Source organism: Micromonospora sp. NPDC049203, assembly GCF_043197215.1.
Classification (GTDB): Bacteria; Actinomycetota; Actinomycetes; order Mycobacteriales; family Micromonosporaceae; genus Micromonospora.
The window spans coordinates 227,026-450,996 of the sequence record NZ_JBICSV010000005.1 but is presented as its reverse complement, the minus strand read 5'-3'; the positions used below and the strand labels follow the sequence as shown (position 1 = coordinate 450,996).

At 73.9% G+C, this 223,971-nt stretch carries 218 protein-coding genes and 2 pseudogenes (2 of these 220 cut by a window edge); 96 read left to right on the top strand and 124 right to left on the bottom strand.

All coding sequences use genetic code 11. From position 1 onward, the window contains the following. Positions 1–811, bottom strand: the 5' portion of a protein-coding gene (locus ACGFIA_RS17460) for a helix-turn-helix transcriptional regulator (RefSeq protein WP_393260859.1). The gene continues 188 nt to the left of window position 1, outside the view; 811 of the gene's 999 nt are visible here — the first part of the coding sequence; its start codon is at positions 809–811; its stop codon lies beyond the left edge, outside the window. A 104-nt stretch (positions 812–915) separates the two neighbouring features. On the opposite strand from ACGFIA_RS17460, the pseudogene ACGFIA_RS17455 reads away from it, so the two are divergent. From ACGFIA_RS17455 to ACGFIA_RS17440, 4 genes and pseudogenes are all read left to right on the top strand, one after another. After that, positions 916–1,053, top strand: a pseudogene (locus tag ACGFIA_RS17455) (cation transporter); the annotation flags it as partial. 163 nt (positions 1,054–1,216) lie between these two features. Next, on the top strand, positions 1,217–1,594 hold the full coding sequence (locus ACGFIA_RS17450; RefSeq protein WP_393260923.1) for a hypothetical protein: 378 nt from the start codon (positions 1,217–1,219) through the stop codon (positions 1,592–1,594). 44 nt (positions 1,595–1,638) lie between these two features. Continuing rightward, a complete protein-coding gene (locus ACGFIA_RS17445; RefSeq protein ID WP_393260917.1) occupies positions 1,639–2,724 on the top strand; it encodes a DUF3866 family protein in 1,086 nt (361 codons plus the stop codon). A 254-nt stretch (positions 2,725–2,978) separates the two neighbouring features. Next, complete coding sequence (locus ACGFIA_RS17440) at positions 2,979–3,923, top strand: hypothetical protein (protein WP_393260856.1); 945 nt, start codon at positions 2,979–2,981, stop codon at positions 3,921–3,923. Between the two features lie 13 nt (positions 3,924–3,936). Here ACGFIA_RS17440 and ACGFIA_RS17435 read toward each other — a convergent pair whose 3' ends face one another. From ACGFIA_RS17435 to arc, 8 genes are all read right to left on the bottom strand, one after another. Beyond that, the gene (locus tag ACGFIA_RS17435; RefSeq protein ID WP_357384353.1) at positions 3,937–4,155 is read right to left on the bottom strand and encodes a hypothetical protein; all 219 of its coding nucleotides are present in this window, start codon (positions 4,153–4,155) and stop codon (positions 3,937–3,939) included. 60 nt (positions 4,156–4,215) lie between these two features. Beyond that, a complete protein-coding gene (gene pafA / locus ACGFIA_RS17430; RefSeq protein WP_013286109.1) occupies positions 4,216–5,574 on the bottom strand; it encodes a Pup--protein ligase in 1,359 nt (452 codons plus the stop codon). Positions 5,575–5,721: 147 nt separating this feature from the next. Further along, positions 5,722–6,555, bottom strand: a complete 834-nt coding sequence (gene prcA, locus ACGFIA_RS17425) for a proteasome subunit alpha (RefSeq protein ID WP_357384351.1) — start codon at positions 6,553–6,555, stop codon at positions 5,722–5,724. Between the two features lie 55 nt (positions 6,556–6,610). Beyond that, positions 6,611–7,450, bottom strand: a complete 840-nt coding sequence (prcB, locus tag ACGFIA_RS17420; RefSeq protein WP_357384349.1) for a proteasome subunit beta — start codon at positions 7,448–7,450, stop codon at positions 6,611–6,613. After that, positions 7,369–8,037 carry an endonuclease VII domain-containing protein gene (locus tag ACGFIA_RS17415; protein ID WP_393260852.1) on the bottom strand — a complete coding sequence of 223 codons (669 nt, stop codon included), beginning with the start codon at positions 8,035–8,037 and terminating at the stop codon, positions 7,369–7,371. The genes prcB and ACGFIA_RS17415 overlap by 82 nt, the downstream gene beginning before the upstream one ends. 6 nt (positions 8,038–8,043) lie before the next feature. Beyond that, positions 8,044–8,250, bottom strand: coding sequence for a ubiquitin-like protein Pup (locus ACGFIA_RS17410; RefSeq protein WP_013286106.1), 207 nt, complete (start codon positions 8,248–8,250; stop codon positions 8,044–8,046). Between the two features lie 107 nt (positions 8,251–8,357). Beyond that, a complete protein-coding gene (gene dop, locus ACGFIA_RS17405; RefSeq protein ID WP_393260849.1) occupies positions 8,358–9,875 on the bottom strand; it encodes a depupylase/deamidase Dop in 1,518 nt (505 codons plus the stop codon). Between the two features lie 165 nt (positions 9,876–10,040). Further along, positions 10,041–11,822, bottom strand: a complete 1,782-nt coding sequence (gene arc, locus ACGFIA_RS17400) for a proteasome ATPase (protein WP_357473407.1) — start codon at positions 11,820–11,822, stop codon at positions 10,041–10,043. A 177-nt stretch (positions 11,823–11,999) separates the two neighbouring features. Here arc and ACGFIA_RS17395 point away from each other — a divergent pair, with 177 nt between their 5' ends. Continuing rightward, complete coding sequence (locus ACGFIA_RS17395; RefSeq protein WP_013286103.1) at positions 12,000–12,293, top strand: ferredoxin; 294 nt, start codon at positions 12,000–12,002, stop codon at positions 12,291–12,293. 67 nt (positions 12,294–12,360) lie between these two features. Here the strand turns inward: ACGFIA_RS17395 and ACGFIA_RS17390 are convergent, their stop codons facing one another. The 3 genes from ACGFIA_RS17390 to ACGFIA_RS17380 form a co-directional block, all read right to left on the bottom strand. Then, positions 12,361–12,933, bottom strand: a complete 573-nt coding sequence (locus ACGFIA_RS17390; RefSeq protein WP_357384339.1) for a hypothetical protein — start codon at positions 12,931–12,933, stop codon at positions 12,361–12,363. 175 nt (positions 12,934–13,108) lie between these two features. Continuing rightward, on the bottom strand, positions 13,109–14,053 hold the full coding sequence (locus tag ACGFIA_RS17385; protein ID WP_357473404.1) for a tRNA (adenine-N1)-methyltransferase: 945 nt from the start codon (positions 14,051–14,053) through the stop codon (positions 13,109–13,111). Continuing rightward, positions 14,050–15,192, bottom strand: coding sequence for a site-2 protease family protein (locus ACGFIA_RS17380; RefSeq protein WP_393260846.1), 1,143 nt, complete (start codon positions 15,190–15,192; stop codon positions 14,050–14,052). The genes ACGFIA_RS17385 and ACGFIA_RS17380 overlap by 4 nt, the downstream gene beginning before the upstream one ends. Positions 15,193–15,315: 123 nt before the next feature. Between ACGFIA_RS17380 and ACGFIA_RS17375 the strand changes: the two genes are divergently transcribed. The 4 genes from ACGFIA_RS17375 (at position 15,316) to ACGFIA_RS17360 (ending at position 20,521) form a co-directional block, all read left to right on the top strand. After that, on the top strand, positions 15,316–16,233 hold the full coding sequence (locus tag ACGFIA_RS17375) for a RecB family exonuclease (protein WP_393260844.1): 918 nt from the start codon (positions 15,316–15,318) through the stop codon (positions 16,231–16,233). A gap of 31 nt (positions 16,234–16,264) precedes the next feature. Continuing rightward, a complete protein-coding gene (locus ACGFIA_RS17370; protein WP_393260841.1) occupies positions 16,265–16,948 on the top strand; it encodes a response regulator in 684 nt (227 codons plus the stop codon). A gap of 259 nt (positions 16,949–17,207) precedes the next feature. Further along, a complete protein-coding gene (locus tag ACGFIA_RS17365; RefSeq protein ID WP_393260838.1) occupies positions 17,208–17,972 on the top strand; it encodes an ABC transporter ATP-binding protein in 765 nt (254 codons plus the stop codon). Next, a complete protein-coding gene (locus tag ACGFIA_RS17360) occupies positions 17,972–20,521 on the top strand; it encodes an ABC transporter permease (protein WP_393260835.1) in 2,550 nt (849 codons plus the stop codon). Before ACGFIA_RS17365 ends, ACGFIA_RS17360 begins: the two co-directional genes overlap by 1 nt. Positions 20,522–20,573: 52 nt before the next feature. Here the strand turns inward: ACGFIA_RS17360 and ACGFIA_RS17355 are convergent, their stop codons facing one another. Both ACGFIA_RS17355 and ACGFIA_RS17350 read right to left on the bottom strand, forming a co-directional pair. Continuing rightward, positions 20,574–21,212: an HAD family phosphatase gene (locus ACGFIA_RS17355; RefSeq protein WP_357384329.1), complete on the bottom strand. Its 639-nt coding sequence runs from the start codon at positions 21,210–21,212 to the stop codon at positions 20,574–20,576. A gap of 114 nt (positions 21,213–21,326) precedes the next feature. Beyond that, positions 21,327–22,070 (bottom strand): neutral zinc metallopeptidase, encoded by a 744-nt coding sequence (locus ACGFIA_RS17350; RefSeq protein WP_393260832.1) that lies wholly within the window; start codon positions 22,068–22,070, stop codon positions 21,327–21,329. 126 nt (positions 22,071–22,196) lie between these two features. On the opposite strand from ACGFIA_RS17350, the gene ACGFIA_RS17345 reads away from it, so the two are divergent. After that, positions 22,197–22,556: a hypothetical protein gene (locus ACGFIA_RS17345; RefSeq protein ID WP_393260830.1), complete on the top strand. Its 360-nt coding sequence runs from the start codon at positions 22,197–22,199 to the stop codon at positions 22,554–22,556. An 11-nt stretch (positions 22,557–22,567) separates the two neighbouring features. Here the strand turns inward: ACGFIA_RS17345 and ACGFIA_RS17340 are convergent, their stop codons facing one another. Continuing rightward, positions 22,568–22,747, bottom strand: a complete 180-nt coding sequence (locus ACGFIA_RS17340) for a hypothetical protein (RefSeq protein WP_357384325.1) — start codon at positions 22,745–22,747, stop codon at positions 22,568–22,570. Between the two features lie 231 nt (positions 22,748–22,978). Between ACGFIA_RS17340 and ACGFIA_RS17335 the strand changes: the two genes are divergently transcribed. The 3 genes from ACGFIA_RS17335 to ACGFIA_RS17325 are packed head-to-tail and all read left to right on the top strand — an operon-like array spanning position 22,979 to position 24,069. Next, positions 22,979–23,308 carry a hypothetical protein gene (locus ACGFIA_RS17335; RefSeq protein WP_357384323.1) on the top strand — a complete coding sequence of 110 codons (330 nt, stop codon included), beginning with the start codon at positions 22,979–22,981 and terminating at the stop codon, positions 23,306–23,308. Further along, a complete protein-coding gene (locus ACGFIA_RS17330; protein ID WP_357384321.1) occupies positions 23,308–23,730 on the top strand; it encodes a MerR family transcriptional regulator in 423 nt (140 codons plus the stop codon). Before ACGFIA_RS17335 ends, ACGFIA_RS17330 begins: the two co-directional genes overlap by 1 nt. A 3-nt stretch (positions 23,731–23,733) precedes the next feature. Next, complete coding sequence (locus ACGFIA_RS17325) at positions 23,734–24,069, top strand: YnfA family protein (protein ID WP_357384319.1); 336 nt, start codon at positions 23,734–23,736, stop codon at positions 24,067–24,069. A 95-nt stretch (positions 24,070–24,164) separates the two neighbouring features. Here the strand turns inward: ACGFIA_RS17325 and ACGFIA_RS17320 are convergent, their stop codons facing one another. Then, entirely contained in the window at positions 24,165–24,569 is a 405-nt protein-coding gene (locus ACGFIA_RS17320; protein ID WP_357473382.1) for a hypothetical protein, read from the bottom strand. Between the two features lie 212 nt (positions 24,570–24,781). Between ACGFIA_RS17320 and ACGFIA_RS17315 the strand changes: the two genes are divergently transcribed. Together ACGFIA_RS17315 and ACGFIA_RS17310 are read left to right on the top strand one after the other, a co-directional pair. Continuing rightward, positions 24,782–25,183: a hypothetical protein gene (locus ACGFIA_RS17315; protein WP_357384315.1), complete on the top strand. Its 402-nt coding sequence runs from the start codon at positions 24,782–24,784 to the stop codon at positions 25,181–25,183. A gap of 71 nt (positions 25,184–25,254) precedes the next feature. Then, the gene (locus ACGFIA_RS17310) at positions 25,255–25,656 is read left to right on the top strand and encodes a hypothetical protein (protein ID WP_393260825.1); all 402 of its coding nucleotides are present in this window, start codon (positions 25,255–25,257) and stop codon (positions 25,654–25,656) included. Positions 25,657–25,805: 149 nt separating this feature from the next. Here the strand turns inward: ACGFIA_RS17310 and ACGFIA_RS17305 are convergent, their stop codons facing one another. Together ACGFIA_RS17305 and ACGFIA_RS17300 are read right to left on the bottom strand one after the other, a co-directional pair. Then, on the bottom strand, positions 25,806–26,489 hold the full coding sequence (locus tag ACGFIA_RS17305) for a hypothetical protein (RefSeq protein ID WP_357473376.1): 684 nt from the start codon (positions 26,487–26,489) through the stop codon (positions 25,806–25,808). Between the two features lie 76 nt (positions 26,490–26,565). After that, on the bottom strand, positions 26,566–27,114 hold the full coding sequence (locus tag ACGFIA_RS17300) for a hypothetical protein (protein WP_357473373.1): 549 nt from the start codon (positions 27,112–27,114) through the stop codon (positions 26,566–26,568). A 102-nt stretch (positions 27,115–27,216) separates the two neighbouring features. On the opposite strand from ACGFIA_RS17300, the gene ACGFIA_RS17295 reads away from it, so the two are divergent. After that, a complete protein-coding gene (locus ACGFIA_RS17295) occupies positions 27,217–27,747 on the top strand; it encodes a pyridoxamine 5'-phosphate oxidase family protein (RefSeq protein WP_357473370.1) in 531 nt (176 codons plus the stop codon). Between the two features lie 64 nt (positions 27,748–27,811). On the opposite strand, the gene metH is transcribed toward ACGFIA_RS17295, so the two are convergent. After that, positions 27,812–31,327 carry a methionine synthase gene (metH, locus tag ACGFIA_RS17290; protein WP_393260821.1) on the bottom strand — a complete coding sequence of 1,172 codons (3,516 nt, stop codon included), beginning with the start codon at positions 31,325–31,327 and terminating at the stop codon, positions 27,812–27,814. Between the two features lie 241 nt (positions 31,328–31,568). Between metH and ACGFIA_RS17285 the strand changes: the two genes are divergently transcribed. Continuing rightward, the gene (locus tag ACGFIA_RS17285) at positions 31,569–32,438 is read left to right on the top strand and encodes a PAC2 family protein (RefSeq protein ID WP_030504102.1); all 870 of its coding nucleotides are present in this window, start codon (positions 31,569–31,571) and stop codon (positions 32,436–32,438) included. Positions 32,439–32,553: 115 nt separating this feature from the next. Then, a complete protein-coding gene (locus tag ACGFIA_RS17280; RefSeq protein WP_194801606.1) occupies positions 32,554–33,345 on the top strand; it encodes a GntR family transcriptional regulator in 792 nt (263 codons plus the stop codon). A gap of 199 nt (positions 33,346–33,544) precedes the next feature. On the opposite strand, the gene mshC is transcribed toward ACGFIA_RS17280, so the two are convergent. The 4 genes from mshC to ACGFIA_RS17260 form a co-directional block, all read right to left on the bottom strand. Further along, on the bottom strand, positions 33,545–34,783 hold the full coding sequence (gene mshC / locus ACGFIA_RS17275) for a cysteine--1-D-myo-inosityl 2-amino-2-deoxy-alpha-D-glucopyranoside ligase (RefSeq protein WP_357473364.1): 1,239 nt from the start codon (positions 34,781–34,783) through the stop codon (positions 33,545–33,547). 67 nt (positions 34,784–34,850) lie between these two features. Then, positions 34,851–35,669 (bottom strand): SCO1664 family protein, encoded by an 819-nt coding sequence (locus tag ACGFIA_RS17270; RefSeq protein ID WP_357384246.1) that lies wholly within the window; start codon positions 35,667–35,669, stop codon positions 34,851–34,853. Next, positions 35,666–36,247 carry a DUF3090 domain-containing protein gene (locus ACGFIA_RS17265; protein ID WP_357384244.1) on the bottom strand — a complete coding sequence of 194 codons (582 nt, stop codon included), beginning with the start codon at positions 36,245–36,247 and terminating at the stop codon, positions 35,666–35,668. The genes ACGFIA_RS17270 and ACGFIA_RS17265 overlap by 4 nt, the downstream gene beginning before the upstream one ends. A gap of 87 nt (positions 36,248–36,334) precedes the next feature. After that, on the bottom strand, positions 36,335–37,048 hold the full coding sequence (locus tag ACGFIA_RS17260; protein ID WP_357384242.1) for a histidine phosphatase family protein: 714 nt from the start codon (positions 37,046–37,048) through the stop codon (positions 36,335–36,337). A 995-nt stretch (positions 37,049–38,043) separates the two neighbouring features. Between ACGFIA_RS17260 and ACGFIA_RS17255 the strand changes: the two genes are divergently transcribed. Further along, positions 38,044–38,631 (top strand): hypothetical protein, encoded by a 588-nt coding sequence (locus tag ACGFIA_RS17255; protein WP_393260814.1) that lies wholly within the window; start codon positions 38,044–38,046, stop codon positions 38,629–38,631. Positions 38,632–38,704: 73 nt separating this feature from the next. Here ACGFIA_RS17255 and ACGFIA_RS17250 read toward each other — a convergent pair whose 3' ends face one another. Both ACGFIA_RS17250 and ACGFIA_RS17245 read right to left on the bottom strand, forming a co-directional pair. Continuing rightward, entirely contained in the window at positions 38,705–39,541 is an 837-nt protein-coding gene (locus tag ACGFIA_RS17250; protein ID WP_252453980.1) for an undecaprenyl-diphosphate phosphatase, read from the bottom strand. After that, positions 39,538–40,590 (bottom strand): LLM class F420-dependent oxidoreductase, encoded by a 1,053-nt coding sequence (locus tag ACGFIA_RS17245; protein ID WP_357384237.1) that lies wholly within the window; start codon positions 40,588–40,590, stop codon positions 39,538–39,540. Before ACGFIA_RS17245 ends, ACGFIA_RS17250 begins: the two co-directional genes overlap by 4 nt. 164 nt (positions 40,591–40,754) lie before the next feature. Between ACGFIA_RS17245 and ACGFIA_RS17240 the strand changes: the two genes are divergently transcribed. Both ACGFIA_RS17240 and ACGFIA_RS17235 read left to right on the top strand, forming a co-directional pair. Next, positions 40,755–41,723: an aldo/keto reductase gene (locus tag ACGFIA_RS17240; RefSeq protein ID WP_357384235.1), complete on the top strand. Its 969-nt coding sequence runs from the start codon at positions 40,755–40,757 to the stop codon at positions 41,721–41,723. 68 nt (positions 41,724–41,791) lie between these two features. Next, positions 41,792–41,983, top strand: coding sequence for a DUF5703 family protein (locus ACGFIA_RS17235; RefSeq protein ID WP_030274256.1), 192 nt, complete (start codon positions 41,792–41,794; stop codon positions 41,981–41,983). A 51-nt stretch (positions 41,984–42,034) separates the two neighbouring features. On the opposite strand, the gene ACGFIA_RS17230 is transcribed toward ACGFIA_RS17235, so the two are convergent. Both ACGFIA_RS17230 and ACGFIA_RS17225 read right to left on the bottom strand, forming a co-directional pair. Beyond that, the gene (locus tag ACGFIA_RS17230) at positions 42,035–42,688 is read right to left on the bottom strand and encodes a hypothetical protein (protein WP_357384233.1); all 654 of its coding nucleotides are present in this window, start codon (positions 42,686–42,688) and stop codon (positions 42,035–42,037) included. 61 nt (positions 42,689–42,749) lie between these two features. Next, positions 42,750–44,078: a M20/M25/M40 family metallo-hydrolase gene (locus ACGFIA_RS17225; RefSeq protein WP_357384231.1), complete on the bottom strand. Its 1,329-nt coding sequence runs from the start codon at positions 44,076–44,078 to the stop codon at positions 42,750–42,752. 128 nt (positions 44,079–44,206) lie between these two features. Between ACGFIA_RS17225 and ACGFIA_RS17220 the strand changes: the two genes are divergently transcribed. The 3 genes from ACGFIA_RS17220 to ACGFIA_RS17210 are packed head-to-tail and all read left to right on the top strand — an operon-like array spanning position 44,207 to position 46,115. Next, complete coding sequence (locus ACGFIA_RS17220; RefSeq protein ID WP_357384229.1) at positions 44,207–44,824, top strand: hemerythrin domain-containing protein; 618 nt, start codon at positions 44,207–44,209, stop codon at positions 44,822–44,824. Positions 44,825–44,871: 47 nt separating this feature from the next. Then, the gene (locus ACGFIA_RS17215; RefSeq protein WP_357384227.1) at positions 44,872–45,858 is read left to right on the top strand and encodes a LysR family transcriptional regulator; all 987 of its coding nucleotides are present in this window, start codon (positions 44,872–44,874) and stop codon (positions 45,856–45,858) included. A 20-nt stretch (positions 45,859–45,878) separates the two neighbouring features. After that, positions 45,879–46,115 carry a hypothetical protein gene (locus ACGFIA_RS17210; RefSeq protein WP_357473852.1) on the top strand — a complete coding sequence of 79 codons (237 nt, stop codon included), beginning with the start codon at positions 45,879–45,881 and terminating at the stop codon, positions 46,113–46,115. A 47-nt stretch (positions 46,116–46,162) separates the two neighbouring features. Here the strand turns inward: ACGFIA_RS17210 and ACGFIA_RS17205 are convergent, their stop codons facing one another. The 3 genes from ACGFIA_RS17205 to ACGFIA_RS17195 form a co-directional block, all read right to left on the bottom strand. Continuing rightward, complete coding sequence (locus tag ACGFIA_RS17205; protein ID WP_357384223.1) at positions 46,163–46,513, bottom strand: DUF3140 domain-containing protein; 351 nt, start codon at positions 46,511–46,513, stop codon at positions 46,163–46,165. Next, positions 46,513–46,683, bottom strand: a complete 171-nt coding sequence (locus ACGFIA_RS17200; RefSeq protein ID WP_357384221.1) for a hypothetical protein — start codon at positions 46,681–46,683, stop codon at positions 46,513–46,515. The genes ACGFIA_RS17205 and ACGFIA_RS17200 overlap by 1 nt, the downstream gene beginning before the upstream one ends. 62 nt (positions 46,684–46,745) lie before the next feature. Further along, positions 46,746–49,295 (bottom strand): ATP-dependent Clp protease ATP-binding subunit, encoded by a 2,550-nt coding sequence (locus ACGFIA_RS17195; RefSeq protein WP_357384291.1) that lies wholly within the window; start codon positions 49,293–49,295, stop codon positions 46,746–46,748. 113 nt (positions 49,296–49,408) lie between these two features. Here ACGFIA_RS17195 and ACGFIA_RS17190 point away from each other — a divergent pair, with 113 nt between their 5' ends. From ACGFIA_RS17190 to ACGFIA_RS17170, 5 genes are all read left to right on the top strand, one after another. After that, positions 49,409–49,786: a hypothetical protein gene (locus ACGFIA_RS17190; RefSeq protein WP_357384219.1), complete on the top strand. Its 378-nt coding sequence runs from the start codon at positions 49,409–49,411 to the stop codon at positions 49,784–49,786. A 168-nt stretch (positions 49,787–49,954) separates the two neighbouring features. Next, positions 49,955–50,215: a hypothetical protein gene (locus tag ACGFIA_RS17185; protein ID WP_013286060.1), complete on the top strand. Its 261-nt coding sequence runs from the start codon at positions 49,955–49,957 to the stop codon at positions 50,213–50,215. A 9-nt stretch (positions 50,216–50,224) separates the two neighbouring features. Further along, positions 50,225–51,103, top strand: coding sequence for a hypothetical protein (locus ACGFIA_RS17180; protein WP_357384217.1), 879 nt, complete (start codon positions 50,225–50,227; stop codon positions 51,101–51,103). Continuing rightward, a complete protein-coding gene (locus tag ACGFIA_RS17175) occupies positions 51,096–53,768 on the top strand; it encodes an FtsK/SpoIIIE domain-containing protein (protein WP_393260807.1) in 2,673 nt (890 codons plus the stop codon). The genes ACGFIA_RS17180 and ACGFIA_RS17175 overlap by 8 nt, the downstream gene beginning before the upstream one ends. Then, a complete protein-coding gene (locus ACGFIA_RS17170) occupies positions 53,765–54,436 on the top strand; it encodes a hypothetical protein (protein WP_357478496.1) in 672 nt (223 codons plus the stop codon). Before ACGFIA_RS17175 ends, ACGFIA_RS17170 begins: the two co-directional genes overlap by 4 nt. An 85-nt stretch (positions 54,437–54,521) precedes the next feature. Here ACGFIA_RS17170 and ACGFIA_RS17165 read toward each other — a convergent pair whose 3' ends face one another. Further along, positions 54,522–55,799 (bottom strand): JmjC domain-containing protein, encoded by a 1,278-nt coding sequence (locus tag ACGFIA_RS17165; protein ID WP_357478493.1) that lies wholly within the window; start codon positions 55,797–55,799, stop codon positions 54,522–54,524. A 3-nt stretch (positions 55,800–55,802) separates the two neighbouring features. After that, complete coding sequence (locus ACGFIA_RS17160; RefSeq protein WP_026268594.1) at positions 55,803–56,105, bottom strand: hypothetical protein; 303 nt, start codon at positions 56,103–56,105, stop codon at positions 55,803–55,805. 187 nt (positions 56,106–56,292) lie between these two features. Between ACGFIA_RS17160 and ACGFIA_RS17155 the strand changes: the two genes are divergently transcribed. Then, positions 56,293–57,036 (top strand): PIG-L deacetylase family protein, encoded by a 744-nt coding sequence (locus ACGFIA_RS17155; protein ID WP_357478490.1) that lies wholly within the window; start codon positions 56,293–56,295, stop codon positions 57,034–57,036. A 104-nt stretch (positions 57,037–57,140) separates the two neighbouring features. Here ACGFIA_RS17155 and ACGFIA_RS17150 read toward each other — a convergent pair whose 3' ends face one another. The 10 genes from ACGFIA_RS17150 to ACGFIA_RS17105 all read right to left on the bottom strand — a co-directional run bounded on the left by ACGFIA_RS17150 (position 57,141) and on the right by ACGFIA_RS17105 (position 63,054). Continuing rightward, entirely contained in the window at positions 57,141–57,569 is a 429-nt protein-coding gene (locus ACGFIA_RS17150; RefSeq protein WP_357384206.1) for a DUF2267 domain-containing protein, read from the bottom strand. A 5-nt stretch (positions 57,570–57,574) separates the two neighbouring features. Beyond that, positions 57,575–57,757, bottom strand: a complete 183-nt coding sequence (locus ACGFIA_RS17145; protein WP_357384204.1) for a hypothetical protein — start codon at positions 57,755–57,757, stop codon at positions 57,575–57,577. A 94-nt stretch (positions 57,758–57,851) separates the two neighbouring features. Next, on the bottom strand, positions 57,852–58,721 hold the full coding sequence (locus ACGFIA_RS17140; RefSeq protein ID WP_357384202.1) for a DUF72 domain-containing protein: 870 nt from the start codon (positions 58,719–58,721) through the stop codon (positions 57,852–57,854). Positions 58,722–58,769: 48 nt separating this feature from the next. Further along, positions 58,770–59,168: a TraR/DksA C4-type zinc finger protein gene (locus ACGFIA_RS17135; protein ID WP_269706492.1), complete on the bottom strand. Its 399-nt coding sequence runs from the start codon at positions 59,166–59,168 to the stop codon at positions 58,770–58,772. A gap of 182 nt (positions 59,169–59,350) precedes the next feature. Continuing rightward, a complete protein-coding gene (locus ACGFIA_RS17130) occupies positions 59,351–59,980 on the bottom strand; it encodes a uridine kinase (RefSeq protein WP_357473864.1) in 630 nt (209 codons plus the stop codon). A gap of 98 nt (positions 59,981–60,078) precedes the next feature. Beyond that, a complete protein-coding gene (locus tag ACGFIA_RS17125; RefSeq protein ID WP_357384197.1) occupies positions 60,079–60,687 on the bottom strand; it encodes a winged helix-turn-helix domain-containing protein in 609 nt (202 codons plus the stop codon). Between the two features lie 292 nt (positions 60,688–60,979). Further along, positions 60,980–61,540, bottom strand: coding sequence for a winged helix-turn-helix domain-containing protein (locus ACGFIA_RS17120; RefSeq protein ID WP_393260800.1), 561 nt, complete (start codon positions 61,538–61,540; stop codon positions 60,980–60,982). A 52-nt stretch (positions 61,541–61,592) separates the two neighbouring features. After that, positions 61,593–62,084, bottom strand: coding sequence for a rhodanese-like domain-containing protein (locus ACGFIA_RS17115; protein ID WP_357473870.1), 492 nt, complete (start codon positions 62,082–62,084; stop codon positions 61,593–61,595). A gap of 35 nt (positions 62,085–62,119) precedes the next feature. After that, the gene (locus ACGFIA_RS17110; protein ID WP_357473873.1) at positions 62,120–62,572 is read right to left on the bottom strand and encodes a cysteine dioxygenase family protein; all 453 of its coding nucleotides are present in this window, start codon (positions 62,570–62,572) and stop codon (positions 62,120–62,122) included. Between the two features lie 104 nt (positions 62,573–62,676). Continuing rightward, positions 62,677–63,054 carry a signal peptidase I gene (locus ACGFIA_RS17105; protein WP_357473876.1) on the bottom strand — a complete coding sequence of 126 codons (378 nt, stop codon included), beginning with the start codon at positions 63,052–63,054 and terminating at the stop codon, positions 62,677–62,679. 70 nt (positions 63,055–63,124) lie between these two features. On the opposite strand from ACGFIA_RS17105, the gene ACGFIA_RS17100 reads away from it, so the two are divergent. Both ACGFIA_RS17100 and ACGFIA_RS17095 read left to right on the top strand, forming a co-directional pair. Beyond that, the gene (locus ACGFIA_RS17100; protein WP_357384188.1) at positions 63,125–63,517 is read left to right on the top strand and encodes an ankyrin repeat domain-containing protein; all 393 of its coding nucleotides are present in this window, start codon (positions 63,125–63,127) and stop codon (positions 63,515–63,517) included. 23 nt (positions 63,518–63,540) lie between these two features. Next, entirely contained in the window at positions 63,541–64,506 is a 966-nt protein-coding gene (locus ACGFIA_RS17095; RefSeq protein WP_393260795.1) for a DUF3500 domain-containing protein, read from the top strand. 73 nt (positions 64,507–64,579) lie between these two features. On the opposite strand, the gene ACGFIA_RS17090 is transcribed toward ACGFIA_RS17095, so the two are convergent. From ACGFIA_RS17090 to ACGFIA_RS17070, 5 genes are all read right to left on the bottom strand, one after another. Continuing rightward, positions 64,580–65,083 carry a DUF2231 domain-containing protein gene (locus ACGFIA_RS17090; protein WP_393260792.1) on the bottom strand — a complete coding sequence of 168 codons (504 nt, stop codon included), beginning with the start codon at positions 65,081–65,083 and terminating at the stop codon, positions 64,580–64,582. 76 nt (positions 65,084–65,159) lie between these two features. Then, positions 65,160–65,900 carry a GAF and ANTAR domain-containing protein gene (locus ACGFIA_RS17085; RefSeq protein ID WP_393260789.1) on the bottom strand — a complete coding sequence of 247 codons (741 nt, stop codon included), beginning with the start codon at positions 65,898–65,900 and terminating at the stop codon, positions 65,160–65,162. A gap of 167 nt (positions 65,901–66,067) precedes the next feature. Then, on the bottom strand, positions 66,068–68,362 hold the full coding sequence (gene secA2 / locus ACGFIA_RS17080; RefSeq protein WP_393260786.1) for an accessory Sec system translocase SecA2: 2,295 nt from the start codon (positions 68,360–68,362) through the stop codon (positions 66,068–66,070). Between the two features lie 161 nt (positions 68,363–68,523). Next, positions 68,524–69,612, bottom strand: a complete 1,089-nt coding sequence (locus ACGFIA_RS17075; protein ID WP_357384177.1) for a zinc-binding dehydrogenase — start codon at positions 69,610–69,612, stop codon at positions 68,524–68,526. After that, entirely contained in the window at positions 69,605–70,627 is a 1,023-nt protein-coding gene (locus tag ACGFIA_RS17070) for a Gfo/Idh/MocA family protein (protein WP_393260783.1), read from the bottom strand. Before ACGFIA_RS17070 ends, ACGFIA_RS17075 begins: the two co-directional genes overlap by 8 nt. Before the next feature lie 202 nt (positions 70,628–70,829). On the opposite strand from ACGFIA_RS17070, the gene ACGFIA_RS17065 reads away from it, so the two are divergent. From ACGFIA_RS17065 to ctaD, 5 genes are all read left to right on the top strand, one after another. After that, positions 70,830–71,855 (top strand): glucosyl-3-phosphoglycerate synthase, encoded by a 1,026-nt coding sequence (locus ACGFIA_RS17065; protein WP_393260780.1) that lies wholly within the window; start codon positions 70,830–70,832, stop codon positions 71,853–71,855. Between the two features lie 28 nt (positions 71,856–71,883). Further along, entirely contained in the window at positions 71,884–73,038 is a 1,155-nt protein-coding gene (locus ACGFIA_RS17060; protein WP_357384171.1) for a glycosyltransferase, read from the top strand. Between the two features lie 115 nt (positions 73,039–73,153). Continuing rightward, positions 73,154–73,606, top strand: a complete 453-nt coding sequence (locus ACGFIA_RS17055) for a DUF4383 domain-containing protein (protein ID WP_357384289.1) — start codon at positions 73,154–73,156, stop codon at positions 73,604–73,606. 155 nt (positions 73,607–73,761) lie between these two features. Beyond that, positions 73,762–74,493, top strand: coding sequence for an ATP-binding protein (locus ACGFIA_RS17050; protein ID WP_357384169.1), 732 nt, complete (start codon positions 73,762–73,764; stop codon positions 74,491–74,493). 88 nt (positions 74,494–74,581) lie between these two features. Further along, positions 74,582–76,585 (top strand): cytochrome c oxidase subunit I, encoded by a 2,004-nt coding sequence (ctaD, locus tag ACGFIA_RS17045; protein ID WP_357384167.1) that lies wholly within the window; start codon positions 74,582–74,584, stop codon positions 76,583–76,585. A 104-nt stretch (positions 76,586–76,689) separates the two neighbouring features. Here ctaD and ACGFIA_RS17040 read toward each other — a convergent pair whose 3' ends face one another. Then, positions 76,690–77,823: a SigB/SigF/SigG family RNA polymerase sigma factor gene (locus ACGFIA_RS17040; protein ID WP_357384165.1), complete on the bottom strand. Its 1,134-nt coding sequence runs from the start codon at positions 77,821–77,823 to the stop codon at positions 76,690–76,692. A 244-nt stretch (positions 77,824–78,067) separates the two neighbouring features. Then, complete coding sequence (locus ACGFIA_RS17035) at positions 78,068–79,477, bottom strand: hypothetical protein (RefSeq protein WP_357473891.1); 1,410 nt, start codon at positions 79,475–79,477, stop codon at positions 78,068–78,070. 188 nt (positions 79,478–79,665) lie between these two features. Here ACGFIA_RS17035 and ACGFIA_RS17030 point away from each other — a divergent pair, with 188 nt between their 5' ends. Then, complete coding sequence (locus ACGFIA_RS17030; protein WP_357473894.1) at positions 79,666–79,890, top strand: CDGSH iron-sulfur domain-containing protein; 225 nt, start codon at positions 79,666–79,668, stop codon at positions 79,888–79,890. An 84-nt stretch (positions 79,891–79,974) separates the two neighbouring features. Here ACGFIA_RS17030 and ACGFIA_RS17025 read toward each other — a convergent pair whose 3' ends face one another. Genes ACGFIA_RS17025 through ACGFIA_RS17015 form a run of 3 tightly spaced genes read right to left on the bottom strand, consistent with a single transcriptional unit; the run spans position 79,975 to position 83,938 of the window. After that, entirely contained in the window at positions 79,975–81,021 is a 1,047-nt protein-coding gene (locus ACGFIA_RS17025) for an iron-containing redox enzyme family protein (protein ID WP_393260774.1), read from the bottom strand. Between the two features lie 51 nt (positions 81,022–81,072). Beyond that, the gene (locus ACGFIA_RS17020; protein ID WP_357384157.1) at positions 81,073–82,821 is read right to left on the bottom strand and encodes a thiamine pyrophosphate-binding protein; all 1,749 of its coding nucleotides are present in this window, start codon (positions 82,819–82,821) and stop codon (positions 81,073–81,075) included. Then, positions 82,814–83,938 (bottom strand): Vms1/Ankzf1 family peptidyl-tRNA hydrolase, encoded by a 1,125-nt coding sequence (locus ACGFIA_RS17015; protein ID WP_393260770.1) that lies wholly within the window; start codon positions 83,936–83,938, stop codon positions 82,814–82,816. The genes ACGFIA_RS17020 and ACGFIA_RS17015 overlap by 8 nt, the downstream gene beginning before the upstream one ends. 151 nt (positions 83,939–84,089) lie before the next feature. Here ACGFIA_RS17015 and ACGFIA_RS17010 point away from each other — a divergent pair, with 151 nt between their 5' ends. Beyond that, positions 84,090–84,629, top strand: a complete 540-nt coding sequence (locus ACGFIA_RS17010) for a hypothetical protein (RefSeq protein WP_393260768.1) — start codon at positions 84,090–84,092, stop codon at positions 84,627–84,629. Between the two features lie 97 nt (positions 84,630–84,726). On the opposite strand, the gene ACGFIA_RS17005 is transcribed toward ACGFIA_RS17010, so the two are convergent. Next, positions 84,727–85,068: a DUF3817 domain-containing protein gene (locus tag ACGFIA_RS17005; RefSeq protein WP_357384153.1), complete on the bottom strand. Its 342-nt coding sequence runs from the start codon at positions 85,066–85,068 to the stop codon at positions 84,727–84,729. Positions 85,069–85,253: 185 nt separating this feature from the next. Between ACGFIA_RS17005 and ACGFIA_RS17000 the strand changes: the two genes are divergently transcribed. Continuing rightward, the gene (locus tag ACGFIA_RS17000) at positions 85,254–86,732 is read left to right on the top strand and encodes a glutamate--cysteine ligase (protein WP_357384151.1); all 1,479 of its coding nucleotides are present in this window, start codon (positions 85,254–85,256) and stop codon (positions 86,730–86,732) included. A 12-nt stretch (positions 86,733–86,744) separates the two neighbouring features. Here the strand turns inward: ACGFIA_RS17000 and bla are convergent, their stop codons facing one another. The 4 genes from bla to ACGFIA_RS16980 form a co-directional block, all read right to left on the bottom strand. Next, positions 86,745–87,665, bottom strand: a complete 921-nt coding sequence (gene bla, locus ACGFIA_RS16995) for a class A beta-lactamase (RefSeq protein ID WP_357473909.1) — start codon at positions 87,663–87,665, stop codon at positions 86,745–86,747. Positions 87,666–87,741: 76 nt separating this feature from the next. Continuing rightward, complete coding sequence (locus ACGFIA_RS16990; protein ID WP_357384147.1) at positions 87,742–88,299, bottom strand: dihydrofolate reductase family protein; 558 nt, start codon at positions 88,297–88,299, stop codon at positions 87,742–87,744. Between the two features lie 15 nt (positions 88,300–88,314). Continuing rightward, positions 88,315–88,920, bottom strand: coding sequence for a DUF6518 family protein (locus ACGFIA_RS16985; RefSeq protein WP_357384145.1), 606 nt, complete (start codon positions 88,918–88,920; stop codon positions 88,315–88,317). 47 nt (positions 88,921–88,967) lie between these two features. Beyond that, positions 88,968–89,258, bottom strand: coding sequence for a helix-turn-helix transcriptional regulator (locus ACGFIA_RS16980; RefSeq protein ID WP_357384143.1), 291 nt, complete (start codon positions 89,256–89,258; stop codon positions 88,968–88,970). 66 nt (positions 89,259–89,324) lie between these two features. Here ACGFIA_RS16980 and map point away from each other — a divergent pair, with 66 nt between their 5' ends. Continuing rightward, on the top strand, positions 89,325–90,098 hold the full coding sequence (map, locus tag ACGFIA_RS16975; protein WP_357473912.1) for a type I methionyl aminopeptidase: 774 nt from the start codon (positions 89,325–89,327) through the stop codon (positions 90,096–90,098). A 138-nt stretch (positions 90,099–90,236) separates the two neighbouring features. On the opposite strand, the gene ACGFIA_RS16970 is transcribed toward map, so the two are convergent. Then, complete coding sequence (locus tag ACGFIA_RS16970) at positions 90,237–90,884, bottom strand: maleylpyruvate isomerase family mycothiol-dependent enzyme (protein WP_357384139.1); 648 nt, start codon at positions 90,882–90,884, stop codon at positions 90,237–90,239. A 147-nt stretch (positions 90,885–91,031) separates the two neighbouring features. On the opposite strand from ACGFIA_RS16970, the gene ACGFIA_RS16965 reads away from it, so the two are divergent. Next, entirely contained in the window at positions 91,032–91,652 is a 621-nt protein-coding gene (locus tag ACGFIA_RS16965) for a hemolysin (RefSeq protein ID WP_357384137.1), read from the top strand. A 123-nt stretch (positions 91,653–91,775) separates the two neighbouring features. Continuing rightward, positions 91,776–94,601 carry a BTAD domain-containing putative transcriptional regulator gene (locus tag ACGFIA_RS16960; RefSeq protein WP_393260761.1) on the top strand — a complete coding sequence of 942 codons (2,826 nt, stop codon included), beginning with the start codon at positions 91,776–91,778 and terminating at the stop codon, positions 94,599–94,601. Positions 94,602–94,605: 4 nt separating this feature from the next. Here ACGFIA_RS16960 and treZ read toward each other — a convergent pair whose 3' ends face one another. From treZ to glgX, 3 genes are read right to left on the bottom strand one after another with little or no spacing between them, the layout of a single operon-like run. Then, the gene (gene treZ / locus ACGFIA_RS16955; RefSeq protein WP_357384133.1) at positions 94,606–96,339 is read right to left on the bottom strand and encodes a malto-oligosyltrehalose trehalohydrolase; all 1,734 of its coding nucleotides are present in this window, start codon (positions 96,337–96,339) and stop codon (positions 94,606–94,608) included. Further along, positions 96,336–98,636: a malto-oligosyltrehalose synthase gene (gene treY, locus ACGFIA_RS16950; RefSeq protein ID WP_393260758.1), complete on the bottom strand. Its 2,301-nt coding sequence runs from the start codon at positions 98,634–98,636 to the stop codon at positions 96,336–96,338. Before treY ends, treZ begins: the two co-directional genes overlap by 4 nt. Positions 98,637–98,639: 3 nt before the next feature. Then, the gene (glgX, locus tag ACGFIA_RS16945) at positions 98,640–100,760 is read right to left on the bottom strand and encodes a glycogen debranching protein GlgX (RefSeq protein ID WP_357384129.1); all 2,121 of its coding nucleotides are present in this window, start codon (positions 100,758–100,760) and stop codon (positions 98,640–98,642) included. Between the two features lie 315 nt (positions 100,761–101,075). On the opposite strand from glgX, the gene ACGFIA_RS16940 reads away from it, so the two are divergent. Next, on the top strand, positions 101,076–102,473 hold the full coding sequence (locus tag ACGFIA_RS16940) for a glycosyltransferase family 4 protein (RefSeq protein WP_393260755.1): 1,398 nt from the start codon (positions 101,076–101,078) through the stop codon (positions 102,471–102,473). A 177-nt stretch (positions 102,474–102,650) separates the two neighbouring features. Here ACGFIA_RS16940 and ACGFIA_RS16935 read toward each other — a convergent pair whose 3' ends face one another. From ACGFIA_RS16935 to ACGFIA_RS16920, 4 genes are all read right to left on the bottom strand, one after another. Next, positions 102,651–103,934 carry a citrate synthase gene (locus ACGFIA_RS16935; RefSeq protein WP_357384125.1) on the bottom strand — a complete coding sequence of 428 codons (1,284 nt, stop codon included), beginning with the start codon at positions 103,932–103,934 and terminating at the stop codon, positions 102,651–102,653. A gap of 176 nt (positions 103,935–104,110) precedes the next feature. Beyond that, positions 104,111–106,174, bottom strand: coding sequence for a sulfatase-like hydrolase/transferase (locus tag ACGFIA_RS16930; protein ID WP_393260752.1), 2,064 nt, complete (start codon positions 106,172–106,174; stop codon positions 104,111–104,113). After that, the gene (locus ACGFIA_RS16925) at positions 106,167–107,582 is read right to left on the bottom strand and encodes a methyltransferase domain-containing protein (protein WP_357478460.1); all 1,416 of its coding nucleotides are present in this window, start codon (positions 107,580–107,582) and stop codon (positions 106,167–106,169) included. Before ACGFIA_RS16925 ends, ACGFIA_RS16930 begins: the two co-directional genes overlap by 8 nt. Further along, the gene (locus ACGFIA_RS16920) at positions 107,579–107,737 is read right to left on the bottom strand and encodes a hypothetical protein (protein ID WP_354871788.1); all 159 of its coding nucleotides are present in this window, start codon (positions 107,735–107,737) and stop codon (positions 107,579–107,581) included. Before ACGFIA_RS16920 ends, ACGFIA_RS16925 begins: the two co-directional genes overlap by 4 nt. 182 nt (positions 107,738–107,919) lie before the next feature. Between ACGFIA_RS16920 and ACGFIA_RS16915 the strand changes: the two genes are divergently transcribed. Next, positions 107,920–108,321: a VOC family protein gene (locus ACGFIA_RS16915; RefSeq protein ID WP_357473926.1), complete on the top strand. Its 402-nt coding sequence runs from the start codon at positions 107,920–107,922 to the stop codon at positions 108,319–108,321. A 7-nt stretch (positions 108,322–108,328) separates the two neighbouring features. On the opposite strand, the gene ACGFIA_RS16910 is transcribed toward ACGFIA_RS16915, so the two are convergent. The 5 genes from ACGFIA_RS16910 to ACGFIA_RS16890 all read right to left on the bottom strand — a co-directional run bounded on the left by ACGFIA_RS16910 (position 108,329) and on the right by ACGFIA_RS16890 (position 115,099). After that, positions 108,329–109,033 (bottom strand): helix-turn-helix transcriptional regulator, encoded by a 705-nt coding sequence (locus ACGFIA_RS16910; protein WP_357478524.1) that lies wholly within the window; start codon positions 109,031–109,033, stop codon positions 108,329–108,331. Between the two features lie 98 nt (positions 109,034–109,131). Continuing rightward, positions 109,132–110,358, bottom strand: coding sequence for a dolichyl-phosphate beta-glucosyltransferase (locus ACGFIA_RS16905; RefSeq protein ID WP_393260749.1), 1,227 nt, complete (start codon positions 110,356–110,358; stop codon positions 109,132–109,134). 3 nt (positions 110,359–110,361) lie between these two features. Beyond that, positions 110,362–112,794, bottom strand: a complete 2,433-nt coding sequence (locus ACGFIA_RS16900; RefSeq protein ID WP_393260746.1) for an ArnT family glycosyltransferase — start codon at positions 112,792–112,794, stop codon at positions 110,362–110,364. A gap of 45 nt (positions 112,795–112,839) precedes the next feature. Beyond that, on the bottom strand, positions 112,840–114,375 hold the full coding sequence (locus ACGFIA_RS16895) for an ATP-binding protein (protein WP_393260743.1): 1,536 nt from the start codon (positions 114,373–114,375) through the stop codon (positions 112,840–112,842). After that, on the bottom strand, positions 114,353–115,099 hold the full coding sequence (locus tag ACGFIA_RS16890; protein ID WP_393260740.1) for a response regulator transcription factor: 747 nt from the start codon (positions 115,097–115,099) through the stop codon (positions 114,353–114,355). The genes ACGFIA_RS16895 and ACGFIA_RS16890 overlap by 23 nt, the downstream gene beginning before the upstream one ends. A gap of 136 nt (positions 115,100–115,235) precedes the next feature. On the opposite strand from ACGFIA_RS16890, the gene ACGFIA_RS16885 reads away from it, so the two are divergent. Continuing rightward, a complete protein-coding gene (locus ACGFIA_RS16885) occupies positions 115,236–116,129 on the top strand; it encodes an SDR family oxidoreductase (protein WP_357384109.1) in 894 nt (297 codons plus the stop codon). Next, positions 116,126–116,923: an alpha/beta fold hydrolase gene (locus ACGFIA_RS16880; protein WP_357473938.1), complete on the top strand. Its 798-nt coding sequence runs from the start codon at positions 116,126–116,128 to the stop codon at positions 116,921–116,923. Before ACGFIA_RS16885 ends, ACGFIA_RS16880 begins: the two co-directional genes overlap by 4 nt. Before the next feature lie 27 nt (positions 116,924–116,950). Here the strand turns inward: ACGFIA_RS16880 and ACGFIA_RS16875 are convergent, their stop codons facing one another. Continuing rightward, complete coding sequence (locus ACGFIA_RS16875; RefSeq protein WP_357384105.1) at positions 116,951–117,175, bottom strand: hypothetical protein; 225 nt, start codon at positions 117,173–117,175, stop codon at positions 116,951–116,953. Positions 117,176–117,306: 131 nt separating this feature from the next. Here ACGFIA_RS16875 and ACGFIA_RS16870 point away from each other — a divergent pair, with 131 nt between their 5' ends. Both ACGFIA_RS16870 and ACGFIA_RS16865 read left to right on the top strand, forming a co-directional pair. Then, a complete protein-coding gene (locus ACGFIA_RS16870; RefSeq protein ID WP_357478452.1) occupies positions 117,307–118,254 on the top strand; it encodes a serine/threonine-protein kinase in 948 nt (315 codons plus the stop codon). An 80-nt stretch (positions 118,255–118,334) separates the two neighbouring features. Continuing rightward, entirely contained in the window at positions 118,335–118,763 is a 429-nt protein-coding gene (locus ACGFIA_RS16865; protein ID WP_174531207.1) for an OsmC family protein, read from the top strand. A gap of 4 nt (positions 118,764–118,767) precedes the next feature. Here the strand turns inward: ACGFIA_RS16865 and ACGFIA_RS16860 are convergent, their stop codons facing one another. Further along, positions 118,768–119,706 carry an endonuclease/exonuclease/phosphatase family protein gene (locus ACGFIA_RS16860; protein ID WP_393260735.1) on the bottom strand — a complete coding sequence of 313 codons (939 nt, stop codon included), beginning with the start codon at positions 119,704–119,706 and terminating at the stop codon, positions 118,768–118,770. Between the two features lie 363 nt (positions 119,707–120,069). Between ACGFIA_RS16860 and ACGFIA_RS16855 the strand changes: the two genes are divergently transcribed. Beyond that, the gene (locus tag ACGFIA_RS16855; protein WP_393260732.1) at positions 120,070–120,903 is read left to right on the top strand and encodes a hypothetical protein; all 834 of its coding nucleotides are present in this window, start codon (positions 120,070–120,072) and stop codon (positions 120,901–120,903) included. Positions 120,904–120,909: 6 nt separating this feature from the next. Here ACGFIA_RS16855 and ACGFIA_RS16850 read toward each other — a convergent pair whose 3' ends face one another. From ACGFIA_RS16850 to ACGFIA_RS16830, 5 genes are all read right to left on the bottom strand, one after another. After that, on the bottom strand, positions 120,910–121,395 hold the full coding sequence (locus tag ACGFIA_RS16850) for an ATPase (protein WP_357473944.1): 486 nt from the start codon (positions 121,393–121,395) through the stop codon (positions 120,910–120,912). 117 nt (positions 121,396–121,512) lie between these two features. Next, positions 121,513–121,959 (bottom strand): response regulator, encoded by a 447-nt coding sequence (locus ACGFIA_RS16845; RefSeq protein WP_357384094.1) that lies wholly within the window; start codon positions 121,957–121,959, stop codon positions 121,513–121,515. Between the two features lie 70 nt (positions 121,960–122,029). Then, complete coding sequence (locus ACGFIA_RS16840) at positions 122,030–122,377, bottom strand: STAS domain-containing protein (RefSeq protein ID WP_357384092.1); 348 nt, start codon at positions 122,375–122,377, stop codon at positions 122,030–122,032. Positions 122,378–122,453: 76 nt separating this feature from the next. Beyond that, the gene (locus ACGFIA_RS16835) at positions 122,454–123,500 is read right to left on the bottom strand and encodes a cobalamin-dependent protein (RefSeq protein WP_357384090.1); all 1,047 of its coding nucleotides are present in this window, start codon (positions 123,498–123,500) and stop codon (positions 122,454–122,456) included. Continuing rightward, positions 123,497–125,257 carry a PP2C family protein-serine/threonine phosphatase gene (locus ACGFIA_RS16830; RefSeq protein WP_357384088.1) on the bottom strand — a complete coding sequence of 587 codons (1,761 nt, stop codon included), beginning with the start codon at positions 125,255–125,257 and terminating at the stop codon, positions 123,497–123,499. Before ACGFIA_RS16830 ends, ACGFIA_RS16835 begins: the two co-directional genes overlap by 4 nt. 253 nt (positions 125,258–125,510) lie before the next feature. Between ACGFIA_RS16830 and ACGFIA_RS16825 the strand changes: the two genes are divergently transcribed. Then, entirely contained in the window at positions 125,511–125,855 is a 345-nt protein-coding gene (locus ACGFIA_RS16825; RefSeq protein WP_357384086.1) for an STAS domain-containing protein, read from the top strand. Between the two features lie 43 nt (positions 125,856–125,898). Then, entirely contained in the window at positions 125,899–126,246 is a 348-nt protein-coding gene (locus tag ACGFIA_RS16820; protein WP_357384084.1) for an STAS domain-containing protein, read from the top strand. An 82-nt stretch (positions 126,247–126,328) separates the two neighbouring features. Here the strand turns inward: ACGFIA_RS16820 and ACGFIA_RS16815 are convergent, their stop codons facing one another. After that, entirely contained in the window at positions 126,329–126,622 is a 294-nt protein-coding gene (locus ACGFIA_RS16815) for a hypothetical protein (RefSeq protein ID WP_357384082.1), read from the bottom strand. Positions 126,623–126,805: 183 nt separating this feature from the next. Between ACGFIA_RS16815 and ACGFIA_RS16810 the strand changes: the two genes are divergently transcribed. The 3 genes from ACGFIA_RS16810 to ACGFIA_RS16800 all read left to right on the top strand — a co-directional run bounded on the left by ACGFIA_RS16810 (position 126,806) and on the right by ACGFIA_RS16800 (position 129,800). Then, on the top strand, positions 126,806–127,777 hold the full coding sequence (locus ACGFIA_RS16810) for a DUF2267 domain-containing protein (protein ID WP_357384080.1): 972 nt from the start codon (positions 126,806–126,808) through the stop codon (positions 127,775–127,777). Positions 127,778–127,848: 71 nt separating this feature from the next. Next, entirely contained in the window at positions 127,849–128,637 is a 789-nt protein-coding gene (locus ACGFIA_RS16805; protein ID WP_357384078.1) for a fused MFS/spermidine synthase, read from the top strand. 38 nt (positions 128,638–128,675) lie between these two features. Continuing rightward, entirely contained in the window at positions 128,676–129,800 is a 1,125-nt protein-coding gene (locus ACGFIA_RS16800; RefSeq protein ID WP_357384076.1) for an AI-2E family transporter, read from the top strand. 25 nt (positions 129,801–129,825) lie between these two features. Here ACGFIA_RS16800 and ACGFIA_RS16795 read toward each other — a convergent pair whose 3' ends face one another. Beyond that, positions 129,826–131,124: an NAD(P)/FAD-dependent oxidoreductase gene (locus ACGFIA_RS16795; RefSeq protein WP_357384074.1), complete on the bottom strand. Its 1,299-nt coding sequence runs from the start codon at positions 131,122–131,124 to the stop codon at positions 129,826–129,828. 100 nt (positions 131,125–131,224) lie between these two features. On the opposite strand from ACGFIA_RS16795, the gene ACGFIA_RS16790 reads away from it, so the two are divergent. Further along, positions 131,225–131,818 (top strand): hypothetical protein, encoded by a 594-nt coding sequence (locus tag ACGFIA_RS16790; RefSeq protein WP_357473949.1) that lies wholly within the window; start codon positions 131,225–131,227, stop codon positions 131,816–131,818. Between the two features lie 108 nt (positions 131,819–131,926). On the opposite strand, the gene ACGFIA_RS16785 is transcribed toward ACGFIA_RS16790, so the two are convergent. Next, positions 131,927–132,472, bottom strand: coding sequence for a GNAT family protein (locus ACGFIA_RS16785; RefSeq protein WP_357384070.1), 546 nt, complete (start codon positions 132,470–132,472; stop codon positions 131,927–131,929). A 724-nt stretch (positions 132,473–133,196) separates the two neighbouring features. On the opposite strand from ACGFIA_RS16785, the gene ACGFIA_RS16780 reads away from it, so the two are divergent. Together ACGFIA_RS16780 and ACGFIA_RS16775 are read left to right on the top strand one after the other, a co-directional pair. Further along, positions 133,197–133,850, top strand: a complete 654-nt coding sequence (locus ACGFIA_RS16780; RefSeq protein ID WP_357470926.1) for a C39 family peptidase — start codon at positions 133,197–133,199, stop codon at positions 133,848–133,850. Between the two features lie 179 nt (positions 133,851–134,029). Further along, positions 134,030–135,829 (top strand): glycosyltransferase, encoded by a 1,800-nt coding sequence (locus tag ACGFIA_RS16775; protein WP_357384066.1) that lies wholly within the window; start codon positions 134,030–134,032, stop codon positions 135,827–135,829. Here ACGFIA_RS16775 and ACGFIA_RS16770 read toward each other — a convergent pair. The 4 genes and pseudogenes from ACGFIA_RS16770 to ACGFIA_RS16755 all read right to left on the bottom strand — a co-directional run. Continuing rightward, a pseudogene (locus ACGFIA_RS16770) lies at positions 135,755–135,925 on the bottom strand (DUF6510 family protein); the annotation flags it as partial. The gene ACGFIA_RS16775 and the pseudogene ACGFIA_RS16770 overlap by 75 nt on opposite strands. A 47-nt stretch (positions 135,926–135,972) precedes the next feature. Beyond that, complete coding sequence (locus tag ACGFIA_RS16765) at positions 135,973–136,692, bottom strand: ferredoxin reductase (RefSeq protein WP_357471227.1); 720 nt, start codon at positions 136,690–136,692, stop codon at positions 135,973–135,975. 40 nt (positions 136,693–136,732) lie between these two features. Further along, positions 136,733–137,332: a sulfite oxidase-like oxidoreductase gene (locus ACGFIA_RS16760; protein ID WP_357470928.1), complete on the bottom strand. Its 600-nt coding sequence runs from the start codon at positions 137,330–137,332 to the stop codon at positions 136,733–136,735. Between the two features lie 44 nt (positions 137,333–137,376). Then, positions 137,377–138,411, bottom strand: coding sequence for a TerC/Alx family metal homeostasis membrane protein (locus tag ACGFIA_RS16755; protein ID WP_357384064.1), 1,035 nt, complete (start codon positions 138,409–138,411; stop codon positions 137,377–137,379). A 241-nt stretch (positions 138,412–138,652) separates the two neighbouring features. On the opposite strand from ACGFIA_RS16755, the gene ACGFIA_RS16750 reads away from it, so the two are divergent. Further along, positions 138,653–139,816 (top strand): CaiB/BaiF CoA-transferase family protein, encoded by a 1,164-nt coding sequence (locus ACGFIA_RS16750; RefSeq protein ID WP_357384062.1) that lies wholly within the window; start codon positions 138,653–138,655, stop codon positions 139,814–139,816. Positions 139,817–139,831: 15 nt separating this feature from the next. Here ACGFIA_RS16750 and ACGFIA_RS16745 read toward each other — a convergent pair whose 3' ends face one another. Then, positions 139,832–140,239, bottom strand: coding sequence for a DUF2267 domain-containing protein (locus tag ACGFIA_RS16745; protein WP_357384060.1), 408 nt, complete (start codon positions 140,237–140,239; stop codon positions 139,832–139,834). 154 nt (positions 140,240–140,393) lie between these two features. Here ACGFIA_RS16745 and ACGFIA_RS16740 point away from each other — a divergent pair, with 154 nt between their 5' ends. After that, positions 140,394–140,663 (top strand): DUF2795 domain-containing protein, encoded by a 270-nt coding sequence (locus ACGFIA_RS16740; protein ID WP_030502657.1) that lies wholly within the window; start codon positions 140,394–140,396, stop codon positions 140,661–140,663. A gap of 317 nt (positions 140,664–140,980) precedes the next feature. Here ACGFIA_RS16740 and ACGFIA_RS16735 read toward each other — a convergent pair whose 3' ends face one another. From ACGFIA_RS16735 to ACGFIA_RS16720, 4 genes are read right to left on the bottom strand one after another with little or no spacing between them, the layout of a single operon-like run. Next, positions 140,981–141,649, bottom strand: coding sequence for a hypothetical protein (locus ACGFIA_RS16735; protein WP_357384058.1), 669 nt, complete (start codon positions 141,647–141,649; stop codon positions 140,981–140,983). Positions 141,650–141,680: 31 nt separating this feature from the next. Then, positions 141,681–142,652 carry a pirin family protein gene (locus tag ACGFIA_RS16730; protein ID WP_357384056.1) on the bottom strand — a complete coding sequence of 324 codons (972 nt, stop codon included), beginning with the start codon at positions 142,650–142,652 and terminating at the stop codon, positions 141,681–141,683. Between the two features lie 16 nt (positions 142,653–142,668). Further along, positions 142,669–143,502, bottom strand: a complete 834-nt coding sequence (locus ACGFIA_RS16725; RefSeq protein WP_357384054.1) for a hypothetical protein — start codon at positions 143,500–143,502, stop codon at positions 142,669–142,671. A gap of 30 nt (positions 143,503–143,532) precedes the next feature. Further along, positions 143,533–143,874, bottom strand: coding sequence for a MazG-like family protein (locus ACGFIA_RS16720; RefSeq protein WP_357384052.1), 342 nt, complete (start codon positions 143,872–143,874; stop codon positions 143,533–143,535). Between the two features lie 92 nt (positions 143,875–143,966). Between ACGFIA_RS16720 and gdhA the strand changes: the two genes are divergently transcribed. Both gdhA and ACGFIA_RS16710 read left to right on the top strand, forming a co-directional pair. Continuing rightward, a complete protein-coding gene (gdhA, locus tag ACGFIA_RS16715; RefSeq protein WP_357384050.1) occupies positions 143,967–145,298 on the top strand; it encodes an NADP-specific glutamate dehydrogenase in 1,332 nt (443 codons plus the stop codon). Positions 145,299–145,452: 154 nt separating this feature from the next. Next, positions 145,453–146,856 carry a hypothetical protein gene (locus tag ACGFIA_RS16710; protein ID WP_357478439.1) on the top strand — a complete coding sequence of 468 codons (1,404 nt, stop codon included), beginning with the start codon at positions 145,453–145,455 and terminating at the stop codon, positions 146,854–146,856. Here ACGFIA_RS16710 and ACGFIA_RS16705 read toward each other — a convergent pair. Then, positions 146,820–147,590, bottom strand: a complete 771-nt coding sequence (locus ACGFIA_RS16705; protein WP_357384046.1) for a DedA family protein — start codon at positions 147,588–147,590, stop codon at positions 146,820–146,822. The genes ACGFIA_RS16710 and ACGFIA_RS16705 overlap by 37 nt on opposite strands. 66 nt (positions 147,591–147,656) lie before the next feature. On the opposite strand from ACGFIA_RS16705, the gene ACGFIA_RS16700 reads away from it, so the two are divergent. Then, positions 147,657–148,349 carry a carbon-nitrogen hydrolase family protein gene (locus ACGFIA_RS16700; RefSeq protein ID WP_357470942.1) on the top strand — a complete coding sequence of 231 codons (693 nt, stop codon included), beginning with the start codon at positions 147,657–147,659 and terminating at the stop codon, positions 148,347–148,349. A 25-nt stretch (positions 148,350–148,374) separates the two neighbouring features. Beyond that, a complete protein-coding gene (locus tag ACGFIA_RS16695) occupies positions 148,375–149,007 on the top strand; it encodes a phosphotransferase (protein ID WP_357470947.1) in 633 nt (210 codons plus the stop codon). Here ACGFIA_RS16695 and ACGFIA_RS16690 read toward each other — a convergent pair. From ACGFIA_RS16690 to ACGFIA_RS16675, 4 genes are all read right to left on the bottom strand, one after another. Continuing rightward, on the bottom strand, positions 148,974–150,407 hold the full coding sequence (locus ACGFIA_RS16690; protein ID WP_357470950.1) for a protein kinase: 1,434 nt from the start codon (positions 150,405–150,407) through the stop codon (positions 148,974–148,976). The genes ACGFIA_RS16695 and ACGFIA_RS16690 overlap by 34 nt on opposite strands. Positions 150,408–150,469: 62 nt before the next feature. After that, a complete protein-coding gene (locus ACGFIA_RS16685; RefSeq protein WP_357470953.1) occupies positions 150,470–151,306 on the bottom strand; it encodes an SAM-dependent methyltransferase in 837 nt (278 codons plus the stop codon). Between the two features lie 76 nt (positions 151,307–151,382). After that, the gene (locus tag ACGFIA_RS16680; RefSeq protein ID WP_357384281.1) at positions 151,383–152,270 is read right to left on the bottom strand and encodes a helix-turn-helix transcriptional regulator; all 888 of its coding nucleotides are present in this window, start codon (positions 152,268–152,270) and stop codon (positions 151,383–151,385) included. Positions 152,271–152,374: 104 nt separating this feature from the next. After that, complete coding sequence (locus tag ACGFIA_RS16675; protein ID WP_013285958.1) at positions 152,375–152,632, bottom strand: DUF397 domain-containing protein; 258 nt, start codon at positions 152,630–152,632, stop codon at positions 152,375–152,377. Positions 152,633–152,858: 226 nt separating this feature from the next. On the opposite strand from ACGFIA_RS16675, the gene ACGFIA_RS16670 reads away from it, so the two are divergent. Then, complete coding sequence (locus tag ACGFIA_RS16670; RefSeq protein ID WP_357384036.1) at positions 152,859–153,494, top strand: GGDEF domain-containing protein; 636 nt, start codon at positions 152,859–152,861, stop codon at positions 153,492–153,494. Between the two features lie 18 nt (positions 153,495–153,512). On the opposite strand, the gene ACGFIA_RS16665 is transcribed toward ACGFIA_RS16670, so the two are convergent. Next, complete coding sequence (locus tag ACGFIA_RS16665; RefSeq protein WP_357384034.1) at positions 153,513–154,007, bottom strand: type II toxin-antitoxin system PemK/MazF family toxin; 495 nt, start codon at positions 154,005–154,007, stop codon at positions 153,513–153,515. A gap of 182 nt (positions 154,008–154,189) precedes the next feature. Between ACGFIA_RS16665 and ACGFIA_RS16660 the strand changes: the two genes are divergently transcribed. Beyond that, positions 154,190–154,702: an NUDIX domain-containing protein gene (locus ACGFIA_RS16660; protein WP_357384031.1), complete on the top strand. Its 513-nt coding sequence runs from the start codon at positions 154,190–154,192 to the stop codon at positions 154,700–154,702. 31 nt (positions 154,703–154,733) lie between these two features. After that, positions 154,734–155,948 carry a hypothetical protein gene (locus ACGFIA_RS16655; protein WP_357470956.1) on the top strand — a complete coding sequence of 405 codons (1,215 nt, stop codon included), beginning with the start codon at positions 154,734–154,736 and terminating at the stop codon, positions 155,946–155,948. Here ACGFIA_RS16655 and ACGFIA_RS16650 read toward each other — a convergent pair. The 11 genes from ACGFIA_RS16650 to ACGFIA_RS16600 form a co-directional block, all read right to left on the bottom strand. After that, positions 155,894–157,540, bottom strand: coding sequence for a DUF885 domain-containing protein (locus ACGFIA_RS16650; protein WP_357384027.1), 1,647 nt, complete (start codon positions 157,538–157,540; stop codon positions 155,894–155,896). The two genes, ACGFIA_RS16655 and ACGFIA_RS16650, sit on opposite strands and share 55 nt — an antisense overlap. A 95-nt stretch (positions 157,541–157,635) precedes the next feature. After that, the gene (locus ACGFIA_RS16645) at positions 157,636–163,122 is read right to left on the bottom strand and encodes an amino acid adenylation domain-containing protein (protein ID WP_357384025.1); all 5,487 of its coding nucleotides are present in this window, start codon (positions 163,120–163,122) and stop codon (positions 157,636–157,638) included. Continuing rightward, the gene (locus tag ACGFIA_RS16640) at positions 163,122–166,247 is read right to left on the bottom strand and encodes an amino acid adenylation domain-containing protein (protein WP_393260713.1); all 3,126 of its coding nucleotides are present in this window, start codon (positions 166,245–166,247) and stop codon (positions 163,122–163,124) included. The genes ACGFIA_RS16645 and ACGFIA_RS16640 overlap by 1 nt, the downstream gene beginning before the upstream one ends. After that, positions 166,244–166,432 (bottom strand): MbtH family NRPS accessory protein, encoded by a 189-nt coding sequence (locus ACGFIA_RS16635; RefSeq protein WP_013285950.1) that lies wholly within the window; start codon positions 166,430–166,432, stop codon positions 166,244–166,246. Before ACGFIA_RS16635 ends, ACGFIA_RS16640 begins: the two co-directional genes overlap by 4 nt. A 1-nt stretch (position 166,433) precedes the next feature. Further along, positions 166,434–167,387, bottom strand: a complete 954-nt coding sequence (locus ACGFIA_RS16630; RefSeq protein ID WP_357384021.1) for a TauD/TfdA family dioxygenase — start codon at positions 167,385–167,387, stop codon at positions 166,434–166,436. 27 nt (positions 167,388–167,414) lie between these two features. Then, positions 167,415–172,865: an SDR family NAD(P)-dependent oxidoreductase gene (locus tag ACGFIA_RS16625; RefSeq protein ID WP_393260709.1), complete on the bottom strand. Its 5,451-nt coding sequence runs from the start codon at positions 172,863–172,865 to the stop codon at positions 167,415–167,417. 29 nt (positions 172,866–172,894) lie between these two features. Further along, positions 172,895–176,398, bottom strand: a complete 3,504-nt coding sequence (locus tag ACGFIA_RS16620) for an amino acid adenylation domain-containing protein (protein ID WP_393260706.1) — start codon at positions 176,396–176,398, stop codon at positions 172,895–172,897. After that, the gene (locus tag ACGFIA_RS16615) at positions 176,395–178,701 is read right to left on the bottom strand and encodes a lantibiotic dehydratase (RefSeq protein WP_393260703.1); all 2,307 of its coding nucleotides are present in this window, start codon (positions 178,699–178,701) and stop codon (positions 176,395–176,397) included. Before ACGFIA_RS16615 ends, ACGFIA_RS16620 begins: the two co-directional genes overlap by 4 nt. Beyond that, complete coding sequence (locus tag ACGFIA_RS16610; protein WP_393260700.1) at positions 178,698–181,808, bottom strand: thioesterase domain-containing protein; 3,111 nt, start codon at positions 181,806–181,808, stop codon at positions 178,698–178,700. Before ACGFIA_RS16610 ends, ACGFIA_RS16615 begins: the two co-directional genes overlap by 4 nt. After that, positions 181,805–185,266, bottom strand: coding sequence for an AMP-binding protein (locus ACGFIA_RS16605; protein ID WP_393260697.1), 3,462 nt, complete (start codon positions 185,264–185,266; stop codon positions 181,805–181,807). Before ACGFIA_RS16605 ends, ACGFIA_RS16610 begins: the two co-directional genes overlap by 4 nt. Positions 185,267–185,597: 331 nt before the next feature. Then, positions 185,598–185,990: a DUF2267 domain-containing protein gene (locus ACGFIA_RS16600; protein WP_357384010.1), complete on the bottom strand. Its 393-nt coding sequence runs from the start codon at positions 185,988–185,990 to the stop codon at positions 185,598–185,600. Between the two features lie 146 nt (positions 185,991–186,136). On the opposite strand from ACGFIA_RS16600, the gene ACGFIA_RS16595 reads away from it, so the two are divergent. Together ACGFIA_RS16595 and ACGFIA_RS16590 are read left to right on the top strand one after the other, a co-directional pair. Next, positions 186,137–188,251: a molybdopterin-dependent oxidoreductase gene (locus ACGFIA_RS16595; protein ID WP_393260694.1), complete on the top strand. Its 2,115-nt coding sequence runs from the start codon at positions 186,137–186,139 to the stop codon at positions 188,249–188,251. A gap of 94 nt (positions 188,252–188,345) precedes the next feature. Then, positions 188,346–189,050: a CBS domain-containing protein gene (locus ACGFIA_RS16590; RefSeq protein WP_357384006.1), complete on the top strand. Its 705-nt coding sequence runs from the start codon at positions 188,346–188,348 to the stop codon at positions 189,048–189,050. A gap of 48 nt (positions 189,051–189,098) precedes the next feature. On the opposite strand, the gene ACGFIA_RS16585 is transcribed toward ACGFIA_RS16590, so the two are convergent. Genes ACGFIA_RS16585 through ACGFIA_RS16575 form a run of 3 tightly spaced genes read right to left on the bottom strand, consistent with a single transcriptional unit; the run spans position 189,099 to position 192,288 of the window. Beyond that, positions 189,099–190,436 (bottom strand): hypothetical protein, encoded by a 1,338-nt coding sequence (locus ACGFIA_RS16585; RefSeq protein WP_393260692.1) that lies wholly within the window; start codon positions 190,434–190,436, stop codon positions 189,099–189,101. After that, entirely contained in the window at positions 190,433–191,251 is an 819-nt protein-coding gene (locus tag ACGFIA_RS16580; RefSeq protein WP_357478404.1) for a sugar phosphate isomerase/epimerase family protein, read from the bottom strand. The genes ACGFIA_RS16585 and ACGFIA_RS16580 overlap by 4 nt, the downstream gene beginning before the upstream one ends. After that, a complete protein-coding gene (locus ACGFIA_RS16575; protein WP_357478401.1) occupies positions 191,251–192,288 on the bottom strand; it encodes a zinc-binding dehydrogenase in 1,038 nt (345 codons plus the stop codon). Before ACGFIA_RS16575 ends, ACGFIA_RS16580 begins: the two co-directional genes overlap by 1 nt. Positions 192,289–192,409: 121 nt before the next feature. Here ACGFIA_RS16575 and ACGFIA_RS16570 point away from each other — a divergent pair, with 121 nt between their 5' ends. From ACGFIA_RS16570 to ACGFIA_RS16550, 5 genes are read left to right on the top strand one after another with little or no spacing between them, the layout of a single operon-like run. Continuing rightward, complete coding sequence (locus ACGFIA_RS16570) at positions 192,410–193,801, top strand: extracellular solute-binding protein (RefSeq protein WP_357478398.1); 1,392 nt, start codon at positions 192,410–192,412, stop codon at positions 193,799–193,801. After that, positions 193,798–194,757 (top strand): sugar ABC transporter permease, encoded by a 960-nt coding sequence (locus tag ACGFIA_RS16565; protein ID WP_357478395.1) that lies wholly within the window; start codon positions 193,798–193,800, stop codon positions 194,755–194,757. Before ACGFIA_RS16570 ends, ACGFIA_RS16565 begins: the two co-directional genes overlap by 4 nt. Then, positions 194,757–195,623: a carbohydrate ABC transporter permease gene (locus ACGFIA_RS16560; protein ID WP_357478391.1), complete on the top strand. Its 867-nt coding sequence runs from the start codon at positions 194,757–194,759 to the stop codon at positions 195,621–195,623. Before ACGFIA_RS16565 ends, ACGFIA_RS16560 begins: the two co-directional genes overlap by 1 nt. 22 nt (positions 195,624–195,645) lie before the next feature. Next, on the top strand, positions 195,646–196,248 hold the full coding sequence (locus ACGFIA_RS16555; protein WP_357383991.1) for a phosphatase PAP2 family protein: 603 nt from the start codon (positions 195,646–195,648) through the stop codon (positions 196,246–196,248). Positions 196,249–196,280: 32 nt separating this feature from the next. After that, positions 196,281–196,886 carry a class I SAM-dependent methyltransferase gene (locus ACGFIA_RS16550; protein ID WP_357478388.1) on the top strand — a complete coding sequence of 202 codons (606 nt, stop codon included), beginning with the start codon at positions 196,281–196,283 and terminating at the stop codon, positions 196,884–196,886. A gap of 86 nt (positions 196,887–196,972) precedes the next feature. Here the strand turns inward: ACGFIA_RS16550 and eccB are convergent, their stop codons facing one another. Then, positions 196,973–198,385: a type VII secretion protein EccB gene (eccB, locus tag ACGFIA_RS16545; RefSeq protein ID WP_357478385.1), complete on the bottom strand. Its 1,413-nt coding sequence runs from the start codon at positions 198,383–198,385 to the stop codon at positions 196,973–196,975. A 156-nt stretch (positions 198,386–198,541) separates the two neighbouring features. Between eccB and trxA the strand changes: the two genes are divergently transcribed. From trxA to ACGFIA_RS16495, 10 genes are all read left to right on the top strand, one after another. Beyond that, positions 198,542–198,895 (top strand): thioredoxin, encoded by a 354-nt coding sequence (gene trxA, locus ACGFIA_RS16540; RefSeq protein WP_357383985.1) that lies wholly within the window; start codon positions 198,542–198,544, stop codon positions 198,893–198,895. 56 nt (positions 198,896–198,951) lie between these two features. Next, entirely contained in the window at positions 198,952–199,221 is a 270-nt protein-coding gene (locus ACGFIA_RS16535) for a metal-sensitive transcriptional regulator (RefSeq protein WP_357383983.1), read from the top strand. Between the two features lie 173 nt (positions 199,222–199,394). Continuing rightward, on the top strand, positions 199,395–200,792 hold the full coding sequence (locus ACGFIA_RS16530) for an MBL fold metallo-hydrolase (RefSeq protein WP_357478382.1): 1,398 nt from the start codon (positions 199,395–199,397) through the stop codon (positions 200,790–200,792). Between the two features lie 85 nt (positions 200,793–200,877). Next, positions 200,878–201,462, top strand: a complete 585-nt coding sequence (locus tag ACGFIA_RS16525) for a rhodanese-like domain-containing protein (RefSeq protein ID WP_393260683.1) — start codon at positions 200,878–200,880, stop codon at positions 201,460–201,462. Further along, the gene (locus tag ACGFIA_RS16520) at positions 201,459–202,355 is read left to right on the top strand and encodes a sulfite exporter TauE/SafE family protein (RefSeq protein ID WP_393260680.1); all 897 of its coding nucleotides are present in this window, start codon (positions 201,459–201,461) and stop codon (positions 202,353–202,355) included. Before ACGFIA_RS16525 ends, ACGFIA_RS16520 begins: the two co-directional genes overlap by 4 nt. Next, positions 202,294–202,902, top strand: a complete 609-nt coding sequence (locus ACGFIA_RS16515) for a class I SAM-dependent methyltransferase (RefSeq protein ID WP_357383975.1) — start codon at positions 202,294–202,296, stop codon at positions 202,900–202,902. Before ACGFIA_RS16520 ends, ACGFIA_RS16515 begins: the two co-directional genes overlap by 62 nt. 81 nt (positions 202,903–202,983) lie before the next feature. Continuing rightward, complete coding sequence (locus ACGFIA_RS16510; protein WP_357383973.1) at positions 202,984–203,694, top strand: spermidine synthase; 711 nt, start codon at positions 202,984–202,986, stop codon at positions 203,692–203,694. A 73-nt stretch (positions 203,695–203,767) separates the two neighbouring features. Beyond that, the gene (locus ACGFIA_RS16505; RefSeq protein ID WP_357383971.1) at positions 203,768–203,947 is read left to right on the top strand and encodes a hypothetical protein; all 180 of its coding nucleotides are present in this window, start codon (positions 203,768–203,770) and stop codon (positions 203,945–203,947) included. 101 nt (positions 203,948–204,048) lie between these two features. Next, positions 204,049–205,728 (top strand): long-chain-fatty-acid--CoA ligase, encoded by a 1,680-nt coding sequence (locus ACGFIA_RS16500; RefSeq protein ID WP_393260677.1) that lies wholly within the window; start codon positions 204,049–204,051, stop codon positions 205,726–205,728. Positions 205,729–205,775: 47 nt separating this feature from the next. Further along, a complete protein-coding gene (locus ACGFIA_RS16495) occupies positions 205,776–205,994 on the top strand; it encodes a hypothetical protein (protein ID WP_393260675.1) in 219 nt (72 codons plus the stop codon). A gap of 143 nt (positions 205,995–206,137) precedes the next feature. On the opposite strand, the gene ACGFIA_RS16490 is transcribed toward ACGFIA_RS16495, so the two are convergent. Then, entirely contained in the window at positions 206,138–206,653 is a 516-nt protein-coding gene (locus ACGFIA_RS16490) for a hypothetical protein (RefSeq protein WP_393260673.1), read from the bottom strand. Between the two features lie 92 nt (positions 206,654–206,745). Then, positions 206,746–207,210 (bottom strand): hypothetical protein, encoded by a 465-nt coding sequence (locus tag ACGFIA_RS16485; RefSeq protein WP_393260670.1) that lies wholly within the window; start codon positions 207,208–207,210, stop codon positions 206,746–206,748. Between the two features lie 125 nt (positions 207,211–207,335). Between ACGFIA_RS16485 and ACGFIA_RS16480 the strand changes: the two genes are divergently transcribed. Beyond that, the gene (locus ACGFIA_RS16480) at positions 207,336–208,103 is read left to right on the top strand and encodes a class I SAM-dependent methyltransferase (RefSeq protein WP_393260667.1); all 768 of its coding nucleotides are present in this window, start codon (positions 207,336–207,338) and stop codon (positions 208,101–208,103) included. Positions 208,104–208,202: 99 nt separating this feature from the next. Here the strand turns inward: ACGFIA_RS16480 and ACGFIA_RS16475 are convergent, their stop codons facing one another. The 3 genes from ACGFIA_RS16475 to ACGFIA_RS16465 form a co-directional block, all read right to left on the bottom strand. Beyond that, on the bottom strand, positions 208,203–208,847 hold the full coding sequence (locus ACGFIA_RS16475; RefSeq protein WP_357383959.1) for an alpha/beta hydrolase: 645 nt from the start codon (positions 208,845–208,847) through the stop codon (positions 208,203–208,205). Positions 208,848–208,886: 39 nt separating this feature from the next. Further along, positions 208,887–209,867 carry a DUF1152 domain-containing protein gene (locus ACGFIA_RS16470; protein WP_393260663.1) on the bottom strand — a complete coding sequence of 327 codons (981 nt, stop codon included), beginning with the start codon at positions 209,865–209,867 and terminating at the stop codon, positions 208,887–208,889. A 73-nt stretch (positions 209,868–209,940) separates the two neighbouring features. Next, positions 209,941–210,522: a carboxymuconolactone decarboxylase family protein gene (locus ACGFIA_RS16465; RefSeq protein ID WP_357383955.1), complete on the bottom strand. Its 582-nt coding sequence runs from the start codon at positions 210,520–210,522 to the stop codon at positions 209,941–209,943. Positions 210,523–210,584: 62 nt separating this feature from the next. Between ACGFIA_RS16465 and ACGFIA_RS16460 the strand changes: the two genes are divergently transcribed. Beyond that, the gene (locus ACGFIA_RS16460; RefSeq protein WP_357383953.1) at positions 210,585–211,241 is read left to right on the top strand and encodes an HAD family hydrolase; all 657 of its coding nucleotides are present in this window, start codon (positions 210,585–210,587) and stop codon (positions 211,239–211,241) included. Here the strand turns inward: ACGFIA_RS16460 and ACGFIA_RS16455 are convergent. Further along, a complete protein-coding gene (locus ACGFIA_RS16455; RefSeq protein ID WP_393260658.1) occupies positions 211,238–211,903 on the bottom strand; it encodes an NAD(P)-dependent oxidoreductase in 666 nt (221 codons plus the stop codon). The two genes, ACGFIA_RS16460 and ACGFIA_RS16455, sit on opposite strands and share 4 nt — an antisense overlap. 60 nt (positions 211,904–211,963) lie before the next feature. Between ACGFIA_RS16455 and ACGFIA_RS16450 the strand changes: the two genes are divergently transcribed. From ACGFIA_RS16450 to ACGFIA_RS16440, 3 genes are all read left to right on the top strand, one after another. Further along, entirely contained in the window at positions 211,964–212,332 is a 369-nt protein-coding gene (locus ACGFIA_RS16450; protein WP_357383949.1) for a helix-turn-helix domain-containing protein, read from the top strand. A gap of 139 nt (positions 212,333–212,471) precedes the next feature. Next, positions 212,472–212,882, top strand: coding sequence for a diguanylate cyclase (locus ACGFIA_RS16445; protein ID WP_357383947.1), 411 nt, complete (start codon positions 212,472–212,474; stop codon positions 212,880–212,882). 29 nt (positions 212,883–212,911) lie between these two features. Beyond that, positions 212,912–213,517, top strand: coding sequence for a YdeI family protein (locus ACGFIA_RS16440; protein ID WP_393260654.1), 606 nt, complete (start codon positions 212,912–212,914; stop codon positions 213,515–213,517). Positions 213,518–213,646: 129 nt separating this feature from the next. On the opposite strand, the gene ACGFIA_RS16435 is transcribed toward ACGFIA_RS16440, so the two are convergent. Next, on the bottom strand, positions 213,647–214,171 hold the full coding sequence (locus tag ACGFIA_RS16435; protein WP_357383943.1) for a hypothetical protein: 525 nt from the start codon (positions 214,169–214,171) through the stop codon (positions 213,647–213,649). Between the two features lie 279 nt (positions 214,172–214,450). Here ACGFIA_RS16435 and ACGFIA_RS16430 point away from each other — a divergent pair, with 279 nt between their 5' ends. From ACGFIA_RS16430 to ACGFIA_RS16410, 5 genes are read left to right on the top strand one after another with little or no spacing between them, the layout of a single operon-like run. Beyond that, positions 214,451–215,227, top strand: a complete 777-nt coding sequence (locus tag ACGFIA_RS16430; protein WP_393260651.1) for a hypothetical protein — start codon at positions 214,451–214,453, stop codon at positions 215,225–215,227. A gap of 19 nt (positions 215,228–215,246) precedes the next feature. Beyond that, entirely contained in the window at positions 215,247–216,011 is a 765-nt protein-coding gene (locus ACGFIA_RS16425) for an SAM-dependent methyltransferase (RefSeq protein ID WP_393260649.1), read from the top strand. Positions 216,012–216,068: 57 nt separating this feature from the next. Beyond that, complete coding sequence (locus tag ACGFIA_RS16420) at positions 216,069–216,566, top strand: YcxB family protein (RefSeq protein ID WP_393260646.1); 498 nt, start codon at positions 216,069–216,071, stop codon at positions 216,564–216,566. A gap of 41 nt (positions 216,567–216,607) precedes the next feature. Continuing rightward, positions 216,608–216,928, top strand: coding sequence for a PadR family transcriptional regulator (locus ACGFIA_RS16415; protein WP_357384279.1), 321 nt, complete (start codon positions 216,608–216,610; stop codon positions 216,926–216,928). A gap of 35 nt (positions 216,929–216,963) precedes the next feature. Continuing rightward, positions 216,964–218,025: a hypothetical protein gene (locus ACGFIA_RS16410; RefSeq protein ID WP_393260643.1), complete on the top strand. Its 1,062-nt coding sequence runs from the start codon at positions 216,964–216,966 to the stop codon at positions 218,023–218,025. Positions 218,026–218,034: 9 nt separating this feature from the next. On the opposite strand, the gene ACGFIA_RS16405 is transcribed toward ACGFIA_RS16410, so the two are convergent. Beyond that, the gene (locus ACGFIA_RS16405; protein ID WP_393260641.1) at positions 218,035–219,438 is read right to left on the bottom strand and encodes an alpha/beta hydrolase; all 1,404 of its coding nucleotides are present in this window, start codon (positions 219,436–219,438) and stop codon (positions 218,035–218,037) included. 162 nt (positions 219,439–219,600) lie between these two features. Between ACGFIA_RS16405 and ACGFIA_RS16400 the strand changes: the two genes are divergently transcribed. Continuing rightward, positions 219,601–219,795, top strand: coding sequence for a helix-hairpin-helix domain-containing protein (locus tag ACGFIA_RS16400; protein WP_357390582.1), 195 nt, complete (start codon positions 219,601–219,603; stop codon positions 219,793–219,795). A 90-nt stretch (positions 219,796–219,885) separates the two neighbouring features. Here ACGFIA_RS16400 and ACGFIA_RS16395 read toward each other — a convergent pair whose 3' ends face one another. The 3 genes from ACGFIA_RS16395 to ACGFIA_RS16385 all read right to left on the bottom strand — a co-directional run bounded on the left by ACGFIA_RS16395 (position 219,886) and on the right by ACGFIA_RS16385 (position 221,824). Then, positions 219,886–220,284, bottom strand: a complete 399-nt coding sequence (locus ACGFIA_RS16395) for a VOC family protein (RefSeq protein WP_357390584.1) — start codon at positions 220,282–220,284, stop codon at positions 219,886–219,888. Between the two features lie 9 nt (positions 220,285–220,293). Continuing rightward, positions 220,294–221,082, bottom strand: a complete 789-nt coding sequence (locus ACGFIA_RS16390) for an alpha/beta hydrolase (RefSeq protein ID WP_357390586.1) — start codon at positions 221,080–221,082, stop codon at positions 220,294–220,296. 205 nt (positions 221,083–221,287) lie between these two features. Continuing rightward, entirely contained in the window at positions 221,288–221,824 is a 537-nt protein-coding gene (locus ACGFIA_RS16385) for a helix-turn-helix domain-containing protein (RefSeq protein ID WP_357390588.1), read from the bottom strand. Between the two features lie 67 nt (positions 221,825–221,891). Between ACGFIA_RS16385 and ACGFIA_RS16380 the strand changes: the two genes are divergently transcribed. Next, positions 221,892–222,296, top strand: coding sequence for a nuclear transport factor 2 family protein (locus ACGFIA_RS16380; RefSeq protein ID WP_357390590.1), 405 nt, complete (start codon positions 221,892–221,894; stop codon positions 222,294–222,296). Positions 222,297–222,333: 37 nt separating this feature from the next. Here the strand turns inward: ACGFIA_RS16380 and ACGFIA_RS16375 are convergent, their stop codons facing one another. The 3 genes from ACGFIA_RS16375 to ACGFIA_RS16365 all read right to left on the bottom strand — a co-directional run. Further along, on the bottom strand, positions 222,334–222,795 hold the full coding sequence (locus ACGFIA_RS16375) for a hypothetical protein (RefSeq protein WP_357390592.1): 462 nt from the start codon (positions 222,793–222,795) through the stop codon (positions 222,334–222,336). A gap of 82 nt (positions 222,796–222,877) precedes the next feature. Beyond that, the gene (locus tag ACGFIA_RS16370) at positions 222,878–223,246 is read right to left on the bottom strand and encodes a YciI family protein (protein WP_357390594.1); all 369 of its coding nucleotides are present in this window, start codon (positions 223,244–223,246) and stop codon (positions 222,878–222,880) included. A 139-nt stretch (positions 223,247–223,385) separates the two neighbouring features. Continuing rightward, on the bottom strand, positions 223,386–223,971 hold the 3' portion of the coding sequence (locus ACGFIA_RS16365; RefSeq protein ID WP_357390596.1) for a PhzF family phenazine biosynthesis isomerase. Its footprint extends 266 nt past the window's final position; the window shows 586 of its 852 coding nt (coding positions 267–852); the start codon falls outside the window, past its right edge — the gene reads right to left on this strand; the stop codon is at positions 223,386–223,388.

Below are 223,971 nucleotides of genomic sequence, written 5' to 3'. Positions count from 1 at the left end.
CGTGGCACTCCACCGCCCAGCGGCGCAGCCCGGCGGCACGCCCCGGCGTGGCCAGCACGGTGGCCCGGCCGGTGCGCTCCACCGGCCCGGACCAGCGGGCCACGTGGCTGATCAGGTCGACCCCGGCGGGCGGCTCGTAGGCGCCCGGCTCGCCGGTCGCCCGGACGGTGCCGACCACCCGGGACAGCCGGAAGCAGCGGGTCGCCGCGCGGTCCAGGTCGTGGCCCACGACATACCACCGGCCGCGCCAGCAGACCACGCCCCACGGCTGGACCCGGCGGCGGCTGGACGCGTCCCGGTCCGGCACGCGGTAGTCGAAGCTGACCTCGCGCCGGTCCCGCGCGGCGGCGGTGAGCGGCGCGAACGCCGGGTCGACCGTGACCATCGGCTCCAGGCCCAGGGTGGCCTGCGGGTCCACGTCGATGCCGGCGGCACGCAGCTTCGCCAGCCCGGACGACGCGGCGGCGGCCAGCCCGGCGTGCTGCCACAGCCGGGCCGCGATGCCCACCGCCGCGGCCTCGTCCGGTTCGAGCGGAATGTCGGGCAACGCGTACGCGCGCGGCGCGATCCGGTAGCCCGGCTCGGCGTCGAAGACGCTCGCCGTGCCGGTCTCCAGCGGCACCCCCAGCTCACGCAGCTCGGCCTTGTCCCGCTCGAACTTGCGCTGGAACGCCTCGTGGTCCTTGGCGTCGTCCGGGTCGTGCTCGTAGCCGGGCACGGTCGCGGCGATCTGCGCGGCGGTCAGGAAGCGTCGCGTCGACAGCAGGCAGATCACCAGGTTGACCAGGCGTTCGGTACGGGTCCGGGACACGTGCAAACGCTAGCAGCCCGCGCGTCCGGCGCGGGCACCCGCGCGGCGCGGCGCGGGGGTCTTCCCACCCGGCGTCGGACATCGACCGGTCATAGGGTGAGCGCATGGCGGAGCCGGAGGTCAAGACCGAGAGCGTCGGCACGGTCGTGGTGGCCGGCGCGGCGAACCTCGCCATCGCGGTCGCGAAGCTGGTAGCGGGCCTGATCTCCGGCTCCGCGGCGATGCTCTCCGAGGCCGCCCACTCGCTCGCCGACACCACCACCGAGGTGCTGCTCTACCTGGCGCTGCGGTCTTCCTGGAGGACGCGCCGCGCTGATCGGCCTGCTGATCGCCGCCGGCGGGCTCACCCTGTCGCACCTGACCGGCGACGAGCTGTACGACGGGATCGCCTCGATCCTCATCGGCGTGCTGCTGCTGGTCGTCGCCGCCGTGCTGGCGCGCAGCAACATCTCGCTGCTGGTCGGCCGCTCCGTCTCCGACCGGCTGCACCGGCGCATCGAGCGGGAACTGGCGGAGGTGCCGACGGTGGACCGGATCGACACGCTGATGACCATGTTCCTCGGCCCCGACGACATCCTCGTCGCCGCCAAGGTCGACTTCCGCGACGACGCCACCGGCGCCGACATCGAGGCCGCCGCCGACGAGGCCGAACGCCGGCTCACCGGGCGCTTCCCGGAGATCGCGTACGTCTTCCTCGACCCCACCCGGTCCCGCTCCCCCGGCCGGCCCGCCCGCACCACGCAGGACGAGGCGGGCCGCCCGGTCGACGACCGGAACCCCTGACCCGCCCGGGGGCCGTACCGGCGGCGGCCGATAGCGTGCACCGCATGGTGCGATGGCGGTCCGGCACGGTCACGGCGGTACGGCGACGGTGGGCCGGCGCTGCCGAACTGGACGTCGACCTGCCCGACGGCACGCGGATGCGCGCCCTGGCCTACCCGGCCCTGGTCGGCGAGCCGGAGCCCGGCGACCGGGTGCTGCTCAACGCCGGCGCGCTGCTGATGGGCCTCGGCACCGGCGGGTACGCGCTGGTCGTGGCGCTGCCCGACCGGCTGCCGCCGGACCCGCCGCAGGCCGGCGACAGCCGCGACGCCGGGCACCTGGTCAAGGCCCGGTACACGCCGCTGCAACCGATCCTGCTCGGCGTGGACGAGGAGGCGTCGCCGCACCACGACCGGCTGGCCGCCGCCGACACCGTGGACGGCATGCCGGTGGTCACCGCCGACCTGCACTCCGCGCTGCCCGCGATCCTGGCCGGCGTACGCGCCGACGCGCCCGACGCCCGGGTGGCGTACGTGCTGACCGACGGCGGGGCGCTGCCGGCCTGGTTCTCCCGCACGCTGGCCGGGCTGTCCGGGCACCTCGTGGGCACGGTGAGCGTGGGCCAGGCGTTCGGCGGCGACCTGGAGGCGAGCACGCTGCACAGCGGTCTGCTCGCCGCGCGGCACGTGCTCGACGCGGACCTGACGATCGTCGCCCAGGGCCCCGGCAACCTCGGCACCGGCACCCGCTGGGGCTTCTCCGGCGTCGCCGTCGGCGAGGCGGTGAACGCCGTCGCCACGCTGGGCGGGCGCCCGGTCGGCTCGCTGCGCGTCTCCGACGCCGACGCCCGGTCCCGGCACCGTGGCGTCTCCCACCACAGCCTGACCGCGTACGGCCGGGTCGCGCTGGCCCGCGCGGAGCTGGTGGTGCCGGACGGCCTCGACCCCGCCCTGGCGGCGGAGGTCGCCGCGGCGCTGGCGCCGCTGGCCGGCCGGCACACGATCGTCACCGTGCCCGCCGACGGCCTCGACGCGGCGCTGCGGGCCAGCCCGGTCGGCCTGTCCACGATGGGCCGGGGCCTGGACGCCGACCACGCCTACTTCCTGGCCGCGGCCGCCGCCGGCCGCCACGCGGCCCGCCTGCTCGGCTGAAACCCGCCGTCCTCAGCTCGCCCGGTAGCCGTTCGCGACGAGATGGCCGGCGGCCCGCGCGTGCGGCGGCTTCGCCGCGTGCTGTCAACCCCGGGGCCGGGCAGGCCGCCGAAAACAGTCAGCACGTTGGAAGAAGCAGGGCCCGAACGGCCTCCACATACTGTCCGGGAACTCGACTCCGGCCACCCGTCAACGCCGCCCGTGCCAGGCAGCCGGGCGGGAAACGCGGCTGGCCGCCGTTAGGAGGCGACCCCATGGCCCTGCGACAGCTCCCGGACGCGACCCCCGACGCCGGGATCTCCACCCACCGCCCGCCGCATCCCCTCCGACTCGCCCTGATCAGCGCGGCAGCCGGCCTGCTGCTGGCCGTCCTGTGGTCCTTCGAGCTGGTCGACAAGGTCATCGGCGACAACGTCGCGAACACCGTGCTCGGCCACGACGCCAAGGAGACCGCCCTCACCGGCACCGCCGCCGGGCTGCTCTTCGCGTTCGTCTCCGGCTTCGCCGGCACCTTCACCGCCTGCAACATCGCGGTGGCGGCCTCGATCGGGCCGATGAGCCAGGTCTCGGGTGCCGACCCCGCCGGCGGCACCCGGACCGCGCTGCGCGCCCTGCTGCGCCCGGTCGGCTGGCTCGCCCTCGGCATGGTCGTCGTCTCGGCCGGCTACGGAATCATCGGCGTGCTGCTCGGCGACCGGCTGCCCCAGCTGTCCACCGAGACGGTCGACGGCGTTCCGGTACGCCTCATCCAGTCGTCGGTCGTCTTCGGCGTCATCGGACTCGCCCTCACCTACCTCGGGGTCGCCGCGCTCAAGCTCGTGCCGGACGTCTTCGCGCACCGGCCCATCGCCCGGGTGATCACCATCGGCGCGCTCGTCGGCGGGTTCCTCGTCGGCCGGCCCTACCCGCTGTTCAACAAGCTGTTCCACTGGGCCGTCGACTCCGGCAACCCGCTCTACGGGGCGCTGGCGTTCACGTTGCAGTCCCTCGGGAACATCCTGCTCGTCACGGCCATCTTCGTCATCGTCGTGGCGATCAGCCGGGGACGCTTCCTCTCCTGGATGGCCAACCCCCGCCGCGCCGCCGCCGTCACCGGAGCGCTGCTCGTCGCGCTCGGCGTCTTCACCGTCATCTACTGGGACATCCGGGTCCCGGCGATGTTCGGCTTCGGCTGGTTCCCCCGGATGCCGTACAACTGAGCCGCCCCCGAACTCAGCCGAGCAGCAGGATCAACGCCAGCCAGCCACCGACGATCAGCACCAGCGCCGCCGCCAGCACCCACGTCGGGACCGTGTAGTCGCCACGACGGTTGCGTTCGATCTCGGCGCGGATCTTCTCCCGGCGGCGGTCGATCCAGTTGAGCTTCTCGGCGCCGTCACGGTCCGAGGACGTCTCGCGGCCGGACCCGCCGGCGGATTCGGAAGTGTTCATCGCGACGCCAGCGTACCTGTGGACGGGCGGCCGGTGCCGGGCACCGGCCGCCCGTGACGATCACATGCTCGCGATCAGGCGCTCCACCCGCTCGTCGTACGCCCGGAACGGGTCCTTGCACAGCACCGTGCGCTGCGCCTGGTCGTTCAGCTTCAGGTGCACCCAGTCCACGGTGAAGTCCCGCCGCTTCTCCTGGGCGTGCCGGATGAACTCGCCGCGCAGCCGCGCCCGGGTGGTCTGCGGCGGCGTCTCCTTCGCCTCGAAGATCTCCGGATCGGTCGCCACCCGGTCCACCTCGCGACGGCGCTCCAGCAGCCCGTACAGGCCGCGGCCGCGTCGCAGGTCGTGGTAGGCCAGATCCATCTGTGCCACCCGCGGGTGCGACAGCGGCAGGTCGTGCTTGCGCTGGTAACGCTCGATCAGCTTCAGCTTGGTGACCCAGTCGATCTCCCGCGCCACCGGGTCCAGGTCGCCGGTCTCGACCGCGCGCAGCACCCGGCCCCACAGGTCGACCACCCGCTTCGCGGTCTGGTCGCCGCCCCGGCGCTCCACGAACTCCGTCGCCTTGGCCAGGTATTCCTGCTGGATCTCCAGCGCCGAGACCTCCTTGCCGGAGGCCAGCCGGACCTTGCGACGGCCGGTGATGTCGTGCGACACCTCGCGGATCGCCCGGATCGGGTTCTCCAGCGTGAGGTCGCGCATCACCACGCCGGCCTCGATCATCCGCAGCACGATGTCGGCCGTGCCGACCTTCAGCAGCGTGGTGACCTCGTTCATGTTCGAGTCGCCGACGATGACGTGCAGCCGCCGGTAGCGCTCGGCGTCCGCGTGCGGCTCGTCCCGGGTGTTGATGATCGGCCGGCTGCGGGTGGTTGCCGACGAGACACCCTCCCAGATGTGCTCGGCCCGCTGCGACAGGCAGTAGACCGCACCGCGCGGCGTCTGCAGCACCTTGCCCGCGCCGCAGATCAACTGCCGGGTGACCAGGAACGGGATGAGCACGTCGGCCAGCCGGCCGAACTCGCCGTGCCGGGACACCAGGTAGTTCTCGTGGCAGCCGTACGAGTTGCCGGCCGAGTCGGTGTTGTTCTTGAACAGGTAGATCTCGCCCGCGATGCCCTCGTCGTGCAGCCGCTTCTCCGCGTCGACGAGCAGCCCTTCCAGGATCCGTTCACCGGCCCGGTCGTGCGCCACCAGGTCGGTCACCGAGTCGCACTCCGGGGTCGCGTACTCCGGGTGCGAGCCGACGTCGAGATAGAGGCGGGCGCCGTTGCGGAGGAACACGTTGCTCGACCGGCCCCACGACACCACCCGCCGGAACAGGTACCGCGCGACCTCGTCGGGGGACAGTCGGCGTTGCCCGCGATAGGTGCAGGTGACGCCGTACTCGGTTTCGAGGCCGAAGATTCGCCGCTCCATGATGAGACATTAGCCGCCCGGAGCCCTCGATGGGCACCGCCGACGTTCGCCGCTTGCGATCTGCCCCGCACGGATCGGCGCGGTGGCGCCCCTCGTACGCGAAAGACCCCGCCACCTCGGCGAGGTGGCGGGGTCCGCAAGCGGACGTCACTCGGCGGGCTTGTCCTCCGCGTTGCCCTCCAGATCGGCCGAACCCGCCGACGTGGTCGGCTTCTTCGCCTCCTCCGTCGGCGCGGCCGGCGTCTTCGCCCGGCCCGGCGCCGGCGCGGTGTCGGCCTCGGCGTCGCCCTCCAGCAGCGCGGTGAGCGCCGCACCGGTGATCCGCCGGAACGTACGGCCCACCCGGCGCCGGTCCAGGACCGCCACCTCCAGCTGGTTCGCGGCGATCGTGCGGGCCGCCCCGCCCTCGCCGCCGACGCTGCTCAGCGCCTTCATCGCGGCGCGGACCGCCTCCGACAGCGACATCTCCGGCCGGTGCTCGTTCTTCAGCACCCCGCTGATCGCCTCGGCCTGGCCGCCCATCGCCATCCGGCCCGGCTCGTCGTTCACCGAACCGTCGTAGGTCACCCGGTAGAGGGAGTCGTCCTCCGGCGTGGCGCCCACCTCGGCCACGCAGATCTCCACCTCGAACGGCTTGGACTGCTCGGTGAAGATCGCGCCCAGCGTCTGCGCGTACGCGTTCGCCAGCGCCAGGCCGGTCACGTCCCGGCGGTCGTAGCTGAGCCCGTTGAGGTCGGCCATCCGCACGCCCGCGCGGCGCAGGTTCTCGAACTCGTTGTACCGGCCGACCGCGGCGAAGCCGATCCGGTCGTAGATCTCGCTGACCTTGTGCAGCGTGCTGGACAGGTTCTCGGCGACGAAGAGCACCCCGCCCGCGTAGCTCAGGACCACCGCGCTGCGGCCCCGGGCGATGCCCTTACGGGCCAGCTCGGAGCGGTCGCGCATGATCTGCTCGGGCGAGGCGTAGAACTGCATGGCCACGGCGGCGGTTCTCCTTCTGCGGGACTGCTGACTCGGTGGACGGTGCGGAGCGGACTCAGCCGCCGGGGTTCTCCATCCGGCCGGACACCACGGCCTCCGCGATCGCCGCCGTCTCGGCGTCGGTGAGCCGGTGGGTGCCCTCGGCGGTAGCGGTCATCACCACCGGGTAGATCCGCCGGGTCAGGTCGGGGCCGCCGGTGGCGGTGTCGTCGTCCGCCGCGTCGTAGAGCGCCTCGACCGCCAGCCGCGTCGCGTCCTCGACCGACAGGCCGGTCCGGAACCGCTTCTTCAGCGCGGACTTGGCGAACAGCGAGCCGGAGCCGATGGCGTCGTAGCCGGTCTCCTCGTACGGGCCGCCGGTCACGTCGAAGCTGAAGATCCGCCCGGCCCGGGCCGGGTCGCTCGCGGCCAGGTCGAACCCGGCGAACAGCGGGATCACGGCGAGGCCCTGCATGGCCGCGCCCAGGTTGCCGCGGATCATCGAGGCGAGCCGGTTGGCCTTGCCGTCGAGCGAGAGCATCGCGCCCTCGATCTTCTCGTAGTGCTCCAGCTCCACCTGGAACAGTCGCATCAGCTCGATGCCGATGCCGGCGGTGCCCGCGATGCCCACAAGCGAGTACGCGTCGGCCGGGTGCACCTTCTCGATGTCGCGCTGGGCGATCAGGTTGCCCATCGTGGCCCGCCGGTCGCCGGCCATGACCACACCACCGGCGGCCGCGATGGCCACGATGGTGGTCGCGTGCGGCGCCATGTCGGCGGCCATGCCGGGCGGCAGCGGCCGACGGCCGGGCAGCATCTCGGGGGCCACCTTGCTCAGGAACGCTGTGAAGGAGGACGTCCCCGCGTTGGTGAACACATCTGGAAGACGCCCGGATGGATCAAAACCCGCTGCCACGTGGTTCCTCTCAGGTACGTGATCGCCCTGGCCAGGACGTCGGGGTTGTCCTTGAACTGACCAAGACCACCGTTGCAGTTGAAGCAGAGTATCCCGCGCACCCATCCGGTGCGATGATCGTGGTCCAGATGTTCCGGATCGGGGCGCCGGCAGACCGCGCAGACACCGCCCTGCTCGGCCAGGAGCTCCTGGTACTCCTTCTCCCCGGCCCCGTAACGGCGACGCAGGTGGTACCCGCGATTGCCGCCGTAGAGCCGCTGCTTGCTCCCGTTGCCGCGGGCCATGTGGCACGGCTTGCAGTAGCTGTGCCGGCCGCTGGCGTTGGTCGTCCGCGGGAAGTCGTCGACGGGCTTGATCTGTTCGCAGTCGGGGCACCACTTGAGGCCGTCCGCCACCGGCACGGCAGCCCTTCGCTGCGGGGCGATCCCCCGCTTGCGGCGACTCGCCTCCGAGCGGGCAGCGGCACACGTCGTGCAGTAGAACGCCAGCCCGTCCGGGCGACGGCGATTACGGTGAAACGCCGACGTCGGCAGCGTTCGGCGGCACCGGGGGCAAAGCTTGTCCGACGCCTCCGGCAAATCGGACATAAAGCCTCATTGACCCCCTTTCTGCACATATCCCCTCACGAACTCCTCTGCGTTCTCCTCCAGGACGGAGTCGATCTCGTCGAGCAGGTCGTCGACGTCCTCGGTGATCTCGGCGTGCCGCTCGGCCACCTCGGGGTTGGCCTCCGCGGTGACCTCCTCGACCTCCTCGCGGGACTTGCCGGACTGGGTCTGCCCACCCTCTTGCGTCGCCATGGTGGTGCCTCCTCCACGATCGCCTGCGATCAACTTACCTCGCGGGAGCGACGAAAGACCCGCCGCGTGCCCGTTTCCGGCACCCGGCGGGCCTTCCGGCATCATGGTCACCCGCCGGTGAGCGTCTCCAGCAGATCCTTGGCGCTCTCGCAGCGGTCGAACAGCTCCCCGACGTGCGCGCGCGTGCCCCGCTCCGGCTCCATCATCGGCACCCGGACCAGCGACTCCCGGCCCACGTCGAAGATGACCGAGTCCCAGCTCGCGGCGACCACCTCGGAGGCGTACCGGTCCAGGCAGCGGCCCCGGAAGTAGGCCCGGGTGTCCTCCGGCGGCTCGGTCATCGCGGTGCGCGTCTGCTCGTCGGTGAGCAGCGTCTTCATCGAGCCGCGCTGCACCAGGCGGTGGTAGAGGCCCTTCTCCGGCCGCACGTCGGAGTACTGGAGGTCGACCAGTTGCAGCTTGTGCGAGCCCCAGGCGAGCTTCTCCCGCTCCCGGTAGCCCTCCAGCAGCCGCAGCTTGGCCACCCAGTCCAGTTCGTCGGCGCACTCGAAGGCGTCCCGGCCGAGCCGGTCCAGCACGCTCTCCCAGCGGCGCAGCACGTCGGCGGTCTGCGCGTCGACGTCCTTGCCGTAGCGATCGTCCACGAAGGAGGTCACCCGCTCCAGGTACGCCCACTGCACGTCAAGCGCGGTGAGCCTGCGGCCGTCGCGCATCCGCATCAGGTGCTTGAGCGACGGGTCGTGGCTGACCGCCCGCAGCTCGGCCACCGGGTCGGCGATGCCCAGGTCCGCGCCGAGCGCCTTCTCCTCGATCATGGCGAGGATCAGCGAGGTGGTGCCGACCTTGAGGAACGTGGAGATCTCGGAGAGGTTGGCGTCGCCGATGATGACGTGCAGCCGGCGGTACTTGTCGGCGTCGGCGTGCGGCTCGTCCCGGGTGTTGATGATGGGCCGCTTGAGCGTCGTCTCCAGGCCCACCTCGACCTCGAAGAAGTCGGCCCGCTGGGAGATCTGGAAACCGCTCTGGCCGCCGTCCTGGCCGATGCCGACCCGCCCGGCGCCGCAGACGATCTGCCGGGTGACGAAGAACGGCGTCAGGTACGCCACGATGTCGGCGAACGGCGTCTGCCGGCGCATCAGGTAGTTCTCGTGGGCGCCGTAGCTGGCGCCCTTGTTGTCGGTGTTGTTCTTGTAGAGGTGGATCGGCTGGGTGCCCGGTATGGTCGCGGCCCGCCGGGCCGCCTCGGCCATCACCCGCTCCCCCGCCTTGTCCCACCGCACCACGTCCAGTGGGTTCGTCACCTCGGGTGTGGAGTACTCCGGGTGGGCGTGGTCGACGTAGAGCCGGGCGCCGTTCGTGAGTATGACGTTGGCGAGCCCGAGGTCCTCGTCGGCGAGCGCCTCGGCCGGGTCGTACGCGGCGCCGGAGTAGGTGAATCCGCGGGCGTCGCGCAGTGGCGACTCCTCCTCGTAGTCCCAACGGGCCCGGCCGCCCCGATTGAGTTCCGGCCGTGCCCCGTAGGCGTTCACCACCTGCGAGGAGGTGACCATCGGGTTGGCTCCGGCCTGACCGGGCACGGAGATGCCGTACTCGACCTCGGTGCCCATGATCCTTCTGACGCTCATCGACCTACCCGCTCCGCTCGCCGTCGGGGTCCCCGTCATGTCGAGCGTAGTCGGCGTGACGCGCCGAGGGGGCGTCGCGGCAGCGCCGGTCCGTTGTGGCGGCTCACCCGGACACGCGCGGAGGCCCGCGGCGCGTACGCCGCGGGCCTCCGTCGAAGGGCCGGACTACAGGTATTGGCCGGTGTTGCTGGCGGTCTCGATGGACCGTCCGGCCTCGGTGCCCTTGCCGCCGGAGACGAGCGTGCGGATGTAGACGATCCGCTCGCCCTTCTTGCCGGAGATGCGGGCCCAGTCGTCGGGGTTCGTGGTGTTGGGCAGGTCCTCGTTCTCGCGGAACTCGTCGACGCAGGCGTCGAGCAGGTGCTGCAGGCGCAGTCCCTTGCGTCCGGAGGTGAGGAACTCCTTGATGGCCATCTTCTTGCCCCGGTCGACGATGTTCTGGATCATCGCGCCGGAGTTGAAGTCCTTGAAGTAGAGGACTTCCTTGTCCCCGTTGGCGTAGGTGACCTCGAGGAAGCGGTTCTCCTCGGTCTCGGAGTACATCCGCAGGACCACCGCGTCGATCATCGCCGCGACGGTGGCCTGGGCGTCGCCGCCGTGTTCGGCCAGGTCGTCGGCGTGCAGCGGCAGGCCGGCGAGGATGTACTTGGAGAAGATGTCCTTCGCCGCCTCGGCGTCCGGCCGCTCGATCTTGATCTTCACGTCGAGCCGGCCGGGGCGCAGGATCGCCGGGTCGATCATGTCTTCCCGGTTGGAGGCGCCGATGACGATGACGTTCTCCAGGCCCTCGACGCCGTCGATCTCGCTGAGCAGCTGCGGGACGATGGTGTTCTCCACGTCGGAGGAGACGCCGGAGCCGCGGGTGCGGAACACGGAGTCCATCTCGTCGAAGAACACGATCACCGGAGTGCCCTCGCCGGCCTTCTCCCGCGCCCGCTGGAAGATCAGCCGGATGTGCCGCTCGGTCTCACCGACGTACTTGTTGAGCAGCTCGGGACCCTTGATGTTGAGGAAGAAGCTGGTGTGCCGGTCCTTGCCCTCCCGCTCGGCGATCTTCTTGGCCAGCGAGTTGGCCACCGCCTTGGCGATCAGCGTCTTGCCGCAGCCTGGCGGGCCGTAGAGCAGGATGCCCTTCGGCGGCCGGAGCTGGTGCTCGCGGAACAGGTCCGAGTGCAGGAAGGGCAGCTCCACCGCGTCGCGGATCTGCTCGATCTGCGCCTGGAGGCCACCGATGTCCTCGTAGTTGACGTCGGGCACCTCCTCCAGGACCAGTTCCTCGACCTCGCTCTTCGGGATCCGCTCGTACGCGTACGCCGAGCGGGGCTCGATCATGAGCGAGTCGCCGGCCCGGATCGCGCTGCCGATCAGCGTCTCGGCGAGGTGCACGATCCGCTCCTCGTCGGAGTGCGAGACCACGAGCGCCCGGTCACCCGGCGCGCCCTCGGGACCCGCCAGGATCTCCTTGAGCATCACCACCTCGCCGACCCGCTCGTAGCCGAACGCGTCGACGATGTTGAGCGCGTCGTTGAGCAGGACCTCCTGGCCGCGGCTCAGCTCGTCGACCTCCAGCGAGGGCGAGACGGCCACCCGGAGCTTGCGCCCGCCGGTGAACACGTCCACCGTGCCGTCGTCGTGCTTGGCCAGGAAGACGCCGTAGCCACTCGGCGGCTGGGCCAGACGGTCGATCTCCTCCTTGAGCGTCACGATCTGCGCGCGAGCCTCCTTGAGGGTGCTCACGAGCCGTTCGTTGTTCTCGGTCAGCCGCGCCAACTGTGCCTGGGTGGCCGCCAGCCGCTCTTCGAGCTGCCGGACGTGTCGGGGGCTTTCGGTCAACTTGCGCCGCACCAGAGCGAGTTCCTCTTGCAGGAACGCGACCTGCGTGGAGAGATCGTGGGCTTCCTTTTCCCACCGTGCGGCGCGCGAGTCCGCGTCGTCGCTGCGTGCCACGTCCCACCTCCCCGGGGGGCTTGAACGTTCTGAGCTAACACTAGCCGCTATGAGCCCGATTCGGTCCACAGCAACGCGCTCGTCACCGAAGCTTGATCGCGAAGGGCTGGTCGCGGGGCGGGTACGGGCGTTCGGGTACCGTCGGAGTGTGGGACGGGAGAACATGGGGGGTGCTTCGTGACCGACGTCGCGACCGACCAGTTACAGGTCTGGGTTGATCAGGACCTCTGCACCGGCGACGGGCTCTGCGTGCAGTACGCGCCGGAGGTCTTCGAGTTCGACGTCGACGGCCTGGCGTACGTCAAGGGGCCCGACGGCGAGCTGCGGCAGGCCCCGGGCGCCCGAGTGGACGTGCCGGAGCACCTGCGCCTCGAGGTGATCGACTCGGCGAAGGAGTGCCCGGGCGAGTGCATCCACGTCGTGCGTGGCAGCGACGGCGTCGAGGTGGCCGGCCCGGAGGCCGAGGACTGAGACGGATGCGACGGGCCGGGGACGTGGTCCCCGGCCCGTCGTGTGTCCGCCTGTCGTGTGTCCGCCTTCAGAGCAACGGCCGGCCGACGACCGAGGCGACCAGCCGGGCGAACTCCTCCAGCCGGGCGATCTGCCCCGCGCCGCCGTCGTCGAGGGTCTTGCCGAAACGCAGCGCGTCGTGCCGGGGCGCGCCCACCACCTCGTCGCTGGGCGGCGCCTCGTCCAGCGAGCTGAGCAGCAGGTACACGTCGATGCTGTCGACCCGTACGGTGCCGTTGTCGGCGCGCATGAGCCGCCGCCGGCAGCCGACCTCGGTGACGGTGGACAGCGGTACCACCCGCAGCGACGAGGTCATCGCGCCGGGCGGCCCCTCCCCCGGCGGGACGTCCTCGCCGTGCCAGAGCACCAGCCGGCTGCCGTCGCAGACGACGACCTCCTGCCACACCCCGTTGACCTCGTTGACGAAGCGCTCCAGCGTGAAGCCGAGCACGGACGCGCCGCGCAGCACGCCGTCGAGCGCCTCCAGCGCGATGTCCGGGTCGCGCAGGTACGCCCGCGCGGCCGATTCCAGGTCCTTGTAGGGGGACCAGTCCGGGAAGACGGCGGGCAGGTCACCGTTGCCGTAGCCGGGATCGCTCACGCCGCCTCCCGCCCGGCCGCGCCGTCGTACTGCCACCGGTCCCGGTCACCGGCACGGGCGCGCCGCCCGACGCGCGCCCCGATCCGCTCGCTCATGCCACCGTCTCCACCCGCTTCGGTGTCGTCCCCACCGGCACACATGATCCGCCCGTGCGCGCGCGCCCGCGCGGCGGGGGTCAGGACTGCTCCGGCTCCTGCGCCGCGCGGGCCGCCGCCGCGGCGCGCAGGGCGTCGCGGCGCTGCGCGTACGCCTCGGCGCCCTTGCTGGGCTTGCGCCGGCGCGGCGGCGCGGTGACGCCGGGGGCGAGCTTGCGCGCGGAGACCAGGAACGCGGTGTGGGCGATCATCCGGTGGTCCGGGCGGACCGCCAGGCCCTCGGCGTGCCAGTCCCGCACGAGTGACTCCCAGGCGCGCGGCTCGGTCCAGCCGCCGCGCTCGCGCAGCGCCTCGACCAGCTCGGACAGCTGCGGCGTGGTGGCCACGTAGCCGATCAGCACGCCGCCGGGCACGAGCGCCCGCTCGACCATGTCGAGCATCTCCCACGGGGTGAGCATGTCCAGGATGATCCGGTCGAATCCGGTCTCGGCGCAGTCGGCGACGTCGCCGACGTGCAGGTTCCAGGCCGGGTGCGGGCCGTTGAAGAACGCCTCGACGTTGCGCCGGGCGATCTGGGCGAAGTCGTCGCGCACCTCGAACGAGTGCAGCTCGCCCTCGGTGCCGACGGCCCGCAGCAGCGAGCAGGACAGCGCGCCGGACCCGGCGCCGGCCTCCAGCACCTTGGCGCCGGGGAAGATGTCGCCCATGGCGACGATCTGCGCCGAGTCCTTCGGGTAGATCACCTGGGCGCCGCGCGGCATGGACAGCACGTAGTCCGACAGCAGCGGCCGCAGGGCCAGGAACGCGGTGCCGCCGCCGGCGGTGGTGACCACGCTGCCGTCGGGCAGGCCGATCAGGGTGTCGTGCTTGAGGATCCCGCGGTGGGTGTGGAACTCCTTGCCGGGCTCCAGCGTCACGGTGTGCATCCGGCCCTTCGGGTCGGTCAGCTGGACCCGGTCGCCCGGCCGGAACGGCCCTCGGTGGACCGGGGGCAGCGCCGGGACGGTGGAGATCTCTGCGGTCACGTGTTCGTCTTCCGTTCGGGTTCCAGGAGCTGGGCGAGATCCGCGATGTGCAGCACGCCGACCACATCTTCGCCTGCCGTCACGACGTACTGCGCGCCCGGGTGGGTGCGCACGGTCTCCAGCACCCGCTCGCCGTCGGTCCCGAGCGGCAGGACCGGCACGGCGGACAGGTCGCGGGCCACCTCGTCCACCGCGACCCACGGCCTGCGTTCCGGGGGTACGCGGGCGACGCGCGCCGGGTCGACCAGGGCGACGGTGCGGCCGGCCGAGTCGACCACGCCGAGCGCCGCGTCGGGGCTGCCCGCCTCGTCACGGCGGCGCTGCGCCTCGGCCAGCGGCGTGCCGGCGGGCACCGGCAGCACCGGGCGGGCGAGCCGGGCCAGGTCGACCAGGTGCAGCCGGCGGCCGATGCGGGCCAGCCGGATCGACTGGCCGGCGCCGCGCCACAGCGTCAGCGCTACGAGCAGCAACAGCGGCAGGGCCAGCGGGGCGAGCGCCCGGCGCATGGTGAGCACCACGACCAGCGCGAGTGTGCCCAGCGCGACGGCCCGGCCCACCCAGCCGGCCACCTCGGTGCCGCGGTGCCGGTCGCGGGTGAGCGCCCACACCGCGGCGCGCAGCGCCCGGCCGCCGTCCAGCGGCAGCCCGGGCAGGCTGTTGAAGATCGCCACCACCACGTTGCTGACCGCGAGCTGGAAGGCGAGCTGGTGGCCGAGCGTGCCGGCGGGCAGGGCGAGGGTGGCGGCGACCGCGCCCGCGCCGAGCACCGCGGAGACGGCCGGCCCGGCCAGGGAGATCAGCAGCTCGACCCGGGGGCTGGGGGCGTCGCGGTCCATCTCGGTGTAGCCGCCGAGCAGTTCCAGCGTGATCCCCCGCACACCGATGCCGTACCGGCGTGCGGTCAGCGCGTGGCCCAGCTCGTGCAGCAGCACGGAGCCGAGCAGCGAGATCACGAAGCCGAGACCGACCAGGTAGCCGCCGAGCGGGCCGAGGTCGAGCTGTCGGCGGGCCAGCGCGGCGTACAGCACCGTGACCACGACGGTGAGCAGCAGCATCGAGGCGTCGACGCGCAACGGCACCCCGAGCACCCGGCCGAGGCTGAGCCCCGGCCGGCGGGGTCCTCGGCTCCGCTGCTGCACCGGCCCGATGCTACGTGAGCGCGCGGAGCGGGCCGTCGCGGTGCGCACCGCCGCACCGGAACCCGATCATGTTCCGGTGCGGCGGCCACTCCCCTGTCACACGCGTGGCCTAACCTTCCGGGCATGACGGCGGAACCGATGATCGACAGTCACGGCGACCAGACGGCGGCACCGGCGCCGGTCACCGTGCGGGCCTCGTTGTCGCCGTCGCGGGCGGCCGACTTCAAGACCTGCCCGCTGCTCTACCGGTTCCGCAGCATCGACAGGCTGCCCGAGCGGCCGACCGTCGAGCAGGCCCGGGGCACACTCGTGCACGCCGTGCTGGAGCGCCTGTTCGACCTGCCGGCCGCCGCGCGCACCCCGGAGTCGGCCGGTGACCTGGTCGCCCCGCAGTGGGACCGCCTGGTCACCGAGGAGCCGGAGCTGGCGACGCTGTTCGCCGACGGCGACCCCGTCGGGCCGCAGGAGTTCCTCCGGTCGGCGACGGCCCTGCTGGACGGCTACTTCGCGGTGGAGGACCCGCGCCGGCTGGAGCCGGCCGAGCGCGAGGCGCTGATCTCCGCGGTGGTCGACGACGAGCTGCTCATCCGGGGCTACCTCGACCGGCTCGACGTCGCGCCGGACGGCGCGCTGCGGGTGGTCGACTACAAGACCGGCGGGGCGCCACGGGAGGCGTTCGAGGCGCGGGCGTTGTTCCAGCTCAAGTTCTACGCCCTGGTGCTGTGGCGCACCCGGGGCGTGGTGCCGCGGGTGCTGCGCCTGCTCTACCTCAAGGACGCCGAGGTCTGCGACTACGCGCCGGACGCCGACGAGCTGGTGCGCTTCGAGCGCACTGTGGTGGCGCTGTGGCGGGCGATCGAGCAGGCCACCGCCCGGCAGGACTTCCGTCCCCGGCCGAGCCGCCTGTGCGACTGGTGCAACCACCAGGCGCTGTGCCCGAGCTACGGCGGCACGCCGCCGCCGTTCCCGGTGGCCGTCGCCGTGCCCGACCCGCTCGTGGACGCCCGCTCCCGCCCGGTGGCGCCCGGCGCCGACGAGTGAGCGCCGCCGCGCCGGACGAGGAGGGGGACGCATGACCGAGGGCGCCCTGTCCCGGCCGGTGCGGGTGCTGCTCGCCGACGACCAGCCGCTGCTGCGTACCGGCTTCCGGATGGTGCTCGGCGCGGAGGACGACCTCGACGTGGTGGGTGAGGCCGGCGACGGCGCGGAGGCGGTGGAGCTGTCCCGGCGGCTTCTGCCCGACGTGGTGCTGATGGACGTCCGGATGCCCCGCCTGGACGGGGTGGCCGCCACCCGGGCGATCGTGTCGGCCCGCCTGCCGGTGCGGGTGCTCGTGCTCACCACGTTCGAGCAGGACGACCACGTCGTCGGGGCGCTGCGGGCCGGGGCGACCGGCTTCCTGACCAAGGACGTGCCGGCCGGGGACCTGGTCGCCGCGATCCGCACGGTGGCCGCCGGTGGCGCGGTGATCTCCCCGCGCGTCCTGCGCCGGCTGCTGGACCGCTTCGCCCGGGTGCTGCCGGACCCGGCCGCCGCGCCGGTGCGGGCGCTGGCGCCGCTGACCGACCGGGAGCGCGAGGTGCTCACCCACATGGCGCGCGGGCTGTCGAACGCGGAGATCGCCCGGGTGCTGTCGGTCAGTGAGACCACTGTGAAAACCCATGTCGGGCACGTGCTGACGAAGCTACGGTTGCGCGACCGGGTCCAGGCGGTCGTGCTCGCGTACGAGACGGGCCTGGTCCGTCCCGGCGGGTGAGGTGGCGCGGGTCACCTACCGTGACCAGCGGCGGGGCCGATGTGTTGACCATCACGCCAGGTCAGGTCCTAACGTCGGCGACACCGCCGGTCAGGGGTCACCCTGAGCCCGGATGGGGGGCGACCCTCACCCGAAGTTCGGCGCGGATTCCACCCCAGGTCGGAGGGTTTTCGGCCGTGCGGCCCCGAGGATGGATTCCGCCGCACCGACCAGCGGGGGCGGTGCGGCATGAGAACGACATACGGAAGAGGTAGATGACGTGACCGCGACGGTAGGCCGAGAGCAGGCCGCGGCCCGGGCGAACGACGTGTGGAAGGTGTACGGCAGCGGTGAGGCGCAGGTCGCCGCGCTGCGGGGGGTGACCGCCGAGTTCGAACGCGGCCGGTTCACCGCGATCATGGGGCCGTCCGGCTCCGGCAAGTCCACACTGATGCACTGCCTCGCCGGTCTGGACACGGTGACCAAGGGCACCGTGTCCATCGGCGACACCACGGTGACCGGCCTCAACGACGCGGGCCTGACGAAGCTGCGCCGGGACAAGGTGGGCTTCATCTTCCAGCAGTTCAACCTGCTGCCCACGCTCACCGCGCAGGAGAACATCCTGCTGCCGCTGTCGATCGCCGGGCGCAAGCCGGACCCGGCCTGGTACGACACGGTGATCGACACAGTCGGCCTGCGGGAGCGGCTCGGGCACCGCCCGGCGCAGCTCTCCGGCGGCCAGCAGCAGCGCGTCGCCTGCGCCCGGGCGCTCGTCGCCCGCCCCGAGGTGATCTTCGCGGACGAGCCGACCGGCAACCTGGACTCCCGCTCCGGCGCCGACGTGCTGCAGTTCCTGCGCAACTCGGTCCGCGAGCACGGCCAGACCATCGTCATGGTCACGCACGACCCGACCGCCGCCGCGTACGCCGACCGGGTGGTCTTCCTCGCCGACGGGCAGATCGTCTCGGAGCTGATCGAGCCGACCGCCGAGACGGTGCTGGACACGATGAAGAAGCTGGACGCCCCGGTCGAGGTGGGCAACTGATGCTGCGGGCGACACTCAAGAGCCTGCTGGCGCGCAAGCTGCGCCTGCTGCTGTCCGGGCTGGCGGTGGTGCTCGGCGTCATGTTCGTCTCCGGCGCGTTCGTGCTCACCGACACGCTCGGGCGGTCCTTCGACGCGGTCTTCGCCGACGCGTACGCCGAGGTCGACGTCAGCGTCGAGGCGAAACCGAAGATCGACGTCTCCACCGCGGAGGGCATGCCGCTGAGCACCCCGATGCCGGCGTCGGTGCTCGACCGGATCAAGGCGGTGCCCGGCGTCGCCGACGCCGAGGGCGTGGTCGCCGCCGACGGCGCCCGCATGATCGGCAGCAACGGCAAGGTGGTCACCTCGTTCGGCCCGCCGCAGCTGGGCCAGAACTGGCTCGGCGAGAGCGACCTGGTGGAGATCCGCGAGGGCCGCGCGCCGCAGGCCGACGACGAGATCGTGATCAACACCGCGCTGGCCGAGGCGGGCAAGGTCAAGGTCGGCGATCGGGTCGGCGTGCTGACGCTGGCCCCGAAGAAGGAGTTCACGCTCGTCGGCGTGTTCGGCTACAGCGGCGGCCGGGACTCGATCGGTGGCGCCAACGAGGTCTACTTCACCACCCCGGTGGCGCAGCAGCTGATGCTGGGCAAGCCGGACGTGTTCAGCAACGTCAGCGTCCAGGCCGCCGACGGCACCACGCCGGCCGCGCTGCGCGACGAGCTGGCCCGCACGCTGGGCGCCGACTACCAGGTCAAGACCGGCGAGCAACTTGCCGCCGACGCCTCGGCCGGCCTCAAGGAGGGGCTGTCGTTCTTCAACAAGATCCTCCTCGGGTTCGCCGCGGTGGCGCTGCTGGTCGGCACGTTCCTGATCCTCAACACGTTCTCGATCATCGTGGCCCAGCGCACCCGTGAGCTGGCCCTGATGCGGGCCATCGGGGCCAGCGGCAAGCAGGTCATCGGCTCGGTGGTGCTGGAGGCCCTCGCGGTCGGCCTGATCGCCTCGGTGCTGGGGCTCGCCGCCGGCATCGGCGTGGGCGCGCTGCTGGCGTACCTGTTCGGTCAGCTCGCCGGAGGTCTGACCCTGGCCGGCCTGGGTGTGCCGGCCTCGGCGGTGATCGGCGCGTTCGCGGTCGGCATGCTGATCACGGTGATCGCCGCGCTGCTGCCGGCGGTACGCGCCTCGCGCATCCCGCCGATCGCCGCGATGCAGGACGTCGCCACGCCGGACCGGCCGCTCACCAAGGTCACCGTCGGCGGCGCGGTGGTCACCGGCATCGGCGCGGTGCTGCTGTTCCTCGGCCTCGGCGGGCACGCCGGCGACAGCACCCTGGCGACCATCCTCGGCGGCGTGCTGTTCGCGTTCATCGGGGTGGCACTGCTGACGCCGATCATCAGCCGGCCGGTGGTCGCGCTGCTCGGCGCGATGTTCTCCTGGTCGGTGCCGGGCAAGCTGGGCCGGCTCAACTCGGGCCGCAACCCGCGCCGTACCGCGATCACCGCCGCCGCGCTGATGGTGGGCATCGCCCTGGTCACCGGCGTGACGGTGATCCTGGACTCGGCAAAGGGCAGCATCGGCGCCCTCGCGGAGGACACCATCAAGGCGGAGCTGGTGATCTCCGGCGCGTCGTCCGGGCCGCGTCCGGCGAGCTTCGACCCGGCGGTGCTGGAGAAGGCCGCCGCGATCCCGGGTGTGCGGATGGTCGACGGCGAGTACGGCGACATGGCGGTGGTCGGCGGCGAGCGGACCTGGGTGGCCGTGTCGAGCAACGTGGCCGCCCTGCAGCAGATCTTCGGGGCGAAGGCCACCGCGGGTGACATCAGCACGCTGGCGCCGGACCAGATGCTGGTCAGCTCCGACACCGCGAAGGCACGCAACCTCACCGTCGGCTCGACGGTGCCGGTGCAGCTGTCCCGCGGCGACGCCCGCACCTACACGGTCAGCGGCATCTACGAGAGTTCGCAGCTGACCAACCCGGTGACGCTGCCGCCGCAGGCCGCCGCGGACTTCTCCATCCCGCAGCCGATCCAGGGCTTCCTGCAACTCGCCCCCGGCACGTCGGTGGACGCGGTGCAGCCGCAGATCGAGCGGCTGCTGGCGGACAGCCCCGAGGTGTCGGTGGCCGACCGGGCCGGGTTCATCGAGCAGCAGACCGGTCAGCTGGACTCCCTGCTCCAGATGATCCAGATCCTGCTGGCGCTGGCCATCGTGATCGCGGTGCTGGGCATCATCAACACGCTCGCGCTGTCGGTGCTGGAGCGGACCCGGGAGCTGGGCCTGCTGCGGGCCATCGGCCTGCGCCGCGCCCAGACCATGCGGATGATCACGGTCGAGGCGGTGGTGATCTCCATCTTCGGCGCGCTGCTCGGCGTGGTGGTCGGCACCGGTCTCGGCGCGGCGGTGGTCGAGGCGCTCAAGGACGAGGGCATCACCGACCTGGTCCTGCCCTGGGGTCAGATGGTGACGTTCCTGATCCTGGCCGCGATCATCGGCGTGGTCGCGGCGGTGCTGCCGGCGATCCGCGCCGCGCGGATCAACGTCCTGGGCGCCATCGCCCACGACTGACGTGAAAGGAAGGGCCCCTTCTTAACGCCTCGTGCATAAGAAGGGGCCCTTCCTAACGGCTCAGCAGGGCCGCGAGCAGCTCCAGGTCCGCCCCGAGCAGGCTCTCCACCTGGTGTACGCCGTCGGCGGGCGCCAGCGGCACCTCGGCCGGTACGGCCAGCACCGCCGCGCCGGCGGCGAGCGCGCTCGCCACACCGGTCGGTGAGTCCTCGATCGCCACGCACCGCTCGACCGGCACGCCCAGCAGACGCGCGGCGGTCAGGTACGGCTCCGGGTGCGGCTTGGCCGCGCCGACCTCGTCGCCGCAGACCACCGCGTCGAAGCTGTCCCGGCCCAGCGTGTCCAGGGCCACCTCGACCAGGGACCGGCCGCTGGAGGTGACCAGCGCGGTGGGGATGCCGGCGTCGCGTACCGCCCGCAGCAGCGCCAGCGCGCCCGGCCGCCAGCGCAGCCCGGTGCGGAACAGCTCCAGGATCCGGGCGCTGATCCAGTCGGCGCTTTCCCGCACGTCCCGCTCCGGCTGGCCCAGGTCGTCGTGCACGATCCGCATCGCGTCGGCCATCCCGGTGCCGACGATCGCGCGGCGGGCGTCGTCGGACAGGACACCGCCGTAAACGGCGGCCAGCTCCTGCAACGCGACGTCCCACAGTTTCTCGCTGTCGACCAGGGTGCCGTCCATGTCGAAGAGCACGGCGGCGGGGTGCTTGCTGCTCAGCGGGGGCCTCCTTCGGTACGCGTACCCGCCGATCCTGCCAGCCGCGTCCGGCGCGCCCGTCACCGTCCCCGATCTCCGGTGATCCGGGCGTCACCCGAGGCCGCAGGCGCCCAGCGACTTCTCGTACCCCCGGAAGAACGACTCGCTGCGCTGTTCGGCGGTGCCGTGCGAGCCCTCGGCGAACCAGGGCTGGTCGGGGTCGTCGCCGACCGCCAGCAGCCCTTCCTTGAACTCCTCCAGGTCACCGTCCTCCAGCTCCAGCGCCCCGGAACGCACGCTGTCCCCGAGGTACGCCCCGGCCATGCAGTCGGCCTGCAGCTCCTGCTGGATGGTGAAGTTGTAGCGGATGCCCAGCCGCACCTGCATGCCGTGGGCGTACTCGTGGCCGAGCAGGTAGAACAGGAACGCGTCGCCGATCTGCCGGAAGGCCGCCACCGACCAGTTCACGTCGTAGGCGATGAAGTCGCCCGCCGAGCAGTAGACCGCGTTGTTGCGCGGCAGCCCCTGCCCGGCACAGGCCACCTCGCCCTCCCGGGTGTAGGGCACCACCCGCCGGATCGGGGTGAACCGCTCGCCGGAGGCGCGGAACTGTTCCGCCCAGTAGCGCTCGGCCAGCCGGACGGCGTCCTGGATGTCCTGCTTGAACTCGGCCACGCTCGTGGTGCCGTCCGCCCGGGTGGTCTGCGACTCGGGCTGCGCGCCGCGCGGGGGCGCGGGCTGCCGCGGCTCGCCCTCGTCGAAGCCGCCGGCCATGCAGCCGGCCGCCACCAGCGCGGCCACCACCAGTCCGGCGATCGGCCCGCGCCTCTGACGTCGCGCCCTGTCCCCCACCATGACCTCCCGGCTGTCGCACCCGTGTTCCCCAGCAGTACCCCCGGCAGCCGCCGGTGATGCTCACCGGCTCTCACGCACCGCCGCCGGGAAACGTTCACCAGGGCCGGTGACGGTACGGTTGGCGCCGTGGGCCGACCGTACGCGGGAATCGTCTACTGGCGACGCAGCCTCTGGAACGGCACGCGTTGCGTACCGGTGCTGCTGACGCTCGACGAGGGCCGGCTGCGCGCCCGGGACCGGCGCGACGCGGAGGTGTTCGCCGCCCCCGCCGAGCGGGCCGAGGCCCGGGGAACGATCTTCGGCACGATGCTGCTCACCGTCGGTGGCAGCCGGTACGCCCTGGTCGCCGTGGGCGCCACCGTCTCACCCGCACCGAGCGCCGGACAGCTGCGGCAGCTGGACGAGTACGCGGTCCGCGCCGAGCCGGTCCCCGACCTCGCGTCCTGGTGGGAGGTGCTGGCGCGGGCCGGTGTGGCGGTGCGCTGACCGGACGGCGGTCAGTCCAGGCCGCGCATGATGTGCGGCTCGCCGTCGTCGTCGCCGAAGCAGCGGTGCAGCACCTGGGCACGGGCCCACAGGTCCAGGCTGCTCGGCGGCCCGGCCGGCGCGGCACCGGCGGGCGTGCTCAGCACGGGCGCCGGTTCCGGCGGGACCTGCGACGTCACCTCGTCGGTCATGTCCGCCCCTTTCGTCGTACCCATGCTCGCCCTCGGGCGTTTCCGCCACGTCAACGGGACGGCTCGGGCGTGGACGCGGCGCCTGGCCCGGCGTCGGCCCGTACTTTCGTGACGGTAGCCCTCCGGGCCGGCGAGCACAGCCGTATTCCAGACGTCGCCGCAGGCCGAGGCCGGGAAAGGGGTGGACCGGCACTTGCATCCGGTACCCCGGTACGGGCTTACCGTCGAGGCATGACCGATGACTCCTGGGTGCCCGACGCCTGCACCCTGCCCACCGACGACCGGCCGCTGCGGCTGGCCGAGTTCGACGGGCTGTTCCACGACGCGCTGCGCGGCGTCGACCGGCTCTCCGCCGGGCATCTGCGACTGCGCCTCGACGGCCGCGCCGAACCGGTCGCCCGCGATCTGATCGCCCGCGAGTCGGACTGCTGCTCCTTCTTCACATTCGACCTCGCCCGCCCGGACACAGACGCGCTGACGCTCGACATCCGGGTCCCGGCGGGCCGTGTCGCCGTACTCGATGCCCTGGCCCGGCGGGCCACGGCCGCGCGGGGCCGGTGATGGGCGAGCCGGAGCTGCGCAGCGGCCGGCTCGCCGACGCGGCCGGGGTGAACGTGCAGACTCTGCGCTACTACGAACGGCGCGGGCTGCTCCCCGCGCCCCGGCGGTCGCCGGGCGGGCATCGCCTCTACCCGGCCGAGACGGTCACCCTGCTGCGGGTGGTGAAGGCCGCGCAACGTCTCGGCTTCACGCTCGCCGAGGTCACCGACCTGCTCGCGGCCGGACGGCGCGACACCGGCCTGCGGGCCCGGGCCCGGGACAAGCTCGACGAGGTGGAGCGGCGGCTGGCGGACCTCGCCGTCGTCCGCGACACGCTCCGGGCCGCCGTCTCGGCCGGCTGCGACGACCTGGTCACCTGCGCCGGAAGCCCGCACTGCCCCCTGCCCTTCACCGGTCGCGACCACGGCCCCGCTACGGTCTGACGCATGACGGTCGCTCGTTCCATCCTGCTGTTCCTGCTGGCCGCGCTCGCCGAGATCGGCGGCGCCTGGCTGGTGTGGCAGGGCTGGCGGGAGAACCGCGGGCTGCTCTGGATCGCCGCCGGGGTGGTCGCGCTCGGCGCCTACGGATTCGTGGCCACGTTCCAGCCCGACCCGAACTTCGGCCGCATCCTCGCCGCCTACGGCGGCGTGTTCGTCGCCGGGTCGCTCGCCTGGGGCATGCTGGTCGACAAGTTCCGGCCCGACCGCTACGACCTCGTCGGCGCGGCCATCTGCCTGGTCGGCGTCGCCGTCATCATGTACGCCCCGCGCACGGGCTGACGTACCAACGCCCTCAGGCGTATCTCGATCGAGAACCGCATGGGCGAATCGTAGTACCGCCTGTCACCTCCGCCGGAGCGCCCGCCGGCCGACCGCTATTCGGCAGTGGCTCCGGAACGCCGGCCGGCCACCTTGGCGCCGCCGAACGCGACGAGCCAGGGCATCACCAGGAAGGCGCCGCAACCGATCACGATCAGCCACAGAGTCTCACCCGGTTCGCCCTGGTGCTCCGGTCCGGGCCACGTGAAGGCACTGCCGAGCAGCGACAACGCGTAGAACAGGACGATCACGATCGCGGCAGCCGCGCTGATCCGGCGGCTGCGTCGGCTGCCTCTGGCGCAGAACGCTCCGAGGACGAACATGACGATCGGGGCTAGGTACATACCGGACATGACGAGGATCGTGAAGTACGTCGCCCGGGGGCCGAGATCCGAGTCCGCCAACGGCGGCAGGCCGCCTCCGATCGTGCGGACGACACAGGAAAGGCCGGAGTTCGCCACTTTGGACTCCTCGCGCCGGGACGCTCACACGCCCTCGTTCCGTCAGTCTGACTGCCCCGGCCGAGCCGGCGACTGAACGGGCACCACAGCCGGACACAGATTATTGCGATCTGCGGGGTTCGATCGAAAACGTTCGGGAACTTCGATACGGACCATACGCCGGTCGCCGCCAGTCGGCGCCCGGCGCCACGTACGACCGAGAGGTGACACCCATGACGTTCCCCGCCCGGCTCGTCGGAGCCGCACTCGTCGGGACGCTCGCCGCCGGCGCGTCGGCGCTGGCCGCGGCCTCCACGGCAAGCGCGCAGGCCGAACCCTGCGTGCAGCGCATCGCCGTGGTGAACAACGCAGCCTTCGTGATGTCCTTCAGTGTCGCGGCGAGCAACGGTCTGGAGACGGCGAACACCGACAACTACCCGATCAACCAGTCGCGGACGATCGATCTCACCACCACCGCGCTGCCGGTCGGCGCCGACGTCCGGCCGGTGGTCGACGCGGTGGCCGGAGCGCAACGCACCCCGAGCAGCTTCGTGTCGTACTGCGAGAACGGGCAGACCGCGACGTACTCGGTGACCGGGACGACGTACGACTACTCGGTCACGCTGATCGGCTGATCGACGCGTCGATCCTTCGGGGCGTCCGCCATCCCGGCGGGCGCCCCGCGCTCGTACGCTACGTTGACCGAGTGCCCGTACCCCGGCTGATTCCCATCGCGCACGAGCCCGGCCACCGGACGGACACCATCGGCCGCTACGACGACGGGCTGTTCCTCGCCTCGGCGTGGGACCACCACGCGTACGTGCACCTGTTCGACCACGACGGGACGTACCGGCGGTCGAGGATCACCCGGGTCCAGGATCGAGGCGCGCCGGCCGCGGCGCTCGGCGAACTGCTCGCGAGCCTGCCCGGCACGTCGTACGGCGACATCGCCGTACGACCGTTCCAGACCCGTCACGACGGCGTCGTCTTCGGTCTGATCGACGAGTCCGGCGACCGGGCGGGCGACGGCAGCCACGTCGACTGGGTCGAGCTGTATCCGGATCGCCTCGGATTCCACGAGCCGTGGGACGGGCTCTACGACACGTGACGGCCGGCGTTGTGGTCCGCACAGGCCGGAGCTCCGCCGACCGCTCGTCGACGGAGCCCGATCCGTTCGTACTGGTCAGGACGCGAGGGAGAAGTCCGCCACGACACCCTTGTGGTCGGAGTTGGTGTCCCCGACGATGCGGTAGTCGGTCATCCACATGACCTGGGAGCTCTCGATCCGCTTCCAGAAGTAGATGTAGTCGATGTGCCGGTTCCCGTGCGTGCCGGTCCCCTTCTCGCCGTAGAGGTTGTAGCCTGCCCCTCGGCCTTCTTCTCGCGGGCCAGCTCCTTGACCTCCGCGAACTGCTGCTCCGCGCACCGGGTACGCGGAAGGTCTTCCGGCCAGCCGTTGTTGTCGATACCGGCGACGGCGTGGAAGTTGATGTGGAACACGAACCGCCCGGTCGCCTTGTGCCGGTACTTGACCCAGTTGTTGTAGCGCGGCGGCGGTGGCTCGTCGGGGTTGGTGTCGCACACGAACTTCGACCCCTTGTCGACCACTTCGAACATGCTCTTCTTCGCCAGCAGGGCTTCACCGGCCGCGTGCACCGAAGTAGTAGGGGCGTAGAACGTCCAGCCGTTGTTGGCGGCCCAGTCCACCAGGAGGGCCCTGCGGGGACCCACCTCGTTGAGCGCGACCATGTCGGCCTTCGAGGTGATCAGGTTCAGGTCGTGGAGGAACTTCTCGTGGGTGAGGCCGTTGTAGATGTTCAGGTGGCCGGCCTGGAAGGTGGACGCCGCCGCGGCCGGTGAGACCGGCAGGAGGAGCGTCGCCACCGTGAGCGTGCTGATCAGGGCGACGGCACGGCGGACGTTTCGGTAGGTTCTCTTCATCAATGGTCCTTCCTGTTGGAGGGCACACTGGACCGGCGCCGCCACTGTGGTGGCGATCGCAGTCCGGTGACAATCGTCAGAGCTCCACCTTGAAGTCGGCATTGGAGCCGGAGCCGGTGATGACGAGACGCCCGGTCCGGCTCTTACGCCCCGAGCCGCCGTCGGCGAGGTAGTTCCACGTCACCCACGGCTTGCCGTCGCGGGCCCGGTAGACGTCCATCGCGCCCGGCCCGCGCTTGTTCCCCGGCAACGAGTACTTGCGCATGGTGTCGGGCAGGTGCGCGGCCGGACCCGAGTAGGAGAACCAGGCCCGATTCGGTCCGGGCATCGGCGCGCACAGGCCGTCGTCGATCCGGTCGCCGCAGAAGGCGATGCCGGTCGAGTAGTAGTTCTCCCGCCAGGCGTTGCCGGAGTAGAACAGGTACCAGGAACCGTTGTGGTTGAACGCACTCGGGTTCTCGATCACGGCGACGCCGCTCGTGTCGCGGTACGTGACCCAGCTCAGATTGTCGCTGCGGAAGATGACGACCGGATCGCTGTCGCGGTCGACGGTGCCGTTCGTGTTGAACTTCAACCTCATGACGGAGAGCGCCGACTCCTGCCCTTCGGCACGCTGAAGAAACATGACGCAAGGTGTCAGGTTTTGGGTGAAGCATGGGTGCATCGGTCGGCGCCGGTGAGAGGCGCCGACCACAGCGCAGACAGATGCGGAGAGACAAGGACCACCATGCGCGAAACCCCACAAGATCTCGAAGAGCTCCAAGCCCTCCTTGACGCCTCCCTCGCCGGCTCCACCTCCCACCTCCGCTCGATCATCAACACCGCGAGCACGCTGGACGCGGAGCAGCTCACCCAGGTCCTCACCGGCATGTGCACCCTCGCTCTGTCCAGCGTGACGGCGAAGGGTGAGCCGCGGATCAGCGGTGTCGACGGGCACTTCCTGCGAGGCAAGTGGTACTTCGGCACGGCGCCCGACGCCGCCAAGGCGCGCCACCTCGCGGCGCGGCCCGCCGTCAGCGCCGCGCACATGCGCGGTGAGGACCTCGGCGTCTTCACGCACGGCAAGGTGGAGATCCTCAACCCCCGCAACGGCGACCAGGCCACGGACTGGCCGGACGTGCTCGCGTACTTGAAGGACTTCTACGGCGACGACCTCTTCGACTGGGACAACGAGGTGGTCTACTACCGGCTGCATCCGCACTGGATGACCGTCTATGCCCCGGACGTCGCAAAGCTCACCGTGGCGTCCCAGCCCTGATCCACGGCACGGGCCTACCGATGCGGCGGCCTGTTCGCTTCGGACAGGTCGACAGCATCCGGCGTCACTTGGCGTTGAAGTAGTTCGCCTCCGGGTGGTGCACCACGATCGCGTCGGTGGCCTGCTCCGGCACGAGCTGGAACTCCTCCGACAACTGCACGCCGATCCGCTCGGCGCCCAGCAGCTCCACGATCTTCGCCCGGTCCTCAAGGTCCGGGCAGGCCGGGTAGCCGAACGCGTACCGGCAGCCCCGGTAGTCGGTGCGCAGCAGACCGGCCAGGTCGGCCGGGTCGTCGTCGGCCACGGTGCCGCCACCGGGCAGCACCAGCTCGGCCCGGATCCGCCGGTGCCAGTACTCGGCCAGGGCCTCGGTGAGCTGCACGGACAGGCCGTGCACCTCCAGGTAGTCGCGGTACTCGTTGCCGGCGAACATCTTCGCGGTGTATTCGCTGATCGGCTGCCCGACGGTGACCAGCTGCAACGCCACCACGTCGAGCTGGTCGCCCTTGGGCCGGAAGAAGTCGGCCAGGCACAGCCGCCGCTCCTGCCGCTGCCGGGGGAAGGCGAACCGGGCCCGCTCGCTGTGGCCGTTCTCGTCCAGCACCACCAGGTCGTTGCCCTCGGAGTACGCGGGGAAGTAGCCGTACACCACTGCCGCCTCCAGCACCTGGTCGGAGATCAGGCGGTCCAGCCAGTACCGCAGCCGGGGCCGGCCCTCGGTCTCCACCAGTTCCTCGTACGACGGTCCCTTGCCGCCGCGGGCGCCGCGCAACCCCCACTGGCCCAGGAACGTGGCGCGCTCGTCGAGCAGCGCCGCGTAGTCGGCCAGCGGCACGCCCTTGACGACACGGGTGCCGAAGAACGGCGGCTTCGGCACGGCCACGTCCGTCGCCACGTCCGAGCGGACCGAGGAGTCGTCCAGTTCGGGCAGCGCCTCGCGGACCTGCGCCCGCTGCCGCTCGCGGCGCTCCCGGCGGGCCGCCAGTGCCGCCTCGCGCTCCGGGTCGATCACCGGCGCGCCGCCGCGCTTGGCCGCCATCACGCGGTCCATCAGGGACAGCCCCTCGAACGCGTCGCGGGCGTAGTGCACCTGGCCCGGGTAGATCGACCGGAGGTCGTCCTCGACGTACGCGCGGGTCAGCGCCGCGCCGCCGAGCAGCACCGGCCACCGCTCGGCCACGCCGCGGGAGGCCATCTCGGCCAGGTTCTCCTTCATGATCACGGTGCTCTTCACGAGCAGGCCGGACATGCCGATCGCGTCGGCCCGGTGCTCCTCGGCGGCGTCGATGATCGCGTTGATCGGCTGCTTGATGCCGATGTTCACCACGTCGTAGCCGTTGTTGGACAGGATGATGTCGACCAGGTTCTTGCCGATGTCGTGCACGTCGCCCTTGACGGTGGCGAGCACGATGCGGCCCTTGCCGTCGTCATCGGTCTTCTCCATGTGCGGCTCCAGATAGGCCACCGCGGTCTTCATCACCTCGGCGGACTGGAGCACGAACGGCAACTGCATCTGGCCCGAGCCGAACAGCTCGCCGACCACCTTCATGCCGTCCAGCAGCAGGTCGTTGATGATGGACAGCGGCGTACGCCCCTGCGCCATCGCGGTGTCCAGGTCGGCCTCCAGGCCGTTGCGCTCCCCGTCGATGATCCGCCGCTTGAGCCGCTCGTCGAGTGGCAGAGCGGCCAGCTCCTCGGCCCGGGTGGCGCGCGCCGACGCCGCGTCCACGCCCTCGAACGCCTCGATGAACCGCTGCACCGGGTCGTAGCCTTCGCGACGGCGGTCGTACACCAGGTCGAGCGCCACCTCACGCTGCTCGTCCGGGATCCGCGCCATCGGCAGGATCTTGCTGGCGTGCACGATGGCCGAGGTCAGCCCGGCCTGGGCGCACTCGTGCAGGAACACCGAGTTGAGCACCTGCCGGGCCGCCGGGTTGAGGCCGAACGAGACGTTCGAGATGCCGGCGGTGAAGTTGACGCCCGGGTAGCGCGCGGCGATCTCCCGGATCGCCTCGATCGTCTCGATGCCGTCGCGGCGGGTCTCCTCCTGCCCGGTGGCGATCGGGAACGTCAGCGCGTCGATGAGGATGTCCTCCCGGCGCATCCCCCACCGGCCGGTCAGGTCGTCGATCAGCCGGCTGGCCACCCGTACCTTCCACTCGCGGGTGCGGGCCTGGCCCTCCTCGTCGATGAGCAGCGCCACGACGGCGGCGCCGTGCTCCCTGACCACCGGCATGACTCGCGCGTACCGGGAGTCGGGGCCGTCGCCGTCCTCGAAGTTCACTGAGTTGACCACGCACCGGCCGCCGAGCATCTCCAGCCCCGCCTCGATCACCGCCGGCTCGGTGGAGTCCAGCACGATCGGCAGCGTCGAGGCCGTGGCGAACCGGCCGGCCAGCTCCCGCATGTCCTGCGTGCCGTCGCGGCCCACGTAGTCGACGCAGAGGTCGAGCAGGTGCGAGCCGTCCCGGGCCTGGCTGCGGGCGACCTCCACGCAGGCCTGCCAGTCCCCGGCGAGCATCGACTCGCGGAACGCCTTCGAGCCGTTGGCGTTCGTCCGCTCCCCCACCATCAGGACGCTGGCGTCCTGGGCGAACGGCACGTGGTGGTAGATCGAGGAGACCCCGGCCTCCGGCTCCGGCTCGCGCGCCACCGGCGCCCGCCCGCCCAGCCGCTCCACCAGCACCCGGATGTGCTCCGGGGTCGTGCCGCAGCAGCCGCCGATCAGGCCCACGCCGTAGTCGGTGACGAACTGCTCCAGCGCGTCGGCCATCTCGCCGGGGCTGAGCGGGAAGTACGCCCCGTCGGCGGTCAGCACCGGCAGGCCGGCGTTCGGCATCACCGAGATCGGGATACGCGAGTGCTGCGCCAGGTAACGCAGGTGCTCGCCCATCTCCGCCGGGCCGGTGGAGCAGTTCAGCCCGATCAGGTCGACGCCGAGCGGCTCGATCGCGGTCAGCGCGGCGCCGATCTCACTGCCCAGCAGCATGGTGCCGGTGGTCTCCACCGCGACCTGGCAGATGATCGGCACGTCCCGGCCGGCCTCGGCGCGGGCCCGCTTCGACCCCACCACCGCCGCCTTGACCTGGAGCAGGTCCTGGCAGGTCTCGATGATCAGCGCGTCCGCCCCGCCGGCGATCAGGCCGGCCGCGTTCTCCTGGTACGCGTCGCGCAGCGAGGCGTAGGTCGCGTGGCCCAGCGTGGGCAGCTTGGTGCCCGGGCCCATCGAGCCGAGCACGAACCGGGGGTGCTCCTCCGTCGCGTACGCGTCGGCCGCCTCCCGCGCGATCCGCGCGCCCGCCTCGGACAGCTCCCGGATCCGGCCGGAGATGCCGTACTCGGCGAGGTTGGGCAGGTTGGCGCCGAACGTGTTGGTCTCCACGCAGTCCGCGCCCGCCGCCAGGTAGGCGTCGTGCACGCCGCGGACCACGTCCGGCCGGGTCACGTTGAGGATCTCGTTGCAGCCTTCGAGGCCGTCGAAGTCGTCGAGGGTCAGATCGGCGGCCTGGAGCATTGTCCCCATCGCGCCGTCCGCGATCAGGATCCGATCGGCCAGCAGGTCACGCAACGAGATAGACACATGCTCCAGGGTAGTGCTCCCGACTGCGGCACAGTTATCCGAACCGGCCCTTCCCACATACTGCCCATCGGGCCCGCGTACCCCTTTCCGCCGGTTCGCCCGGGTGGTCCGGCCCGGCGACCGGCGCGGCCGACGGGCCGGCCCCGGCGGCGGCACGTAGGCTGACGGACGTGAAGGACAACAGGGGTGCGACAGTGCGACGGGGCGACGCCGCGCCCGACGAGCAGGGTGAGGTGACGGCGTGACCGAGTTCGACGGGCTGCCGGTACTGCGCTCGCCGGTCGCCATCGCGGCCTTCGAGGGCTGGAACGACGCCGCCGACGCCTCCACCGCCGCCGTGGAACACCTGGAGCAGGTCTGGCAGGCCCGGCAGGTGACCGAGCTGGACCCGGAGGACTTCTACGACTTCCAGGTGAGCCGCCCGACGATCACCATGGCCGACGGCGAGACCCGGCGCGTCGAGTGGCCGACCACGCGCTTCATGGTGGCCAGCCCGGAGGGCACCGAGCGGGACGTGGTGCTGATCCGGGGCATCGAGCCGAGCATGCGCTGGCGGACGTTCTGCGAGCAGGTGCTGGAGATCTGCCACAGCCTGGAGGTCGAGCGGGTGGTGCTGCTCGGCGCGTTGCTGGCCGACGTGCCGTACACCCGGCCGCTGCCGATCAGCGGCAGCGCGTCGGACGCCGACGCGGCCAAGCGCTACCAGCTCACCCCCACCCGGTACGACGGGCCGACCGGCATCGTCGGCGTGCTGCACGACGCCTGCACCCGGGCCGAGGTCGACGCGGTGTCGTTCTGGGTGCACGTGCCGCACTACGCCAACAACCCGCCCTGCCCGAAGGCCACCCTCGCGCTGCTCCACCGGGTCGAGGAGGTGCTCGACCTGCCGGTGCCGATGGCCGACCTGGCCGAGGAGGCCGCCGAGTGGGAACAGCGGGTGCGCAGCGCCGCCGAGCAGGACGCCGAACTCGGTGAGTACGTGCGTGAGCTGGAGGAACGGGTCGGCGACGCCGGCATCACCCCGCTGACCGGGGACGAGATCGCCCAGGAGTTCGAGAAGTACCTGCGTCGCCGCGGCGGTTCCGCCGGGCCGACAGCGGGTTCCTGGTAGCTCTTTCCGTCGAAGCCGGGCTTCCCTTGTCGGGGCCCGGCTTCTTCGTGTCCGGGGTGGCGCCGTCACACCCTCTAGGGCATCCTAGGAACCTAGCTGTTCTGAGGAGGCCTGCATGCAGATCAACCCGGGCGCGGCCGAGTTCCCGCACCGGCAGATCGCCGCGCAGCTCAAGGCCCAGGTGCGCCGCGGCGACTGGGGGCCGGGCGAGCGGCTGCCCTCCATCCCGGCCATCGCCGAGATGTTCGGCGTGGCGAAGCAGACCGTGCAGCGCGCCGTCGACCAGCTGCGGGTCGAGGGCATCCTGATCACCAAACCCGGCTCCGGTACGTACGTCCGGGGCACCCGGCGTCGCCTCAACCGCCTGTCCCGGGGCCGGTACGGCGGCTTCCGCGGCTACCACACCGACCTGGCCGCCCGGTACCGCCAGCAGCTCGTCTCCGTCGGCCGCTCCCCCGCCCCGGCCGAGGTGGCCGACGCGTTCGGCGTCACCGACGGCACCGAACTGCTCTGCCGGCGGCACCTGGTACGCACCGACGACTCCCCGGTCGAGGTCGGCGCGTCGTGGTTCCTCCCCGCAGACACCGCCGGCACGTCACTGGAGCGGGCCGAGGCGTTCGGCCGACCGCTCTACCAGGAGGCGGAGGAGGTCACCGGCCGGCGGTACGTCACCGCCACCGACACGATCAGCGCGCGCCAGCCCAGCCGGGAGGAGGCGGAGATCCTCCAGATCCGCCCGGACACCCCGGTGCTGCACCTGCTGCACGTCGCCTACGACGAGCGGCACAAGCCGATCGAGGTCGCCCAGGCCACCTGGCCGGGCCCGATGACCACGCTCACCGAGGAGTACAAGATCCCCGCCCCCGCTCCCGACCAGGACCCCGACCCCGGCCTGGTCCTGGGCTGACGCTCCCGGCTCCCGGCTCCCGGCGCCAAACCGCCCTCGACACACCCACCACGTTCCACCCGCCCTTCGAAGAGCGCGATCTTGCAGTTGCGGACCCCGCGAACCGGCACAAGAGGGCGGGAACGGGGGCCGCAAGTGCAAGATCGGCGCGGCGGGAGGGAGGCGGGAGGGCGAAGAGGGCGCGGGCGCGGTGGGTGGGCTAGAGGGCGATGCCGAGGAGGGCGTCCACCGTGTCGCGGAACAGTGCCGGGGCGGCCGCGTCCTCCGTGACGCCGTTCAACGCGCCGTCGGCCCAACGGTCGGCCGCCGCCAGGGCACCCGGCGTGTCCAGGTCGTCGGCCAGGCGCTCGCGTACCTCGGCCAGCAACGCCGCCCCCGACGGGCCCGCGGGCGCGGCAGCGGCCCGCCGCCAGCGGCCCAGCCGCTCCCGCGCCTCGGTGAGCAGTTCGTCGGTCCAGGAGCGGTCGCTGCGGTAGTGGCCGTTCATCAGCGCCAGCCGGACCGCCATCGGGTCGACCTTGTCGGCCCGCAGCCGGGACACGAAGACCAGGTTGCCCTGGGACTTCGACATCTTCTCGCCGTCCAGGCCGATCATGCCGGCATGCACGTAGTGGTCGGCGAACGGCGCCTCGCCGGTGAGCCGCTCGGCGTGCGCGGCGGAGCACTCGTGGTGCGGGAAGATCAGGTCGTTGCCGCCGCCCTGCACGTCGATCCGGTCGCCGAGCAGGTTCAACGCGATGACCGTGCACTCGATGTGCCAGCCGGGACGGCCCGCGCCCAGGTCGCCGCCGGGCCACGACGGCTCGCCCTCGCGGGCGCCGCGCCACAGCAGCGGGTCGAGCGGGTCACGCTTGCCGGCGCGCTCCGGGTCGCCGCCGCGCTCGGCGAACAGCTCGATCATCTGCTCGCGGGACAGGTTGGACTCGTAGCCGAACCGGGGCGCGGCGGAGACGTCGAAGTAGACGTCGCCGGTGCCGTCGTCGAGGCGGTACGCCGCGCCGTCCTTGAGCAGCACCAGCACCTTCTCGGCGATGTCCGGGATCGACTCGACGGCGCCGACGTAGTGCGCCGGCGGGATCATCCGCAGCGATTCCATGTCCTCACGGAACAGCGCGGTCTCCCGCATGGCCAGGACCTTCCAGTCCTCACCGTCGCGCTCGGCGCGCTCCAGCAGCGGGTCGTCGATGTCCGTGACGTTCTGCACGTACCGCACGTCGAGGCCGGCGTCACGCCACATCCGCTGCACCAGATCGAAGGCGATCATGGTGGCGGCGTGCCCGAGGTGCGTCGCGTCGTACGGGGTGATGCCGCAGACGTACATCGAAGCGCTGCCCTCGGGCCGGCTGGGATGGGCGCCCTGCCGCGCCGAGTCGTACAACCTCAGCGGCACGCCCTCGCCGGGCAGCCGTGGCACCTCGTGTCCCGCCCAAGACTCCATGACCGCCAGCCTAACGATCCGTCAGACGCTCGGGTGCCGCCCTACGGGTGATCAACACGACAACGGCTCACATCGGCGGCCATGGCATCGCCGGCCACTCCTGCGGCGGCAGCGGGAACCGGCCGGACTCGCGCAGCCGCTCGACCCGTGCCGCCAGCGCGGCCAGCTCACCGATGGTCAGGTGCTCGGCCAAGTCGTCGCCCAGTGGCCCGCGCAGCTGCGCGGTCAGGCCGTCGAGCATCTCCACCGCGTCCGGCGGCAGCTCACGGCCGGCCCAGCCCCACAGCACCGTACGCAGCTTCTCCTCGACGTGGAAGCTCACGCCGTGGTCGACGCCGTAGATCCGGTCGTCCTGGCCGACGAGGACGTGCCCGCCCTTGCGGTCGGCGTTGTTGATGACCGCGTCGAGCACGGCTAGCCGGGCCAGGCGGGGGTCGTCGGCGTGCGCCAGCGCGTACGCCGCCCCGTCGTCGTCGCGGGCCGCGGCCACCGGGAACCAGCGCGGCGGGATCTCCCGGGCCGGCACGAAACCGACGAGCGGTTCGGCGTCGTCCGGCTCGTCGATCCAGAGCTGGCACGAGCCGGGCCCGAACGGGCCGTCCCGCAGCACCGTCGGCGGCACCAGATCCCAGCCGGTGGCCCGGGACACCAGGTAGGCGGACACCTCCCGGCCGGCGAGCGTGCCGTCCGGGAAGTCCCAGAGCGGGCGCTCACCTCGTACCGGCTTGTAGACACAGTGCGCGGTCACCTCGCCGAGGGCGATGACGCCGCGCAGCGTGGCGTTTGAAGCGTCGACGAGCCGCCCCTCCAGGGTCAGCTCACCGTCGGCGAGCAGCCGCAGCGCCTCGGCGCCGTCCTGTCGGGGCTGCAGTTCCGACGAGGTCACCGGTGATAGCCGTTGTGCCGGGGGCAGAGGTGACCGGCCGGGTCGAGCGGCTGGCCGCAGAGCGGGCAGGGGGGCCGGCCGGCGTTCACGACGCGCTTGGCCCGCTCGATGAACTCGCGGGTCGCCTCCGGGGTCAGCCGCACCCGTAGGCGGTCGAGGTCGTCGTCCGGCTCGTCCGGGTCCTCGTCGGCGTCGTCGTCCGCGTCGCCCAGCTCGACCTCGACCTCCGCCTCACCGACGGCGATCGCCTCGATCACCACGGTCGCGGTGTCCACGTCGAAGGCCAGGCCCAGCGTGCCGACCCGGAACTCCTCGTCGACAGGCGTGTCGAGCGGCTCGTTGTCACCGGTCACCGTGGTGACCGGCTCCGGCAGCTTCACGCCGAAGCGGCGCTGCGCCTCGGCGAGCAGCTCCTCGAGCTTCTCGGCGAGCAACGACATCTGGACCTTCTCCAGCGACACGCTGACCAGCCGGCCGCCGCCGCGCGCCTGGAGGAAGAACGTGCGCTCCCCCGGCGGGCCGACCGTACCGGCGACGAACCGCTCCGGCGGCTCGAAGGCGTGCACCTGGTGCGTCATACCCACGACCCTATCCGGCGTGTGGAAGCACCGTGCAGCCCACCGATGCCGAATCCGCCCAGAGCGAACGCGCCGTGTCCGCCGGTCTCACCCGGCCGCGCCCGCGCCCCCGCCGACCGCCGCGTCGGACTCCGCCGCCCGCGCCGCGCGCCGGCGCCGCTTGCGCGGCGGCGGGACCAGCGCCGACAGGTCGCCGCCGGTGTCGTTGAGCCGGACCAGGAACGGCCGCAACGGGGTGTAGCGGATCGCCGTCACCGACGCCGGGTCGGCCACGATCCGCTGAAAAAGATCAAGGTGTACGCCGAGCGCGTCCGCCACGATCGCCTTGATCACATCGCCGTGGCTGCACGCCAGCCAGACCGCCTCCGGCCCGTGCTCGGCGGTGACGCGCGCGTCCCACGCCCGTACCGTCGCGACTGCGCGCGCGGACATGGCCGCCATCGACTCCCCCTGCGGAAACGCGGCGGCGCTCGGGTGCTGCTGCACCACCGGCCAGAGCGGCTCCTTAGCCAGCTTCTTCAGCGACTGGCCCTCCCAGTCGCCGTACCCGCACTCGATCAACCCCTCGTCGGCCACCGGCTCGGCGCCCGGCAGGGCCAGCTCCAGGGTCTGCCGGCAGCGGATGAGTGGGCTGGTCACCACCGCCGCCAGCGGCAGTCCGGCGAGGCGCGCGCCGACCGCCGTCGCCTGCGCCCGGCCGGTGTCGTCCAGCTCGACCGGTTGCCGTCCGGCGAGGCCGCCGTCGGCGTTCGCGGTGGTACGGCCGTGTCGCAGAAGCAGAAGGGTCGCCACGCTGACCACCCTAGGCGGTACGTCCCGCGATGATCGTCCCGCCACGGCAGCCCGCCCCGTCCGCCGCCGCCCGCCGGTCACGAAGTCGGCCGGGACGTAACAGCCGCTTGGCGCCGCACTCGCGATCTTGGTACGAAACCGCCCTCATGGCGGCCGTCCCGTACCAAGATCGCGCGCCAGGCGGGGCCGCGCCGGAACGGATGGCCGGCGGGATCCGCGCCTCGCATCGGTCGCCGCCACCCGGCGTGGGTCGATCATGAAGTTGCCGGCCACAAACCGGACAATGGATGCCGCTAGGTTCATGATCGGCGTGAGCCCTGCCGAGGGCAGTCGGGTTTGGCGGGAGCCGGCGGGCGGGTCGGGAGAGTCGAGGCCTGCGCGGTGGCTGAGCCCGCCGTCGGCTCCTCTTGAGCGCTGCGGCGGTCCAATGCGGGAGATCTTGGAAGATTTCGGCCCCCATAAGGGCCGTTTCCTTCCAAGATCTCCCGCCGGGCCGGATCGGGGCGGGATGCGCCGCGCTCTTCGTGCGGGCAGGCTCGACGGACTGGTTGCGCCATACCGGTCCCGCCCGTGTTGTTGACCATGAGGTTGGTGGTGACAAACCGGACACCGGACGCCGCCAACTTCATGATCGACGCGTGGAGGACGGGCGGCGGGTGGGCGAGGTGAGTGGGGTGGGCGGGGGTGTCGGGTTTGGGGGTGGTCGGGGACACCCCGGTGGCGGAATCGGGGACCGGGCCGGGGCGTTATACCTGGTGCACGACCGCAGCAGCGCGCCTCCCGCACCCCAGCCGGGGTGGGCGGCACGGCCCCGGGAATGACGGGTGGGCCGGTGGTCGTTGCACATACCTCCGGCCACGACCTCAGCCCCGCGCCGTCCGGCGTGAGCGGGCGCGGCGTGAACCGGACCGACCCCCCTTTTTTGAAGAGCGCCTGACGGTGCTCGCACCCGCACCGCATCCCCCCTTCACGGCGCGGGCGTCGACCCCCGAATGGAGCCCCCCATGAACAGCATCCTGCGTAAGAGCGTCCTCGGTATCGCCGGTCTGACCGTCGCCGGTGGCCTCGCCGCCGGCCCCCTCAACCACACCGACAGCACCCCCACCACCCGGGACGCCGCCGTCACCACGACGCAGGCGGCCACGCTCGACACCGCCACGCTCATCCCGCACGGCGTCCAGGGCACCCAGTCCCACATCGACCTGACCGACGAGCAGACCGCCAACGTCAAGGCGATCATCGCGGCGACGAAGAAGGCCGGTATGGACGAACGCGCCGCCGTCGTGTCGATCGCCACCGCCCTGCAGGAGTCGAAGCTGGAGAACCTCGGCCACCTCGGTGACCGTAACGACCACGACTCGCAGGGCCTGTTCCAGCAGCGTCCCTCCAGCGGGTGGGGCACGGTGGAGCAGATCACCGACCCCGAGTACTCCACGACCGCGTTCCTGAAGGGTCTCAAGCAGGTCGACGGCTGGCGCGACATGCCGCTGACCAAGGCCGCCCAGACCGTGCAGGTGTCGGCCTACCCGGACCACTACGCCCAGTGGGAACAGCAGGCCGCCGACCTCGTCGCCCAGCACTGGAACAGCTAAGACGAACAAACAGCGAAAGGCCGGCGCCCCGAACCAACGGGGTGCCGGCCTCTTCGCGTACCGGGAAACAGCGTCAGGTGGCGCTGATCGTGCCGGTGGCCAGCAGGCAGATCACCAGGCTGCCCAGCGCCACCCGGTAGAGCACGAAGACGTACAGCGTGTGGTGGGCGACGTAGCGCAGCAGCCAGGCGATGGCCGCGTACCCGACGGCGAACGCGATGAGCGTCGCGATCACCATCTGCGCCACGCTCGGCGCGGCGGTGCCCGGCGCGGACGGCTCGAAGACGTCCGGCAGGCTGAACACGCCGGAGATCACGACTGCGGGGATGGCCAGCAGGAACGAGTAGCGGGCCGCGGTCTCCCGGGTGAGGTTGAGCAGCAGGCCCGCGGTCAGGGTGCCGCCCGAGCGGGAGACGCCGGGCACGAGCGCCGCCGCCTGGGCGAAGCCCATCACGACGCCGTCGCGCATCCGGAAGTTCTCCAGCGTACGGGTCTGCCGGCCCCAGTACTCCGCGAAGGCCAGCAGCATCGCGCCGATGATCAGGGTGCAGGAGATCAGCCAGAGGTTCCGGCCGGCGGTGCGGATCTGGTCCTTGAAGATCAGCCCGAAGATGCCGATCGGGATGGTGCCGACGATGACGTACCAGCCCATCCGGTAGTCGAGGCTGGACCGCACCGAGCGGTCGACAAGGCCGACGAACCAGGTCCGGACGATCCGCCAGATGTCCTTGGCGAAGTAGATCAGGACGGCGGCCTCGGTGCCGAGCTGGGTCACCGCGGTGAACGACGCGCCCGCGTCCCGGCCGAAGAACAGCGCCGAGGTGATCCGCAGGTGCCCCGAGGAGGACACCGGAAGGAACTCGGTCAGTCCCTGGACCAGGCCCAGGACGACGGCCTCGATCCAGGTCACTCGCCGACTCCGGACAGCTCCAGCGCCTCGGCGACGGTACGCAGGGTCTGCACCCCGCTCTCCCGGTCGGCCACGAACAGCGACACCGACAGCGTGGTCACGCCCGCGGCGGCGTACTCCCGCATCCGCTCGGCGATACGCTCCTTCGGGCCGAGCAGGGAGGTGCGGTCGATGAACTCCATCGGTACGGCGGCGGCCGCGTCGCGCTGCCGCTTGGCCAGGTAGAGGTCCTGCACCTCGCGGGCCGCGTCGCCGTAGCCCATCCGGGTGGCGAGCTGGTTGTAGAAGTTCTGCTTGCGGCTGCCCATGCCGCCGACGTACAGCGCGGCGTACCAGCGCACCAGCTCGGCGCAGGTGGCGATGTCGTCGCCGACCACGACCGGCACGGACGGCACCACGTCGAAGCCGGCCAGCTCCTTGCCCGCCGCCGCACGGCCGGTCCGCACCGAGGCGAGGTGCTCATCGGCGAACTCCGGGGAGTAGAACACGGCCAGCCAGCCGTCGGCGATCTCGCCGGCCAGCTCCAGGTTCTTCGGACCGACGGCGGCCAGGTAGATCGGGATGTGCTCGCGCGGCGGGTGGAAGCCCAGCCGCAGCGCCTTGCCGGGGCCGTCGGGCAGCGGCAGCGTGTAGTGCTCGCCGTCGTACGCGACCTCCTTGCGGGCCATCGCGAGCTTGACGATGTCGACGTACTCCCGGGTGCGGGCCAGCGGCTTGGCGAACCGCACGCCGTGCCAGCCCTCGGAGACCTGCGGGCCGGACACGCCCAGGCCGAGCCGGAACCGGCCGCCGGAGAGCGTGTCGATGGTCGCGGCGGTCATCGCGGTCATGGCCGGGGTACGGGCCGGGATCTGCATCACCGCGGAGCCCACGTCGATGCGCTCCGTCTGCCCGGCGATCCAGGCCAGCATGCTCGGCGAGTCCGAGCCGTACGCCTCCGCGGCCCAGACCACCGAGTAGCCGAGCCGGTCCGCCTCCTGGGCCAGCGCCAGGTGATCAAACGGTGTGCTCCACGCCGTCTGGTATCCGAGGTTGAGCCCGAGTCGCACTGATCCTCCCACCGTCCGCACCACAGGTCGCATCAGGTTACGCAATGAGCGTGGCGCCCTCGACGTCCGGCTCGCCCCGAACATGTCACACCGGGTGGAGGTCGCGCGGGAAGTTGACTGCGGCGAGGATATCCGTGACGCCGGGTTCGAAATAAGGTTCACCCATGCAACAGCGACCGCTCGGCCGAAGCGGGCTGGCGGTATCGCGGCTCGCGCTCGGCACCATGACCTGGGGACGGGACACCGATGCCGACGACGCGGCCGCCCAGCTGAAGAGTTTCCTCGACGCGGGCGGCAACCTCGTCGACACCGCCGACGTGTACGCCGACGGCGACGCCGAGTCGGTGATCGGCTCACTGCTGGGCAGCCTGGTGGACCGCGACGAGCTGCTGATCGCCACCAAGGCGGGCCTGCGGCCGGGCGCCCGCCGGCGGGACGGCTCGCGGGGGCACCTGCTGCGTACGCTCGACGCCTCGCTGCGCCGGCTCGGCACCGACCACGTCGACCTGTGGCAGGTGCACGGCTACGACCCGGACACCCCGCTGGAGGAGACGCTCTCGGCTCTGGACCACGCCGTGTCCAGCGGCAAGGCCCGCTACGTGGGCGTGTCGAACTTCTCCGGCTGGCAGACGGCCCGGGCCGCCGCCTGGCAGGCCGCCTGGCCGGGGCGTGCCCCGGTGGTCGCCGCGCAGGTGGAGTACTCGCTGCTGGAGCGCGGTGTGGAACGGGAGGTGCTGCCCGCCTGCGCCGGGATGGGGCTGGGCGTGCTGCCCTGGTCGCCGCTGGGCCGGGGCGTGCTCACCGGCAAGTACCGCAACGGCCGCCCGGCCGACTCACGGGCGGTGTCGCCGCACTTCGAGCGGTTCGTCGCGACGTACCTGGAACCGCGCTGCTCCAGCATCGTGGAGGCGGTCGCCATCGCGGCCGGTGGGCTCGGCGTGTCGCCGCTGGAGGTGGCGCTGGCCTGGGTGCGGGACCGGCCGGGCGTGACCGCGCCGATCCTTGGCGCCCGGACCGTCGGGCAGCTGCTCGGCGCGTTGCAGGTGGAGCGGATGACGCTGCCGGAGGAGATCGTCACGGCGCTGGACGACGTGTCGGCGGTGCCGGTGGGCTACCCGGAGCGCGACGGCTGAGCCGCGGGGGCGACCGGGGTCACCCGCAAGGGGTGGCGGAGGGTCCGCGAGCTGGGCAGCATAGGGGCATGGACTACGAATACGCGCCGCTGCGGTTGCCCTCGAACGTCGATCGGCTGACCGCCGCGGCGCAGCTGGCGATCCAGGCCGAGTTCTCCGGCTGGGAGCTGGCCCGGGTGCGGCTCTACCGGGACGGCACGCGGCAGGTGGTGCTGCGGCGCCGCCTGGTCAACCAGTCGCAGCCGGGCCTGTCGTACTGAGCAGGCCCGTCCCCGGGGCACGCGTGGCGCGGCCCCGGGGACGCGCACGGCCTAGTGGGCGTGGTCGTGCTCCTCGTCGAGCTCCATGAACGGGTGCTCGTCGAGCCGGCCGACCAGCCGGTCGTCGGCAGCAGGCTGGAACGGGCCGACCGGGTCGTCGTCGTCGAACGACTCCAGGTCGACGGGGGTGCCGACCTCGCTGACCATCACCACCCCGTCCAGCGGTTCCAGCTCCGGCACGTCGAGCGCGGACAGCGAACCGTCGCCGCTCTGCAGCAGCTCCAGCACCGCCTCGCCGACCCCCTCGACCGGCGCCGGCTCGTCGTCCTCCGGGGTGCCCTCGCGGCGGGCCGCCTCGGCCGCGCGCAGCAGCGCGGCGACGCTCGGCACCCGGTAGTCGCGCCGCTGCCGCACCGAGATCACCCGCGGGTGCGGGTCGGTGGGCTCGCCGCCCTCCACGGAGCCGAAGCGCTCGTCGGCCTCGTCCGGGTCGATCGACTCCACGTCCCAGGGCGTCACCTCGCCGAACGCGTCGAGCAGCTGCTCGTCGTAGGCGAACGAGGCGTTGTTCAACGCGACGTACGCCTGCCAGACGGCGTCGTCGTCGATCCGGCCCTGGGCGGCCCGGACGGCGGCCAGGTGGGCGCGGGCCGCGTCGATCACCCGCTCGAGGGCGGCGTCCAGCTCACCGTGCTGGTCGGTCATGTGTGGCAGTCCCTTCGCGATGGGGGGAGGTTCCGCGCCGGCGGCGCCGCGGCGGGCGCGGTCAGCAGGTACGGAGGAAGCGGTCCAGAACCCGCACGCCGAACTGTAGTCCGTCCAGCGGAACCCGCTCGTCGATGCCGTGGAACAGGCCGGAGAAATTGAGGTCGGCGGGCAGCCGCAGCGGCGCGAAACCGAAGCAGCGGATGCCGAGCTGGGAGAACGCCTTGGCGTCGGTGCCGCCGGAGAGCATGTACGGCACCGGGTGCGCGCCCGGGTCCTCGGCGCGCAGCGCCTCCGACATCCGTGCCACCAGGTCACCGTCGAACGTGGTCTCCAGGGCCGGCTGGCGCTGGACGTACTCGATGGCGATGTCCGGCCCGACCAGCTCGCGCAGCTGCCGTTCCAGTTCCTCGCTCTGCCCGGGCAGGCTGCGGCAGTCGATGGTGGCGGTGGCCCGGCCGGGGATGACGTTGTCCTTGTAGCCGGCGGCCAGCCGGGTCGGGTTGGCGGTGTTGCGGATGGTCGCGCCGATGATGTTGGCGATCGGGCCCAGCTTGGCGATCGCGGTCTCCGGGTCGTCCGGGTCGATCTCGATGCCGAGCACGTCGGAGACCTCGGCCAGGAACGCCCGTACGGTGTCGGTCATCACCACCGGGAAGCGGTGCCGGCCGATCCGGGCGACCGCCTCGGCCAGGGCGGTGACGGCGTTGTCGTCGTGCACCATCGAGCCGTGGCCGGGCCGCCCCTTGGCGTGCAGGCGCAGCCAGTCGATGCCCTTCTCGGCGGTCTCGATCAGGTAGAGGCGGCGCTGCTCGTCGACCGAGTAGGAGAAGCCGCCGACCTCGCCGATCGCCTCGGTGCAGCCGTCGAACAGGTCGCGGTGGCGCTGGGTGAGGAAGTGCGCGCCGTAGTCGCTGCCGGCCTCCTCGTCGGCGGTGAACGCGAGCACGACGTCGCGCCGCGGGCGTACGCCGGTGCGCTGCCAGTCGCGGACCACCGCCAGCACCATCGCGTCGAAGTCCTTCATGTCGATCGCGCCGCGGCCCCACAGGTAGCCGTCGCGGATCTCGCCGGAGAACGGGTGCACCGACCACTCGTCCGGGTCGGCGGGCACCACGTCGAGGTGGCCGTGCACCAGCAGCGCGTCGCGGCCGGGCTCGGTGCCGGGGATCCGGGCGACCAGGTTGGCCCGGCCGGGCGCGGACTCGTGGATCTCGGCGTCGACGCCGACCTCGGCGAGCTTCTCCGCGACGTACTCGGCGGCACGCCGCTCTCCCGCGCTGGTGTCGTTGTCGCCGGTGTTCGTGGTGTCGATGCGCAGCAGGTCACGGCAGAGGTCCACGACCTCGTCGGTGGCGTCGGGCCGGGCGGGGAGGGCGTCGCTCGTCATCGCTTCCTTATACCAGCAGGTGGGGTGGGCGCGGGCCGCCGGTGCTCCGGCGACGGTTTCGCGGACCGCCCGGCCGGGTACCGCCGGACCGCCCGGACATCGACTCCGGCCGTCACGAGGAGGGCACCATGACCGTCCCCCTGCCGCCGCTGCCGCCCGCCGCCGACGACGCGTACCGGCCGGGTGGGCGCAGCGTCGCCGACCTCGTGGACACCGAGCACCGGGCGCTGCTGGGGCTGGCCGACCGGGTGACCGACCCGGCACTGGACGCCGCCGCCCGGCGCGAGGTGCTCGACGTGCTGACCGCCGCGGTGTCCCGGCACCTGTCCGCCGAGGAGCAGTACCTGTTCCCGGCGGCCCGGGCCGCCATGCCGGACGCCACCGAGCTGGTCGAGCGGGAGATCGAGGCCGACGCGGGACTGCTGACCGCCCTCAAGCAGCTGTCCGGCGCCGACGACCCGGCGGTCGACGACGTGGCCGAGCGGGTACGCCGGCACGTCAGCCGCGTCGCCGCGCTGGTCACGCCGCTGCGCGAGGTGGCGAGCGACGCCGAGCTGATCCGGCTGGGCAACCGGTGGGAGATCGCCGAGGAGGCGGCACCGACCCGCCCGCACCCCGGCACGCCCGCCACCCCACCCTGGAACAAGATCGTCGAACCGGCCGTCGGGGTGCTCGACAAGGTGCGCGACGCGGTCACCGGACGGCGTACCCGGCTGAGTGACCTGGAGCACCGCCGCCAGGCGTGAGCCGATCGCCCCTTCCGCGCATCGGTTCGTGGTCCTACCGTCACGGTATGGATCTGGAGCTGCGACACCTGCGTGTGGTCTGCGCGATCGCGGAGACGGGAAGCGTCACCAAGGCCGCCTCGGCGCTCGGCCTGGCCCAGCCGGCGCTGACCGCCCAGCTTCAGCGGATCGAACGGGCGCTGGGCGGGCCGCTGTTCGAGCGGGACCGCCGCGGTGCCCGTCCCACCGCCCTGGGTGAGCTGGTGCTGGACCGGGCACGGGTGCTGCTGCCGGCGATGAAGGGCCTGCGGGACGAGGCGGCCCGGATGGCCGGTGCCGGTGATCCGCTGCGCCGCTACCGCTTCGGCGGGGTGAACAGCCCGATCCTCGGGCGGCTGGTGCACCGGCTCGCCGCCGACCGGCCGGACGCGCAGATCACCACGTACGGCTCCTGGTCGGTGGACGAGCTGGCGCAGATGGTGGCCGGTGGGCGGCTCGACTTCGCCCTGACCGGCGTGTGCGGCGACTCGACGCCGTCGGCGGGGTTCGGGCTGAGCTGGCGGGAGGTGGCGGTCGAGCCGGTCTGCGTGCTGCTGCCGCAGACCCACCCGCTGGCCGGCCGCGACGAGGTCGACCTGGTCGACCTGCGGCGGGAGCGGTGGGTGGCCGCGCCGGGCGACGGCTGCTTCGGCGACTGCTTCGCCGCCGCCTGCGCCCGTTCCGGCTTCACCCCGAAGAAGGTGTACGAGGCGGACGTGCGGGCCGCGCTGGACCTGGTGGACGCCGGTGAGGCGGTGGCGTTGTGCCAGGCCACGTTCCGTCCGGTGGCCGGGCTGGTCACCCGCCGGCTCGCCGGCACGCCGCTGCGCTGGCGGCTGCTGCTGGGCTGGCACCCGGACGTGCCGGCCGCCGCGGTGGCCGAGCCGGTGCTGGTGGCGGCGGTCGCGGCGTACACCGACGCGCTGGCGAACCATCCGGAGTACCTGGGCTGGTTGCTGGCGCACCCGGAGTTCGGCGTGCAGCCCAACGGCTCGGGCGGGGTGCGAATCGCCTGAACCCGGGTATCACCGGCGACATGACTGATCTGTATCCGGCCGCCGACCAGCGGGAGTTGCTGCGCCAGGCGGCCACCGCGCACACCACCGCCTCCGCCGAGGTGGAGGCGTTCCTGCGCCGGTTGCCGGAGGTGCCGGGCCCGGCCGACGTGACCGAGTACGCCAACCTGCTCAGCCGCGAGGAACGCGCCCACGCCGACCGGCAGGCCGCGGCGGACGCGGCCGGGCTGCGGCTGCCCAGCCTGGAGTCGGAGTAGCCGGTGACGCCCGGGCGGGTGGTCCGCCCGGGCGCCGCCGTACCGGCTCAGCGTTCGGCGAGCACGTCGTGTCCGAGGTCGAGCAGGGCGTGACGCCACTCGTCGTCGGCGTTGCCCCGGCGGGGCCGCTGCGCGGTCAGCTCCCGGATCCGGGTGATCGCCTCCCGCATCACCTCGATGTCCTCCGGCGTGAGGTCCACCTTGCGCTTGCGCAGCACGGCGAGGATCTGCCGGCCGGGCTCGGGCAGGTCGAGGTCAGGGTTCGGGCCGAACGCCTCCTCCCCCGAGCCCCGGGTGAGCAGCCACTGCCGCAGCGTCTCGGAGGACACGTTCACCTCGGCGTGGAAGTCGTCCCAGATCACCTCGGCCTCGGGGTCGAGTCGCGCCTCGCGTACCATCACGCCTCCTCTGCCGGCGGCGGCCCGGGTGCCGTCTCGCCCTCGTCCGGTGTGTGCTGCCTCAGGCCCTCCGGCGGCACCCGCACCCGGGACGGGTTCGCCGTCGGGGTCGCCTCGATCGGTTCGCCGGCCCCGGTGTCGTCGTCGGTGACTTCCTCGGGTTCGGTCATGTCCGCCCTCCGGTCCTTCGGTGACGGCCCGTCCCGGCCCGGCCGGGACGGGCCCCGCCCGGTCATCGGGGATGGGACGTGGTGGCCGGCCTGTAGCCCCGCTCACCTGCGGTGACGTCGAAGACCAGCTGGTCGTCGCGGGTGTCCACGGTGACCTTCTGCCCCGGGGAGACCTCGTTCTCCAGCAGCATCCGGGACAGCCGGTTGTCGACCTCGCGCTGGATCACCCGGCGCAGCGGGCGGGCGCCGAACTCGGGCTGGTAGCCGTGCTCGGCGAGCCAGTCGACGCCGGCGGTGCTGAAGTCGACCTGGATGTCCTGGGCGTGCATGCGGCGGCGGGTCTCCTCCAGCAGCAGCCCGGTGATCTGGCGCAGCTGCTCGGCCTCCAGCCGCTGGAAGACGATCACCTCGTCGATGCGGTTGAGGAACTCCGGGCGGAAGTTCTCCTGGAGCCGGCGCATCAGCCGCTCCCGCAGCTCGTCGCCCTCCCGCTCCCCGGGCGCGCCGGTGGCGAAGCCGACAGTGCGCTGGGTGCCGGTGATCAGCTCCGAGCCGAGGTTGCTGGTCATGATCAGCACGGTGTTCTTGAAGTTCACCGTACGACCCTGGCTGTCGGTGAGCCGGCCGTCGTCGAGCACCTGGAGCAGGATGTTGAACACGTCCGGGTGCGCCTTCTCGATCTCGTCCAGCAGCACCACCGCGTACGGGCGGCGCCGTACCGCCTCGGTGAGCTGGCCGGCCTCCTCGTAGCCGACGTAGCCGGGCGGGGCGCCGACCAGCCGGCTGACCGTGTGCCGCTCCTGGAACTCGCTCATGTCGACCCGGACCATCCGGTCCGCCTCGCCGAACAGCGCCTCGGCCAGCGCGCGGGCCAGCTCGGTCTTCCCGACGCCGGTCGGGCCGAGGAACAGGAAGCTGCCCATCGGCCGGTCCGGGTCGGCCAGCCCGGTACGGGACCGGCGTACCGCCTCGGCGACGGCGCTGACCGCGTCGTCCTGGCCGATCACCTTCTCGTGCAGGTGGCCCTCCAGGCGCAGCAGCCGATCGCGTTCCTCCTCGGTGAGCTGGGTGACCGGGATGCCGGTGGCGCGGGAGACCACCTCGGCTATCTCCGTCGGACCGACCTCGGGCACGTGGTTGGGTCCCTCGTCGCCGCGGGCCCGGCGGACCTGGTCCTCCAACTCGGCGAGCCGGTCGCGCAGCGCGGAGGCGCGCTCGTACTGCTCGTCGGAGACCGCCTGCTCCTTGTCCCGGCGGGTCTCGTCGAGCTGCTGCTCCAGCTCACGCACGTCCTCGGCGGGCGTACGCGTGCGCAGCCGCACCCGTGCGCCGGCCTGGTCGATCAGGTCGATCGCCTTGTCCGGCAGGAACCGGTCGGTGATGTACCGGTCGGACAGCTCACCGGCGGCGACCAGCGCCTCGTCGGTGAACCGGACCTGGTGGTACGCCTCGTACCTGTCGCGCAGGCCGCGCAGGATCGCGACGGTGTCCTCCACGCCCGGCTCGGGCACCAGCACCGGCTGGAACCGGCGGGCCAGCGCGGCGTCCTTCTCGATGCTGCGCCGGTACTCGTCGAGCGTGGTCGCGCCGATCACCCGCAGCTCGCCGCGCGCCAGGGCCGGCTTGAGCATGTTCGAGGCGTCCATGCCGCCCTCGCTGCCGGCGCCGCCCGCGCCGACCAGCGTGTGGATCTCGTCCAGGAAGATGATCAGCTCCTCACGGTGGGCGCGGATCTCGTCGATCACCTTCTTCAGCCGCTCCTCGAAGTCACCCCGGTAGCGGGTGCCGGCGACCAGGCCGGCCAGGTCGAGCTGGATCACCCGCTTGCCGATCAGCGTCTGCGGCACGTCGCCGTCGCAGATCCGCTCCGCCAGGCCCTCCACGATCGCGGTCTTGCCGACGCCGGCCTCACCGATCAGCACCGGGTTGTTCTTGGTCCGCCGGGACAGGATCTCCACGGCCTGCTCGATCTCGTCGGCCCGGCCGATCACCGGGTCGATCTGGTCCATCCGGGCCAGCTCGGTGAGGTCCTGGCCGTACTGGTCGAGGGTGGGGGTGCCGTGATCGGGGCGCGGGGCGGTCGCCGCGCCGCGCTCGGCGCTGGCCGCCTGCAACGACTCGGGCTGGATCCGGCCCGCGGCGAGCATCCGGCCGGCCGGCGACTCGGGGTTCAGCGGCAGCGCCATCAGGATGTGCTCGGGTCCGATGTAGTTGGCGCCCATCGCGCGGGACAGCTGGTGGGCGTCGAGCAGTGCCCGCTTCGCCGCCGGGGTCAGCGACAGGTTCGGCGGCACCTCGCCGCGCGGCGCGCCCTCGCCGCGGCCGCCCAGCGCGCCGAGCAGCGCGTCCGGGTCGGCGCCGGCCCGGCGGACCAGGTCGCGCAGCGGCTCCCGCTGCAACGCCGCCCAGAGCAGGTGGTCGGTGTCCAGGTCGTTGCTGTGCTTCTGGGCGGCGCGGCGGGCCGCGTCGGCGAGCATCTCCCGGGCGTCGGCGGTCATCAGGCGGGTGATGTCGACCCGGTGCGCCGGCCGGCGTCCCCCCTCGCCCCGGCCGAAGTATCGGGCCAGGAACTCGTCCCAGGGGTCGTTGCCGAAGTCGCCCGGTCCCATCATCATCGTCCTCCGCAGTCAGTCGGCACGACCGGCGCCCGGCACGCGCGGCACGGTCGGCGGTGGCTACCCGGCGGTCGGCGCGACAAACGCGACCGGATGGCAGGCTGGGGGGCATGGAGAGCAGAGCGCTGCTGGTGGTGGACGGCGCGAACGTGGTGGGTTCGCGCCCGGACGGCTGGTGGCGGGACCGGGCCGGCGCGGCGGCCCGGCTGCGCGACGCGCTGGCGCCGGTCGGCGAGGCGGGCGTGCCGCCGGAGCTGCCGCCGCCGGTGCAGGTGGTGCTGGTGGTGGAGGGCGCGGCCCGGCGCACACCGCCCGCGCCCGGCGTGGAGGTGGTGTCCGCGCCCGGCTCCGGCGACGACACGGTGGTCGAGCTGGTCGCCGCCGCGCCGGACCGGCGGCGGGTGGTGGTCACGGCCGACCGCGAACTGCGCGAGCGGGTCACCGCGCTCGGCGCGGAGGTGCGCGGCCCGCGCTGGCTGGGCCGTTAGTCCCGCCGATGGGACCGGCGACGGGACCGCGGGATGCCGCCCGGCGGGATCTTCACGCACGTCAGGGCGGCAACCGGACACGCGGGTCATCACGCCGCGAGGGTGGATGTTCGTCCACCCGTTCCGATGGGTTGTAATGGAGATCTCTTTCGCCCCCAGGAGGTCCCCGTGGCGAGCGTTGCCGAGCTGAAGGCAGCCATCGATGTCGCTCTCCAGCAGATCGGTGACGGCCAGACAGCGGTGCAGGCAGCCGGCGAGAAGCTGGCCGAGGCGCAGCAGACGCTGGCCGGCGCGCTGGAGGGCAGCGGGCACGAGACGGTCGAGGCGGCGCAGGCCTCGCTGACACAGGCCGGTCAGGAGCTGGAGGAGTGCCTGGCCGCGACACTCGTCGCGGTGGAGCAGGCACAGCTCTACGTCGCGACGCTCTGAGGCCCGGCCGTGTCCATCGTCGAGGACATCGGCGCGCAGGTCCGTGCCGCCGCCGAGGAACTGCCGCTGGCGCAGCTCGCCGTCGCGCTGGAGAAGCTCGGTCAGGCGCAGGAGCGGCTGCGCTGGGTGCGCCAGGAGTCGTCCGACCCGATGGGGGTGCCGGAGCTGTCCTCGGCCACCGAGCACGCCGAGACCGCCGGTTACGCGCTGCGCGTGGCACAGGAGCAGCTCACCGCGTACCTGGCCGCGATCGGGCTGGCCCCCGACGGCGCGCGCCCGGCGCCGCCGGGCGAGGCGCGGCCGAAGCACGACACGCCGCGCGGCCAGGAACCGCCCGCGCCCGGCCCGGCCGCCGAGCCGGGTGAGCAACCGGCGGTACGGCGCTGGTGGGCGGTGCGGGTGGCGGAGCTGACCGGCGGCCGGGATCCGGCGGCGGACGAGCCGGACGAGCGCGTCGGGGACGCCCACGAGTTGCTGCGCCGGGTGGCCGCCGGGGTCCGCTCCGGCGACCGGGACCGGCTGCACCGCGAGCTGCGCCGGGCACACGCCGACGTGGGGCTGGGGCTGGCCGCGATCACCCCGCCGCTGCTGCGCGAGCTGGCCGGTGAGCTGCTCGGCCATCCGCCTCGCGCGGACGACCTGCCCCGGCTGCGCGGCGCGCTGGACTCGCGGGTCCGTGACCTGCTGCCCGGGCTGCCGCCGCCGGTGCTGGACACGCTGCTGACCCGGGTCTGCCGGATGCCCCCGCCGCGCCGCGCCGACGACGCGGAGCAGCCGCACGCGGCCGACCCGGCGGTCACCGCCGGCGTGCTCACCGGCGTGCTGCTCGACCGGCTCGGCCGGGACCTGCCCAAGGACACCGACGAACCGGAGCCGCCCCGTGCCTGACGTCCGCGCTCAACTGGTGACGCGGGTCCGGGGGATGCTCTCCGAGGCCCTGGGCGCCACCCGTACCCGCCTCACCGCCGCCGAGGCCGAGCTGGCCGCCGGGCGGGAGCGGCTGGCCCGTACCCGCCGGGCCGCGGCGGCGGTGCCCGACCGGGTGGGCGCCGCGCGCGACCGGCGCCTGGCCGAGATCGACGCCCGGCACACCGCCCGCCTGGCCGAGCTGGCCCGGCGGGCCGCCGCCGCGGCGCAGCGGGAGGCGCCCGGCGCGGCCTCCGCGCCCTGGGACCGCTGGCAGGCCACGCCCGCCGGACGGTCCGAGCCGCCGGGCGCGTCGCGCATCGGCACGGTACGCCTCGACGGCGCCGAACCGGTGCCGGCGCTGGTTCCGCTGCTGGACGCCGGGCACGCGCACCTGGCCGGCGGCGATCGGGACGGCCTCGCGGCGGTGGTGCCGGCGCTGCTGCTGCGCTCGGTCGGGCGGGCCGACCCGGGCGCGGTACGGCTGTACGGATACGACCCGGAACACCTGGGCGGCGGCCTGGCCGGGTTCGCGCCGCTGGGCACTGCCGGGCTGCTCACGTTCGTCGGGCCGGGCGGGCTGGGCCGGCTGCTTGACGACCTGGTGGAGCAGATCCGCCGGATCAACGCCACGGTGCTCGCCGGTGAGTACGGCTCGCTGCGTGAGCTGGCCGCCGCCACCGGACGCCGCCCGGAGCCGTGGCGGGTGGCGGTGCTGCTCGGCGGCGACGAGCTGTCCCGGCACGAGCGCGGCCAGCTCGACCGGGTGGTACGCACCGGCGCGGCGTGCGGCGTGCACCTGGTGGTCCGCGGCATCGAACTGCCCGGCGACCCGACGGTCACCCGGATCACGGTGGAGCCGGACGACGCCCGTATCGGCGGGCTGCCGGTGGTGCTCGACGCGCCGCCGCCGCCCGCCCTGGTCACCGAGACGTGCCGCACCGTGGCGTCCCGGGTGGCCGCCGGCCCGCCGCCGACACCGTTCACCGACCTGCTCCCGCCGCCGGAGGAGTACTGGCGGGAGGACTCGGCGCACGGGCTCACCGCGCCGGTCGGCGAGGGCCCGCACGGGCGGCAGGTGCTGCTCACCCTCGGCGACTACCCGCCGCACGCGTTGATCGGCGGCCCGTCGGGCACCGGCAAGACCAACCTGATCTTCGCCTGGATCGGCGCGCTCGCCGCCCGCTACTCCCCCGCCGAGCTGGAGTTCTATCTGCTGGACTTCAAGGAGGGCGTGTCCTTCGCCCGGTTCGCGCAGGGCCGGCGGGATCCGAGCTGGCTGCCGCACATGCGGCTGGTCGGCATCAACGTCAACACCGACCGGGAGTTCGGCCTGGCGCTGCTGCGCTTCCTCGCCGAGGAGCTGCGCCGCCGCGCCGACGCGGCGAAGAAGCACGAGGTCACCAAGCTGGCCGAGTTGCGCGCGGTGGACCCGGACGGGCACTGGCCGCGCATCGTGGCGGTGGTCGACGAGTTCCAGGCGCTGCTGGCCGGCCGGGACGTGGTCGCCCGGGAGGCCGCCGACCTGCTGGAGGACCTGGCCCGGCGAGGCCGGTCGCAGGGCATCCACCTGGTGCTCGCGTCGCAGGACGTGCGCGGCATCGAGGCGCTGTGGGGACGGCCCGCGCTCGTCGCCCAGTTCACGCTGCGGATCGCGCTGCCCAAGGCGCTGCGCATCCTGGCCGAACGCAACGACGCCGCGCAGTCGCTGCCCCGCCACCACGCGGTGATCAACGCCGAGTCGGGCCTGGCCGAGGGGAACGAGGTGGCCCGGATCCCGTCGGCCAGCGACTGGGAGACGTGGAGCGAGCTTCAGCACCGGCTGTGGCGGATGCGCCCGCAGGACGCGGCGCCGGCCCGGCTGTTCGACGGCGACGCGATCCCGAAGCTCGCCGACGCGCCGGACTTCCGCGCGCTGACCGCGCCGGAGCAGGGCGTGCCGCGCAGCCCGGTGGCGCTGCTCGGCGAGATCATCGACGTGCAGTCCCGCTCGGCGGCGCTGCGGCTGCCCCGCGCGCCGGGCCGCAACCTGGCCGTGCTGGGCACCCGGGTGGACGAGGCGTGCGCGGTGCTCGACGCCGCCGCCCGCTCACTGGCCCGGCAGTACCGGCCCGGCACCGCCCGGTTCTCCATCGCCTGCCTCGACCCGGACGCCGACCCGGCCGCCCGTGCCCTGTACGAGGACCTGGAAGGCGACGCCTCCTGGTACGACGAGGAGACCGTGCCGGAGCTGATGGCCGAGGTGGGCGACGGACTGGGCGCGCCGGGTGCGGCGCGTACCCCGCACTTCCTGCTGCTGTACGCGGTGGACGCGGCGGCCGCGGCGCTGGCCGGCAAGGCCGGTACGCGCACCGGGCTGGAGCAGCTGCGCCGGATCCTGCACGACGGGCCGGAACGGCGTACGCACGTGCTGGCGTGGTGGCGTGGCGTGGCCCGGATGCGCGTCGACCTGGGCGGCGCGGGCGCGCGCACGGACCAGATCGGCGCCTGGGTGGCGCTGGACGTGCAGGGCGGCGAGCTGGGCTCCTCGCTCTATCCGGGCAGCGGCGGCCCGGACTGGTATCCCCGGCCGTGGCGCGGTCTCTACTTCGACCGGGCGGTGCACCGCACCGGACAGGTGATCATCCCTTATGGTCCCTCCCGATGAACGAACCGGTTGCCAGTGAGACGTACAGCGCGCAGATCCGCCGGCTCGCCGAGCTGACCGCCCGGGTGACCGCACAGCGGGCCGAGGCGCACACCTGGTTCGCCCAGCAGGTGGCCGCCGCCGACCTGGCGGTGGCGCGGGCCGACGAGCAGGTCCGGCAGGCCGAGGAGGAGGTGGCCGAGGCGGCCCGGCTGGTGGAGCGCGTCGACGGCGAGGTCGCTCACCTGTGGACGCAGCTGCGGGCCCGGCTCGGCGTGAGCGCCCGGCGGCTGGGTGACCCGCCCGGCCCGGTCCGCGGCGCCGCCGGTGATCCGGTGCCGCTGCTGCGCGCGGTCCGGGAGTTGCTGGAGCGCACCGGGGCGCCGGGCGAACTGCCCGGCTCGGTGAACCCGCTGCTGATCGCGTGCGGAATCGGCGGCGCGCTGGTGGCGTACGCGCTGGGGGTGGGTGCGCGGGCGCTGGGCGCCGGGTCCAGCGGCGACCTGGCGGTGGGCCTGCCGGTGCTGGCGCTGGTGGTGACGCTGCTCGGCCCGGTGATCGGGCTGGCGCCGGCCCGGCTGCTGGCCGACCGGCGGCACGCGGTGCTGACCCCGCGCCCGATGATCCTGGTGGCCGCCTCGGGTCTGGTGACGACCCTGCTCCTGCTGACGGCGACATACGCCCGCTGACCCCCGGCCGGCTCCGCCGCGTCGATCATGAGGTTGGCGGCGCGACACGCCGTCGCGCCGCCGGTCAACCTCATGATCGCGCCCGTCAGGCGGGGACCAGGACCGCTTCCTTGAGCAGGCGGCGGGCCAGCACCAGGCGATCGGCGTCGTCGTCCAGGCCGGGCAGGTCGCCGACCCGCGTCACCTCGCCGGTGAGCAGCGCGCGCAGCGCCGCCTCGCAGGTGCCGGGCAGGGTGAGCGTCCGGTCCGGCACCCGCAGCGTGATCCGGCCGTCGGCGGCCGGGGCGAGCTGCCAGCGCAGGCCGCCGCGCGCCGTGACCTCGCTGTCCGGCGTCAGCCGGGCCAGCGCCCGCGCCTGCGCCAGCGGCCGGATCGGCGCCGGTCGGGACGCCGGCCAGACCCGGGCCCGCAGCCGGCCGGCCACCGCCGCCGGGTCGGCCCGCAGCAGCCAGTCGCGCAGCGCCTCGACGGTCTCGGTCAGCTCCGGCTCGACCGCGTCCGGGTCGGCCAGGTCGAGCCCGAACGGCAGGCTCGCGCGCAGCCGCGCGTCCTCGGCGGCGAGCGCGAGCAGTTCCTCGACCACCGCGTACCGGGTCAGCGCCCTGATGCCCACTGTCAGGTGCAGCGAGCTGGACTCCTGCGCCTGGGCGCTGTGCAGCCAGCCGCGCGGCAGGTAGAGCGCGTCGCCCGGCTCGAGCACCACGTCCAGCTCGGGGCGTCCTTCGGCGGTGGCGGAGACCTCGTCGGCCCGGCCGCCCCAGGGCTGACGCTCCAGCGGGTCGGCCAGCACCGGGGGGTGGATCCGCCAGTGCTTGCGCCCGTCCACCTGGAGCACGAACACGTCGTGGGTGTCGTAGTGGGTGGCGAAGCCCTGACTGCCGGCCGGGGTCAGGTAGGCGTTCACCTGCAACGGCTGGGCCAGCGCGGTGCCCAGGTCGCGGGTGAAGTCGACGATCGCCGGCCAGGTGCGGTGCAGGCCCTGCAGCACCAGCGTCGCGCCGTCGGCGTACAGCGCCAGCACCTTCTCGTCGAGGACCTGGTCGCCGATCTCGGCGCCCGCGCCACCGCCGCCGGTGAACCGCGCCGCCGGCACGAGCTGGCCGTCCTTGGCGACCCGCAGGAACGGGGTACGCAGGCCGCGGCGGCTGAGCAGCTCGTCGGCGTCGGCGGGGCTGAGCAGGTCGGCGAAGCCGTGCGGGTTGGGCAGGTCGGCGGCGCGGGACAGCAGCGGGCTGCGCCCCCAGTGGTCGGCGGCGAACTTCGCCGGATCCACCGCCACGCACCGGGCCAGCGCCTCGGACGCGGAGAACGCAACCGCCGGGCGGCCGTGGCCACCCGGCGGGTCGGCGTGCGTGGTGCTCATGTGTCAGGCGCTGCCGTCGGCGCCGCCGTCGTGCTGACCGGGGGTCGCTCCACCGTCGGCCGGGCCCTCGGCGCTGCCGTCCGCGCCACCGTCGTGCTGACCCGGCGTCGCGCCACCGTCAGCGGGGCCCTCGGCGCCACCGTCCGCGCCACCGTCGTGCTGACCCGGCGTCGCGCCACCGTCAGCGGGGCCCTCCGCGCCGCCGTCCGCGCCACCGTCGTGCTGACCCGGGGTCGCACCGCCGTCGGCCGGGCCCTCCAGGCCGCTGCCGCCGCTGCTCTGGATGTCGTCGTCGTTCAATGCCATGGGTGCTCCCTCGGTGTGCCGCCCCGCGTCGTGCCGGGGTCCGTGTGCAGCGGGTGGTACCCCACGCCCGATCTTCTCTAACCACACCGTAGACGCCCGGACGCCGTCGTACGGACGGTTCGCGGGGCAAGCGGCCGGGAGGGCCGGATGCCAGGATGGCGGGAGGACGACAGGCGAGGAGACGCACGTGACGCAGCCGGAACCGCTCACCCCGCTGACCGAGGACTGGCAGCGGGCGCTGGCAGTGGTGGCCCACCCCGACGACCTGGAGTTCGGCGCCGCAGCCGCTGTGGCGCGCTGGACCGGGCAGGGCAAGGAGGTCGTGTACTGCCTGCTCACCAGCGGTGAGGCGGGCATCGACGGGATGACGCCGGAGCGCGCCCGGGTGGTGCGCGAGGAGGAGCAGCGCGCCTCCGCCGCGGTGGTCGGGGTGCCCGTCGTCGAGTTCCTCGGCCTGCCCGACGGGCTGCTGGAGTACGGCGTGCCGCTGCGCCGGGCCATCGCCGCCGTGGTGCGCCGGCACCGGCCGGACGTGGTGCTGACGAACAACTTCCGGGAGACCTGGGACGGGGCGTACGCGCTGAACCAGGCCGACCACATCGCCTGCGGCCGGGCCACGCTGGACGCGGTCCGCGACGCCGGCAACCGGTGGATCTTCCCGGAGCAGCTCACCGACGGCGTCCAGCCGTGGTCGCGGGTCCGCGAGGTGTGGGCGGCCGGGTCGCCGGTGGCCCGGCACGGGGTGGACGTGACCGACACGTTCGACAAGGGTGTCGCCTCGCTGCGGGCGCACGGGGCGTACCTGAGCGGGCTCGGCGACGGCGGCTTCGACGCCGAGGAGTTCCTGGAGGGCATGGCCCGGCCGGCCGGCAGCCGGCTCGGCGCGCGGTTCGGCGCCACGTTCGAGGTCTTCCCGATCAACCTCCAGTAGAGCGCGGTGATCGTCGACGCTGTCGCATTCGCCGGGCTGCCGGTCTCGCGCACGCCGGCGGCCCGCCCCGCCGAGGGGGCGGGACGGGCCGGTCCGGGTGCCGGTCAGGGAATGAGCTGACGCAGGTCCTGCGGCAGGGTGGCCTTCACGTCCTGCCACTCCCCCTGCGTGACGTGCCGGCGCAACGTGTCCAGCACGACCTGCGCCACCCGCTGCGCGCCGCCCTCGACGTCGTACGGGAAGCCCTGGCGCACCTCGTACAGGAAGTCGTCGCGGTTGAGCTTGATCGGCACGTTCTCCGGCTGCCAGCCGTCGAAGTAGATCCCGCGCACCAGCACCGGCAACTGCTGGGCGAACTCGGCGCTCTCCCGCACCGGCAGCCGGTCGCGCAGCAGGTGCAGCACGGTACGCAACGCGGCGTAGGACTGGTTGCGCCGTTCCTTCGGCCAGCCGTACGCGGACTCGATCTCCTTGAGGATCACGTTCGTCTTGTCCAGCGAGGACTCGAACGCGGACAACAACTGCTCGGCCATCGGGCTCACCCCCGTGCGTCGGTCTCCCAGCGTCGGTCGTCGGCGCGGCGCGGCGGGCCGCTGGGGCCCCGCCACAGCCGGGTCGGACTGAACCGGCCGGGCCGCTCGCCCCGCCGGGGTGCCTCGGAGCCGCCGATCACGTGCAGTACGCCACCGCGGCGCCGGTCCGCCACCACCCGTACCGTCATGACCCACCTCCTCGTCGCGGCGCCTTTGGCGGCGCCACTGTCCATGCTGCGGCGGGGACGGGTGAGCGGGCCTCACCCGGATCGGGTGAGACGCTCAGGCGTCCAGCAGGCCGGCGAGCGTGGCGGCGTTGCGCTGCGCGTAGTCCCGGTAGCAGTTGTTCATCAGGACGTGCGTCTGCTCGGCGTCGCCGGCCAGCTCGCGCAGTTTCGGCGCCCAGTCGCGCAGTTCCCGCTTCGAGTAGTCGTAGCCGAACTTCTCGTGGATGTCCTTGCTGGTCCACTTGTCGCTGTGGCCGTGGAAGCGGACCACCGCGAGGTCGGCGGTGGCCGCGAGCACCGGCGGGACGGACGACTTGTGCCCCTGCGGCATGTCCACGCAGACGAACGGCAGGTCGTGCTCGCGCAGGAAACCGAGCGTCTCCTCGGCGTTGTCGCCGTCGAACCAGGAGGCGTGGCGGAACTCGAAGACCGGGCGCAGCGGCGCGCACCGCCGGGCCACCTCCAGCAGGTACTGCTTGTTGTCCCGCTTGATGGTGAACCAGGGCGGGAACTGGAACAGCAACGCGCCCAGCTTGCCCGCGTCGACCAGCGGGTCGAGGGCGGACAGGAACCGGGTCCAGACCTCCTCGTACGCCTGCGCGGGCAGGTCGCCGGGGTAGACGTTGCGCTTGCCGGTCTCCGGGCGCAGGTCCTTGTAGAGTGCGGAGACGCGGGTGGGGTGGCCGGTCAGCAGGCTGAACGCCTTGACGTTGAAGGTGAACCCGGCCGGTGTGCGTTCGGCCCACAGCCGGGCGGTCCGCTCGGCGGGCGGCGAGTAGTAGGTGGCGTCCACCTCGACCAGCGGGAACTGCCGGGCGTAGTAGGCCAGTCGTTTCTCCGGCGTGTCGGCGCTCGCCGGGTACCAGCCGGAGTCGAGCAGTGTCCGGTCGGTCCACGAGGCGGTGCCCACCCTGATCTCACCCATCGCGGGAGTTCACCGCGCAGCAGGACCGACCGGCAACCGGAACGGCGTTCAGGCCGCCCGCCGCTCCCGGGTCTGCTTGCAGGCCACGCAGGAGGTGGCGGACGGGAAGATCTCCAGCCGTTCCACCGGGATCGGGGCGGTGCAGCCCTCGCAGAAGCCGTAGGTGCCCTCGTCCAGGCGGGTCAGCGCGTGCTCGAACTGGGCCCGCCGGTCCAGGATGGTGCGCAGCAGCGACTGCGCGGTGTCCCGCTCGGCGGTCTTGGTGCCGCTGTCGGCCTGGTCGTCGCCGGCGGTGTCGCCGACCTCCACCAGCCGCAGCACCTGGCTCTGCGCCATGGTGTGCTCGTACTCGGCGGTCAGCTCGTCGTACCGCGACCGCAGGGACTGCCGGATCTGGTCGACCTCCGCCTGGGAGCGGCCGGTGGCTGTCGTGTCGTGGACGAGCATCGCTGCCTGCCTTTCCTACGTCCTCATACCGGACCGGGGCGGCCAGCGCCCCGGATCCGGTCCGACTGTGGATGCGCGGGCGACGAGATCACCCGTGCTCTGTGAGCCGGGCGATTACCCGTCCCCTCAGCGGACCAAACCGCCTGTTTCCTGAGTGTTTCCCGTGAGTCGGTAGGGGCTGGTCAGGCGGGTTCGACCAGGGCCGGGCGGCGCGGGTCGTCGGCCCGGACCACCACGTCGGCGAAGGACGCCGGGTCGACCTCGCCGGCGTAGCGGGCGAACGCGGGCAGGGTCCAGCGCAGCGCGGCGTCGGTACGCCTTTCCAGCGCCGCCGGGGAGAGCACGAGGTGGACGGTGAGGTCGAACGGCAGCGTGCCGCCGAGCAGCAGCGCGCCGCTGACCAGGACCACCCCGCCGGGCGGCAGTTCGACGTACGCGGCGCGGCTGGCCCGGTCGGCGGCGGTGTCCCACAGCGACGGCAGCAGCCGGCCCGAGCCGTCCGGACCGGCCGGGTCGAGCACCTCGCGGCGCAGTCCCGGTTCGTCGAGCCAGCTCTCGTAGTACGCGTCCGGGTTGGTGCGGCCGTGTTCCAGGCGTACCGAGGCCGGGCGCAGGAAGTCGCCGGCGCGGACGTGCAGCACGGGCCGGCCGGCGGCGCGCAGCGGGTCGACGAGCGCTCCGGCGAGCGCGTCCGGCCCGGCGGCGGGCGGGCCGTCCACGGCGACCCGCAGCCGGCCGGGTGTCCCGGTGCGGGCGAGACGCTCGGCCAGCTCGCTGACGAGCCGGTCGGGGCTGATCGGGCGGACGCGCATCGGACCATCGTGCCGCGCGGGCGGGCGGGTCACCACATGATCTGCTCCGGGCGGTCGGGGCTCCGTCCGGCGGCGATCGGCGGGTGGTGTCCCCGGTGTCAGCCGGTGCGGTCGATGGTGACGCGGGCGTCGTCGGCGAGCCGGTAGCCGACGCCGTAGACGGTGGTGACGAGCGGGACGTCCACACCGACCTTGCCGCGCAGCCGGCGCACGTGCACGTCGACGGTGCGGACGCCGGCGTGCTCGTACCCCCAGACCGCGTTGAGGAGTTGCAGCCGGGTGAACACCCGGCGCGGGTGGGCGACCAGGTGCAGCAGCAGGTCGAACTCCAGGCGGGTCAGCGGCAGCGGCTCGCCGTCGCGCAGCACCGACCGGGACGACGCGAGGATGTGCAGGGCCGGGATGGTCGGGGCGAGCGGACGCGCGGGGGCGCGGCCGGCCGGGACGCCGTCGGGCCGGCGCTCGGCCGGAACCGTGGCCGCGCTGACCACCGCGTCACCGTGTTCGAGCATCTCGCGGGCGGCGTCGAGCAGCCGGCGGGCGGCTGGGGTCAGCGACTCCTCGCACGCCAGGGGGATGGAGAGGGTGACGGTGAGCATGGGCGCAGCGGTGTTCGCGGGACGACGCTGGCCGCCGGGGGGCCGACCGGGGACCGCGGGTTGGGACGTATGCCATCCGGCGCGCGACGAGGCGGGGCTGACCGACATGGTCCTCCTTGGGCTGGTCCGGGTATCTCCCCACGGCCCGGGACGCCGCTGCATCGATGCTTCCCGGCGTCTCCGCGAGGGTCAAGGGGCGGCTGCGTTGCGTGAATGTGACATTTGACGAACACATCGGAGCCGCGTGCTCGCTCTGCGTGCGAGGCCCGTTGATTACAGCAGAGCGCCGGATCGCCTCTGGTAGGGGGGTCTGCCCCGGGGTTCACAATGCCGGATGCGTCGGCGAGGTCAACGCGGCGCACCCGGGATCCGGGTGCGCCGCGTGCCGGCCGGGCCGGGCTCAGGCGTCGCGGTCCACCGTGATCGCGGCGTCGTCGGCGAGGCGGTAGCCCACGCCGTACACGGTGGTCACCAGCGGCGTGTCCGGCCCGAACTTGGCCCGCAGCCGGCGGACGTGCACGTCCACCGTGCGCGCCACCGCGTGCTCGTAGCCCCAGACGTTGGCGAGGAGTTGCAGGCGGGTGAACACCCGGCGCGGGTGTTCGGCGAGGAACAGCAGCAGGTCGTACTCGATGCGGGTGAGCATGACCTCGGCGCCGCCGTGCCGGACCCGCCGGGTGCCGGTGAGGATGCGCACGCCGCCGGGGGCGAGCGCCGGCGCCTCGCCGCGGCGCAGGTCGAGCACGGTACGGCCGGCCGGGCCGTCGGGAGCGGCCAGTCCCTCGCCGGTGGCGGCGAGTTCGTCGAGCAGGTCGACCAGGCGCGCGAGCCCCGGCGTCAGCGGCCCGGCGCCGAGGTCGAGCGTGATGGTGAGCGTCGGTGCGGTACGCGGCCGGGGCGGCCCGGCCCGGTCGGGGCGGCCCGAGCGGGCCGGACGGGTGGTGAGGGCGACGACGGACATGGGAGCCTCCTGTGCGGGCGGTCGCCCCGCCCCGCCGGTCGTGGCGGGACGGTCAGCGGAGCGCCCCGCCGGCGGTGACCGGGGGCGCGGCGGACGAGGGTCGGGTCGGCGGGGTGGGACCGAGGGTGGGCAGGCCGGCGATCTGCCAGGCGGCGAAGCCGCCGACGACGTCGGTGGCCCGGCGCAGGCCGATGTCCTGGAGCGCGGCGGCGGCCAGCGACGAGGTGTAGCCCTCCTGGCAGAGCACGATCACCGGGACGTCGTAGCCGGTCGCCTGCGGCAGCCGGGCCGCGCAGCGCGGGTCGAAGCGCCACTCCAGCACGTTGCGTTCGACGACGAGCGCGCCGGGCACGGTGCCCTGCGCGGCACGCTGGGCGGCGGGGCGGATGTCCACCAGCAGCGCGCCGCCCCGGCACGCCAGGTGGGCCCGCTCCGGGTCGAGGCGGCGCAGGCGGGCCCGGGCGGCGGCGAGGATCTCGTCGATGCCGCGCGAGCCGGGCGGTGGGACCGGACAGCGCTCGGTGCGGGTGGGGGTCTGCGCCATCGGGGCGTCCTTCCGTTCGTCGGGGTTGCGGGGTGTCACCAGGCCACGCCGGCGTGGGCCACCTCGGCGACCCGGAGCCGGCCGGCGACGAGGTGGTAGCGGGTCATCCGGGTCAGCGCCGGCCGGTACACGTGCACGCTGACGGCGGGCGCGTCGCCGTGATTGGTGACCTGGTGCACGTGCCGTACGCCGAAGCGCCGGCCGGCTCCGGCGGCGAGCCGGTGCGGGCGCAGCCGGCCGCCGCCGACCGTCTCCTCGGTGAGCACGCCGGCCACGACCAGGAACGCGCCCGCGCAGCCGCCGTGGTCGTGCAGGTCGGTGCCCTGCCCGGGCAGCCAGCTCAACGCCCACACCTCGTGCTCGTCGTCGGCGTCCAGCCGGGCGTACCAGCGGTCGGACGCCTCGAACCGCAGCGGCACCGGCCAGGCGTGGGGGTCGGCCCAGCGGGCGGCGACGGCGAGCAGGTCGGCGGGAGCGGTGCTGGTCATCGGCGGTGCGTCCTCACGGTGCGGAGCGGATGTACCCGCACAGCTTAGACGGTAAAGCCTATCGGTTTAGTAGGTAATACCAGATGTTGGGACGCCGGTCGCGCTCAGCGGAGGACCGGCGGATCCACCTTGTAACCCGGCACCGACGGCCAGCGGACGGTGAGCACCGTGGACTCCCGCTCGGCGTACCAGGAGTGGTCCACGCCTCGCCCCCACACCACGTAGTCACCGGGCGCGCGCAGCACCACCGTCCGGTCCGGCAACTCGATCCGGAACGCGCCGCTGATCAGCACCAGCAGGGCGGTACGCCGCTCACCGGTGGCCCACCGGGACCGGGTCTCCCCCGCCGGGTGCAGGCCCCACTTCACCTCGACGTCGGTGCTGTGCCGCACGTCCCCGGCCGGCTTGAAGTGGCCCAGCAGCCAGCCCGCGTCGGTCGCGCCGTCCACCGCCGCGTTGCCCACGTACACCCGATCGTCCATGCCCGCGCCTCCCGTGCCCGGCTGGCGAAGCTACCAGGCGCGTCCGGCCGCGACGCCATAGCCTGGGCGGATGCCCGACGAACTCGACGACGAGACCATCGCCTTCGCCCACCGGATGTTCGACCTGGCCCGGGCCGGCGCCACCGAGGAGCTGGCCGCCAACGTGGACGCCGGGCTGCCGGTCAACCTCACCAACGCCAAGGGCGACACGCTGCTGATCCTCGCCGCGTACCACGCCCACCCGGAGACGGTGGCCGCGCTGCTGGCCCGGGGTGCCGACCCGGCCCGGGTCAACGACAGGGGACAGACCGCGCTCGCCGCGGCCGTGTTCCGGCGCCAGGAGGCGGCGGTCCGCGCGCTGCTCGACGCCGGCGCCGACCCGGACCACGGCGGCCCGTCCGCCGTCGAGACCGCGCGGTTCTTCGAGCTGCCCGACATGCTGGCGCTGCTCGGCCGCGCGTGACCGGCGAGCGGTATACAGGGACCGTGGACGATCCCGTACCCGAGCAGATGCGCACCGCCGCGACGGCGTTCCTGGCCGCGCTGGACGAACCGGCCCGCCATGCCGCCCGGCACGCCCTCGACGACGAGCCGGCCCGCCGGTGGCTGGAGTACCGGCCCCGGCCACGGCCCGGCGTCACGCTCGCCGGCCTGGACGTCACCGCCCGCAAGGCGGCGCACCGGCTGCTCGCCACCGCGCTCAGCCCGGCCGCGTACGCGCAGGCCATGAGCGTGATGGCCCTCGAAGAGGTGCTGGACCGGGCGGAGGACTGGCGGCGCGGCCGGCACAGCGGCGACTACTGGGTGGCCGTCTTCGGCGACCCGGCCCGCGACGACAGCTGGGGCTGGCGGTTCGAGGGACACCACCTGTCGGTGAGCATGACGGTCGCCGACGACCGCGTCTCCCCCGCGCCGATCTTCCTGGGCGCCAACCCGGCCACCGTCCGGCACGCCGGCCGCCCGGTCACCCGGCCGCTGGGCCCGGAGGAGGACCTGGCCCGCGAGCTGCTCGACGCGCTCGGTCCCGGCGGCCGGTCCGCCGCGATCATCGCCGCGGAGGCGCCCGCCGACATCATCAGCGCCACCCGGGCCACCGCGCCCGGCCGGCTCGACCCGCTCGGCGTACCCCGGGGGCGGCTGCGGCCGACCGGCCGGGCGCTGCTCGACCGGCTGGTCGCGCTCTACCTGGACCGGCTGCCGCCCGAGCTGGCGGCCCGGGAGGCCGACCGGCTCGACGGCGGCGAGCTGCACTTCGCCTGGGCCGGCCCGGTCGAGCCGGGCCGGCGGCACTACTACCGGGTGCAGGGCGAGGACCTGCTGATCGAGTACGACAACACCACAGACGACGGCAACCACGCGCACACCGTCCTGCGCCGCCCGGCCGGTGACTTCGGCGCCGACGTGCTGGCCGCGCACCACGCCGTTGCCCACCGGCCCGGCGGGCCTCGATGAGAGAGACGCGACGAACGCTCCCCCGGCGCTGATCCGCCCGTCCGGGCGACTCAGCTCGTCGGTGCCGGCCGGGTCAGAACGGGCGCGGGCGGGCGATCTCGACGGTGGACCCGGCCGGCACGTCGCCGAACGTCTCGAAGCCGCTCGGCTCGGTGACCCGCTCGAACTGCTGCATCAACCGCGCGCCCAGGCCCACGCCGACCGCGCCGACGGCGAGCGCGACGAGTTCGGCGGCGAGCAGGGCGCCGTTCGCGCCCCGCTGCGGCGCGTTCGCCCGGATCAGGCAGGACAGCAGGAACAGCCCCGCCATGACGGCGTTCACCAGGTTGAACGTCAACACGGTCCGGCTGGTCCGCCCGGCGCGGACGTCCCACAGGTCGACCAGGCCGGCGACGGTGGCGAGCCCGGCGGCGACGAGCGCGGCCACGGCGGTCCAGTAGCCCACCTCGCCGAGGAACGCCGGACCACCGGCCACATCCGCCAGGTCGAAGACCACGGCGCAGACGAACAGGCCGAACGGGAACGTGACAAGCATCGGTTGGATGGGATGCCCCTGCACCCGCAGCCGGCTCTGCATCGCTTCCTCCCCAGGTCGGCGCAGCTCACCAGTCCAGAGTGCTACCCGAGGCGCCGCGAGGCGAAACGACTGTCGCTCAGTTGTCCCGGGGCCGGGAGACGGTGAGCACGAGCCGCTCGGCCACCTCGCGGAGCGGGATGTCCAGCGAGGACGCGGCGCTGCGCAGCACCTGAAGGGCCTCCGGTGCCGGACAGCCCCGCTGCGTCATGATCACGCCCACGGCCTGCCCGACCACCCCCTCGGCCAGCAGCGCGTCGTCGAGCTGGCCGGCCCGGGTGGCGGCCCGCTCGCGGTCCCGCGCGGCGGCGAGCAGCAGCCCGGCGTGCTCGGCGAGCAGCATGGCGGTGAGCTGATGCCGGGGGGTGAGCGCGCCGGGCGACTCGGCGTACAGGTTGATCGCGCCGATCACCTGCTCGTCCACGTCGACCGGGGCGGAGATCACCCCGTGCACCCCGAGCGCCCGGGCCCGCTCGCTCCAGGCCGGCCAGCGCGTCTCGCCGGGCGGCCCGGCCGAGATGATCATCTCCCGGCGGCGGATCGCGGCCATCGCCGGCGTGTCCGGACCGTGCCGCAGGTCGTCCAGCTCGGCGCGGTCCGGGTCGGAGGCGGCCACCCCGGCCGGCTCACCGGCGCGCAGCACGGTGAAGCCACAGCAGTCCACGCCCGGCACGGCGTCGTGGGCGATCCGGACCAGGCGGTCCAGCGCCTCGTCGAACCCGGCCGCACCGATCAGGCCGGCGGTCAGCTCACGCAGCAGCGCGGCCGTCTCCAGCACGTTGAGGTTGTCGATCATGGGTTGGCGCGTGTCGAGGTTCATCGGGGTGTGGCACCCACCGTCCACGCGGTCTCCCCGTTCGGCACCGTTGCCTGTCCCATGTCCGTCCCTCCTGTGGCCGGGCCCCGGCCTACTACCCTCGCAGACCGCGTGCGAAACCGCGCAAAAAGGGCCCCTTCCCGGGACCGGGAAGGGGCCCTTCGCGACGGTCAGCGCGACCCGGAGATGAGCCGGCGGCCCACCGAGGCGATCAGCCGGTCCAGCTCCGAGCCGAACGGGTTGTCGTGCACGAGGTACGTCCAGGTGGCGCTCGGCCGTACCAGCTTCGACGAGTCCGGCTCCCAGCCCTCGTCGAACTCGGTCTCCTCGAACGTGGCCACGGTCCGCGTCTCGATCTCGGGCACCAGCGCGTTGAACGCCGGCACCGCGCTGCGGTGGAACTCGTCGAGCGGGTCGAGCCGGCCCAGCGCCCGCAGGTGCACGCCCTCGCGTACCTCGGACAGCTCGGCCAGGTGGTCGGCCCAGAGCCGGTCCAGGTGGTAGAGGGCGATCTTGCGGGCCACGTCGGCGAGCAGGTCCTCGTCCATCTCGCCGGCCTTCTCCGGCACCCGCTCCAGCAGCATCAGCGCGGCGATGTCGCTGGTCAGGAGCCGCTCGCGGCGCTCGGCGAGCGCCTTGCGCTGCTGCTCGATCACCTGGCTGTAGCGCCACGTGTTGCGGTGGATCTCGTGGTTGACGCCCTCGGCGACCCGCTGGGCGTGCTCGACCGCGTAGTCGACCTGCGGGTCGGTGACCAGGCCGTCGGCGTTCATCCGGGGTGAGGGCGGCACGGTGTCGCCGGCGTGCCGGACCACCAGGTCGTCCTCCAGGCTGACGAAGAACACCGACCCGCCCGGGTCGCCCTGCCGGCCGGCCCGGCCGCGGAGCTGGTCGTCGACCCGACGGCTGTCGTGCCGGCCGCTGCCGATCACGTAGAGGCCGCCCAGCTCCGCCACCCGGTCCCGGTCGGCCTGGTCGCTGCCGCCCAGCCGGATGTCCACGCCCCGGCCGGCCATCTGGGTGGAGACCGTCACCGCGCCGTACGCGCCGGCCTCGGCGATGATGCCGGCCTCCTCGTCGTCGTTCTTCGCGTTCAGCACCACGCAGGACACCCCTGCGGCCTCGAGCGCGGCGGCCAGCCCCTCGGACTCCTTGACGTCGAGCGTGCCGACCAGCACCGGCCGCCCCGCCTGGTGGCAGCGCGTGATCTCGTCGACCAGCGCCTCCTCCTTCTCGGCGCGGGTGGCGTAGATCCGGTCCGGCTCGTCCTCGCGGACGCAGGGGGTGTTCGGCGGGATCACCGCGACCTCGAGGCCGAAGAACTCGCGGAGCTGGTCACCGACGAGCACAGCGGTGGCGGTCATGCCGCAGACAGTGGGGTAGAGCGCGATGTACGCCTGCACGGTGATCGTGCCCAGCACCTCGCCCTCGGCGGTGGCGTCCAGGCCCTCCTTCGCCTCGACCGCGGCCTGGAGCCCGTCCGGCCAGCGGCGGCGCTGGGCGACCCGGCCGCGCATCTCGTCGATCAGCTCGACCGAGTCGTCCCGGACGATGTAGTCCACGTCGCGGTGCAGCAGGGCGTGCGCGTGCAGCGCCACGTTCACCGCGGAGAGCTGCCCGACGTGCTCCTCGTCGTACAGGTCGATGCCGCCGAGCTTGGCCTCGACGGTGGCGAGGCCGACCGAGGTGAAGGCGACGCTGCGGCCGTCGTCGGCGACCGTGTAGTGCTTGCCCTTGCGCAGCCCGCGCACCAGCGCGGCGGCGGCGTGCACCGGGTCCTGCTCGCCGCCGACGGCGCCCGCGAGCACCATCGGCACCCGGGCCTCGTCGATCAGGATCGAGTCGGCCTCGTCCACGATCGCGGTCTTCAGCGGCGGCTGCACCCGGTCGGCCAGGTCGGTGACGAGCTGGTCGCGCAGGAAGTCGAAGCCGGCCTCGCTGACCGAGACGTAGGTGACGTCGCAGGCGTACGCGGCACGCCGCTCGTCGGGCGTGGACGCCTCGTTCACCCAGCCGACGGTGAGCCCGAGCAGGTCGTAGACAGGAGTCATCCACTCGGCGTCCCGGCGGGCCAGGTAGTCGTTGACGGTGAGCACGTGCACCGGGCCGTTGCCCAGCCGCACGTGCCCGTACGCGGCGACGGTGGCGGTGAGCGTCTTGCCCTCACCGGTGGCCATCTCGGCGACCTTGCCGGACAGCAGCGCCATCGCGCCGAGCAGCTGCACGTCGTAGGGGCGCTGGTCGAGCCCGCGCCGGGCCGCCTCGCGCCCGATCGCGCAGATCTCCTCGTAACCCGACGCCTGGCCGGCGGCCTCGGTCAGCTCGGCGTCGGACAGCTGCTCCAGCTCCGCCTCGCGCGCCTCGATCGCCGGCAGCAGCTTCTCCAGCGGAGCCAGGTCGACTGTCGTCCCCGGGCGCTGGAGGAATCGACGGAACCTGGTCTTCAACCGTTGCGACACACCCATGAGCCGCAACGGTACGCGAACCGGAGCCGATTGTGACCCCCGCCCGCCGCGCGCCGGATCCACCCCTTCCGGTCCGCTTCCGTCGATCATGAGGTTGACGGCGTTTCGTGTCCGTTTTGTCGCCGTCAACCTCATGATCGACGCGTTCGGGCGAGGGCCCGTCAGGGGGTGAGGATCACCTGGAGTTCGGTGCGGCGGCGTTCGGCCAGGTCGGTCAGCAGGGCCGGGGCCTCGTCCAGCGGGACCACGGCCGAGATCAGGTGCTTGCGGATCACGTCGCCGTACTGGCGCAGCAGCTCCACCGTCTCCGCGGACAGCCGCTCCCGGTCCCAGGTGGGGGCCAGCCCGCGCGGCACCCGGCCGATCTGCGCGCAGCGCAGCGACAGCCCGTTGTGGTGGAACTCCTCGCCGAGCCGCACCGCGTCCGCGCCCGCCTGGTAGAACGCCAGGTCGATCACCGTGCCCTGCGGGCGCAGCAGGCGCAGCGCGAGCTGCAACGCCCAGTCCTGGCCACGGCACTGGAAGACCACGTCGGCGCCCCGGTCCCCGGCGGCGTGGTTCCACCGTGTCTTGAGCACCACTGCCGGGTCGTCGGCGTCCGGGTCGAGCGTGTCCAGGCCGAGCGCCTCGGCGACCTGCCGCCGGGCCGGCGTCGGGTCGACCACCACCACCGAGGCCGCGCCGTGCCGGCGGGCGAACAGCGCGGTCAGCAGCGCGACCACGCCGCCCCCGACCACAGCGACCCGGCGGCCGCGTACGCCGTCGCCGAGCGTGCGCACGTCCGTGCCGCACAGGTCGGCGGCGGCGTGCAGCAGCCCGTTGGCGCAGATCGGGCCCATGTGCGCCACGTACACGCCGAGCAGCGGGTCGAGGTCGTCGGGCAGCGGCACGAACCGCTCGGCGAGCGGGTCGGCGACCCAGCCGCTGCGGTGCCCGTACGTCATGGCGCCGACCTCGCCCACCGCGACGGCCGGGGTCCGGCTCTCCACCACGCGCCCCACCTGCATGTAGCCGAGCCGGGTCACCGGGTACGGCGTGGCCGCCTCGCCGGGCCGGAACAGCCCGAGCGCGGCGTCCCAGGTGACGTGCAGGTACGGGTTGGTGCCCTTGACGAAGCTCAGTTCGGTGCCGGCGGACACGCCGCTGTAGAGCGTCTCCACCCGGAACGTGCCGTCGCGCAGCTCCGGGGCGTCCAGTTCGGCCAGCTCGACCCGGCCGGGGCCGGGGACCACCACCACCCGGTCACGCATCGACGCTCACCCCCGCGTCCGCGACCGCCGCGGTGAGCCGGGCCGCCGGGCCGGTCGGCAGCGCCACCGGCCGCCCGGTACGCGCCGACTCGGCCACCGCGAGCGCGAGCCGGTGGGTGCGCAGCGCCTCGGCGTACGGCACCCGGACGTCGTCGCCGAGGCCGCACACGGCGTCGACGAACGCCCGGTCGACTGCCACCCGCGCGGCGTCCGGATCGGCGGGCAGGTGCCGTTCGCCGTCGCCGTCGCGCACTGTCAGGCCGTCCTCGGACAGCCACAGCGCCAGCCCGTCGGCGAGGACCTCCACGCCGGCCCGGTGCTTCCAGCCGAGCACGCAGGACGCGGCGAGCGTGCCGACCGCGCCGGAACCGAGGCGCAGCGTGGCAGCGGTCACCGAGTCGATGTCGGCGCCGTCGACCGGCGGCGGGGCGCCGTCGCCGTACGCGGTCACCTCGACCGCCTCGCCGGCCAGCAGCCGGATCAGGTCCAGCACGTGCGCGGCCTGCTCGACCACCGGGCCGCCGGAGCGGTCCCGCCGCGTCCACCAGGCCACCGGAGGCACCTTGTCCAGCCAGGCGCCGTTCACCATCCGGACCGGACGGCCGGCGAGCAGCCGCCGGGCCTCCTCGACCACGTGCAGGTAGCGCCAGTGGTGCCCGACGCCGGTGAGCAGTCCCCCCTGCTCCACCAGGGCCGCGATCCGCTCGGCGGTGTCCAGGTCGAGCGCCACCGGCTTCTCCACGAACATCGGCACCCCGGCGGCGACCACCGCCTCCTCGGCCGGTCCGTGCGCGAACGGCGGCACGCACACGTACACCGCGTCCGGGCCGGCCGCGAGCAGCTCGTCCACGTCGCGGAACACCCGGCCGCCGTACGTGCCGGCGAGCGACCGCGCCGCGTCCGGCGCGACGTCGGTCACGCCGAGCAGTTCCACGTCCTCGAAGCCGGTGAGCACCCGGGCGTGGCGTTGCGCCACCCCGCCGGCTCCGACAAGTCCCACCCGGCAGGCACGCATCGACCACAACCTCTCGCCACGACTCCAGAGACTGGGGTCACCACTCCCCCCGACGGCGTCGCGCCAAACGCCGCCGGGGGGCGCAACGTAACGTTCATCCGCCCGGAACCTCCCGGTACGCGCCAGGTGATCAGGTTGTTGGGCAAGATCCGGTTAGCGCGGATGCGGGATTGGGAAAACCAGGTCAGCGATTCCACCATCGATGGGGGTGCCCGTGCGGGAGTCAGATTCGACAGTCTCACCAGTGGTGGAGGCGTGGGCCACGTACCGCACCAGCACCGCCGCCGACTGGCCGGCGCAACTACTGGTGCGGGCCAAGGGGAACAGCCGGGTCAGCGTCGTGCTGCCAGCACGCAACGAGGAGGCGACGGTCGGCGCGATCGTGTCGACGGTCCGGGAACACCTGATGGACCGCGTACCGCTTGTCGACGAGCTGATCGTGGTCGACTCCCGGTCCACGGACCGGACCGCCCGGGTCGCGCGCGCGGCCGGCGCCGAGGTGGTCAGCCAGGACGCGATGACCAGCGGGCTGCCCCGGCTGACCGGCAAGGGCGACGCGCTCTGGGCCGGCCTGGCCGCGGCCGAGGGGGACGTGGTCGCGTTCGTCGACGCCGACCTGCGCGAGTTCCGGCCGCACTTCGTGACCGGGCTGCTCGGCCCGCTGCTCACCGACCCGAGCGTGGAGTTCGTGAAGGGCTTCTACCACCGGCCGCTGGTCGGCGCGGCGGGTGTGGAGCCCGACGGCGGCGGGCGGGTGACGGAGCTGATGGCCCGGCCGCTGCTGAACCTGTTCTGGCCGGAGCTGGCCGGTTTCGTGCAGCCGCTGGCGGGTGAGTACGCCGGCCGCCGGGAGGTGCTGGAGCGGGTGCCGTTCGTCACCGGCTACGGCGTCGAGACGGCCATGCTGATCGACCTGCTGGAACTGGTCGGGCTCGACGCGCTGGCCCAGGTCGACCTGGGTGAGCGCAAGCACCGCCACCAGGACACCGCCGCGCTGGGCCGGATGTCGGCGCAGATCATGCTGACCGCCTGGTCCCGGCTGCAACGACGCGGGTGGGCCGCGCCCGGGACGGCGCCGACCGCGCTGCTGACCCAGTTCCGCCGGGGCGGCTCGGAGGCGCTGCCCAACCTGGACCGCGAGATCGTGGTGAACGACGTGTCAGTGCAGGAACGCCCGCCGCTGGCGCAGTTGCGGCACCGTCTCCCCCGTCGCCGGGTCGCCGCGTGAGCGGGACGAGCCCGGGAGAGGAAAGCACATGACGCTCACCGTGCTGATGAACGCCGGGCCGTGGCTGTCCGTGCCGCCACCCGGCTACGGCGGCATCGAGAACGTGATCGCCACCCTGGTGCCGGAGTTGCGCAGGCTGGGCGTACGGGTGGTGCTGGCCTCGGTGGAGAGCAGCACGCTGCCGGTCGACGAGAAGATCGCCGTCTTCCCGGACGGCCAGTTCCACGCCTTGCAGCGGCCGTACAACCAGGTCTGCGGCGTCTCCCAGGCGCACCTGTCCGGCGTGGTGCGCACGCTGCACGCCCGCGACGACATCGACCTAGTGCACGACCACGTGGAGGCGGTCGGGCTGGCCACCCTCGCCGCGATGGGCCCGGACGCCCCGCCGGTGCTGCACACGCTGCACTGGGACCTCGCCAAGCACCCCGAGCTGTACGGCAACCTCGACGGCGGCGACCGGGTACGGGTGAACGGCGTCTCCGCGTCGCAGCTGGCGCGCGCCCCCGAGGCCCTGCGCGCGCACTCGGTGGGGCACGTGCACCTGTCCACCCCCCTCGCCGTGGACGCGGACCGGCAGCCGCCGGCGCCCAAGGGCGACCACGTGGTCATCCTCGGCCGGATCAACCCCGGCAAGGGGCAGGACCTGGGCGCCCGGCTGGCCCACGAGGCGGGCTTCCGGCTGGTGCTGGCCGGGCCGGTCGGCCCGTACCACCGGCCGGAGGATCTGGCCGCGGCCGGCGACGAGGCGCGGCAGAACCCGGACGTGCGCTTCTTCTACGACCACGTCGCGCCGCACGTCGACGGCGACCGGGTGCGCTGGGTCGGCACGGTGGCCGGGCGGGAGCGCGACGACCTGGTCGCCTCCGCGCGCGCGTCGCTGTTCCCGCTGCGCTGGGAGGAACCGGGCGGCACCGCCGTGGTCGAGTCGCTGTCGCTCGGCACGCCGGTGGTCGCCACCGCCCGCGGCTGCCTGCCCGAGCTGATCGAGCACAGCCGTACCGGCCTGCTCACCGGCGACGAGCAGGAGCTGGGTGACCTGGTGCTCGCCGCCGCCGGGCTGGATCCGGCCGAGTGCCGGCGAGAAGCGGCCCGGCGGTTCACCCCGGCCCGGATGGCGCAGCGGTACGTCGAGCTGTACGACCGGGTCCGGGCGGGCGTGGCGCTGCCGTTGCAGCCCGCCTGACCCGGTCGACCACGTCCACCGGCCCGCCCCGCGTGGCCGGGCCGGCGTTTGCCCCCGCCGGGCGCGGGAAACCGGCGCATCCCGCGGTGGCGAGGAGGCCGGCGTGACGAACTCGATGGCGCACTCCCGGGCGCGGCGCAACCCGGCCGACGGGCGGGCGCCGGTACGCCGGATCGCCTCCGGGTTCGCCGTGCTCCTGCTGCTGCTCGGCGCGCTGGGCTTCGTGCCGGGCATCACCGGCGACTTCGCGGATCTGCGCTTCGCCGGGCCGGGTTCCGGCGCCCGGCTGTTCGGGGTGTTCCAGGTCTCGGCCGTGCACAACCTGGTGCACCTGGTGCTCGGCGCGGCCGGGCTGGTGCTGGCCCGCACGGTGGCCGGGGCCCGCGCGTTCCTGGTCGGCGCCGGGGCGGTCTATCTGGCGCTGTGGCTCTACGGGCTGGCCGTCGACCGCCGCGACGCGGCGAACGCGCTCGCGGTCAACCGCGCCGACTCGTGGCTGCACCTGCTGCTGGGCGCCGCCATGCTGGCGCTGGGGCTGTTCGCGGCACGCCGTGGGGACCGTCACTGACCTGCCCACCGGCGGCCCCGGACGCCCGGTTTCGCCGGTCCGGGGCCCGGGTACGTCCGTAGTCCTCCGGCTGCGGGACGGCGGCGACCGACCCCGACCGGGCGGCCCTCCCCGGCGAGGGCGACCCTCCCCGACGAGATGGAAACGAGGCGGCGATGGTGACCCGGATCAGGTGCGAGGTCCGCGACGAGTCGCCGGTCACTGTCGTACGGCTGGCCGGAGCGCTCGACCTGACCACGATGCGCGCGGTCCACGAGGTGCTGGACCGCTGCCTCGCGGCGCAGCCGGACGCCCTCGTGGTCGACCTGGAGGAGATCGAGGTCGGCGAACCGCTGGCGCTGTCCGTCTTCGCCGCCGCGGCGCGGCGGGCCGCGGACTGGCCGGCGGTGCCGATGGTGCTCGCCGCTCCCTGCGCCGAGACGGCGGCCTGGCTGGCTGAGACCACCGCCTGCCGGGTCGTGCCGGTCCGCCGGGACTGCGCCGAGGCGACCGCGCTGGCCGGCGCGGCGGCGGCGCCCCGGCTGCGGGTCCGGCTGGAGCCGGTCACCGGCGCCTGCCGGCGCGCCCGGGAACTGGTCACCGAGGCGTGCGGCAGGTGGAACGTGCCCGAGCTGGCCGGTCCGGCCTCGCTGGTGCTCAGCGAGCTGGTCGGCAACGTGGTGCGACACGCCGGCACGCCGATGCAGGTGACGCTGACGCTGCGCCGGCCGTACCTGCGGGTCGCGGTGATGGACGGCAACCCCGCCGACGCCCGCGCGGCGACCAGCCGTGACCCGCGCGCCGAGGGGGGCCGCGGGCTGATGCTGGTGCGGGAGCTGACCCAGCGCTGGGGCAGCACCCCGGTCGGCGCCGGCAAGGTCGTCTGGGCCATGCTCCCGGCTAATTGACCGAATTCTCCGCTCTCGCCTGGTTACATGGGCAAAGGGCCGGGTACGCCCGCCCGTCCTGTCTGTCGTCACCACGGGGTGAGATGCCATGCCCAAGCGGGTAGTCACGGAACCGGCACGAGACCGAGGGCCCGCGATCCTGGCGCCGGCCCGGTTCGGGGGGTTCCCCGGACCGACGCGGGAGGCGGTGAAGGGCAACGCGCTGTGGCGTCTGCTGCGCACCACCGACGCCAAGCAGATCGGCATGCTCTACCTGATGACGTCGTTCGCCTACTTCATCGTCGGCGGCGTCCTGGCGTTGATCATCCGGGCGGAGCTGGCCCGGCCGGGGATGCAGATCGTCTCCCCCGAGCAGTACAACCAGATGTTCACCATGCACGGCACGGTGATGCTGCTGCTGTTCGCCACCCCGCTGTTCTTCGGGTTCGCCAACTACCTGGTGCCGCTGCAGATCGGCGCCGCCGACGTGGCGTTCCCCCGGCTGAACGCGTTCGCGTACTGGCTCTACTTCCTCGGCGCGCTGATGGTCGTGGGCGGGTTCGCCACCCCGGCCGGCGCGGCGGACTTCGGCTGGACCGCGTACACGCCGCTGAGCACCGCGCAGCACTCCCCCGGCGTCGGCGCCAACCTGTGGGTGGTCGGCCTGGCCGTGTCCGGTCTGGGCACGATCCTCGGCGCGGTCAACCTGATCACCACGATCGTGACGCTGCGCGCCCCCGGCATGACCATGTTCCGGATGCCGATCTTCACCTGGAACGCGCTGCTCACCAGCGTCCTGGTGATCTTCGTCTTCCCGCTGCTGGCCGCCGCGCTGATGGCGCTGGCCTCGGACCGGCTGCTGCACTCGCACGTGTTCGACTCGACGACCGGCGGGCCGATGCTCTGGCAGCACCTGTTCTGGTTCTTCGGCCACCCCGAGGTCTACATCATCGCGCTGCCGTTCTTCGGCATCATCACCGAGATCATCCCGGTGTTCTCCCGCAAGCCGATCTTCGGCTACACCGGCCTGGTGCTGGCGACCGTCGCCATCACCGTGCTGTCGATGACGGTCTGGGCGCACCACATGTTCGCCACCGGGCAGGTGCTGCTGCCGTTCTTCAGCATCCTGAGCTTCCTGATCGCGGTGCCCACGGGGGTGAAGTTCTTCAACTGGATCGGCACCATGTGGAAGGGCCAGATCACCTTCGAGACACCGATGCTGTTCGCCGTCGGCTTCCTGGTGACGTTCCTGCTCGGCGGCCTGACCGGGGTGCTGCTGGCCAGCCCGCCGGTGGACTGGCAGGTCACCGACAGCTACTTCGTGGTGGCGCACTTCCACTACGTGATGTTCGGGACCATCGTCTTCGCCGCGTTCGGTGGCCTCTATTTCTGGTTCCCGAAGATGACCGGGCGGCTGCTCGACGAGCGGCTGGGCAAGATGCACTTCTGGACCATGTTCATCGGCTTCCACGCCACCTTCCTGGTGCAGCACTGGCTGGGCAACGAGGGCATGCCCCGCCGCTACGCCGACTACCTGCCCGGCGACGGCTTCACCACGCTGAACACGATCTCCAGCATCGGCTCGTTCGTCCTCGGCGCGTCCACCCTGTTCGTGATCTGGAACATCTGGAAGTCGTGGCGGTACGGCGCGGTGGTCACCGTTGACGACCCGTGGGGCTTCGGCAACTCGCTGGAGTGGGCCACCAGCTGCCCGCCGCCGTTGCGCAACTTCGACCGGATGCCGCGCATCCGCTCCGAGCGGCCGGCGTTCGACCTCAAGTACGGCCCGCTCGTCTCCGACCTGGGCCGGGACCTGCCGCAGCGCACCACCAAGCCGCCGCAGACGTTCCGCGAGGAGCTGCACCACGAGCGGGACGTGCCGCAGGCGCCGTCGCTCGGCGGCGCGTACGGGGCGCCCGAGGCGGTGGACTACCAGCCGGCGCCGCAGTCCGGGGCCCGGCCGGTGGAGGTGCCGGAGCCGGAGGAGGTGCGCCGGCCCAGCTTCGAGGAGACCGACGAACCGGAGGGCAGCGCGCTCAACGCCGAACGCGGCGACCAGCCGGACGACAGGTGGCGGCACCCGCGCGGGCACGGGGACACGCCGGACAACTGAGGACACCGCCAGAGGGCCGGCGCCGCACGGCGCCGGCCCTCTGGTCGTACGCCTCGCGCCGGCTCCCGAGGCGGGAGGCCGGCGCGGTACGCGCGTGCGGCGGGTCAGTCGGCGGGCGGCAGTCCGGCCGCGACCAGGGAGCGGCGCACCGCCGGCTGCACCCGGGTCAGCCGCAGCGGCACACCGGTACGCGCGGCGGCGTCCCGGCCGGCCATCAGCGCGGCGATTCCACCGGCGTCGAAGCCACCGGCCCCGACCAGGTCGACCACCACCTCGCGCGGCTGCCCGGTGACCGCCTGGAGCACGGCCCGGCGCAACTGGTCCGCGCCGGCCCGGTCCACCTCGCCGCCGACCTCGACGACCACCCGGTCGCCGTTCTGCCTCACCGAGATCCGGGCCTTCGCCGGTTCGGCCTCGGCCGTGCCGTTCTGCCAGGGCGGCGGCGCGTCGGCGAGCATCGCCTGGCGCAGCCAGGTCAGCGCCCGCGACAGCAGCCGGGACACGTGCATCTGCGAGATGCCGAACCGGGCGGCGATCTCCGCCTGGGTCTGGTTGCCGTAGAAGCGCATCGCCAGGATGCGGCGCTCCCGCCAGGGCAGCCGGTGCAGCAGGCCGCTGACGGTGACCCGGTCGTCCACCGACTCCAGCGCGTGGTCGGACTCGCCGACCAGGTCGCCGAACTCGGCCGAGCTCTCCCCGCCCACCGGCGCGTTCAGCGACGCCGGGCTGTAGCCGGCGGCCGACTCCAGCGCGGCCAGGATCTCCTCCTCCGGCGTCTCCAGCCGGGCGGACAGCTCGGCCACCGTGGGAGCGCGGGACAGCTCGCTGGTCAGCGTCGCCGTCGCCTGTCCCACCTCGAGGATCAGGTCCCGCAGCCGGCGCGGCACGTGCACGCCCCAGGTGCGGTCGCGGAAGTGCCGTTTGATCTCGCCGACGATCGTGATGGCCGCGTACGCGGTGAACGAGCCGCGTTCCGGGTCGTACCTGTCGACGGCGTTGACGAGGCCGAGACGCGCCACCTGCTCCAGGTCCTCCAGCGGCTCGCCGCGTCCCCGGTAGCGGCGGGCGAGCCGGCCGGCGAACGGCAACGCGAACCGGACCAGGTCGTCCCGCGCCTCCTGCCGCCGCTCCGGTGGCAGCCCTTCGATCCGGGCCGCGTACGCGAGCGCCGCGGCGTCCAGGTCCTCCAGACCCCGGTCGGTGGTCGGTGGTGTGGGTGTGGTGGTCTGTCCGAACATCCGCGCCCCCTCGCCAAAGAGCCCCCGCCCGGTCGGAACCGGTCGTGCGCGTGGTCGGACCACGCTCCGGGTGAGGAAGTTGGGTTACGTGACGGATTACGTCGAGAGCGGCGGCTACCCGCCGCACGGCGTCGTGGGCCGTTTCGCGGCGAGCGGTCTTCCCGCTCCGTAGGTACTCAATCACGGACCGCAGGATCGCGAGGATGTTTCGCCAGGTTGGCCGGGCAGCCGCGCCCGGCGGTGGTCAGCAGACCAGCAGGCCCTGGTGGGCGCCCGCGTCACGCAGCACGGTGAGCGCCTCGGCCATCCGCAGCGGCGGCGGCACGGGCAGGTCGCAGGGCTGGTTGCGCAACACCTCCGTGGCACGTCGGGTGGGTACCGAGGCGACCGGGTAGCCCCGGGCGGCACCCCGGTCCACTGCCCGCCGACGCCGCCCGAAGCCGGCCACGGCCAGCCACTGGGGCAGTCCCGCGTACGCGGGCGAGCGCAGACCGGGCGGCTCGGGCAGCACGTCCACCGAGCTGAACGGCTCGCTGCCGGCCAGCCACCACTCGACGCCGGCGACCCGGCGCGCGGTGGCGTTCTCGCACCAGTAGGGCACCAGCCCGGCCCGCAGCACCTGCCCCGGGTCGAGCAGCCGGCCGCACTCCACCACCAGCCGGTCCCCGGTCTTGCCGGCCCGGCGCAGCCAGCGCCGGTACAGGTCGGCGGTCACCGCGCTGAGCGCGTCGGGCTGGGGCACGACCACCCGGTGCAGCGGATGCCCGTGCCGGTCGCCGAAGGAGCGGGCGTCGTTCTCGAAACCGGGCTCCACGCCGTGTTCGGCGAACGCGCCCGCCACCGTGACCTCCGGCGCGGTCCAGCGCGTCTCGTCCCCGCCGGCCGCGCGCAGCACCGCGCCGAGGGCGTGGGCGTCCGGGTGGAAGTCGACCGGGTCCAGGCCGCCGGCCGGGCAGCCGGACTGGAAGCTGTGCCCGTCGCCGCCGTCACGGACCGGCCAGGTCCGGGCGTCGTGCAGCAGCAGCACCGGAGCGGCCGGTTCCAGCCGGTCGGCCAGGAAGCGCGCGTACGCCTTCGGCAGCGTGCGCCAGCGCACCGCGAACGTGACCGCCGCGCCGGCCGCCGCGCCCCGGCTGGCCGGGCAGTGCACCTGGCGGACGTGCACGCGCGGGTTGCCGTCGAGCAGCCGGGCGGCGAGCGTGGCCCCGTGCGCGAGCGCGGCGTCCGGGCGGTCCACCGCCCCCCTGCTCCACTGCCCGGCCAGTTCGAATCCGGCCGGCAGCCAGGGCACGCCGAGCGCCACCGCGAGGTGGGCGGCGGCGCCGTGCGGCGAGCCGAGGACCACGCCGGGCCAGCGCCGGTCCGGGTACTGACCGGTGAACCACCCGGCCACCCGTTCGGCGTCCACGGCGGCGATCTGACCGGCGGTGAGCGCCGCCCGCCCGGCGGACCGGACGGCGGCGGCGCGGCGTACCGGCTCGGGCGCGCCGGTGAGGCGGGACAGCGCGCCCGGGTGGCCGAGGTCGGCGCAGTCGTCGCCGCGCAGCGCCCGGACGGTCGCGGCGACCAGGATCCGGGCGGCGCTACCGGCGGCCACCACCCGCTCCGCGGGCAGGCCGGCGCCGCTGACCCGTTCGACTCGTTCGCTCACCACGCGGCCCGGCTTCCCGTCCCTCTGGGGTCTAAACGGGGCATCTCCCCACGGGTCAGGACCAAGGCCCGCCCGGTAACGGCAGCGCCCGCCACACCCAGGTACGCCGTCGCGCCGCGTGCCCGCCGTCGCGGGCGCAACGGCGCTCGGGTGCGGGTTTGGGCCGGACGGGGACGGGCACTGCACCGCGCATGCCCGACGACGAGAGCACCCCGGCGGCGACCATCACCCCGTACCGGGACGGACCGCTGCTGGTACGCGGCGACTTCGCGCTGGTCACGCCCGAGGGCACGCCGATCGAGACGCGCCGGGGCACCGTGGCGCTGTGTCGATGTGGCAAGAGCGCGATCAAGCCGTTCTGCGACGGCACGCACAAGGTGACCGGTTTCCGGGCGGGCAGCGACCGCGAGCCCTGACCCCCACCCTCGCCGATCTTGCGCTTCGGGCCCCGGCAAATCTCCCGAACCGGGCACGCAGAGGGCCCGAAGTGCAAGATCGCGTCAGGCGGCGGCCACGGCGCGCTGGGGCGGGCGCAGGGACGACCCGCCGGCCGACCAGGCGGTCAGCGGGTGCGCGGCGAACAGGCCGTCCAGCGCCAGCGCGGCGGCGGCGCCGAACAGCACGTCGGACGCGAGCGCCGGCTCGGCCCGGACCAGCCCGCCGCACATGTCGTACGCGGCGATCTGCTCGTGCACGGCGTCGGCCTCGACGTGCTCGTCGTAGAAGCGCGTGGCGACCGCGTCGAAGCCGAGCCGGCGCAGTCCGTTGCCGTACCGGCGGTTCGGCAACGACGAGGTCATCTCGTACGCGGCCAGGTGCCCGAGCAGCGCCCCGCGCAGCCGCCGGTGCAGGCCGAACAGCGACATCAGGTTGTTCGTCGCCAGCGTCACCGCCGGTACCCGGTCCAGGTGGGCGGCGTAGCCGGTGTCCAGGCCGAGCCGGTCCATCGTGGTGCGGAACAGCTCGGCGTGCATCAGGTCCAGCCGGCCGTTGCCGTACTCGTCGGTCTGGATCTCCACCAGCGCCGCCTTCGCCGGCCCGCCGAGCCGGGGCAGCGCCCAGCTGTGCGGGTCGGCCTCGCGCAGGTGGTAGATCGAGCGGTGGACGACGAACTCGCGGAACCGGCCGAGGTCGGCCCGCCGTTGCAGCGTCGCGGCCAGCGGCGGCCCGTCGTCGGCGGCCACCAGGTCGGCCAGCGCGCCGGGCACGGCGGCCGGCAGCACCGCGGGCAGCGGGCCGGCCAGCTCGCGCAGCGCCGCCTCGAACGGCCGCTCGGCACGGGCGCGCAGCGCCAGCAGCGACGGCTCCCACTCCCACTCCTCGTCGACGCCGCAGAGCCCCCGGTAGTGCAGTTCGTAGCAGAGGAACAGGGTGAGCTGGAGATCCTCGTCGGTCAGCGGCGCGGCCACCGCCTCGAACCCGGCACCCAGCCCGGCCGGCAGCTCCCCCGGCGCCCCGCGCAGCGCGGTCAGCAGCGCGGCGGAGACCGGCCCGCGCGCCGCGGGCAGCGGCGCGGGGCCGTATCGGCTGACGGCGGCGACTGACATGTGACCTCCCGGGACGGTTGCGCCCGGTCGCAGTGCCCCGCCCCGATGCCGCTAAACGACTTCGTCGGCCGCGATGGCCTCGGTCTGGATCACCCGCTCCCGTACCCGGCGGGCGGCGTCCCCGTCGGCCACCAGGCCGCGCAGGTCGGCCAGCGCCGGTTCGGGCGCGTCCAGCGGCACGGCCGGATCCACCACCGCCTCCAGGACGGCGGGCCGGTCGGCCGCCAGCACCTCGTCCCAGGCGGCGCCGACCAGGTCGGGCCGGTCCACCCGTACGCCGTGCAGCCCGAGCAGGCGGGCCCACCCGGCGTACGGCACCTCGGGTCGCCGCTCTCCCGTTGACCGGCCGCCACCGACGCCGGACCGGTCCCTGTTGTTCAGCACCAGCACGATCAGCCGGGGGTCGCGCCACTGCGGCCAGTGGTGCGCCACCGTGATCAGCTCGGCCAGGCCGTTGAGCTGCATCGCGCCGTCGCCGAGCAGGGCGAACACCGGCTCGTCCGGGCGGGCCAGCTTGGCCGCTACCGCGTACGGCAGCGCGCAGCCCATCGAGCCGAGCGTGCCGCACAGCCGGGCCTGCACCCCCGGTGGCAGTTCCAGGTGCCGGGCGTACCAGTAGACGACCGAGCCGACGTCGACCGCGACACCGGCGCGCCGGGGCAGCCGGGCGGACAGCTCGCGGAGCACGAGCCGCGGGTCGACCGGGTCGGCGGGCGAGGCGGCGCGTTCGGCGGCGGCTCCCCGCCACCGGTCCACCATCTTCTCCACCGTGCCGCGCCACTCGCGGCCGGGATGCTCCGGCACCCGGGCCAGCAGCGCCCGCAGCGTCTCGGCGGCGTCGCCGACCAGCGGCACGTCCACCGGGTAGCGGGTGCCGATGCGCCGGCCGTCGATGTCGATCTGGATGGTGCGTACCTGGCCGGGCATCGGGAACCAGTCGGTCCACGGATCGTTGGTGCCGATCATCAGCAGTGTGTCGCAGGCGCCCATGAGCTGCGCGGCGGCGGTGGTGCCGACCTCGCCCAGCACGCCGGTGTGGAACGGCAGCCGCTCGTCGAGCACCGGCTTGCCCAGCAGCGACGTGGCCACGCCCGCGCCGAGCCGGTCGGCGAGCGCGACGATCTCCCCGGCCGCGCCGTGCGCGCCCTGCCCGACCAGCATCGCCACCCGCTGCCCGTTGCCGAGCAGCGAGGCGGCGGCGTCCAGGTCGGCGTCGTGCGGCATGACCCGGGCCAGCGGCTCGCCGGGCGTCGCGGTGACCACCCCGGCGGCCTGCGGCAGCAGGTCCGGCACGGCGGTGACCTGCAACGCCCGCGGCAGCACCACGCAGGTCGGGCTGCGGGTCGCCACTGCGGTACGGAACGCCTGGTCCAGCAGCGCCGGCACCTGTTCGGGCCGGCGGCCGTAGCGGACGAACTGGTTGCACACGTCGCCGAAGAGCCGGCTCAGCCCGATCTCCTCGTGCGCGCCGCCGAGCGGACCGGTGACGTCCTCGCCGACGATCGCGACCACCGGCTTGCTGTCGAGCTTCGCGTCGTAGAGGCCGTTGAGCAGGTGCACCGCGCTGGGCCCCTGGGTGGCCAGGCAGACCCCGACGCCGCCGGTGAACTTCGCGTGCCCGGTGGCCATGTACGAGGCGGTCTCCTCGTGCCGGGCGGGGACGAACGCCGGATCCCCGCCCGCGTCGTCGAGCGCGCCCACGAGCGGGGCGACCGCCGCGCCCGGACAGCCGAACACCCGCGGTACCCGCCAGGCCCGCAGGCGTTCGACCACCAGGTCGGCGACGATCCGCTCAGCCATTGCCGCGCCCCGGCGTGCCCGCGTCGACGTAGCGCAGCACCGCGCCGACCCCGTCGGTCAGGTCCGGCGCCTCCTCCGGCGCGAGCACTGTCAGGTCCGCGTCGGTGCCGATCAGCGCGCGCAGCAGCGCCGCGTCGGCGCGTACCCGCTGGGGGTCGGCCACCGACATGTCGGCCAGCTGCGCCCGGTCGGTGGCGATCTCGGTCGGCTCGGGGCCCACCCACAGCTCGCCGTCGGCCGACGCGTCGTCCACGATGAGCATGGTGTCGACCTGGTTGCGTTGCAGCGCGGAGACCACGGCGTCCAGGCCGGCGCCGACGTCCTCCTGAACGCCGAAACGGTCCAGCGCGGCGGTGACGCGCCGGTCGGCGACCTCGGCGACGGTCTGCACCGTGATGTCGTCCATCAGCGTGTCGTCAGCGCCCACGTCGCGGGCGCCGGCGTCGGTGCGGACCAGCACGTCCTGCCACCGCGCGGGCAGCTGGGCGGCGATCATGCCGGTGGCCCGGACGTCCCCGGCCACCACGACGACGTCGGCACCGACCCGCTCGGCCAGGTCGGCGGTGGCCGCGGCGGCGTCACCGGCGTTCTGGTGCCACGCCTCCATGGCGGCACGCTGGTAGCGGGACTGCGACCAGCCGCCCGGCTGCACCCGGCGCAGCTGGCGGCTCTGCCCGCCCCGCACCTGGGCCCGCCGGGGCACCCCGCCGGCGCTGACCGCCATCGCGTCCGCGCCGGTACGGTCGGCCAGCACCCGCACCCAGGCCACCTGCTCGCCGCGCTGGGCCACCAGCGGCATGGTGTGCGGCAGCGCCGACCAGCTGGCCAGGTCGCGCAGCGGTGGCGCGGACAGGTACTCGGTGAGCACCACGCGACCCCGGCTGGCGAACACGGCTATGCCGTAGTCGCCGGGCATCGGCTGGTGCCGGCGGACGACCTCCTCCACCGCCTCGACGGTGAGCGGGTCGGCGCCCTGCCCCAGCAGGTCGCCCTTGAGGGCCCGCCAGCGCAGGTCGACCTGCGCTCGCGCGTCCTGGGTGTCGCGGGAGGCGTCCATGTAGACCGAGCACCACGGCCCGGGACGGTCGTAGAGCGGGCGCAGGAAGGACAGCTGCATGCTCGACCCCTTTCCGGCTCGGCCGCACGCATACCCGCGCCCCGGCGGAGTTCACCTGCCGGCGGCCCGGGCGTGACCGCTGTTCATTCACGTCGTTCAACCCGAAGGATCGATACCATCTGTGCACGCAACGGGACTCTCGGTGGTGAACATGGGCACGGAGCTGTACGACCGACGCGTCGTCCACCCGACGGAACGCGTCGTCACCGGGCGTCTGGTCCGGTTGCTGGAGGGCTATGCCCGGGAGGTCCGGGTCGGGCAGCCCGTGCTGGTCGCGGTACTCACCGCCGCGGGAGTGGTGGGGCTGCTGCTGAAGGTGGTGCGCGCGTTGCTCAGCAGTGGCGGCGGCGGGGCCCGGCGCAGCTTCAAGGACCTGAAGAAGGGGCCGGAGTTCCTGGTCACCCCGGTCCGGGTACGCGACACCACCGGCCGGCTCGTCGAGGTCGAGCTGCACGGCCACCTGCCGCAGAGCGCGCTGCACCCGGGCGACCACGTCCAGCTCACGCTGCGGGGGCAGCGCGACGAGGACCTGCCGCCGCGGATCGAGCGGATCGTCAACCTGACCACCGGGCAACTGCTGACCCCGCGTACGGCCACGCTCTGGTCGCACCTGGGGCCGGCGCTGCTGCTGCAGGCGACGCTGGGTGCCGTGCTGCTGTTCGGCGTGGCCGCCTGCTCGGCGCTCACGTAGGGCGTGTCGCGGCACACGGTGATCCGCCCGGAGCTCGCCGCCTCCCTCACCGAGGAGCCTGTCGCGCGCAGCGACCGGCGCGGGTGAGCGGCCGCGCTCAGCGACCGGCGGGAGTGAGCGGCCGCTCGGCCGCGGCGGGCGTGTCGAGCAGACCCCGGCGCTGCGCCCAGCGCTCGAACAGCACTGTGGCGAACGGCGGCACGGCGGCGGCCAGGGCCAGCCCGGTCTGCACAAGGGTCCAGCGGCGCCGGCGGGCCACCAGGAGCGTCAGCAGCCCGTAGAGCACGAACAGCCCGCCGTGGATCGGCCCGAAGATCTTGACGCCGATCTCGTTTCCGGGCGGGCCGTACTTGACCGCCATGCCGGCCAGCAGCGCCGCCCAGGAGCACGCCTCGGCGAACGCCACCACCACGAACGCCCGGGTCCACCCGTCGCGCATCAGCCACTCCCCTTCGCCGTCGGCCGCCCATGCTAGCCGCCCGGACCGGTCCGTCCGGACGCAACCCGGGCCGCCGCGACGGGGGTCACCGGGGCCGACACGGGGTACAGAAAGGCCCCCGGGCCTTTCCTGACCCGCCGCTCCGTGCGAGGTTGGGAAGAACCAACTGTGACAGGGTGGTGACCATGGGCGAGGACGTCGGCGTGCGGACCTTCAGCCGGGAGGATCGGGCCCGCTACCGCGAGAAGGTCCGGCGGTGCCTGGACGTGTTCGCCGAGATGTTGCGCGAGTCCCGGTTCGACGTGGAGCGGCCGATGACCGGCGTGGAGATCGAGCTGAATCTGGTCGACGACGGCTTCGACCCGGCCATGCGCAACGCCGACGTGCTGGAGGCGATCGCCGACCCGGCGTTCCAGACCGAGCTGGGCCAGTTCAACGTGGAGATCAACGTCGAGCCGCGACGGCTGGCCGGCACCGGCACCGCCGCGTTCGAGGAGCACGTGCGGGCCAGCCTGAACGCCGCCGAGTCCAAGGCCCGCACGGTCGGCGCGCACATGGTGATGATCGGGATCCTGCCGACGTTGCGTCCCGAGCACCTGACCGCCGAGACGCTGTCGGCGAACCCCCGGTACGCGCTGCTCAACGAGCAGATCTTCGCCGCCCGCGGGGAGGACCTGCCGATCGCGATCAGCGGGGTCGAGCGGCTGGCCACCACCGCCGACACGATCACGCCGGAGGCGGCGTGCACCAGCACCCAGTTCCACCTCCAGGTCAGCCCGGCGCAGTTCGCCGACTACTGGAACTCGGCCCAGGCGATAGCCGGCATCCAGGTGGCGCTCGGCGCGAACTCCCCGCTGTTCTTCGGCCGGGAGCTGTGGCGCGAGACCCGGGTGCCGTTGTTCCAGCAGGCCACCGACACCCGGGCGGAGGAGATCAAGGCCCAGGGCGTACGCCCGCGGGTGTGGTTCGGCGAGCGCTGGATCACCTCGGTGTTCGACCTGTTCGAGGAGAACGTGCGCTACTTCCCGGCGCTGCTGCCGGTCTGCGACCCGGAGGACCCGGCGGCCACGCTGCACAGCGGCGGGGTGCCGAAGCTGGCCGAGCTGCGCCTGCACAACGGCACCGTCTACCGGTGGAACCGCCCGGTGTACGACGCGCCCAAGGGCCGGCCGCACCTGCGGGTGGAGAACCGCGTGCTGCCGGCCGGGCCGACCGTGCTGGACACGGTCGCCAACGGCGCGTTCTACTTCGGCCTGGTACGGGCGCTCGCCGAGGCCGACCGTCCGCTGTGGTCGCAGATGTCCTTCAGCGCGGCCGAGGAGAACTTCCACGCCTGCGCCCGGCACGGCATCGACGCGCAGGTGTTCTGGCCCGGGCTGGGCTACCTGCCGGTGACCGAGCTGGTGCTGCGCCGGCTGCTGCCGCTGGCCCATCTGGGACTGGACCGGTGGGGCCTGGACCCGGCGGAACGGGACCGGCTGCTCGGCATCGTCGAGCAGCGCTGCCTGACCGGCCGCAACGGCGCGACGTGGCAGGTGGAGACGCTGCACCGGCTGGAGTCGGCCGACCACATGGACCGGCCGGCGGCCCTGCGCGAGGTGGTCCGCCACTACGTCGACCTGATGCACAGCAACCGGCCGGTGCACGAGTGGCCGATCCCCTGACCGGGCGGGAGGTCAGCGCAGCGCCGTCACTGCCGCCTTCGCGGCCTCGGCGACCACTGCGTCGTCGGGCTTCGCGTCGCGGCCGTCCCGGCTCGACAGGACGGCCAGCACGATCGGCGCCCGGCCGGGCGGCCAGATCACGGCGATGTCGTTGCGGGTGCCGTACCCGCCGGTGCCGGACTTGTCCGCCACCTGCCAGCCGTCCGGCACGCCGGCCCGGACCAGGCCACTCCCGGTGGTGCTGGCCCGCATCCAGCCCAGCAGCAGGTCGCGGTCCGCGGGCCGCAGGGCGTCACCCAGCGTGTACGCGCGCAGCGAACCGGCCAGCGCGCGGGGCGTGCTGGTGTCGCGCTCGTCGCCCGGTGTGGCCGCGTTCAGCTCCGGCTCGGTGCGGGCGGGCCGGGTGACCCGGTCGCCCACGTCGCGGAGCGCCCGCGCGAAGCCGTCCGGACCGCCGAGCGCGTCGAACAGCAGGTTGCCGGCGGTGTTGTCGCTGTACCGCACCGCCGCCTCGGCGGCGTCCCGCAGCGTGATCCCGGTGTCCACGTGCCGTTCGGTCACCGGCGAGTGCGCCACCAGGTCGGCGCGCCGGTAGCGGACCACCCGGTCCCGCTCGGCGTCGGACGTGGCGGCGAGCATCGCACCCGCCGCGAGCGCCTTGCAGGTCGACGCGTACGCGAACCGCTCGTCGGCGCGGTGCGCCAGGGTGCGGCCGGTGCCGGTGTCGACGGCGTAGACGCCGATCCGGGCGCCGGAGCGCCGTTCCAGGGCCGCCAGTTCCGGCGGCGCGGGCACCGGCGAGGGGCTCTGCGTCGCCGAGGTGGTCGATGCGGCCGACGCGGTGGTCCGGGGCGCGGGGGCGGGCCGGTCCGTCGTGCAGCCGGCCGCCAGAGCCGTCGTGAGCACCGCCGCGATCGCCTGCCGTCGCCTCATCGGCCTCTCCCCCGGCCGGGCGTCGTCGTCACCGGTCGCGGCCGATGGCGAGCTGACGGCGACGGACTCCGGTGGGTCAGCACGCGCGGCGGTAGTGCATGGCCACCACGCCGCTGCGGAACGGCTGCGCCGAGAGCAGTTCGAGCCGGCGTGTGCCGGGCAGCCCGTCCTCGTACAGCGTCGGGCCGTGACCGGCGATCCGGGGATGGATGAGCAGCCTGTACTCGTCGATCAGGTCCAGCCGGTCGAGCTCGGCCGCGAGCCCGCCGCTTCCGAGAAGGACGCCGGCCGGGGTCGCGTCCTTCAGCTTCCGCACCCCTTCGCGCAGGTCGCCGGCGATGTGGTGGCTGTTGGCCCACGGGAAGTCCGTGCGCGTCGCCGACACCACGACTTTGGGTTTGGCCTCCAGCTTGGCCGCCCACTCACGCATCGCCGGCGCCGCCTCCCGGTCGCCGCGGGCGACGGCCGGCCAGTAGGCCTCCATCAACTCGTAGGTGACGCGACCCCACAGCACCGCCCCGCACTCGTCCATGAGGCGGGTGAAATAGGCGTGCGACTCGTCGTCGACGACCCCCTCCCGGTGGTCGACGCAACCGTCCAGTGTGAGGTTGAGGCTGAAGACGAGCGATCCCATGGCCTGCGAGTCTAGTCAGCCGGCGACGACGGTGAACGTGAGCGCGCCGAGCGCGGCCAGCGGGAGCGCCGTGGCGGCGGCCAGCAGCCGCACCCGGGCGGACCGGCCGATCAGCACCACCAGCAACGCGGCGAGTCCGAGGTCGATCGCCACGTTCCACCAGGCTCCGGGATAGGACCCGGACTTCAGCGCGAACCGCAGCGCCTCCTCGACGAACACTGCCACCGGCAGCGCGACACCCACGACGCGCCGCCACCCGTCGGTCCGCGCCCAGATCCCGGCGACACCGAACACCACGCCCGCCACCACGCCGAAAGCCATCCAGACGAACGAGGTGAGCGCCCAGATCATCGCGAGGTCGTCGCCCTGGAGCAGCGTCGCCGCCAGGTAGTAGCTGGGCACCGCGACGATCAGCAGGATGCTGGCGGCGACGGCGGCGCGTACCGCGCCCGACCGGATCCACCAGCCCAGCGCGAACGCGGCCACGGCCCAGGTGGCTGTGGAGTTGCCGAGTTCGGCGAACGGGTACGGCACCCACTTGATCCAGACGAAGTCCAGGAAGCCGAGCAGGAATCCGGCGACGGGGACGACGAGGGTGACGGCGCGACGCGAGGGTGGCATGCCGGGAGCATACATACTCGGTATGCTCCCCCGTCGACGGGGCGGCCCTACGAGGCCAGCCGCCGCTCGGACGGCGCGAGACGCACCGCGGCGTCGGATCGGTTGATCTCGGACCACACCTCGTCGAGGGAGAGACCGAGGACGTCGGCGATGGCCGCGATGGTGGGGAACGCGGGCGTGGCGACCCGGCCGGACTCGATCTTCCGGAGCGTCTCCGGCGACACGCCGGCGTCGAGCGCGGTGAGCAGCATCGAGCGCTCCCCACGGGCACGGCGCAGGAGCGCGCCCAGACGCTGCCCGCGCTCGACCTCGGCGGGGGTGAGGGGCAACCGGACCATGCCAGGATTCTAATACCGGGATAACATGACCGGGATACTTATTGGTCGCGCGAGGAAGGCGCCCGCATGATCGAGATCCTGAGCCCCACCGACGTACGGCGGGCGCGGGACACCGGCGCCCTGGTCGCCCACATCCTGCGGACGCTGCGTAGCCGCACCACCGTCGGCACGAACCTGCTCGACATCGACAGGCAGGCACAGCGCATGATCACCGAGGCCGGGGCGCAGTCCTGCTACGTCGACTACGAGCCGTCGTTCGGGCGCGGACCGTTCGGCCACTACATCTGCACCTCGGTGAACGACGCGGTGCTGCACGGGCTGCCGCACGACTACGCGCTCGCCGACGGCGACCTGCTCAGCCTCGACCTGGCCGTCTCGCTGGGCGGGGTGGTGGCCGACTCCGCGATCAGCTTCCTCGTCGGCGAGGCCCGGCCCGCGGAGAGCGTCGCGCTGATCGACGCCACCGAGCGGGCGCTGCGCGCCGGGATCGCCGCGGCCCGTCCCGGCGCGCGCGTCGGCGACCTCTCGTACGCCATCGGCTCGGTCCTCACCGAAGCCGGCTACTCGGTCAACACCGAGTTCGGCGGTCACGGTGTCGGCTCGACCATGCACCAGGACCCGCACGTGTCGAACACCGGCCGGCCCGGGCGCGGCTACCCGCTGCGCCCCGGGCTGCTGCTGGCGCTGGAACCGTGGGTGATGGCGGACACCGCCACGCTGGTCACCGACGCCGACGGGTGGACGCTGCGCAGCGCGACCGGCTGCCGCACCGCGCACAGCGAGCACACCATCGCCATCACCGACGACGGCGCGGAGATCCTGACACTGCCGAGGTCGTGACCCGGGCCGCCGACGCCCTGGCACCCTGCCCGCGCCGATCGGTCTCGCCCGCGGTGATCGGGATCCGCCGCGCCGACCGGACCCGCCGCAAGCACCCGACCGGCGGCTCTCCCGCGTTCCCGACGCCGCCGGCCGTCGTCAGGCAGGCGTGCAGCGTTCCCGCAGCGTCTGCACGCCCGGCCCGGTGAGGTCGTCGCAATAGGCGGCCCGCCCGGCCATCGCCATCGTCAGCGCGAGGGTGGTGCCGCTGACCAACGGACCGGTGCCGGCGGTGAACGGCCCGTCGGTCGCCTCCACCCGCAGGCCGTCGATGGCGCTGCGACCGTTCACTGTGAAGTCCCGCCCGGCGTAGAACCGGGCGACCGGCGTGACCGCCTCGACCGAGGGCGTCCCTGCCAGGCCGAGCGGACGCCGGATGTCCTGGGCGTGCACGACCACCTCACCGAGCCACGCCTCGGTCGGGCCGAACGTCGACGTGGTGCTGCCGATGATCCGGCGGAACCGGTCGAGCGTCTCCCCCGGGCCGGCGCCCCGGTGCTCGGCCAGCCGGCGGTCGTTGTGCAGGTCGAAGTCGAACCGGGCGCCGACCACGCTGGCGACCCAGCGGGCGCGGCCGACACTCGCCGCCGCGGTCAGGTGCGCGACCACCTCCTGCACCGTCCACCGGCCGCACAGCGAGCGCCGCGCCCACTGAGCCGCGTCGAGTCCGGCGAGGTCGTCGGCGAGTGCGGCGCGCTCGGCGTGCGCGAGCGCCCACAGCTCACGGCGGGTCAGCGTGTCGGACATGAAGCCTCCAGGGTCGGGTCGTCAGAGATGGAACCACGCCCCCCGGACGAACTCACCGCTCCCCGCCCCGGTTGCACGTTTGCTGCACGTCCGCTGAACGCTCGCCGGTGACGCTTCTCGTACACAACAACCGCAAGGAGAAGCGTCATGTCACACAATCACCTCTTCACCCCGCGTACCGTCGCTTCGGTGATCGGGGCGCTCGGCCTGGCCGCCGCGGGCCTGGCCGGCGGCGCCACCCCGGCGTCGGCGGCCTATGTGGTCCCCGCCGACTGCGGCCCGTACTCCGGGGCGCCCGTGCCGGCCGGGTACACCACGGTGTACGTCGTCGCCGGAGGGCGCTACGTCAGCCCCAACACCAACGGCCCGGAGTTCATCATCGGCACGACCCTTCGCGACGTCATCGTCGGAAGCGTCTACGACGACATCATCTGCGGCCTCGCCGGCAACGACGACATCAAGGCCAACACCGGCGACGACATCGTCTACGGCGGGCTGAACGGCGACGACATCTGGGGCGACCTGGGTGACGACAACCTCCACGGCGACGGCGGCGCCGACACCATCCACGGGGACCGGTTCATCGGGCCCAGCGCCCTGGACGGCAACGACCGCGTGGACGGCGGCAGCAACGACGACCACCTCTTCGGCGACAAGGGCGGGGACACCCTGGTCGGCGGTCCCGGCGTGGACGACGGTGACGGCGGCCCGGACGTGGTGTTCGACGACTGCCGGCCCAGTGTGGAAATCGTGGTCAACTGCCCGTGATCCCGTCGGCACGGCGGTGCGCGGGGCTCGGAGAACGGGCCCCGCGCACCGTCGCGCCCCCGCCTGTCGGATCGTCGTCAAGCCCGGTCCGACCATGACCGCACGCGGCTACCGTGACAGCCCGTGGCGGTGGAGTTCCGGGTGCTCGGCGACCTGGACGTCCGGGTCGACGGCCGGACGGTCCGGATCGGTCACGCCCGTCAGCAGTGCGTCCTCGCCGCTCTTCTGGTCGAGCCCAACCGTGTCGTCCCGACCGGACAGCTCATCAACCGGGTCTGGGGCGACGAGGTGCCGGACGGGGCCGCCGCCACGCTGCGTGGTTACCTGTCCCGGCTGCGGCAGGCGCTGGCCGGCGCCGACGAGGTCCGTATCGTCCGGCGCCATCCCGGCTACCTGCTCGCCGTCGATCCGGACCGCGTCGATCTGCACCGCTTCCGCGCGCTGACCGAGCGGGCCCGGCGCGCCGCGGACGACGCCACGGCGATCGGCTGCCTGGAGCGGGCGCTGGGGCTCTGGCGCGGCGACGCGTTCGACGGGCTGACCACGCCGTGGCTGACGGCCTACCGGCAGACCCTCGACCGGCAGCGGCTCGCGGCCGCGCTGGACCGCAACGACATCGCGCTGCGCCGGGGCGCGCACGCCCGCCTTCTCCCCGACCTGCTGGATCTGAGCGGCCGGCACCCGTGGGACGAGCGCCTCGCGGCGCAGGCGATGCTCGCGTTGTACCGGTGCGGGCGGCAGGCGGACGCCCTCGAACACTTCCACCGGCTGCGCCGCCGGCTGGCCGCCGAGATCGGCGCCGACCCCAGCCCGCCGCTGGCACAGCTCTACCAGCAGATCCTCACCGCCGACACGGCGGTCGCACCGCCGGAGCCGGCGGGCGGCGAAGAACCGAGCGCGACGGCCACCGGCCCGACCGGCACGGCACGGGGTGGGGGCACCGTGCCCCGGCAGCTACCCGCGTCACCAGGCGTCTTCGCCGGCCGGACCGCCCAGCTCGCGCGCCTCGACGAACAACTCGGCGACGCGGGACGCCCGGACGGCGCCGCGCCCCCGGTGGTGATCTCGTCCATCGGTGGCGGCGGTGGTGTCGGCAAGACCTGGCTCGCCCTGCGGTGGGCGCACGCCAACGCCGATCGCTTCCCCGACGGGCAGCTCTACGTCAACCTGCGCGGCTTCGACCCGACCTCGGACCCGGTGGGGTGGCCGGTCGCGGTGCGCGGCTTCCTCGAGGCGCTCGGCGTCGAGCCGGCGCGTGTCCCGGCCGATCCGGAGGCCCGGGCGTCGCTGTACCGCACGCTCGTCGCCGGCCGCCGGCTGCTGGTGGTCCTCGACGACGCCCGCGACGCCGCCACGGTGATCCCGCTGCTGCCCGGCACCCCCACGAGCGCGGTCCTGGTGACCAGCCGACGGCAGCTGGCCGGTCTCGTCACCACCCACGGCGCGCGACCGCTGCCGCTGGACGTGCTGCCCGACGACGAGGCCCGCGAGCTGATCGTCCGGCAGGTGGGCGCCACGCGGGTGGCGGGACAGCCGGACGCCGTCGCGGACATCCTGCGGTTCTGCGGGGGTCTGCCCCTGGCGCTCGGGATCGTGGCGGCCCGCGCCGCACTCAACCCCGAACTGGCCCTGTCGTCCGTCGCGGCCGAGCTGACCACAGCGGTCAGCCCGCTGGACGTGCTGGCCGGCGACGAGGTGACGACGAACCTGCGGGTGGTGCTGTCCCGATCGCTGGCGGCGCTCACCCCGGCTGCGGCCGAGGTGTTCGCGCTGCTCGGCCTCGCCCCGGGCCCGGACATCGGCCGGGCCGCGGCGGCCAGCCTGACCGCCCGTACGCCCGACGAGCTGCGCCGGCCGCTGCGCGAACTGCTCGACGCGCACCTGGTGCAGGAACACGTCGCCGGCCGGTACCGCATGCACGACCTGGTCCGGAGCTTCGCGGTCGAGCGGGCGAGAGGCGACCCGGCCGGTTCCCGGTCCGCGTTGCGCCGGCTGGTCGACCACCACCTGCACACCGCGCACGCGGCCGCGCTGTTGCTGTCCCCGCAGCGCGATCCGCTGACCCTGGCCCCCGCCGCGCCGGGGGTGACCGCCGAACGGCTCGACGACCTGGCGGCGGCGCTGGCCTGGTTCACCGGCGAACATCAGGTGCTCCTCGCGACCATCGAGTACGCCGCCGGCGCCGGCCTCGACGTCGCCACCGGTCAGCTCTCGTGGACCCTGGCGACCTACTTCGACAGGCAGGGCCACTGGCACGACTGGGCCGCGGTGGCCCGCCGGGCGGTCGAGTCGACCCGGCGGTCCGGCGACCGCCCGGCCCAGGCCCAGGCGCACCGGCTCCTGGCCGGGGCCTGCTCCAACCTCGGCCGGTACGCCGAGGCGCAGCGCAACCTGCTCGCCGCGCTGGATCTGTTCGCCGCGCTGGGCGACGACGAGGGGCGGGCGCACACCCACTTCGACCTCAGCATGCTGCACGACCGGCAGCGGCAGCCCCGGGAGGCCCTGCCGCACGCGCGGCGAAGTCTCGCCCTCTACGAACGGGTCGGCAGCCCGCTCAAGCAGGCGGTCGCGCTCAACGCGATCGGCTGGTACCACTCGCAGCTCGGCGAGCACCACGACGCGATCACCTTCTGCCGCCGCGCGCTCGCCCTGTCCGAGCAGGCAGGGAGCGCGTACGGGCAGGCGAACACGTGGGACAGCATCGGCTTCGCCCACCACCACCTGGGCGAGTACGAGCACGCCGTGGACTGCTACCAGCAGGCCCTCGCCCTGTTCGCCGAGATCGGTGACCGGCACGCCGAAGGCATCGTGCTGGACCACCTCGGCGACACATGGGCCGCGGCCGGGCGGGCGGACGCGGCCCGGGACGCCTGGCGGCGGTCACTCGCGCTGTACGAGGAGCTCGGTCACGCCGACGCCGAGGCGGTACGGCGCAAACTTCACCGGTGAGCGGTCAGAGCGCCGCGATGGCTGCCGACTCGGGCGGCAGCTCGATGCCGTCGCGCATCACCGTGACGCCCTCGGAGGTGGTGAGCAGCACGCGGCGTACCACACCGGGCAGGTTGATCCGCTGCGCCCGGTCGGCCAGGTTCGCCACCACGAGCGTGTCGCCGCGCCGCATCACCAGGAACCGGTCGCCGTGACGGACGTCGACCCGGTCCAGCCGGGGGTCGGACAGGTCGGCCCGGGAGCGGCGCAGCGCGATCAGCCGCCGGTAGAGGTCGTACGTCTCGCGGTGTTCGGGCTTGTCCAGCTCGGCCCAGTCCAGCCGGGACCGCAGGAACGTCTGCGGGTCCTGCGGGTCGGGCACGTCGTCGGTGGCCCAGCCGTGGTCGGCGAACTCCCGCCGGCGGCCGGTGGCGACCGCCGCGGCCAGTTCCGGCTCGGGATGGCTGGTGAAGAACTGCCACGGCGTGGCGGCGGCCCACTCCTCCCCCATGAACAGCATCGGCGTGAACGGCGCGGTCATCAGCAGCGTCGCGCCGACGCGCAGCAGGCCGGGCGAGAGCGTGGCGGAGATCCGGTCGCCGGTGGCCCGGTTGCCGATCTGGTCGTGGTTCTGCAGGTACGCCACGAAGCGGTGGCCGGGCGTGCGCTGCCTGTCGACCGGGCGGCCGTGACTGCGGCCCCGGAAGCTGGACCAGGTGCCGGCGTGGAAGAACCCGCCGGTCAGCACGTCGGTGAGGCATTCCAGGGAGCCGAAGTCGCCGTAGTAGCCCTGCCGCTCGCCGGTGAGCAGCGTGTGCAGCGCGTGGTGGGCGTCGTCGTTCCACTGGGCGTGCAGGCCGTACCCACCCGCCTCGCGGGGCGTGATCAGGCGCGGGTCGTTGAGGTCGCTCTCGGCGATCAGCGACAGCGGCCGGCCCAGGTGCGCCGACAGCGCCTCGACCTCGGCGGCGACCTCCTCCAGCCAGTGCACGGCCCGGCCGTCCGGCATGGCGTGCACGGCGTCCAGCCGCAGCCCGTCGACGTGGTAGTCGCGCAGCCAGCCCAGCACGCTGTCGGCGATGTAGCGGCGTACCCCGTCGGAGTGCGGGCCGTCCAGGTTGACGGTGCGGCCCCAGGTGTTGCTCTGCTCGGTGAGGTACGGCGCGAATCGCGGCGCGTAGGCCCCGGAGGGCCCGAAATGGTTGTAGACGACGTCGAGGATCACCCCCAGGCCCTTGGCGTGGGCGGCGTCGACGAACCGTTTCAGGCCGTCCGGGCCGCCGTACGGCTCGTGCGGGGCGTACCAGCAGACGCCGTCGTAACCCCAGTTGTACTCGCCGTTGAACGCGTTGACGGGCAGCAGCTCGACCATGTCCACGCCGAGGTCGACCAGGTGGTCGAGCTTCGCGATCGCCCCGTCGAACGTGCCCTGGAGGGTGAACGTGCCGATGTGCAGCTCGTACAGCACGCTGCCGGGCAGTTGCCGGCCGGTCCAGCCGGCGTCGGTCCAGGCGAACGCGGCGTGGTCGTAGAGCCGGCTGGGCCCGTGCACCCCGGCCGGCTGCCAGGCCGAGCGGGGGTCGGGCAGGGCCTGCTCGTCGTCGTCGAGCAGGAACGCGTAGTCGGTGCCCGGCCCGGCGTCGGGCACCTCGGCCCGCCACCAGCCGTCCGGCCCCTGACGCATCTCGTGGTCGGCGACGCCGGGCAGGCGCAGCCGCATCCGGGTGGCCTCGGGCGCCCATACCGTGAACTCGGTCATGCGGCGGCCTCCACAGAGTCGGTGGGTGCGAGGAGGGCGACGGGGTAGGTGCTCAGCAGATCATCCAGGAGCAGCTCAGAACCACTGTAGACCCGTCCGGTGAACAAGTCGGTGCACTCGTGAACGGGAAGTGACACCGCCGTGTCCCGCCAGCCGCCGGAGCGGGCCAGCCGCAGCGGCAGCCGGGTCGCCACCGCCACCGCGCCGCCCCTGTCGAAGGCCACCGCGTGCGCGGCGGCCGGGCCGCGCGCCGGCACCGGCCGGTAGCCGCCGAACAGGTCCGGGCGGTCTCGGCGCAACCGCAGCGTCCGGGACACCACGAGCAGCTTGGCCGCGCCGTCGGCGGCCACCGCGGGCCGCCAGCCGGCGTCGAGCCGGGCCAGCAGGTCCCGGCGTACGGCGAAGTCGACCGGCCGCCTGTTGTCCGGATCGACGAGCGAGTTCTCCCACAGTTCGGTGCCCTGGTAGACGTCCGGCACGCCGGGCATGGCGAGCTGCACCAGCTTCTGCCCGAGCGCGTTCGACCAGCCGGGCGGGGTGATCTCGGCGGCGAACGCGGTGATCTGCGCGTGCAGTTCCGGGTCGTCGTACATCCGGTCGACCAGGGCGTGCAGCTCGTGCTCGAAGGTCGGGTCCGGATCGGCCCAGCTCGTGGCGACCGACGCCTCCCGGGCGGCCTTCTCGGCGTACCCGTGCAGCCGGTCCCGTTCGATCGGCCACGCCCCGACGGCGGTCTGCCAGAGCAGGTGGGCCAGCGCGGGGTCGGCCAGCGGCGCCCGGGACATCCAGTCGGCGACCCGCTCGGCCCAGCGGCCGGGCAGCTCGGACAGCACCGCGAGGCGGGCGCGGACGTCCTCGCCGCGTTTGGTGTCGTGGGTGGAGAGCGCGGTCATGCTCGCCGGCCAGCGCACGTGCCGGGCGGCGGCGAAGCGGTGCAGCTCGGTCGCTGGCACGCCGAAGTGGGCCGGGCTGCCGCCGACCTCGTTGAGGGCGACGAACCGGCTCCACCTGTAGTAGGCGGTGTCCTCCACGCCCTTGGCCATCACCGCGCCGGTGAGCTGCGGGAACCGGGCGGCCAGCTCGTGTCCGGGGTCGCGTAGCCGGGCGGTGACCGCGTCCAGCACGCCGGTCAGGTCGGGACGGCGGCGGCCTGCCTCGCTGCGGGCGGCGGCCAGGTGCCGGGCGCCGGAGGGCGGGTAGCCGCGGTAGACCGGGAAGCACGCGGCCAGTTCGGCCAGGGCGGCGCGGACCTGCTCGCCGGGCACCTCGGGCACGAGCGCGGCCAGCCGGGTCAGCTCGGCGGCGAGCAGCCGGGTGACGGCCTCCAGCTTGGTGGCGTGCGTCAGGTCCTCCCACGAGGTGTGCCGCCCGGTGAGGCGGCCGTCCAGCGCGGTGAAGTCGGCCTCGGCGTCCGGGTCGACGAACAACCCGGACACGGCGGCCAGCGCGTCGTAGCCGGTGGTGCCGTCGACCGGCCAGTCCGGGAGGTCCTCGCCGTACTCCAGGATCTTCTCCACCACCAGCCAGCTCCCGGGCGCGGCGGCGCGCAACCGGGCGAGGTAGCCGGCCGGGTCGCGCAGCCCGTCCGGGTGGTCGACGCGGATGCCGTCGACCTCCCCGGCGTCGACCCAGCGCAGGATCTCCGCGTGGGTGGCGTCGAACACCTCCGGGTCCTCCACCCGCAGGCCGGCCAGGTCGGACACGGCGAAGAACCGGCGGTACGTCAGTTCGGCGTCGCCGCGCCGCCAGTTCACCAGCTCGTAGTGCTGCCGGTCGTGCACCTGGCGGGGCGTGCCGTCGCCGGTGCCGTCGGCGACCGGGAAGCGGTGCTCGTGGTAGCGCAGCTCCCCGCCGACGAGTTTGAGGTCGTCGAGCGCGTCGGCGGTGTCGGCGAGCACCGGCAGCAGCAGCCGCCCGCGGTCCCAGTCGATGTCGAACCAGCGCGCGTACGCCGAGTCGCGTCCCCGCCGCAGCACGTCCCACCAGGCCGGGTTGGCCTCCGGCCGGGCCACCCCGGCGTGGTTGGGCACGATGTCCACGACCAGGCCCAGCCCGGCCGCGCGCAGCGCCCGGACCAGCCGCGCCCGCGCGGCCTCGCCGCCCAGCTGCGGGTTGACCGCGCGGTGGTCGACCACGTCGTAGCCGTGCGTGGAGCCAGGGGTGGCGGTGAGCAGGGGCGCGGTGTAGAGGTGGGTGACGCCGAGCGCGGCGAGGTAGCCCGTCAGCTCGGCGGTGGTGTCCAGGTCGAAGCCGGGCCGCACCTGGACCCGGTAGGTCGAGCGAGGGGTGTCGGGCATCGGTCAGGCCGTCCTCTCCAGGACCAGCAGCGAGCGGTCCGGCACGCAGACCGTGCCGCCCGCCTCGACGAGCGTCGTCTTCTCCGGGTCGGGTTCCGCGGTGCTGATCACCAGTTCCCACCCGCTGCCGAACTCCTCGCCCGGCAGCGTGAAGTCCAGCGGCGCGTCGTGCGCGTTGAACAGCAGCAGAAACGAGTCGTCCCGGTGGCGCTGGCCGTACTGGCCGCGCTCGCCGATGCCGTCGCCGTTGACGAACAGGGCCACCGAACGCCCGAAGTCGTTGCCCCAGTCCTCGCCGGTCATCTCCCGGCCGTCCGGGGTGTACCAGGCCAGGTCCGGCAGCCCGGAACCGGTGGCCCGGCCGCCCACCGGCAGGCCGGTGAAGAACCGGCGGCGGCGGAACACCTGGTGCCGGTTGCGGAAGTCGGTGAGCCGGCGGACGAAGTCCAGCAGCTCGTCGTCGGCCCGGTCCCAGTCGACCCAGGCGATCTCGCTGTCCTGGCAGTAGGCGTTGTTGTTGCCGCGCTGGGTGCGGCCCAGCTCGTCGCCGTGGCCGAGCATCGGCACGCCCTGGGACAGCATCAGCGTGGCCAGGAAGTTGCGCCGCTGCCGGGCACGCAGCGCGCGTACGCCCGGGTCGTCGGTCTCCCCCTCGACGCCGCAGTTCCAGGACCGGTTGTGGCTCTCGCCGTCCCGGTTGTCCTCGCCGTTGGCCTCGTTGTGCTTGTCGTTGTAGGAGACCAGGTCGGTGAGCGTGAACCCGTCGTGGCAGGTGACGAAGTTGATGCTGTGGAACGGGCGTCGGCCGTCGTCCTGGTAGAGGTCGGCCGAGCCGGAGATGCGGGAGGCGAACTCGGCGAGCGTGGCCGGCTCGCCGCGCCAGAAGTCACGGACCGTGTCGCGGTATTTTCCGTTCCACTCGGTCCACTGCGGCGGGAAGTTGCCGACCTGGTAGCCGCCGGGGCCGACGTCCCACGGCTCGGCGATGAGCTTGACCCGGCCGACCACCGGGTCCTGCTGCACCACCTCGAAGAACGTGGACAGCCGGTCCACCTCGTAGAACTCGCGGGCCAGCGTGGCCGCCAGGTCGAACCGGAAGCCGTCGACGTGCATCTCGGTCACCCAGTAGCGCAGCGAATCCATGATCAGTTGCAGCGAGTGCGGGCTGCGCACGTTGAGGCTGTTGCCGGTGCCGGTGTAGTCGACGAAGTAGCGCCGGTCGGACTCGGAGAGCCGGTAGTAGCTGGGTGTGTCGATGCCCTTGAAGCTCAGCGACGGCCCGAGGTGGTTGCCCTCGGCGGTGTGGTTGTAGACCACGTCGAGGATGACCTCGATGCCGGCGGCGTGCAGCGCCTTGACCATGCCCCGGAACTCCTGCACCTGCTGGCCGAGGCGGCCCAGCGCGGAGTAGCCGTGGTGCGGGGCGAAGAAGCCGATGGTGTTGTAGCCCCAGTAGTTGCGCAGCCCCAGGTCGGCCAGGCGGTGGTCGTGCACGAACTCGTGCACCGGCATCAGCTCCACAGCCGTCACGCCGAGCCGCTTGAAGTGCTCGATCATCACCGGTGAGGCGATCGCCGCGTACGTGCCGCGCAGCTCCTCCGGGATGCCCGGGTGGCGCATGGTCAGCCCGCGCACGTGCGCCTCGTAGATCACCGAGTGGTGGTACGGGGTGCGCGGCGGCCGGTCGTTGCCCCAGTCGAAGTACGGGTTCACCACCACCGACTTCGGCATGTACGGCGCCGAGTCGACGGTGTTCATCCGGTCCGGGTCGCCGCCGACCTCGTAGTCGTAGACCGACGGGTGCCAGGTGACCTCCCCGTCGACCGCCTTCGCGTACGGGTCGAGCAGCAGCTTGTGCGGGTTGCAGCGCAGCCCTTCGGCCGGGTTCCACGGCCCGTGCACGCGGTAGCCGTAGCGCTGGCCGGGCTCGACGCCGGGGATGTAGGCGTGCCAGACGTACGCGTCGACCTCGCGCAGCTCCACCCGGCGCTCGGTGCCGATGTCCCACTCGTCGAACAGGCAGAGCTCGATCTTCTCCGCCACCTCGGAGAAGATCGCGAAGTTGGTGCCCATCCCGTCGTACGTGGCGCCGAGGGGGTAGCTCTCGCCCGGCCAGACCTGCATGTCGCTCCTTCGGCCCATGATCGTGAGCGCACCGGACAGGGGAGACCGCCGATGCGCACGCCGGTGATGCCCAGTCGTCGCCACGACCAATCCATCCGTTCGGACCGTAACCGAATCCACCCTCCTGAGAACGGATAGACGTTCGGGTGTCATCCGTCACGATCGCCCCTTTCGAGATGCGCGCCGGCCGCGGATGGACTTTCCTGGATCCGGACCTGCGCCCGCGGGCCCGCCCGGCCGTTCGGCCACCCCTCACCATCGCTCGACGCCGCCACCGAAGCCGGCGTGCCTCACCATGCATGGACGGAGATCCACGTGACCACTCTGCGGGTCGGCGCGCAGCCCGCCACCGCGACGGACCGGCTCCACCGGCCCACCCTCACCTCCCGCCCGGCGCCCCCGTCGCCGGTCGGGTCCGCGCCCCGGTCCCGGCGCATCCTGATGCTGTCGTGGGAGTACCCGCCGGTGCTCGTCGGCGGGCTCGGCCGCCACGTGCACGCGCTGTCAGTGGCGCTGGCCGCCGCCGGACACGAGGTCACAGTCGTCACCCGCCACGCCGAGGGCGCTCCCCTGGAGGAGTACGCCGACGGCGTACGCGTCGTCCGCGCCGCCGAGGACCCGGTCCGGTTCCCGCTCGCCACAGGCTCGCTGCTGGCCTGGACCATGGCCTTCAACCACACGCTCACCCGGGCCGCCCTGCGTGCCACCGAGTCCGGCTCGTACGACGTCATCCACGCCCACGACTGGCTCGTCGCACACACCGCGATGACGCTGCGCGAGCACCTGGACGTGCCGCTGGTCAGCACCATCCACGCCACCGAGGCGGGCCGGCACCAGGGGTGGCTGCCGGAGGAGATGAACCGCACCATCCACGGTGTCGAGCACTGGCTGGCCGGCGAGTCCGGCCGGGTGATCGTCTGCTCCGGCTACATGCGCGACGAGGTGGGCGCGCTGTTCGGGGTGGACGCGGCCCGGGTGGACGTGGTGCCCAACGGCGTCGAGCCGCACCGCTGGCGGGTGCCCGCCTCGGCGGTCGCCGCCGCGCGGGCCCGGTTCGCCGCCGACTGCCCGCTTGTGACGTTCGCCGGCCGCCTGGTGTACGAGAAGGGCGTGCAACACCTGCTGGCCGGGCTGCCCCGGCTGCGCGACCGGCACCCCGGCCTGCGCGCGGTGATCGTCGGCGACGGGCCGTACAAGGCCGACCTGGAGCGCGAGGTGCACCGCCTCGGGCTCGGCGGCACTGTGAGCATGCCCGGGTTCCTCGGCGGCACCGAGCTGCCCGCCGTGATGGCCGCCTCGGACTGCTTCGCGGTGCCGAGCATCTACGAGCCGTTCGGCATGGTCGCGCTGGAGGGGGCCGCCGCGGGCGCGCCGCTCGCCGTCGCCCGTACCGGCGGGCTGGCCGAGATCGTCGAGCCGGGCGTCACCGGGATGACGTTCGCCCCGCACGACCCGGACGGGCTGGCCGAGGCGGTACACACGCTGCTGTCCGACCGGGACCACGCCCGCGCGCTCGCCCGTCGGGCCCGCGCCATGGTGCACGAGCAGTACGGCTGGGCGGCCATCGCGTCCCGCACGGCCGCCGCGTACGCCGCCGCCATCGCCGGCGACCCGGCGTTCACCGCCGCCCGCGCCCAGCACCGCATGGCCCACGGCCACCCAGTGCCGGCCCTCCCCGAGGGCAACCTCCTCACCGCCGCCGGCCTGCGGTAAGGAAGGGCCCCCTCTTAACGCCCCGGGTAGAGGAAGGGCACCTTGTTAACGCCCCGCACCCCGGTGCACAGGACGAAGGCCGCCGACCCGAGCAGGGTCGGCGGCCTTCGTCGTCCGCGTGTTAAAAAGGGGCCCCTCCTCTACCGGAGGCGTTAAGAAGGGGCCCTTCCTTGCACCTCAGCGCTGGGCGGCGGGGACGTAGTCCCGCTCGGCGGCGCCGGTGTAGATCTGCCGCGGGCGGCCGATCTTCGTCTCCGGGTCGTTGATCATCTCGCGCCACTGCGCGATCCAGCCGGGCAGCCGGCCGAGCGCGAACAGCACGGTGAACATCTTCGTCGGGAAGCCCATGGCCTTGTAGATCAGGCCGGTGTAGAAGTCCACGTTCGGGTAGAGCCGCCGGGACACGAAGAAGTCGTCGGCGAGCGCGATCTCCTCCAGCTGCACCGCGAGGTCCAGCAGTGGGTCCGGCTTGGCCATCCGGCCGAGCACGTCCTGGGCGGCCTTCTTCACGATGGCGGCGCGCGGGTCGTAGTTCTTGTAGACCCGGTGCCCGAAGCCCATCAGCTTCACGCCGTCCTGCTTGTCCTTCACCTTCTGCACGAAGGAGCGGACGTCGCCGCCGTCGGCCTGGATCTTCTGGAGCATCTCCAGCACGGCCTGGTTGGCGCCGCCGTGCAGCGGCCCGAACAGCGCGTTCACGCCGGCCGAGACCGAGGCGAACAGGTTGGCGTTGCTGGAGCCGACCAGCCGCACGGTCGAGGTGGAGCAGTTCTGCTCGTGGTCGGCGTGCAGGATGAACAGCATGTCCAGCACCCGGGCGACCACCGGGTCGACCTCGTACGGCTCGGCCGGTACGCCGAACGTCATGCGCAGGAAGTTCTCGACGTAGCCCAGCGAGTTGTCCGGGTACAGCAGCGGCTGCCCGATCGACTTCTTGTACGCGTACGAGGCGATGGTGGGAACCTTCGCCATCAGGCGCACCGTGGACATCTCCACGTGCTCGGAGTCGAACGGGTCCAGGCTGTCCTGGTAGAAGGTGGAGATGGCGCTGACGGCCGAGGAGAGCACGGCCATCGGGTGCGCGTCGCGGGGGAAGCCGTCGAAGAAGCGGCGCATCTCCTCGTGCAGCAGCGAGTGCCGCCGGATCCGCTCGCTGAAGTCGGTGAGCTGCGTCTGGGACGGCAGCTCGCCGTAGATCAGCAGGTAGGAGACCTCCAGGAAGGAGGACTTCTCGGCCAGCTGGTCGATCGGGTAACCCCGGTACCGCAGGATGCCGGCATCACCGTCGATGTAGGTGATGGCGGACGAGCAGGACGCGGTGTTCACGAAACCGGGGTCGTACGTGGTCATCCCGGTTTCCTTGAGCAGCTTGCTCACCCCGATCCCGGCGGGGCCCTCAACCGCGGACTGCACCGGCATCGACAGCTGCCCACCGGGGTGGTCGAGCTTGACTTCCGTCATCTGTTCCTCGCTTCGCCGGCAAGATCTTCGTTGAATTGCCTTCGCTTCTACCGTAATCACGGCGCGGAGAACACCGCTCGTCATGGTTTGAGGGTGAGGTGTGCGTCACCTGTTTCCCGGCCAGGCGCTGTGGAAACCGGATGGGAGCGCGGCCATGGGCACGTTCGGGAGATCCGTCACGACAGCGTGAGCCGCCGTAGCGCCCCGCCGTCACCGACCCGGTAGAGGTCGAGCCGGTTGGCTCCGGCGGCGAAGAGACGGTCGTCGGCGAGCAGTGCCGCGAACCGCCGCCCACCGGCGTCCGGCGGCACCACGGGCACCACCGCGCCGACCGTCCCGTTGACCGCCACGGCGAGCCGGGTGCCGTCGGGTACGCCCTCCGGCACGGTGCCCCAGACCAGCGCGGGCAGCCCGCCACGGGCCGGGTCGACAGCGTCGAACGCGTGCCGGTTCGCCACCGTGGCGGTCCCGCCGACCGGCACGTCACCGACCCGGGTGCCGACGAGCGGGTCGACGGGAAGCGGCGGAAGCGGGGCGGGCACACCGCCGGTGACGGTGACCGGCTGGCCGGGGCGGTCGTAGAAGCGCTTGTCGGCCCGCTCGCGCGGGGCCGCCTTGGCCGACCGGCCGTCCATCCGCCAGGGCACCCGCATGTGCGTCTCGTCGGCGATGGTGGGCAGCAGGTCGACGTGCTCCCAGTTGCGGTCGTCCACGCGTCCGGCGCGCTGGCCGGGCTCCTTGACGAACATCGGCACCCAGGCCACCTCGTTCGCCGCGTGGTCGATGGCGTCCATCCCCCGCCCCTGCCAGTCCCGGCGGAAGCTCACCCCGTGGTCGGCGGTGACCACCACCAGCGCCTTGTCGTAGAGGCCGGAGGCGCGCAGCGTCCGCAGCGTCTCGCCGATCAGCCGGTCGGTGTAGCCGAGCTGGGCCAGGTGCCGGGCACGGGCCAGGTCGACCCAGCCGGCCCCGTCGTTCGGCAGGTCCTCCGGCGCCGTGTAGTGCGCCCCGGACGGCAGGTACGCCCACGGCGAGTGCGGCATCAGCAGGTGCAGGAAGTGCAGCGTGGGCCGGCTGTCGGGGCGCAGCCCGGCCAGGAACGAGGTGAACCGGGCCGGCTGGTTGTCGTCGAGCGTGTCCCAGCGGAACTTCGGGTCGTCAGGCACCGGCTCGGCGGCGTCCAGCCCGGCCTCGGCGGCGGTCCGCTCGCGGTAGGAGTCCTCCGGGTCGACGCGGCTGTCCACCGGCGCGGCGATCCGGCCCAGCAGCCTGCCGCTCTCCCGGACCAGCACGCCGAGCCCCTGTTCCGGGGTGGTGGCCTGCTCGCAGCGGCTCGGCGGGCAGAGCCGGGTGATGCTCTCCTCGGCCTTGATCCGGTAGAGGCCGCCCAGCGCGGTGAACAGGTTGTCCGGGTACTGCGAGTAGTGCGGCGCCACGCCCCGCTCCGGGTAGCGTCCGGTGAGCATCGCGGGCAGCGCGTAGGGCGTCCAGCCGCTGACGCCGGTGGCGTTGCGGTACCACGTCGACCCGCCGGCCAGCGCCGCGAAGTTCGGGTAGCGGGCGGCGTCGATCCGTCCGTCCGGGCCGAGCAGGGACACCAGCGGCAGCTCGTCCAGCACGATCATGACCACCGGCGGGTGCGCGCCCGCGCCGGCCACACCGGCCGCGCCGCCCTCGCCGCGCGGCAGCACCACCGCCGAGGCGGGCGAGGCGAACAGGAACAACCCGACGAACACCAGCGGCCCGGCGGCGGCCACCCGCAGCACCCGCCGGAGGGCCCGCCACCGCCGGTGCGCGGCCACCCCGGCGGCACCGGCCACACCGGCGACGACGAGCAGGGGTACGCCCCGCAGCGGCGTGACGTGCCGGCCGACCTGGACCGCCAGCGCGGCGAGCAGCAGGCCCACGAACGCGGAGTGCACGGCGGCCCGGATGAGACGCCCGGCGGGCAGCGCGAGCGTGCCGAGCAGCGCCAGCGCGCCCAGCAGCGCGAGCACCATCGTCGGCGCGAGCGTGATCAGGGCGACAAGCAGCAGCACGTCGGTCCGGGAGGCGCGGTGGAACAGGAAGAAGTCGGGGCTGCGGCCGAGCACGTCGAGCAGCGGCTGGGTGACCACCAGCCCGGCCAGCGCCACCACCTCGGCCAGCCGGGCCGCCTCGGCCCGCCACCACTGCCGGCGTTCCCGCCGGACCGGGACGGCGGCGTGGTCCCGGGGTGGTGCGAGGGTGTCCTCAGCCACCCACCACCACCTGGTAGAGCGTGCGGGTGCCGGAGGGCAGCTCGGTGCGGGCGACCACCCGGCCCCGGCGGGCGAGCAGCGTCTCGAAGGCGTCGCGCCGGTAGTCCGGGAACAGGCCGTCGGGCTTGTTGGCCAGCAGCCGGCGGGCCATCGGGTCGTCCGGGTGGACGAACTCCACCACCAGGCTGCCGCCGGTGGCGGTGAGCGCGGTGAGCTGGTCGAGCACCTCGGGCAGCGGCACGTTGCGCCCGATCGCGAGGTGGTGCACGACGGCCAGGGCCAGGACGGTGTCCGCGCGGGCCCGGTCGGCGAACGCGGCCCGCTCGACGCCGCGCCAGCCGCCGCCCGGCGACGGGTCGGCCAGGTCCATCACCAGCGGCAGGATCCGTGTCTCGCCCTCGTCGCGCAGCGCGCGGTAGAGCGTGTCGACGACCGCGGGGTCCTGCTCGACGGCGACGACGTGCGCGGCGTGCCGGGCGGCGATACGGGCGTACCGGCCGTCGTTGGCGCCCAGATCCAGCGCCGAGCCGCCACCGACGGCGGCCAGCGCCCGGTCGACGAACTCCTCCTTGGCCTGGCGGTCCGGCACCGAGTACGCGCAGGTGCGCTGGTAGTCCGACCAGTGGCTGCCGCCGGGCCGGTGGTCGAGGCGGCGGACCAGCTTCGTCAGTCCGCGTACCGTGGTCAGGGCCAGCTCGCGGGAGAACCCGGCGGCGCGCAGCTGGGCGCGGACGTCGGTGGTGCTCGCGGCGGAGTTGCGGGCCTGCATGGCGCCGTGCAGGTGCACGTGGGTGGGAACGCCGGCCCGCCAGCGCCGGGCGCCGCCGAACAGCCGGCGCATCTGGTCCGGTTCGACGCCGTCGACGCGGGCGCGCAGGAACGGCTGGAAGTCCAGCCCGAGGTGGGCCTGGATGAGCAGCGGGTAGAGCAGCGTCTGGCAGAACTGCCGGTAGCCGGCCCAGGGTTCGCCGTCACGCAGCGCCTCGAACGAGCCGACGTCGATGAAGACCGGCCGGGCGCCGCGCCACTGCACGTTGTAGGCGGAACCGTCCTTCGTGGTGAAGCCGGCTTCCAGGGCGGCCCGCAGCACGTCCAGGTGCAGCAGCGCGGCGTCGCGCAGCATCGCTGACGACCACTCGTACGGGTGCGAGACGAACGGGATCCGCTCGTGCCGCAGCACCGTGGTCCAGGGCGCGTCGACAGGGGTCGGGGTCAGCTCCTCGGTGCCGACGATCTGTCCCCGGGCAGTGGCCTGCCGGAAGAAGTCGGTGACCGACAGCGCCCGCCAGTCGCGGGTGGAGCGCTCGTCGAGCCCGCGCAGCACCTCCTCGCCCCGGTGGAACACCCGGTTGCCGGGGTCGCGGAAGGAACCGGGTTCGACGCGGACGCCGGTGTCGGGAATCGTCACGCCGCCGGGCCCTGGTCGGTGGGCTGACGCCGGAACCGGGACGTCAGGCGACGCCAGTAGAGCTTGGCGGCCACGGCCACCCCGGCCACCCCGCCGACCACCGCCTGCACGATGAGACTGCCGGATCCCGCGTCCAGGTAGGCCAGATGCGTCACGGCTGCTTTCCTTCCGTCGCCGGTCATCATGTGCACGCCCGGAATGGGAGCTTTATTGCTCTGAGCCGGACTTGTCCCCCACCGTAACGTCTCGGCGAGCGGCCGCGCGGCCACACCGGCCACTCGTCCCCCGTCCGATCCGTTCAAGACGGGCCGGGCCGGTCGTGTCTACCGTGGCCGGCATGACACCGCAGTTCGATCTGATCGGGGCCGTGGTCACCGACATGGCCCGCACGCTCGACTTCTACCGGCGGCTGGGGCTGCCGATCCCGGCCGGCGCCGAGACGGAAGGGCACGTCGAGGTCACCCTGCCGAACGGCGTACGGCTGGCCTGGGACACGGTCGAGGTGATCCGCAGCTTCCACCCCGACTTCGACCCGTCCGGCGGCAACAACCGGATGAGCCTGGCCTTCCGCTGCGCCGACCCGGCCGAGGTGGACCGCTGGTACGCCGAGCTGACCGGCGCGGGGCATCACGGTGAGCTGCCGCCGTGGGACGCGTTCTGGGGCCAGCGGTACGCGGTCCTGCACGACCCGGACGGCAACGGGGTGGACCTGTTCGCCCCGCTGCCCGCCGCCGGCTGACCGGCGCTCAGTCGCGGCCGAGCAGCCGGGTGGGCGGCACCCCGGCCAGCTCCCGTACCTCGCGGGTCAGGTGGGCCTGGTCGGCGTACCCGCTGCGCACCGCCACCTCGGCGAGCGGCGCACCGGCGCGGGCCAGGTCCAGCGCGCGGCGCATCCGCAGGATGCGGGCCAGCGTCTTCGGGCCGTACCCGAACAGGGCCCGGCTGCGCCGGTGCAGGGCGCGCGGGCCGAGGCCGACCTCGGCGGCGGTCGCGGCCACAGTGGCCCCGGCGGCCAGGCGGGCGGCGACCCGCGCGCCGAGCGGGTCGGGGCCGCCGGCCGCGCGCAGCCGGTCGCGGGCGACCCGGGTCAGCACCCCGGCGGCCTCGCCGCCCGGCGCGGCCAGCGCCGCCTCGACCCGCTCGGTCACCTCGGCGGCGGCACGGCCCCACAGGTCGGCCAGCGGTACACGGCGGTCCCGCAGCTCCTCGGCCGGCACCCCGAACACGGCCGGGCCGGTGCCCGGCGGCAGGCGCAGCCCGATCCACAGGTCCCCCGGCGCCGACCGCGACAGGTGCGCGGTGCGGTCCGGACCGGCGACCAGCAGCCCGGACCGGCTGGACCAGAGCAGGTCGACGCACCCGTCCGGCAGCACCCGCGTCTCGCTGCCGCTGGACACGCTGCTCCACAGCACCCCGCCCGGAACCCCCACTGCCGCCCACTCCCGGTACACGCTCCCCACCCTGCCACCCGCCCGTCGATCATGAAGTTGACCGTGTCGGCGCCCGGCGTGTCGCGCCGTCAACCTCATGATCGACCGGGTGGGAGGGGTTACCGGCGGTGGTGCATGGCCAGGCGGAGCAGGAGGAAGCGCAGGGCTGTCGCGGCCAGGTTGGCCGTTGTCAGGACGGTCAGCTCCAGTGCGCGGTTCGGGGTGGTGATGGCGGCGTGCAGCGCGGCCAGGGAGCCGCTGGTCAGGGCCAGGCCCAGCGCGAACGCCAGCAGGCCCTGGAGGTGGTGGCGGCCGGCGTGCCGCCGCCCGCTGACCCCGAACGTGAGTCGCCGGTTGGCCGCCGTGTTCGCCACCGCCGTGAGCAGCAACGCCAGCAGGTTCGCCGGCTGCGCCCCGAGCGGTCCGCGGGCCAGCAGGAACAACAGCAGGTACGCGAGCGTGCTCGCCACGCCCACCGCGGCGAACCGCACGAGCTGGCGCGGCAGACCGGCCGGCATGCGCGCGGGCGGCGCCGACAACGGTCCCCGGCCGAGCTGGGCGCGTAGCTGCGCCAGCGGCAGCGCCCCGGTGGCCAGCGCCCGGCCCAGCCGGCCGATGCCCCGCAGGTCGGCCAGCGCGGTGGCGACGATGTCGACGCGGCTGTCCGGGTCGTCCACCCAGTCCACCGGCACCTCGTGGATGCGCAGCCCGGCCCGCTGCGCCAGCACCAGCAACTCGGTGTCGAAGAACCAGCCGGTGTCCCGTACCAGCGGCAGCAGCCCGGCGGCCACGTCGGCGCGGATCGCCTTGAACCCGCACTGCGCGTCGGAGAACCGCGCCGCGAGCGCACCCCGCAGCAGCAGGTTGTAGCCGCGCGAGATCACCTCCCGCTTCGCGCCCCGGACCACCCGGCTGGTCCGGGCCAGCCGGGTGCCGATGGCCAGGTCCGAGTGCCCCGAGATGAGCGGCGCCACCAGCGGCAGCAACGCGGCCAGGTCGGTGGACAGGTCCACGTCCATGTACGCGAGCACCGGCGCGGGCGACGCCGACCACGCGGCGCGCAGCGCCCGCCCGCGTCCCTTCTCGTCCAGGCGCAGCACCCCCACCCCGGGCAGCTCGTCGGCGAGCGCCCGCGCCACCGCCGGGGTGCCGTCCACGCTGGCGTTGTCGGCCACCGTGATCCGGAACGGGTACGGGAAGTGCGCGGTCAGGTGCGCGTGCAACCGCCGGACACAGGGCCCGAGGTCGGCCTCCTCGTTGTAGACCGGAACCACCACGTCGAGCACCGCGCTGCCGGCGGCGGGCCGGGCCTGCACAGCCGCCCGGGGCGCGTACGTCTCCGCCACCGCTCAGCCCTGCCTTCCGCTGCTCAGGTCGTACACGGTCACGCCGTCGACGGTCGTCGCGGTGAAGGTCTCGGCGACCCAGGCGGCGATCTCGGCCGAGGCGTTGCTGCCGCCGTTGGCGCGGAACCCGCCGCCGCCGAGGAAGTAGTGGATCCGCCCGTCGGCGACGTACCGCTGGAACTGGGCCAGCGTCGGCGACGGGTCGCTGCCGTTGAAGCCGCCGATCGGCATGACCGGCCGGCCGGTGGCCAGTTGGTAGCCGGAGGCGTTGTTCGAGCCGACCGTGGCGGCGACCCAGGTGTAGCGGTCCGCGTCGGCGGTGAGCAGCGCGGTCATCTCGGCGCTCGGCTCGCGGGCGTCGAGCAGCCCGCCCATGCCCCCGCCGCGCTGGCCCCGGCCGTCCGGGCCCGTGCCACGCTCCGGACCGGTGCCGCCGGTGCCGGTGCCGCTGCCGCCGGGCGCGCCCGGAGCCGAACCACCGCCCGGGAATCCGGGGAATCCACCGGCGTTCGCCCCGCCGTCCGGGACCGTGCCGCTGGAGCCGGTGCCGTTCGGGCCGCCAGGGAAGCCCGGGAACTGCCCGTTCCCGCCGCCCGGACCACCGGGGAACTGCCCGTTCCCGCCGCCCGGCATCCGCCCGCCCGGGCCACCCGGGCCACCGAGGCCACCCGCTCCGGCCGGCCCCGCGCTCGGAATGGAGCCGCTGTGCGGGGTGGCGGCGGTCTGCATCGCGTACGCGGCCGGCCCGGCCAGCGCCACCGCGATCCCGGCGACGGACACCACCGGCGCCACCCACCGCACAACCCGCCCGGCAAACCCTCCCCGAGGCCCCGCCGCCCCCTTCCCTGCCCCCGAGTCGACCAAGGAGTTCGCGTCATCGTGATCGCCGCTCCCGGACACAAACTCCTTGATCAACGACGAGGGCGGGGAACCGGGCGAGGGCGGGGAGGTGGGAGACGGCGGGGAGGTGGGAGAAGGCGGAACGGGCCGGTGGGGGCGGGTGAGGAACGCCGGCGCGGCCAGGAGGACGGCTGCGGTCAGGCCCACGGCCAGCACCGTGGGGCGCAGCCAGGAATGCCAGTCGGGGGTGCGGCCGAGCAGGCGCCAGGACCACCAGGCGGTGACCGCGAGCGTGGCGGCCAGGACCAGCGTGGCGGCGAACCCACGCCACCGGGCCGGCGCGGCCGGGCCGAGCGCAGCCGAAGCCGCACCGGAACGGGCCCGCCACAGCCCGGTGACGCCGATGCCGGCCAGCGCGCCGACCGCCGGAGCCAGGGCGACCGTGTAGTAGGCGTGGAAGATGCCGGACATGAAGCTGAAGATCAGCCCGGTAACCAGCAGCCAGCCGCCCCAGAGCAGCAGACCGGCCCGGGTCCGGTCGGTACGTGGCGCCCGCCCGGCCAGCCACAGCCCGGCGACCAGCAGGATCAGCGCGGCGGGCAGCAGCCAGGAGATCTGCCCGCCGACCTCGGTGTCGAACATCCGCAGCAGCCCGGCCTGACCGGAGAACGGTCCACCGCCGCCGGGCCGTGCACCACCGCCGCCGACGCTGCCCACCTCGTCGCCGGTGATACGGCCCAGGCCGTTGTAGCCGAGCGTCAGCTCCAGGATGCTGTTGTTCTGCGAGCCGCCGATGTAGGGGCGGGCGCTCGCCGGCACCAGCTCGACGATCGCCACCCACCAGCCGGCGGAGACGACCACGGCGAGCCCGGCCAGCAGGAGCTGGCGGATGCGCCGTCCGAGGCCGGTCGGCGCGGCCAGCAGGTAGACCCCGGCGAAGACCGGGATCACCAGGAACGCCTGGAGCATCTTGGTGAGGAAGCCGAAGCCGACGAGCACGCCGGTCAGCGCTATCCACCGGGTGCTCGCCGTCTCGACCGCGCGCACCGTGGCGTACGCGGCGGCGACCAGCAGGAACACCAGTAGCGCGTCCGGGTTGTTGAACCGGAACATCAGCGTCGCCACCGGGGTGAGCGCGAGCACCGCCCCGGCGAGCAGTCCGGCGGCCGGGCCGTGCCAGCGGCGGACCGTCGCGTACAGCACGCCGACCGACGCGACGCCGAGCAGCGCCTGCGGCACCAGGACCGACCAGCTGCTCAGGCCGAAGATGCGCACCGAGAGCGCCATCAGCCAGAGCGAGGCCGGGGTCTTGTCCACGGTGATCGAGTTGGCGGCGTCGGACGAACCGTAGAAGAACGCGGTCCAGTTCTGCGACCCGGCCTGCACGGCGGCGGAGTAGAACGCGTTGGCCCAGCCGGAGGCGCCCAGTCCCCACAGGTAGAGCAGCGTGGTCACGACCAGCAGGCCGAGCAGGGCCGGCCGGGCCCAGCGCGGGTCGCGGCCGGCGCGGGTCTCCAGGGGTACGGGCGCGGGGGCCGGCTCGACGCCGGGTGGATCGGCCGTGGGCGCGGTCGGCAGGCTCTCGGTTCTGTCCATGCCGGCAAGCCTCGGAGCGCCCGCTGACCCGCTGCCATGCGTGGCCTATGCGTCTGCTGTGGATCCGGGGAGCCAGACGGTGAACGCGGTGTGGCCGGGCCGGCTGACCACGTCGACGCGCCCGTGGTGCGCCTCCACCACGGCGGCGACGATGGCCAGCCCCAGGCCGGTGCTGCCCTGGGCGCGGGAGCGGGAGCTGTCGCCGCGCGCGAACCGCTCGAAGACCTCCGGCTGTAGCTGCTCCGGGATGCCCGGCCCGTCGTCGGTGACGCGCAGCTCGACGCCGCCGGGCGCGGGCGCGAGCCGGACGGTGACAGTGGTTCCGGCCGGGGTGTGCACCCGCGCGTTCGCCAGCAGGTTCGCCAGCACCTGGTGCAGCCGGTGGGCGTCGCCGGTGACGGTGAGCGGTTCGTCGGGCAGGTCGAGCTGCCAGCGGTGGTCGGGTCCGGCGACGTGCGCGTCGCTGACCGCGTTCACCGCCGTGGCGGTCAGGTCGACCGGCTCGGCGGCCAGCGGACGGCCGGAGTCCAGCCGGGCCAGCAGCAGCAGGTCGTCGACGAGGCTGGTCATCCGGGTGCTCTCCGACTCGACGCGGCGCAGCGCGTGCGCCACGTCGGGCGGCACCTCCTGGCGGCCCCGGCGGGCCACCTCGGCGTACCCGCGGATGGCCGCGAGGGGGGTGCGCAGCTCGTGGCTGGCGTCGGCGACGAACTGGCGTACCCGGGTCTCGCTGGCCTGCCGGGCGGCGAGCGCGGCGGCCACGTGGCCGAGCATCCGGTTAAGCGCGCCGCCGACCTGCCCGACCTCGGTGCGGGGGTCGGTGTCGGCGGCCGGCACCCGCACGGACAGGGCGACCTCGCCGCGGTCGAGCGGCAGTTCGGTGACCCGGGCGGCGGTGGCGGCGACGCGGTTGAGCGGGCGCAGCGTGACCCGGACGATGAGCATGCCGAGGGCCCCGGCGATGACCAGTCCGGCGCCGATGACCCCGGCCTGCGCGACGAGCATCCACATGACCGTGTCGTCCACCTGGGCCAGCGGGATCGCGAGGGCCAGCACGTCGCCGTCGCCGCGCGGCGACCGCAGCGCGACCGCCCGGTACTCGCCCCGGTCGCCGCCGACGACGACCGTGCGCGGGCGTTCACCGACGGGTACGCGGGCCAGCGCGGCCAGGTCGGCGCTGGGCACCTCCTCGCTGTCGCCGTTCTCCGACCGGACCCGGCCGACGGGTTCGCCGGTGACCGGCACCCGGACCGCGATCGAGCCCGGCGGGAAGCCGCCCGGGGGGTCCGGCGCCACCTCGTCGGAGTCCGGTTGGCCGGGCCGCTGGCCCGGGCGCGGCTGGTCCATGCCCCGCCGGGCCCAGCGTTCGAGGTCGTCGGGCCGGCGGTCGCCGAAGCTGAGCTGGTTGTCGATCTGGTCGATCAGGAAGTGCCGCAGCGCGACTGTGGTCAGGCCGCCGATGCCGACGCTGACCAGCGCGAGCAGCGCCACCACGGACAGCACCAGGCGGCGGCGCAGCGACCAGCCGGCCAGGCGGCGGCGCAGCCGGCCGCGCCCGTCACTCGGCGGGCTTGAGGACATAACCCGCCCCGCGCAATGTGTGGATCATGGGCGCGCGGCCCGCGTCGATCTTCTTGCGCAGGTACGAGATGTACAGCTCGACCACGTTGGCCTGGCCGCCGAAGTCGTAGTTCCAGACCCGGTCGAGGATCTGCGCCTTGCTGAGCACCCGGCGCGGGTTGCGCATGAGGTAGCGCAGCAGCTCGAACTCGGTGGCGGTGAGCGTGATCAGGTCGTCGCCGCGGCGCACCTCGTGGCTGTCCTCGTCCAGCGTGAGGTCGCCGACGGTGAGCACCGCCTCCTCGCGGGCGGCGACCGCGAAGCCGGAGCGGCGCAGCAGCGCGCGCAGCCGGGCGATCACCTCCTCCAGGCTGAACGGCTTGGTGACGTAGTCGTCGCCGCCGACGGTGAGCCCGGCGACGCGCTCCTCCACGGCGTCGCGGGCGGTCAGGAACAGCACCGGCACGCTCGGGAACTGCTCGCGCAGGCGGCGCAGCACCTGGAAGCCGTCCAGGTCGGGCAGCATCACGTCGAGCACCACCGCGTCCGGGCGGAACTGGCGGGCGGTGGTGACCGCGGCCATGCCGCTGCCGGCGGTGGCGACCTGCCAGCCCTCGTAGCGCAGGGCCATCGAGAGCAGGTCGGTGAGTGTCGGCTCGTCGTCGACGACAAGCACCCGCACCGGTTCGCCGTCCGGTCGGCGCAGCTCGATGCGACCCTGCGCGGACTGCGCGTTCATGACCATGCCCCCATCGTGGGCGGACCCGCTGTCGCCGGGCTGTCCCGATCCTGTGTACCAGCTGTGCGCGCCGCGCGGCGGCGTTCCGGCCAGGTCCGGCGAGGTCTTCCGCACCCGGGCTACCCGGTGGTAACTTCCCGGCATGTCCATCGACGGTCGTTTGTCCGGCCGGCTGGCCGGCAAGGTGGTGCTGGTGACCGGGGCGGCCCGGGGCATCGGCGAGCACACCGCCCGCCTCGCCGCCGCACGCGGCGCCCGGTTGGCACTGGTCGGGCTGGAACCCGACCGGCTCGCCGCGCTCGCCGCCGAGCTGGGCCCGGGACACGCCTGGTTCGCCGCCGACGTCACCGACCAGCAGGCGCTGGCCGAGGCGGTCGACGGCACCGTGGCGGCACTGGGCGGGATCGACGCGGTGGTCGCCAACGCCGGGGTCGCCAACCGGGGCACGATCGCCGTCGGCGACGTCGAGGCGCTGGTGCGTACCGTCGAGGTCAACCTGATCGGGGTGATGCGCACCGCCGCGGCGACCGTGCCGGCGCTCGTCGACCGGGGCGGCTACCTGCTGATCGTCTCCTCGGCGGCGGCGTTCGCCGCGCTGCCCGGCATGGCCGCGTACTGCGCCTCCAAGGCGGGCGTCGAGCAGTTCGGCAACGCGGTCCGGCTGGAGCTGGCGCACCGGGGGGTGGCGGTCGGCACCGCCCATCCGTCGTGGGTGGACACCGACCTGGTCCGCGAGGCGCGCGCCGATCTGCCGGCCTTCTCCACGGCCCTGGCGAAGCTGCCGTGGCCGCTGCGCCGCACCACCACCGTGACCGAGTGCGCCGAGGCGTTCGTCCGGGCGATCGAGCGCCGCAGCCGCCGGGTGTACGTGCCGCGCGCCGTAGCGGGCGTGCAGGCCGTGCGGTCGGTGCTGGTCAGCCCGCTGGCCGACCGGCTGGTGGGCCGGACCGCCCGGGCCACCGTACCGCTGATCGAGGAACAGTCCCGGGCGCTGGGCCGGGGCTTCGGCGCCAGCACCCCGCGGGCGCGGTCGTGACCACGCCGGTGGACGTCGTCTACGAGCGGCGGGGCGCCGGACCGCCGCTGGTGCTGCTGCACGGCATCGGTCACCACTGTGGCGCCTGGCGGCCGGTGCTGGACCGCCTCGCCGAGGCGCACGACGTCATCGCCGTCGACCTGCCGGGCTTCGGCCGCTCCCCGGTGCCCGCCGCCGGGCTGCCCGCCGACATGTCCGGCCTGGCCGCCGCCATGGCCGAGCTGTTCGCCGCGTTCGGGCTGGAACGCCCGCACGTCGCGGGCAACAGCCTCGGCGGCGCGATCGCGTTGGAGCTGGCCGCGCTCGGCGCGGTCACCTCCGCGACCGCCCTGTCACCGGCCGGCTTCTGCACCGCACGCGAACTGCGCTGGGCGCTGACCGTGCTGTCCCTGCACCGCAACGCGGCCCGGCTGCCCGAGCCGGTGCTGCGCCGCCTGTTCGCCGCGCCCGCGCTGCGGATGCTGGCGATGGGCATGATCCTGGCCCGGCCGAACCGGATGGCGCTCGACGACGCGCTCGCCGACGCCCGCGCGCTGCGCCAGGCACGGGCGTTCCGCGCCGTCGCCCGCGCGGGCCGGGGGTACGCCTACGCGGGCGCGCCCACGGTGCCGGTCACTGTGGCCTGGGGTACGCGGGACCGGATCCTGCCCTACCGGCAGGCGGCGCTGGCGCGTACCCGGCTGCCCGCCGCGCGGCACCTGGACCTGCCCGGCTGCGGGCACGTGCCGATGCACGACGATCCGGAACTGGTCGCCTCGGTCATCCTCGGCACCACAGGTGTCCGGCCGGCCTGACGTCCCGGGCGGCGCCGCCGTGCCGCCTCACTCGGTCGCGCCGAACGGGAACGTGTGCACGTACCGCATCGTCCAGCCACCGGGCGACGCGTGGTCGTCGCGCTCGTAGAGATGGTCGGCCACGCCCTCGGCCGGTTCCTCCGGATGCCGCAGCACCCACCGGGGCGGCGGCGCACCGCCCGGACCGGCTGGCAGATCCCGGGTCAGCTCGTCGGCCGGTCCGCCGACGAACCGTACGCGCACCAGAGCCACCGCCGCCCTCCGTCCGTCGAGTCCCCCGCCGCGAAGCTACCCCGCCGGGGCGGCGGCCCCCGGCGGTTTGCACAGCTCCGGGGCCGGGTAGCGGGACCGGAGGGCACACCGGACGAGGCGAGGAGTGGGCGATGAGGACGCTGGGCGGGCGGTACGAGCTCGAACAGCGAGCCGGCCTGGGTGGCATGTCGGAGGTGTGGCGCGCACACGACCGCGTGCTGGACCGTACCGTCGCGGTGAAGCTCATCTCGCCCGCGCTGGACGGCGACGCCGGCTCGGTGGACCGGATCCGGGCCGAGGCGCGTTCGGCGGCGCGGCTGGTGCACCCGAACGTGGCCAGCGTGCACGACTTCGGCACCGCGACGCTGCCGGACGGGCGGCCGGTGCCGTACATCGTGATGGAGCTGGCCGAGGGCGAGACCCTCGCCGCGCACCTGCGTGGCGGGCCGCTGGACTGGCGCATCGCGGTACGGGTCTGCGCCGAGGTGTGCGCCGCGCTGGCCGCCGCGCACGCCCACGGCATCGTGCACCGGGACGTGAAGCCCGCGAACGTGATCCTCACCCCGTGCGGGGTGAAGGTGCTCGACTTCGGCATCGCCACCCCGGCCGGCGCACCGGACCACACCCCGGACGGCGTCGTGGTGGGCACCCCCGCGTACCTGGCTCCGGAGCAGCTCGACCGGCAGCCGGCCACCCCGGCCGCGGACATGTACGCCCTCGGCGTGCTGCTGTACTACTGCCTCACCGGCGAGCTGCCGTACGAGGCCGGCAGCACCACCCAGCTGCTCGGGTCGCGCCGCCGCCGGCCGCCCCGCCCGCTGCCCGACGTGCCCGGCCTGCCGGGCGAGGTGGCCGAGCTGTGCCGGAGCTGCCTCGACGCCGACCCGGGTGCCCGGCCGACCAGCCCGATGGCCGCGTTGCTGCTGGCCGAGGCCGTGGACGCCCGGGTCTACGTGCCGATGACGGCGATCCTGCCCCGGCAGCGCGTCCCGCAGGTGTCGCCGTGGACCAGCCGGGCCGCCGCCGAGGCCACCGAGGCGATGGCCGTCGACGCCGCGACCAGCGGCCGGGTGGGCTGAGCGCTCCTACTGCCGGCCCGGGCACGGTTTCGCCGCCGCGGGTCCGGGAACGCGGGCCGGTGAGTGACGGGAGGAACGCGATGCCGGATCCGAGTTCCTGGCTGGCCGAGACGGCCACGGCGACCGCGGCGGGCGGTCACGTACGCACCGACGACGGCGGGCTCTCCTCCGCCCTGGCGTCCCCGCTGGCGCCGCACTGCACCGGCCTGACGCCGGAGCAGCTCCTGGCCGCGGCGTTCGCCTCCTGCCTGCACCACGCGGCGGTGGAGGCGGCCGGGGAGATCACCGACGAGGCGCACACCGTGCAGGTGACCGCCGAGGCGAAGCTGGGCCGCGACGACGACGGCCGCTACCGGGCCGACGTGCACGCCGAGATCTCCTCGGCGGGACTGACCCGCGAACAGCTGGCCGACCTGGTCGCGTACGCCGACCGGCTCTGGCCCTTCTCCAGCGGCGACCCGAGCCGGCACCGGCTCACCGTGACCCCGGCGGAGAACGGCCGGCACTGAGCGCTCACCAGCGGAAGCCGGCGGTCACCGCGCGGTGGTCGCTGGCCGGGGTGTGCAGCACCCCGGCGGTGGCCGGGGTCAGCCCCCGGTAGAGGACGTGGTCCGGCCGGGTGACAGGTAGTTCCGCCGGCCAGGTGAAGCCGAATCCCTGCCCGGCCTCGGCCTGCGCGTCGCGCAGCAGCCGGGTCAGCGGGTCGAAGACCCGGTCGGTGGTGGCGGTGTTCAGGTCGCCGAGCACTACCAGCCGGTCGGACCGGTCGGCGCGCACCGCGTCGGCGAGCGCGGCGACGGTCTGGTCCCGGGTGGCGGTGTGCCCGGCCCGCGCGGACCCGAGGTGGACCACGTACACGGTCAGGTCGCCCCGGGGCCCGGCGACCACGGCCCGCAGCGCGCGGTCCCAGCCCAGCCCGGTGTCCACGCCGTGCGCCTCACGGATCGGCCACCGGCTCCACAGCGCGACAGTCGACACCACCGCCCGGTGCGGGTAGCGCCCGGCCAGCGCCGACGCCACCCGGTCGCCGTCGGCGACCTCCTGGAGCCCGATCAGGTCCGGGGCGTCGCCGGTGAGCGCGCCCAGCGTGGCGGCCGGGTCGGGGTTGCCCGCACGCAGGTTCTGGCTGGCCACCCGGACCGTGACGCCGTCCGCGGCGGCCGCCGGGGGCAGCCACGCGCGCCCGTAGAGCGCCGCCCACACCAGGGCCGGCAGCAGCACCGCCAGCAACGCCGCCCGGGAGCGGCGCAGCAGCGCCACGAGCGCGAGCAGCGGTACGGCGACGCCGAGCAGCGGGGTGACGCTGTCCACCAGGCTGCCCAGGCCGTGTACGTTCGGCACCGCCCGGTGCCCGGCCAGCAGCAGCGCGAGCAGCACGGCGCAGGCGATGACGAGGGCGCCGCGCCGGCTGCGGGGGCCGGGCGGGCGCTCGTCGGCCATTCGCTGCGTCACCGTCGGAATCGTAGCGAGCGCCCGGGACGCCGCGCGGCGGCGTGCCATGATCCACGAGGCTCCGGTGCGGGCGCCGCCGGATCGCCGGGGGTCGATCCGGCGGGTCGGCGGACCGCCGGCGGGCGCGGGCCGGCCGACCACGGCACCGTCGGCCGAACGGTGGAGGTGCGCGTCAGTCGCCACCGGCGCCGCCGAACGCCCGTTTCGCACTGCCGAAACCGACATAGGCATTCTTTCGGGTACGCACCATTAGCGCTTCTCATGATCGGCAGTACCTAATGTCGCCCGCCAATGCGGCGGATTGTGGCGCATGCCACCAATCACCCCGATGGCAACGGCCCGCAGGCTTTCTAGCCTCGGCGGGTGCATCCCGACGAGTCCGATCATCAGCCGCTGCCCGCCAACCGCCCGGTTCGCCGAACGATTGACCCGGCATCAGCCGAACGGCGGGTGGGACGTCACCGTGCCCCGGAACCGCCCCGGCGCGGCCCGTCCCGGACCGTGTCCGGCCGGGTCGCGGTGGCCACCGGCGTCACCTGCTGCCTCGGCCTGATCGGCGTGGCGGGCGTCGGCGAGAGCGGCCCGGCGCACCTGGAGGTACGCGAGGCGGTCGCCGACCGGGCCGCCGCCGAGCAGCGGGCCTCCCGCGACTTCACCCGGGTCGCGCCACCGGCCGCCGCGGCCCTGCCGCCGCCGGCTCCCACACCCAGCACGGCCCCGGCGACGAAGAAGCCGCCGCAGAAGCCGGTACGCGCGCAGCGCCCCCGCCCGGTCGCCGGCCTGGACCAGCGGCAGATGGACAACGCCAAGGCCATCGTCGACGTGGGACGGGACATGAGGATGCCCCGCCGGGCCATGGTCGTGGCGGTGGCCACCGCCATGCAGGAGAGCGACCTCTACAACCTGGCCAGCGACGCGCTGCCGCAGTCCTTCGACCACCCGCACCAGGGCAGCGGCTCCGACCACGACTCGGTCGGGCTGTTCCAGCAGCGGCCCAGCAGCGGCTGGGGCACCGTCGCCCAGCTCATGCGACCGGCGTACGCCGCCCGCGCCTTCTACGCCGCGCTTCGCGAGGTGCCGGGCTGGGAGGACATGAGCGTCACCGCCGCCGCCCAGGCGGTGCAGGTGTCCGCCTACCCGGACGCGTACGCCCGGCACGAGAAGCGCGCCTCGACGGTGGTGGCGGCGCTGGTCTGACCCGGGTCAGGCGGCGCTGCGCCCGGTGCCGGCGGGCCGCACGCTCGCCGCGGCGGCCGGGGTGTCCACCGGCACCCGCTCGCCCCGCGCACCGGCCAGGATCTCGTCGATCCGGGACTCCCGGCGGCGGCGGGCCAGCAGGGCCGCCTCGAACTCGCGGCGCGCGCGCACCGCCTCGGCGTACGCCTCCTCCCGCAACCGGCGGGCCTCCTCGCGGGCGGCCTCCAACTCGGCGCGGGCCGCCGCCAGCAGCTCGGCGGCCTCCCGTTCGGCCGGCGAGGGGCGCGACGCGCCCTCCTCGACCGGGGCGGTACGACGGTGCAGGAAGTCGCACAGGTGCAGGGCGTCCGACCGGATCTGGTCCCACTCCCGGCCGGCCCCGGCGGCGCCCTCCGCTCGCGCCGCCAGCCGACCCAGCCGCAGGCTCAGCTCGTCCAGGCAGGCGTCGACCTGCCGCCGGTCGTAGCCGGCCTCCACCACCGAGAACCTCATGCGTCGCCCCCCAGGCAGCCGGTACGTCCCCCACCTGCCGATCCTGCGGGTCGGTACGCGCCCGGCGCGGCCGTTCCCGCAAAATGTTCAGGATGCGGGGGCCCGGACTCCGCGCCCCTACTGGTGCTTCGGGAGCACGACCACCCGGCCGAAGAACTCGTCGATCCGGCGCACCACGTCGTTGAAGTCGTCCAGGTCGATCGGCTTCGTCACGTACGCGTTCGCCTGCAACGTGTAGCTGCTGACCACGTCGGTGTCGGCGTTGGAGGTGGTCAGCACGACGATCGGGATGGTCCGCAGGCTCTCGTCACCCTTGACCTCGCCGAGCACCTGCCGCCCGTCCATCCGGGGCATGTTCAGGTCGAGCAGGATCACGTCCGGGCGCTGCGCCTCGGCGTGCCGGCCCTCGCGGCGGAGGAACTCCATCGCCTCCTGGCCGTCGGCGACCACGTCGATGACCTTGTCGACGTCCGAGTCGGCGAGCGCCTCCTCGATCATCAGGACGTCACCCGGGTCGTCGTCCACCACGAGGATGCGAACGGGGCTGGGGCTGGTCTGACCCATCGGGTTACCTGCTTCGTGGTGAGGAGGGCGCCCGGCACACGGCCGGCTGCTGGCGGGGAAATGTACCGGATCAGGAGGCGGCCGACGCGGTCGGGTCGACCGTGTCGCGGTCGTGGTGGAGCACCTCGGCCAGCCCGGTCACCTGGAGCACCCGGGCGACCCGGCCGGTCGCCCCGGTGAGCCGCAGCCAGCCGCCGTCGGCGGCGACGAGGTTGTCCCCGCGGACGAACGCCGCGATGCCGGTGGAGTCGCAGAACGTCAGGCCGGTGAGATCGAGCAGCAGCTCGCGCCGCCCCTCGGCGACCAGCCGGTCGATCGTCGAGTTCAGCTCGCCGGCCGTGCTGAGATCGAGTTCGCCGGCCAGCAGGAGGCGGGCGCCGCCCCCGTCCCGCTGGGCGTACGTGACGGTGAACGTCACAGTGGCCCCTCTCGCTCCCACCGCAGGCGAACCCTTGCAGTGGTGCAAGTATATGCGACGGCCAGCCGCGGGCCCGTCAGCGGCCCGCCGCCGACAACCCGCCCACCAGGGCCCGGCCCCGGTCGAGGAAGGCGGCCGCGCGCGGGAAGTCGCGAAGCTGGTGTCCATAGTGCTCCAGCGTCAACCCCACCGCGCCGGCCGGCACCCCGCGGCTGACCAGGATCTCCACCAGCCACTCGACGAAGCCGGTGAACAGCGTCGCGTCGTCCACGTAGAGCGCCGCGGCCAGGAAGTCCACGATGTAGCCGAGGTCGCTGATCGTGGAGTCGAGCTGCGCGGGGGTGTAGTCGGCGGTCGACGGCACCCGCTCCCGCAGATCGGCCAGGGCGCTGTCGATCAGCTCGCCGCGCCGCTTGACCAGGCTGGCGTACTCGTCGTCGGCCAGGTGGTCCAGCCGCGCGGGCGGTGTCTCGCGCAGCGCCCGCTCGTCGGCCACCAGATCCGCCGCGGCCGGCGCGTCGGGCGCCCAGGGCACACCGAGCACGCGCGCCCAGCGGCCGTCGTCGCCGAAGCCCCGGCCACCGACCACCACCGGCACGTCGGAGCGGCGGCACGCCTCCACCATCCGGTGGGCGTGCGGCAGCCGCATCGGCAGGGCGCAGGCCAGCGCGACCGCCTCCGCGTCGTAGCGGTGCAGGTAGGACACCAGGTGCGCGGCCGGGACGCTGGCGCCCAGGAAGATCACCTGCCAGCCGCGCAGCCGCAGCACCTCGGCCACCAGCCGGGCCGGCAACGCGTGCCACTCCCCGTCCATGCAGGCCATCACGATCCGCCCCCGGGTCGGGCGCGGATCGGCGTACGCGGCCACCGCGGCCACCACCCGCTCGCTGATGTGGGTCGCGGCGTGCTCCTGGGCGACGCTCCACTCGTTGCGGGCCCAGCGTTCACCCACCTCGGCCTGGGCCGGGGCGACCAGGTCCAGCAGCACCCGCTCGGCCGGCACGCCCGCCTCCAGCAGCCCACGCGCCACCGCCACGGCGGCGGCCTCGTCGGCGTCGGCCAGGCACTCCAGGTAGCTGGCGAAGGCGTGACCCGGGTCGGCCTCCACGGTCGGCACTGTCACGCGGACAACTCCCTCGGTCGTTCGGTCCCGGCCGGATCCGGCACAGCGTGCAGGTGTCGCGGCGCGCGACCGGCCGGACCGGTGGCCCGCAGCGCCAGCACCGCGATGTCGTCGTGGTCGCCGTGCGCGAGCCAGTCGCAGGTCACCTGCTCGATCCGCTCGGCGAGCGCCGGCGCGGGCATCCGGTGGCAACCGGTCACGGCGTTGAGCAGCCGCTCGGCGCCGAACTGCTCGTCACCGCGCCGGCCGCCGCGCGCCTCGGTCACCCCGTCGCTGTAGAACAGGCAGGTCTCCCCCGGCGCCAGGTGCACCGTCACCTCGCCGATGCGGGGATCGGGCACCACGCCGATCAGCATGCCGCGCAGCGGCACCACCTCGACGTCGCCGGACTCCCGCAGCACCAGCGGCGGCAGGTGCCCGCCGCCGGCCAGGGTGAGCGTCAGGCCGCCGTCGCGTTGCGGCCGGGCCACGCCGAGCACCATGGTGGCGAACCGGCCCTGCCCGTGCGCCTGCGTGGTCTCCAGCAGCGCGTCGTTGAGCAGCTTCAGCAGCCGCCCCGGCTGGGTCTCGACCCGGTGCAGCGCCTGCAGGCACTGACGCAGCTGGCCGGTGAACACGGCCGCCTCCACGCCCTTGCCGGACACGTCGCCGAGGAAGAAGACCGAGCCGCCGTCGGCGAGCCGGTGCGAGCCGTAGAAGTCGCCGCCGATGCGCAGACCCGCCTGCGCCGGCCGGTACGCGGTGCCCCACTGCACGCCGGTCGCGGCGGCCGGCTCGACCGGCAGCAGGCTGGCCTGCAACGTGTCGGCGACCTCGGCCTGGTCGCGGTAGAGCATGGCGGTGGTCAGCGCCGCGCCGGCCCGGGCCGCGAACGCGCGGACCAGGTCCACGTCGGCCTCGTCGTACCAGCGGTCGGCACGCCGGACCACCAGCAGCGCACCGGCCGGCGCCTCCCGGCCGGGCAGCGGCACCACCCGCGCGGTGGCGCCGGAGGCGTCCAGGCCGGGCAGCCAGCCCGCCTCGGCGGCCTGCTCGACCAGCCAGTCCAGCTCGTGCGGCTCGGTGCCGGCCAGGCCCGCCTCGATGGCCGCGGGAAGCGCCGGGGCGGCCAGCATCCCGCTGTCCACGACCGGCGCCCGGTCGTCCGCGCGTACCGCCCGCCACCAGCGTGCCCGGCCGGAGCGCGGGGCGAGCACGAGGACCGCCACGTCGGCAGCGGTGGGCACCGCCAGGCGCACCACGGCGGCGGCGGCGCGATCCGGGTGCAGCGGATTGCCGAGCTTCTCGCCGACCACGGCGAGGAAGGCGGATCGGGCCCGCTCGGCGAGCAGCGCGTCGGCCCGGCTGACGATCTCGGTGACGTCGTCGACGTACCAGCAGCGGCGGCGGTGGGACAGCGCGACCGGCCGTACGCGCAGCCGGCGCCCGTGGTGGGTGAACTCGGCCGGGCTGTCGCCGCGCAGCGGGGCCGGCCCGGCTGCGGCCAGCAGCTCGCCGGGGGTCACCTCGGGGATCAGCCGCTCCGCGACCGGGCTCACGTGCTGGACGACGCCGTCGGCGTCGCACACGACAAGGCCCTCGCGGAAGTGCTCGACCACCTCGGACCAGTTCGGCACGGTGAGGTCGCGGTCGGCTGCCAGCGGCGGCAGGGCGGACGGCACCGGCGCGGCGGAGGACCACGCCGGGGCCCGTGCGGCGCTCGGCGTGGAGATCCGTCCGTCGCCCGGGTCGGCACCCCTGACGTCGGCAGCAGTCACCAGCTGAGCCCCACTCTCCTCGTCGACACCCGGGGGCGCCGGACCTGGCGCCTGTGGTCACGTCTCACCGACCACCCTACGCCGGTGTGCCGGGACCGCCACCCCGCGGCGCTGCCGGCCGGCTCGCGCGTCCAGCGAGGTGAGGCCGCTGTTGTTACGATCCTGTCAATCCCGGCCCGGCCGGCAGCCCGCGGAAAGGCGTGACGTGGTTCCTCAACGGAGAAGGCCCGAGGCGAGCCCGCTGAGCGTCTCCGTGGACCGCTCCGACCCGGCCGTCCCGGTCGTCGTCGTCGGCGGCGACCTGGCGTACGCCACGGCGGCCCCGCTGCGCGCCGAGATCGACCGGCTGCTCGCCGGGTGCCCCGCGACGCTGGTGTTCGACTTCGGCGACCTGCAGTTCATGGACAGCACCGGCCTGTCCGTGATCGTGCACGCCTGGCGGGAGGGCCAGCAGGCGGGCACCGCCATCGAGCTGCGTGCGGTCCCGCGCTTCCTGGAGACCATCCTCGACCTGACCGGCGTCACCGGCCTGCTCGAGCGTTCGCCGGTCGACGACGCGCCCGGCCGTCCCGCGCCGGGATCGACCGCGTCCGCGTGACCCCGGGGGTTTCCCGGCCGGGCCCGGCTGGGAACATGGACATGTGCCCTCCCAGATGTTGACCATCGAGGTGGACCGGCTCGGCGCCGGTTCCGCCCGGGTGCGGCTGGCCGGGGAACTGGACTTCGACACCGCGCCCGAGCTCGTCGACGCCGTGGCCCACCTGCGCCGCGAGGGTCACCAGGAGTTGGAACTCGACTTCGCCGGGGTGGACCTCTGCGACTCCTCCGGCCTGAGCGCGCTCGTGGTGATCCACCGCGCCGGCACCGGGGCGATCCGCCTGCTGCACCTGAACCCGCAGATCAAGCACCTGCTGGACCGCACCGGCCTGGCCGAGTTGCTGGCCGCCCCGCCGCGCGACCTGACCCGCGGCGCCCGCGAGGTCGGCTGACCCCCGCGAAGCGGGCTGACCAGCCGGTGGACAGGGGTGGCCCCCGACCCTGGGACCAGGGGCCGGGGGCCGGGAGGAAGGCTCAGGCGGCGGGCGCGGCCTGCCGGTGCGGCGTGACCGGCGCCTCGACGTCCTCCGGAGCACCGGAATCGGGCGTCTGGAACAGATAACGGACGAAGTCCCCGCTCATGTCGTCGTCGTCCGCTCCGGGCCACTGCCCGACACAGTCGACGCCGACGACCTCGCGTCCGCTGCCGTCGTGCTGCTCCAGCAGCGCCCACAGGGTCACCGGGTACGAGCGGGTGGCGTCCGGGCCGATCCGCCAGCGGGCGTACCAGCCGGGACGGGCGGGGACGATCTCCACGATCCGTTTCATGTCGACCTGCCCTTCCGCGTGCGTCGGAAGTTGTCCGGTCCGTCCGAGCCTGCCGCCCGCCAGGGTGAGCACTCCTCACCCGCAGCGAGTGAAGCGTCCGCCGGGCGGTCCGCCGTTACCTTCCCGCCAGCGCCGGGAACGCGATCGGCGCAAGCGCAACCGACCCAGGAACGAGGTGCGACGATGCGCAAGCAGATGGAGGGCGACAACCAGCGCCGCCGGACCCTGGCCCGCGAGGCCCGCGAGCGAGGGCGGCGGCCGAGCCAGACCGGCGCCAGCCTGAGCGCGTCCAAGCAGGTCACCTCGCTGGACCAGCACGACCGGTCCGGCCCGCCGCCGGCCGGACGGCACAAGCCGGACAGCACCCGGGGTGGTCCCGCGCCGCCGCCGGTCGCCGTCGCGGAGCGTCCGCGCCCGCTGCCGGACCCGGTGCCGTCACCCGGAGTCTCGATGGGCTACCGGGATCTCGTCGACGACGTGAGCCGGCGCGCCGGGGTGGACTTCCGCGAAGCCAAGGTAGCGGCGGAGGCCACCGTGCTGGCCCTGGCGCGGGCGCTGGACGAGGCGGAACGGGAGCGGCTGCTGGAGGCGGTGCCGCTGACCCTGCACGACGTGGTGCCGGTGCACGGCATGGAACGCCGCCGCGACCTGCCCGGCTTCCTGGCCGAGGTCGGCCGGTACAGCCGCCTCACCCCGGAGCAGGCGCGCTACCAGGCCGAGGCGACGCTCGCCGCGCTCGCCGAGGCCGACGCGGAACTGGTCGAGTCGCTGCGCGTACCCGACGGGTTGCGCGACCTGCTCGGGCCGACCGACTTCGGCGGCGGCCTGGTGGGCGCGTCCTCGGCCACCGCGCCGCTGACCGAGGCGGAGCTGCGTGACGCGCTCGCCACGCTGCCCTACTGGTCCAGCGACAGGCGGTCGCTGGTGCGCACGATCGAGCTGCCCGGCGGCAACCTGGACCGGGTCCTCGACCGGCTGGACCGGCTCAAGTCCGACGTCGGACGGTCGCCGCAGATCGGGCGGCCGGACCCGGACAACGCCGTGCTGACCGTCCGGACCCAGCAGGTCGACGGCGTGACCGCGGCGGACGTGGACCTCGCGCACCGGGTGGACGCGGCGATCGACGAGGCCGGCGCCGGGATGGCGGCCGGCTGAGCCGGCGGCGGAACGGCCCCGGTCCCACGCGGGCCGGGGCCGCCCGTGACCGCGCGGTACCGTGTCCCGCCGTGGATCACGACGACACCGAGACCCTGGAGATCGTGGTGGACCCGGCCCGTCCGTCCGGGCGCACGCTGCTGGCCGACGGGGTCGAGCAGTCGTACGTCGACGTGGCCGACGCCCGGTACCTGCACTTCGAGTACGTGCGGCGGATCGCCGCCGCGATCGACGTGGCCGCCCCGCGTGGCGCGGCGCTGTGCGCGCTGCACCTCGGCGGCGGCGCGCTCACGCTGCCGCGCTGGATGGCGAGCACCCGGCCCGGTTCGGCGCAGCGGGTGATCGAGCGCGATCCGGGCGTGGTCGAGCTGGTCCGGCGTAAGCTGCCGCCCCTGCCGCCCGCGGTGGTGGTGGCGCTCGGCGACGCGCGGGAGGCGGTCGCCGAGGCACCGTCCGGGACGTACGACGTGGTGGTGGCCGACGTCTACCGGGCGGCCCGGATGCCGCCTCAGGTGGCGGCGGTCGAGTTCGCGGCGCAGGTGGCCCGGGTGCTGCGCCCGGACGGCCTCTACCTGATCAACCTCACCGACCTGCCGCCGCTGGCGCACACCCGGGCGCAGGTGGCCACGCTGCGCGCGGTGTTCGCCGACGTCTGCCTCATCGCCGACCGGCGGATGCTGCGCGGCCGGCGGTACGGCAACGTGGTGCTCGCCGCCTCGCCCGCGCCGGACCGTCTCCCGGTACGCCGGCTCGCCAACCGCGTCGCCGCCGACCCGGTGCCCGGGACCGTGCTGCACGCCGCGACGCTCGACGCGTTCGCCGCCGGCGCCCACCCGGTCACCGACGCCGACCTGGGCTGAGCCGGTTTCCCCTGGGGTGCGGCGGGTAGCCGCGCCGGATGAGCGCCGCCGACGACCGGTCCACCGCGCGCCGGACGCTGATCGTGATCGGTCTCGTCCTCGCGACGGTGGTCGCGTTGGCGCTGGTCTGGGCCACCCGCCGGGTGCTGGTGTGGGGGCTGGTGGCGGTGTTCTTCGCGGTCGCCCTCAAACCGCTCGTGGACCGTCTCGAACGCCGGGTACGCCGCCGGGCGCTGGCGACCCTGCTCGTCTTCCTGGCCGCGTTCGCGCTGTTCGCCGCCCTCGGCGCGCTGATCGTGGTGCCGCTGGTGGACGAGGTGGGCCGCTTCGCCGACCGGGTGCCGGACCTGGTGCGCGAGGCGCAGGCCGGGCAGGGGCCGGTCGGGCGGCTGCTGGACCGCTTCCACCTGCTCCGGTACGCCGAACCCGGCCGGCTGCGCCGGTACGGCGCCCGGCTCGGCGACCCCACGGTGGGGGTGGTCCGCAGCGTGGTGCAGGCAGTCGCCGCCCTGGTCACCGTGGTGGTGCTGGCATACCTGATGGTCCTGGAGGCGCCGCGGATCGTGGCCGCCACACTGCGCTTGACAGGCGACGGCACAGCGGCGCGGCTGCGGCGCATCGGGCGTGACTCGTCCCGGATCGTCACCGGCTACCTGAGCGGCAACCTGCTGATCAGCGTGATCTGCGGCGGCCTGACGTTCCTCGTGCTGTTCCTGCTCGGTGTGCCGTTCGCCGCGGTGATCGCGCTGGCGGTGGCCGTGTTCGACCTGATCCCGCTGGTCGGCGCCACGCTCGGGGCGACCGTCGCGGCCGGCGCGGGGTTCCTGCACTCCCCCACCGCCGGCCTCGTGGTGCTTGTCTTCTTCGTGGTCTACCAGCAGGTGGAGAACCATCTGCTGCAACCGGTCATCATGGCCCGCGCGGTCCGGCTGAACCCGTTGACGGTGCTGGTGAGCGTCCTGCTGTCGGTCGAGCTGGCCGGCCTGGTGGGCGCGCTGCTGGCGATCCCGGCGGCGGGCATCGTCCAGGTGCTGCTGCGTGAGTTCGTCCCGGCCGGGCGGCAGGCCCTGCCGCAGCCCGCCGACGGCGATCCGGCCGAGCCGCCCGACACAGGTCCGGCCGGTAGCGCCAGAACACCCGAACGGCCGCCGGCCGGCGGGTGAGAGCCGGCCGGCGTACGGGCGGCGCTCAGTGGCGGCGGGCCAGTTCCGGTGACTCGCTCTCCAGCGGCACCGCGTTCGCGGGCACCAGGCCGAGTTGCACGGCGGGGCGGGGCAGCGTCGCGTCCAGCGCCCAGTCCGCCGCGACGCGGGGCCGGTTGCCCGGCATGGCCAGCAGGTGGTAGCCCCGGGTGACGGCCTTGGCGGGCAGCCCTGCGAGCGGCACCTTCAGCGGGTTCGCCGCCGCGTCCTTGCCGCCGAGGTCCACCACCCAGCCCAGGTCGTGGTGCTTGTACGACTTGCGCTCGCCCTGGCCGTACGAGGCGGCGATGTTGTGCGCGGCCAGCTTGCCCTGCCGCTGGGCGTGCTGCGCGGTCATCGCGCACACCTGCCCGGGGCGGGTCGGGTCGGGCACGGCGGCGGCGTCGCCGCAGGCGAACACATCCGGGTAGCCGGGGACGTTGAGGAACTCGTCGACCACCAGCCGGCCCTTCTCGGTGCGCAGGCCCAGCTCGGCCACGAACGGGTCGGGGCGTACGCCGACGCACCAGATGAGGCTGCACGTCGGGACGTACTCGCCGTCGGTGAGCATCACGCCGTCCGGGGTGGCCTCGGCGACGGAGGTGCCCATCCGCACGTCAACACCGCGTTTGCGCAGCACCCGGTCGGCGGTGACGGACATCCGCCGGTCCAGTTCGGGCAGCACCCGGGGCGCCACGTCCAGCAGCATCCAGCGCGGCCGGACCTTCAGGTGCGGGCGCTGGGCCATCAGGCGGTCGGTGAACAGCTGCCCGTGCGCGGCCACCTCCGTACCGGTGTAGCCGGCGCCGACCACCACGAACGTGGCACGGGCCCGCTGCTCGGCCGGGTCCTCGGTCAGCTCGGCCAGCTCGATCTGCCGGACCACGTGGTCGTGCAGGAACAGCGCCTCGGGCAGGCCACGGAAGCCGTGGGCGTACTCGGTCACGCCGGGGATGGGCAGCAGCTTGTTGACGCTGCCGACGCTGAGCACGAGACGGTCGTACGCGAGCTGCCCGTGCTCGCCCTCGACCGAGCGGTAGCCGACCCACCGGTTCTGCAGGTCGACCCGGTCCGCCTCGCCGACCACCACGCGAACGCCGTCGAGCGTGCCGGCCAGCGGCACGGCGATCCGGGTCGGCTCCACCACGCCGGCCGCCACCTCCGGCAGCAGCGGCAGGTAGAGGAAGTAGTCGGTCGTGTTCAGCAGGACGATCTCGGCCCGGTCGCGGGCCAGCCGGCGCAACGTCTTGGCCGCGTGGTACCCGGCGAACCCGGCCCCCACGATCACCACACGTGGTTTCGTCATGCCTTCTGCGGTTCCCGGGCAGACCTGCGACAAACGTGCCCATGATCCATCCATCGGCAGCTATATGGACATTCCACGCGAGCGGCGCGAGGATGCCGGGATGGGAAACCACGAGACCGCCGAGGGCCGGCCCACAAGGCCCAGCCGGCGTACCTTCCTCACCGCCTCAGCGGCGGCCACCGCCGCCGCCGTCGCGACCCCGCTCACCGCCGCCCCGGCCGCCGCCGCGACCGGCGCTCCCCCGGGTCCGGGCCGCCCCGCCCGGCCGCAACGCCCCGGCCGCGAGCTGACCGCGCTGCTGCGCGAGATCGACAGCCGCCGGATCGAGGCCGTCGTGCGCCGGCTCGCCGCGTTCGGCACCCGCCACACCCTGTCCAGCCAGACCGATCCGGTACGCGGCATCGGCGCCGCCCGCGACTGGATCCACGCCCAACTGTCCGGGTACGCGGCCGCGTCCGGCGGCCGGATGACTGTCGAACTCCAGTCGTACGTGCAGCAGCCCGCCTCCCGCATTCCCGAGCCGACCACCATCACCAACGTGGTGGCGACCCTGCGCGGCGACGTCACACCAGAGCGGGTGTACGTCATCACCGGCCACTACGACTCCCGTGCCACCGACGTGATGGACGCGGTCAGCGACGCACCCGGCGCCGACGGCAGAAGGTGCTGCCGGTCGGCGACGTCACCGAGGTGACCATCGACCTGTCCAAGGACAACGTGTTCTTCGGCGTACGCGCGGTCGACCGGGCCGGGCACCGCAGCCCGGTCGCCTTCCCGAAGCCCGGTAGCTGAGGCCGCTCGGTCACCGTCCCGGCGCCGGGTCCGCCCGGTCCGGGGCGGTGATCGCCCAGCGTTCGTGGTCGCGCCACGCGCCGTCGATGAACAGATAGTCCGGGGAGAACCCCTCCAGCCGGAAGCCGAGCCGTCGCGCCAGCCGCTTCGACGGCTCGTTGCCGGGCTGGATGTTCGCCTCCAGCCGGTGCAGCCCCAGCGGCCCGAACGCGTACCCGATCACCAGCCGCACCCCGGCCGAGGCGTGCCCGGTCCCGGCGTACGGGCGGAACGCCGCGTACCCGAGGTAGCCGCCGCGCAGCGCGCCCAGCACGATGCCGCTGATGTTCGCGTACCCGGCGATCTCGCCGCTCTCCCGGTCGCAGAACAGGAACCCGGAGCTGTCCCGCCGCCGGATCTTACGCAGGTACGCCGCGTACATCTGCGCGTCGTCCGGCGCTGACAGCCACGGATGGTGCAGGTCGCGGCTGCGCCGGGCGGCGGCGACGAACTCCGCCTCGTCGGCGGGGCGGGGACGGCGGATGGCGACGCGGCCGTCGCTGCGCAGATATCGCACCGCTCCACTCTCGGCCACCGCCCCTGTCCCGCCCCACCCGGGATGCACTCCACCCGCCGCCCATTCCGGCGGACCGCGACCGCGTGACCGCCTCGCTCCGGAGCCAGCCCGCAGATCTTGGTAGGAAACGGCCCCATAGGGGCCCTTTCGTACCAAGATCTCGTCAGTTCCTGTCATGTGGCCTGCGGATCTCGCTTGTTGGGAGCAGGTCCTGCCGTTCGTGTCTACGAGCGCCCGTTCGGCGAGGTCTGCGAGGTCCGCGCGGGCCTGTCGGGCTAACAGCGAAGGTCGGTCCGTATCGGGTCGGGTGTCCGGTTCGGCTGCGGTGGCCCTGACGGGCTGTGGTCGGTGCCATCGTGAGGCTGGAATCGGTGGCGGGCGCGGGGCGTTGTACATGACTGGCCGCCGAGGCACCGGGTCGAGCGCCGCGCACACGCCCACCCAGGCGTCGAGCGGATCGCCAGGTCAGGGAATGGCCCCGGCCCGCCGGTCGTTACATCCCCGAGCCGCGGACAGCAGGCAACGCCCTCGGGCCGTCAGCCCCGGACGGAGTCACCACCGCCGGGAATGACACCGGGCCGGTCGTCGTTACATCCCCGAGCCGCGCACAGCAGGCCCCTCCAGGGCGCCCGCGTGCCAGCCCTTCGACGGGCACCCCGAAGACTTTCCCCCCTTTCGCGGCACCCCCCGCCGCGTCATCCCCCACTTCAGGGAGGCAACCATCATGGCTACCACTCTGCTGCGCAAGACCGTTCTGACCGCTGCCGGTATCGCCGCCACCGCTGGAGGCATCGCCGGTCCCGCCATCGCCGCCCACGCCGCCCCCACCACCAGCACCACCACCGTGGTGGCCGACCGCAAGGGCCACGGCGAGCGGGAGCTGGACGTGCGCTACGAGGCCCAGCCCAACTTCTACTTCTGCGGCCCCGCCGCCGCCCGTAACGCCCTGAGCGTGCAGGGCAAGAACATCGACGTGCACGCCATGGCCAAGGAGATGGGCACCACCGAGTCCGGCACCAACTCCATCAACGACATCACCCCGGTGCTGAACAAGGAGACCGGTAAGGACGTCTACAAGTCCACCGAGATCCCCGTGGACAAGGCCCGCGACCGGGACAAGGTCGACAAGCTGCGCGCCGACGTGGTCAAGACCGTCGACGACGGCCGCGCCGTGGTCGCCAACATCGCCGGCACCGCCACCGACACCGACGGCAACACCCACTCCTTCGAGGGCGGCCACTACATCAGCGTCGTCGGCTACCGCGACAACGGCAAGGTCGTGACGATCGCCGACTCGGCCAACCCGAACCAGGCCTCCTACCGAATGGACGTCGACGAGCTCGCCCGCTGGATCGCCAGCCGCGGCTACAGCTCCTGACCGAACGACAACGACAACGACAAAGGGCCCGACCCCCACCGCGGGGGTCGGGCCCTTTCGCGCGTATCCAACGGCTGCCTGCCGGTCACCTCGCCGTCACGCCGGTGTCGTCACCCGGACGGGTCGCTCCACCACGCTGGGTCGCGCCGGATCGTCCGGGCGACCGTGAAGGAGCAGCTGTGGCAGCCGAGGAGGCGACGCACCGCCCACCCACCACGCACCGCCCACCCGCGACGAGCCACCCCGACGTGAGCGTCGTCGTACCCGTCTACAACACGCTGCGCTACCTGCGGTCCTGCCTCGACTCGGTGCTGCGGCAGACCATCGGGCCGGACCGGATGGAGATCGTGGCGGTGGACGACGGGTCCACCGACGGCAGTGGCCGCCTGCTGGACCGGTACGCCGCGAAGTACCCCGGCACGGTACGGGTGGTCCATCAGCCCAACTCGGGTGGTCCGGCGGCGCCCTGCAACCGGGGACTGGACCTGGCCACCGGCCGGTACGTCTTCTTCCTCGGCTCGGACGACCGGCTCGGCCCGGAGGCCCTGGAGCGTCTGCTCGCCGCCGCCGACCGGTACGGCTCGGACGTGGTGGTCGGCAAGGTGGTGGGGGTCAACGGCCGGCACGTCTTCTCCGACGTGTTCGCCGGCGGCAACGCGGTGGACGTGAGCCTGTTCGACTCGGCGCTGCCCTGGTCGCTGGCGAACACGAAGCTGTTCCGGCGCGACCTGGTGGACCGGCTCGGGCTGCGCTTCCCGGAGGACATGCCGGTCCTCAGCGACCAGCCGTTCACGCTCGCCGCCTGCTACCACGCGCGGCGGATCTCGGTGCTCGCCGACTACGACTACTACCACGCGGTACGACGGCTGGACGCCCGCAACATCACGTACCACAGCCGGGTGGAGCAGCGCCTGGTCAGCGTGGAGCGGCTGTTCGCGTACGTGGCCGACCTGATCCCCGCCGGGGCGGGCCGGGACGCGGTACTGCGCCGCCACGCCGGGCTGGAACTGGCGAACCTCGTCGGCGACGACTTCCGGCACCTGGACCGGGGCGCGCAGGAGCGGGTACACGCCACTGTCGCCCGGCTGGTGCGGCGGCACGTCACCGACGGCCTGCGGGACCGGCTCGGTGTCGAGGCCCGGCTGCGCCTGGGCGTGGTGGCCGCGGGCGGGGTCGACGACCTGTTGGCGGTCATCGAGCAGGACACCGGGCGGGGCGTGCCGACGACGGTGTTCGCCGGTGACCGGTGGCACGCGGGCTACCCGGGCGCCCCGGCCCGGTGGACCGACGTCACCGACGTGCGCGCGGACTGGCTGGCCCGGCTGGACACCGTCGAGGTGGGCTGGACCGACCGGCACACGCTGACGGTGACCACGCGCAGCCCGTACCCCCGGTTCGCCTCGGAGGCCGGGCCGGTGCGGCTGCTGGCCGGTCCGGTCGTGGGCGCCACGAGGATGGACGCCGGCGACCCGACCGGCCGCACGCTGCGCACGGACTTCGCCCTCGACCGGCTCCTGGCCGCGAGCTGCGCGAGCGGGCAGCGCCACCCGGTGCGCGCCGAGGTGGACGGCGGTCACGGGCGCGGCGGCGCCGCGGTGCGCGCCCCTCGGCTCGCCGCCGGGCGGCCCCGGCTGCTGCGGCACGGCGCCCGGCTGTACGGGGTGGCCGCGACAGTCGACCCGCGCAACGGCCAGCTCGTGCTGTCGGTGGTGCCGGTGACGGTCGGGCAGCTGGTCGGACGGCTGCGCCGGCGCGGCCGGCGCGGCCCGGCCGAGGCGCGGGTGCCGGAGCGCGCCGCGGCGGCGCAGGCGTCAGGGCGCGGCGCGGAAGCCCTGCTCGGCCGGCATGGGCACCTGGAGGTACGTGGTGCCACGCAGGTCCAGCCAGGCCCGCTGCGGCGCGCGGACCAGCCGCACCATCACCCCGGCGCAGGCCGGACAGCGCCCGACCAGGCCCGGGGCGTGCGAGTAGACGTGTAGCCCGGCCATCGGGCCGGTCGTCCCGCAGGCGTCGCAGCGGCCGGTGGTGGCGCTGAGGTCGACGGCGAACAGCTCGCGCAACGGCCCGTCGAGCATGTTGCCGTCCAGGTACGACAGGTCTGTCATACGCCCTCCTCGGGTGCTCAGCCGGTCGGGCCGAACCGTTCGGTCCGCACGCGCCGGGTCGGGTGACCCAGCCCCACCAGCAGGTCGGCCACGGTCTCCACGAATCCGGTGGGACCGCACACGTAGCACAGCGGCTCCATCTCGGGCGGCCAGCCGTGGCTGTTCACGTCGGCCAGGCCGATCCGGTGCGGCTCGCCGCGCCAGCCCTGCGGCGCGGACCGGGTGTAGACGTACGCGACGTCCAGGCCCTGGTCGTCGCGGGCACGGCGGCGCAACTCGTCGGCGTAGATGACGTCGTCGGGGGTGCGCACCGAATAGACGAGCCGGAACGGGGTGCGGCTGCCGGCGGCCCGGCGCGCGCGGATCATCGCCATCAGCGGCACCACGCCGGAGCCGCCGGCCACCAGCAGCACCGGCGCGGTGTCGTCGGTACGCCAGACGAACCAGCCGCCGACCGGCCCGCGCACCTCCACCGGATCGCCCTCGGCGTAGGTGCCGGTCAGGTACGGCGACACCTCGCCGTCGGGCACCCGCTGCACCGTCACCTCGATCCGCTCGCCGTCGGCGGGGCCGGCCAGCGAGTACGAGCGGGCGGCCTGGTAGCCGTCCTCGGCGGTCAGGCGCACGTCGACGTGCTGCCCGGGCAGGTGTCCGGGCCAGCCGGGCACGTCCAGCACCAGGGTCTGCGCGGTGGGCGTCTCGATCCGCCGCTCGGCCAGCCGGGCCACCCGCCACATCAGCGGCGCGACGCGGCGCCCCTCGGCCGGTGCCGCCACCTCAGTCGCCCTGGTAGCGCTGCTCGCGCCACGGGTCGCCGTAGTCGTGGTAGCCGGCGGTCTCCCAGAAGCCGGGCCGGTCGTCGACGAGCAGCCGGATGCCGTGCACCCACTTCGCCGACTTCCACAGGTACAGGTGCGGTACGAGCAGCCGCGCCGGTCCGCCGTGTTCGGCCGGCAGCGGCCCGCCGTCGTACGTGTGCACCACCCAGGCCCGCCCGCCGCGCAGGTCGTCCAGCGGCAGGTTCGTGGTGTAGCCGCCGTAGGAGTGCGCGAGCGCGTACCGGGCGTCGGTGTCGACGCCGTCGAGCAGCGTGTCCAGGGAGACGCCCTGCCAGGTGGTGCCGAGCTTGGACCAGCGGGTGACGCAGTGCAGGTCCACCGTCGGGGTGTCCTGCGGCAGGCCCATCAGTTCGTCCCAGGACCAGCGGTACTCCGCGCCGTCCTCACCGGTCAGCACGAACTCCCAGGTGTCCAGCGGGACACGCGGGGTCGGGCCGGCGGAGAGCACCGGGAAGTCCTCGGTGAGGTACTGCCCCGGCGGCAGGTCGGGAGCGGACGTACGGGGCCGGCCCTGGAAGCCGGGCGAGACGATTCCCACCCGTCAGTCGTACCACCGCCGGTCCCGCCGGGGCAGGGGTTCCCTCAGGCCGAGCCGCCGCCCCGGGTCTCGTGCACCACAGTGCGCTTGCCGTCGCCGCTGTCGCGGGTGGCCCGCAGGCTGGTGATGGTGACGATCACCAGGACGCCGATGATCACGCCGAGCGAGGCCACCGTCGGGATCTCCGGCACGCTCTCCCAGATGCCGTGCGCCCAGTGCAGGCCGAGCTTGAGGCCGATGAAGGCCAGGATGACGGCCAGGCCGTAGCTGAGGTGCACCAGCCGGCTCAGCGCGGCGTGCAGCACGAAGTACAGCGCCCGCAGGCCCAGCAGCGCGAAGGCGTTCGTCGCGAAGACCAGGTACGGATCCTCGGTGATGCCGTAGACGGCGGGTACCGAGTCGACGGCGAACACGATGTCGGTGGCCAGCACGGCGACGACGACGAGCGCGAACGGGGTGAGCGCCCGCCGGCCGTTCTGCCGGATGGTCATCCGGGTGCCGTGGTACTCGTCGACCACCGGCATGACCTTGCGCAGGAGCCGCACCGACCGCATCTTGTTGATGTCGACCTCCTGCTCGTGCCCGGTGAGGGCGTCGCGCAGCAGCTTCACCGCGGTGGCGACGAGGATGAGCGCGAACAGCAGGAAGGCGAAGTCGAGCGTCTTGAGCGCGGCGGCGCCGAGCGCGATGAACACGCCGCGCAGCACCAGGGCGCCCGCGATGCCGTAGAGCAGCACCCGCTGGGCCAGCACCGAGGGCACCGCGAAGGCGGCGAGCAGCAGCATGAAGACGAAGAGGTTGTCGACCGACAGCGACTTCTCGACCAGGTAACCGGTGAGGTACTCGATGCCCTGCTGGCTGCCCCAGCGGGACCAGACCCAGGCGCCGAAGGCCAGCGGCAGGGCGATGTAGAAGGCCGACCAGCCCAGGGCCTCACGGATGGAGACCTCGTGCGGCTTGCGGGTGACCAGGAAGTCGAGCACCAGCAGGACGAGCACGCCGACGATGGTGACCGCCCACAGCGTGGGCGTGCCGATCGACGACAGCTCGGACGCAGCCAGCGGGGACAATTCGGGCATGGAACCTCCTCGAACACCGTGTCATGTTCGAGGTCTCCTTCACCCACGTTTTCCGTGGGCAACCACCCGGGGCTCGCCTCGGCGGCTTGCCGTACTGACCGGAATGATTCGTGGGAAGTACTCCCCTCGCCTGGACAAGGCTAGGTCACCGCCGGACCGGACGCCAAGTCGGGACAGGGTTGATTGCCCTGGTCAACCGTTGTGCGGCGGCGAGGCGTGGCGCCGGGTCACCCGGGCCCCTATGGTGACGCGGGTGACGAACCACGGACCACTGACCGGCGTACGGGTGATCGAGCTGGCCGGCATCGGCCCCGTGCCGTTCGCGGCGATGATGCTGGCCGACCTCGGCGCCGACGTGATACGCGTCGACCGGCTCGGCGGCGGCGGGTTCGGCGCCTTTCCCGGCGACCTGCTGAACCGCAACCGCCGCTCGATCGCCGTGGACCTGAAGCAGCCCGCGGGCCGTGACCTCGTGCTGGCGCTCGTCGCCGGCGCGGACGCGCTGGTGGAGGGCTTCCGGCCGGGGGTGGCCGAGCGGCTCGGCATCGGCCCGGACGACTGTTTCGCCGTCAGCCCCAAGCTGGTGTACGGGCGGATGACCGGCTGGGGGCAGGAGGGCCCGCTCGCCCACAGCGCCGGGCACGACATCGACTACCTGGCGCTGACCGGCGCGCTGCACGGGGTTGGCCGGGCCGGTGAGCGTCCGGTGCCACCGATGAACCTGCTCGGCGACTTCGGCGGCGGCGGCATGATGCTGGCCCTCGGGGTGGTGGCGGCGCTGCACGCGGTGCGCGCCGACGGGCCCGGCCAGGTGGTCGACGCCGCGATCGTGGACGGCGTGTCGGTGCTGGCGACCCAGATCCACGCGCTGCGCGGCATCGGGCTGTGGCAGGACCCGCGCGGGGTGAACCTGCTCGACGGCGGCGCGCCCTTCTACGACACGTACGAGTGCGCCGACGGGCGCTACGTGGCGGTGGGCTCGCTGGAGCCGCAGTTCTACGCCGAACTGGTCCGGCTCACCGGTTTCCCGCCCGACGGCGACGACGCGCCGGACCGGGACGACCCGGCGAACTGGCCGGCGTTACGGGCCGCCTGGGCGCGGCTGTTCCGCACCCGGACCCGGGACGAGTGGACGGAGCTGCTCGCCGGCACGGACGCCTGCGTGGCGCCGGTGCTCGACTGGGCCGAGGCACCGGAGCACCCGCACCTGCGCGCCCGGGACACGTTCGTCGCGCCGGACGGGGTCACCCAGCCCGCGCCCGCGCCGCGCTTCTCGGCCACCCCTACCGGCGTGCGGCGGCCGCCGCCGACGCCGGGCGAGCACACCGACGAGGTCCTCGCCGAGGCCGCCGGCATGGCGGCCGACCGGATCACCGCGCTGCGCGCCGCCGGTGTGATCGGCTGACGCCTACCGGCCGGGTCAGCGCCGGTGCGTGGCGGCCGGGGCGAGTGCCGGTTCCACCAGTTCGCGGTAGTCGCGGGGGAACTGCACCACGACGTCCTGGAACTCGCCGCCGCTGATCGCCTCGCGCAACGTGACGAACACGGCGCGTACCGCGCCCCGGGCGGTGTTCTCGTCGCATCCGGCGCGGCGGGCGACCCGGGCCACGAACTCGGCCGCGCCGAACCGTTCGGCCGCCTCGTCACGCGGATAGGGGCTGAGCAACCCCCGCAGCGGCTTCGGCAGTTGCGCGGCCAGGTCCAGCACCTCGCCACCGGTCAGCCGCTCCGCGAACGTCTGAAGCGTGGCCGCGGTGAGCGTGGCGGCCCGGTCCTCGCCGGTGCCGGTGAGCCGGGCGACCCGGCTCACGAAGGTCAGGTAGTGCATCGGTGGTACCCCCTTCGGTGCGCCACCGCGGCTACCCGCGACGGCGCGGCGGAAACGGGGGGCGGGATTTCCGCGTTCGCGGGCGTGAGCAGCGGCGCGACGGGTAACCGCCGCCCGGTCACGACCCGAACTACTGCCGCGAGGAGCCCGACCCATGGCGAGTTACTCGGATGTCCTGGAGTACCTGTCCGCGCTGGACTACCCGGCCGGGAAGGACGACGTCATCCGCGAGGCGGAGCGGGAGGGCGCGCCGCCGGACGTGTTGCGGGCGTTGCGCGCGCTGCCCCCGGTGGACTACGCCAACGGCACCGAGGTGGCCCGCTCGGCCGGCATCGACGCGGCCCCCGAGGTGAGCCGCTCGCAGCGCGCGGCGCAGGCCCGGGACAACCACCCGCGCGTGTCGCAGCATCTGCGCGGCATCTGAGCACCGCGGGAGAGCCGGCGGCGACACGGCCGCCGGCCTCTGCGCGTGCCGGGGACGACGTGCGACAGTCGCAGGTGGCCGTTCCCCTGTGGCTGGTCCGCGTGCCCCGGACAGGCGAGCGCCCCGGGTCGCGAACCGCGACCTGGGGCGCCACGCAGCACCTGCCCTGCGCGGTTCACGCCCGAACCGGGTCGCGACCGCGCGGCGGTGAGATGTTCGCCCGAACCGGGCGGGCATCGCTGCCACGATCATCATACGACGCGGCATCAGCCGAACGGGTGAGAATCGCGGAAGTGTGTCCGGGCGCACGTACGCGCTCAGGCGGTCACCTCGGCGTAGCGCCGCTCGAGGTCCACTCGCGCCAGCGCTCCGACCAGCCACGACAGTTGCTCCGACTCGCCACTGCCGGTCAGTCCGGCGAGGTCGTGTGCGGTGCGTCCCAGCCCGAGCCGCCGGGCCGCCGCGAGCGCCCGCCGGTCGGCCACCGGCGCCGCCTCGCGCCACAGCGCCTGCGCCTCCCGCAGGAACAGGTCGCACACCTCGTCGTCCACTCCGGGCAGAGCGATGAGCAACCGCCGTTCCTCGCCCGGGTCCTGGTGCGCCGCGGTCCGCAGCCGGCGCAGGTCGCCCCGGTACGTCTCGACGATCGTGCGGGCCAGGTCGCCGAGCGTGTCGGCGATCCCCGCCAGGTCACCGCGCAGCCCGGCGGCGCGCAGCACGCGTACCCGGTCCTCGTGCCGGGAGCGGGCCATCCGGGCGGCGGTGTCCCAGCCGACGTCGCGCAGCGCGGTGGCCGCGTCGACCGCCCGGTGGAAGTCACCCCGGCGGGCCAGCAGGACGGCCAGGTACAGCACCTGGAACAACTGGGCCGGGTTGTTCGTCACCCGGAACCCGAAGCACTCGGCGAACCCTCGGCCGTCCCCGGCGAGCCGGCGGGCGAGGCGCTTGCGGTCCGCGAGGCCGGGCCTGGTGGTGGTTGTCGGCATGCCGCCGACTACCCCGGTGCGGGCCCGGCATTCAGCCGCGTACGCCACCGCTGCGGTCGCGGGCCTTGAGCCGGGTGGTGGGCAGCGCGGGCGCGGGCAGCGGCGGGGCCGCGTCGTCGGCGACCACGCCGAAGCGGCGGCCGGCCATCCAGTCCTCCCGGGCGGCCGCCACCTCCTCGTGCGAGCGGCCGACGAAGTTCCACCACATCACCAGTGGCTCCTCGAACGGGGTGCCGCCGAGCAGCAGCAGCCGGGTGCCCGGCTCGGCGACCAGCGTCAGCGCGTCCCGCCCGAGGCCCAGGTAGAGCAGCGCGCCGGGGGCCAGCGCCACGCCGTCGCACTCGGCGGCGCCGGACATGGCCAGCAGCCCGTACTCGAAGTCCGGACGCAGCGGCAGCGTGGCCGGCGCCGTGCCCCGGACCTCGAGCTGCGCGCCGACCAGCGGGGTGTGCACGAGCGCGGGCGAGCGTTCCCCGCCGAGGTCGCCGACGAGCAGCGTCACGTCCAGGTCGCCGTCGCGCCAGCGGGGCAGGTCGGCGTGGTGGGCGAAGGCCGGGTCGCCGGCCCGGGCCGGGTCGGGCAGTGCCACCCAGAGCTGCACGCCGTGCATCAGCGGCGGGTGCACCAGCGGGGAGCGCTCGGAGTGGGCGATGCCGCGCCCGGAGGTCATCACGTTGAGCTGGCCGGGACGGATGGGCTGCACGTTGCCGAGGCTGTCGCGGTGCAGGATCTCCCCGTCGAGCAGCCAGGTGACGGTCTGGAGGCCGGTGTGCGGGTGCGGTGGCACCTCCATGCCGGGCCGGTCGGCCACGTCGTCGGGCCCGAAGTGGTCGACGAAGCACCAGGCGCCGACCATCCGGCGCTGCCGCTGCGGCAGCAGCCGCCGCACCGTGGTGTAGCGACCCAGCGGCACGTCGTGGCCCGGTAGCAGCACGCTGCCCGGGTCGGTCGGGCCGACGCCGGGTGGGAGCGTCTGCGCGGGCAGGGATTCGGTACGGTCCACCGCCCCGACTGTACGCTCAGTCCGCGCTGACGCTCACCGCGTTCGCGCCGCCCACCAGGTCGAGGTAGAGCCGGTCGGTGGCCCGGTCCCAGCCCGGCGAGCTGACCAGGTCGCCGGCGGCGATCCCGCCGCGACGCTCGTCGTACAGGGTCAGGGAGCCGGCGCCGGAGGCCACCCGCACCCGGGCCGGCGGCTCGCCGGGCACCGTCACAGTGAGTTCGCTGACCCCGCCGGTCATCCGGACGGTGAGGGAGCCGTCGAGCCGGGGCAGCAGCAGCCGGGTACGCGAGGCGCCGCCGACCAGGTCTACTCCGGCGAGCCGGGCCTCGCCCAGGTCGAGCCGCTGCTCGCTGACGCCGCCGATCAGCCGCAGCCGCCAGGTGACCCGGGAGTTGAGCACCACCTCGACCGCGGCCGGACCGGGGCGGCCGTTCTCCTCGATCCGCAGCCGGACCCGATCGCCGGCCAGTTGCGGGCGCGGCGTCACACCCGAACCGTCCGGCGTGCCGATCCGGTACAGGTCGTCGCCGAGGTCGGCGGCGCGCAGCGTGAACCGGGTCAGCCCGTCCACCAGCTCGAACTGGGCGAGCTGCCGGCCACCGCGCGGCGCGGCGAGGGTCTCGGCGCCGGCCACCTCGGCGGCGCCCGCCCCGCCGGATCCGCCGCGCCCGGGAAGGGGCGACGGCTCGCCGCCGGAGAAGACCACGCCGAGGCGGCCCGGGTTGGACAGCGTCACCGCGACCGCCACCGCGCCGAGCACCACCACCAGCACGGCGGCGGCGGCCAGCAGCCGGGCGCCGCCGGACCAGCGGGGCCGGGCCAGGTCGGGGTCGTCCTCGGATGCGGTCATGCTCGTCCCCTCTCGCCGGTCCCCACCGGGTCATACGTCTGGTTCGGCGTCCCGGTTCATTCCCACTCCGGTGCGTTCCCGCACCTTGCCGGCACACGCGGCCAGCACGGCGTGCGCGTCCAGACCGAGACTCTCGATCGCGACGAGCGCGGTGAACGCCACGTCGGCCAGCTCGGCGGCGACGTCCTCGCGGGTGTGCGTCACCCCCTTGCGCGGGTTCTGCCCGAGCAGCCCGATCCAGGCCGCGGCGACCTCGCCGGCCTCCTCGCCGATCTTGAGGATGCGACAGGTCAGTTCGGTGTCGCCGCGGCCGTTCGCGGCGTCGAGCCAGGCGCGCGCGTCCCGCGCCGTCGTCCAGATGGTGGCGTCCACGCGGACCAGTGAACCGCACCCCGCAGACCGTTCGTATCCTGGGGCGACGCAGGCCAGAGGGCCTGCGTCCCAGGCGAGAGGAGGTGCCCGTGATGCCGGAGACCGTCGAGTCGGTGTTCGCCGGCGTGGTCGCCCGGAACCCGGGAGAGCCGGAGTTCCACCAAGCGGTCCGCGAGGTACTGGAGAGCATCGGTCCGGCCCTGGCCCGGCATCCGGAGTACGCCGAGGTGGTCGAGCGCGTCTGCGAACCGGAGCGGCAGGTCATCTTCCGCGTGCCGTGGGAGGACGACCAGGGCCGGGTACGGGTCAACCGTGGGTTCCGGGTGGAGTTCAACAGCGCGCTCGGCCCGTACAAGGGTGGCCTGCGCTTCCACCCGTCGGTCTACCTGGGCATCGTGAAGTTCCTCGGTTTCGAGCAGATCTTCAAGAACGCGCTGACCGGGCTGGCCATCGGCGGCGGCAAGGGCGGCGCGGACTTCGACCCGAAGGGCCGCTCCGACCGCGAGGTGATGCGGTTCTGCCAGAGCTTCATGACCGAGCTGTACCGGCACATCGGCCCGCAGACCGACGTGCCCGCCGGTGACATCGGGGTGGGCGGCCGGGAGATCGGCTACCTGTTCGGGCAGTACAAGCGGATCACCAACCGGTACGACGCGGGCGTGCTCACCGGCAAGGGCCTGGCGTACGGGGGCGCGCAGGTGCGCCGCGAGGCGACCGGGTACGGGGCGGTGTTCTTCGCCGACGAGATGCTGCGTCAGGCCGGGGACAGCCTGGAGGGCAAGCGGGTCGTGGTGTCCGGCTCCGGCAACGTGGCCATCTACGCCATCGAGAAGGTGCACCAGCTCGGCGGCACCGTGGTGGCGTGCTCGGACTCCGGCGGCTACGTGGTCGACGAGAAGGGCATCGACCTGGCGTTGCTGCGCGAGCTGAAGGAGCAGCGGCGGGGCCGGCTGGCCGAGTACGCGGAGCACGCCCGCAACGCGGTGGCGGTCGCGGACCGCAACGTCTGGGAGGTGCCCTGCGACCTGGCGCTGCCCTGCGCCACGCAGAACGAGATCGGCGGCGCGGAGGCCGCCGCGCTGGTCGCCGGCGGCTGCGTCGCGGTGGTGGAGGGGGCGAACATGCCCACCACGCCGGAGGCGGTGCGGATCCTCGGCCGGGCCGGGGTGCGGTTCGCCCCGGGCAAGGCGGCAAACGCCGGCGGGGTGGCGGTGAGCGGGCTGGAGATGCAGCAGAACGCCAGCCGCGACACGTGGACGTTCGGCGAGTCCGAGCAGCGGCTGCGCGAGATCATGCGGGACGTGCACGACAGGTGCTGGGCGACGGCCGAGGAGTTCGGCCTGCCCGGCGACTACGTGGCCGGGGCGAACATCCAGGGTTTCCGGCGGGTGGCCGAGGCGATGCTGGCGCACGGCCTGGTCTGAGCGGACCGCGGGACGGACGCAGACCGAGCGGCCGGTCAGCGATTGACAGTGCTCGACCCCCGGCCTAGGTTCAGTGCGCTACCGGCCGGTAGGCATCCGTCCCGCGTCGTCACCCCCCGTCCCGGGGTGGCACCCGTCCCCCCGGGGAGCAGCGATGCAGCCCTCACCCGTCCGCCGCCGGCTGCTCGCCGTCGGCGCGGCCCTCACGCTGGCGCTCGGCCTCACCGGCGCGGCGCCCGCCGCCGCCGGCGGCCGCGCCGACGGCAGCGGCCCGCTGCCCGGCTACACCATCGTCAACCCGCCGCTGCCGCCACTGGTCGTGAACGACGCCGCCACCACCGTGCGGCAGGGCGTGCACGCGAACGCCGGATACATCATCGAGATCCCCAGGCGCTGGAACGGCGAGCTGGTGATGTGGGCGCACGGCTACCGCGGGCAGGGCACCGAGCTGTCGCCGGAGCCGCCCGGCTTCGACCTGCGGCAGCGCCTGGTCGCCCAGGGGTACGCGTGGGCGTCGTCGTCGTACGACCGCAACGGCTACGACGTGCGCTCCGGCGTACGCGGCACCCGTGCCCTGGCCGACCTGTTCTCCCGTACCGTCCGGCGCCCGCACCGGGTGTTCGTCGCCGGGGTGTCGATGGGCGGCCACGTCATCGGCCGGTCGCTGGAGCAGTACCCGGGCTTCTACGCCGGGGCGCTGCCGATGTGCGGAGTGCTCGGCGACCAGGAGCTGTTCGACTTCTTCCTGGACTACAACCTGGCCGCGCAGGCGCTGGCCGGGGTGCGCGCGTACCCGACGCCGCCCGACTACCTGACCTCGGCGGTGCCCCGGATCCAGGTCACGCTCGGCCTGGCCGGGCTGACCCCGGGCGGCCCGGACACCACGAACGACCTCGGCAAGCAGCTACGCGCGGTCACCGTGGACCGCTCCGGCGGGCCGCGGCCGGGCACCGACGCCGCGTTCGCGATCTGGAAGGACTTCCTGTTCGGCATCGCGGTCAGCGAGGCGGACGGCTCCCCCGCCCGGCGTCCCGGCCAGCTCGCCACGAACCTGTTCACCAGGTACACGCCGAACCAGCCGGTGAACCTCAACGCCACCGTGCGGCGGGTCGCGCCGGAGAACCTGCGCCAGCGGCTCTCACCCGGCCTGACCGAGGTGCCCCGGATCGCCGGGCGGCCCACCGCGCCGGTGCTGAGCCTGCACGGCCTCGGCGACCTGTTCGTGCCGTTGGGCATGGAGCAGGCGTACGCCCGGGACGTCGCCCGCAACGGCCGGTCCCGGCTGCTGGTGCAGCGGGCGGTGCGCACCGCGCAGCACTGCGAGTTCAGCCCGGCCGAGGCCGGCGCCGCCTGGGACGACCTGGTCCGCTGGGTGCGCACCGGCAAGCGCCCCGCCGGTGACCCGGTCACCGACCGGCGCGCGGTGGCGGCGCCGGACTTCGGCTGCCGGTTCAGCGACGAGGCCGCCCGGGCCGCCGGCGCCGGCACCCGCCCGCTCTACCCACCGTGCCCGGCCGGCGCTCAGTCCTCCGCCCGGGTGTACCAGCCGCCCCGGTAGACGGTGCCCTGCGGGGCCGGCTCCGACTGCGGAGCCGGCTCCGGTTCCGGCGGCGCGGCGGCGATCCGGCGGGAGCGGCGGACCCGGCTGACCACGAACCAGCAGAGCCCGGCCACCACGGCCACGATGACGACCTTCTGGAACGTGCCCGCGTACGCCTCGACCACGTGCCACTGCTCGCCGAGCAGGAAGCCGGCGAGCACGAACGTGGTGTTCCAGATCAGGCTGCCCAGCGTGGTGTAGAGCAGGAACACCGGAACCGGCATCCGTTCCACCCCGGCCGGGATGGAGATGAGACTTCGGAAGATCGGAATCATCCGGCCGAAGAACACCGCCTTGACGCCGTGGCGCAGGAACCACGCCTCGGTGCGGTCCACGTCCTCCAGCTTGATCAGCGGCAGCCGCGCGGCCAGGGCACGCATCCGGTCCCGCCCGAGGGCCGCCCCGATGTAGTAGAGCGCCAGCGCGCCCACCACCGACCCGAGCGTGGTCCAGAAGATGGCGCCGGCCAGGCTCATCTTGCCCTGGCTCGCGGTGAAGCCGGCCAGCGGCAGGATCACCTCGCTGGGGATGGGCGGGAACAGGTTCTCCAGCGCCACCGCGAGGCCGGCACCCGGTCCACCGAGCCGTTCCATCAGGCCGGTGACCCAGCCGGCCACTCCGTCGCCGGACGGCTCCGCCGCCCGCGCGGCGCTCACCCGGGGGCCGGCGAGCAGCTGTGCGTTTCCGATCATCGGACCAACGTTACGGGGCGAAGCTGGGGACGGCCACGCGTGATGGAAACCATTATCGTGTACGTCATGCGTACGCCGCTGCGGATCGCCGTCGCCCAGCCGCTCACCCGCTCCGACGACGTCGAGGGCAACGCGGTACGCCACGCCGAGGCCGTACGCGCCGCGTCGGCCCGGGTGGTGGTCTTCCCGGAGATGTCACTGACCGGCTACGAGCTGACCGCCGCGCCGCTGGACCCGGACGATCCCCGGCTCGCACCGCTGCGCGCGGCCTGCGCCGAAACCGGCACCCTGGCGCTGGCCGGGGCGCCGGTGCCCGGGCCGCACATCGGGGTGCTCGCCGTCGACGGCGAGGGCGTGCGGGTGGCGTACCGGAAGATGTGCCTTGGTGGCGCGGAGCCGCGGCACATGCGGCCGGGCCGGGAGCCGGCGGTGCTCGATGTGGACGGCTGGTGGCTGGGGCTTGCCGTGTGCAAGGACACCGGGACGCCGGCGCACGCGGCGGCGACGGTGGCGCTCGGCGCGGACGCCTACCTGGCCGGGGTGCTGGAGTCCGCCGACGACGCGGCGGTGCCGGACGAGCGTGCCCGCCGGGTCGCCGCCGCGCACGGCGTGTGGGTGGTGACGGCCAGCTTCGCCGGCTCGACCGGCGGCGGGTACGCGCGGGCCGCGGGTGGCTCGGGGATCTGGTCACCGGCGGGCGAGCCGGTGGCCCGTGCCGGCACCGGCGCCGGTGAGGTGGTCACCGGGACGTTGCACTGAGGACGGATCGCCTACGCTCGGCGGGATGGCACCGTCGAAGGGCACCGGCCCGGCACCGGCCGGCTTCCCGGTGGCGACCCCACTCGCCACCGGCCGCACCGCCGACGTGTGGCTGCTGCCCGGCGGGCAGGTGCTGCGCCGCTACCGCGACGGTGGCGACGTGCGCGCCGAGGCCGAGGTGATGCGGCACCTGCACCGGGCCGGCTATCCGGTGCCCCGGGTGCACCACGCCGAGGGTGCCGACCTGGTGCTCGACCGGGTCACCGGCCCGACGCTGGTGGAGGCGTTCCACGCGGGCGCCGTCACCGCGCGAGCGGGCGCCCGCATGCTGGCCGCGACCGGTCCGGTGGTCATCGACTGGACCGACAGCGCCGAGGGGCCGCCGGCGCTGGACCGGACGACGACAGCGCTGATCCTCGCGGAGGTCGCCGGCGCTCCGGGTCACCCGCTGGCGGCGGCGGCAGGTGAGTTGCTGGCCGCGTACGCCGCCGTCTCCGGGCCGCTCGACCGGCTGGCGGAGGCGGTGCGGCACCGTGCCGCCGGTCACGCGCCCGATCCGGAGCTGCTGCCCGAGGCGGCGGCCCTGGTGACGGAGACGATCCGCGCTGTCGCGCCTCCGGCGGGTCAGCCCTCGTCGGCGCCGCGCAGCCGCTCGTAGCCGTCGAGCAGCTTGCGCAGCCCGGCGGCGGTGACCGCATCGATCTTGTCGTCCTCGGCCGCGTCGTCGATCTTCTCGCGCAGGTCCTCGACCCGCTTGCCCCTGTCCTTCGGCTTGCCCCGGTCCAGCTCGGCGGCCTTCTTGCGCAGGTCGGCGGCGGTCTTGCGGTCGATCAGCCCGACCGACTCGGCCCGGTCGAGCAGCTCACCGAACCGGTCGCCGAGCTGACGCAGCGTCACCGGCTCGGACGCCGTCGACGGGGGCGCGGCGCTGCTGGGCTCGGGGGCCGGCCGTTCGGCGGCGCCGGTCGACGGGCCGGCGGTGGGCGCGGCGGCCGGCGGCGTACCGGAGCCGTCACCCCACACCAGCGAGCCGACCACCACGAGCAGCAGCACCACCGCACCGGCCACCAGCAGCCCGAACAGCCGGTTCGACGAGACCGCCGGACGCGGCGGCGCGACGGGACGCCCCGGCGGGCGGGACGCGGCGACAGAGGGCCGCTCGACGAGCGTGGGCGGGTGCGCCACCGGCGCCACGGTGGGCAGGATCGCCGTCGGCGGGTCCACCGGGCGCCCCGCACCGAGCCGCTCGGCGAGCCGGGCCGCTGTGGGCCGGCGGTCCGGTTCCAGCGCCAGGCAGGCGAGCACCAGGTCGGCGATCTCCGGCGGCAGGCCGGGCACCCGCGGCGGCGGCACCGCCGGCCGGTTGCGCCGCACGTCCAGCACGTCGTCCCAGCTGCGCACCGGCAGCGGGGCCCGGCCGGTGAGGCTGCGGTACAGCAGTACGCCGAGCGCGTACACGTCGCCGGCCGGGTTCGCCGGGCCCGGGTCGAGACGTTCCGGGGCGAAGTAGGCGGGCGTGCCCATCAGCAGCGCGCCGGTCTGCCCGGTGACCGGGTGCGGGCCGGCCGGCGCGGCGATGCCGAAGTCGAGCACCTTCGCGCCGGTCTCGGTGAGCATCACGTTCGCCGGCTTGACGTCGCGGTGCACCACGCCGATCCGGTGCGCCGCGGCCAGCGCCCCGGCCACCTGCCCGGCGGTGCGCACGGCGTCCGGCCAGGCCAACGGACCACCCGCCAGCCGGTCGGCGAGCGTCTGCCCCTCCACCAGCTCCATCACCAGGTACGGAACCACGACGCCGCCGTCCAGCGTCGCCTCGCCGTAGTCGTACACCTGGGTCACGTGCGGATGGGTGAGCCGCGCCGCCGCGCGGGCCTCGCGCTGGATCACCGCCCGCAGTTTCGGGTCGGCGGCGAGCTGCCCGGCGAGGGCCTTGACCGCGACGGGCCGGTGCAGCACCTCGTCGTCGGCCCGCCACACCTCGGACATCCCGCCGAGGCCGATGCGTTCGCGCAGGACGTACCGGTCGTGCAGGCGCAGGGCGGGCGTGAACGGCGACATGATGCCTCCAGTCTGCCCGTGCGGCCCCCCGGCCCGTCAACCGCCTGGCACGCAGCCCCGGGTCAGGGTTTGCGGGCGACCCCGCCGTACATGCTGACGTCGATCACCGACGGGCGCGGCTCCGGCTCGCCGTCGGCACGCCACTCGGCCACCGAGCAGACACCCGGCTCGACCAGTTCCAGCCCGTCGAAGAAGCGGACGAACTCCTCCCGGCTGCGCAGGTTGATCACGCCGTGCGGGCCCCCGCCGCGCGCCGCCGCCTTCGCCTCGACGGCCACGTCGGGCGGCAGGTAGTCGTGGGTGGCGTGCGAGGCTGCCAGGTAGCTGCCGGCTGGCAACGCGTCCAGCAGGCGGCCGACGATCGTGTACGGATCCTCGCCGTCCGGCACGAAGTGCAGCACCGCCAGCAGCATCAACGCCACCGGCTGGGACAGGTCGAGCGTGCGGCGCAGATCAGGGTGGGCGAGGATGCGTTCCGGGTCGACGAGGTCCGCGTCCAGGTAGGCGGTGGCGCCCTCGGCGGAGCTGGTGAGCAACGCGCGGGCGTGGGCCAGCACGATCGGGTCGTTGTCGACGTAGACCACCCGGGCGCGCGGGTCGGTCGACTGCGCCACCTCGTGCGTGTTGTCGGCGGTGGGGATGCCGGTGCCGATGTCCAGGAACTGGCGGATGCCCGCCTCGCCGGCCAGGTGGCGCACCGCGCGGCGCAGGAACCGCCGGTTCTCCAGCGCGCTGAGCCGGATGGTCGGGAACCGCGCGGCCATGGCGTCGCCGGAGTCACGGTCGGCCTGGAAGTTGTCCTTCCCGCCGAGCCAGTAGTTGTACCGGCGGGCGGGGTGCGCCACCGTGGTGTCTATCCGGCCGGACTCGGGTGCCGTACCTGGTGCTTCGCTGGTCAAGGCCGCCTCCACGACTCGCGTGCCACCGTCCACTGTCTTCGGTCGCCGATCATGCCACGGCCCGCCATCGAGCCGGTCAGGCCGGGTAGAGCTCGTCGCGCAGGCGGGTCAGCAGCTCCGGCGTCCGCTCCGGCGGCACGGCCTCCACGCACAACCGTTCCATCGCCTCGGCGTAGAAGTCGAGGTCGTCGCGCTTGTCCAGGTAGATCGCGCTGGTGAGCTGCTCGATGTAGACGATGTCGGGCAGGTCGGCGTCGCCGAAGCGCAGGATGCTGAACGCGCCACTGGCCGCCGCGTGCCCGCCGGCGGCGAACGGAACGATCTGCAACCGCACATGCGGGCCGGAGGTCGCCTCGATCAGCGCGTCCATCTGCTCCCGCATCACCGCCGCGCCGCCGATCGGGCGACGCAGCACCGCCTCGTCGAGCACCGCCCACAACTGCGGCGGGTTCGCGCGCCGCAGCAGATCCTTGCGCTGCATCCGCAGCTCCACCCGCCGGTCCAGCTCCGCCACCGATGCGCCGCGGTGGCCGAGCAGGATCACCTCCCGGGCGTACGCGGCGGTCTGCAGCAGGCCGGGCACGAACTGCACCTCGTAGGTGCGGATCATCGCGGCGGCCGCCTCCAGGCCCAGATAGGACTGGAACCAGGGCGGGAGCACGTCGCCGTAGCGGTGCCACCAGCCCGGGTTGTTCGCGTCCTGCGCCAGCTTGAGCAGCGCAGCGCGGTCCTCCGGGGCGGTGACGCCGTAGAGCGTGAGCAGGTCGGCCACGTCGCGCTCCTTGAAGCCGACCCGGCCGAGCTCCATTCGGCTGATCTTCGACTCCGACGAGCGGATCTCCCAGCCGGCGGTCTCGCGGCTGACCCCGGCGCTCTCCCGCAGCCGGCGCAACTGCCCGCCGAGCAACATGCGCAGCACTGTCGGACCGCTTGTCGGACCACCCTCGACGGGCACCGTCGCCACCTGACCGCCCTCGCATCCCGGCCGCACCGGCCGGGCACCCTCCCGGCCGACGAGTAAGCATGCCATGAACCGACAGTGAGGTGAACTCCTCCGTACGGACGGAGTCAGTCCCGTGTACGGGACGGCGGGATGAGGTGGTCGAAGTCGCCGTCGCGGGCGCCGAGCACGAACGCGGCGATCTCGTCCACCGTGTAGATGAGTGCCGGCCCTTCGGGGTGCCGCGAGTTGCGGACCGCGATGCCGCCACCACCGGGCAGCTCGGCCAGTTCGACGCAGTTGCCGCTGGGGTTGCTGCGACGGCTCTTCAACCAGCGCATCGGTGGCAACTCGGTCACGGGCACGCCGTTCGGGGGTTGCTGCATGGGCGTCCTTCGGGAATGAGCCAGCCGAGGCCGCGGGGAGGGGCGGTGGGTGGCGACGTCTGTCGACTGAGGAGTGAGATGCACGTGCATCTGCTATTGCATCTGCAATGGACAGAGAGCATGATAACCGAAATACGGTGTGCCGGTTCGCTCACGTACGGTGACCCGAGCCCGGCCCCGGGGATGCCGCTTCGCGCGGCTACGGGACTGCGGTGAGGAGGACGCGTTGGCGGATCCGATGACCATCGCCTCCGGCATCTCCGCGGCGGGCGCGCTCGTCTCCGCCTGGCAGTTGCGCCGCCGCGCCCTACGCGCCGAAGCCGAGATCGAGCTGCTCCAGGCCGAGCTGGCCGCCGAGCGGCACGCCGCCAGCCACGACCCGCTCACCGGGCTGCCAAACCGCCGCGCGTTCTTCCGCCTGGCCGCCGCCCTGCTCACCGACCCGGCCGGTCAGCCCCTCGTCGCGGTCGTGCTCGACCTGGACAACTTCAAGCAGGTGAACGACCGCTACGGGCACGCCGCCGGAGATCAGGTGCTGGTCAGCGTGGCACAACGGCTGGCCGCGTTCGCCGGCAACAACCCGGTCGCCCGCCTCGGCGGCGACGAGTTCGCCGGCCTGCTGGCCAGCCCGACGGCGGACCGCTGGTGGATCGAGCACGCCACCCGGCGGCTCTGTGAGGCGCTCGCCGCGCCGATCCCGCTGGGGGCGCGCAGCATCCAGGTCACCGCCTCGGTCGGGCTCGCGCCCGTGCACTGCCCCACGCAGCTCACCGACGCGCTCTGCCGCGCCGACGCGGCCATGTACGAGGCGAAGACGCTCGGCGCCGCCCGCCCGACCCGCCAGCTCGTCGCGGAGTGCTGACCGGGCCCTACCCGGTGGTCAGCGCCAGCCGTAGCCGGCGCGCAACGCCGCACCGACCCGGTCGAACCGGGGCCGGTCCAGCACCGCACCCTCGCGGCGGATGCCGTCCTCGCGCATGGTGAGCACCCGGTCCAGGCGTACCCAGCTCGGCCGCTTGTCCCGGTCCCACTCCCCCGGGCCGAGCGCCAGCCAGTGCCGCTGGCCGTCCCGGTCGCTCTGGCTCGACAGCATCAGCCCGAACAACGTGCGGCTGTGCCGGCCCACCACCAGCACCGGGCGGTCCTTGCCCTGACGCGGGTCGTCCTCGTACGGCACCCACGTCCAGACGATCTCGCCCGGGTCGGCCTGCCCGTCCGGCTCCGGGGCGTACGACAGTTCGCGGCGCTGCAACGCGTTGACCTGGCGGCGGCGCGCGACCTGCGCCGGGATCGGCCCGCCGGTGCGGGCGGGGGCGGGCGCCACCCGGGTGATCCGGCCGAGCTTCGACGCCACGTTCTTCAACAGACCTGCCACGGCGGGCAGCCTATCGGGCGGGGTGCGTCCGCTACCGGCGAGGTGGCCCGCGTCGTCGACACCGGCTGAGTGGGATCGGCGCCGGGCGGCGCACCCGGGCGTCCCCCGCGCTGGGCGATGTTAATAAGGGGCCCTTCTACTACCGGAGGCGTTAACAGGGGGCCCTTCCTTACTCTCTAACCGTGGAGTTGCCCGACGATCTGCCGCTGTTCGAGCGCAGCGCGGTGCGGCTGGTGGTGCTCGACGCCGCCGACCGTCTGCTGCTGTTCCACACCCGCGACCCGGACCACCCGGACCTCGGCGTGTGGTGGGAGCTACCCGGCGGCGGGCTGGACCCGGGCGAGACGTACCGGGAAACGGCGGTCCGCGAACTCCGCGAGGAGACCGGCATCGCCATCGGCCCGGACGAGGTGGGCGCTCCCACCTGGCGGCGGCGGGCCAGCTTCCGGCACCGGCAGCGCCGGCACCTCCAGGACGAGGTGGTCGTGACGGTACGGCTGCCCGGCCCCGGACCGGACGTGGACGAGGCGCTGCGGCTGGACTACGAGGTGGAGGACTACTTCGGGTTCCGCTGGTGGCCGCTGGCCGAGGTGCTCGCCGAGCGGCCGCGCTGCTATCCCGGGCGGCTGCCCGAACTGCTGCCCGCGTTCCTGGCCGGCGCGGAGATCGACGAACCGTTCGAGCTGTGGTCCTGACACGGGGGGTCCCGGCGGGCACAGTGGAGCGGTGACTCCACTGCGCGCACCCCTGGCCCGTTACGCCGAGCGGCTGCACCGCGCCGCCGGTGACACCCACCACGCCGCCTCGCCGCTGGGCGCCTGGCTGCTGCTGGCGCTGACCGGCCCGGCCGCCACCGGCGACGCCCGCGCGGCGCTGGCCGAGGCACTGGGCGTCGACCCGGACGACGCCGCCGCCGAGGCCCGGGCGCTGCTCGCCGCGCCGCACCCGATGGTCGCCGCGGCCACCGCGCTGTGGGAACTCGCCCCGGCGGCGGAGCTGGACGCCTGGCGGGCCGCCCTGCCGGAGAACACCGAACGTGGTGCGCTGCCCGACCAGGCGGCGCTGGACGCCTGGGCGCGGGAGCGTACCGGCGGGCTGATCGACCGCTTCCCGGTCGACCTCGCCCCGGACACGCTGCTGATCCTGGCCAGTGCCCTGGCCACCCGGGTGTCGTGGGCCGACCCGTTCGACACCGCCCCGGGCACGGAACTGGGCGCGGGCAGCGCCTGGTCCGGGCGGCTGAGCCGGGTGCTGCGTACGCCGCCGTCCGGGCACCGCTGCTGGGTGGCGGCCACCGACCGGGCCGGTGACGTGGCGGTGCACGCGGTGCCGGCGCAAACCGGCGACGACGGCGCCGGCATGCTCGTGGTCTCGGTGGCCGCCGCACCCGAGGTGCCCGCCGCCGACGTGCTGGCCGCCGCGCAGGAACTGGCGAGCGCCGCCGCGCTCATCCCGGACTCCACGCCGGACCGCCGGCCGCTGTTCGACCTGCCGCTTGGCGAGACGCCGCTGTGGACGGTGCGGGAGAAGCCGATCCGCACGTTCGCGGCGGACGGCCGGGAGGAACGCGCCACGGCGGTGCTGCCCTGCTGGTCGGCGCGGAGCCGGCACGATCTGACCGCGCCCGGGTTCGGCTTCGACGCGGCGGCCCGGGCGCTCGGCGAGCTGCTGGGCCTGGCCGCGCCGGGTTTCGACGCCGCGCAGTCCGCAGTGGCCCGGTTCGGCCGCTACGGCTTCGAGGCCGCCGCGGTGACCGCGTTCGGCATGGTGGCCGGCATGCCGCCGGAGGGTGTCGCCCGCGTCGCCGAGCTGCGGTTCGGTCACCCGTACGCGGTGGTGGCGGTGACCACCGACCCGGCCGGCGGGCCGTGGGACGGCCTGCCCGTCTACTCCGCGTGGGTGGCCGACCCGGAGGAGCTGCCCGCCGACGACGCCGGATAGACGGCGAGCGCGCTCGCGAGCTGGTCCAGTCCCAGCGAACCGAGTTCCAGCGCCCGGTTGTGGAACGCGCGCCGGTCGCCCGGGAAGGCCGCGCGGCCGTCGCGCCACACCCGCTCCCCCACCTTGTAGGTCAGCGCCTGCCCGGGCCGGCCCAGGTACCGGGCCAGTTCCAGTGGTGCGTAGGGCCCCTGGTGGCAGCGGTCGCGCAGCAGGTCCAGCGCGGCGTCCGGCGTCCACGGCGTGCTGCCGGACGGCATCGGCAGGCGCAGGTGCAGGCCGATGTCGAGCACCACCCGGGCCGCCCGCAGCAGTTGCATGAACAGGTGGCCCAGCCGGGTGCCCGGCTGCTCGTAGAATCCGAGTTCGTCCATGAGCCGCTCGGCGTACAGGGCCCAGCCCTCCTGGGCGCCGGAGAGCCCGCCGAGCAGGTTCAGCCGCTGCCCGGGGCCACCCCGGCACGCCTCCGAGCCGAGGTGCAGGTGGTGGCCGGGGACGCCCTCGTGGTACGCGGTGCTGTACGCCCACCAGGTCGAGAAGCGCTCCTGCCCGTCGGGCAGCAGCCACGAGACCCGGCCCGGCCGGGTCAGGTCCCGCGACGGCCCGATGTAGGCGGTGCCGCCGGACGTGGTGACCCGTGACTCGATGCGCCGCAGCGGCGCGGGGATGTCGAAGTGGACGCCGTGCAGCCGCTCGGTGGTGGCCTCCAGCAGCTCCTGGAGCCAGGCGGCGAACTCGTCCCGGCTGCGCAGGACGCCCGGCGCGTCGGGGCGGTCGAGCCGTTCCCGCACCTCGGGCACGGTGCCGCCCAGGGCCTTCGCCTCCGCGACGATGTCCGCCTCGATCGCGGTGAACTCGTCCCAGCCCCACGCGTACAGCTCGCGCAGGTCCGGTTCCGCGCCGAGAAAGGCCCGCACCCAGAGGGCGTACCGCGCCGGGCCGAACGCCTCGTCGTCGTGCGCCCGGGGCGCCAGGTCCGCGGCGAGCGTCGCGGCGAATCTCCGGTACGCCTCCCGCGCGTCCTGCGCCGCCGCCTGCAACGAGGCGCACTGCGGGCCGTCGCCGTACCGCTTCACCAGGGCGATGTCGTCGTCGAGCCAGGCGCGGCAGCGCCGCGTCACCAGTTCCACCTGACGCCGCGCCGGCAGGTGGCCGCGCGCGGCGGCGAGCAGGAGGCTCTGGCCGTACCCGTCGAGTGCGGCCGGGATCGCGGCCTGGCGCGCGCCGACGCGGGCCCATCCGTCCTCGTAGGCCGTGCCCCCGGCGTCGCGGCCCGGCACCGCGGACTCGACGCACTGGCGGATGAGCTGGAGCGGGCCGGTGGCCGCCACGTGCAGTTCCCGCAGGTCCTCCCCGGCGTCGTGGAAGGCGATCCGGGCGCGCAGCCGTTCGGCGAGGTGGGCGTGCAGCGGGGTCGCGGGCAGCGTCTCGATCCGGCGCAGGGCGCGGGCGGCGAGATCGGCGCGGGCCTGGTGACCGTCCGGGCTGTAGTCGGTGAGCCCGTCGACGTCCTGTTCACCGGCCTCGACCACGGCGGCGCACGGATCGAGGCGCCCCGTCTCCCGCAGCAGCGCATCGATGACGTCGTCGCTCACCACACCGATGCTAGCCCCGGTGATCAAGGAGTTCGTGCCGCCCGGAAGGCCCGGAACGGACACGAACTCCTTGATCAACCAGGTGGGCGGCGGGGTCAGACCGAGGCGAGTTCCTTCTTCTCGGCCTTGGCGGCCAGGCGCTTCTCCCGCTCCTGGGCGCCGATCAGGTCGTCCGGCAGGGAGTCCTCCACCTCCAGGTCGAACCGGCGCAGCAGCCGGATCGCGAACCCGCCGAGCGTGACGAGGATCAGCGCCGCGCCGAAGCAGATGTACGCGAAGCCGATGCCCCGGCCCGGCCCGGTGCCGATCACCGCGCCCACCGAACCGGCCAGCGCCCCGCCCGGGGCGAGCATCGGCTCGAACAGCGCGGTGGCGCCCGGCGCGAGCAGCGCGAACCCGATCGGCAGCGTCGACCAGGAGATGGTCTGGTTGAGGCTGAACACCCGGCCGTGGAAGCGCTGCGGCACCTTCACCTGGACGATCGTCGCGTAGATCGACTGCGCGGTGGTCATCGACATGGCCAGCCAGCAGAAGCCGACGCAGATCATCGCCACCGACGCGTCCAGGCCGATCAGCACGCAGCCGATGGCGGTGCCCAGGTTGCCGATCAGCACACCGATCATGCGGCGCTTGCGCGGACCGCCCCACAGCGACATGAGCACGCCGCCGAGCACCGCGCCGACCGCCTCGGCCAGCGCCACCTGCGCCACCTGCGTCGGGCTGCCGAACGACAGCACCAGCGGCGTGATGAGCACCAGCGCGGGCGCCAGGAAGATGTTGCCCAGCGCGAAGTAGCCGAGCATCAGCCGGAACCCGCGGTGCCGCCAGGAGTAGCGCATGCCGTTGGCGATGGCCACCAGCAGGCGCTCCTTGGGCCGCCAGCCCAGCGCGTCCGGGAAGCGGACCACGGCGAGGGTGAGCACCGCGAACACGTAGCTGGCCACGTCGACCAGCAGGATGCCCTTCAGCTCGATGGTGGCGAGCAGACCGGCCGCGAACGCCGGCATGAGCAGCGTGGCCACACCGGTGGAGAGCTGGGTGATGCCCATGGCGTGCCCGAGGTAGCGCTTGGGCACCAGCTGCGGCACCGCCGACTGGAACGCGATCCGCTGGAACGAACCGGCCACCGAACTCAGCGCCACCAGCATGTAGATGTGCCAGAGCACCAGGTTGTCGGTCCACAGCAGGACGGCAAGCACCAGCTGCACCGAGCCGGCGAAGCAGCTCGCCGTCATCATGATCCGGCGCCGGCTGACCCGGTCGACCAGCGCGCCGGCCACCGGCAGCATGAGCACACCGCAGATCAGCGCGAGCGCCCAGAGCAGGCCGAGGTTCGCCACCGAACCGGTGCGGTTGAACAACCAGATCGGCAGCGCGAACGCGGTCAGCGCGGAACCGGTGCTGGAGATGAGCTGGCCGGTCGTGATGGCCATGAACCGGCCCATGCTCGGCTTGACCGTCTTGGTGGGCTTGCGGTCCTCCCCCACCCGCAGCGTGTCGGCCACCACCCAGCCGGCGTCCTCACCGCGGGCCTCCGGCGTCAGCGCGCCGACGTCCCCGGCGGCCACCGCCGGGTGCACCTGGGTGACGATCTCGGCCAGTTCCTCGGCCCGGTACTTGAGGAAGAAGTGCCCGGCCTGGTCGAGCACGACGAGGCCGAGCGTGTCGCTGAGGAACTGCCACTCGGCGTACCGCTCGCGGTAGTAGTCGGTCACCGGGTCCTCGGAGCCGACCACCGAGATGATCGGCGTACGGAGCTTCGTCGCCTGCTGGTCCAGCAGCCGGGTGAAGTACTCCTCCGAGGCGCGGGAGTCGGCCCGCATGTTGCTGATGATCCGGTCGGCCTGCTCCGGCTCCAGCTCGTCGGTGTCCACACCCATCGACTTGAGCCAGCTCGCCGAGTGCCTGTTGCTGCTGAGCCGCTCCAGGCGGTCGCGCAGCGCCGCGATCACGCCCTTCGGGCGGGCGAACGGGAACATCGCGCCGATGTACACGGCCTCCAGCTCCCGGCCGGCCGCCTCCACCTTGCGGGCCACGTCGGCGAGGATGGCGCTGCCCACGCCGCAGTGGCCGTACAGCGCGATCGGCCCCTCGACCCGCTCCAGGATCTCGTCGGCGACCCGGCTGGTCAGCTCGTCGAACGGCAGCGCGTCCTCGCTGAGACCCACGTCGTGGCCGGGGATCGCCAGCGACCACAGCCCGTACCCGGCCGGCAGCGCGTCGGCCAGCGGCTGGTAGACGATGGCGCTGCCGCCGCCGTACGGGACGCAGACGTACGTCAGCACCCGCTTGCCCGCCGGGATCGGCTTTGTCAGCTCGTAGAGCAGCCGGCGCGGCCCCGCCTGGTCGGCGTCGCCGGAGATGAACGCGGCGAGGTCCCGGATGGTGCGCTGCTGGAACAGGTCCATCACGCCGACCGCCCGGCCGCCCAGCTCCGCCTTGCGGATCCTGGCGACGACCTGGGTGGCGAGCATCGAGTGCCCGCCCAGGTCGAAGAAGTCGTCGTCGATGCCGAGCGTGTCCACGCCCAGCACCTCGGACCAGATCGCGGCCAGCGCCCGCTCGGTGTCGTCGCGCGGCTCGACGAGCGCCACCGACGCCTCGCGGGTGACCACCGGCGCCGGTAGCGCCTTGCGGTCCAGCTTGCCGTTCGGGGTCAGCGGCAGCGCGTCGAGCGTGACGAACGCGGCCGGCACCATGTACTCCGGCAGCGTGTCCTTCAGCGCCGCCTTCAGCGCGGCGTGCTCGGCCTCGCCGACCAGGTACGCGGTGAGCCGCTTGTCGCCCGGGCTGTCCTCGCGGACGATCACCGTGGCCTCGGTGACGCCGGGCTGCTCGCGCAGCGCGCTCTCGATCTCGCCCAGCTCGATGCGCAGGCCGCGCAGCTTGACCTGGTGGTCGATGCGGCCCAGAAACTCGATCACCCCGGCGCCGTCCGGGCCGACGACCCAGCGGGCCAGGTCGCCGGTGCGGTAGAGGCGGGCGCCCGGCTCGAAGGAGTTCGGGTCCGGGACGAACTTCTCCGCCGTCAGCGCCGGCCGGCGGTGGTAGCCGCGGGCCAGCCCGACGCCGCCGATGTGCAGCTCACCGGCCACCCCGACCGGGCACTGCGCGCCGGACGGGTCGAGCACGTGCAGCCGCAGGTTGGCGATCGGCGCGCCGATCGGCACGCTCGTCACCTCGGCGAGCCGCCCCGGCTCGCAGGCCCAGGCGGTCACGTCGATGGCCGCCTCGGTCGGGCCGTACAGGTTGTGCAGGCCGCACCAGGGCAGCCGGGCGGTGAAGTCGGCCGCCGAGGCCAGCGGCAGCTCCTCGCCGGAGCAGATCACCCGGCGCAGCGCGGTGGCCGCCTCCACGCCGTCCTCGGCGAGGAAGACGGTCAGCATCGACGGGACGAAGTGGGCGGTGGTGATCCGCTCGGACACCAGCAGGTCACGCAGGTAGCCGGCGTCCTTGTGGCCGCCCGGCTTGGCCAGCACCAGGCGGGCGCCGGTGCGCAGCGGCCAGAAGAACTCCCACACCGACACGTCGAAGCTCGCCGGGGTCTTCTGCAGCACCGCGTCGTCGGCGCCGAGGCCGTACGTCTTCTGCATCCAGTCGAGCCGGTTGACGATGCCCCGGTGCGTGTTCGGCACGCCCTTCGGGCGGCCGGTGGACCCGGAGGTGTAGATGACGTACGCCAGGTTCTCCGGACCGGCGGCGGGCGCCGGGTCGGTCTCGGGCTGACCGGCCCAGACCGTGGCGTCGTCGAGTTCGAGCACCGTGGCGCCGGTGTCCGGCAGCACGTCGCGCAGGTGCGACTGGACCAGCACCACCGGCGCGTCCGCGTCGCCGACCATGAACGCGAGCCGGTCGGCCGGGTACTCCGGATCCAGCGGCAGGTACGCGCCGCCGGCCTTGAGCACGCCGAGCAGGCCGGCGACCAGTTCCACGGAGCGTTCCGCGCAGACCCCGACCAGGGTCTCCGGGCCGACGCCCGCCGCGCGCAGCCGGTGCGCGACGCGGTTGGCCTGCGCGTTCAGCTCGGCGTACGTGCGGCTGTGCCCGTCGATGGTGACCGCTACCGCGTCCGGGGTGACCGCGGCACGCCGCTCGATCGGGCCGTGCAGCGTCTCGTCGCGCGGGAAGTCCGCCGCGGTGTCGTTCCAGGCGGCCAGCAGCTCCCGCTCGGCGGCGGGCAGCAGCGGCAGCCGCGACACCGGGGTGTCGGGCGCGGCGACCACCGCGTCCAGCAGGGCGGTCCACCGCTGCGCCATCCGCTCCACGGTGGCCCGGTCGAACAGGTCGGTGTTGAAGACCAGCTTGCCCCAGAGCCCGTCGACGGTCTCCACCGCGTGCAGCTCGAAGTCGAACCGGGTGGCCCGCAACTCCATCGGGGTCCAGGAGAACGTGACCTCGTCGGTGCGGGACACGCCACGGAAGCGGCCCATCTCGTAGTTCTGCAGCACGAACATCGTCTGGAACACCGGGGAGCGGCTGACGTCACGCGGCAGGCCCAGCTCGTGGACCACCTTGGCGAACGGCACCTCGCCGTGCTCGAACCCGTCGAGCACGGTACGGCGGGTGCGCTCCAGCAGCTCGGCGAACGTCGGGTCGCCGGCCAGGTCGGCGCGCAGCGGCAGCATGTTGATGAACATGCCGACGACGTTCTCCAGCTCCGGCGCGGACCGGCCGGCCACCGACGCGCCGATGGCGAAGTCGTCCTGGCCTGCGTGCCGGGCCAGCAGCACCTGGTACGCGGCGAGCAGCGTCATGAACAGCGTGCCGCCGCTGTCGCGGGTGAGCGCGTTGAGCGCCTCGGTGGCGGCCGGGTCGAGCTGGAACTCGACGAAGTCACCACGGTAGGTCTGGGTGGCCGGGCGGGCCCGGTCCAGCGGCAGCTCCAGCGGGGTGATGCCGGCCAGCCGCTGCTTCCAGTAGTCGACGTGCGCGCGGGCCTGCGGGCCGTCCAGCTCCTGCGCCTCCCAGACGGCGAAGTCGCCGTACTGGATCGGCAGGGCGGGCGGCTCACCGCCCCGGTAGAGCGTGATCAGGTCGCGCAGCAGCACGTCCACCGACCAGCCGTCGCCGACGATGTGGTGCTGGGCGAGGAACAGCACGTGGTCGTCGGCGGCGAGCCGGATCAGCAGGGCCCGCAGCAGCGGCCCGTTCGCCAGGTCGAACGGCTCGGCCGCCGCCGCGTCGACGAGCGCCTGCGCGGCCGCCTCGTCGGGTGCGTCCACCACAGTGAGCGGCACGTCGGCGGTGTCCGCGACGACCACTGTGGGACGGCCGTCGGCGTCGGCCGGGAAGCGGGTGCGCTGCGACTCGTGCCGCTCGGCGAGCCCGGTCAGCGCGGCGCGCAGCGCGTCCACGTCGAGCGGCCCGCGTACCCGCAGCGGCACCGCGATGTGGTACGCCGCCTCGCCCGGGGCGAGCTGGTCCATGAACCAGACCCGCTCCTGGGCGTACGACAGCGGCACCTCGGCGCCGGACGGGCGGGGGGTGATCCGGGCCGCGGGGGCGGTCTGGCGGGCGCGTAGCCGTCGGGCGATCAGCGCCTGCCGGGCCGCCTCGCGGGCCGGATCCTTCAGGTCGGTCATCAGTTGGTTCCCTCTTCCGCCGCGAGCAGCGCGGCGACCTCGGTGTCGGAGAGCCCGTCGAGTTCGGCGGCGATCCGCGCCTCGATCTGGGCGGCCAGGTCCGCCACCACGGGGCTGCTGAACAGCGCCCGCATGGGCAGGTCGACGTCCACCTCCGCGCGGATCCGGGCCATCGCCCGCATGCCGCGCAGCGAGTTGCCACCGAGGGCGAAGAAGTCGTCCAGGGCGCCGACCTTCTCCACCTGGAGGATGTCGGCGTACACCTCCGAGACCAGGGCCTCGGCCTCGGTGCGGGGCGCGACGAAGCTGTCCTGCGCCGGTTCGGCCGCCGCCGGGGCGGGCAGCGCGGCGCGGTCCAGCTTGCCGTTCGGCGTCAGCGGCAGCGCGTCCAGCCGGACCAGGGCGGCCGGCACCAGGTGCGCCGGCAGCTCACGGGCCAGCTCGGCGCGGACCGAGTCCTCGTGGGCCGGGCCCACCAGGTAGCCGACGAGCATCGGCTCACCGCCGTCGGTGCGGACCGCCGCGGCGGCGGCGCGCACGTCCGGGTGGGCCAGCAGCGCGGCCTCCACCTCGCCCAGCTCGATCCGCATGCCGCGCACCTTGACCTGGTCGTCGCGGCGGCCCAGGTAGTCCAGCGTGCCGTCGGCACGCCAGCGGGCCAGGTCGCCGGTGGCGTACATCCGGGCGCCGGGCGGGCCGTACGGGCAGGGCAGGAACCGCTCGGCGGTCAGGCCGGGCCGGTCGTGGTAGCCGCGCGCGAGCTGGGTGCCGGTGACGTACAGCTCCCCCACCACGCCCGGCGGCACCGGCCGCAGGGCGGCGTCGAGCAGCAGCGCCCGGGTGTTCCAGGTGGGCGCACCGATCGGCACCGGCCCGGCCGGGACCGGCTCGCCGGGAGCGATCCGGGCCGCGACGCAGCCCACTGTGGCCTCCGTCGGGCCGTACTCGTTGATCACCGCCACGTCGGGATGCGCGGCCCGCCAGGCGGCGAGCTGCTCCCCGGTCAGCGCCTCGCCGCCGATCACCAGGTCGGCCGTCGGCGACAGCTCGCCGTCGAGCAGCGGCAGGTGGCTCGGCGTGACCTTGAGGAACGCGGGCCGGCCACCGGCGCGGGCGGCCGCGTCGTCGATCGCGGCGAGCCGTACCGTGCCGCCGGCGGTGAGCGTGCCGAGCAGGCCGGTCACGGTCAGGTCGAACGACACCGGCGAGTGCAGCAGCGCCACCCCGGCCAGCCCCGGGTAGGTGGCGCGGGCCCACGCCAGGTACGCGGTCACCGCCCGGTGCTCGACCACCACGCCCTTCGGGCGGCCGGTGGAGCCGGAGGTGTAGAGCACGTACGCCGGGTGCTCCGGGCGCAGCGGCGCGACCCGGTCGGCGTCGGTGAGGTCGTCGCCGGACTGGTCCGAGCCGACCTCGCCGTCGAGCACCAGCGCGTCGCCGGGCACCACGGCGGCGGTGTCCGGCGCGGTCACCACCAGCGCGGGCGCGGCGTCCGCCAGGAGGTACGCGATCCGGCCGGCCGGGTACGCGGTGTCCACCGGCACGTACGCGGCGCCGGCCTTGAGCACCGCGAGCATCGCCACGACGAGGTCGCAGGAGCGGGGCAGTGCCAGCGCGACCCGGGTCTCCGGGCCGGCGCCGCGCGCCACGAGCAGCCGGGCCAGCCGGTTCGCGGCGGTGTTCAGCTCGCCGTAGCCGAGCGTCACGCCGTCGCAGACCAGCGCCGCCGCGTCCGGGGTGGCGGCGGCCTGCCGCTGCACCTCGTCGACCACAGTGGTGACCGGCACGTCGTGGGCGGTGTCGTTCCAGGCTTCGAGCACCCGGTCCCGCTCGGTGTCGGTGAGCAGCGGCAGCGCGCCGACCGTACGCTCCGGCTCGGCGACGGCGGCGGCGAGCAGCCGCACGTAGCGGCTGACCACGGTCTCGGCCGTGGCCCGGTCGAACAGCTCGGTGCGGTACACCAGGCGGCAGTCGCCGGTGGTGATGTCGAAGGCCAGGTCGTCCTTCGTGGTGCCCAGCTCCACCGGGTCGAGGCCGGAGTCCGGGATCCAGTTCAGCGCGGTCTGGAAGATCGGCTGCACCGACGGGTCCCGCTGCGGGTCGACCGCCTCGACGATCTTCTGGAACGGCGTCTGCCCGTGCTCCATCGCGTCGATCAGGCCGTTGCGGACCCGGCCGAGCAGCGCCGCGAACGCCGGGGCGCCGGAGACGTCGCAGCGCAGCGCCACCGGGTTGACGAACATGCCGATCAGCGGCGCCAGCTCCGGGTTGTCCCGGCCCGCGGTGGAGACGCCGACCACCACGTCGGTGTCGCCGGAGATCCGCGACAGCAGCGCCGCGAATCCGGCCAGCAGCACCATGTACGGGGTGGCCTGCGCGCCGGTGGCCAGCGCGCCGACGCGGTCCAGCAGCCCGTCGGGCAGCGTGAAGCGCACCTCGTCACCGGCGAAGCCGAGCTGGGCCGGGCGGGGCCGGTCCAGCGGCAGGCCGGTGACCGCCGGCGCGCCGGCCAGGTGACCGGTCCAGAAGGCGAGCTGCCGGTCCAGCTCCCCGCCGGTGAGCTGCTGGCGCTGCCAGACCGCGAAGTCGGCGTACTGGATGGGCAGCTCGGGCACGGCGGGCTCGGCGCCGGTGCGCGCGGCCTCGCAGAACGCGACCAGCTCGGCGTGGAACAGCACCGCCGAGTGGCTGTCGAAGACGGCGTGGTGCACCACGAACGCCAGTGCCAGCCCTTCGGTCATGCGGATCAGCCGGGCCCGCCACAGCGGTGCCGCGTCCAGCGGGATCGGCGTGCGGGCCATCTCGCCGCGGATGCGCTCGAACTCGGCCCGTTGCTCACCGGCCGGCAGGTGGGTGATGTCGGTGACGGGCAGCGGCGCCGGTTCGTGGGCGCGCACGACCTGCACCAGCGCGCCGTCGTCGGTCCGCAGGTGGGTACGCAGCGCCTCGTGCCGGGCGACGACCCGGTTGACCACGTCACCTGCCGTGCCGGCGTCCACGCCGGCCGGGAACAGCCACGGGAAGGACACGTTGAACACCGGCGAGCCGGCGTCGAGCTGGTTGGCCATCCACACCCGCTCCTGGGCGTAGGAGGCCGGGAAGGTCCACTCCTGGCTCGTGCTCATGAGAGGGCCTCGCGCACCGAACGGGGACGCATGTCGGTCCAGACCTCGTCGACGTGGGCCAGGCACTCCTCGCGGCTGCCGGCGAAGCCGGTGTCGTGCCAGCCGGCGGGCAGGTCCCGGTCGGCCGACCAGATCGAGTACTGCTCCTCGTCGTTGCGGACGACCAGGAATCGGGGTTCGGCCATGTCAGTTCGCTCCAGCGGTCTCGGGGGTGTACGGCTCGGCCATCGCCACGGCGATCTTGCGGGGACCGGTGAACGGTTCCCGGCCGTGCGCGGCGGTCATGTTGTCCACCACCAGCACGTCGTCGCGCTGGTAGTCGAAGCGGACGGTGGCGGCCCGGTAGGCGGCGCGCAGGTGGTCCATGACGTCGGCGGGGATCTCGCCGCCGTCGCCGTAGTAGGTGTTCGACGGCAGCCCGTCGGCGCCGAACATGGCCAGCAGCCCCTCCTGGTAGTCAGTCGGCAGGGTGCTGAGGTGGAAGAAGGTGGCGTGGTTGAACCAGCGCGGCGTGTCCGACCCGGGCCGGTGGTGCACCACGTCGCGGACCGCGCGGGTACGCAGGCCGTCCTTGCCGACCCACTCCACGGTGATCCCGTTGTCCGCCGCGTACGCCTCGACCTCGGTGCGGCTCTCGGTGTTGAACACCTCCTGCCAGCGGGTGCCGAAGTCGCCGTGGAAGTTGCGCACCAGCATCCACCGACGGCGGACGAACTCCTCGCGCACCGCCGGGTCGATCAGCTCGTACACCCGGCGCACGTCGGCCAGCGGCGTGGCCCCCTGGGTGTCCGGCGGTGTGACGCAGTAGAAGAACAGCGTCAGCGGCCAGCGCGCCTGGTACGAGTTCTCGTTGTGCAGGAAGATCTCCTCGTCCGGCGGGTAGTCGGTCGAGGTGTAGACCCGGCCCTTGATGGAGTGCCGGGGCGAGGAGCGCTCGGTGTAGGTCAGCGGCTCGCCGGCGAGCGCGCGGACGGCCTGGTCGAAGCCGTCCACGCCGCCCACGTCGAAGCCGCGGAACAGCAGCCCTCCACTGGCGACGAGGGTGTCCCGCAGCTCGGCGCGCCGGGCCGCGATCAGGTCGGTCAGCGCCCGGCCGTCGCTCTCGACGACGACCGGCAGCGTCGCGGTTGTCTCGCTCATGGTGCGGTGTCTCCTTGGTCGGGGGTGTCAGCCGCGGGGCAGCCGCGGGATGGCCGGGATGGCAGCCGGGGCGACCGGCGCGTCGGCGGGCGCCTCGGCGCGCAGCTCCTCGATCCGGGCGGCCAGGCCGGCCACAGTGGGGGTCTCGAAGAGGCTGCGCATCGGCAGCCGCACGCCTGTCGCCTTGCGCATGGCGGCGATGAGCTGCACGGCGACAAGCGAGTTGCCGCCCAGGGCGAAGAAGTCGTCGTCCACGCCGACGTCGGTGACGCCGAGACCGTCGCGCCACACCTGGGCGATGGTCTTCTCCAGCTCGGTGCCGGGCGCGGCCGAGCCGCCGCCGGTGGCCGCCGCCGTGCCGGCCGGCGCGTCGGTCTCCTCGGCGATGCTGTCGGTGGTGACCCGGGCCGCGCGGCGCCGGATGTCGGCCACGGTGCGGGTGGTGATCACCACCTGGGCGCCGAGACCGGCGGAGAGGCTGCGGCGGAACGCCTCCGCACCGTCGACCGGGCGGATGTCCTCGGTGACCGGGGCCGGGGCGTCACCGCCCGCCGCCGGGGCCTCGGCCAGGTTGCCGGTGACCGCGTTCTGGTCGACCCGGCGCAGCACGAAGTCGCTGACCGCTACCAGCTCCCGCCCGTCCGGGTCGCGCAGCGACAGGTCGGCGGCGACCACCTCGTCGGTGGCTGCGGGCCGGTGCCGCAGGTGACTGTGGAACGTCGCCGGCAGCGCGCCGCGCACCACGATCCGGCCGTACGACAGCGGCAGGTAGGTGCCGGAGCCCTGCCCCCGGCCGAACGCGGTGGCCACGTCCAGCAGCGCCGGGTGCATCCCCCAGGAGGGCAGGTCGCCGAGCGCGGCGGCGGGCGCCTGCACCCTCGCCAGTTCCTCGCCGTCGGCGAGGTGATGCTCGGCCAGCGCCGCCCAGCGTGGCCCGAAGGTGAGCATGCTGGTGCGTCCCCGGCCGAACGAGGCGTCGTCGTCGACCCGCCGCCCGGCCACCGCGGGCACGACGGCCGGCGGGGCCGCCTCGGTGGTCCACCCGGCGCTGCCGCGCACGTGGGTGCGGGCCTGCCCGGCGGCGAGGCTGGCGACCGTGAAGTCGGTGCCGTCCTCGGTCCGGGTCAGCTCCACCCGGTACTGGGCCACCGTGCCGTCCGGCACCGAGAACGGCTCCAGGAACACCACGTCGCGCAGCTCCACCGCGGCGTCCGGCCCCGGCGCGGGCAGCGCGGCCACCACGGCGGCGCGTACCGACTCCAGGTGGGCGGTGCCCGGCACCACCGGCACCCCGCCGATCCGGTGCTCGTCGAGCAGCCAGTGGGTGTCGGCCGAGACCAGGCCGTGCAGCACCGTGCCGTCCGGGCCGGCGACCATCGTGGTGAGCACCGGGTGGGCGACCGCAGTGGTGACGGTGTCGCGCCCGGCGGCCCGGAACGCAGCCGGCGCGGCGGTCTCCACCGCCATGCCGACCTCGGCCCAGCCGCCCCAGTTCTGCGACACCACAGGTGCGCGGAACCCGGTGCCGGAGCGCGCGAAGGCGTCCAGGAAGTTGTTCGCGGCGCAGTAGTCGACCTGGCCGAAGCCGCCGATCACCGCGGTGATCGAGGAGCAGAGCACGACGAAGTCCAGCGGCAGGTCGCCGAAGACCCGGGCCAGCGCGAGGGTGCCGGCCAGCTTCGGGGCCAGCACACGCCGCGCCTCGTCGCGCTCCTTCACCTCGGCCATGCCGCCACCGGGCAGACCGGCGGCGTGCACGATGCCGTCCAGCCCGCCGAAGCGGCGCTCCGCCTCCTCGCGGACCCGGCGCAGGTCGTCCGCGTCGGTCACGTCGGCGGCGAGCACCAGCACCTCGGCGCCGGCGGCCTCCATCCGGCGGATCGCCGCGATGGCCCGCCCGGCCCGGTCGGCGCCGCCGTGCACAGCCAGGTGCGCGTCCCACTCCTCGCGCCCGGGCAGCCCGGAACGGGCCAGCAGCACCAGCTTGGCGCGGGCCCGGCGGGCGAAGTCCTCGGCGAGGGTGACGCCGATGCCGCCGAGACCGCCGGTGATCAGGTAGCGGCCCTCCTCGCGCAGCACGCCCGGCTCGTCCTCGGCGCCCACTGTGACCTGCTCGTAGCCGGCCAGCCAGCGGCGGTCGCCGCGCAGCGCCACCTCCGGGTGCTCGGCGTCGACCGGGCTGCGCAGCTCGGCCACCAGGGCGGCGACGCCGCGCGCGGACGGGTCGGTGTCGAGCAGCCGCACGGTCAGGCCGGGCAGCTCGGCCGGGAGCACCCGGGCCAGGCCGGCCAGCGTGGCGTGCTCGGGGCGGGTCAGGTCGTCGCCGCGTACGTCGCCGACGCCGGTGGTGACCAGGTCCAGGCGTACGCCCGCCTCGTCGGCCGTCACACCGGCGCCGGCCAGCGCCTGCACCAGGTGCAGCGCGCCGAAGAAGCCGCGCTCCTGCGCCGCCCAGGCGGCCGCCGTGTCGATGCCGGCCGGCTCACCGTCGAGCGCGAACGCGTGCACGATCCGCCGGGGCAGGTCCGCGCCGAGCGCGGCGACCAGTTCCTCGGCGTCGGCGCGGACGCCGGGGCGCAGCCGGAAGCCGTTCGCGGTGACGGTGAACGCCTCACCGGCGCGTACCTCGACCGGGTCGTCGCCGGCGGCGCGCAACGCGGCCACGAGCGCGTCCCCGCGCGGGCCGTCGGCCAGCACCAGGCAGCGGCCCAGCGGCTCGGCGGTGCGGGCCGGGGCGGCCTGCCGCCACACCGGCACCGCGAACCACTCCGGCAGCGGGCGGGGGCCGGTCTCGGCGGGCGCCGCCGCCAGCTCCTGCTCCGGGTCCGGGTCGATCCAGTAGCGGCGCCGCTCGAACGGGTACGTCGGCAGCGGCACCCGCCGCGCGTGCGGGTCGGCCGGGAGGCTCACCGGCACCCCGGCGCACCAGAGCGCGCCGGCCGTGCCGAGCAGCGCGGCCAGATCGCCGGTCTGGTCGCCGGGGCCGGGCAGGCTGCCCAGCGGGGTCAGCGCGCGCTGCGCCTCGCCGGCCTTGGCGACCTGCATCCGGGCCAGGTTGGCCAGCTGCCGCCCGGGGCCGCACTCGACCAGCGCCCAGGTGCCCTCGGCGAGCAGCGTGGCCACGCACGCGCCGAAGCGGACCGGACGGCGCAGGTGCGCGGCCCAGTACGCCGGGTCGGTGGCCTGCGCCTCGGTGATCCAGGTGCCCGTCACGTTCGACACGAACGGCACCGCCGGGGCGCGCAGCGGCACGGTGGCCATCAGCGCGGTGAACTCGTCCAGGATCGGGTCCATCATCGGCGAGTGGAACGCGTGCGAGGTGCGCAGCACCTTCGACTTGTTCTTGCCGCCGAGGCTCGCCGCGAACTCCTCCACCAGCGCCGTCTCGCCGGCCACCACGCAGGTGCCGGGGCCGTTGACCGTGGCCACCGACAGGCCCTCGGGCAGCCTGCCGGTCACCTCCGACTCGTCGAGCGTGACCGCCAGCATCGAACCGGCCGGCAGGGAGTGCATGAGCCGGCCCCGGGCGGCCACCACGCGCAGCGCGTCGGCGAGGTCGAACACCCCGGCCACAGTCGCGGCGACGTACTCGCCGATGGAGTGGCCGATCATCGCGGCCGGGGCCACCCCGGCGGCCCGCCAGGCGGCGGCGAGCGCGTACTCGACAGTGAACAGGGCGGGCTGGGTGTAGCGGGTCTCCGTGAGCTTGTCCGCCGCCTCCGGGTCGCGGCCCAGGATCAGGTCGCGGATGTCCAGGCCCAGTTCCGGGCGGAGCAGGTCGGCGCACTGGTCGACGGCGGCGGCGTACGCGCTGTCCTGCGCGTACAGCTCGGCGCCCATCCCGGCGTACTGCGAGCCCTGGCCGCTGAACAGGAACGCCACCCGGGGCGCGGGGCCCTCGGCGACGCCCCGGTGACCCTTGCGCCGCTCGCGCAGCGCGGCGGCGGCGGACGCCGGGTCACCGGCGACGACAGCGGCGCGGTGGGCGTACGCCTGGCGGCCGACCCGCAGCGTGTGCGCCACGTCGGCCAGCGCGACGTCGCCGCCGCTGTCCAGGTGGTCGGCGAGCCGCCGCACGGCGGTGTCCAGCGCGGTCGGGGTCTTCGCCGACACCTGGAGCAGGTGCGCCGGGCGGACCGGCGGCTCCTGCCGACCGGCGGCCGGGGCCTCCTGGAGCACCACGTGCGCGTTGGTGCCGCCGATGCCGAAGGAGCTGACGCCGGCGCGGCGCAGCCCGCCGTCGGTGTCCCACTTGGTCAGCGTGTTCGCCACGTAGAACGGGGTGTCGGCGAAGTCGATGGCCGGGTTCGGGCTCTCGTAGTTGATGGTCGGCGGGATCAGCCCGTGCTCCATCGCCAGCACCGTCTTGATCACGCTGACGATGCCGGAGGGCTGGCTGAGGTGGCCGATGTTCGACTTCACCGAGCCGATGCCGCACCAGCCGCGCTCGTCGGTGTCCTTCGTGTAGACGGCGGACAGCGCGGCGACCTCGATCGGGTCGCCGAGCGCGGTGCCGGTGCCGTGCGCCTCGACGTAGCTGATGCTGCGCGGGTCGACGCCGGCCAGCGCGACGGCCTGGGCGATGGCCTCCATCTGCCCGTCGATGCTGGGGGCGGTGAAGCCGACCTTCCCGGCGCCGTCGTTGTTGATGGCGTTGCCGAGCACCACCGCGCGGATGGTGTCGCCGTCGGCGATCGCGTCGGAGAGCCGCTTGAGCAGCGTCACGCCGACCCCGCTGCCCCACACCGTGCCGTTCGCTCCGGCGTCGAACGGCCGGCACCGCCCGTCCGGCGAGGTGAAGCCGTCCATGCCGAGGTAGCCGACGTGCGGCAGCTCGATGTTGACGCCACCCGCGAGGGCCATGTCGCACTCGCCGTTGCGCAGCGCCTCACAGGCCAGGTGGAACGCCACCAGCGAGGTGGAGCAGGCGGTGTGCACGGTGAGACTGGGGCCGCGCAGGTCCAGCCGGTACGACACGTTCGTGGCCACGTAGTTCGGCGAGTTGCCGGTGGCCAGCGAGACCGCGCCGTGCGGGTTCCCGCCGACCCGCTTGTTGCGGTACACGTTGCGGTGCAGGTACGTGTTGCCGCCGGTGCCGGCGTAGACGCCCACCGCGCCGTCGTAGCGGCCCGGGTCGTAGCCGGCGTCCTGCAGCGCCGTGTAGCAGGTCTCCAGGAACAGCCGGTGCTGCGGGTCGGTGATCTCGGCCTCGCGGGCGGTCATCCCGAACAGCCCGGCGTCGAACTCGTCGTAGCCGTCCACCAGCGGGGCGCGGTTGACCCAGCCCGGGTCGTCGACCTCCTGCGGCTGGGCGCCGCGGGCGAGCTGCTCCTCGCGGGTCAGCTCGGTCGTCGACTCCACGCCGTCGACCAGGTTGCGCCAGAACTCGTCGACGTCGGCCGCGCCGGGCAGCCGGGCGGCGAGCCCGACGATCGCGATGGGCTCGACGCCGTCGTCGGCGGGAATGTCGTTCTGCATGGGGGTTCCTTCATTCACAAGGGATCGCGTCACTGGTGAGGTCGGCGGGGTGGCGGGGTCCGGCGGGCGCGGCCCCGCCGGGCGGCGGCGCGCATCGCGGCGCGGGCCAGTTCCGGCCGGTCGGCGGCCCCGTCGAGGCTTGCGGCGAGCGCCCGTACGGTCGGGTGGCGGAACAGGTCGAGCATGGTGACCGAGCGGCCGGTGGCCTCGGTGAGGCGGGCGTGCACGGCGGCCAGGGCCATCGAGTGGCCGCCGATGTCGAAGAAGTTGTCGCTCACGCCCACCGCGTCGCGGCCGAGCACGTCCCGCCAGATCCCGGCGATCAGCTCCTCGGTCCCGGTGAGCGCGTCCGAGCCGGCGGGCAACGGCGGGCGGGCCGGTTCGGCGGTGGCGACCGTCATCGCGCCGAGCGCCGCGACCCGCACCGCCGGGCGGGGCAGTTCGGGCGCCACCTCGGCGGCCGGCGTGTCCGGGTCGGCGGCGAGCGCGCCGACCAGCGCGGCCAGGTCGGCCAGGAGTGCTTCGATCCGGTCGGCCTCGAACAGGTCCGGGTTGTGCACCACCTCGACGCCGGCCCGGCCGTCGCGCTCCACCACGTAGACGGTCAGGTCGAACGGCGACCCGGGCTTGGGCACCGGCACCGGCTCGACGGCCAGGCCGGTCAGCGCCAGCCGGGGCGCGACGAAGTTGAGCACGTTGAACAGCACCTGCACCAGCGGGGCACGGGAGGTGTCCCGGCCCACGCCGAGCGTCTCGACGATGCGTTCCAGCGGCGCGCCCGGGTGGGCGGTGACCTCGTGCAGCTCGGCGGCGGCCCGGTCGACCTGCTCGGCGAAGCTCGCGCCGCCGGAGCGGAACCGCACCGGCACGGTGTCGATGAAGAAACCGATCACCTCGTCGAACGCGGCGAGTCGCCGGTCGGCGACGATCGCGCCGAGCACGTGCTCGTCGCCGCCGGTGACCCGGCGCAGCAGCTCACCGAACGCGGCAAGCAGCACCGCCGCGACAGTGGTGCCGCGCCGGGCGGCCAGGTCGCGTACGGCCCGGTCGGCGGTCTCGTCCAGCCGCACCGCGGCCTCCGACCCGGCGTACGTCTGCACGGCCGGGCGGGGACGGTCGCGGGGCAGGTCCAGCACCGTCGGCGCGCCGGTCAGGTGCGCGGTCCACCAGGCCAGGTCCGTCTCGCCCCGGCGCCGGTCCCGGTCGGCCCGCCACACCGCGTAGTCGGCGTACGTGGCGGGCAGCGGCGGGCGGCCCGGCACGGACCGGCCGAGGGCGCGGGCGTACGCGAGTGCCAGCTCGTCGTAGAGCAGCGCCTCGGACCAGCCGTCGAAGACCGCGTGGTGCACGGTGATCGCGAGCACGTGCTCCCGCGCGGCGAGCCGGTACACGGTCACCTGCCAGGGCGGGCCGGTGGCGAGGTCGAACGCGTGCCCGGCGCCGGCCGCGAGCATGCCGGCCAGCTCACCGTCCGGGTCGGCGGAGCCGGTCAGGTCGACCACCGGCACCGCCACGTCGGTCGGTTCCTCGCGGACCGCGTACGGCACGCCGCCGTTGCACGGGATGCGCCAGCGCAGCACGTCGTGCCGTTCGGCGACGGCCCGCAGCGCGGCGCCGAGCGCGGGGACGTCAAGCGGCCCGCGCAGCCGGTGCGCGACCGCGATGTTGTAGGGCGCGCTGGACGGGGCGAGCTGGTCCATGAACCACAGCCGCCGCTGCGGCGGGGACAGCGTCGGCGGGTTGCCGGTGGTCAGCCCGTCGGCGTCGGCGGGGTCGGCGGCGCGGACCCGGTCCACCAGCGCGGCGAACGTGCGGTCGGCGAACAGCACCCGCGTGTCGACGTGCCGGCCCAGTTCCGCGCGCAGCGCCGCGACCAGCCGCATCGCGGCGATCGAGTTGCCGCCGGCGGCGAGGAAGTCGCTGTCCGGGGCGGGCGCGGCGCCGAGGAGCCGGGTCCAGACGCGCCGGACCGCCGCCGTCACCGGGTCGTCGTCGGCGGGCGCGTCGTCCACGGTGGCCGGGGCGGTGGTGGCCAGCTCGCGCAGCGCCGGCCGGTCCAGCTTGCCGGTGGTGGCGCTGACCGGCAGCGCGTCCAGCCGCACCGTCCGGGCGGGCAGCATCGCGGTGGTGAGCCGCGTGTGCGCGTACGCCCGCAGCTCGTCGTGGTCCGGCGCCCCGGCCGGGGTGAGGAACGCGACCAGCTCGGCGCCGGCCGGGCCGGGCACCGCCTCCACGGCTACCCGCTCGACGCCCGGGTGGGCGGCCAGCACCGCCTCGATCTCGCCCAGCTCGATGCGCTGGCCGCGCACCTTGACCTGCCGGTCGGCGCGGCCGAGATAGACGATCCGGCCGTCCGGGCCCTGCCGGACCAGGTCGCCGGTGCGGTAGAGCCGTTCGCCGGGGACGTCGCCGAACGGGTCGGGCACGAACCGCCCGGCGGTCAGGCCGGGCCGGTTGAGGTAGCCGTCGGCCAGGCCGGGCCCGCCGATCAGCAGCTCACCGGTCTCTCCCGCCGGCACCGGCCGCAGGTCGGCGTCGACCACGTACGCCCGGTGGTTGGGCAGCGGCCGGCCGATCGGCATCGGGTCGGTGTCGGCCAGGGTGAGGTCGCAGGTCACCGCCAGCACCGTGGTCTCGGTCGGGCCGTAGCCGTTGAGGAACCGCCGGCCGGGCGCCCAGCGGGCGACCAGTTCGGCCGGGACCGCCTCGCCGCCGCAGAGCAGCACCCGCCACGTCGGGAACGCGGCCGGGTCCAGCAGCGCCAGCACGGTCGGGGTGATGAAGCCCCAGGTCACCTCGTGCTCGGCGACGAACCGGGCCAGCCGTACCGGGTCGGCCCGGTCGTCGGCGCCGAGCAGCTGCACCGCACCGCCGAGCGTGAGCGGCACGAACAGGTCCATGGTGGCCGCGTCGAAGCCGAGCGAGGCGATGCCGAGGCTGCGGACCGAGGCGTCGGCGCCGGTCAGCGCGGTCACGCCGGTGACGAACTCGACAGCGTTGCGGTGGGTGGTCAGCACGCCCTTGGGGCGGCCGGTGGAGCCGGAGGTGAACAGCACGTACGCCGGGTCGCCGGGGCGGGCCGGGCAGGGCACGAGCGGAGCCGGGCCGGGCAGGCCGAAGGCCGTCACGCCGGGCTCGTCGCCGAACTCGGCCGCCGCCGCGTCGCCGACCACCAGGCGGACGCCCGCGTCGCGGGCGATGCCGCGCAGCCGGGCCCGGGGGCCGCCGGGCTCCAGCGGCACGTACGCGGCCCCGGCGAGCAGCACGCCGACCACCGTGACCACCAGGTCGGGGGTACGCGCGCCGCACACCCCGACCCGGTCGCCCCGGCCGGCGCCGTGCTCGCGCAGCGCGGCGGCCACCCCGGCGGCCCGGTCGACGAGCTGCCGGTAGGTGAGCCGGGTGTCCCACTGGCGCACCGCCACCGCGTCCGGGGTACGGGCCGCCTGCGCGGTGATCAGGTCGGCGAGGGTGGCGTCCGGCCAGGGCAGGTCGCTGCCGTGGACGGCGCCGGCGGTCAGGGTGTCGGTCACCGGAGTGCTCCAAGGTGCTCGGCCGGGTCGGTGATCTGGAGGCGCAGTTCGCTGACGTAACCGCGGCCACGCGCGTCGGGCACCCACGCCTCGGTGGGTGCGGGCAGCAGTTCGGAGACCACCACCGGCACGTCCGGGCCGGTACGCAGCGCGGCGTCGACCATCGCGCACAGCGACTGCGCGTACAGCGGGCCGGTCAGGTCCACGTAGCAGGGTTTGATCTCGGTGCCGACCTTGACGAACACCCGCTCGGGCAGGCCGGTCTCGGCGCGCCAGCGGCGTACCGCCAGGTAGCGGGCGGTCTCGTCGGGGTGGCCGCCCAGCCCGCACGCCCCTGCCGTGGTGCGCCAGGTGCGCCGGGCCACGACCAGCCGGTCGATGGTGATGCGGGGCGTGTACGCGGCTGCGCCGAGCAGCTTGAACGCGTCCAGCAGCAGCGAGCCGAGCAGCGTGGCGAACACCTCCATCAGCGGCCAGCGGGCGCCGTCGGGGAAGACCGCGGTGAGCGTGTCGCCGGTGCGTTCGACGAGCACCGTGGTGGCCGGGACGAGGCGGTCCACGTCGGCGCCGTGCGCGGTGTCGATGCCGAGCTGGCGGTCGGCCGGGCCGGTCAGCGCGTACGTGGTGCGCGTGGTGCGGCGGGGGAAGCTGTCCGGCCAGAGCACCCGCAGCCGCACCGGGCCCAGGTCGGCGTCGAGGTCGGCGCGCAGCGCGGCCGGATCCGGGTGGAACGGGCTGAGCACCGCGCTGTCGAACGCGACGGACGCCGGGTGCAGCTCGCCGAGCACCAGCAGGAAGTCGCCGCGCTCGACGGCCTCCGGCGAGGCGGCGCTGAGCTGCACGTCCGGGTTGTGCAGCCGGGCCGACGGCCAGCCGGGCGTCTCGGCCGGGAACAGCTCCCGGGCCCGCTCGGTCAGGTCCGCCGCGCACAGCCGCAGCTCCGCCTGCCCCGCGGGCAGGTCGGCCAGGCCGAACAGCTCGGCCCAGCGCGCGGTGAGCGTGGCGCCGGCCCGGCCGATCGGGCCGTCCGGGGCGACGAGCGTGCCCTGGGCCAGCAGCCACAGGTCGGCCAGCCGCACCGGCTCGCCGTCGGCGGCCAGTTCCTCGTGCAGCTCGGCGAAGACCTCGCCGCAGCGGGTGGCCACCTCGGCGGTGAACCAGCGGGCGGTCCGCAGCACCACCGCCAGCGGCTCGGCGAGCGCCTCGACGACCGCCGACCCGATCCGGAACTCCAGGTCGCGGGCGGTCTCCTCGTAGCAGACGGTGCGGCCGGCGTACATCTGCCCGCTGTGCCGGGTGGCCGGGCGGCCGGTGACGGCGGTGAACTCGGCGTTGAGGGCGGCGAGCGCGGCACCGAGCCGGTCCGGGTCGCCGGCCGCGGCGGCCACCTCGTCGCGGGCGGCGCGCAGCCGGTCGAACCCGGCCGCCGTGGCGGCGCGGACCGGCTCGTCGCCGATCGCGGCGATCCGCGCTTCGAGCACCCGCTCGGCGTCGGGCGCGATCGGCAGGTTCGCGCCCCAGCTGAGCCGGCCGCGCTCCACCCACCGGTCGAGCAGCAGGTAGACGTCGTCGGCGCTGTGCACCTCACCGGCGTCGCACAGCCGCCGCGCCAGATCCAGCGCGGGCGTCCGCCCGTCGCAGGCGCCGAGCACCAGCGCCTCGACCGGGGTCAGCGCGATCGGCGGGTGCATCGGCCAGCGCAGTTCCCGCCCGGCGACGGTCAGGTGGGGTTGCAGGGCCGGCGCCCACCAGCGGCGCACCGCGAGGTCGTCGGCGAGCCGGTCGGCGTACGCGATGAGCGCCCACGCCTCGAAGTAGACCCGCCGCCGGTGCACCAGCGTCCCGCCGGGCACTGTGGTCACGCCGGGCCGGGACGTGTCGAACGTGCCCCAGCAGACCGGGCCGAAGAAGCCGATGGTCTCGGCCTTGCCGCAGTAGCGCTGCCAGTAGCGCAGCAGGCTCAGTTCACGCTTGCGGCGGCGGACGTTGCGCACCCCCGGGTCGGTGCGCAGCAGCCCGTCCAGCGCGATCAGCATGTCCGGGTTCTGCCAGGTCACCGCCTCGCGCAGCAGCGGGTCGCCGGCCAGCTCACCGGCCACCGCGGAGGACTCCGCGAACGCGTCGGCCAGGGCCTTGCCGAACACCTCGGCGCCGGTGTCGCCGGCGAGCAGCGCGTCCGCGGCGGCGGCGCAGTCGGGCGCGGCGAACCGGTCCAGCCCGGCGGCCGGGAACCCGGCGGTACGCAGGACCACGTCCCGCCACACCGACCAGCCGGTGTCGCCCAGGGGCAGCAGGTGGCTCACCGGTGGTCCTCCCGCCCGGTGTCGGTGATGTGCAGGCGCAGCTCGCTGAAGTAACGGCGGCCCCGGCCGTCGGGCACCCACGCCTGTTCCGGGCCGGGCAGCATCTCGCTCACCGTGAACGACACGTCGTCGCCGCCGTCGACCCGGGCGGCGCGCACCATCGCGCAGAGCGTGGTGGCGAACGCCGGCGCGGACAGGTCCACGAAGCAGGGTTTGGTCTCGGTGCCGAGCTTGACGTACACCTGCTCGGGCAGGCCGAGGCGGCGCCGCCAGTCCCGGACGGCGAGGAACCGGTCCCGCTCGCCGTTCGGTACGGCGAGGCCGCTCCCGCCCACCGTGGTCCGCCACGTCTGCCGGGCCAGCACCAGCCGGTCCACGGTGATGCGGGGCGTGTACGGCGCGGCGGCGACCAGCTTGAACCCGTCCACGGCGTGCGCGCTGAGCGGCTCGGCGAAGATCTCGACGAGCGGCCAGCGCTGCCCGTCCGTGGCGGTGGCCACCAGTTCGCCGTCCACCTCGTCGACGACCAGGCCGACGGTGGGCAGCACGCGGGCCGGGTCGGCGCCGGGCGCGTCGAGGAACGCCAGGTGCCTGTCGGTCGGGCCGGTCAGCGACTCGGCGGTACGGCTGGTCCGCCGCGGCCAGTCGGCCGGGAACAGCAGCCGGACCCGCCGCCGCCCGAGGTCGGCGGCGAGCGCGTCGCGCAGCCGTTCCACGTCCGGGTGCGACGGGGTGAACACGGCGCAGTCGAACGACGACCAGGCGGCGTGCAGCTCACCGAGCACCACCGTGTAGTCGCCGCGCCGCAGCGCGTCCGCGTCGGTGGCGCAGATCTGCAGGTCGGGGCTGTGCATGGCGGCGTTGGACCACTCCGGACCGGTGCCGGGGAACACCGCGTCGATCCGGTCGGCGAGGTCGGCCGCGCGCAGCCGCACGTCTGTGGTGCCGGCGGGCAGCGTGTCCAGGCCGAACAGTCCGGCCCAGCGGGCCGCGAAGTCCGCCGCGACCGCGTCGACCGGCCGTTCCCCGTCGCCCCAGAACATGCCCTGGGCCAGGAACCACAGGTCGGCCAGCGGCACCGGGGCGCCGGACTCGGCGCGCAGCTCCTCGTACAGGCCACGCAGCACGTCCAGGTAGGCGCGGGCGAGCGCGTTGGCAAGCCAGCGGGCGGCGCGCAGCAGCACGTCCAGCGGCGCGGCCAGCTCGGCCAGCAGCGGCGCGCCGAACACCACGTCGAGGTCCCGGGCGCTGTCCTCGTAGCAGACCGTGCGGCCGGCGTACATCTGCCCGGCCCGGCGTACCGCGGGCACGCCGGTCAGCTCGGTGAACGTGGCGTCCAGCGCGTCCAGGGCGGCACGCAGCCGGTCCGCGTCACCGGCCGCGGCGGCCACCGCGTCGCGGGCGGCGCGCAGCCGGTCGAACCCGGCGCGGGCGGCGGCGCGGGCCGGCTCGTCGCCGATCGCGTCGATCCGCGCGGCCAGCACCCGCTCGGCGTCCGGGCTGACCGGCAGGGCCGCGTCCCAGGTGATCAGTTCCCGCTCGGCCAGCCGGTCGAGCAGCGCGTACCCGTCCTCCGGGCGGCGCAGCCCGATCGCCGGGTCGGCCACCAGGTCGGCGGCGGCCCGCCGGCCGTCGGCCGCGCGCAGCAGCGCCGCCTCGACCGGGGTCAGCGTCAGCGGCGGGCGGCCGGGCCGCAGCACGTCCCGGTCCCGGACGGCCAGGTGGGCCCGCAGCATCGGCGGCCACCACCGCCGCACCGCCGGGTCCGCGCCGATCCGTTCGGCGTACGCGGACAGCGCCCACGACTCGAACCACACCCAGCGCCGCCGGGTCAGGCTCTCGCCGGGGTTGACCAGGGCAACCTCCAGCTGTGCGGGATCGACGGCGACCCAGCAACTGGGGCCGAAGAAGCCGACCGTCTCGTTCTTGCCGCAGTAGCGCTGCCAGTACTTCAGCAGCGCCCGCTCGCGGTCCCGGCGGCGTACGTTGCGGGCCGCGTCGGCGCCGCCCCGGACCAGCCCGTCGAAGGCGACGAGCGCGCCCCGGTTCTGCCAGGTGACCGCCTCGCGCAGCAGCGGGTCGGCGGCCAGCTCGCTGAACCGCTGCGCGCCGGCGCGCAGCGCCTCCTCGAACTCCTTGTCGAACCGGTCCGCACCGGCGCCGGTGGCCAGCAGCTCGTCAGCCGCCGCGGCGGCCCGGGGCGCGCTGAACAGCTCCAGTCCGCCGGCCGGGAAGCCGGTGGTCCGCAGCACCGCGTCGCGCCACACCGACCAGCCGGTGTCGCCGAGCGGAACCCGGTGCGCGGCGCCGGCGGTCCCGCGACCGGCGGCGCGCACCGGGTCCGGACCCGCGTCCGGCGTGCCGGGGCGGGTGTCTGTTGGCGCGGCGGTCAGGTCGGCCCGGATCAGCGCGGCCAGCTCGGGCAGCCGGTCGTGCAGGAAGAAGTGCCCGCCGTCCAGCTCGTGCAGGGCGAACCCGGCGGCGGTGTGGTCGGCCCAGGCGGCGCTCTGTTCCCGGCTGACCGCCCGGTCGGTACGGCCGGCGAACACGACGATCGGCACCGGCAGCGGCTCGCCCGGTACGTGGCGGTAGCTGTCGACCCGGTCGAAGTCGGCGCGCAGCAGCGGCAGCAGCAGTTCCACCAGCTCGGGGTGGTCGAGCAGTTCGGCGGGGAGGCCGCCGCCGTCGCCGAGGCGGCGCAGCAGTTCCTCGTCGCTCGCCCGGGACAACCCGTCGAACGGACCAGGCCCGTCGATGTGCGGGGCGCGGGCGCCGCCGACGTAGAGCCGCAGCGGCAGCGGGCGGCCGGTGCGGCGCAGCTCGCGGACCACGTCGAAGCCGAGCCGTCCGCCCATCGAGTGGCCGTAGATCGCGTACGGGCGGTCGGCGCGGGAGGCGATCGCGTCGGCCACGTCGGCGACGTGGAAGCGCGGGTCCTCGGTGATCCGGTTCTCCCGGCCGGGCAGTTGCACCGGCACCACGTCGACACCGGCGCCGAACTCGTCCGCCCAGCGCCGGAACGCGCTGGCGCCCGCTCCGGCGTAGGGCAGGCAGAACAAACGCACCGGCGCCTCGGGTCGGCTTCCGGCGGAGACGAACCAGTTCACCGTGGACCTTTCTGCACGGGGTCGATCCAGTGCCGGCGGCGCTGGAACGGGTAGGTGGGCAGTTCGGTGCGGCGCACCGTGCCCTCGGGGTGCAGCGCGTGCCAGTCGACGTCGTGCCCGGCGACCCACTCGGCGGCCGTCTCGCGCAGCGGCCCGCCGTCACCGGCGAGGCGGGCGCCGGTGTCGAGCAGCACGTCCAGCGCGGACAGCGCGGACGGCAGGTCGGCGGCGACCACCGCCGCCCGGTGGGCGAACGCCCGCCGGCCCAGCGCCAGCGTGGCGGCCACGTCGGGCAGCGCCGGGACGGCCCCGGCCAGGTGGGCCCGCAGCCGTTCCAGCGCGGCCCGCAGCGCTGCCGGGGTACGCGCCGACACCGGCAGCAGCCACGGCCCCTCGCCGGGCGGGTCGGCCGGTTCGGCCGGCGGTGGCTGTTCCACCACGACGTGCGCGTTGGTGCCGCCCAGACCGAACGCGCTCACCCCGGCGACCCGGCGCGCGTCGTCCGGCCAGTCCCGCGCCTTGGTGGGCACGTAGAACGGTCCGGCGGCCAGGTCGATCTCCGGGTGCGGGCGGGTGAAGTGCAGGTTCGGCGGGATCACCCCGTGCCGGACGGCCAGCACCGTCTTGATCAGCCCGGCGATGCCGGCGGCCGCGTCGAGGTGACCGATGTTCGTCTTCACCGAGCCGAGCGCCGTGGAGTCGGCGGGCGCGGCGCCCGCGTACACCTCGTGCAGCGCGGCGACCTCGATGGCGTCGCCGAGCGGCGTACCGCTGCCGTGGCCCTCGACGAAGCGGACCTCGCCCGGCGCGACCTCGGCGGTGGCGAGCGCGTTCGCGACGGCGGCGGCCTGTCCGGCCGGGCCGGGCACGGCGAAGCCGGCCCGGTCCGGGCCGTCGTTTGTGACCGCCCAGCCGGGCAGGATCGCGTAGATGCGGTCGCCGTCGGCCTGCGCGTCGGCGAGCCGGCGCAACGCCACAACGCCAGCGCCGGAGCCGAAGCCGGAACCGTTCGCGGCCTCGTCGAAGGCGCGGCACCGGCCGTCGGGCGAGGCGAGCCCGCCCGAGCGGTGCCGGGGCCACATCACCGTGGCGCCGCCGGCCAGGGCCAGGTCGCACTGGTAGTCGGCGAGGCTCTGCGCGGCCACGCAGACCGCGACGAGTGAGCTGGAGCAGGCGCTCTGCACGGCCATCGCCGGGCCGGTCAGGCCGAGCCGGTATGCCACCTGACCGGGCAGGTGGTCGGTGAACTGGCGGCCGACGAGCCGGGCCTCCCAGTCGTCCGGGTCGACGTCGCCGACCACCGCCGGGTTGTCCATCAGGTGGAACAGGAAGTAGCGGTTGGCCGAGGTGGCGGCGTAGACGCCGACCAGGCCGGGGAAGCGCGCCGGGTCGTGCCCGGAGTCCTCCAGCGCCTCCCAGGCGGTCTCCAGGAACAGCCGGTGCTGCGGGTCGGTGCGGGCGGCCTCGTCGGCGCCGAAGCCGAAGAACTCGGCGTCGAAGTCGGCCACCCCGTCGAGCCGGCCGGTGGCGCGGACGTGCCGGGGGTCGGCGCGCAGGGCCGGGCCGACGCCGAGCGCGGCCAGCTCCTCGTCGGTGTGGTCGTGCACCGAGTCGACGCCGGTGCACAGGTTCCACCAGAACGTGGCCACGTCGGGAGCGCCGGGGAACCGCCCGGCGACGCCGACCACGGCGATCTCGTCGCCGGTGTACTCGCGGGCGGCGCGGACCGGCGCGGCGGGCGCGGGCAGCACCGGGGCGCGGACCGCCTCGGGCGGGGCGTCCAGCAGCGCCGCCTGGGCGGCGATACTCGGGTGGTCGAACAGGCGCAGCATCGGCAGCCGTACGCCGAACCGCTCGGCGAGGCGCTGCTGCACCTGGCCCAGCAGCAGCGACTGCCCGCCCACGTCGAAGAAGCTGGCGGTGCGGGCGACCGCGTCGCGGCCCAGCACCGCGCACCAGATGTCGTGCACGGCGCGCTCGGTCTCGGTGGCCGGGGCCTCCTCGGCCGGCACCTCGGTGACCGGGTCGGGCAGCGCCCGCTCGTCGATTTTGCCGGTGACGGTGAGCGGGAACTCGTCGACCACCACCACCGCGCGGGGCACCGCGTAGTCGGGCAGCGCGGCGATCAGCGCCGCGCGCAGCGCCACCGGGTCGGGGCGGGCGCCGGCCGGGCGGGCGTACGCGAGCAGTTCGCCGGCCCGGACGACGGCGCGGACGCCCGCGACGCCGGGCTGGGCGGACAGCACGGCCTCGATCTCGGTCAGCTCGACCCGGTGCCCACGCACCTTGACCTGCCGGTCGAGCCGGCCGAGGCAGACCAGCTCCCCGCCGGGCAGCAGCCGGCCCAGGTCACCGGTGCGGTACGACCGCACCCCGTCGGCGTCGACGCCGAAGCGGTCGCTGTCCTGGTTGAGGTAGCCGGGGGCGAGGTGGCGGCTGTGCACCACGATCTCGCCGGTGTCCGGGTCGAGGTCCAGCCGGTAGCCGGGGAAGGCGGTGCCCACCGGCAGTGGCCCGCGGGCGTCCGGGTCCACCTCGGACAGCTGCTGCGCGTGCCGGGCGGCGAACGTCATCTCGGTGGCGCCGTAGCCGTTGACGAGCACGCAGCCGGGGGCGAACCGGTCCCGGCCGCGCGCCGCGTCGGTCCAGGTGGCCTGCTCACCGCCGAGCAGTACCGCCCGCACCGTGGGCAGCCGGCGCGCGCCGAGCGTGTCGAGCAGGAAGCGGTAGACGGTGGGCGTGCAGTGCAGCACCGTGGCGCGGTGCCGGTCGAGCTGTTCGACGGCGTGCGCGAGCCCCTGGCGGCGCAGGTCGACCGGTACGACTGCGGCGCCGGTGAGCAGCGCCGGGTACAGGTCGGGGATGGCGGCGTCGAAGCTGAACGACGCGAGCAGGCTGAGCCGGTCGTCCGGGCCGACGCCGAGCGCGGCGATCTGGTTGTCGACGAGGTGGGCCAGGTTGCGGTGGGTCTGCCCGACCGCCTTGGGCACGCCGGTGGAGCCGGAGGTGAACAGCACGTACGCCGGCGCGTCCGGGTCGGCCGCGACCGGGCGCAGCGGAGCCGGCGGCACCTCGTCCAGCGGCACGACCACGCGGTCACCGGCCAGCGTGGACGCCAGGTCGCGGTGCTCGGCGGCGCAGGCCACGGCGGTGACGCCGGCGGCGTCGACCATGTGGCGCAGCCGGGCGACCGGGAAACCCGGGTCCAGCGGCACGTACGCGCACCCGGCGGCGAGGGCGCCGAGCAGCGCCGCCACGGTGGGCGCACCGTGTGCGGTGAGCAGCGCGATCCGGTCTCCGGCGCGCAGGCCCGCGGCGGCGAACACGGCAGCGTGCCCGCCGGCCGCCCCGGCCAGCTCGGTGTAGGTGACCTCGTGGGTCTCACCGAGAAGGGCCGGACGTCCGCCGTGGACCGCCGAGATCGCGCCGAAACGATTGATGATCATCGTCTCTGCCATGTCAGGAAGCGGGTTGTGCTCCACAGACGACAGGCACGCAGCAGCGATCGACGAATGTGATCATTGATCCCCCCCAGGACTTCACATTGGAAGCAGAATATGGCTCACAGCCCGGGCCGGAAGGGGGCCGATCAGGCTTGACCCGAAGGGAGGAAGGCACCCTGGAACGTCGGATGGAGGAATTCGTCCGATCATCCCTCTAGCGCGTAGACGATTTTCAGCGTACGTGACCGCCCACGAATTATTTTACGGTGAAAATACTTCCTGGCCGTCGAATCTTCGTGGCGGCGGCCCCGGTGCCGCAGCTCAACCCGGATCGCGGGGAGCGTGCTCAGACATCGTACGGCGGGCGTGGGATGGGGTCCACCATGGCGTCGAAGCCCTTCGGGAGCTGCGCGACGAGGTCGTGGAACTCCCCCACCGTCACCGTGTCGCGCAACGTGGCGAGCACCGCCACGGCCCCCACCTCGGCGACCGCCGGGTCCACCGCCGCGCGTTCGGCCACGCGGTACAGGAAGTCGACGGCGCCACCCGTGGTGGCGGTGCCCGCGGGCTCCAGATAGCCGCCCACGTCGTCCGGCAGCTGCGCCGCCAGGTCCGTCGCCTCGTCCGCGGTGATCCGGTCGGCGAGGGTCTGCAACACCGCCCGGGAGACGGTCGCCGCCTCGTCGGTGGGCAACTCGGCCCGCCGCGCCACCGCCTCGACGAACAGGGGGAACCGCATCCCACCCCTCCCCTCGCCGCCGGCGGGCACCACGCCACGCGGTCGGCCCCGGCGGGTACCCGCCCCCGCACCGGCCAAACGCCCCACCCACCGGGTGGCGGGAAAGCCGGAGGCCGGGTGGCCTGTCGCATCGGTAGCATCCGCGCATGGGATCCCTCACGACCCACCCCGGCGCCTGCCCGCTGGACTGCCCGGACACCTGCGTCTGGCAACTCACCGTCGACGACGGCCGGGCGGTCGCGCTGCGCGGCGACCGGGACCACCCGTTCACCAGGGGCGCGCTCTGCGGCAAGGTGAACCGCTACCTGGACGCGGTGAACGGGCCGGACCGGCTCACCACGCCCTGGGTGCGTACCGGACCGAAGGGCGCCGGCCGGGTCGCGTACCGGCCGGCGAGCTGGGACGAGGCAGTCGAGCGGGTGGCCGCCGGCCTGCGGACGAGCATCGAGCGGGACGGCCCGCAGTCGGTGCTGCCCTACTACTTCGCCGGCACCATGGGCCTGGTCCAGGGCTGGACCATGGGCCCCCGCCTCTTCGCCCATCTGGGGGCGTCGCGGCTGGACACCACCATCTGCACGGCGGCGGCGCGGGCGGCGCTGCGCTCGCTCTACGGCGCCTCGGTCGGCTTCGAGCCGGAGTCGATCGTCGAGGCGGGGCTGATCGTGCTCTGGGGCGCCAACCCGCTCGTCACCAACCTGCACCTGTGGCCGTTCGTGCAGCAGGCCCGCGAGCGGGGCGCGTACGTGGTCACGATCGACCCGCTGCGTACCGACACGGCAGCCCGCGGCGACGAGCACGTCGCGCCGCTACCCGGCACCGACGCGGCGCTGGCGCTGGGGCTGATGCGGCACGTCCGCGACGCCGGGGCGGCCGACGAGGCGTGGCTGGCCGCGCACACCACCGGCTGGCCGGAGCTGGCCGCCCGGCTCGACGAGTGGCCGGTGGAGCGGGCCGCCGCCGAGTGCGGCCTACCGGCCGAGACGGTACGCGGCCTCGGCGACCGGATCGCCACCACCCGGCCGACGGCGGTACGGGTCGGGCTGGGCCTGCAACGCCACCACGGCGCCGGGCAGGCGATCCGGGCCATCTGCGCGCTGCCGCTGGTCACCGGCGACTTCCGGTACCCCGGCGGCGGGGCGCTGGTGACCACCAGCGGCCACCACCCGGTCGACAACGGCCCGGTGATCCGGCCGCGCGGCATGCCGGCCCCACCGGCCCGGACGCTGAACATGAGCCGGCTGGCCGCCGTGCTCACCGGGGAGGCCGACCCGCCTGTCACCTCGCTCGTGGTGTTCAACGCCAACCCGGCGGCGACCGCGCCCGACCAGGCCCGGCTGCTCACCGGGCTGGCCCGCGCCGACCTGTTCACCGTCGTGTTGGAGCAGCGCTGGACCGACACCTGCGACTACGCCGACGTGGTGCTCCCGGCCACCATGCAGCCCGAACACCTCGACCTGCAGACGTCCTACGGGCACCACTACACGACGCTGAACCTGCCGGTGACCCGCGCGCCCGGCGAGGCGCTGCCGAACACCGAGATCTTCCGGCGGATCGCCGCCGCGCTCGGCGTCGACCATCCGGCGTTCCGGGACAGCGACGAGGACCTGGCCCGGCAGTTGCTGGCCGACGCGCCGATCACGTACGAGGAGCTGCGCGAGCGCACGTACGCCCGGCTCACCGGCGTGCCGGTGGGTTCCGCGCCGTACGCCGAGGGCGGCTTCCCCACCCCGGACGGGCGGGCCCGGCTGCACGACCCGGCGCTGGCCGCGCTCGGGGTGGACCCGCTGCCCGGTTACACGCCACCGGCCGAGGCGGCCGACCCGGAGCTGGCCCGCCGGTTCCCGCTGACACTGCTCACCCCGGCCAACCGCTACCTGATGAACTCCACGTTCGCCTCCCTGCCCTGGCACGCCCGCCGCGCCGGGCCGCCCCTGGTGCACCTGCACCCGGCCGACGCGACGGCGCGCGGGCTCGCCGACGGCGACGCGGTGCGCGTGCACAACGACAGGGGCGCGTTCCTCGCCGCCGTGGCGGTGGACGAGGCGGCCCGGCCGGGGTGCGCGTTCACCTACAAGGCGTACTGGGCGCGGCGCAGCCCCGGCCGGTCCACTGTCAACGCGGTCACCGGCGTCCGGGACACCGACCTGGGCGCGGCACCGACGTTCCACGACTGCCGGGTGCAGGTCGAGCCGGTGCCGGCCGAGCTGCTGACCGCCGAGCCGCCCCTCGACGAGGTCGCCGAACCGGTCGCGGCTGGGTGATTCGGGACCTCCGGCCCCCTGACCTGGTCTTTGCGCCCCTGCCCCGGCCCACGGCCGCCGCCTAGCGTCGGAGGCGGACAACGGGAGGTTCGCCATGCGTACGTGGCAGGTACAGGACGTGATGACCAGGAACGTGGCGTCGGTGCGGGAGGGCACGGAGTACCGGGAGATCGTCGACGTGCTGACCGACCGGCACGTCACGGCGGCGCCGGTGGTGGACGAGTCCGGCCGGGTGCTCGGTGTGGTGTCCGAGGCGGACCTGATGTACAAGGTGGAGTTCCTGGGCCAGCCCCGGGAGCGGCGGATCCTGCCGGACCGGCACCGCCGCGAGGCGCGGGCGAAGGCCGACGCGACGCTCGCCGCCGACCTGATGACCGCTCCCCCGGTCACGATCACGCCGGACGCGACGATCGTGGAGGCGGCCCGGCTGATGGACGCGCGCGGCGTGAAGCGGCTGCCTGTGGTCAACGACCTCGGCCGCCTGGTCGGCATCGTCACCCGTGGCGACCTGCTCAAGGTGCATCTGCGCCCGGACGCCGGCATCCGCCGCGACGTGGTCGAGGAGGTGCTGTGGCGCAGCCTCGGCGTCCGCGACGGCGTGGTGGACGTGACAGTGGACCGGGGCGTGGTGACGCTCACCGGCCAGGTGGAGCGCCGCTCCACGGCGCAACTCGCGGTGCGGCTGGCCCGGCAGGTAAGCGGCGTGGTCGAGGTGGTCGACGCGCTCGGCTACGCGGTCGACGACACGCCGATGAGTGCGCTGCGCATCGGTGGTGGTGCCCCGTCCGGCATCGCCTGAGCCCGCACGGGACCTGGTGGGCGTCGGCGTACCCGGCGCCCGCCGGTGTCACTCCTGGGCGAGCGCGTCGAGCACCAGCGCGGCGGTCCAGCTGAACGCCGGTGAGCCGAGACCGGCGCCGGTGTCGGGGTGGAAGTACTCGTGGCAGCCGGCCCGGTCGACCAGGTCGAGCATCGACTCGCGCAGCCCGGCGGCCAGGTCGGCCCGGCGGTGGGTACGCAGTCCCTGCCAGAGCAGCCAGCCGGTGTTGATCCAGCTCGGGCCACGCCAGTAGCGCAGCGGCTCGAAGTCCGGCGCGGTGCGGTCGTACGTGGGCAGCGGCCGGTCCATCCGGGCGGCCAGCCCGAAGCGCGGCGAGCACGCCTCGGCCAGCAGCGCGGACACCTGCGCGGTCGGCAGCTCGGGCAGCGCCAGCGGCATCAGCCCGAGCACGGTACGGGCGGGCACGAGCCGGTCGGCGCGCACGTCGCGGGGACGGAACGTGCCGGTGACCGGATCCCACAGCCGGGCCACGAGCGCCTCGGTGATCCGGGCGCCCCGGTCGCGGTGCGGCCCCGGGTCGGCGCCGATCACCGAGGCGATGCGCGCGAGGGCGTACTCGGAGACGCCGAGGGCGGCGTTCACCAGTGGGCACTCCACCAGGAACGGGTACCGGCCGAGCAGTCCCTCGTCCCGGTAGCGGCCGGCCCGGTAGGACTCCACCAGCGCGACGTAGCGCGCGTAGTCCAGGTCGGTGGGGCGCTGCGCCACGTCGGCGTGCGCGGTGTCGTGCCGCCGGTACGCGCGCATGACCGCCTCGTCGGCGGGCACCCCCGCCAGCGGCGCGTCCCAGGCCGGGCTGTTGTCCAGCCCGGACTCCCACGGGTGCACGATCGCGGCCAGCCCGCCGCCCCCGGCGTCGCGCCGCCCGGTCAGGTAGCGCTGCTGCGCGACAAGCCTCGGGTAGAGCCGGCGCAGCGCGGCCACCGACGCCTCGCCGGGTGCGCGGCGGTGCACCAGCCAGGCGGCCGGGGCGTGCACCGGCGGCTGGACGATCCCGGAGGTGGCCCGGGCCGGTGCGCCGTCGGCGCGTGCCGAGTCCCAGAACTGCGGCCCGGGGAAGTACGGCCCGGCGCGCGAGGCCGGGTTGAACACGATGTGCGGCACCCGCCCGTCGACCCACTGCGCGGCGAACAGCGTGCGCAGTTCCCGCCAGGCCCGGTCGGGGCGGACGTGCGCCAGGCCGATCGCGATGAACGCCGAGTCCCAGCTCCACTGGTGCGGGTAGAGCGTGCGGGAGGGGACCGTGTGGTCGTGTTCCCAGTTGGCGTCCAGGGTGGCCAGTGCGAGGCGGCGCAGCCGCGCGTGCCGCTCGGCGTCGGCGCGTACCCCGGTGGTCAGCGTCATGCGGCGGCCCGCCGGGGACGGGCCTGGGCCAGCGCGGTGGCGGCCTGGCGCAGCGCGGCGACCGGCTCGCCGCGTAGCCGGCACTCCAGCGCCAGCCACCCGGTGTAGCCGATCGCGTCGAGCGTGGCCAGCAACGCGCCCCAGTCCAGGTGCCCGGCGCCGGGCTGGTGCCGGTTGGAGTCGCTGACCTGGACGTGCCCGAGGTACGGCGCGGCGGCGCGCAGCGCGGCGTGCGGGTCGTCCTCCTCGATGTTCATGTGGTAGGTGTCGGCGGCCACCCGCAGCGCCGGTGACCCGACCGCCCGGCACAGCTCGACCGCCTGGTCGAGCCGGTTGACCATGTGGTCCTCGTACCGGTTGAGCGGTTCGAGGAACATGGTGACCCCTTCGGCGCGGGCGTGCCCGGCCAGCTCGCCCAGGGCGTCGACGAGCACCCGCCGGTCGCCTTCGGCCGAGCGGGGTGGTTCGAACGGCGGCAGCCGGCGGGAGAACATGCCCCACGCGGCCGGTGTCATCGCGCCGACGCCGCCCAGCTCGGCGATCACCGAGAGCTGGGAGCGCAGGTTGTCCACCGCGTCGCGGGAGCGGGCCGGGTCGAAGTCGCCGATGAAGTGGTCCATCTCGACGCAGACGGTCGGCATGACCACCCCGGCGGCGCGGGCGCGGCGCAGCTCCGGGCGCCGCCGGGCCAGGGCGTGGTCGCCCCGGCCGCGCAGTTCGATGCCCTGGTAGCCGAGGGACACGGCGAGGGCGTACTTCTGGGTCAGGTCGGCGCCGGGAAGCAACTGCTCCTGGCAGGCCAGCGGAATGTCCATCAGAACCTCAGCACCACTTGGAGGACGTCACCGTCACCGCGGTCGAGCAACGCCAGGGCGTCGGCCACCGCGCCCGCGTCGACGACGTGGCTCACCAGCGGCAGCGGGTCGACGCTGCCCTCGGCCACCAGGTCCATGAAGGTGTCAGCGATCCGCGTCCCGGACCACCGGCCGGCCGTGCCGGGTGCCGGGTCCGGCCCGGAGACCTGGGCGGCCACGAGCTGGATCCGGTTGTGGTGGAACTCCTCGCCGAGTTCCAGCCCGTGGGCGTACCCCTGGTAGAAGCCGGCCGCCACGACGCGGCCGGCGTGGGCGGTGGCGCGGATCGCCTCGTGCAGCGCCGGGTACGACCCGGACAGCTCCAGGCAGACGTCGGCGCCCCGGCCGTCGGTGGCCGCCCGCAGCGTGGCGGCGGGCGAGCCGGCGGCGGCGTCGACCACCCGGCGGGCGCCGAGCCGGGTGGCGTGCGCGAGCCGCCCGGGCATCCGGTCGACGGCGACCACGCGGGCGCCGGAGAGCGCGGCCAGGCGCGTGCCGAGCAGCCCGATCACGCCCTGCCCGAAGACGCCCACCCAGTCGCCCAGATGCAGGTCACCGGCGAGCACGGCGGTCAGGGCGATGGCGCCGGGCCGGGCGAACACGGCGGCGAGCGGGTCGAGGCCGGGCGGCAGCGGACGAGCGGCCGTCGCGGGGAGCACCGCCTCGGCGCGGTGCCCCCAGATGCCCCAGACGAGCTGGCCGGGCCGCCGCCCGGCCACGTCGGGGGCGACCTCGACGATCTCGCCGACCTCCTCGTAGCCGAAACCCACCACCGGGTACGCGGGCGTGGCCTGCCGGGGCACGAACATGCGGCTACCTGAGTCCCAGTCCTTGCGCAGACGCGGATTGCTGCCCCGGTAGAGGCTGAGTTCGGTGCCGGCGGAGATGCCCGAGTAGCGGGTGCGGACGCGGACCTGACCCGGACCGAGCCGGTCCGTGGGGCAGGGCTCCAGGCGTACGTGCCGGGGCCCGGCCAGAGAGACAACCCAGTTGCTCATGGCGTCGCTCCGAAGAAAGTACCGGCCCCGATTCTAACCTAAAAAATGGGCATATGTGATTAGATTGAGGAATCGATGGGTATTAGCGGCAGGCCGTGCTCTTTCGAGAGGAGTGCCACCGATGTCATCACCCTCCACGCGGCGGCTCGCAATCAGCCTGATCCTGGCACTGGCCGGGACCGGCGTGGCCGCATGCAGCGACGACGGGCAGAAATCCGACAGTTCGCAGATCACCGTCTGGAGCCTGGAAGACGTGGCGGACCGCGTGAACGCCACCAAGGCGATCATCGCCGACTACACCGCCAAGACCGGCGTCAAGGTCAACCTGGTCACCGTCAACGAGGACCAGTTCCCGGCCCTGATCGCCTCCAGCGCCGCCGCCGGCGACCTGCCCGACGTGGTCGGCTCGGTCTCGCTGGCCGGGGTGCGCACGCTGTCCGCGAACGAACTGGTCGACGCCGACGCCAACGGCGCGGTGATCGACCGGCTCGGCCGGGACACGTTCACGCCCCGCGCGCTGGAACTCACCAGCGACGGCGGCAAGCAGCTCGCCGTACCGAGCGACGGGTGGGGCCAGCTGCTGGTCTACCGCAAGGACCTGTTCACCGCCGCCGGCCTGCCGGCGCCCGACACGTACGAGAAGATCGCCGCCGCGGCGGCGAAGCTGAACACCGGCGGCGTCGCCGGCATCACCGCGGCCACCGCCCCCGGCGACGTGTTCACCCAGCAGACGTTCGAGCACCTGGCGCTGGCGAACAACTGCCGGCTCACCGACGACTCCGGCACTGTCACGCTCGACTCCCCCGAGTGCGTCGAGGCGTTCCGCTTCTACGGCGACCTGATGCGCAACCACTCGGTGAAGGGCGCCCAGGACGTCGACACCACCCGGGCCACCTACTTCGCCGGCAAGGCGGCCATGCTGATCTGGTCGCCGTTCATCCTCGACGAGCTGGCCGGGCTGCGCGCCGACGCCCGTCCCACCTGCCCGCAGTGCCAGTCCGACCCGGCGTGGCTGGCGCGCAACAGCGGGTTCGTCACCGCGATCAAGGGCCCGAACGGCACCGAGCCGGCCCAGTACGGCGAGGTCAGCTCCTGGTCGGTGCTCGACGGCGCGGCCGACCCGGCGAAGTCGTTCGTGGAGTACATGCTCTCCGACGGCTACCCGCGCTGGTTCGGCATGTCCCCCGAGGGGCGCTTCCCGGTGCGCACCGGCACCCCGGAGGACAGGCAGAAGTTCCGCACCGCCTGGAACACCAGCCCGGCGGGCGTGGACACCAAGAAGCCGCTGTCCGAGGTATACGGCGAGGACGTGCTCGCCACGCTGCGGCGCAGCCCCGACACGTTCCAGCGCTGGGGCCTGACCGAAAACCAGGGCAAGCTGGTCGGCGCCATCCTCGGTGAGCTGCCCGTACCCAAGGCGCTCGCCGACGTGGTCGGTGGCAAGTCCGACGCCCGCGCCGCCGCCGAACGCGCCCGCAAGGACGTCGAGGCGATAGCCAAGGGCGTCAATTGACCACCACCGCGCCGGAGGCCGGTCGCTCCCCCGCACCGGAGCGGCCCCGCCGACCCGGCCGACGCCCGCTGACGCTGCGCCGCCGCGAGTCCCGCGCCGGGCTCGCGCTGGTCGCCCCGACCCTGCTCGTCGTGCTCGCGGTGATCGGCATACCCATCGTCTGGACGGTGGTGCTGGCCTTCCAGCGGGTACGCCTGGCCACACTGCGCAAGACCGGCCTGTTCGGCGAGCTGACGCTGGACAACATCGACCGGGTGCTGCACACGCCCGGGTTCGCCGACACGCTCTGGACCACCGTGCTCTACAGCGTCGGCGGCACCGCCGGCTCGATAGTGGTCGGCCTGGTGGCGGCGCTGGCCGTACGCGGGCCGTTCCGGGGCCGCACCCTCGTCCGCGCGTCGATGCTGCTGCCGTACGTGGCGCCGGTGGTCGCCATGACGTTCGTCTGGCAGGTGATGCTCGACCCGCAGCTCGGCATCGTCAACGACTGGGGGCGGCGCTTCCTCGGCTGGGACTCCCCGGTGCCGTTCCTGTCCCAGGAGTCCACAGCGCTGTGGACGGTGATCGCGTTCGAGGCGTGGCGCTACTTCCCGTTCGCGTTCCTGTTCCTGCTGGCCCGGCTCCAGGCGGTGCCCGGTGAGCTGGAGGAGGCCGCCCGGGTCGACGGGGCCACGCCCACCCAGCGGTTCCGGCACATCCTGCTGCCACAGCTCATGCCGGTGATCGCGCTGATCGGCGTGCTGCGGTTCATCATGACGTTCAACAAGTTCGACGACGTCTACCTGCTCACCGGCGGCGCGGCGGGCACCGAGGTGGTGAGCGTCCGGGTCTACCAGTTCCTCACCGCCCGCACCGACATCGGCGCGGCCGCCGCCCAGGCGGTCGTGCTCGCCGTGGTGCTGCTCGTGTTCGTGGCGATCTACCTGCGCTTCTTCGGCGCGCGACGGGAGGCGTGATGGACCGGGACCGGATCGAGACGGTGAGCCTGCGCTGGCTGCGACGGCTGGTGATCGCCGGGTTCCTGGTGGTCACGCTGCTGCCGTTCTGGTACATGCTGGTGCTGTCGGTACGCCCGATCGAACGCCTGCTGCTCGAACCCGGCTCGCTCTGGGTGCCGTTCGGTGAGCTGACCGTCGCCACGTACGCCGAGGTGCTGAGGTCCGTCTCCGACGGCGGCCAGGGCTTCCTCACGTTCATCCGCAACAGCGGCCTGGTGGCGCTGGCCGCCACCGCGCTCACCCTGGTGATCGCCATTCCCGGCGCGTACGCGGTGTCCCGCCTGCGGTTCTTCGGCCGCCGGCAGGTCAGCGCGCTGTTCCTGGCGGTCTACCTGTTCCCGTCCATCGTCATCGCGATCCCGCTGTTCGTGGTCTTCACCCGGGCCGGGCTGCGCGGGTCGCTGACCGGCCTGGTGCTCGTCTACATCTCGCAGACGCTGCCGGTGTCGGTCTACATGCTGAAGAACTACTTCGAGACGATCCCCATCAGCCTGGAGGAGTCGGCGGCGATCGACGGCGCGGGCCGGCTCGGCATCATCCGCCGGGTCAGCCTGCCGCTGGCCGCGCCGTCGGTGATGGCCGTCGCGCTGTACGACTTCATGATCGCCTGGAACGAGTACCTGTTCGCGCTGCTGTTCATGGTCGACCGGCCGGACCGGTGGACCGTGTCGCTGGGCCTGTCGCTGCTGGCCGACGGGGTGGAGGTGCCGAAGACCGTGCTGATGGCCGGCTCGGTCATCCTCACCCTGCCGATCGTGGTGCTGTTCTTCGCCGGGGAACGGATGCTCACCGAGGGGCTCACCAGCGGGGCCGAGAAGGGCTGAGCGTCCGTGCCAGGATGATCGGGTGCGAGCATCAGGGGAGCGCCGGGCCGGCGCGCGGGCGGCCCGGCTGCTCACCGAGGCGCTCGCCCCGACCGTCCTGGTCACGGCGCTGCCGCTGATCGCCGCCGCCCGCGTCAGCCACTCGGCGGGCCAGTTCCTGCTCTGGGGCGGCATCGCGCTGACGTTCTGCGCCGTCATTCCGATCGGCGTGCTCGTGCACGGCGTCCGCCGGGGGCGCCTCACCGACCGGCACGTCGGCGACCGCACACAGCGGGCCCGGCCGCTGTCGATCGGGCTGGCCTCGGTGGCGGCCGGTTTGCTGCTGCTGGCAGCGGTTCGCGCACCGGCCGAACTGTTCGCCGTGATCGTGGTGGTCTTCGTGGTCGGTGCGGCCTGCGCGCTGGTGAACCACTGGTGGAAGCTGAGCATCCACGCGGCGGTCGCCGCCGCCACCGTCGCCGTGCTGGTGCCGCTGGCCGGCCCGGCCGCGAACCTCGGCTGGGCCCTCGTCGCGGCCGTCGGCTGGTCCCGGGTACGGCTGGCCGACCACACCTGGCCGCAGGTGCTGGCCGGCGTCGCGCTGGGCGGGCCGCTCGCCGCCGGCACGTTCCTGGCGCTCGCCTGACCCGCCGCCACAAGATCAGCTACGGTGGCCTCATGGGCAAGCCGACCCGCTGGGTAACCGACACGGATCCCGGCCACTCGCAGTGGTACGTGGACCGGTTCCGCCAACTCGCCGCCGAGGGCGCCGACCTGGCCGGTGAGGCGCGGCTGCTGGACGCGCTCGTGCCGCCCGGCGGCCGCGTCCTGGATGCCGGCTGCGGCACCGGCCGGGTCGCCGCCGCGCTCGCCGCGCGCGGGCACGACGTGGTGGGCGTGGACGCCGACCCGACGCTCGTCGAGGCGGCCCGCGCCGACCACCCCGGTCCCCGCTTCCTGGTCGCCGACCTGGCCGAGCTGGACCTGGCCGCCCAGGGCGAGGCCGAGCCGTTCGACGCCGCGGTGCTGGCCGGCAACGTGATGGTGTTCGTCGCCCCGGGCACCGAACGGGACGTGCTGGGGCGCGTCGCCGCGCACGTGCGCCCGGACGGACTGGTGGTGGTCGGCTTCGCCACCGACCGCGGCTACCCGGTGGCCGACCTCGACGCCGACGCGATGGCCGCCGGGCTGCGCCCCGAGCACCGCTTCGCCACCTGGGACCTGCGGCCCTGGCGGGACGACGCCGGCTTCGCGGTGACGGTGCTGCGCCGCCCCGCCGGCTGACCCGCTCCCCAGCGCCTCCCGGCCCCGCCGCGCGCCGTGGCGGGCACTATCCCGGCCGTTCGCGGTCGCTCGTCGCCGCCGGCCGGTCAGGCGGGCGCGGCCACCGTGCGGGCGGCCTCCGGATCCAGCGGGCTGCCCGCCGGCAGCAGGTCCACCACGCCCGCCGGCAGGCGCACCGGGCGCACGTTCGCGTACCCGAGCATGGCCGGCACGTCCGCGCCGGTCAGCGCGTACCGCCGGCCCAGGTCGGTGACCACGCAGATCGCGCCGCCCGTCGCGCCCGGTGAGGCGGCCGCCTCCACCAGCGCGCCGCGTCCCGGCTCCACCACCACCTCGTCGGCCGGTCCGGCCCGTCCGCCAGGCGGCCGAGCGGCGGCGGCCGGGTCCGGCACTGTGACGCCGAGACGGATCTCGCGTACGCCGGTGTCGTCGCCGGCCCGCGCGCAGAGCGCACCCCCCTCGGCGGCGGCCAGCCCGGGCGGCACCGCGGGCGGCGCGGTCGGCCCGCCGGGGACCAGGCCGGGCAGTTTCGGCAACGCCGCGAACCGGCCGAGCGTGATCGGTTCCGGCTCACCCTGGCCGGTGCGGGCCAGCAGCAGCGCCGCCTGCAACTCGGTGATGCCGGCCAGGCCGCCGCGCTGGGCCACTGCGTACTGCCGCCCGCCGCCGGAGTTGCGCACCAGGTAGACGTCGCCCACGGTCGCGCCGGTGACCCGCTCGGAGGGCGCGCCCAGCTCACCCACCGGCGGCGGGGCCAGGTCGGCGCCGGCCGGCAGCGTGTTCAGCAGCGCCGCCGCGATCGGCACCGCGCGCTCCCGGGTGGCGGCCAGCGCGGCCAGCACCCGGTCGGTGTCGCGCAGCAGGTAGCGCCGGTCGTGCCAGAGCAGGTGCAGGCCGCCGTCCGGGTGCCGGACGAGCAGGCCCTGGTCGCCGAGCGCCCGGCCGCCGGTGGCCGCCCGCCCGATGAGCAGCACCGAACGGGCCTCGCCGCGCCCCGCCGCCGGACGCCCGGCCTCCCCGCGTCCGGCCTCGTCGCCGGTGACCGAGCAGAGCGTCCAGGCGTCGCGGACCAGCCGGTCCGGGGCGGGCAGCGAGTCCGGCGCGTCGGCGATGCCGAGTGGCAGGCCGCGCGGCACGCCGTCGATGGCGCGGCGGCCGACCAGCACCGTCCTCGGCCGTTCCGCCCCGATGATCAGCAGCGCGGAGGCGTAGTTGAGCACCGGGTGCAGCCTGTCGTCGCGGTAGACGAACCGCGCCCCCGACTCCTTCTCCACGATCACCGCGCCGGTCTCGCGCCAGGAGTCCCCGCCGCCGGTGAACAGGCCGTAGAGCGCCGTACCGCCGAGCGCGATCGCCGCGACCAGCATGCTGGCCAGACCCGCGCCGGCCAAGCGGCGGAACGGTGACCGCGGCGGGTCCGTCTCCCGCATCACGAGCGCGGCGACCGCCCGCTGGACGGTGAACTGGTACGAGTGAAGCTGGTCCTGCCGCGACGCCATCGTGTCCCTTCCGCCGGGATCGCCGGCGCACAGGATAAGCGCTCCGTCGATGTCCCGGCGACCCTGCGTGTCGACGCCCGGATCGCGTCGCCGCCGCGGAATGGATACCCCCGGGGGTGTGTTACACATGGCGGAACCGAACCAACGGAGGTACTGATGGCCAGCGTGGCGTTGACCACCACCGACTTCGCGGAGACCGTCAACCGGGACGGCATCGTGCTTGTCGACTTCTGGGCCGGCTGGTGCGGCCCGTGCCGGGCGTTCGCCCCGGTCTACGAGAAGGCCAGCGAGCAGCACCCGGACATCGTCTTCGGCAAGGTCGACACCGAGGCCGAGCCGGCCCTGGCTGCCGCCGCCCAGATCCGGTCGATCCCGACACTGATGGCGTTCCGGGACGGCGTACTGGTCTTCGCCCAGCCGGGCGCACTGCCGACGGCCGGGCTGGAGGAGCTGATCCGAGCCGTCCGCGCCCTGGACATGGACGAGGTCCGAGCACAGGCCGCAGCCTGATCCGGGGTGGCGGCACTGGTACCCCCTGGGGTATCTTCGAGCGCAGGAGGTACGACGTGAATCTTCGACCGGAGATGACAGGCGAGGCGCTGACCCGGCTCAAGCGGGCCCGGGGGCAGCTCAACGCCGTCATCGAGATGATGGAGAACGGCGAGGACTGCCGCGCCGCGCTGACCCAGCTCGCCGCGGTCTCCAAGGCCATCGACCGGGCCGGCTTCAAGATCATCGCCTCCGGCATGCGCTACTGCGACGCCGCCCGCCAGGCGGGCGAGGAGCCGGAGATGACCGAGGAGGAGCTGGAGAAGCTCTTCATGTCCCTGGCCTGACACACCCCGACCCGACGCTCCCACCCGGCCCGACGGCGCCCGCCTGACCGGCTGAATCCCGTCCGCGCCGTGTGACGACGACGCGGGCGGGTAACCACATGCCTGGAGATCCCAGGCCGCAGACTGTAATCCATATACCCCCGGGGGTATGTAGACTATAGAGAGGAAACGGCATGACTCTCGACGTGTCCGTCATCGCGACCTCCTCGCTCGGCGACCGCAGCTACCTGGCCTCCGACGGCCGGGTGGCGATCGTGGTCGACCCGCAGCGCGACATCGACCGCATCCTGTACCTGGCCGGCGCCAAGGGCGTACGGATCACCCACGTGGTCGAGACGCACATCCACAACGACTACGTCTCCGGCGGCCTGGAACTGGCCCGGATCACCGGCGCGCAGTACCTGGTGGCCGCCGCCGACACCGTCGAGTTCGACCGGACCGCGGTCTCCGACGGCGACACCGTGCCGGTGTCGGACACGATGCGCCTGCGGGTGCTCGGCACCCCGGGCCACACGTTCCACCACCTGTCGTACGTGCTCGACGCGCACGACGGCGGCTGGACGCCGGTCGGCGTGTTCACCGGCGGGTCGCTGCTGTTCGGCACCACCGGCCGTACCGACCTGCTCGGCAAGCAGTACGCGCACGAGCTGGCGCACCACCAGTACGCCTCGGCGCGCAAGCTTGCCGACCTGCTGCCCGACGGCGCGCAGGTCTGGCCCACCCACGGCTTCGGCAGCTTCTGCTCGGCCAGCCAGGCCGACGCCCCCGAGTCGACGATCGGCCGGGAGAAGCAGGCCAACCCGGTGCTGCGGCTGGCCGCCGACCAGTTCGTCACCGAGACGCTGGCCGGGCTGGACGCCTACCCGGCGTACTACGCCCACATGGGCGTCGCCAACGCCGCCGGTCCCGCCCCGGTCGACCTCACGCCGGTGGCCCGCGCCGACGCCGACGAGCTGCGCCGCCGCATCGCCGCCGGCGAGTGGGTGGTCGACCTGCGGCACCGCAAGGCGTACGCGACCTCGCACCTGGCCGGCACCGTCAGCCTCGGCCTGGACGGGCCGATGTCGACCTGGCTCGGCTGGCTGATCGACTGGGGCGTGCCGATCACGTTCCTGGCGCAGACCCCGGAGCAGGTCGCCGACGCCCAGCGGGAACTGGTCCGCATCGGCATCGACCGCCCGGCCGCCCAGGCCACCGGCGAGCCCGAGCAGTGGACGAGCGACCCGTCGCAGCTGCGGGAGATGGCGGTTGCCGACTTCCCGGCGCTCGCCGCCGCGCAGGCCGGCAAGACGCCGGCCGGGCTGCCCGAGCCGCAGGTCGTCCTCGACGTGCGGATGACGAACGAGTGGAAGGCCGGGCACATCGACGGCGCGGTGCACGTGCCGCTGCCCGACGTGCCGAAGCGGCTCGCCGACATCCCCGCCGCGACGATCTGGGTGCACTGCGGCTCCGGCTACCGGGCCACCGCCGCCGCGTCCCTGCTCGCCAACGCCGGCCGGGACGTGGTGCTGATCGACGACTCGTACGGCCGGGCCGAGGCGGCCGGCGTACGGATGGCACCCACCGCCTGACCTCTCCCCTGGCGCCCGGCCGGCGTGTCCCCACGCCGGCCGGCGCTGGACCCTGCCCGAGAACACCCCGTGAAGGAGAAACCGCATGACCACGACCACCCCCACCACCATCGACGCGACCGGCCTGCGTGAGCTGATCGCCGCCGGCCGCGCGCCCCGGATGCTCGACGTGCGCACGCCCGGCGAGTTCGAGGCCGCGCACATCCCCGGCGCGTACAACGTGCCGCTGGACCTGCTCCGGGAGCACCGCGCGGAGCTGCGCGGCCACCTGGACGAGGACGTGGTGCTGATCTGCCGCTCCGGCGCCCGGGCCGGCCAGGCCGGGCAGGCGCTGGCCACCGTCGGCCTGCCCAACCTCAAGGTGCTCGACGGCGGCATGCTGGCCTGGCAGGCCGCCGGCGCGCAGGTCAACCAGGGCAAGGCCCGCTGGGACCTGGAGCGCCAGGTACGCCTCGTCGCCGGCTCGATCGTGCTCGCCGCGATCCTCGGGTCGGTGTTCGTGCCGGGCCTGAAGTGGGTCGCCGCGTTCATCGGCGCGGGCCTCACCTTCGCCGCGCTCACGAACACCTGCGCCATGGGCATGATGCTGAGCAAGCTGCCGTACAACCGCGGCGCGAGCTGCGACCTGGACACCATCGTGGGGCAGCTGCGCGACGGGGACCGCAGGTGACCACGCTCGCGCTGACGCTGGCCGGTGCGGTGCTGATCGGCGTGACGCTGGGCCTGCTCGGCGGTGGCGGGTCGATCCTCGCCGTGCCGCTGCTGGTCTACGTCGCCGACCTGCCCGCCAAGGAGGCGATCGCCACCTCGCTGCTCGTCGTCGGCGTGACCAGCGCCGTCGCGGTGCTGCCGCACGCGCTTGCGAACCGGGTCCGCTGGCGCACCGGGCTCATCTTCGGCGTGGCCGGCATGACCGGCGCGTACGCGGGCGGCCGGCTGGCCGAGTTCGTCCCGGCCGGTCTGCTGCTCACCGGGTTCGCCCTGATGATGCTCGCCACCGCTGTCGCGATGATCCGGGGCCGCCGGTCCGCCGAGGGCCGGCCGGTGCCGCACGAGCTGCCGATGCTGCGGGTGGTCGGGGACGGCGTGGTCGTCGGCCTGGTCACCGGCCTGGTCGGCGCGGGCGGCGGCTTCCTGGTCGTGCCCGCACTGGCCCTGCTGGGCGGCCTGCCGATGCCGGTCGCGGTCGGCACCTCGCTCGTCGTCATCGCGATGAAGTCGTTCGCCGGTCTGGCCGGCTACCTGTCCAGCGTGCAGATCCACTGGGGGCTGGCCGCCGGGGTCACCGCCGCGGCCGTCGTCGGCAGCCTGCTCGGCGGCCGGCTCACCGCCCGGATCCCGGCCGATCTGCTGCGCCGGGGATTCGGCTGGTTCGTCGTGGTGATGGGCGTGTTCGTGCTCGCACAGCAGTTGCCGCCGGCCTGGGGACTCGCCGTGGGAGCGCTCGCCGTGGCCGGTACGGTCACCATGGCGGTGTGGGGCCGCCGAAGGAGGGGACACAGTGGACAGCAGTGCCTGGGACAGCCGGTACGCCGACACGCCCGGACTGGTGTGGAGCGCTGAGCCCAACCGATTCGTGGTCGAGTCGGTCGCCGGCCTGACCCCCGGCTCAGCACTGGACATCGCCGCCGGCGAGGGCCGCAACGCGGTCTGGCTGGCCGGCCAGGGCTGGCGGGTGAACGCCGTGGACTTCTCCGCGGTGGCCGTCGACCGGGGCCGGGAACTGGCCGCCGCGCGGGGCGTCACAGTCGACTGGCGGGTCGCGGACGTGACCGCGTACCGGCCGGTGCCGAACAGCTACGATCTGGTGCTGATCAGCTACCTGCACCTGCCCGCCCCCGAGTTCGCCGGGGTGCTCGCCGCGGCGAAGTCCGCGCTGCGCCCCGGCGGCACACTCGTGGTGGTCGGGCACGACCTGGCCAACCTCTCCGGAGGCGTCGGCGGCCCGCAGGACCCGGCCATCCTGCTCACGCCGGAGGCGGTGGTCGACGGGCTGGCCGGGCTGCGCGTGCGGCGGGCCGAGACGGCTCGCCGGCCGGTCCCGGCCACCGACGGCGGCACCGTCGACGCGCTGGACACCGTCGTGGTGGCCACCCGTCCGGCCGGCTGACCGCCGGCCGCCGCCGTTCCGGCGGGCCGGGCCGGGACCGGCCGGTAGCATCCCGGGGACGGATCGGCGGAGAGGACACGGGTGGGCGCGCGTTTCGAGGAACTGGCTTGGCGGGAGACGCCGATCGGCGAGATCAGCCTGCGGCGGCGCCGCGACCCGGCGCTGGAATCCGACGTGTACGAGGTGAAGCTCGACGACGAGTACCTCATGTCCAGCGCCTTCCCGGTCGCGGAGATCGAACTGGCCCGGCTCGGGCTGGCCCCGCTGACCGGTGACGCGCTGGACGTGGTGGTCGGCGGGCTCGGGCTCGGCTACACCGCACGTACCGCGCTGGAGGATCCCCGGGTGCGGTCGCTGCTGGTGGTCGAGGCGATCGAGGACGTGATCGACTGGCACCGGCGGGATCTGCTGCCGTTCGCGGCCGGGCTGGCCACCGACCCGCGTACCCGCTTCGTCCGGGCCGACTTCTTCGCCGCGGTCGCCGGCGGCGGTTTCGACAGCGACGAGCCCGGGCGCCGCTTCCACGCGGTGCTGCTGGACGTGGACCACTCCCCCCGACAGGTGCTGCACCCCAGCCATGCCGCCTTCTACACGGTCGACGGGCTGCGCCGGCTGGCCGCGCTGCTGCACCCGGAGGGCGTCTTCGCGCTGTGGTCGAACGACCCGCCGGACCCGGCGTTCCAGCGCACGCTGACCGAGGTGTTCCCGACCTCGGTGGCGCACGTCGTCCGGTTCCCGAACCCGTTGCAGGGCCGGGAGGCGGCGAACACCGTGTACGTGGCCCGGCACTGATCCACCCGGCGGCGGCATGCCCGCCCGTCCAGCGGGAAAGCGCCTGGCCGACCGTACGACGGGAGGCTGGGACATGCGCGCGTTGCTCTGGGTGGTCGGCGTGGCCGCCGGTGTGATCATCCTGCTCGGGCTGCTGCTGGAGGCGGTCCGCTGGTTCGTCATCATCGGCGTGATCGCGCTCGCCGCGGTGATCGTCGTCGGGATCGTCAAGGGCCGGCGGGCGATGCACCAGCACTCGACCGGCCGCCGCTGACCTGCGGTGGGTGTGACCGACGCGGCAACCTACGTGAGCGTAGGTTACCCGGCGGTCACGTTAGGCTGGGGGCGTCATCCGCGCGACGAGGAGTAACGGCGATGGACGCGACCGCCCAGCGACCCTGGACCCGTAGCTACGCACCCGGCGTCCCGGCCGACATCGCCGAGCCCGGCGGCTCGCTCGTCGACCTGCTCACCGAGGCGGCCGGGCGGTTCGGGCCCCGGGTCGCGCTCGACTTCTACGGTGCCACCACCACGTTCACCGAGCTGGCCGACCAGGTGTCCCACGCCGCCGAGGCGCTGCGCCGGCTCGGCGTCGGGCCCGGTGACCGGGTCGCGCTGGTGTTGCCGAACTGCCCGCAGCACGTGGTGGCCTTCTACGCCGTGCTGCGTCTCGGCGCCGTCGTCGTCGAGCACAACCCGCTCTACACCGCCGACGAGCTGGACCGGCAACTCACCGACCACGGCGCCGCCGTCGCGATCGCGTGGGACAAGGTCGCGCCGCTGGTGGCGGGACGCGGCGCCGTGCGTACCGTGGTGTCGGTCGACCTGACCGCGGCGCTGCCGCGGCTCAAGCGGTGGGCACTGCGGGCGCCGCTGCCGAAGGTCCGCGCCGCCCGCGCCGCGATGACCGCCCCCGCGCCCGGCGCGCTGCCCTGGTCGGAGCTGGTCGCCGCCGCCGGGCCGCTGCCCGCCGGACATCCCGCGCCGGAGGCCGGCGACGTGGCGCTGCTCCAGTACACCGGCGGCACCACCGGCGAGCCCAAGGGCGCGGTGCTGACCCACCGCAACCTGCGCGCCAACGCCGCGCAGGGCCGCGCCTGGGTGCCGGGCCTGCGCGACGGCGCGGAGACGGTGTACGCGGTGCTGCCGCTGTTCCACGCCTACGGGCTCACGCTCTGCCTCACCTTCGCGGTGAGCATCGGGGCCACTCTGGTGCTGTTCCCCCGCTTCGACGCCGACCAGGTGCTGGACGCGGTCCGGCGCCAACCGCCGACGTTCCTGCCCGCGGTGCCGCCGGTCTACGCGAAGCTGGCCACCGTCGCCCGCGAACGCGGCGTCGACCTCACCTCCATCCGGTACGCGATCTCCGGCGCGATGTCGCTGCCACCGGCCACAGTGGAGCTGTGGGAGCAGGTGACCGGCGGGCTGCTTGTCGAGGGGTACGGGATGACCGAGACGTCGCCGATCACCGTCGGCAACCCGGTCGCCCCGACCCGCCGTCCCGGCACCGTCGGGGTGCCGTTCCCCTCCACCGACGTGCGCATCGTCGACCCGGAGGACCCGTCCCGCGACCGCGCCCCGGGCGAGGCCGGCGAGCTGCTGGTACGCGGCCCGCAGGTGTTCTCCGGCTACTGGCACCGGCCGGAGGAGACGGCGAAGGTGCTGCTGCCCGGCGGCTGGATGCGGACCGGCGACATCGTCACCATGGACGCCGACGGCTTCGTGACGGTGGTCGACCGGATCAAAGAGCTGATCATCACCGGCGGCTTCAACGTCTACCCGTCCGAGGTGGAGGAGGCGCTGCGTCGCGTCCCCGGCGTACGGGAGGCCGCCGCCGTGGGGATGCCCACCGACGACGGTGAGGAGGTCGTCGCCGCGGTGGTGGTCGACCCGGCGGTGGCCGCCACGCCGGAGGCGATCCGCACCTCGTGCCGCACCCACCTGGCCGGCTACAAGGTGCCGCGCCGGGTCGTGGTCGTCGACGAGCTGCCGTATTCCCAGATCGGCAAGATCCTGCGCCGCGAGGTCCGCGAACGGCTGCTCGCCGACCGCTGACCCGGCCGCCCGTTTCGCGGCCCCACGGCAGGGGTAGACGAGCGTCCATGGTGGATTCACGGGGCAAGTCAGTCGGTCGTTACCTCATGCGTCTGGTCGGCGGCGTGGCCGTCATCCTGGGCCTGCTCGGCATCTTCTCCACGCTCGCCCAGGGCAACCTGGTCGGGATCGTGCTCAGCCTCGTGTTCATCGGAGGCGGCGTGTTCCTGCTCAAGCGCTCCGGCGGCGACCGGCGGACGGGCTCCGTGCCGCGCGCCGCGCGCTGACGCCCCGCACCTCTACCGCCGCGCCGACGCAGGCGGCGAGGGTGAGGTCTCCGGCATCCGGGTTCCGCTGCGATCGCCGAACCGGACACCGGAGACCTCGTCACCGCTCGGAGCTCAGCTCCGGTAGCAATTCTGTGGGGGCCCTAGACGACCGAGCTGTAGCCAAGATCCAGACCCAGCGCGGCACCCCCGCCAAAGACGGAGCTGGACCAGGTGCGGGTCTCCCCGAAGCACACGGACCAGGAATTGGCCCCCACTCCCGAATACGGGCACTTCCACTCACCCAGTAGGGATCCGTTGAACTGGTACACCGTCGTCCAGGCGGACACGCTGGCGAGGGTGGATCGGTTGTTGCGGACGATCACCGCTCCCTGCACGGCACCCCCGCCTGCCGACCGGATCGCGCAGGCCTGGGCGATTACGTTGGTGGTGATCGTGTGGGTACTGCCACACTTCCAGGTGCTGGAGCTCGAGGTGATCGGGTTCGTGTTGCCATAGGCCCGCCAAGCGCCGGCGTCAGCGTCAGCTGCGGCGGCGGCCGGAGCGGCGGTCACCGCCCCCAGCGTCAGCACGGCAGTGATGACAGCAACCAGACCTACGCCCACCCGCGAAAAACGCATAACAACCCTTTCTGGGGTATTGAGGAAGGATCGGATCATCGATGTGATATCCGTCCCTTGTGGTCTTGTTCGACGGCCGGGCTCCGGCTGAGCGCCGAACTGGACACCGGGTCTCGTGACCTCGGCGAGCCCTAGACGAACGCGCTGCTGCCGAGGCCCACACCCAGCGAGTCACCGCTGGCGGAGAGGCTGGTCAAACTGGAGATGGTCGCCCCGAAACACACGGACCAGGAATTCGCCGCCACTCCCGAGGACGGGCACGTCCACGAGCCCCGGTTCTCTCGGTAGACGTTCCAGAGCGACACCGACGCGGCCGCCGGGCCGAGGCTGGACCGGTTGTTGCGGACGATCACCGCTCCCTGCACGGCACCCCCGCCTGCCGACCGGATCGCGCAGACCTGGGCGACCATGTCGGTGGCGATCGCGTGGGTGCTGCCACACCTCCAGGTGCTGGAGCTGGAGGTGATCGGGTTCGTGTTGCCGTAGGCCCGCCAACTGCCGGCGTCGGCGGCCGCCGGAGCGGCAGTCACCGCCCCCAGCGTCAGCACGGCAGTAGTGACAGTGACCAGACGTGCGCCCACCCGTGAGAACCGCATGACCGACCCTTCTGTAAGCCCTGAAGCGAGATTGGAGCCTATCAATGGTTGTCGTCTCGTGTGGTCCCGTCCGGACCGCCTGCCAGAACACGGCACGAGCGGACGCTCGTGGGAGGATGCTCGGCATGCCCGGTCGTGCGTTGAGTTTCGGAGCCGTCGCGCAGGCGTACGAGCGGTTCCGGCCCGGCTACCCCGAGGAGCTCGCCGACCTGGTGCTGGCGTACGCGGACCGGGCCGTCCGGACCGCCCTGGAGATCGGCGCCGGGACCGGCAAGGCCACCCGCCTGTTCGCCCGGCGCGGCATCGCGGTCACCGCCACCGACCCGGACCCCGCGATGCTCGCCGAACTGCGCCGGCACGTCCCGGCCGGGGTGAAGGTCCGGCAGGCCGCGTTCGAGCAGTTGCGCGCCGACGAGCGCCACGACCTGGTGTACGCGGCGGCGGCCCTGCACTGGACCGACCCGGACCGGCGGTGGGAGCGGATCGCCGCGCTGCTCGCGGCGGGTGGGGTGTTCGCCTCGTTCGGCGGGCCGCTGCGGCTGGCCGACCCGGCGCTGCGCGACGCGGTGGCCGCGGCCCGGTCCGAGTTCCTCGCCGACGACGAGATCCCGTCGCCGGACGGGACGCCACCCGCGGCCGGGATGCAGTGGCCCGGCACCGAGCTGCGCGCGTCCGAGTGGTTCACCGACGTACGCCAGTCGGAGATCGAGCGGCGGATCACGACGAGCGCCGACGACTACGTCGGTCTCCTGTCGACCGTCTCGGCCTATCTCGAACTGCCACCACCGGTGCGCGAGCAGGCGTTCCGCCGCATCCGGGACGCCCTGCCGGACGCGGTCGAACTCACCGCCGACGTCACGGTCCATCTGGCCCGGCGGACGTCGCAGCCCTGATCACCCGGGCCAGGATGGTCGCCAGACCGGCCCGGGCAGCGGCGGCAGGCCCGCGAGGTCATCGAGGAGCGCCTCCTCCTGAACCCGGCGGCCGGACGGTCAGGACGCCAGGTAGGCGATCAGCCGGTCGGCGAGCGGGCCGGGACGGCTGAGCGCCACCGCGTGACCGCCGTCGATCTCGTCCGGGACCACGCCGAGCCGGTCGGCGGCCACCCGGCGCTGGAAGTCGGCGGGGAAGAACCGGTCGTCGCGGCCGATCAGCACCGCCGTCGGCACGTCCGGCCAGGCGACCAGCGGCCACGGCTCGTCCCACTCCGTGCTGACCTGCTCCCGGCCGTGCGCCGGCGCCTCGGCGACGATCTCGGCGGGCACGCCGTTGTAGAACTGCTGCTCCTCGCTGAGCCCTTCCGGCTCGCGGTAGCCGGTGTTGCCCCACCAGTCCCCCGGTTTCTCACCAGGTCGAGGGATCATCGGGGTGAGCAGGACCAGCAGGCGCACCGGCAGCCGGTCGGCGACCAGCGATGCGGTGAACGCGCCGTACGAGTGCCCGACCACCACGAGGTCGTCGCGCTCGCCGACGGCGTCGATCACCGCCTGGCGGAACTCGGCGAACCCCGCCGACCGGTCGCCGATCGGCAGCTCCGGCACCACCGCGTCGTGACCCCGGGCGGCCAGCTCGGGAACGAGCAGGTGCCAGTCCCACGCGCTGCCACCGCCACCGTGGATGAGCACGAACGTCGTCATGTCCGGACCCTCCCACACCGGTACGACATGCCGTGGGCGTCAGTGCGGATACGCCCGGGGGATGCGGGTGGCCCGTAGCTCGTCGCGGAACGCCTCGATGCGGGTGACGACCTGCCGCCGCCCGATCGTGTTCTCGATGCGGTCGAGGTAGAGGCAGCGGGCGGCGAGCCGGGGCAGGTCGACGGAGAAATAGATCGCCATGAGGGGGTTGACGAACAGGTCGCCGTCGCCGGTGCGCCGGCTGAACCGTACGTCTCCGCACGCCCCGCCGGTGGCGGCGGCGATCTGCCCCTGGACGATGCTCGGCCGGTGCGGGGTGGCGGCCTGGGCCTGCGCGACCGCCTCGCGGTAGAGCACCGCCTCACGGCTGGAGCCGGGAATGGACAGCGCGCCGAGGTAGCCGCCCTCCCGGTCGAGCGCGGCAAGGTTCTCCAGCACCTCGACGTGGTTGACGCCGTCGTGCGCGTCGATGCCGAAGCCGAGGCTGCTCACCAACCGGACCGGCACGTCCAGCCCGGCCACGGCGGCCAGGCTGGTGATGTCCTCCACCGGGGTGCCCAGGCCGCTCTCGTCGCCGCGCAGCAGGATGTCGGTGCCGCCGTCGACGAGCACGATCGCGTCGAGGCCGAGCCGGTCGACCAGGTGCCGGTACGCCTCACGCAACGGCTGCACGCCCAGCGGCGGGAAGGCGTACACGGTCGACGGCAGGTCCCGGCCCGCCAGCCAGCGGGCCAGGTGCCCCTCCGGGAAGTACCAGTCCGGGCTGAGGGTGTCCGGCCGGATCGCCGCGACGTGCTCGTCCACCCACACCTGCCGGTCGAGCAGCTCCAGCTCCGAGAAGGAGAAGCCGGCCAGGTGCACCCGCTTGCCGGCCTGCCACAGCGCGAGTGCCAGCGGCAGGCCGGCGTAGACGTCGAAGCCGCCGCCGGCACCGGCACCGGCGATGAGGATGTCGCGTGCCGGCTCGAGGGCGGCGAACAACGGCGGAACGGCCAACGTGTACACGGCGGTGTCGGTCACCAGACGATGATCTCCGCTCATGTGGCGCGCCGCTGCCCCGAGGCGGCCCCGGCCGAGTCGCGGGCGCGCTCGTTCAGACCGGGCGGCCGAACGTGACCGCCTCCCGGACGAGCCGTGGCGCCTTCTCCGCCAGTTGCGCGTCCGGCCGGGCGCCGAGCGCGTCGTTCACCGTGGAGAAGGCCAGCCGGAACGCGATCAGCGTGGTCGCCTCGAAGATCTCCCGGTCGCTCAGGCCGGCGTCGCGCAGGCGTCGCGTGTCGGCCTCGGTGGTGGCGTTCGGATCCGTCACGACCCGGCGGGCCCAGTCGGCCAGCGCCGTCTCCCGCTCCGACAGGTCCGCCTCGTCGCCGCGCAGCACCCCGGCGGCGGTCTCCTCGTCGCTCATCCCGGCCAGCCGAGCGCCCCAGGCCAGCGAGCAGTACGAGTCGCCCCGCGCGGCGGCGGTGGCGGTGACCAGCACGGCCACCTCCCGCGGGGACAACGTGGACTCGGCCAGCAGCTCGGTGCGCGTGTTCTGGAACGACATCAGCACGTCGGGTCGCCAGCACCAGACGCGGGTGAGGTTGTTGACGTAGCCGTCCGCGGCGAGGTCGTCCTCGTAAGCGGCTTTCGCCGCCGGGCTCTGCGGCGGTTCGGGGAGGAAGGCGGGATTCATGCGGGCAGTCTGCGCCACCCGGGCGTCCCCCACAGGCTGATCAACGACAGTACGATCCGCGAATGATCCGGACGGTCTTCTTCGACGTGGGCGGGACGATCCTCGACGAGACGCGCGAGTTCGCGACCTGGGCGGACTGGCTCGGCGTACCAAGGCACACGTTCTCCGCCGTCTTCGGCGCGGTGATCGCCCGGGGCCTGGACTACCAGGAGGTGTTCCGGGCCTTCCGGCCGGACTTCGACCTCACCGCCGAACTCGCGCGCCGGGTCGCGGCCGGTGACCCGGAGTCGTTCGGCGAGGAGGATCTGTACCCGGACGCGCGGGCGTGCCTGGCAGCCCTGCGGGAGCAGGGCCTGCGGGTCGGCCTGGCCGGCAACCAGCCGGAGCACGCCGAGGCGACACTGCGGGCGCTGGACCTGCCGGTGGACGTGATCGGCACGTCGGCGGCCTGGGGCGTGGCGAAGCCGGCGCCGGAGTTCTTCGACCGGGTGGTCCGCGAGGGCGGCGGCGACGCGTCCGCGATCCTGTACGTCGGTGACCGGCCGGACAACGACGCCGCCCCGGCGATGGCCGCCGGCATGACGGCGTGCCTGATCCGGCGCGGACCGTGGGGCCACATCCTCGACATGCCGGACGTGGCCGACCGGTGCCTGTTCCGCATCGACTCGCTGGACGAGTTGCCGGCGCTGGTCGCGCGGCACAACGCGGCGGGCGGCTAGACCGGCGGGTCCCCGAAGACCGACACCCGCGTGCGGTGGTGGCGCGGCGACTCGATCTCGTCGACCGCCGCGACCGCCAGATCCGCGTACGACAGGTGCGCGAGTGCCGGAGCCTGCTCGCCGCCGAGGCGGTACCGCCCCGTGCGGGGACCGTCCACGGCCAGCGCGGCCGGTGGGGTGAGCACGAGCCAGTCGACAGTGGTGTCCGCCGCGCGGAGCCGGTCCAGGCCGGCGGCGTGGCTGAGCGCGAACGGCCGCAGCTCGGCGGGCAGAACGGCCGGGTCGTCGTGGAGGGGCCGGCCGTGCGTGTCGGTGAGCGTGGCGAACAGGCCGATCGCCACCAGCCGCGGCACGCCGGCGCGGGCCAGGCCGTGCAACAGCGCGTCCGCCGCCCGCACGAAGAACCCCGGGTCGGGGCCGGCGGCGGCCAGCGCGTCCGGCCCGGACGCCGGGCTGACCGCGTGGACGGCGGCGTCGTGCCCGTACCCGATGGAGGTGACGGCCTCCGGGTCGGTGACGTCGCCGCGTATCGCGGAGGTGAGGCCGGGATGGCGGGCGGGGTCGCGGACGACGGCTGTGACGCGGTGGCCGCGGCGGTGGGCCTCGGCGCTGATCGCGCGACCGGCCCGGCCGCCCGCGCCGAAGACGACGATGCTGGTCATGGCGCGACGCTAGGGTGCCGGGTGCCGGTTACCGCAACGGTACCGGGTTACGCTCGGGCGGTGACGCCGCTCGATCCGGAGATGTTCCACCCCGCGTGCCCGTCGCTGACGATGCCGCTGCGGATCGGCGACAAGTGGACCGCGATGGTGGTGCTGTGCCTGGAGCACGGGCCGCGCCGGTTCACCGAACTGCGGGTGCCGCTGCGCACGATCACGCCGAAGGTACTGGCCGAGACGTTGCGGGCGATGGAACGCGACGGGCTTGTCACGCGTACCGCCTACGACGAGAACCCGCCGCGCGTGGAGTACGCGCTGACGCCGCTGGGGCGAAGCCTGCTGACACTGGTCGCGGCCGCCCGGTCGTGGAGCGAGGCGCACCTGGACGAGTTGCTGGCCGCCCGGAAGTCGCACGACTCACGGATGTCGTGACCACACCCGTCGGCACCGGGCGTTGTGCCGGGCCGCCCAGCCGTCCTAGCCTCGCTCTGGAAGGCATCGACGGCGATCGGGGGACGCCATCAGCGACGACACCGCGCGCGGCGGCCTACGAAGTTTCGCCGCGAACGTGATGACGAACGTGCTCGCGAACCTCATCGCGGCGGCGATCATCTACGTGCTCGCCGCGACCGCCGGGCTGCTCCCGCGCGACCCCGTGCTGATCCTCGCGGCGCTGCTCCTCGTCAGCGTCGCCGCTGCCATGGTGCTCCTCGTCCTCATCACCACGAACGCCTTCGCCGACAAGGAGGACATCCTCGGCGGGTGGATGGCGATCGCCCTCGGTGGGTCGATCCTGACCTCGGCCGTGGGATACGCGTTCCGTGAGCGCGATCCGGCGGCCGGGATCGGGGGTGGGCTGATCGGCGCGGGGCTCGCCGGCGCGGGCGTGGCGATTCTGGTGGCCGGGCGACGACTGCGGCGGGCGGCCGACCCGCCGGCCGACGGGGATCAGCGGGCGGCTGAGCCGGGCGTCCGGCCGTAGCGTCGTACCCCTGGCATAGCCTGCCGGTCATGGGAACCGCTGAGTTGGACGAGCTGATCGTGGCCGATGCGGACGCGCTGCGCGCGTGGCTGTCCGCCCACCACGACACCTCGCCCGGCGTCTGGCTCGCCCTGACCCGCAAGGGCGGCACCGTCACCACGCTGACCTGGCAGCAGGCGGTCGACGAGGCGTTGTGCTTCGGTTGGATCGACGGGCAGGCCCGCAAGCGCGACCACGAGAGCTCCTGGATCCGGTTCACCCCGCGCCGGGCGCGCAGCTCCTGGTCGCAGCGCAACGTCGCGCACGTGGCCCGGCTGGAGGCGGAAGGGCGGATGACGCCGACGGGCCGGGCCGCGGTGGAGGCCGCGAAGGCGGACGGGCGGTGGGCGGCGGCCTACGCCCCGCCGTCGGAGGCCCAGGTGCCGGCCGACCTGCTCGCCGCCATCGCGGCCGAGCCCGCTGCCCAGGCCATGTTCGACGTGCTCACCAGCGCCAACAGGTTCGCGCTCATCCACCGGCTCAACGCGGTCAAACGCGCGGAGACCCGGACGCGCAAGATCGGCGAGTTCGTCGCCATGCTGGCCCGCCACGAGACGTTCCACCCGCAGAAGACGAAGCCGCCGCGCGATTCGTGACACAGACCAGGGCAGGAGCGCCAAGAGCGTGCGTCTCGACAAGACGCTCGCCAGCTCTCCGGCCCTGACCCGTTGAGCGAATGGGGCGGCGGCACGGATATCCGTGGCCGCCGCCCTTCACTCATCCACTCAGGTATTGATGCAGACGATCGTGGATCCGGAGCGGTTGACAAAATTCGCTGCGGTCGCGAAGGCCTCGTTGCACCAGGTCTTGCCGTTCGAGCCCCCGTTGTAACTGGTGGACGCCGCGCAGAACTTCGCCTTGTCGCACGTGGAGTTCTTCGTCGACTTGACGCTGCCGAGACGACCAAGAGTGATTTTCGCCCGGGCGGTGGTGGAGAATGCAGGCACGAAGGAGCAGGTAACTGTCGTGCTCGCCTCGATGTAGCCGTTCCACGTCTGCCCGACGAATGCCATGCCGGAGCACGGCGTGCTGTCACCCCCCGCCACGGCGTAGGTTACCGAGAAATACGAGGTGGCTTCTTTCCGGTAGTCGGACGCCGCCAGCAGGGCGCCCGAGTCGAGAGCCGTAGAGGCGCTCACCGACGAGAATGTGGTCGCGGTTTTCTCGGACACCGGCGCCGCCGTGGCGACCCCGGCCATCCCGAAGAGCGCAAGGGCGGTGGAAATTGCGGCCGACGCGATCAGACGCATTCTTCGATTCATCTTCACTCCCCGTTGGTTGCAGATGGTCGGAGATTAGCAACAGCGGGAATTCCCATCGTCGATGTCGATCGAACTTGAGCAAATCTTGAGCTGCCACGCGGTGCAGTCCCACGCTTTCCCGGCTGTTGATCGACAGGGCAACGAAAAACTCCCTTTTCGGCGATACATGCGCCTTTATCGCCCAAGCGTTCCGGTGAAGGCTTGCCAGGGTGCGGCGTCGGGGTGTTCACTACGCCGGCTTGACCCCGAGGGACGGAGACGGCTGTGGTGACGGTGACGTTGGCGACCGACGCCGGGCACCCCGGGCGCAGCAACGAGGATTTCGCCGGTGCCGTACCGTGCGGCCTGGTACTGGTCGACGGCGCCGGCGGCATCGCCGGCGCGGACGAGGTCTGCCACCACGGCATCGCCTGGTACGCGACCCGGCTCGGCGGCGCGCTGCTCGGCGCGCTGGCCGAGGAGCGGAGCCTGCGCGACGTGCTGGCCGAGGGCGTCGAGCGGGTCACCGACGCGCACCGCGACACGTGCGACGTCGCCCATCCGATCAGCCCGTTCGCGGCGGTGGCGATGCTCCGGTTCTCCGATGACCTGGTCGAGCACCTGGTCCTCGGCGACGCGGTGGCGGTCGTGGGCCGCACGACGGGTGAGCCGGTCGTCGCGCACGATCCGCGTGAGGTGGTGATCGCCCGGTCCTTCGAGGAGCGGCTGACCGGCGTGCCCGTCGGCAGCGAAGAGTACCGGCGGCTGATGATGGAACTGCGGTCCCGCCGCAACAGTCCCGGTGGGTTCTGGGTCGCCAAGGACGACCCGACGGTGGTGGCCGAGGCGGTCACCGGCGAGTGCCCGGCCGGCGAGGTGGGCACGGCGGCGCTGCTCAGCAACGGTGCGAGCCGTCTCGCGGACACGTTCGGCCTGACCGACTGGCCGGGGCTGTTGCGCCTGCTGGAGACCGACGGCCCGGCCGAGGTCATCGCCCGGGTCCGGGCGGCGGAGGCACGCCAGGGTGTCGCCACCGACGACGCGACGATCGTCTGCCGCACCTGACCGGCAGGACAATCCGGTCGTGCTCGTGTTGACTGCGGTGATGGACCGTCGACGGCTCAGCAGCATCGCGCACTCGCACCACCCGATCGCGGCCCCACTCTCCGGCGTCAACGTCAACCGGCTGCTGCGCCGGGCCGGTCGCCGGCCGGCGGCCCGGATCCTCGACCTGGGCTGCGGCGAGGCAGCGTGGGCGTTGCAGGCCCTCGCGCACCACCCGGACGGGCAGGCCGACGGCGTGGACCTCAACCCGTACGCGCTGGAACGCGCCGCCGAGGCCGCCACCGTGCGCGGCCTCGCCGACCGGCTCACGCTGCACGAGCGCGACGCCCGGTCGTACGTGCCGGACGGTGACTACGACCTGGTGCTCTGTGTCGGGTCGACGCACGCGTTCGGCGGGTTCGGCGAGACGCTGGAGCTGGCGGGCCGGCACGTGAACGCCGACGGCATCCTGATGGTGGGCGAGGGATTCTGGCAGGTGCCGCCGACGCCGGAGGCGCTGTCCGCGCTGGGTGCGAAGCCCGACGACCACACCGACCTGCCCGGTCTGGTCGCGGCCGCCGAGCAGGCCGGCTGGACCCCGGTGTACGCGCACGTCAGCGACGCCGCCGAGTGGGGCGACTACGAGTGGTCGTGGACCGGTTCGCTGACCGAGTGGGCGCTTGACAACCCGGGTCATCCGGATGCCGCCGACGCGCTGGCCACCGCCCGGGAGCACCGCGACCAGTGGCTGGGCGGATACCGCGGCGTGCTGGGGTTCGTGACGCTGGTGCTGCGCCGGATCTGACCGGCAGCCGGCGCGGGTCCGGCTCGGGACAGGCGGGCGGGGCACTATCGTTCGGGCGTGCAGATCCGTTTCGCCGTACCGGCCGACCCCGCCTATCCGGCCCGCGTGGCCGCCGCGCTCGCCGCCGCCCGGCTGCGCCGCTTCGGCTACATCGGCGCGGTCCTCGCCGCGATCGGGGTGATCGGCTGGATCGCCTCGCAGGCGTCGGAGCGGAGTGGCCGCTTCGCGTCGCTGTGGACCGCGTTCATCGTGGCAGGTGTGCTGTCGATACTGTACGCGCCGTGGGTGCGCTGGCGGGCCCGGCGCCGCTCCGGCGGCTACGCGGTCGAGGGTGGCTACGACATCGACGACCGCAACATCATGATGCGCAGCGGTTCGGAGTCCGGCGGCATCGCCTGGGACGGCGTGGAGCGCGTCACCGAGACCCCTGATTTCTGGATCGTGTACGTGGGAGGGATGCCGGCCACGGTGATCCCCCGGTGGCTGATGTCCGCCGAGGACGCCGGGACGCTGCGCGCCTTCCTGACCGAACGCGGACTGCTCGGCGACCGTTGACGATGTATTGATTGACTGTATATGTTGCCTCGGTGAGTGAGATGCGCGAGGCGACGTTCCTGATCCTGACCGCGCTGGCCGACGAGCCGCGCCACGGCTACGGGATCATCCAGGAGGTCGCCGGTCTGTCCGGCGGTCGCGTCAACCTGTTGCCGGGCACGCTCTACGCCGCGCTGGACCGCCTGGTCGCGCAGGGTCTCGTCGAACTCAGCCACGAAGAGGTCGTCGACGGCAGGCTGCGCCGCTACTACCGGCTGCGCGCCGACGGCCAGGCCGAGCTGGCCCGCCAGACCGAACGGCTGCGGCAGCTCGCGTCCGCCGCCGAGTCCCGGCTGCGCGCCCTGCGGCCCCGCACCGCCTGACACCCCCGCCGTCGCGGCCCCGTAGGGAGAAACCCATGCACCGCTGGCTGTTGCTTGCCTACCCCCGTGACTACCGCCGGGCGCGCGGTGCCGAGATCCTGGAGACGGTACGGGACGTCGGCGCGGCACACCGGCGCACCCGGGTGGCGGCGAATCTCGTACGCCATGGTCTGCGCGCCCGGCTGGGACGGCCGGCGAGCCGCACCGTGGTGGCCTGGGCATCGGTCTTCGCGGTGGTCTGCGGTTTGTTCGCCGGGTCGTTCGGCACCTGGCTCGCGTGGCTCGGCTCCCGCCCGCTCGACCACCGGGACCTCGCCGCCGTGGTCGGGCAGCTCTATCCGGATCGGCAGGTCAGCCACCTCGACCAGGACGACCCGCCCGCCGTGTTCCTCATCTACAGCCACCCGCTGAACGAGGACCTCATGTCCGAGCTGCTGCTCGGCGACGGCGGCGAGTACGCGCTGGCCGAGCTGACCGCGTCGTTCGACCAGACGCCGGCCGGCGGCCTCCGCGACCTACGGCAACGCCTGGACGCCGCCGGGTGGGAGCGCCACGAGCCCTTCTACGCCAACGCTTACGACTGCGTCTCCGGCAGTCCGCAGTGCGACAGGGCGTCCATCCCCTCCGACGTCACCGTGTACGCCGAACGCGGCGACCACATCCTCGCCATGGAACTCACCGCCGACGGCTCGACGAACATCACCCTCAGTCGCGCCACCCCCGGCACCGCCTACCCCGCCGCGCTACTCGGCTTCGTGCTGGGCACCGTCGGCGGCTGGGTGCTGTTCGGCTGGGCCAGCCGGCGCATCGAGGGACAGCGGCCGCTGGTGCAGGGGCCGACGAAGGTCCTGTACGGCGTCGCGATGCTGTTCTGGACCGCGCCGATCCTGCTGGGCGTGCCGCTGATGCTCACCCACCACCTGGACGAGCCGCATCCGCGCTGGCACGTGCCGTGGGAGTGGCTCGGCCAGCCCACCTTGTCGCTGCCGTTCCTGGTCGGCGTGGTCCTGCTGCTGCTCGTGCTGGGCCTGGCGGCGCTGCCGCACCGGCGTCCGGCCGGCCGCCGGCTCGCCGAGGTGTCGGACCCGGCGGTCTAGCGGCACGGGTCAGCCCTCGGGGCATCGCGTGCCGGGGGCGGGCACCGTCAGGTCGATCAGGTATCTGTCCACCACCGCCTCCGTGCAGGCGGTGCGCTGGTAGGTGCCGTGGCCCCAGCCCTCGTAGGTGACCAGGCGCCCGTGCCGGCCCAACTGCCGGGCGACGTTCACCGCCCAGGCGTAGCCGGTGCGGGGATCGTGCCGGGCGTTGAGCAGCAGCAGCGGCGTGCGGGTGTGCACATTCAGCGCGTGCGGCGGGTTGCGGACCGGGGACGGCCAGCCCAGGCAGGTCTGCACGGCCAGCAGGCCGGCGCCATACCGGACGTCCGGTGCGGCGGCCGCGGCGTCCCGGACCAGGCCGGCGTATTCGGTGAAGTCGCGCACCCGCGCCGGCCAGTCCGCGCAGAACGCCGCGACCGAGAGCGGGAGGTTCACAGCCGGTGGCGGCGTGCCGGCGTCCATGTCCCGCACGGTCGCGGCCAGTTGCGGCCAGCGCGGGCCGGCGAGCAGGCCGAGTGCCACGGCGGTGACGTCGAAGGGAGTACGGGGGGCGTACTCGCCACGGTCCGCGCGGGCCAGCACCCGCGCCCACACCGACCGGACGTCCCGGTCGTGGAGCACACAGTCCGCCGACCTGTCGCACCAGGACACGAACTCGTCGAACGAGTCCTGCAACGTGGCGGCCTGTGTCCGCACGAAGGACCGCACGCCGAGGCTGTGGTCGAACACGCCCTCCAGCACGACCGCCCGCACGTGGCCGGGGTACCGCTCGGCGTACTGCTGCCCCAGCAGCGTGCCGTACGAGCTGCCGTGGAAGGACAGCCGCCGCTCCCCCAGCGCCCGCCGCAACGCGTCGAGGTCACGGACCGTGCTGAGTGTGTCGGCGTGGTCGAACACCGGGCTGGTCGGGCGGCACCTGGCCCACAGCGCCCGGTTGTAGGCCACCGCGGCGTCGAAGTCGGCCTGGCCGGTCAGCGGGACGGGCGGCTTGCGCAGCACCGGATCGGGCGTGCAGACGGGCGCGGCGGTGCGGGCGGCCGTACGCGGGTCGAAGCTGACCAGGTCGAACCGGTCCAGCAACTCGTCGCTGAACCGGTCGCCCTTACGGATGCGTTCCACCCCCGAGTCGCCGGGGCCGCCCGGCCCGAACACCAGTGTGCCCACCCGCTCCGGCGTTCGCGCCAGCCGGCGTGCCACGGCGAGTTCGAACGTCGGGCCGTCCGGCCGCGCCCAGTCCACCGGCACGCGGAGCCGGGCGCACCGCACGCGCTCATCCGGCGGGAGGTCCGGCAGATCGTCCGCGCACTCGCCCCAGGCGAGCCGCTGCCTCGGACCATCGGCGCGCGCCGCGCCGGGCAGTCCCGTCAGGACGGTGAGTGCGGCCAGAGCGATCGCCACGGTACGTCGGAACACGGCGCCTCCCAGTGTGTGGATGCTTGTCGATTCTTCAGCGGCGTCCCGCCCGAGTCCCATACGGAAACGCCCCGATTTGCCCGTCAGGTGTTTCCCCCATTCCGTCCCTGACGGCCGGGAGACGGGCAGGCGAGCCGTACCGTGGCGGTCTAGCATCGGGCGATGACGTCGCCTCTGGATCGCCTGCCGAAGATCGGCGCACCGGCCACGCGGGCGCTGCACGCGGCCGGCTACACCACGCTGCGCCAGCTCGCCGGGGTGCCGCGCGCGGAGCTGGCCCGCCTGCACGGCATGGGGCCGAAGGCGCTGGGCATCATCGAGGCCGCCCTCGACGAGCACGATCTGCGGCTGGGCTGACCGCCGGCGGCGTGGTCAGGATCGAGGTGATCGCGGTGCCGGTCGGGCGGCTGCACCTGCCTCGTGGGGCGTCACGATCGAGCGATGCCGTTACGGCGTCTGCTGGTAGGAGATGAACTCCAGCAGGCTTCCGTCCGGGTCGCGGAAGTAGACGCTGGTCCCGGCGCCACCGGCACCAACCCGCCGGACCGGTCCGGTCTCCACCTCGACGTCGTGCCGCCGCAGGTGCGCCACCGCCTCCTCGATCGGCCCCGCCCAGACGAAACAGATGTCGCTGTTGCCCGGACGGACGGGAATCCGGGCCACGTTGCCGCCGAGGTCGAGACCCGGCCCGTGCACGCTCAACCGGTGGGGGCCGATCCGGAAGGCGACGCGGTCGCCGCCGACGCCGATCACCTCGGCGCCGACGACGTCGCGATAGAAGCCGGTGGCGGCCCGCCAGTCGGACACGGCGATGACGACGTGGTCCAGTCCGCTCACGGGCGCCATGCGATCACCCTATTGGCCGGACTGCGTCCGCTCCCCCGGATCCGCCGAGGTCGCCGCCGGTGGGCCCGCCTTCAGGTGCCGGACGAAGAAGCGGTTCGCGGCCTCCCCCTCGAACCACGGGACGCCGGTGTGCCCGCCCATGTTGGCGTGCAGCGTCTTCTCCGCCGAGCCGAAGGCGTCGAAGAGGTCCAGTGCCATCTGCCGATCGTTGCCCTCGTCGTCCCACTGCAACAGGACATGTAGCGGGACGGTGACCCGTCGAGCCTCCTCGATGATGGTGCGCGGCACGAAGCTCCCGGCGAACAGGAGCGCGGCCACGATGCGCGCCTCGACCGCCGCCAGCCGTACGCCGATCGAGATCACCCCGCCGGCGTACCCGACCGGGCCGCCGACCTCGGGCAGCGCGAGGAGGGCGTCCAGCGCGGCCCGGCACTCCGGGACCGCCTCCTCCACCAGCGGCAGGACGAGCCGGTCGACCACCTCGTCGGCGACCCGCTCGCCGGCCGCCAGTGCCCGGCGCAGGTCGGCGCGGGCCTGCTCGGCGGCGGCGGTCGCGGGCCGGTCGCCGCCGCCGGGCAGTTCGATGGTGGCGGCGGCGAAGCCCTGCTCGACGCAGCCCTGCGCCCGGGCCGCCAGGCGGGGGTACATCCGGCGCAGTCCGCCGGGGTGGCCGAGCAGGATCAGCGGGGCCGGCGCCGACGTGGATGCGGGCGTCCACAGGATGCCCGGGATGCCGCCGAGGGTGAACTCGCGTTCGCGGACGCCGTCGGCGAGGCGCTGTTCGGAGGTGAAGCGCATGGTCGTGCCTTTCGGGAGTGCGACGGCGCTCCCGGACGACCTATCGCCCGGCCGTGACCCCCGAGGGGAGCACCCATGTCGTTACTGCGGTCACGGGTACCACCTCCCTCGTTCTCCGGCACGGCCACCGGCAAGTTAACAGCGCTCGCCGGGGCGGGCCAACCGGTTTTTCGCGGTTCACCGCGGCGTGATCCGCGCCGGACCGTCACCCGCGCTCGAAGCCGGCGAAGACGACCGCCAGCGTCCGGGCTTGCAGATGCTCGTCCCATCCGCCGTGCAGCGCGCCCTGGCACATGCCGGCGAGCAGCGCCATCACCTCGGGGAGCCGTACCGAGTCGGCGACGGCTCCGGCGGCCTGGGCCCGTGCCAGCAGTCTGCCCACTGCCTCCTCCAGGTGACCTACCGCGTCCGGAAGCCGGATGTCCACGCCGGATCCGGCGAGCAGTTCAACTGCCGTCTTCTTCGCGGCGGCCTGCGCCACCGTGTGTCTGAAGAACCCGAAGAGGTCGTGTCTTCCCGCCTCCTCGGCGAGCTGCGCGAGCAGTCGCTTCATGAGCGCGGCGAGCAGCTCCTCCTTGGTGGGGAAATGACGGAAGACCGTACCGATGGCGACGCCGGCCCGGCGGGCCACCTCCTCGGTGGAGGCGCGGGCGCCGAACTCGGCGAAGACCGCCTCGGCGGCGTCCAGGATGCGTGCCCGGTTGCGTTGCGCGTCGGCGCGCAGGGGCGGACCCTCTACCAAAGTGAGTCTCCACTCATTATTCTCTGCGACACAAGTCGAGTAATGACTCATTATTGCGGAGGCCGGCGTGACACCACAGCAGATCTTCGAGAGCATGCGCGCCAGATGGCTGGCCGGTCTGCCCGCCTTCGACGCGGATTCGCTGGCCGACGACGTGGTGGTCGAGACGCCCTTCGCCGCGCCCGGCCACCCGACGCGCACCGAGGGGAAGCAGCCCGTTCTCGAGTACACGCGAGCGGGCCGGGCGTCGTTCCCGGTGCGGTTCGACGACTGCCGCGGCGTGGTCGTACACGAGACCGCCGACCCCGAGGTGATCGTGGTCGAGTACGAACTCGTCGGCACGCACACGGTGACCGGGGTGACCACCTCCGCGCCTTTCATCGGGGTGTTGCGGACCCGGGACGGCAAGCTGGCCCACTGGCGCGAGTACCAGCACACGCTCGCCATCGCTCAGGCTGCCGGCCAGGCGTGAGGCTGGACCACCACAGGAGCGTCGCGCACCACCCGGGTCAGGTGGTCGGTGTCGGCGACGGTGCGAACGGCCACGGCTGCGGCCCGAACAGCGCCGTACACGCGGACAGGAGCCCGCGCTGCGCCTCGGCCATGCGCGCGTCGACCGGGCCGGTGTCCTCGTTCGGGTCGTTGCGGACGAACATGTCCCCGGATTCCTTCGCCGCCACCGCCAGCCGCTCGCCGGCGTCCCGGACACCCGGATCGGCCGCCTTGCGGGCACGCATGGCGATCGGCGAGTTCGAGGTGAAGCGGACGTCCTGCTGCTCGATCACCCGGGCCACCATGTTGCACGCCCCGGCCGCGACCTTGTCCGCGGGCGCTGTCGAGCCGGCCTGCGGAGCGGCCGACGACGCCGCGGCGGACGACGACGGTGCAGTGGCGGACGACGGCGCGGGCTCCGCGGGTGCGCATGCGGAGACGACGAACAGCAGGGAGAGTGCGGCGAGTTCACGTTTCACCGCCTGAGGCTAGCGATCATGGTGGGCGTGACCCCGGGCCGGGTGCCACGCCCACCGGGTCATCGCGTCGACATCGGACCGGTCAGCGGCCCGCCGCGCGGAGCATCGCCTCCGTCTCGGGGTCGGGCATGATCTCCCGGACCTCCTGGGCGCAGCGGCACGCGCCAGCGATCTTGGCGGCCCACTTCAGCGCCTCGTCGTGTGAGGCCACGTCGAGGACCACGAACCCGCCGATGACCTCCTTGGTCTCCGGGAACGGCCCGTCGGTGACCACCCCGTCCGTGCCCACGATGCTCGCCTGCTGGCGTTCGAGCCCGGTGCCGTACACGAACGCGCCCGCGTTGACGGCCTCCTGGATGACCGCGTGCGCGTCCTTGCCCACCTGGGGGATCTCCTCGGCGGGGATGTGGTCCATCGCGCCGTCGTTGAACGAGATCAGGTACCGCGGCATGCCATGACTCCCTTGTCCGGGCGGCCCGGTCCGGCCGCCTCTCACCCGTACTACGAACGAGCCGCCCCGGATCCGACGTCACGCGCCTCGGTGTCTCAGTGTGCTTCGAGGACGAAGAAGATGAAGCAGTGGTCCGGCCTCACCGGGCCGCCTCGGGGATGGCCACGGCGGTGCCGGTCACCGTGATCCCGGCGCCGGGGCCGGCGGGAATGCCGACGGTGAGCAGGCTCGGACGGCCCATGTCCTCGCCCTGCCGCACGGTGACCGTCGCGGGCGGCTCCACGAGGCCCAGCTCGCGCAGGTAGCCGCCGAACGCGGCGGCCGCCGCACCGGTCGCGGCGTCCTCGACCACGCCGCCGGGCGGGAACGGATTGCGCGCGTGGAACAGCAGCGGGGACTCCCGGTGCACCAGGTCGATCGTCGTCCAGTCCCGCTCGGCCATCAGCGCGCCCAGCGCGGCCATGTCGTAGTCCAGGTCCGCCAGGCGCTGCCGGGTCGCGGCGGCCACGATCGGATGCCAGGCCCCGGCGTACGCGACACGCGGCGGCAGCGTCGCGTCGAGATCGTCCGGCGACCAGCGCAACGCGGCGAGCAGCGCCGCCAGATCCTCCGCGCCCAGCGGTACGGTGCGCGGCGCGACGCTCGTCAGCGTGGCGGTGGTGGTGCCGTCGGGCCGTATGCTCGTGGCGACCTCGACCAGCCCGGCGCGGGTGTCCAGGTGCAGC

Coding starts and splice junctions, on each gene's coding strand:
- ACGFIA_RS17070 (WP_393260783.1), bottom strand. CDS start 70,627: ATGCGTGCCTGCCGGGTGGGACTTGTCGGAGCCGGCGGGGTGGCGCAA.
- ACGFIA_RS16745 (WP_357384060.1), bottom strand. CDS start 140,239: ATGCACTACCTGACCTTCGTGAGCCGGGTCGCCCGGCTCACCGGCACC.
- treY (WP_393260758.1), bottom strand. CDS start 98,636: ATGCCCGACACCCCTCGCTCGACCTACCGGGTCCAGGTGCGGCCCGGC.
- ACGFIA_RS17360 (WP_393260835.1), top strand. CDS start 17,972: ATGCTGCGGGCGACACTCAAGAGCCTGCTGGCGCGCAAGCTGCGCCTG.
- ACGFIA_RS16605 (WP_393260697.1), bottom strand. CDS start 185,266: ATGGCAGAGACGATGATCATCAATCGTTTCGGCGCGATCTCGGCGGTC.
- ACGFIA_RS17030 (WP_357473894.1), top strand. CDS start 79,666: ATGCCCGACGACGAGAGCACCCCGGCGGCGACCATCACCCCGTACCGG.
- trxA (WP_357383985.1), top strand. CDS start 198,542: ATGGCCAGCGTGGCGTTGACCACCACCGACTTCGCGGAGACCGTCAAC.
- ACGFIA_RS17055 (WP_357384289.1), top strand. CDS start 73,154: ATGGCGCACTCCCGGGCGCGGCGCAACCCGGCCGACGGGCGGGCGCCG.
- ACGFIA_RS16700 (WP_357470942.1), top strand. CDS start 147,657: ATGCGTACGCCGCTGCGGATCGCCGTCGCCCAGCCGCTCACCCGCTCC.
- ACGFIA_RS17330 (WP_357384321.1), top strand. CDS start 23,308: ATGGGCGAGCCGGAGCTGCGCAGCGGCCGGCTCGCCGACGCGGCCGGG.
- ACGFIA_RS16530 (WP_357478382.1), top strand. CDS start 199,395: ATGACTCTCGACGTGTCCGTCATCGCGACCTCCTCGCTCGGCGACCGC.
- ACGFIA_RS17120 (WP_393260800.1), bottom strand. CDS start 61,540: ATGTCCGTCGTCGCCCTCACCACCCGTCCGGCCCGCTCGGGCCGCCCC.
- ACGFIA_RS17065 (WP_393260780.1), top strand. CDS start 70,830: ATGGGGGTGCCCGTGCGGGAGTCAGATTCGACAGTCTCACCAGTGGTG.
- ACGFIA_RS17050 (WP_357384169.1), top strand. CDS start 73,762: ATGGTGACCCGGATCAGGTGCGAGGTCCGCGACGAGTCGCCGGTCACT.
- ACGFIA_RS17100 (WP_357384188.1), top strand. CDS start 63,125: ATGCCCGACGAACTCGACGACGAGACCATCGCCTTCGCCCACCGGATG.
- bla (WP_357473909.1), bottom strand. CDS start 87,665: ATGAGGCGACGGCAGGCGATCGCGGCGGTGCTCACGACGGCTCTGGCG.
- ACGFIA_RS16465 (WP_357383955.1), bottom strand. CDS start 210,522: ATGAATCCCGCCTTCCTCCCCGAACCGCCGCAGAGCCCGGCGGCGAAA.
- ACGFIA_RS16390 (WP_357390586.1), bottom strand. CDS start 221,082: ATGCGCTTCACCTCCGAACAGCGCCTCGCCGACGGCGTCCGCGAACGC.
- ACGFIA_RS17295 (WP_357473370.1), top strand. CDS start 27,217: ATGCGCGAAACCCCACAAGATCTCGAAGAGCTCCAAGCCCTCCTTGAC.
- ACGFIA_RS17130 (WP_357473864.1), bottom strand. CDS start 59,980: ATGCGCGTCCGCCCGATCAGCCCCGACCGGCTCGTCAGCGAGCTGGCC.
- ACGFIA_RS16500 (WP_393260677.1), top strand. CDS start 204,049: ATGGACGCGACCGCCCAGCGACCCTGGACCCGTAGCTACGCACCCGGC.
- ACGFIA_RS17165 (WP_357478493.1), bottom strand. CDS start 55,799: ATGAGCACCACGCACGCCGACCCGCCGGGTGGCCACGGCCGCCCGGCG.
- ACGFIA_RS17325 (WP_357384319.1), top strand. CDS start 23,734: ATGACGGTCGCTCGTTCCATCCTGCTGTTCCTGCTGGCCGCGCTCGCC.
- eccB (WP_357478385.1), bottom strand. CDS start 198,385: ATGGCGTCGCGGCAGGACCAGCTTCACTCGTACCAGTTCACCGTCCAG.
- treZ (WP_357384133.1), bottom strand. CDS start 96,339: ATGACCGAGTTCACGGTATGGGCGCCCGAGGCCACCCGGATGCGGCTG.
- ACGFIA_RS17040 (WP_357384165.1), bottom strand. CDS start 77,823: ATGTTCGGACAGACCACCACACCCACACCACCGACCACCGACCGGGGT.
- ACGFIA_RS17005 (WP_357384153.1), bottom strand. CDS start 85,068: ATGCGCGACGGGTGGACCCGGGCGTTCGTGGTGGTGGCGTTCGCCGAG.
- ACGFIA_RS16550 (WP_357478388.1), top strand. CDS start 196,281: ATGGGCAAGCCGACCCGCTGGGTAACCGACACGGATCCCGGCCACTCG.
- ACGFIA_RS16725 (WP_357384054.1), bottom strand. CDS start 143,502: ATGACCGCATCCGAGGACGACCCCGACCTGGCCCGGCCCCGCTGGTCC.
- ACGFIA_RS16795 (WP_357384074.1), bottom strand. CDS start 131,124: ATGACGAAACCACGTGTGGTGATCGTGGGGGCCGGGTTCGCCGGGTAC.
- ACGFIA_RS17210 (WP_357473852.1), top strand. CDS start 45,879: ATGACTGATCTGTATCCGGCCGCCGACCAGCGGGAGTTGCTGCGCCAG.
- ACGFIA_RS17305 (WP_357473376.1), bottom strand. CDS start 26,489: ATGAAGAGAACCTACCGAAACGTCCGCCGTGCCGTCGCCCTGATCAGC.
- ACGFIA_RS16410 (WP_393260643.1), top strand. CDS start 216,964: ATGCACCGCTGGCTGTTGCTTGCCTACCCCCGTGACTACCGCCGGGCG.
- ACGFIA_RS16810 (WP_357384080.1), top strand. CDS start 126,806: ATGCGCAAGCAGATGGAGGGCGACAACCAGCGCCGCCGGACCCTGGCC.
- ACGFIA_RS16590 (WP_357384006.1), top strand. CDS start 188,346: ATGCGTACGTGGCAGGTACAGGACGTGATGACCAGGAACGTGGCGTCG.
- pafA (WP_013286109.1), bottom strand. CDS start 5,574: ATGGAGCGGCGAATCTTCGGCCTCGAAACCGAGTACGGCGTCACCTGC.
- ACGFIA_RS16800 (WP_357384076.1), top strand. CDS start 128,676: ATGAGCGCCGCCGACGACCGGTCCACCGCGCGCCGGACGCTGATCGTG.
- ACGFIA_RS16440 (WP_393260654.1), top strand. CDS start 212,912: ATGGGAACCGCTGAGTTGGACGAGCTGATCGTGGCCGATGCGGACGCG.
- ACGFIA_RS16630 (WP_357384021.1), bottom strand. CDS start 167,387: ATGAGCGAGACAACCGCGACGCTGCCGGTCGTCGTCGAGAGCGACGGC.
- mshC (WP_357473364.1), bottom strand. CDS start 34,783: ATGGAGTCTTGGGCGGGACACGAGGTGCCACGGCTGCCCGGCGAGGGC.
- ACGFIA_RS16480 (WP_393260667.1), top strand. CDS start 207,336: ATGCCCGGTCGTGCGTTGAGTTTCGGAGCCGTCGCGCAGGCGTACGAG.
- ACGFIA_RS16495 (WP_393260675.1), top strand. CDS start 205,776: ATGGTGGATTCACGGGGCAAGTCAGTCGGTCGTTACCTCATGCGTCTG.
- ACGFIA_RS17350 (WP_393260832.1), bottom strand. CDS start 22,070: ATGGTGGGGGACAGGGCGCGACGTCAGAGGCGCGGGCCGATCGCCGGA.
- secA2 (WP_393260786.1), bottom strand. CDS start 68,362: ATGGGTGTGTCGCAACGGTTGAAGACCAGGTTCCGTCGATTCCTCCAG.
- ACGFIA_RS16705 (WP_357384046.1), bottom strand. CDS start 147,590: ATGATCGGAAACGCACAGCTGCTCGCCGGCCCCCGGGTGAGCGCCGCG.
- ACGFIA_RS17230 (WP_357384233.1), bottom strand. CDS start 42,688: ATGACCGACCAGCACGGTGAGCTGGACGCCGCCCTCGAGCGGGTGATC.
- ACGFIA_RS17200 (WP_357384221.1), bottom strand. CDS start 46,683: ATGACCGAACCCGAGGAAGTCACCGACGACGACACCGGGGCCGGCGAA.
- ACGFIA_RS17255 (WP_393260814.1), top strand. CDS start 38,044: ATGAACAGCATCCTGCGTAAGAGCGTCCTCGGTATCGCCGGTCTGACC.
- ACGFIA_RS16900 (WP_393260746.1), bottom strand. CDS start 112,794: ATGGACAGAACCGAGAGCCTGCCGACCGCGCCCACGGCCGATCCACCC.
- ACGFIA_RS17205 (WP_357384223.1), bottom strand. CDS start 46,513: ATGGTACGCGAGGCGCGACTCGACCCCGAGGCCGAGGTGATCTGGGAC.
- ACGFIA_RS16695 (WP_357470947.1), top strand. CDS start 148,375: ATGGCACCGTCGAAGGGCACCGGCCCGGCACCGGCCGGCTTCCCGGTG.
- ACGFIA_RS16845 (WP_357384094.1), bottom strand. CDS start 121,959: ATGGGTCAGACCAGCCCCAGCCCCGTTCGCATCCTCGTGGTGGACGAC.
- ACGFIA_RS17215 (WP_357384227.1), top strand. CDS start 44,872: ATGGATCTGGAGCTGCGACACCTGCGTGTGGTCTGCGCGATCGCGGAG.
- ACGFIA_RS17150 (WP_357384206.1), bottom strand. CDS start 57,569: ATGGCCGAGCAGTTGTTGTCCGCGTTCGAGTCCTCGCTGGACAAGACG.
- ACGFIA_RS17435 (WP_357384353.1), bottom strand. CDS start 4,155: ATGAACACTTCCGAATCCGCCGGCGGGTCCGGCCGCGAGACGTCCTCG.
- ACGFIA_RS17105 (WP_357473876.1), bottom strand. CDS start 63,054: ATGGACGATCGGGTGTACGTGGGCAACGCGGCGGTGGACGGCGCGACC.
- ACGFIA_RS16815 (WP_357384082.1), bottom strand. CDS start 126,622: ATGAAACGGATCGTGGAGATCGTCCCCGCCCGTCCCGGCTGGTACGCC.
- ACGFIA_RS16395 (WP_357390584.1), bottom strand. CDS start 220,284: ATGGCGCCCGTGAGCGGACTGGACCACGTCGTCATCGCCGTGTCCGAC.
- ACGFIA_RS17090 (WP_393260792.1), bottom strand. CDS start 65,083: ATGCAGAGCCGGCTGCGGGTGCAGGGGCATCCCATCCAACCGATGCTT.
- ACGFIA_RS17195 (WP_357384291.1), bottom strand. CDS start 49,295: ATGATGGGACCGGGCGACTTCGGCAACGACCCCTGGGACGAGTTCCTG.
- map (WP_357473912.1), top strand. CDS start 89,325: ATGATCGAGATCCTGAGCCCCACCGACGTACGGCGGGCGCGGGACACC.
- ACGFIA_RS17335 (WP_357384323.1), top strand. CDS start 22,979: ATGACCGATGACTCCTGGGTGCCCGACGCCTGCACCCTGCCCACCGAC.
- ACGFIA_RS17440 (WP_393260856.1), top strand. CDS start 2,979: ATGGCCCTGCGACAGCTCCCGGACGCGACCCCCGACGCCGGGATCTCC.
- ACGFIA_RS16710 (WP_357478439.1), top strand. CDS start 145,453: ATGCAGCCCTCACCCGTCCGCCGCCGGCTGCTCGCCGTCGGCGCGGCC.
- ACGFIA_RS16415 (WP_357384279.1), top strand. CDS start 216,608: ATGCGCGAGGCGACGTTCCTGATCCTGACCGCGCTGGCCGACGAGCCG.
- ACGFIA_RS16445 (WP_357383947.1), top strand. CDS start 212,472: ATGACGAACGTGCTCGCGAACCTCATCGCGGCGGCGATCATCTACGTG.
- glgX (WP_357384129.1), bottom strand. CDS start 100,760: ATGCAGGTCTGGCCGGGCGAGAGCTACCCCCTCGGCGCCACGTACGAC.
- ACGFIA_RS16690 (WP_357470950.1), bottom strand. CDS start 150,407: ATGTCGCCGTTCACGCCCGCCCTGCGCCTGCACGACCGGTACGTCCTG.
- gdhA (WP_357384050.1), top strand. CDS start 143,967: ATGCCGGAGACCGTCGAGTCGGTGTTCGCCGGCGTGGTCGCCCGGAAC.
- ACGFIA_RS17220 (WP_357384229.1), top strand. CDS start 44,207: ATGACCGTCCCCCTGCCGCCGCTGCCGCCCGCCGCCGACGACGCGTAC.
- ACGFIA_RS16985 (WP_357384145.1), bottom strand. CDS start 88,920: ATGCCACCCTCGCGTCGCGCCGTCACCCTCGTCGTCCCCGTCGCCGGA.
- ACGFIA_RS17235 (WP_030274256.1), top strand. CDS start 41,792: ATGGACTACGAATACGCGCCGCTGCGGTTGCCCTCGAACGTCGATCGG.
- dop (WP_393260849.1), bottom strand. CDS start 9,875: ATGAGCGTCAGAAGGATCATGGGCACCGAGGTCGAGTACGGCATCTCC.
- ACGFIA_RS17075 (WP_357384177.1), bottom strand. CDS start 69,612: ATGCGTGACCGGGTGGTGGTGGTCCCCGGCCCCGGCCGGGTCGAGCTG.
- ACGFIA_RS16475 (WP_357383959.1), bottom strand. CDS start 208,847: ATGACGACGTTCGTGCTCATCCACGGTGGCGGTGGCAGCGCGTGGGAC.
- ACGFIA_RS17190 (WP_357384219.1), top strand. CDS start 49,409: ATGGAGAGCAGAGCGCTGCTGGTGGTGGACGGCGCGAACGTGGTGGGT.
- ACGFIA_RS16460 (WP_357383953.1), top strand. CDS start 210,585: ATGATCCGGACGGTCTTCTTCGACGTGGGCGGGACGATCCTCGACGAG.
- ACGFIA_RS16570 (WP_357478398.1), top strand. CDS start 192,410: ATGTCATCACCCTCCACGCGGCGGCTCGCAATCAGCCTGATCCTGGCA.
- ctaD (WP_357384167.1), top strand. CDS start 74,582: ATGCCCAAGCGGGTAGTCACGGAACCGGCACGAGACCGAGGGCCCGCG.
- ACGFIA_RS16980 (WP_357384143.1), bottom strand. CDS start 89,258: ATGGTCCGGTTGCCCCTCACCCCCGCCGAGGTCGAGCGCGGGCAGCGT.
- ACGFIA_RS16370 (WP_357390594.1), bottom strand. CDS start 223,246: ATGCCGCGGTACCTGATCTCGTTCAACGACGGCGCGATGGACCACATC.
- ACGFIA_RS16790 (WP_357473949.1), top strand. CDS start 131,225: ATGGGAAACCACGAGACCGCCGAGGGCCGGCCCACAAGGCCCAGCCGG.
- ACGFIA_RS16935 (WP_357384125.1), bottom strand. CDS start 103,934: ATGACGGAAGTCAAGCTCGACCACCCCGGTGGGCAGCTGTCGATGCCG.
- ACGFIA_RS16560 (WP_357478391.1), top strand. CDS start 194,757: ATGGACCGGGACCGGATCGAGACGGTGAGCCTGCGCTGGCTGCGACGG.
- ACGFIA_RS16915 (WP_357473926.1), top strand. CDS start 107,920: ATGACACCGCAGTTCGATCTGATCGGGGCCGTGGTCACCGACATGGCC.
- ACGFIA_RS16635 (WP_013285950.1), bottom strand. CDS start 166,432: ATGGCCGAACCCCGATTCCTGGTCGTCCGCAACGACGAGGAGCAGTAC.
- ACGFIA_RS17340 (WP_357384325.1), bottom strand. CDS start 22,747: ATGACCGACGAGGTGACGTCGCAGGTCCCGCCGGAACCGGCGCCCGTG.
- ACGFIA_RS16525 (WP_393260683.1), top strand. CDS start 200,878: ATGACCACGACCACCCCCACCACCATCGACGCGACCGGCCTGCGTGAG.
- ACGFIA_RS17125 (WP_357384197.1), bottom strand. CDS start 60,687: ATGTCGGTCAGCCCCGCCTCGTCGCGCGCCGGATGGCATACGTCCCAA.
- ACGFIA_RS16850 (WP_357473944.1), bottom strand. CDS start 121,395: ATGAGGTTCTCGGTGGTGGAGGCCGGCTACGACCGGCGGCAGGTCGAC.
- ACGFIA_RS17375 (WP_393260844.1), top strand. CDS start 15,316: ATGACGGCGGAACCGATGATCGACAGTCACGGCGACCAGACGGCGGCA.
- ACGFIA_RS16645 (WP_357384025.1), bottom strand. CDS start 163,122: ATGACCGACCTGAAGGATCCGGCCCGCGAGGCGGCCCGGCAGGCGCTG.
- ACGFIA_RS16640 (WP_393260713.1), bottom strand. CDS start 166,247: ATGAGCACGAGCCAGGAGTGGACCTTCCCGGCCTCCTACGCCCAGGAG.
- ACGFIA_RS16765 (WP_357471227.1), bottom strand. CDS start 136,692: ATGTGGCGGGTGGCCCGGCTGGCCGAGCGGCGGATCGAGACGCCCACC.
- ACGFIA_RS16580 (WP_357478404.1), bottom strand. CDS start 191,251: ATGGACATTCCGCTGGCCTGCCAGGAGCAGTTGCTTCCCGGCGCCGAC.
- ACGFIA_RS17315 (WP_357384315.1), top strand. CDS start 24,782: ATGACGTTCCCCGCCCGGCTCGTCGGAGCCGCACTCGTCGGGACGCTC.
- ACGFIA_RS17410 (WP_013286106.1), bottom strand. CDS start 8,250: ATGGCGACGCAAGAGGGTGGGCAGACCCAGTCCGGCAAGTCCCGCGAG.
- ACGFIA_RS17060 (WP_357384171.1), top strand. CDS start 71,884: ATGACGCTCACCGTGCTGATGAACGCCGGGCCGTGGCTGTCCGTGCCG.
- ACGFIA_RS16970 (WP_357384139.1), bottom strand. CDS start 90,884: ATGTCCGACACGCTGACCCGCCGTGAGCTGTGGGCGCTCGCGCACGCC.
- ACGFIA_RS16455 (WP_393260658.1), bottom strand. CDS start 211,903: ATGACCAGCATCGTCGTCTTCGGCGCGGGCGGCCGGGCCGGTCGCGCG.
- ACGFIA_RS16585 (WP_393260692.1), bottom strand. CDS start 190,436: ATGACGCTGACCACCGGGGTACGCGCCGACGCCGAGCGGCACGCGCGG.
- ACGFIA_RS17160 (WP_026268594.1), bottom strand. CDS start 56,105: ATGGCATTGAACGACGACGACATCCAGAGCAGCGGCGGCAGCGGCCTG.
- ACGFIA_RS17225 (WP_357384231.1), bottom strand. CDS start 44,078: ATGACGAGCGACGCCCTCCCCGCCCGGCCCGACGCCACCGACGAGGTC.
- ACGFIA_RS16735 (WP_357384058.1), bottom strand. CDS start 141,649: ATGCCGACAACCACCACCAGGCCCGGCCTCGCGGACCGCAAGCGCCTC.
- ACGFIA_RS17300 (WP_357473373.1), bottom strand. CDS start 27,114: ATGTTTCTTCAGCGTGCCGAAGGGCAGGAGTCGGCGCTCTCCGTCATG.
- ACGFIA_RS17020 (WP_357384157.1), bottom strand. CDS start 82,821: ATGGCTGAGCGGATCGTCGCCGACCTGGTGGTCGAACGCCTGCGGGCC.
- ACGFIA_RS16740 (WP_030502657.1), top strand. CDS start 140,394: ATGGCGAGTTACTCGGATGTCCTGGAGTACCTGTCCGCGCTGGACTAC.
- ACGFIA_RS16780 (WP_357470926.1), top strand. CDS start 133,197: ATGGCTACCACTCTGCTGCGCAAGACCGTTCTGACCGCTGCCGGTATC.
- ACGFIA_RS17240 (WP_357384235.1), top strand. CDS start 40,755: ATGCAACAGCGACCGCTCGGCCGAAGCGGGCTGGCGGTATCGCGGCTC.
- ACGFIA_RS17015 (WP_393260770.1), bottom strand. CDS start 83,938: ATGCAGCTGTCCTTCCTGCGCCCGCTCTACGACCGTCCCGGGCCGTGG.
- ACGFIA_RS17445 (WP_393260917.1), top strand. CDS start 1,639: ATGGTGCGATGGCGGTCCGGCACGGTCACGGCGGTACGGCGACGGTGG.
- ACGFIA_RS17415 (WP_393260852.1), bottom strand. CDS start 8,037: ATGTCCGATTTGCCGGAGGCGTCGGACAAGCTTTGCCCCCGGTGCCGC.
- ACGFIA_RS16435 (WP_357383943.1), bottom strand. CDS start 214,171: ATGCGTCTGATCGCGTCGGCCGCAATTTCCACCGCCCTTGCGCTCTTC.
- ACGFIA_RS17145 (WP_357384204.1), bottom strand. CDS start 57,757: ATGACGGTACGGGTGGTGGCGGACCGGCGCCGCGGTGGCGTACTGCAC.
- ACGFIA_RS17115 (WP_357473870.1), bottom strand. CDS start 62,084: ATGGCGCAGACCCCCACCCGCACCGAGCGCTGTCCGGTCCCACCGCCC.
- ACGFIA_RS17085 (WP_393260789.1), bottom strand. CDS start 65,900: ATGAACCTCGACACGCGCCAACCCATGATCGACAACCTCAACGTGCTG.
- ACGFIA_RS16600 (WP_357384010.1), bottom strand. CDS start 185,990: ATGCGGTTCCCCCTGTTCGTCGAGGCGGTGGCGCGGCGGGCCGAGTTG.
- ACGFIA_RS16890 (WP_393260740.1), bottom strand. CDS start 115,099: ATGGTCATGAACGCGCAGTCCGCGCAGGGTCGCATCGAGCTGCGCCGA.
- ACGFIA_RS17000 (WP_357384151.1), top strand. CDS start 85,254: ATGGGCGAGGACGTCGGCGTGCGGACCTTCAGCCGGGAGGATCGGGCC.
- ACGFIA_RS16750 (WP_357384062.1), top strand. CDS start 138,653: ATGGTGACGCGGGTGACGAACCACGGACCACTGACCGGCGTACGGGTG.
- ACGFIA_RS17370 (WP_393260841.1), top strand. CDS start 16,265: ATGACCGAGGGCGCCCTGTCCCGGCCGGTGCGGGTGCTGCTCGCCGAC.
- ACGFIA_RS16965 (WP_357384137.1), top strand. CDS start 91,032: ATGTCACACAATCACCTCTTCACCCCGCGTACCGTCGCTTCGGTGATC.
- ACGFIA_RS16885 (WP_357384109.1), top strand. CDS start 115,236: ATGTCCATCGACGGTCGTTTGTCCGGCCGGCTGGCCGGCAAGGTGGTG.
- ACGFIA_RS16485 (WP_393260670.1), bottom strand. CDS start 207,210: ATGCGGTTCTCACGGGTGGGCGCACGTCTGGTCACTGTCACTACTGCC.
- ACGFIA_RS17025 (WP_393260774.1), bottom strand. CDS start 81,021: ATGTCAGTCGCCGCCGTCAGCCGATACGGCCCCGCGCCGCTGCCCGCG.
- ACGFIA_RS16895 (WP_393260743.1), bottom strand. CDS start 114,375: ATGTCCTCAAGCCCGCCGAGTGACGGGCGCGGCCGGCTGCGCCGCCGC.
- ACGFIA_RS17010 (WP_393260768.1), top strand. CDS start 84,090: ATGGGCACGGAGCTGTACGACCGACGCGTCGTCCACCCGACGGAACGC.
- ACGFIA_RS16595 (WP_393260694.1), top strand. CDS start 186,137: ATGGGATCCCTCACGACCCACCCCGGCGCCTGCCCGCTGGACTGCCCG.
- ACGFIA_RS16675 (WP_013285958.1), bottom strand. CDS start 152,632: ATGCAGCAACCCCCGAACGGCGTGCCCGTGACCGAGTTGCCACCGATG.
- ACGFIA_RS16625 (WP_393260709.1), bottom strand. CDS start 172,865: ATGCAGAACGACATTCCCGCCGACGACGGCGTCGAGCCCATCGCGATC.
- ACGFIA_RS17170 (WP_357478496.1), top strand. CDS start 53,765: ATGAACGAACCGGTTGCCAGTGAGACGTACAGCGCGCAGATCCGCCGG.
- ACGFIA_RS17135 (WP_269706492.1), bottom strand. CDS start 59,168: ATGCTCGTCCACGACACGACAGCCACCGGCCGCTCCCAGGCGGAGGTC.
- ACGFIA_RS16490 (WP_393260673.1), bottom strand. CDS start 206,653: ATGATCCGATCCTTCCTCAATACCCCAGAAAGGGTTGTTATGCGTTTT.
- ACGFIA_RS17110 (WP_357473873.1), bottom strand. CDS start 62,572: ATGACCAGCACCGCTCCCGCCGACCTGCTCGCCGTCGCCGCCCGCTGG.
- ACGFIA_RS16505 (WP_357383971.1), top strand. CDS start 203,768: ATGCGCGCGTTGCTCTGGGTGGTCGGCGTGGCCGCCGGTGTGATCATC.
- ACGFIA_RS16990 (WP_357384147.1), bottom strand. CDS start 88,299: ATGGGATCGCTCGTCTTCAGCCTCAACCTCACACTGGACGGTTGCGTC.
- ACGFIA_RS16400 (WP_357390582.1), top strand. CDS start 219,601: ATGACGTCGCCTCTGGATCGCCTGCCGAAGATCGGCGCACCGGCCACG.
- ACGFIA_RS16870 (WP_357478452.1), top strand. CDS start 117,307: ATGAGGACGCTGGGCGGGCGGTACGAGCTCGAACAGCGAGCCGGCCTG.
- ACGFIA_RS17280 (WP_194801606.1), top strand. CDS start 32,554: ATGCAGATCAACCCGGGCGCGGCCGAGTTCCCGCACCGGCAGATCGCC.
- ACGFIA_RS17140 (WP_357384202.1), bottom strand. CDS start 58,721: ATGGGTGAGATCAGGGTGGGCACCGCCTCGTGGACCGACCGGACACTG.
- ACGFIA_RS17265 (WP_357384244.1), bottom strand. CDS start 36,247: ATGACGCACCAGGTGCACGCCTTCGAGCCGCCGGAGCGGTTCGTCGCC.
- ACGFIA_RS16575 (WP_357478401.1), bottom strand. CDS start 192,288: ATGAGCAACTGGGTTGTCTCTCTGGCCGGGCCCCGGCACGTACGCCTG.
- ACGFIA_RS16865 (WP_174531207.1), top strand. CDS start 118,335: ATGCCGGATCCGAGTTCCTGGCTGGCCGAGACGGCCACGGCGACCGCG.
- ACGFIA_RS16755 (WP_357384064.1), bottom strand. CDS start 138,411: ATGCCCGAATTGTCCCCGCTGGCTGCGTCCGAGCTGTCGTCGATCGGC.